Origin of the sequence: Alcaligenes faecalis (assembly GCF_009497775.1) — a bacterium.
Classification (GTDB): domain Bacteria; phylum Pseudomonadota; class Gammaproteobacteria; order Burkholderiales; family Burkholderiaceae_B; genus Alcaligenes; species Alcaligenes faecalis_D.
Map to the genome: position 1 here is coordinate 3,419,921 of NZ_CP031012.1, position 230,686 is coordinate 3,650,606.

Below are 230,686 nucleotides of genomic sequence, written 5' to 3' on the forward strand. Positions count from 1 at the left end.
GACCGAACAAGATGTTCATATTCTGCACAGCCTGACCCGAAGCGCCCTTAACCAGGTTGTCCTGCACCACCAGAATGATCAGCTGATCGCCATTGCCGGGACGCTGCACGGAAATACGCAGCTGATTGGAAGCGCGCACCGAGCGGGTTTCTGGCAAGGTACCGGCAGGCAGCACGTCCACAAAGGTTTCCTGGGCGTAACGCTGCTCGTACAAGGCCTGGAAGTCCGTATCCATGGCTTCGGGCTTGATGCGTGCGTAGATCGTGGAGAACATGCCGCGAATCATGGGCACCAGGTGGGGCACAAAGGTCAAACCGACCGGGCCACCGGCCAAGCGCTGCAACTGCTCCACAATTTCCGGATGGTGACGGTGACCCGACACGCCGTAGGCCTTGAAGTTGTCGCTGGCCTCGGCAAACAGATTGGGAACCGAAGCCCCTTTACCAGCACCGGACACACCGGATTTGCAGTCTGCAATCAGATGCTGGGTATCAACCAGCGCCTTGCCGCCTTCCAGCAAGGGAGCCAGGCCCAGCAGGACGGTGGTGGGGTAGCAACCAGGGTTACCAATTACCTTGGCTTGGGCAATCTTGTCGCGCAGCAGCTCTGGCAGGCCATAAGCGGATTGGCTCAGGATGTCCGGGCAAGTGTGCTCCATCTTGTACCACTTCTGGAACACGTCCGTATCTTGCAGGCGGAAGTCTGCGGCCAGGTCAATAACGCGCACGCCCGCTTCCAGCAGACGTTCGACCTGACTCATGGCCACACCATGCGGAGTGGCAAAGAACACCACGTCGCACTGCTCCAGATTGGCGTTTTCAGGGGTAGAGAATTTCAGATCCACATGGCCACGCAAGTTCGGATACATATCCGAGACAGGCACACCATCCTCTTTACGCGAGGTAATGGCGACCAGTTCTACCTGGGGGTGCTGACTTAACAGACGCAGCAACTCGACCCCGGTGTAACCTGTACCGCCGACAATCCCTACCTTGATCCGGGTATCGCTATGTGTAGCCATGAACTTTCCTGAAAGAGAGACAAGCAAAAATTCTATCTTAACGTAGTCCTGCCTGTTCTCAAGCACCAGACCGGGCAAAGCAGGACAAATGTAGCCAGCAAACAAAAACCCCGGACAGGTCCGGGGTTTTTGAGCACCATAAACAGGTCGCGAGGCGAATTAACGCTTGCTGAACTGTTTGCGGCGACGTGCTTTGTGCAGACCGACTTTCTTACGCTCAACCTCGCGAGCGTCACGAGTCACCAAGCCAGCTTGTTTCAGTTCTGTCTTCAGTGTTGCGTCGTAGTCGATCAGAGCGCGGGTGATGCCGTGACGGGCAGCACCGGCTTGGCCGCTTTCGCCGCCGCCATGCACGTTGATCTTGATGTCGAACGATTCAACATGGTTGGTCAGCACCAGAGGCTGACGCACAATCATGCGACCCGTTTCACGAGCGAAGTATTCGTCAACAGGCTTGCCGTTGACTACGATTTGGCCCGTACCCTTCTTGATGAAGACACGAGCGACGGAGGTCTTGCGACGGCCCGTACCGTAATTCCAGTTACCGATCATGACCTATCCTTAGATGTCCAGAGTTTTAGGCTGTTGAGCACTGTGAGGATGCTCGGCACCAGCGTAAACCTTCAGTTTCTTGGCCATGGCGTAGCCCAGAGGGCCTTTTGGCAACATACCCTTGACGGCCTTTTCGATGGCACGGCCTGGGAAGCGCTCTTGCATGGTTTGGAAGTTGGTTTCGTAAATACCGCCTGGGTAGTTCGAGTGACGATAGTACTTCTTATCCTGCGCCTTGTTACCGGTCACGGCAATGTCAGCAGCGTTGATGATAATGATGTAATCGCCGGTATCAACGTGAGGGGTATATTCGGGTTTGTGCTTACCACGCAAACGGCGTGCGACTTCGCTGGCCACACGACCAAGGACTTTGCCTTTAGCGTCAATCACAAACCAGTCACGTTTGACTTCAAGCGGCTTGGCCACGAAGGTCTTCATGATGGTTCCTAAATATTAAAATTCTGGGTCAAAGCAACATGCCTGGCCCATACAATCCACCCGCTTTTTCAAGCTGGGCAGCTCCATTTGACCCTGCCAAGGCGTTATATTCCGCCCGTGCATTTCTGCCAAATAGCTCGCCATAATAACATAAATAGTGGATAACACTAGGGTTTTGTACAAAAACACAGGTTTTTTGCCACATCCAGGCGCTCTTTCATAGAGGGAAAGCGCATGAAAAACCCCTGCCTTCCAAGTGGAAAACAGGGGTTAGCAAGACTGGCCTGTTGAACCGGAACAGATTGCTCTGCCCGGCCCAAGCTACGGGGATCAGCCTTTTTTCTGGTTTGCCAGAGCAATGCCCAGGTAGTTGTCGTAGGAGCCTTCGGCCACACGGAACCAAGGCACAATCGCATCGCGAAAGCCCATGTAGTCGTCGTGAATCTTCTTGAACATGGGATCCTTGTCGCAGAATTCCTTGTACAGAATGTTGGAAGTCTTGAAGGACTCGTCCATCACGTCGCGCGGGAAGGATTTCAGGACAGCACCGCTGGCGATCAGGCGACGCAGTGCGCCTGGGCTTTGGGCGTCGTACTGGGAAATCATGCGCTCGCCTGCGGCACGCGAAGCAATTTCAATCAAAGACTGGTATTGCTTGGGCAGTGCGTTGAAAGCAGCGTCGTTCACATACAGCGACACCTGGGCCGAACCTTCCCACCAACCGGGGTAGTAGTAGTACTTGGCCACTTTCTGGAAGCCCAGTTTTTCATCGTCCACAGGACCGACGAATTCCACGGCGTCCAACGTACCTTTCTCCAGCGATGGGTAAATATCGCCTGGTGGCACTTGCTGAGGCACCACGCCCATGCGGGCCAGCACTTCACCAGCAAAACCGGCTGTACGCATCTTCAGACCTTTCAGGTCTTCCAGAGAGTTGATTTCCTTGCGGTACCAACCACCCATCTGGGTGCCGGTGTTACCGAAAGCAAAGTTGATGATGTTACGGGTGGCGAACAGTTCACGCAGCAGCTTGGTGCCGTTACCTTCCTGCATCCAGGCATTCATCTGACGGGCGTTCAGGCCAAATGGCACGGCCGTGTCAAAGCTGAACGAAGGATCTTTACCGTAGTAGTAATAAGAAGCCGTCTGGCCACATTCCACCGTGCCGTTGCTGACCGCATCCATCACGCCGAAACCGGGGACGATTTCACCAGCTGGGTACAAACGGATGTTGAAGTTGCCGTCGGAGGCCTCTTCCACCATCTTGCAGAACGACTGGGCTGTCGAGAACAGAGCCGGGGTTGCGGGACCGTATGTCGATGTCAGCTTCCAATTAACCTTGGGATTGCTTTGGGCAATAGCAGGAGCAGCAATAGCGGCGGTACTGGCTACGGCGCCAAGACCTGCCTTTTTCAGAAACGAGCGACGCTGCATGAATAACCTCCTTGTGGGTATTCGATGATAATTGGGAAATATTTTTATGCTATGGATAGTACACTGGCGCGCCCCGAATGGGGGGCTGGGAAAGCCCGGATTATCCCGCAAATCCGGCCCTATATTGTCGGGTTCTTGATCTGAAACACCTGAACGGCGCCCCATGAAAAACGGCCTGGGCCGGAAGCAACTCCGAACTCAGGCCGTCATCATCTGCTTTCTGACAGCCCGCTTGCCAGGGACAAGACACCGCAGGCGGAGCCAGTCTTGCAGACAGCAGAAATCAGGAACCAGCCACCGACATCTGCTCGATCAGGATGGAACCCGTACGCTTGGAGCCAGCCGCAAAGGTATCGGCACCCACCGCCACAATCTGCGCGAACATCTCGGCCAGATTGCCCGCAATGGTCACCTCTTCCACGGCGTGCTGAATGCGGCCGTTTTCCACCCAGTAACCGAAGGCACCACGCGAGTAATCGCCGGTCAGGTAATTAATACCCTGGCCGATCAGCTCGGTGACCAGCAGACCACGACCCATTTTCTTCAACATGGCATCCAAATCGTCTTCGGGACGAGTCAGACGCGAGCTCAGCAGCAAGTTGTGCGAACCGCCAGCATTCCCTGTGGAAGGCATGCCCAGCTTGCGGCCTGCGTAAGAGGACAGGAAATAGCCTTTCAGCTCCCCGCCACGCACCACGTCACGGTCGCAGGTACGCACCCCTTCCGAGTCAAACGGCGCACTACCCATGGCCGCAGCCAGATGCGGACGCTCCAGCACATCAATGTGCTTGGCCATGACAGATTTACCCAGGGAATCCAGCAGGAAGCTGGTTTTGCGATACAGGGCCGAGCCACTGGTGGCCTGCACCAGCGAACCGATCAGGCCCACAGCCAGCGGGGCTTCAAACAGAACGGGATAGCGGCCAGTAGGAATACGGCGGGCCGACAGGCGCGACAAGGTACGCTCGGCCGCGTAACGCCCCACCGATTCGGGGCTGGATAGACGGGAAGGGTCACGCGAGCTGCTGTACCAGTAGTCGCGATGCATATTGTCGCCCTTGCCTGCAATGGGGCTGACGCTGAGCGAGTGACGGCTATAGGGATAGCCACCCAGAAAGCCGCGGCTGTTACCCATCACAAAATGCCCTTCCAGCGTATCCACCGATGCGCCTTCGGAATTGCTGATCAGGGGGCTCAACTCCAGCGCGGCCTGCTCGGCACGAATCGCCAGCTTTGCGGCCTGGTCAGCATCCAGCAGCCAGGGATGGTGCAGATGCAGATCGGGATAGCTTTGGGCCAGCATGTCTTTTTCAGGCAGACCGGCAAAAGGGTCTTCAGCGGTATAGCGGGCAATATGCCAGGCGGCTTCCACCGTTTCACGCAGCGCCTTGACCGAAAAGTCCGACGTGGAGGCCGAGCCACTGCGCTGGCCTGCAAACACGGTCACACCCAAGGAGCGGTCTTGCGTCTGCTCTACCGTTTCCAGTTCCATCTGGCGCACGGAGACAGCCAGACCTTTGTTTTCTGAAATATCGACGGCAGCATCACTGGCGCCCAGTTTTTTGGCATGCCGCAGCGCTTCATCCACCAATTCGCAAAACTGGAACTGATTGGCGCTGATCGACAATTGGGAAATAGTTGGATGACTCATTGCTACTCTTTGAGGGTTAGGCGGTTATCATAGCCAATTGGCGACAATCTTTGCTATTTCACTTCTTATGGCCCGTCCACGCACTGAAATCGATGAAAACGGTTACGACCGCCCCAGCAAATCGCAGGTAAAACGCGAAATGCACGCTCTGCTCGACCTAGGCAAACGCCTGATCGAGCTCTCGGACGACCGACTCAAACAACTTGATCTGGGCGAGCCCTTGATGGCCGCCATCAAGGATGCCAAGCGCATCAGCCCGACGGCCCGCGAAGGTCGCCGCCGTCAGATCCACTATGTGGGCAAGCTGATGCGCAATGTGGAACCCGAACCGATCCTCAAGCAACTGGACGTCTGGGAAAACGGCTCCAAGGAAGACACCCGTGCCATGCACAGACTGGAAGCCTTGCGCGACCTGTTGTTGCGTGATGACGACGCTCTGACCGAATTCATGAATGAATTTTCCGGCGCCGATATCCAGCAATTGCGCACCCTGATTCGTGCCGCACGCAAAGAAGCGGAGAAAAATTCCACACTGGTACAAGGCCAGGACCCACAGCGCAAGCACTACCGCGCCCTGTACCAGTACATCAAGACCTTGGTAGATCTTTCGGAGTCCGCATGAACCCTCTGCTTGAGTCGATTGAGATTGAAACCGGTGCCAATCCCCAGCACGCCGTTATCTGGCTGCATGGTTTAGGCGCTGACGGCCACGATTTTGCCCCTATCGTGCCCGAGCTGGGCCTGCAAAACGCACCCGCCATCCGTTTCATTTTCCCGCACGCCCCCATCCAGCCCGTCACCATCAATGGCGGCATGGCCATGCGTTCCTGGTACGACATTTATGTGGCGGACCTGGTGCGTCACGAGGACGAAAGCGGCCTGCGTCAATCGCAAATCGAAGTGCAGAATCTGATTGCCCGCGAAAACGCCCGTGGCATTCCAACAGAAAACATTGTGCTGGCCGGTTTCTCGCAAGGCTGTGCCATGACGCTGCAAACCGGCTTGCGCTTGCCCGAGCGTCTGGCCGGCATGCTCTGCCTGTCCGGTTACCTGCCCTTGGCCGCTGCGGTGGAAAACGAGCGCCATCAGGCCAATCAGAACACGCCTATTTTCATGGCGCATGGCAGCATGGACCCGGTTGTGCCGCTGACCCGTGCCGAAGCCAGCCGCCAGCAGTTGGAAGCCCTGGGCTATCAGGTGCAATGGAATGTCTACCCCATGCCCCACGCTGTTTGCCCGGAAGAAATCAGCGCGATTGGCCACTTCCTGAAACAGGTACTGCGCTAATCAGCTCACAAGACAAAAAACGCCGCTGCAATCACAGCGGCGTTTTTTTATTCAGCTTTTTATTGATAGACCCGAGCAATACGCTCTTGCCAGGTCTTTTCCCGAACCTGCACCCCATCCTCTTTCAGCACCCGCGTGAAAGTCAGGTAGAAATACGATTCGTCGGACTCGATCCGAGCCTGGGCTGACATATCGATCTCCCGTCCCTTGATCGTAAAGACATTGCGCCGATCACCCTGATAGCGCGCCTTGGCGGGCGTAGCATCATTGACCTCCCAGCGATACATCTCCTCGGAGCGGTACAAATTGTCATGCAGCACCCAGCTAAGCTCATTGCTGGTGGTGAACGTCGAATCGCCGGTGGCTTCATTACGAACGCTGCTGAACACGGGGCCATCCCCGTCAATAGTGCGGCCGAAAGGAGCTGCTTCACTGGCCTGGGGTGGCGACATGACGCAAGCCTGCGTACCCTGCTCCCGCACAGGCACCACGGGCAGGTCCACCCAGGTATCCGCACCCGGAAACAGACTGGTGACACCCGGCGTCGGGCTGGGCCAGACCATGGGGAACTGCGCATTGCTCACCGCCAAGCGGATGCGATGGCCCGGCTTGAAACGCCACGTAGTGAAGTGAATGGAGGTTTCCAAATTGGTGGCCTTACCCGGCACCAAGGGCTGTGGCTCCAGACGCGAGATACGCTGGGAAGGGTTGATGATTGCCCCGCTGACCAAAGAAACCTGCCCATTCGGGGCCACATCTTCCAGTCGCACTGTCCATTGATAGAAAGGCGCATCGGCCGCTACCTTCAGACGCACCTTAGGCATACCCATGATTTCCATGGCCTCGCTCAAGGGCGCGGAATCATAAACCAGGCTATGTGCATCATCGGCAGCCATATCGCCCGTTTGCTCACCCCACCAGCCGCCACCAGCCAAACCCGCTCCAGCCTTGTAGCGCAAGGTCTGAGCCAAGCCGGAGGCAGGAGAAATAGCAGCCAACTGGTGTCCGGCCTGAGGATGCAGACGTTGAGTCCGCGCGCCTTCCACTGGCCATTGCGGATCACAGCGCCAATAACCAGGCACGCTGGTCCGATCGGTAGCGGGAGCATGGCCGGTACGCATGAAAGCCATCCGACGCGGTTCATCCAGAATCCCGGTATCTATGTCTTTAAGCCAGTAGTCCCACCAACGCACCGCCTTCTCGCGCCACTCATAATTCGGGCCGGGCACGCCATATTCCGGCCAGGCGTGATTCCAGGGTCCCATTTCCACAATCACAGGTGCTTTCGAGGTCCGACTGACATCCAGCGCAAAATCACGATAGCCATCCAGCAAGCCACCAATCAAATAGGCCGGGACTTCCAAAGGCTGCTTTTTGAAGGCCAGGGACTCGGCACGCCAGAAGTCGCCGTCCTGTTGTTGACGCAGCCAGGTAAAAATCCAGGGCTCGCGGTCAAAACGGTTCTTGAAATACTCCTCGTCAATCTGATAATCCGGGCTTTGCGGCATGGCGTTATCGGTATCAATCTGGTGCGCATAGGAGTCGATATGCAAGGCACCATCAATATAGTGAACGTCGTTGTAGAACAGATCGGTAGAACCGTGTGCCGCAATAATGGCCTTGAGTGCTGGCGGTTTTCTGTGTGCCGTCATCAAGGAGTTGAAGGCGCTCCAGGACAGGCCGTACATGCCGACCTTGCCATTGGACCAGCTCTTGCGGGACAACTGATCGATCAGCTCCTCGGCATCTGCAATCTCGGCAGCGGAATACTCGCTGACGGGGACAGGGCCAGAGCTGCCACCTGTACCACGCACATCAACCCGCGCCAGCACATAGCCCCGCTTGGCAAAATAAGAGCCGTAATCGTAGTCACCCAGCGCGAAGAAATCATCCTTGCGATAAGGCAGCATTTCCAGAATGACCGGGAAGGTTTCACCCGGTGTTTTGGCCGATGGCCGATAGTACGTCACCGCCAAGCGCACACCATCGCGCATTTCCAGGCTGTCGTTCTCCATGGAGAATTCGTAATGGTTTTTTTCGGGTGACATCGCTGTCTGCCCGGAGCAAGCCAGCAGGCCGCCTATCAAGAACAAGCCCAGCACCCAGCGCTGCAGAGCAGCCAGATTCAATCGCATCATTGTGTCCCCGGTATGTGGCGCCGTCGGTGGTGGGCACCATCCATTGATGCGGCGGCAGCCAGCGCTCCAGCGCTGTACTGCCTGCCATCACGAGCGCATCATAGTCCCGCCACCGTTAAGTGAATCGGGACATTAGGGAACAATTAAACGGGTATTTACCTGACAAGCAGATGAGCCTGCCTGTGCCTAATCCGAGCGACGGGTCTCACCCAGATCCAGCCAGACGCGACGCATACTGGGATCCTCCGGGTCCGCATCGTTCTGGAAACCCAGACGTTTCATCAAGGCTTGCATAGGCGCATTGGAGGCCAGCACATAACCGTCGATGTAGGTCAGCCCCTGCTCGGCGGCGGCCTGAATCAGCGCCTCCATCAGGATCACCCCCAGACCACGCCGCTGCCAGGCATCCCCAATCACCAGGGCGTATTCCGCCCCCCGGCCATCGCCATTACGAAGATAGTGAGCAAAGCCAATAATCTCGTCACGCGGATGGTTACGGTTATCTGGATTGGGTGAACGCACAGTAGCGATCAGCGCCAGTTCCCGGTCGTAGTCGATGCGGGTGTAGCGGGACAGCATGCGTGGAGTCAGTTCGCGCAGCATGGACACGAAGCGCATGTAGCGGCTTTCATCGGACAGGCCACGCATAAAGGCTTGCAGTGCTTCTGCATCCTCGGGGCGGATGGGTCGCAAGGTCCAGCGTTGATCATCCTTGAACTGACGCCGCTCGATCAGATGACGCGGGTAAGGGTGAATCGCCATGTGACGGTAGCCTGCCGTTTCAGGCAACACCAGCATGGACTGCTTGCTCAAGGAAATGGAAATACTCTTGATGTACAGGCTGTTCTCGCCCGCCATGATGGGGTCCAGCACCACACGGCGCACGCCGGGCAACTCGCTCATCAAATCCGACAAACGCTCCAGCACTTGCAACAGCTGCGTCAACACCAAAGGTGTCAATTGCGAGGACAAGCTCTTGCGCCACAAGGGACTACGTTCCACCAACTGGCGCGCCAGATAGCGGTTCAAGGGTGGCAGCTCTACCGCCGGATAGGAGGAAGAAAGCCAATCCGCATGATCGGCCCCACCAAACACGGCATAGGGGCCCAACTTGTCGTCGGTCTCAAAACGCAGGCCCATCAGCGGAACATCAGGGTCCGGTTGGCCTTGATCGTGCGTCACGCGCAAATCAACCACAGGCACGTGAAAGTAGCGCAGCAGATCACGACACTCCTGCTCGCTGGCCTCGCGGCGCTCGCTTTGAATCTGGCGTACCAGTTCGCGGGCAGGCTCTACCTCTGGCAAGGTGCCCAGCGGCAACGGCGGCAAGGTTTGCTGCGACAAATGCTGGTTGTAGTGATAGCGGGCCAGCAGATCAAAAGCGTTGGCCGCCGTATCCGGGGTACGGAAAGCCGGTGTCCCTACCCCATCCAGCAAATGACGCAGGGGCCGCATATCCGCATCGCCAATCAAGCAGGTAATGATGGGTTTGCGGGCACTGGCCGATAGCATGGCCAACTCTCGTGATACCGCCGGCATATCGGCCAGGGGGTCCGGGGTCAGCAAGACCAGTACCCCATCGATATCCTTATCATCCAGCAAAGTGGAAATAACCGAGTCGATACGCATGGGCGTCAGTGGCACATAAGTCACCACCGGGTTCTGAACCTGGTCGCCAGGAGCCAGCAGATTATCCAGCGCTCGCTGGGTCGAGGGCGACAGCTCCGGGCAAGTCACCGCGGCATCCGAACCCAATACATCCAGAGCCATCTGCGCTGCCCCATTCCCATTAGAGAACAAGGCAATGCGCCGCCCTTTGGGACGACGGGTATAGACCAGCACCTTCAGGGCCGAGAACAGTTGCACAAAATAACGAATGCGCACCGCCCCCACGCGCCGCATCAGGGCATTAAAGACCGCCTCGTGAGCCTCGCCCTGCTGACGCTGCCCACCTACCTTCAAGACCACCACGGGTTTAACGGCCGCCACTGCATGCAAGGCACTGGTAAAACGGCGCGACGCAGGCGTGTGCTCCAGATACAGCGCAATACTGTCCGTGCGCGGATCCATGGCCAGATATTCCAGCACCTCGGGCACATCGATAACAGCTTCGTCCCCTACCGACACAATCGCGGAGAAACCCAGGCTGACGTCTTCAGCCCAGTCCATCAAGGCCGAGGTAATGGAGCGCGACTGGGACACCAGAGCCACACGGCCTGCCAGTGCCATTTGCGGCTCATGACTTAAATTGATGCCCAGATGGGGCCGTTGTATCCCGAAGGCACGCGGCCCCAGCACCAGACAATTATTGATGCGGGCCCAGGAGCGCGCATACACCATGTCTTCCATGGGATCACGGGAGGCCAGGTTCGAGGGCAGGAGCAGAACCACACGCGGCTTGTGTACCCGGATGGCATCCAGGGCCTGCGGCAAACGCACCGGCTCAATACAAACCAGCGCCAGATCCAGGCGCTGTGTATCCGTCAGCCCTTCCAGACGATCCGGCACCAGCACTTGCGTGGCCGTAATGCGCGCCTGGGTGATACGGCCAGCCAGCCGTGCGGGCATATCCTTGATAAGCGGCAAGGGTAATGTGGATACGACCAACACCGAACGGGGCTCAAACAATGCTGTCAGACGATGCCTTAGGGCTGCCATGATTGTTCCGCCATAAGAAGACCACACACCAAAATAATGAATTCCCTCATCTTAAGCACAGCCGTCTACAAATAAAAGAGACTTGGCTGGCTATATCTGTCTTGCATCATGCAGCCGGTTTTTACCCTGTGGCGGGTCATTCATATACTTTCGTATAGAGACCATACGCCAATGCCTGGGCAAAAACGGCGCAAAGCCAGTCGCAAAGCGGCTTGCAAGCCGTAAAATAACACCCGTTCGGAAAGCAGGACCTTTCGTTCTCTCTGACAGGAAAAAACACACTATGTCCAGCGACGACAGTCGAAGAAATATGCTGCACAGGCCCCTCAGACACTACTGACCCTCCGGGTTGTCTGCTGATGTGGCTTGCGCAGCACGATCAGGAGTCAACCATGCACCGCATTATTCATACTGGACCGATCCGGGCCCTGACCTCGTCGGGATCGCATCTTGCCACACATTGCCCTCGCGAGCGCGCTGCCCCCAGCCGCCGCCCCGCTATTGCCTGGCGTATCAACACGGCCAGTCGCAAACCAGAAATCCACTGGATTGCAGACAGTGACAAACCACCCTCAGCGCGAGTGTGGCGCTGCACCTTGCCCAGCCACTAAGCGCTGGCCTGACGCTTACTAAATCCGCTTGTTCTTACCTTTAGTTTGCCGACTCTGAAACAGGTCGGCAGGACCTGCTGCGTCCATCCCCCGGAATGGACGGCACTGTCACGCCTGTACCCCAGGAGCATTACATGAGCATTCAACAACAACGTCCGCCACTGCGCTCAGTGGACAACGACGCCAAACTGCGCACGGCCACCGAAACCGGGCTTAGCCTGGAGACGACACTGGCCGCTGTGCAGGCCAATCTGAACGGCCTGACCGACGCCGAGGCCTTGAGCCGCCTGACCGAATACGGCCCTAACGAGGTCGCCCGGGACAAGCCCGCCCACGCTCTGATTCAATTGGCTCTGGCCTTTAAAAACCCTTTTATTGCGGTCCTGATGGTGCTGGCCGCCGTCAGTGCGGTCACTGACATTATTTTGCCCATGCGCTCGGGCGAAGAAGTGGACTACACCGGCGTGCTGATTATTGTGGTCATGGTCACCCTGAGCGGCCTGCTGCGCTTCTGGCAGGAATACCGCTCCGGCAAAGCCGCCCAGGCCCTGAAAGCCATGGTGCGTACCACCGCCAGCGTGCAACGACGCTCTACCGTGTCCAGCGCCACGGTCATGCGCGAAATCCCCATGAGCCAGATCGTGCCCGGCGATATTGTGCGCCTGTCCGCTGGCGACATGATCCCGGCAGACCTGCGCTTGATAGAGTCCCGCGACTTGTTCGTCAGCCAGGCTGCCCTGACAGGTGAAGCCCTGCCTGTCGAAAAGTACGATGTTTTCAGCGCAGTCAGCAGCAAGAGCGCCTCGGCATCCAGCTCCCAGGCCGGTGTGCTGGAGCAGAACAATATGTGCTTTATGGGCACCAACGTGGTCAGCGGCACGGCCACGGCCGTCGTTGTTGCCACTGGCGCCAAGACCTACTTTGGATCGCTGGCCAAAGCCATTGTCGGTTCGCGCGCTGAAACTGCATTTGATCGTGGCGTGAACAGCGTCAGCTGGCTGCTGATTCGTTTCATGCTGGTCATGGTGCCTATCGTGCTGCTGATCAACGGTTTTTCCAAAGGCGACTGGACCGAAGCATTCCTGTTCGCACTGGCCGTGGCGGTCGGTTTGACCCCTGAAATGCTGCCCATGATTGTGTCCTCCAACCTGGCCAAAGGCGCGGTGGCCATGGCCAAGAACAAGGTGGTGGTCAAACGTCTGAACGCAATCCAGAACTTTGGTGCCATGGACGTGCTGTGTACCGACAAGACCGGCACTCTGACACAAGATCGCATTATTCTGGAACACCATCTGGGTCTGGACGATCGCAACAGCCCGCGCATCCTGGAACTGGCCCTGCTCAACAGCCTGCACCAAAGCGGCGTGAAGAACCTGATGGATCAGGCCGTACTGCGCTTTGCAGAGAAAACTCCCTCTGCCCTGCAAGCCATTGGCTCCTACCGCAAGATCGACGAACTGCCTTTTGACTTTGTGCGTCGTCGCCTGTCGGTTGTCGTGCAAGATCCGCAGGGCGAACAGCTCATGGTCTGCAAGGGTGCGGTAGAAGAAATGCTCAGCATCGCCACCCACGTGCAAGACGGTGATCAACGCTTGCCACTGGATACCGAGCAGCGCGCCCGTCTGCTGAAAATGGCTTACCGCTACAACTCGGACGGCTTCCGTGTCTTGCTGATCGCCACTCGCAGCATTCCTGTCGCACAGGCCAAGAGCCGTTACGAAGCCCAGGACGAATGCGAGATGACCGTGCAAGGTTTGCTGACTTTCCTGGACCCACCCAAAGAAAGTGCTGCCCAAGCGATTGCCGCCCTGACCGAGCACGGTGTGGCCGTGAAAGTGCTGACCGGCGATAACGAAATCATTACCGCGAAGATCTGCCGTGAAGTGGGCCTGGAGCCCGGCAAACCTTTGCTCGGGCCTGAAATCGAGCTGATGCAAGACCCCGATTTGCGTTGCGCTGTCGAACGTCACTCAGTTTTTGCCAAGCTCACTCCCCTGCAAAAATCGCGTGTTCTGAAGGCCTTGCAGGCCAATGGTCACACTGTCGGTTTTCTGGGTGACGGCATCAACGACGCTCCCGCCCTGCGCGATGCTGACGTGGGTATTTCGGTGGATAGCGGTACGGATATTGCCAAGGAATCGGCAGACATCATCCTGCTGGAAAAGAACCTGCTGGTGCTGGAAGAAGGCGTAATCAAAGGGCGCGAGACCTTTGGCAACATCATCAAGTACCTGAACATGACGGCCAGCTCCAACTTTGGCAATGTGTTCTCGGTGCTGGTGGCCAGTGCTTTCATCCCCTTTCTGCCCATGTTGGCCATCCACTTGCTGATTCAAAACCTGCTCTACGATATCTCCCAACTGGCTTTGCCCTGGGACCGCATGGACAAGGACTTTCTGCGCAAACCCCGTAAATGGGATGCCAAGAATATTGGCCGCTTCATGATCTGGATTGGCCCTACCTCGTCCATCTTTGACATCAGTACCTTTGTCTTGATGTGGTACGTGTTTGGCGCCAATACACCTGAGCTGCAATCGCTGTTCCAGTCCGGCTGGTTTATTGAAGGCTTGCTCTCGCAGACCCTGGTTGTTCACATGCTGCGTACGCAAAAGATCCCCTTCATCCAAAGCACCGCCGCCCTGCCTGTGATGCTGATGACCCTTCTGATCGCCGCACTGGGTATTTACCTGCCCTTCTCCGGCGTGGGCGCCATGGTCGGCCTGCAGCCTCTGCCTTGGGAATACTTCCCTTGGCTGGTCGGCACCTTGCTGGCTTACTGCCTGGTCGCACAGGGTATGAAAATGCTGTACATCCGCCGCTTTGGCCAGTGGTTCTAAGTCTGACAGGCCTGTACTCCCGGAAGTCCTTTCGGGGGCCCAGGCCTCGACGCACATGCTGAAAGAACCTCGGGTATATGATGGCCACACTACAGACACGATCCTGCAGCCTGGCCCATACACGACAGACATGAAACCACCCCTTCGCTTCCTATCGAGCAAAACGTACCGAGCCCTGGCCCTGACCGGCATTTGCATCCTGATGGCGCTGGTCTTTATTGCCGATACCCTCACCAACTACGCTATCGCCGCCGCGGTCTTTCATACACCGCTGCTGCTGATAGCGATTCGGTTTTTGTCGGCCCGGCAAGTCGTTGCTCTGACCACCATCAGCATGGTGCTGACCGTGGTCAGCTTTCTGCTGACCCGCGCAGGTGACTACGATGTGGGCCTGATCAATACCGGCATCAGCATTATTGCCATCGCCATCACCTCGTATCTGGGGCTGAAACTCAAGTCCGTGCAGGCCGCGGCTCATGAGACACGCGAGCATTTGCTGCGCCTGTCCCGTTTGACTACTTTGGGTCAGCTCAGCACCTCGATTGCCCATGAGGTCAGCCAGCCTTTGGCCGCCATCAATAGCAGCGCGGGTGCCTGTCAGCGCTGGCTGGAAGCCTCGCCTCCTAATGTAGAAAAGGCACAAGCTGCCGCGAAGCGGATTGTTTACGACGCGCAGCGTGCCAAAGATGTGCTGGACCGGGTGCGCAGCATTACCCGGAACGAAGCGCCTACCAGCAGCGCTTTTGATTTGAACCTGGCCCTGACCGAGCTGCTTAGCCTGTCCGGTGGCGAGATGCGACGTCAGCATATTGATCTGCGTCTGGCCTTGCAGTCCGATCTGCCCCAGGTCTTTGCCGACCGGGTTCAGGTTCAGCAGGTGATGGCCAATTTGCTGCTCAATGCCATTGAAGCCCTGTCACCTCCCTCGGACTACCATGCGGCTCATATCACGATAGAAACCAGCCTTTTGCCTGGCGACAAGCCGCAAGCCAACAAGGTGCTGTTTTCCATCAAGGACAATGGTCCTGGCTTGTCGGGCACGCAGCTGTCCCAATTGTTTGATACTTTCTGGACCACCAAGGCAACCGGCCTGGGTCTGGGTCTGACCATAAGCCGCACCATTATTGATGCCAATAACGGCCATATCTGGGCCACTGACCAGGCCGATGGCGGTGCTGCCTTTCATTTCACCTTACCTTTGGCGCCATGACAGACAATCTGGATTCCTCTCTGAACACGCCCACCGTCTACATCATTGATGATGACCCTTCCGTTCGCGCGGCCCTGGACGATTTGCTGGCCAGCGTAGGCTTGAACGCACTGAGTTTTGCTTCCACGCGGGACTTTCTGGCGCATCCCTTATCCGAGGCCCCCGCCTGTCTGGTGCTGGATGTGCGCATGCCCGAGCAAAGCGGCACGGACTTTCATTTGCAGATGGAGTCGCGCGGACTGCACATGCCGGTCATCTTTATTACCGGCCACGGCGATATTCATATGGCGGTCAAGGCCATCAAGCATGGTGCCTGGGATTTTCTGACCAAGCCTTTTGTGGATCAGGATCTGATTGATGCCGTGCAATCGGCTCTGGCCGCCGATGCGCAGCGCAAGGAGGCGGCCAAGACCCGGCTGACTTTGCAGCAACGCTGGGACAGCCTGAACGCGGGCGAGCGCGATGTGTTCATGCGCGTGGTGCAAGGCCTGCTGAACAAGCAGATCGCCGCCGAACTGGATGTGAAGGAAGTGACCGTCAAGGTTCGCCGTGCCCGTGTAATGCAAAAAATGCAGGCCGGTTCGCTGGCGGAGTTGGTACGTCAGTTCGATCAGCTCAATACGGAAAGCGGCCATTAGGACACTTCTGCGCGGCGGTTCTTTCCTAGTTGGCGCGCTGGGTTAAAATACGCAGATTCGGTCCCGTATGCGGGCTTCCAAAGGTCAAGGCCACACACAAGTTATGAGCACGTCTACTTCCAACGTCATCCGCACCCGTTTTGCCCCCTCGCCCACTGGTTATCTGCACCTGGGCGGCGCGCGCACTGCACTATTCTCCTGGGCTTTTGCCCGTCATCATCAAGGCACTTTTGTGCTGCGTATTGAGGATACGGATCTGGAGCGTTCCACCCCCGAGGCGGTGCAAGGCATTCTGGATGGTATGCAATGGTTGGGGCTGGATGCGGATGAAGGTCCGTTCTACCAGATGCAGCGCATGGATCGTTACCGCGAGGTCATCGCCCAGTTGCTGAAAGACGGCCATGCCTATTACTGCTACAGCAGCCCCGAGGAAGTGGAAGCCATGCGCGAGAAAGCGCGTGTGCAAGGCTTGAAGCCTCGTTACGATGGCACCTGGCGTCCTGAGGCTGGCAAGCAATTGCCTGCCATCCCGGCTGACCGCAAGCCTGTGGTTCGTTTCAAGAGCCCGCAGTCCGGCGCAACCAGCTGGGACGATATGGTGAAGGGCCGCATCAGCTTTGATAACAGCGAGCTGGACGATCTGGTCATTGCCCGTCCTGATGGCACGCCTACGTACAACTTCTGCGTGGTGGTGGACGATTGGGATATGGCGATCACTCATGTGATTCGCGGTGACGATCACGTGAACAACACGCCACGTCAAATTGTGATTTTGCAGGCTTTGGGCGCTACCTTGCCTGAGTACGGTCACGTGCCCATGATTCTGGGCCCTGATGGCGAGAAGCTGTCCAAGCGCCATGGCGCGGTCAGCATCATGGATTACGACAAGGATGGTTATCTGCCTGAAGCCATGATCAATTATCTGGCTCGTTTAGGCTGGAGTCACGGTGATGACGAGCTGTTCACTCGCGAGCAGTTGGTGGAATGGTTTGATACGCGCAGTCTGAGCAAGTCGGCTTCGCAGTGGGACCCCAAGAAGTTGAACTGGGTGAATGCCCATTACATCAAGGCCAGCGACAATGCGAATCTGGCCGAGCGTGTGGCTCCGCGTATTGAGGCTTTGGGTGGCAAGACGGATGGTCAGGATTTGCCCGGCATCATGGGTTTGTTGAAAGACCGTGCCGAGACTTTGAATCAGCTGGCTGAAGGTGCGTTGTTGTTCTGCCGTCCTTTCGAGCCTGCCAGCGATGAGCTGATGGCCGAGGTCTTGACGCCGGAAGCACGTGTTTTGCTGCGGGACTTTGCCAGCAAGGCGATTAGCTTGCCGCAGTGGAATACGGAGAATCTGGCTGCTTTGATCAAGCAGGTTCTGGCTGATCATGAGGTCAAGATGCCCAAGTTGGCTATTCCTTTACGGGTAGCTGTGACGGGGCAGAAGCAGACGCCTGCGGTGGATGCTGTGCTGGCTTTAGTTGGACGCGATAAGGTTTTGGGACGTTTGGCTGGGTTGTAAGAGTTATAGATCGGTAGTTGAAGGGCATCTCGAATGAGATGCCCTTTTTGTTTTGTGCTTTGTTGTGCGGAATACGGGTTTGATCAATGTTTCGCCTGGGGCTTAAGTGGGAACGGTTGTGGACACCATGGGAGGCCTGGTACCGCCTCTGGATTGAAGGAAGGCGCTCTGAAGACGTCGTTCAAGTGGGTGGTGCTCCGGCTGGGCTGATAGCTTGCCGGTGCTGCGCACCGGTACCCTTGTCGAGTGATTGCTACGGGCGCGACCTGAACTCGCCGGGTACTTGGTCCCCCGGACCAAGTACAAACGCCCGGCTCAAACAGCAGGTCGCTTGCATCCCTACGCAATCACTCGCCCGCGGCAAGCCATCTGAATCGCCCCGCCAGAGCACCACCCACTCGAACGACTCAGAATTGCTTCAGATTCCAGAGACTGTTTACCAAGGAACTCTTTTGAGTTGAACGGGGTTGGGCGCGCTTGAGAAACCGAAGAGGTCGGAGGGAAAAGCAAATTTAAAACCTGTTTCGACTGCCTTGACCCCATCTGAGTGGAGCACCACCAACAACAAGCCGCAGGCAACAGGCAACCCAGCGACTCAAAAAGTTATGGCTATGGAAAGAGTTATTAGTGACTCTCTCACTAAAGGTCGGGATCAAGGTAAAAGCCAGCTCTATCTTTAGGAGTTCAGTTTCTCCTCATCGTGTGGGGCCTATATGTATTGGCTTCAGGCCCATAAAACAAAGGCCGAGGGGGTTTGCCCCTCGGCCTTTGGCCCTCTTCCCCTTCTACTCTTTTGTGTCGGTTTTTTTTTATCCGTTTTTTTAGGCTGGCATCAGGCCCGCTGGTTTCAGGACTCCCAGGCGGCTAATCAAGGCGGTGCAATGTTCTCTTGCTTTGGCCACGACTTCTTGTTTGGAGACGCATTGGCTTTCGCCGTTTTCGTAAATGACCTGGCCATTCACGATGGTCATGGTGACGTCGCGGCCGCTGGCACAGTAGACCAGGCTGGCGACCACGTCGAAACAGGGGCTCAGGTGGGGTTGGTCCAGGTTGACCAACGCCATGTCGGCCAGTTTGCCTTCGCTCAGTTGGCCGGCATCTATGCCCAGCATTTCTGCGCCACCTCGGGTGGCCAGCCAGAAGGCGTCCTGGGCGTTGCTGGCTTGTGGGTCCAGGCGTGCCAAACGTTGGACGTAGACGGCTTGGCGCATGATCTGGAACAGGTCGACCTGGTGGCCTGCGGCTCCGTCTGCACCCAGTCCTATGCGCACTCCGGCTTCCAGCAGTTCTTTCAGGCGGATGGGGCCGGAGGCCAGATATTCGTTGGACATGGGGTTGTGGGCGATGCTGCATCCGGCGCGGCCGGCGCGCTCGATTTCGTCGTCGTCCATCCAGATGGCATGGGCAAATCCGGCTCGTTCGTTCATCCAGCCTTGTTCGTCCAGCCAGCGAAAGGGGCGTGCGCCGTATGCTTTCTGGAAGATATCCGGGTCTACGGGCGCTTCTGAGCAGTGGGTTTGCCAGCGCACGTCGAATTTACGAGCCATCTCCGCAGAACCCAGCACCAGGTCCAGGTCGTTGTAGATGATGTTGATGGGCGATGGCCAGATTTGCACACGGCCTTGTTGCCAGTTGCTCAAACACTCCTGCATGGTATCCAGCTCGTGTTTTACGCTGTGGCGAAACAGGGTGTCCTGCAATCCGTTGTCGCGGGCGACCGGGGTGAAGGGGCCGAACATGCCTCGGGCCACGATGCCGCGCAGGCCGGTGTCTTGCAGTGCCTGGGCTACGGCAATGGTCGTTTCCGGATCTGCGGGAGCGTAGTGGTTGTCCAGCACGGTGGTCACACCGGATGAGGCGGCTTCCAGTGCGCCCAGGCTTACGGCGGCCAGCGCTTCTTGTGGGCGGATATCAGCAGCTAGTGGCAGCATGAACTCACCCAGCCATTGCCACAGAGCCATGCCATCGCCCAAACCGCGCCCAGCCAGTTGGAACAGGTGGTTATGCGTATCGATCAAGCCAGGGATCAGGGCCTGCATGGGGGCATGGATGGTTTTTCTTCCCTGCCAATGCTGCATGTCCTGAGCCTGACCCACGGCACAGATTCGATTGCCGCTGATGGCTACAACGCCGTTTTCCAGGACCTCGTTCTGGTCGTTCATGGTGACCACTTTGCCTGCGTGAATCACGATATCGCACAATTGGCTTGTCATTGTCTGTCTCCTGTTTCTTATCCTTGCGGTGTTACCCGCACGACGCTCAGGGGCGTCTCTTCCTGTGTTTCCATCACCAGCTCTTCTGTGTGTTGCCGGCCACTGGTTCCGTTGAAAAACAGATTCAGCACCACCGATGAGATCACGGTCAACAGCACCCCGCTATGCAATAAGGGGATCAGGTATTCCGGGAACTGGTCAAAGAAGGTGGGAGCGACGGCGGGAATCAAGCCCACGCCCAGGCTGATCGCAAAGATGAAGGTGTTGTGTTTGTTGTTCTTGAAGTCTACGGTCTGCAAGATACGCACGCCAGAGGCGGCCACCATGCCAAACATCACAATGGCTGCGCCCCCCAGCACGTAGTGCGGAACCAGGGCTACGACGTGAGCTATACGCGGTACCAGTCCCAGAACAATCAGGATCAGGCCCGCGACCAGACAGACGTAGCGGCTGCGCACGCCGGTCACTCCAATCAGGCCGATGTTTTGTGCGTAAGAGGAGTATGGAAAGGTATTGAATACGCCACCGATCACCGCACCCAAGGCATCGGCGCGCAGACCACGAGCAAAGTCCTCGTGACTCAGTGGGCGGTTCAAGATCACAGCCAGGGCGTAGAACAGGCCGATGGCTTCCACCATGGTCACAATCACGACCAGCAACATGGTGAAGGTGGCACTAAAGGAAAAGGTGGGCATGCCGAAGTGGAACGGCGTCACCAGCTCAATCCAGGGCAGTTGGTCCAGCCCTTCTACGGTGACACGCCCCATCAGAATGGCCAGTATCATGCCCGCCGCCAAGCCCACCAGCACGGCGATGCTGCCAAAAAAGCCGCGACCAAATCGTGCGACCAGCAAGGTCACCAGCAGCACGGTCCCCGCAATGCCCAGGTACACCAGACTGCCAAAGTCTTTCGCGCCATGTCCGCCCCCCGCCCAGGTAATCGCTACACCAAACAGACCTACGCCCAGCGACACCAGTGTCGTTCCCGTTACCAAGGGTGGGAAAAGCCATAGCAGGCGAATAATCAAGGGCACCATCAGCACGGCGATGAAACCGGCCGCAATAATGGCGCCGTACAAGGCGGGCAGGCCCATACCGGGTGTCAGCCCGATGGCGATCATGGGGGCAATCCCGGCAAAGGAAATACCCATCATGACGGGCAGGCGTATCCCTACCCAGCGCCCTACCCCCATGGATTGAATGATGGAAATGATTCCACAGCACAACAGGTCTGCATTGATCAGAATGGCAATGTCTTCCTGGCTTAAACCCAGGGCACTGCCCAGAATCAAGGGTACGGTAACCGCACCGGCATACATGACCAGCACATGCTGCAAACCAAACAAGAAAGAGCGTCCGACAGGCAGCCGCTCGTCAATACTGTCCTGAATCTGACGGGTGTTCATAGGTTTGTCTCCTCATCTTTTTCCCGTTATTTTTTTACTCAGTACATCGGGTAGCGGCGCCGTCCCCCTTATTGCCTGTCCGGGCCGCTCTATAAAAATGCCCCTGCCGGTGCAGGACCCAGGGGCATCTATTGTCAATCTGCTGTCAGAAATTCCTCCAAATAGGCGGCTACTGGTTCAGGTGCCTCCAGTGGCAGCAAGTGACCGGTATCCGGCAGCTCGTACAAGCCTGCCGCCTGCCGCAAGCGATCGTGCATTTCCTGCATGATGGCCAGACGCACAAAGCTGCGTTCGCCATGCAATAACAAGGTCGGGCAGCGCAGCTCCTCCAGCTGCGCCCAGACATCGTCATTGCGAAATGGCCAGCGCCTCAAAAAATACGGGTCGTGCCGCCGCTGCCACAAGTCCAGGTCCACCTGGTTGACGGACTCGTAGGCAAACAACTGCAGCAAGGACTGCGGTGCTTGCGGGTTGGCTTTGCGCTCGTACTCCATCACCGCAGCACGACTGGGGAAATTCGCCGGTCGTGCCATCACTTCGTGCTCGCTTTGCGTAAAACTGGGTTCGACATCCAGCACTGCCAATCGGCGGACCCGTTCCGGATAACGGGCCGCGTACTGCAGGCCGACCAAGCCCCCCCAGGACAAACCGGCCAGATCGTATTGGGGTTGACCCAATGCCTCCAGCAGGCAAGCCAGATCCTGCACATGCGCCGGTGTGGCATAGTCCTGCTGCGCACACCAGTCACTTAAACCATGTCCGCGCATGTCCAGGGCGATCACTGCCCGGTTCTGCGACAAGGCGGTGGCCACGTGATGCCAAAGCCCCGCATGGCCGGTTACGCCATGCATCACGATCAGGGGCACCTGTGCGGTACGGATAGCGCCGTACTGACGGGCGTGCAGCAAACCTGCGCCGCCCTGTACGTAGATGGATTGGCTCATCGCAAGCTCTCGACCTGCGCGACCAGGTCATTAAGCCAGCGGCGATATTCCACCGTGACAATATCCGCACCCCGCACAGGTGTCTCACGTTCCTGGGGCTGATCGCCCTGCAGATTGATCCACAAGGGCCGCTGTGATTCGATGATGGGTTTGTCCTGGCCCAGCACCTCGTCCTCAAAGTCCATGAAGAAGTCATCGTACATAGGCTCAGTCCCAAAATCGCGCGCCTGCCACCAGAAACTGCGGGTGGTAAATTCGTCCACCGGACAGGCTGCCATCAGCAGCACATAACGCTTGCCGTTGGGAAAGGTGCGCTTCAAATGCACGGTGTGCGGCATGGTGACGTGGTATTCGTTCACCGGCTCGATCAGCTCCTCTTCAATACCCAGCAGTTTTTTCTTCAAGCCTACACCGGGCTCTTTCACGCCGCTGCGATCAAAGCGCAGGACATGCTCTTCGCGCCAGACTTTAACGGCTTCCACCCGTGGATTGTCCCGGCTGCCAATGGTGCCATCATGCACGTAGGCAAAGTGACTGAAGTCCACAAAGTTTTCCAGACGGCGCGGCGAGCTGGTGCGCCAGTCGTAGGTCTTGCCTTGCAGGACCCGGTAGCTGGGATCGTTCATTTCAGGAAAGACCGGCACCGGCATTTGCGGTGTTTCCAGCGCAACCCAGACGATGCCACCCGACTCGGTGACGTTAAAGCGTTTCACATTGACCCGCATGGCACAGGTCAGCTCTTCACGAGCCGGAATGCGCACGCACTCGCCTTGGGCATCGAAGCGCCAGCCATGATAGGGGCACTCGATCGTGGCATCGACAATTTCGCCCAAGGCCAGATTGGTCCCCTTATGCGGACAACGGCTATCCATGGCAACCAGCTCGCCATTCAAGCGTGCCAGCACCAGATCCTGACCCAGCAAACGCGCGCCAAAGGGCTTGTCCAGAACCTGGCTGCTATAGGCCACGGGGTGCCAGAAATGCGCCAGTGCGCGATACAGGGGATTGCTCTGTTCCTGTGGATGACGGGCCTGGATCATCGGCACCTCATTCATGACTGTCATGGTCTACTCCTGAAAATTCCAGCTGATTCTGTTTACAGAAAATGCGCGCCGCCGTTCACCAGCAGGCTCTGCCCCGTCACAAAGTCCGAGCCGCTGCCCAACAGGAACAGGGCGGCCCCCACCATGTCTTCTGGCGTTTGGGTGCGTTGCAGGCAGCGTCCCGCCACGGTGCGGCGGTCGGCTTCATCCCCCTGGGTAGCGGTAATGCCCGCGTCGGGAATCAGATCCGGGCACAAGGTGTTGACCTGAATATTGAACGCCCCCACTTCGCGTGCCATGGCACGGCTCATACCCACCACCGCCGCCTTGGACGAGACGTAGTGCAGGAAGTTGGGCACGCCCTTGTAGGGGGTGTTGGAAGACACATTGATGATCTTGCCGCCGCCTTGCTGCTTCATGGCCGGAATCACGGCTTTGCAGCACTGCCACAGCCCACGCACATTGATGGCGTAGCAGCGATCCCATTCCTCGGCAGGAATATCCATCAGGGAGCCAAAGGTACAGCCGCGGAAAAAACCGGCGTTATTGATAATGCCGTCGATAGAACCGAAGGCATCCAGAGCCGCTTTGGCCATGGCCTGGGTCTGGTCGTTATTGGACACGTCCACCTGAACGGCAATGGCTTTGCCGCCCTGCTCACAGTACTGCCGAGCCTTGTCGCTTAAGTCACCCAGGTCGGCCATCACCAGATTTGCACCCTGCTCGATCAAGGCATCGCAGTACGCCAGGCCAATCTGCCCACCGGCTCCGGTGACGATAACCGTCCTGCCTTTCAATGAAGCATTCATTTTCCTATCTCCTCCGTATGTGGGCGTCGTTTGCGCCCTGCTCTTATAAATCCAGCGTCAGTGCCTCGCCGCGACTGCGGGAGACACAAATCATCATGCTTTCAGATGCGGCCCGTTCTTGTTCGCTCAGGACGTGGTCGCGGTGTTCGGGCGTGCCCGACAGGACTTTGGTTTCACAGGACCCGCAAATCCCTTCGCGGCAGGAGCAATACACCCGTATGCCCTGATCCAGCAGACATTCCAGGATGCTGCGGCCTGCCGGGACTTCAATGGAGCCGCCGGTACGAGCCAGATGAACGGTGAACGCGCTGTCCTCGCCCTGATCGGCAGCCGCAACAGGCGCCGCCGCGAAGTATTCGAAATGCACCTGTTGATCAGGCAGATCGGCACAGGCCTGCTTGTAGGCCTGCAACATACCCGCCGGGCCACAGCAATAGAAATGGCTACCCTGGCTTTTATAAGGAGCCAGTGCGGCGTCCATATCCATGCGCGCACCATTCATTTCGTCTTCGATCAGGACATCCAGCCGTCCCAGACCTTGGCTGTTCGCTTCTAATTGTTGAAGTTCGTCCAGAAAAGCGGCCCGGTGGCGACTGCGCACACAGTAAAAAAGATGCCAGGGCTGGCCCAAGGCTTGCAGACGTTGTGCCATGGCGTGAATAGGCGTGATGCCTATGCCTCCTGCCAGCAGGACACTGGTCGCTGCCTGGCTTTCATCCAGCTTGAACAGATTGCGAGGCTCGGAAATTTCCAGCGCATCGCCCACGTTCAAGGCCTGATGAACTGCACGCGAGCCACCCCGGCTGGCCGGGTCCAGACTGACGCCAATCCGGTACTGCCCTTCGTGGCTTCCGGCCAGCAGCGAGTACTGCCGAACCAGGCCCCCTGGCAAATGCACATCGATATGGGCCCCCGCCTCCACAGTTGGGAAGCGGCCTTCCTGTGGACAGAGCTCCAGTGAACGGATGCCCTCGGCCTCGATGCGTATGCTGCGTATCCAGGATTTCATGATGCTCATGCCTCCTTTTCTTATCTGACCTTTGCAGCCCCCGCTGCGGTCTATGGAAAACATTTAAGCACCCGCGATTTGATAAAACAATTGAATTTATTTTATTTATTAGTAAGATAATCTGATGAATATAACCCTCAGACAACTTCGTGCTTTTGTCGCTGTGGCGGAAGCGGGCCAGTTCACTCAGGCAGCGCGCAATCTGCACGTTACCCAATCGGCATTAAGCATGTTGATTCGGGAACTGGAGTCCCAGACCGGGCTGCGGCTGTTCGATCGGCACACCCGCAAAGTGGTGCTCAGCGAACCGGGTCAGGAGTTGTTGGGTACAGCACGGCGCGTACTGGCCGAGGTAGAAGAGGCCGTGCGCCATTCCAAGGAGTTGACCAGCCATCAACGTGGCCGCGTGTCCATTGCCAGTGGCACGGTTTTGTCCTCCAGCTTGCTGATTCCATTTATTGCCCTGTTTCAGCAGCGCTATCCCGGCATTCGGGTGGAGTTGCTGGATATGGCAGAGCAGGACATCAGCCGCCGTCTGGAGCAGGAGCCTATTGATTTTGGTTTGGGTACGGACTGGAATCGGCCCGACACGATTGAAGCGCATCCGGTGATGCAGGACCAGTATCAGGCCCTGCTGCCCCACCATCATCCACTAACGGCCAAGGCGCAAATACGCTGGCATGATCTGGCCGCCCATCCTTTTATTGCCTTGTCCTCGCACAGCCCTTTGGGTCAGGCCATACAAAGGCAATTGACGGCTTTGGATATACGCTTTCCGCAGGTGCACGAAGTGTCCTTGCACACCACGGTGCTCAGCATGGTCAGGCATGGTTTGGGGCTGGCGATCCTGCCGGCCAACACTCAAAGCCTGCCCGAGGCCGCGCAAATTATATTTCGTCCCTTGAAGGCCCCGGTGCTGCCCCGGCAAGTAAGCCTGCTGCAACTGCGTCAGCGCTCTTTGGCTCCGGCGGCTACTTTATTTCGTAGCGAGCTGCTGGCTCACATCAAGCGGCAGCATTCAGGTGGCTAAGCTCAATGGTGGCTTCGCCCTTGTCGCTGCTGGCCCAGACCGTGCCGTCCTGAACATTCAGATTGATGGTCATGCCACGCTCGGCCAGGGCGGCTAAAGCGTCAGTCCCGGCGGCATCCAGCGCATAGACCTGTATATTGCGGGCGCGGCTGATCTTGTCCTTGATGCCACTCCACCAGACGGACACGTTGCGGCCATAGGCCAGCACCGTCACTTTTTCAGCACGGCCACTGGCTTTGATCAGACGTCTATCGTCCGGCAGGCCCACTTCCAGCCAATGCAGCAGATTGCCGCTCAGATCATGCTCCCACAAGGCGGGCTCGTCCGAGTCGCTTAGCCCGCGCGAGAAGCTCAGGGCTTCATCCGCTTGCGCATACAAACCGTAAGCCAGCAAACGCACCATCAGACGCTCTTCGGTTTCGGAAGGATGACGGGCCAGAGTCAGGGTATGACTGCCGTAGTAGGCCCGATCGTTATCGGCCACATTAAGTTCAGCTTTATAAATCGTCGCGCGCAGAGCCATGGAGCGTCCAGCAAAAGAAACAGACAAAAAACTGGCCGCCCCCAGGACGGCCAGGAATCATTCAAACCAGCAGTGATCAGAACGGCAGGCGGTAGCCAGGCGACATTCTGGTCAGGCGGTAAGTGGTACCACTTTGGTCACGCAGCACCAGATTGCGGGCTGTCAGGCTGACGATGTTGTAGTGGTTTTCGTAAATCGGGTCGCCCGGTTCGGTGGTGACCCCATTGGATTCTTGCGTGCTGATCTGCAAATCATTGCCCTTGCGTACCCAGCAACCGCTTTCGTTCAAGCCTTGCGATGGTTTGTTGGGGCGCTTGACCTGTTCGGTGTAGGCCATGGAACCATCTGCTTGCAAGGTGAACAGGGTACGCAGCTCGCCAACCACGCCTTTCTGGCGGTGCTTGCTAAGCCAGTTACCGGCCAGTTGCTCTCCAGCTGCAGCAGGCTGACATGCAGGATGGACAGGCTTGGCAGCCGCTTGGGCAGCAGGCTCGGGAGCCGGCGCTTTAACCGCGCAGGCGCTTAAAAAAACTGTAGCCAGCACAGCGACCCAGGAAGTGCGTCGCAAGATATTCGCCTTCGTCATAAAACCCCGTCCTTCATGCGTACATACCGACCCACCACAGGCCGGCGAATCCTGATTATTCTACCTGAAGGCGCTTGTATTACCCCATAACAAGATGCTTCAAAGTGGCAAAGGCAAGCGAGTCACATTCTTGATTTCACGCATGGCCACAATGGTGCGGGTTTGGCGCACGCCCGGCATATTGAACAGGAAGCGGTGCAGGAAATCGTCGTAGGACTCGGCGCTGGGCACCATGATCTTCAGCAGAAAATCCGCATCGCCGGTCACGGCGTGGCATTCCAGAATCTCGGGCGCATCGCGCACGGCACGGATGAAGTTATCGACAATTTCACCCGAGTGGCGGTCCAGACTGATCTGGGTAAACATGCAACTTTGCAGGCCAACCTGACGACGATCCACGCGCGCATAATAGCCTTGGATAACCTTGTTTTTTTCCAGATTTTTGATGCGCCGCCAAACGGGCGCAGTGGACAAACCCACCTGCTCGGAGACCTGCTGAGCCGAGGCTCGGCCATCCAATTGCAAGGCATCCAGGATTTTTAAGTCAGTTTTATCCATATTTGAATATTTACGAAATGAACATTTCAAAGAATAGGGAATACACGCAACTATAACGCAAAAAAAAGCGAGGGCAGACTCTCTATCATGATCTCTATCTGGAGGTTTCATCATGACGCAGTCCGTCGACACTCAATACAAGCTCAGCGACAACCTGACCGCACAATCAGGACGCATCTTTTTAACTGGCACACAGGCCCTGGTGCGCATGTTGCTGACCCAGGCTCGCCTGGATAAAGAACACGGTTTGAACACCGCCGGTTTTGTCTCTGGCTACCGTGGTTCGCCACTGGGTGGCGTGGACATGATCATGTGGAAGGCCCAGAAGCATCTGGACCAGGCTAAGGTCCGTTTTCAACCCGCCATCAATGAAGACCTGGCCGCCTCCATGATTATGGGTACGCAGCAGGCCGGTGAGCGCGCTGACCGCACTGTCGATGGCGTGTTCTCCATGTGGTATGGCAAGGGCCCCGGTGTAGACCGCGCGGGCGATGCCTTGCACCACGGCCATGCAGCCGGTGCCTCCCAGCACGGTGGCGTACTGATGATTGTGGGTGATGACCACGTGGCCTCGTCCTCGTCCATTCCCCACGCCAGCGAACAATCCCTGATCGCCTGGGGCATCCCGGTGGTCAACCCCAGCTCTGTTGAAGAATACGAACGCTTCGGCATTTGGGCCTGGGCCTTGTCGCGTTACTCCGGTTCCTGGGTAGCCTTCAAAGCCATTACCGAAACCGTGGAAAGCGGCCGCTCTTTCGAGATTGCCCCTCTGGATGATCTGGCCCCGGCCTTGGCCGACAAGCAAGGCGGCAAGCACCCCTACGACCCCAGCAAATTCCTGACACCATCCATGGAAGGCACTCTGGATGCCCGACTGGATAGCGTGCGCGAGTTCGCTCATAAATACAGCCTGGACCGCATCCTGGAAGCGGCACCTGATGCGCGTATCGGTATTGTCTCCACCGGCAAAGCCACACTGGACACGCTGGATGCGCTGCAACAGCTCAGCAGCCTGAAGGATCTGCCCGCTATCCGCCATCTGAAGATCGGTTTGAGCTGGCCAGTTAACCCGCAATCGCTGAACGATTTTATTGAAGGCCTGGACCACGTTCTGGTCATTGAAGAAAAGGGCCCGATCATTGAAGACCAGTTAAAGAATCTGCTCTTTAACCGTGCCCAGCGCCCCACTGTGTCGGGCAAGCGCGATATAGAAAATGAAGTGCTGATTCCTGCCGATGGTCAGCTCAGCCCTGCCCGTGTGGCCGTGGGCCTGCGTCGCTGGCTGGGTCATCACGCCAATGTGCAATTGCCTGCCTGTACGGTGCAAAACCTGGCACCCATTGACACCAATGGTCTGACCCGCCGCCCCTATTTCTGTTCGGGCTGTCCGCACAATACCTCCACCAAAGTGCCCGAAGGTAGCCAGGCCATGGCCGGTGTAGGTTGTCACTACATGGCGACCTGGATGGACCGCAAAACCCGTGGTCTGACTCAAATGGGTGGTGAAGGCACGGACTGGGTGGGCCTGTCGCCCTTTATCCAGACGGGCCACATGTTCCAGAACATGGGTGAAGGCACGTACTTTCACTCCGGCTATCTGGCGATTCGTCAGGCGATTGCCGCGGGTGCCAACATTACCTACAAGATTCTGTTTAACGACGCGGTTGCCATGACGGGCGGTCAGCCCGTTGACGGCCCGATCTCCGTACCCCGCATTTGCCAGCAAACCATTGGTGAAGGTGCGCGTCGTGTGGTCATCACCACCGATGAGCCCGAGCGCTATCGCGGTGTCAGCCTGCCTGCCGGTGTGGATGTACATCACCGTCGCGAACTGGATCGCTTGCAGCGTGAATTGCGCGAGATCCCTGGCGTTACCATTCTGATTCACGACCAGACCTGTGCGGCTGAAAAGCGCCGTCGTCGTAAAAAGAACGAGTACCCCGATCCTGCCCGTCGCCTCTTTATTAATAAGGCTGTCTGCGAAGGCTGTGGGGATTGCGGTGTGCAATCGAACTGCCTGTCTTTGGTGCCTGCTGAAACGCCCGAAGGCCGCAAGCGCCAGATCGACCAGTCCAGCTGTAATAAGGACTACTCCTGCGTGGACGGTTTCTGCCCCAGCTTTGTATCGGTGATGGGCGGTGCTCTGCGCCGTGGTGATCAAAATGGTCAGGCCGATATGAAGGCCCAGTTGCTGGCCAAGCTGGACACGCTGCCACTGCCCACCATTCAAGCGCGCGACTGCAATGTGATTGTGGCCGGTGTGGGTGGTACGGGTGTGATTACCATTGGAGCAGTGCTCTCCATGGCGGTGCACCTGGAAGGTCGTTCCAGTTCGGTACTGGACATGACGGGTCTGGCGCAAAAAGGCGGCACCGTCATCAGCCACATTCGTCTGTCTGCTAATAAAGAGAACACGGGTGCCGTGCGTGTTGATCCCGGCCAAGCCGACCTGGCGATCTTGTGTGACGTGGTGGCAGCCGCTCACCCCAACGCCCTGTCCTGCCTGCGTCCTGGTCATACCCACGCCATCATCAACGAATACCTGGCCCCTACGGCCGAGTTCACCCGCAACCCGGATGCTCCTCTGGATGCACAGCACTTGCTGAGCCAACTGAAGACCACTGCTGGCGAAAACCAGGTGCGATCTTTCAATGCTCACCAGGCAGCCACCCTGCTGTTCGGAGATAGTCTGCTGTCCAATATGCTCTTGATGGGTATGGCTTGGCAGCAAGGTTCCATGCCCGTTAGCAGCGCGGCGGTTGAACAGGCCATCCGTCTGAACGGGGTGGCCATTCAGGCCAACCTGGATGCATTCCATTTGGGTCGCGTGTTGGCTCACGATGAAAAAGCACTGGCCAGCCTCTTGGCTCCGGCTGCTCAAGTGGTGACCTTGCAGCGTCGCGAAACACTGGAACAAATCATGCAGCGCTGCACCAGCAGCCTGGAGCAATACCAGAACGCCGCTTATGCCCAGCGCTTCACCAACACCATCAATGCACTGCGTGACGCCGAGCAAAAACTGCGTCCGGGTCAGCGCCCTACCTTGACTGAAAAAGCCGCACGCAGCTTGTACAAGCTGATGGCCTACAAGGATGAGTACGAAGTCGCTCGCCTGTTCAGCTCGCCCGCTTTCCGCCAGGATCTGGAGCAGCAATTTGAAGGCGACTTCTCCTTGCGCTTTCACTTCGCACCGCCTTTGCTGGCACGCCGTGATCCGGCTACCGGCCGCCCACGCAAGATCACCTTGGGTCCACGCACAGCCACCTTGCTGCGCTGGATGGCTAAAGGCAAAGGTCTGCGCAACACGGCACTGGATCCCTTTGGCTACACCCATGAGCGTCGTATGGAACGCCGCTTCTGGCGCGAATACCAGAACCTGCTCAACAACTTGAGCAAGAATCTGGATCAAGCCAACTACGCCACCGCTTTGGAGCTGGCCGAACTGCCCCAACAATTGCGCGGCTTCGGTCCCGTGAAAATGGAGTCGGCCAAGAAATACGAAGCCCGCTTTACCGAGCTGTCGCAGCAGTTGAAAAGCACAGATCCGGCAATTCAGGCCGTTCCCGCCTAAGCCTTGCCCACTGCGACTTTCGAAACGATTAACCTGCCCTTTCAGCCCTGCTTATGCAGGGCTTTTTTTTGGCTTGAACAAAGATTGAAAACTGCAAACCAGCCATGAATTGAAGTCCGTTTTCAGACCTCTTTGCCATGCTTGATGCAGACTATTCAAAGCAGAAAAGCGCCATGCAAACCATCGAGCAATGCGTCAAAAATCAGGGACTTGGATGCGATGATGGATGGATAGCGCGTGTCGAGAACGCAACTTATTTGAGACAGCAGACACCGATTCCTAAATCCATAAGCCCCAAGCCATGATTAATGCTTGACTGTGTAGGGGCTTGCGTTAGACTTCTAAGCGTATAAGGTATCGACCTTAAACGCCTGCGTCATTTGAAAAAGGCCATTGCAGTTTTCCAGGCCAGGTCAAATGGGTGTGGACAAACTAAAGACTTGTTCTCAAGGAGCATGATCATGGCAACAGCCAAGAAAGGCGCAGCAAAAGCAGCAAGCACAAAAGCCGTTAGCCCCAAAAAAGCAACGCCAGCAAAAGCAGCCGCAGCACCAGTAAAAGCTACTGCTACCAAGACCAGTCCCAGCAGCAAAACCGCTGCCCCCAAGTCCCCCGCTAAAACCACCGCTACCAAGACCAGCAAGGCTGCTGTAAAAGCCCCTGCCAAGTCTGCCAGCAGCGCACCCGCCAAGAAAACAGTGGCGAAAAAAGCAGCGGTAAAGAAAGCCACTCCAGCAAAAACCACGGCTGTTAAAGCCGCCGCCACCAAGACAGCCGCCGTTAAAACCGTAGCCAAGAAAGCAGCCGCTAAAAAGACGGTCGCTAAAAAGGCTGTGGCCAAGAAAGCCGTTGCCAAAAAGGCCGTCGCTAAAAAAGTCGTTGCCAAGAAAGCGGTAGCGAAGAAAGTGGTTGCCAAAAAAACGGTAGCTAAAAAAGCAGCTGCGCCCAAAACGGCCAGTGCCAAACCCGCTACCACCAAACCTGCTGCCACCGCTGCCGCAAAAAAACCGGCCAGCACCAAGGCAAGCAAACCCGTGGCCAAAAAAGCCACACCCAGCAAAGCGGCAGCGAAACCTGCCACCAAAACCGGCACCAAGGCAGCTGTAAAGACCGCGGCTAAAAAAGCCAGTCCTGCTGCCAGTGCCAAGAAACCCGTAGCTCCAAAGAAGAAAGAAGTTAAATCCGTGACCGCAGAAACCAAGACCCCAAAGACCAGCACAACGACTAAAGCCGCCGCTAAAGTAGGCAATAAAACAGCGGCTCGCAAAGCGACCAAAACAGCGGCAGCTCCTGCCGAACCTCGCCGCGAAGACGTCAACCCTGCTGGCTCCTGGCCCTTCCCAACTGGCAAGCGTCCTTAATCGCACGCTGCTTTCATGTTTCTCCCCAAAGAGCCACCCTGATCAGGGTGGCTCTTTGGTTTGTAGCACTTGCATGCGACAATTCCCTCTCCCATCAATTCATACCAAGCAACTATGTTCAGTGAAGTCGCCCTCTTCCTAATCCATATTGTTCTGTCGCTGCTGGGCACGATTTTGCTACTGCGTGCCTGGGTGTATGCGCTCAGAATCCATCCCTTCAACCCTTATTCGCAAGCCATGTTCAAGGTCACGGACTGGCTGGTCATGCCTTTGCGCCGTGTGATCAAAAGCGGCAATCATTGGGACTGGACCTCCTTGTTCGCTGCCTGGCTCAGCGCGCTGGTGTACCTGGTTCTTAGCGCCATGGTGCTGACCGGATCGGTATCCGTGCTGTCCAACATCCCCATGTTCTTGCTGGCCGCCGTCTTTACCGTGCTGCGCTGGACCTTGAGCCTGATCTTCTGGGTAGTGCTGCTGCAAGCCCTGCTGTCCTGGCTGCAACCCCAATCGCCCAGCATGCCTTTGCTGCGTTCCATTACAGCCCCCTTGCTGGACCCGATACGTCGTGTCTTGCCAGATCTGGGTGGCCTGGACTTGTCGCCGTTGGTCGTCCTGTTGCTGACCCAGGTGCTCAATATGGTCATCACTCGCACGGCTTTTAGCCTGGTGCCAATCTAAGCACGGCACGCTGTATGCATGAAAAACCTGGGCATAGCCCAGGTTTTTTTTCACTCCGAATTCAAGAGCAAGAATCAGGATGTCTTGTCCAAAAGTGGACCTTATACTGGCCTCATCATCAATCAGCAGGCCACTTCCATGACTCGCCTTCCATTGAAATCGGACCCAACCAACCGCTACCGCGAGGCCGAACAATTCCTGGCCGCACTGGACCCGGACTGGCAAGCACTGGTCGCCCATGTGGGCCCTTGCATCCATCAACCACGCCCCGAGCGCGACCCTTACGAGGCACTGATCCGCTCTGTGGTGTATCAGCAATTGCACACCCGTGCGGCTGAACGCATCCTGCAACGCCTGATTGATCTCTATCCGCACGGCCATTGCCCAACACCGGAGGAGGTGCTGGCGACTCCGTACGACACCCTGCGCGCTTGCGGCTTGTCCGGTGCCAAGGCCAACAGCATTCTGGGTCTGGCTCAGGCGCGCCTGGATGGCATCATTCCCGATCAGGCTACCGCTTTGCAAATGCAGGATGAAGAGCTGATCAAGCAACTGACCACGCTACGTGGCATAGGCCGCTGGACGGTGGAAATGATGATGATGTACACGCTGGAGCATGAAGACATTTTGCCTGCGGACGACTTTGGAGTCCGTGAGGGCTATCGCAATTTGCGGCGCTTGGACAAAGCCCCCTCAGCCCGCGCCTTGCGTGAAATTGGCCAGGCCTGGGCACCGTATCGCAGCGTGGCCTCCTGGTACTTGTGGCGCATGCCTAAGCAAGCCGCAGCTCCGTATCAACGCGAAGCCCAGCGCTGGCAAGCGATTGTGGACCGGGACCCGAACGCTGATGCCCACTTTGTCTATGCCGTGCCCAGCACAGGGATTTATGCGCGCCCCAGCGCGGCATCACGACGCCCTAATAAGGAGCATGTGCGTTACTTCGATACAGCCGAGCAAGCTGAGCAGGCTGGATTCAGAGCCAGCCGTCATCGTCATGCAGACCGTCAGCAGCAGTCCGAGCAGCGTCACGATTTGATTGTGCAAGCCTGCCGCCTGATCGAAACCCAGAACCCCGCTCCCAAGCTGGAAGAGCTGGCCGAGTCGCTAGGCATGAGTCCCTATCACTTCCACCGTATTTTCAAAGCACAGACCGGGCTGACACCTCATGCCTATGCCAAGGCACATCGCAGCCAGCGTTTGCGGGATGAATTGGACAAGGCCGGGCAAAGCATTACTGATGCGATCTATGAGGCCGGCTACGGCACGCACAGCCAGTTCTACGACGAATCCCAAGCCATGTTAGGCATGCAGGCCAAAGCGTTTCGCAAACAGGGCCAGGGCAGCCGTATTCGTTTTGCGATTGCCCAATGCAGCCTGGGTGCGCTGCTGGTTGCCGAAAGCGAGCGTGGGATTTGTGCGATTTCCTTGGGCGATGATGCCAAGGTCTTGCTGGAGCAGTTGCAGGACCGCTTCAAGGCAGCCGAACTGATTGGTGCCGATCCGCAATTCAATCAACGGGTCGCCCAAGTAGTTGCGATGGTGGAGGAACCGGCTCTGGGCCTGGAGCTACCTTTGGACATTCAAGGCACCGCCTTTCAACAACGCGTCTGGGAATTCCTGCGCCATATCCCGGTAGGCCAGACCTTGAGCTATACCGAGATTGCCGAACGCCTGGGCATGCCCAAGGGCGCCCGTGCCGTGGCTCGAGCCTGCGCCACCAATACCTTGGCCATTGCCATCCCTTGCCATCGCGTCGTGCGACAAAGCGGGAATCTGGCAGGCTACCGCTGGGGACTGGAGCGCAAGAAAACCTTGCTGGAGCGCGAACGCGCCCAGGAAACTCAGCGCTAGCAGACATAAGAAAACCCGGCCAATGGCCGGGTTCTTCATGCGCAAAGCCCTGGGGCTTTGATTACATAGGCACCACACGAGTTGGGCCGTTACCGCTAAGCATACGTACACGCTGACCAGCGGACAGAGGTACGTCGGCTTCCTGGGCCACCACACGGGTTTCGCCATTATCCAGCTGAACCGTGATTTCCAGACCCTGGGTCTTGCCCATGCGGTTTTCAACCGCATTACCAACCAGACCACCCAGAATCGCACCACCGATACTGGCCAGGATGCTACCGCGGCCACCACCAATGCTGCTGGCTGCCACACCACCCAAGGCAGCGCCACCCACAGTGCCCACGCCCGAGTTCTGATCTTCCTGAATAGTGACGGCGCGTACCGAAACAACGGTACCCAAACGCACGATTTGTTCGCGCTGAGCCTGACCGTAGCTGTACACCGAGCTGGATGCCGATTTATTGGCACAACCTGCCAGCAAAAACACGGGGGCTGCCAGACTCGCCACTACCAGCAGACGCACTTTGGGTCGATCGAAAAAAGAAACGTACATACGGTTTACTCCAAAAAACGTAGCTGGCCGAATCATAAAAAAATGTCGAGCGCGCTCTTACAGACTGCGCTCAATATCATAGTGCTGTTTTAGTATGGCCGAGATATCTGACCGTTTAAATTCATGATTTTGCGGGCCATCCGCCTGAATTTTAATACTGCCCATCAAGTTACCCAAGCAGCAAGCCTCCTGCCAGCTCCAGCCTTTTGTAAGACCATATAACAGGCCTGCGCGATGCGCATCGCCGCAGCCGGTAGGATCCACCACATTTTCCACGGGCACAGGGCCAATTTCGTAGGTCTGACCGTTGTGGTAAAGCGTGCTGCCATGCTCTCCACGCGTCACGACAGCGGCTTGCAGGCCCTGGGCGATCTCGGCCATGCTCTTGGAAGTGCGCTGTTCAATAATTTCGGCTTCGTATTCGTTAGCCGTAAGAACTTGACACAGTTCCAGCATCTCCAGCAGGTCCTCGCCAGCGAACAAGGGCATGGCCTGGCCCAGGTCGAAAATGAAGGGCGTGCCTTGTGCGTGCAGGCGACGGGCATGGGCAAACATGCCGTCTTTGGAGTCCGGAGCCACAATGCCCCATGCCGCTTCCTGACCCGACAGATCGATCTGGGCGGAATTGATCATGGCGCCTGGGTGGAAAGAGGTGATCTGGCTGGCGGCCAGGTCTGTGGTGATGAAGCACTGAGGGGTGAACATCTCGGGCATGACACGCACCATGCTGGTATCAATACCCAGGTTCTGCAGGCGCTGCACATAATCCACACCGTCGCTACCAACCGCACCCACAGGTACAGGCTGGCCACCCAGCATGTTCAGCGTGTAGGAGATATTGCCGGCGCAACCGCCCCACTCTTTACGCAAGCTGGGCACAAAGAAAGACACGCTCAGGGTTTTGATGCTGTCGGGCAAGATGTGATCTTTGAAGTACCCTTCGAAAACCGCGATCGTATCAAACGCGATCGAACCACATACCAGCACTCGCTCGGTCATAAATTACCTTATGGAAAAAAAGGGCTAATCTGGTAGCCATTAACTTGGAGCTGCCCAGTATTCAACGGCAGGCGCACCATGATTTCACTGCGCGCTGCAAAAGCAGGCTCACGTCGCTCGGAAGCCAGGTACTGATCGGGCGTAATATTGCGCCGGGCGATCAAGGCTCCGGAAAAATCTTTCAAATCCAGGACCAGCGTAGGCCACTCCTGGGGCCGCTCAAACTCGTTGCGCAGCGTAAAGCCCAAGGTAGACTGTCCGGGCTGATTCGGTGCTTTATGCAGGGCCGAAGCCTGCACGCGAATCTGGTCCAGACGGCGCTCGTAGGGAACCTTGCACGACAAGGTCTGGCACGTGCTCTCGAACACGGGACGCAGCATGGGGATCTGGCTGACAATCTGCACGCGATACACGTACATCAACTGCAGGACGAACAGGACCGCCCCCAGGACGCACAAGCTGGTCCAGATCAGCGAACCCACGCGCTGGCCAAAGCTGGCCTCACCCTCGTAACGCGTTTCGCGTTGCAAGGCGGGGTTGGGATCAATGACCCAGTCCTGCTGGAAATGCTCGCCATCATTGTCATGAGTGCCATCAGCCTGACGCGAGGGGTAAGAAGCGCGCAAGGCACTGGCACGGTCTCCCACACTGAACTCAGGCTCGGCAGCCGACCAGGAAGCCTGACCAATATGGTGATCCCCATCCGGCTCAGCAGCAGGACCGGCCGATACAAAAAAAGAGGTGTCCTGATCATCCTGCGGCAAAGGCTCGTGTCGGGAGCGGGCGCGGATGACAGACGGTTCTGGAGACCGGATAGAAGGTTCTGTCGACTCAACCGATGGCTCTGCCGACCGGACAAAGGGCTCTGCGCTTACGACAGAAGGCTCTGCCGGTGTGACAGGCGCTTGCGTCAGGATGGAGTCGGGGAATTTGCGTACCTGCAAGGATTCGTGGGCCGTACCTTCATCACGCGGCGGGGCGTGACGGGAATGCTCCACAAATCGTGGCCCTGGAATGGGCGCTTGCAGGTCCACCGTCTGCACCTGTTCCTGCCGTGGCGAAACAGGTGGCTCGGGTGTCAGGCGCGGTTCGGTCTGAACCGGCGCGGCGGGAGAGTGATAGGAAGGCTCAGGGGCTTGCTCATCAATGACTTCTTCAAAGCCATCGAAGATATGCGCACATTGAATGCAGCGTATATAGCCCCGGCGGCGTTGCAGCGTTTCCACACTGGCTGCAAACGATGTCCCGCAACGGGGGCAGCGAGTCTTTAGCTCCATGAACTCACCTTAAGTTCTGCCGTCTTATAACGGGCGTTGACCAGCCAAACACACCCAGCCATCGCGCTCCTGCCAGACCGACATGGGCAGATAGGAGGAGTAAACCTCGATCATTTCCTCGGCCTGCCAATCGTAAATGCCGGACAGGATCAGATGTCCGCCCGGTTTGACGCGGTTGGCCAGCATGGGAGCCAGCATACGCAGGGGATTGGCCAGAATATTGGCAACCACCAGATCGGTTTGCCCGGCGGGCATGGCATCGGGCAGCAAGCCTTCAACCTCGACCTGATTGACTTGCGCATTGTAGCGCGTGGCAATCACGGCCTGCTCGTCAATGTCCACACCAACAGTATGGCCAGCGCCCAGCTTGCGGGCCGCAATCGCCAGAATGCCGGAGCCGCAACCGTAGTCCAGCACGGTCTGACCGGCTTGCACATGGTGGGCCAACCAATCCAGACACAAGTGCGTCGTGGGGTGGCTGCCGGTACCAAAGGCCAGACCGGGGTCCAGCTCAATGCGAACCAGGCCGTCATCACCCTCTTGGGCAACCGGCAAGTCCTCGTCGTCCTTGTGCCAGCTGGGCACAATCAGGATACGATCGCCCACCGGAATGGGACCGAACTGCGACTGCGTCAAACGAACCCAATCCTCGTCGGGCACGTCGCGCACGCTCCACTGAGCCTTCGCAGGATCCAGCACACCGGCGTCAAAAAGCGGTTGCAGCAACTCTTCAGGCTCCAGCTCCTCGGGCAGCAATGCAACAACCCGATTGCGGTCCCAGGCAAGCACATCCGGTTCGATACCTGGTTCGCCAAACAGGGGCTTTTCCTGATCGGTATCACCGTCAGCATCTTCCACCGACACCGACAGGGCGCCCGCTTCAAGCAAGGCATCGGACAAGCGCTCGGCCTCGTGTTCCTGGCAGCTCAGTAAGAGTTCACGCATACATAGTTTCCATAAAGCAAAACAGGGGGCTCGCCCCTGTTTTACATAATCATCATTCTTATCAGGTCAGGCCTGTGGCCTGACCCGTTGCTGCCCTTACTTGCTACGTTGGGCCAGCTTTTGTTCCAGGTAGTGAATGCTGGTGCCGCCTGCCTTGAAGCTGGCGTCCTGCATCAATTCCCGGTGCAGATCCACGTTCGTCTTGATCCCTTCCACCACCATTTCGGACAAGGCAATGTCCATACGGGCAATGGCTTGCTCGCGCGTCTTACCGTAGGTAATCAGCTTGGCAATCATGGAATCGTAGTACGGAGGCACGGTGTAGCCGGTAAAGACATGCGAGTCGATACGCACGCCAGGGCCGCCGGGGGTGTGCCACTTGCTGACCAGGCCTGGGCTTGGTACGAAAGTGAACGGGTCTTCCGCGTTGATACGGCACTCGATCGAGTGGCCTTCAAATTCAATGTCACGCTGGCGCAGCACGAATTTCTCGCCTGCGGCCACTTTGATCTGCTCTTGAACCAGATCAATGCCGGTGATCATTTCAGTGATGGTGTGCTCGACCTGAATACGGGTGTTCATCTCGATAAAGAAGAACTCGCCGTTTTCGTACAGGAACTCGAAGGTACCTGCACCGCGGTAACGCATCTTGCGGCAGGCATCAGCACAACGCTCGCCAATACGTTCGATCAGGCGGCGGGCAATACCGGGAGCCGGTGCTTCTTCAATCACTTTCTGGTGACGACGCTGCATGGAGCAATCGCGCTCGCCCAGCCAGATCGCATTGCGTTCACCATCAGCCAATACCTGAATTTCGATATGGCGTGGATTCTCGAGGTACTTTTCCATGTACACCTCGGGATTGTTGAACGCAGCGGCGGCTTCGGTTTTGGTCGTGGCAACCGCTGTCAGCAAGGCTGCTTCGGTGTAGACCACGCGCATGCCACGGCCACCACCACCGCCAGAGGCTTTGATGATGACTGGGTAGCCGACTTCACGTCCGATGCGAATGATTTCAGCCGGGTCATCCGGCAAGGCGCCGTCCGAACCGGGAACCACAGGCACACCGGCCTCGATCATGGCTTTTTTGGCCATGACCTTATCGCCCATCGTACGGATGCTCTCGGGACGTGGACCGATAAAGACAAAACCGCTCTTTTCGACACGATCAGCGAAGTCCGCGTTTTCAGCCATAAAGCCGTAGCCAGGGTGAATGGCTTCCGCATCGGTGACTTCTGCTGCCGAGATAATGGCAGGCATGCTCAGGTAGCTGTCACGAGCCTGGGCGGGGCCAATACACACGGCCTCGTCAGCCAGACGCACGTACTTGGCACCACGATCAGCTTCAGAATAAACGACGACTGTCTTGATACCCATCTCGCGACAAGCGCGCTGGATACGCAAGGCAATTTCGCCCCGATTGGCGATTAGGATTTTTTCAAACATATCATCAACCGATGACGAACAGAGTCTGACCGTATTCCACCGGTCCGCCGTTTTCAACCAGAATTTCTTTGATCACGCCGGACTTGTCGGCTTCGATCTCGTTGAGCAGCTTCATGGCTTCGATAATGCACAGGGGCTCGCCTTCCTTGACCGTTTGGCCCACTTCCACAAAAGGAGAAGCGCCTGGGCTAGGAGCACGGTAGAAGGTGCCAACCATAGGAGCCTTGACGGCGTGGCCCTCGGGAACGGCAGGTGCAGCGGGAGCGGCGGCAGGAGCACCGGCAGCGGGGGCTACCACCTGGGCTACAGGAGCCTCGGGAGCATAGACCACGGGAGCTGCCGAGCTTTGCGAAAATTTCACAATGCGAACCTTGTCATCACCTTCGGTGATTTCCAGTTCGGCAATGCCAGACTCGGCTACCAGATCGATCAGGGTTTTGAGTTTTCTAAGATCCATGCGTACTTCCCGCAACGCCGCACTAGCCACTGACTGGGTCAGGACGGCATTAAAAAAATATTGGTCAAAAAAACGAAACGAACCGCCTAACTATTCAAAGCAAACCGCAGGGCGGCTTCATAACCGTAGGCCCCCAAACCAACAATGACACCGCTAGCGATGTCAGAGAGATAGGAGTGGTGACGGAACGGCTCACGACGGTGAACATTGGACAGATGAACTTCAATAAACGCAATACCGACACCGGCAAGCGCATCCCGTATCGCCACGCTGGTATGGGTATAGGCCCCAGCATTGATCAGGATGAAATCGACGCCCTCGGTACGGGCTTGATGAATTCGATCGACGAGCCCGCCTTCGTGATTACTTTGAAAAAAATGACACTGCGCGCCATGCTGGTCGGCCAGCACCTGTAAACCACTGTTGATATCGTCGAGAGTCTGATGTCCGTAGACATCGGGTTCTCGGGTACCCAGCAGGTTGAGGTTGGGCCCGTTAAGGACCAGGACATGTTTCGCCATAGCGGATTTTTCGTCAAGACAGACCGCCTTTTTACGCTAAATAACGTCATTTGTCCATAAACCTGCTTGGCTTACAAACAGTTAGCATTGGTCCCATCCCGTTTTAAACAGGGGTGTCTCAGACCTGCAATTTGACGAAATTAAGCGAAAAAGTCGGCCAGTTAGCGTTGAGCTTTAATAACTTCGTCCAACTTTTCGGGATCTATCTGGCCCAAAATGCGCTCGCTGACCCGGCCATTGCTTCCAAACACCACGGTAAAGGGCAATCCACCCTTTTTATTACCCACGCTGCGCATTTGTTTCAGGCCACCCGAACCGGCCAGCAAAATGTCGTAACTGACCGGCACGCGTTCCAGAAACTCTTTCACGTTATCCAGCGAGTCCACCGCGATGCCCACAAAGTTCACGTCGGGGTAGCGTTTGTGCAGTTCCTGCAGGTCCGGCATTTCCTTGACGCAGGGTGCGCACCAGGTCGCCCAGAAGTTGACCACCAGGGGCTTGCCTATATAAGTAGAGAGCGCGCGATCTTCGCCCTGAAGATCCTTGAAGCTTTGCGCCAGGAAAGGGTCTGAAGGCAGCAAACTGGCCCAAGGGGCGGGATGCAGGGCCAAAAGACTTGCACACACTAGCGATTTCTGCAGAAAAAGACGCCTACGCATACCGGCTCACACCTGAAAAAATATCATCTGGGGATGATAGCACCGGCCCTCACCAAAGCTCACGCATCAGATCAAACAGTCGTCTAGAATACAGGCCGGAGGATTGTCATGCACATACATATACTAGGAATTTGCGGCACATTCATGGGTGGTCTGGCCCTGATTGCCCGTTCGGCTGGCCATACGGTTACCGGTTGCGATGCCGGAGTCTACCCACCCATGAGCACGCAGCTGGAAGAACAAGGCATTGAGCTTATTGAAGGCTTTGGCGCGGAGCAAACCAGGCTGTCCCCTGATCTCTATATAGTGGGCAACGTGGTGACGCGCGGGAATCCTCTGATGGAAGCGATTCTGGATCAGGGTCTGCCTTACACATCCGGCCCGCAATGGCTGGGCGAGAACATCCTGTACAAGCAGCACGTTCTGGCCGTGGCCGGCACGCACGGCAAAACCTCCACCAGCTCCATGCTGGGCTGGATTCTGGAACAGGCCGATCTGTCCCCCAACTTCCTGATCGGTGGTGTGGCCCCCGGCCTGGGAGTCTCGGCCCGCTTCAATCCAGAACAATCCTTGTTTGTGATCGAGGCCGACGAGTACGACACCGCCTTTTTCGACAAGCGCTCCAAATTTGTTCACTACCGCCCTCGCACGGCCATCCTGAACAATCTGGAATACGATCACGCTGATATCTTCCCTGATCTGTACGCCATCCAGACCCAATTTCACCATCTGGTCCGTACCATCCCCTCCACCGGGCTGATTCTGCGTCCCACCCACACCCCTAGCCTGGACGAAACCCTGGCCCGAGGTTGCTGGACGCCGGTCGAACAGTTTGGCCCCGAAGGCGATTGGGACAGCAAGGCAATCAGCGCCACCTCTTTTGAAGTGATATTCGAAGGCCAGACCGAGGGCACCGTCCAATGGACACTGACAGGCGAGCACAATCGCCTGAACGCTCTGGCCGCAATCGCCGCAGCCCACCATGTGGGCGTAAAGCCCAAACAGGCTTGCGCGGCACTGAGCCAATTCGCCGGTATCAAGCGCCGCATGGAAGTGCGTGGCGTAGTCAATGACATTACCGTCTACGACGATTTTGCCCACCACCCTACTGCCATTGCCACCACGCTAGCCGGTTTGCGCAGCCAGACAGGCAAAGCCACCCGAATTCTGGCCGTGCTGGAGCCGCGCTCCAACACCATGAAGCTGGGCGCCATGGCCGCCCGTCTGCCCGGCTCGCTGGAAGATGCCGACCTGGTGTTTTGCTACGGCGAGACCCAGGGCAAGCACGCGCTGGGCTGGGATGCAGCCAAGGTCCTGGCTCCTTTAGGGGATCGCGCCACAGCGTGGAGTGATTTGGATAAAATGGTTCAGGCCATTGTTCAGGCCAGCCAGCCCGGCGATGCCATTGTCGTGATGAGTAACGGCAGCTTTGGCGGCATTCATCAGCGCCTGCTGGATCAACTGTCACGCTGACCCTCTTATCTATATAGCAGGTGCCTCCATGATCCTCTATCTACACGGCTTTCGTTCCTCGCCTTCGTCCTATAAAGCGCAGCGCCTGAAACAAACCATGCAGGACAGGGGCTTGCTGCACCTGTGGCGCTGCCCGCAGTTGCCCGCCAGCCCGGCCCAGGCCATTGCCATGTGCAAACGGATTGTGGATACGGAAATGCAGACAGGCATGAGCGCCGATCAATTATGTGTGATCGGCTCCTCTCTGGGCGGTTACTATGCCAGCCACCTGGCGCAGCACTATCACAGCCGCGCCGTGCTGCTTAACCCGGTGGTCTACGCAGGACGGGATCTGGCTACGCAGGTGGGCGAGCATGTCTGTTATCACTCGCCCGATCCGTTTCACTTCCTGCCCGACTATGTGGATGAGCTGAACGACATTCACGTACCGCGCCCCAGCGATCCCCAGCACTTTTACCTGCTGGCCGCCAAAGGTGATGAGGTCCTGAACTGGCGCGAGATGGCGGACTGGTACAAAGGCAGCCAGGGACACATTCTGGAAGGCGGAGATCACGGCCTGACCGACTTTGATCCCTGGGTCGACGAAATTTTGCGCTTTGCCCTGCAACAACCTTAACTATCTTTACCGGATGGCCAGCACCATCCAGATGGAAAATCATGTACGTCCTTTTTGAAGACAGCGGTAATTTCAAAGCAGAAAAAATATTTTCTGACAGCGATACCACCATGCAGGTGGAATCCGCGTCTGGCAAACGCAGCAAAATAAAGAAAAACAGCGTTCTATTTACCTTCGAGCAGCCCGCCCCGGCAGAGCTGTTGGAAAAAGCTCAAGCGCTGGCCGAATCCCTGGATATCAATTTTTTGTGGGAATGCGCCCCCCAGGACGAATTTGAAGCGTCCACACTGGCACAGGAATACTTCGGTCACGCGCCCAGCGCCATCGAAAAAACCGGCACCATCTTTGCCCTGCACAGTGCGCCCGCCTACTTTCACCGTCGTGGCAAAGGGCTGTACCGCCCTGCTCCACCGGAAATCCTGCAAGCTGCCCTGGCCGCAATTGAAAAGAAACGCCTGCAGCAAGAGCAAATCCAGACCTGGGCCGAACAGATGATCAAAGGCGAATTGCCGCCCGAAGTCGCAGACAAAGCCGGCACCTTCCTGACCCAGCCCGACAAGAACACGCTGGAGTGGAAAGCCTTTGATCAGGCCCAGAAAGAACTGGGTGTCAGCACGGAAAAACTGCTGCTGTCGCTGGGTGCCTGGTCCAATCCGCTGACTTTGCATCAACATCGCTTTTTGGCGGCGCACTTCCCCAAAGGCACAGACTTTCCGGGCATTGCCCTGCAAAGCTGGGGCCAGGACCTGCCCGAGGCCAATGTCACCGCCTATTCGGTGGACGACGCCAATACGATTGAAATTGACGATGCCCTGTCCGTCCAGCACCCCGAACCGGGCCGCCTGCGTATCGGGGTTCACATTGCCGTGCCTTCGCTGGCCTTGGCACGTGGCAACGAGATCGACCAGATTGCTCGCAATCGCATGGCCACGGTGTACACACCGGGCTACAAGATCCCCATGCTGCCGCCCGAGCTGATCGCTCACTTTTCCCTGGATCAAGGGAAAACTCGCCCTACCCTGTCGCTGTATGTAGATGCAGACGTCAGCACCGGCGAAATCCTGTCGCACCAGACTCGTCTGGAACGCATTACCGTAGCGGGCAACTTGCGCCAACACGAACTGGACCCGCTGATCAGCGAAGAAGCCCTGGCCGACGAAAACGCTGAGCTGCCTTATGCCGAATGGCTGCGCCCGCTGTGGAATTTCTCGCGCCAGCTGTCGGCCCAGCGTGAAGCCGTGCGTGGCAAACCGGAAAACAATAACCGTGTGGAATACAGCTTCGAGCTGGATGGCCCGCACGACGATCCAAATTCCATCATTCGTCTGGTGCCGCGCGTGCGTAATGCGCCGCTAAGCCTGCTGGTGGCTGAATACATGATTCTGGCCAATCAGCTGTGGGGCGGTTTGCTGGCCGAGCACAATGTGCCCGGCATTTATCGCTCCCAGCAGTTCATGCGTACGCGCATGTCCACCACGCCCGGCCCGCACGAATCCATTGGTGTGCCGCAATACATCTGGTCCACCTCACCCCTGCGCCGTTATGTGGACCTGATCAATCAGGGCCAGATTCTGGCAGCTGCCGAGCACGGTATCTCCGCACGCCTGGCCGCCCCCTTCCAGCCCAAGGATGCGGACTTGTACGCCATTATTGGTGCCTTTGAATCGCAATACACTCAGTGGTCGGACTACCAGTCCTCTCTGGAGCGTTTCTGGTGCCTGCGCTGGCTGCAACAAAACGACATCAAGCAGGTCCAGGCCAGCTTCATCAAGGAAGATCTGGTACGCCTGACCAATGCGCCGCTGGTTCTGCACGTTCCCGGCCTGCCTGCGCTGGAACGCGGTCAGGAAGTGACGCTGGATCTGCTGTCCTTCGACGAACTGGCTTTGACGGTGGAAGCCCGTTTGCGCTCGGTCGCCACGGCTGACTGACGACCATGGCCAAGCTAGACCGCCGCCACGCGCCCAAAGACTATTTGTGGCTGGCGGTCGCCCTTTCGGCACTGATCCATCTTTTGCTGATCTTCTGGCCAACTCGCGCGCCCTCGCCCACACCGGCCAATAGTCTAGATGTGGCGCTGGTCAATTTCAGCACCGACTCCACACCGTTAAGTCCCCAGCTCTTGGCGCAGCTGAATCTGGACGGTGGCGGAGAGCATCAGCACGGACAGGCCAGCAATCCTTTGCCGCTGACCGATCCCAATCTGCCTAATCAATTAGTGCTGGAAGCCTTGCGCGCCCGCCAGCAAAGCCTAGAAGCCGAACAACAGCGCCTGCTGGGCGAGCTGGAAAGCCAGGACAAGGCACCTTTATCAACCCCCAGCTTTGAATATATTGGCGCGTCCATTGAGCCCGGCCCGGACGACCATGATCTGGACCCGCAAGTGCAAAATAGCCAACTGGCGATTTTGCGCGAGCAGATTCGTGAACAGCAACGCCAGCCCCGCTACCACTACGTAGGCCCCAGCGCCAAAGCCAGCGATCAAGCCCAGTACCTGGACCAGTGGCGTCAGAAAATTGAGCAGACTGGCACACGCCACTATCCCAAGCAGGATGGCGAGCAGCTGTACGGCCAGTTGCAAATGACGGTCTATATCCGACGCGATGGCAGCCTGCTGCGTGCCCAGATTACTCAGCCTTCGGATCAGGCCACCTTGAATCTGGCTGCCCGCCGCATTGTGGAACTGGCCGCCCCCTTCGCCCCCCTGCCCGAACAAGTGGCTCCTGGCGCGGATGTGCTTGTCATTACCCGCACTTGGAGTTTTACGCATGACAGGCTCAGTATGCACAGCACGGATGCGCAATAAGATCGTATTGTCCACAGCAAGCGCTGGTGAAAGCAGACCCTAGGGTAAAATATGCGTTTTCAGCCCTGGTGCTGACACCTCACAACAAGACAAGCATCGCTTAACCATGCCCGACACGACTCCCGCCAAGCGCTACGGCGTTATTGGTCACCCTATCGAGCACAGCCGCTCCCCACAAATCCATACGCAGTTTGCCAGCCAGTTCAATCTGGCCCTGAGCTACGAGCGCATTCTGGCCCCACTGGATGGCTTCAACGCTACCGTGGAGGAGTTTTTCAAGGACGGCAGCGGCCTGAACGTCACCTTGCCCTTCAAGGAGCAGGCTTATGATCTGGTCGGCCCACGCTTGAGCCGTCGCGCTCGCATGGCCGGAGCTGTGAATACGCTGTGGCTGGAAGATGGGCAGTTGCATGGATGCAATACCGATGGCGTGGGCCTGTGCTCGGACCTGCTGCGTGTCGGCCACAACCCGGAAGGCAAGCGTATCCTGCTGATCGGTGCGGGGGGGGCCTCGCGTGGAGTAGTATTCCCCTTGCTGGAAGCCGGTTGCGAGGTACTGCACATCATCAATCGCACCAGCGCCAAAGCCTACGACATCCGTGAACAGGTCGTTGCCCTGGACCCGGATGCCTCCCGCCGCCTGAGCGCGGGCGGTCTGGACGACCATTGTGGCGACTGGGACATTGTGATCAATGCCACCTCGGCCAGCCTGAACCAGAATCTGCCCGAACTGCCGGACGCCCGTTACCGCAGCAACTCCCTGGCCTACGATATGTTCTACGCCAGCGAACCCACCGCCTTCATGCGCGCTGCCGAACAGGCCGGTGCCACTCATAGCAAAGATGGCTTGGGCATGCTGGTGGGCCAAGCAGCCGCCAGCTTTCAGATCTGGCACGGCGTAGAAGCCGATGTCGAACCCGTACTGGCCAAGCTGCGCCAGGACATCGGGCAAGTCTGACGTGCGTCGCCTTCTGGCCCATCCCTGGAAACTGGCTGGCCTGGCCGTTCTGGCCGTGGCCGCCGGTGTCCTGCTTTATCAGATCGCCCTGTTCCTGATGGTGCTCTGGTACAGCGTGGTGCCACCCCGCATGACAACCTTCATGGCGGCCGAACAGGGCCAGTTGCGTAGCGCCGATGCGGATGCCGAACTACGCTATCAATGGGTGCCTTACGACAAGATCAGCGCCAATTTGAAGCGCGCAGTGATTGCCTCCGAAGACTCGAACTTCCTGAACCATTCCGGTGTCGAATGGGATGCCATTCGTAAAGCCTGGGAATACAACCGTCGCCAGTCGGAAAAAGGCTCTGCCCGCCGTCGCGGTGGTTCTACCATTTCCCAGCAACTGGCCAAGAATCTGTTTCTGTCGGAATCCCGCAGTTATTTGCGTAAGGGTCAGGAATTGATTCTGACCTATATGATTGAAACCGTCATGAGCAAGGAACGCATTCTGGAGCTGTACCTGAACGTAGCTCAATGGGGAGAAGGCGTTTTTGGCGCCCAGGCGGCGGCACGCCACTACTTCAAGATTGATGCCGCCCAGCTCAGCGCCATGCAGGCCGCCCGTCTGGCGGGCATGTTGCCCAACCCGGCCTACTATGACAAAAACCGTAACAGCCCCTATTTGCAATCGCGCACGCGCACCATCAGTCAACGTATGCGACAAGTCGCTATTCCCTGACTGCAATCCGCATTTTTGTTAAGCTAGCCACGTCTTTCCTGGGCCCTATTTTCATGCGCACCGCACGCCGCTATCTCGCTTCCGAAATTTATCGCTCCAGCGCCGTGGTGCTGATTGCCTTGCTTGGCCTGTTTACCTTTTTCGCCCTGATTGAAGAGCTGGACAAGGTCGGTTCCAAATTCACCCTGATGAATCTGTTTTACATCCAGGCCCTGGAACTACCCACCCGTCTTTACGACCTGCTGCCCATTGGCCTGCTGATTGGGGCCACCCTGGCCCTGGCCAGTCTGGCCCAGCGCAATGAGCTGGTCATTTTGCGCGCCTCGGGCGTCAGCGGCCTGCACATGATGCTGATGCTCTGGACCATTACCCTGCCCCTGGTAGGCGGTGCCTTTGTCCTGTCCGAGTACGTCACCCCCATGGCGGAAATCAAATCCAGTGAGCAAGGCATGGCCTTGCTGGGCCGCTCCGGTGGTGGCCGTCTGGACAGTGGTTACTGGTTCAAGGAAAGCAATGACAGTGGCGGGGTGCGCATCATCAATATTGCGAACCTGCAGGGCAATGGCAACGTAACGGATGTCAGCGTGTTCGACTTTTCCGACGGCCAGCGCTTGAGCTCCATGACACAAGCCCCCACCGGCCAGTTCCACAAGAACCAGCTGGATTTGCAGGACGTAACCGAAACCCATTTGAATGAGCAGTCCCACGAGGCTCTGGCGCAAGACAAGGCACCGGATCAGCCCTTGGTCCGCATTGAAAAACGCCCGGACCTGACACTGACCACCACCTTAACGCCAGACCGCCTGATTGCCCGAGTGGTCACGCCCGAACGCATGTCCATTCTGGATTTGAAGGACTACATTGGCTATCTGGACGCGAACAAGCTGCAAACCAAACGTCAGGTTGTGGCCCTGTGGCGCAAAGTCGCTTACCCCTTTACCTTGCTGGTCATGATTACCATTGCAGCGCCTATCGGCTTCATGCAGACCCGCCACGGCGGTGTGGGCACCAAGGTTTTTACCGGCATCTTGCTGGGCGTGGGCTTTTTCATGATCAACCAGTTGGCCCTGAACGTGGCCATGCTCAGTAATCTGGCCCCGTGGGTCACGGCTCTGGTTCCAAACCTGGTTGCCATGGCCTTGGCTTTGAGTGCTCTTATCATGATGGAAAACCGGCACAACCGGCGTCGTCGCAACTCCAGCACAACAAACTAAATCATGTCCTTAGCTACTTCCCCTGCCATCTGGGCGATTGGTGATATTCAAGGCTGCTGCCGCCCTCTGGACAGCTTGCTCAGCCATCCTGATGTCGCGGCCGACAGCCAGGCCAAGTTCTGGTTTGCGGGCGATCTGGTCAACCGCGGTCCCGATTCCCTAGGAGCGCTGCGCCTGATTCGCTCCCTGGGTGATCGCGCCGTCTGCGTGCTGGGCAACCACGACATCCACTGTCTGGCGGTTGCTGCCGGGGTACGCAAATCCGGCAAGCAGGATACCTTGCAGGAACTGCTGGCGGCGCCGGACGCGCAAGAGCTACTGGACTGGCTGCGACACCAGCCCCTGGCTCATTACGAGCATGGTCATTTGATGGTTCATGCTGGTGTGCATCCTGACTGGAGCCCGGAACAGACGCTGGAATACGCCCACGAGCTGGAAGCGCTGCTGCGTGCGGATGACTGGCAAGACAAGATTATTGAATTGTTCGGCAACAACCCGGATCGCTGGGATGCCGGGCTGCAAGGCTATGACCGCCTGCGCGCCATTGTCAGCACCCTGACCCGCATGCGCATGTGCGATGTGAATGCTCGCATGGACTTCAAGCACAAGGGTGCGCCAGATACCGAATCGGGCTTGCTGCCCTGGTATGAATTACCGAATCGCGCCTGTGCCCAGGTACCTATTATTTTTGGTCATTGGTCTACGCTGGGCTTGCTGAACACGCCCACGGTGATCAGTCTGGATACCGGCTGCGTCTGGGGTCGTCAGCTTAGCGCTGTACGTCTGCAAGACCGGCATCTGGTTCAGATTCACTGCCCGGAAAGCAAGAAACCGGGCTAAAGCCATCAGGCCTCGACGGTGACAGCCTCGGGGCACACAACGGCACGAATCTGTTCACGGGCCATTTGTGCCGTTTGCGAACGCCCCCACTCCGTACAGGATTGCGCCGGCATCAGATCCAGGAAATGGCAGTGTACGGACACATGGCGGGCACTGAGCAGAACCCAGATATTGCCAACCAGAGACTGCTCGCCCACAAAGGCAAAGCGCTCACTGCGCTGGCCTTTCTGCTCAAACACCAGGGCCACCGGCTGAATATCCACATTCAGGTTAATGGCTGTCTCAAACAGGCTGGCGTGGAAAGTCTGCACATCCAGACCTGTTGAAGTGGTGCCTTCAGGGAACAGACCTACGGCATCGCCCCGTTCAAAGCACACAGCCATTTGCTGGCTGACGACCTGAATGGCACGACGCTGTCCGCGCTCAATGAAAACGGTACCTGCACCCGCAACCAGCCAGCCAATCACTGGCCAGCGGCGAATATCGCTTTTTGCAATGAAAGAGGTACAGCGCACGCTGTTAAGGACAAAAATGTCCAACCAGGAAATGTGGTTGGACACATAGAGCACGGAGCGGTCCTGAACGGCCTGACCATGCTGCAAAACACGCACGCCGCAGATCAGCATCAAGAGGCGCGACATGCGTAGCACCATGACGCGGCGTCCGCCTGGACGCAAGACCGGAAAAAGCAGACCGACGCTTAACAAGCCGACCACGATCCACACAATCAGAACGACAGCGCGCCAACTAAAACGAAATAAACTAATCAAAAGGCTGCAACCTTATAGAGGGCTCAGGCCTGTGGCAGGCTATCCAGATATCGCTGCAGGATCACGCAAGCTGCCATGGCATCATCATCGTCATTATTGCCCAGCAATTCTTGAGCCTCCATGCTGGAGCCCCGCTCATCGACCAGGTCTACTGCAACGCCATAGCGACCGTGCAGTTGGTTGGCAAAACGCCGACACCGCAGCGAAGCATACTGCTCGCCGCCATCCAGGGTCAAAGGCAAACCTACCACGACGCGATCGGGCTGCCACTCCTTGAGCAAAGCCTCGATAGCCGCAAAGCGCTGTTCCCGTGTAACGGGCCGCAAAATCGTATAAGGGCGAGCCTGGCGCGTCAAGGTGTTGCCCAGCGCCACGCCAATTTTTTTCAGGCCATAGTCAAAGGCCAGCAAGGTTTGCGCCGAGCTGACCGTTGACGGTGTTTCGTGTTCAGGCATGGCCCGCAGCACCTGTCAGGGTAAAAGGACTAATTCCCAGCAAAGCCAGGGCGCGATCATAGCGCTCCCCAACCGGGGTAGAGAACAGGATTTCATGGGTGGCCTTGATGCTCAGCCAGGCATTGTCGGCCATCTCGCTTTCCAGCTGACCTGCGCCCCAACCGGCGTAGCCCAGCGTGACCAGCATATGCACCGGTCCCTGGCCTTGGGCCACATCCTGCAGCACATCGCGGGAAGTTGTCAGGGTCAGATCACCCACCCCCAGGCTGGAGGTATAGGTTTTATCGGAGTCATGGAGAACAAAGCCGCGATCCGTTTGCACGGGTCCACCGAAGTAGACAGAAGTCGCGGCCAGATCAGCCCGGTTCTCCACATCCACCTCGATACGAGACAGCAGTTCAACCAGGCTCAGATCCGTTGGTCGATTAATGACCAGGCCCAAAGCACCTTGTTCATTATGTTCACAAACATAAATCACCGTGTCGGCCAAGCTGCCCGATACCACACCGGGCATGGCAAGTAACAGGTGGTGCGTTAGATCAGCGCTTTCTTGGATTAGCGGGGACTGGCTAGTGGCACTCATACACACCTCCCGTCAAAACAAACCACCTTGGAACTTGAGATGATCACACCTGGATCATTTCGAAGTCTTCCTTACGAGCGCCGCATTCGGGACAGACCCAGTTCGGAGGGACATCTTCCCAGAGTGTGCCCGGCGCAATGCCTTCCTCAGGCAAACCTGCTTCTTCATCATAAATCCAGCCGCAAATCAGGCACATCCACGTACGCATAGTATTCCTACTGTATTTGTAAACATAGTCCGATCCGCGTGCAAATCGGGGCAATCCATTAAAATGGGGTTCATATTACTAAATTACTCAACCCGTGACATCCAGAGCCTTGCTGGCCCTGCATGTGTATCCAAGACAAGATGGCTGCTGAAATCAAAAATTCAAGTCCTGCCCTGGCGCTCGTGCTGGCTCCTTATGATCCCAGCGGGGGTGCACACCTGCCCGCTGATGCCATTACCGGCGCTCGTCTGGGCTGCCATATCGTCAGCGTGCCCACCGCCTTGCTGGTGCGCGACAGCGCGCAGCAGGAAAACATCCAGACGCTGGCAGAGGACATTGCCGACGACCAGGCACGCTGCTTGCTGGAAGACATGAACATTCAGGCCATCAAGTGCGGCCCCGTCTACAGCCCTGAGATCGCCAGCATGGTGGCCGAGCTTTGTTCCGACTACCCTGAACTGCCCTTGGTCCTGCACCTGAGCGCCATGCCCACCGGCCTGGACGAGCTGGATGCGGACGACGCTCTTGATGCCAGTTTACGCCTGCTCCTGCCGCTGAGCTCCTTATTATTGATCGACCACCCCAGCCTGGAGCGGTGGCAGGCCGACGAACTCTTGGGCGACACTCCGGACGCCGTGGAAACCTTGTTGAACAACGGTGCCAATGCCGTGCTGGTCACCGGCGTACCCGGTGCTGCCGGACAATGGCATACGCGTTTCCAGGGACACCATGGCCGTCTGGACTACAGCATGCCGCTCGATGGTGGCGTGCGTCAGCAGGACATAGACAGTTTGCTGGCTACCGCCTGCCTGAGCTTTCTGGCTCAAGGTCATGAGCTGGATAACGCGGTAGAATCAGCCTTGTTGCACCTGCAGGCACGTGCCAGTGACACCTTCCAGCCCGGTATGGGCCACCGCCTGTTCAACCCTGTTGCTCCCCAAAATGACTGACGCCACCACCCTGCGCTTTCCTGCCGGTCTATACGGCATTACTCCCGAATGGGACGACACTACCCGCTTGCTGAACGCAGTACGCGCCGCTCACGAAGGTGGTTTGCAGGTCTTGCAGTTTCGTCGCAAGAACGGCCCGGAACCAATCCGCCAGCAACAACTCAAAGAGTTGATCAAGCTGTGCCTGTCTTTGGACCTGCCGCTATTGGTGAATGATCACTGGAGCTGGGCGCAAGAGTTTGACGTGCAAGGCGCACACCTGGGCAAAAGCGATGGCGAACTGACCCAGGCCCGTCAGGCACTGGGGCCGCAAGCCCTGCTGGGACGCTCCTGCTACAACAGTCTGGATCTGGCTCGCCAGGCTCTGGCGGACGATGCAGACTACATTGCCTTCGGGGCCATGTACCCTTCCAGCGTCAAACCCGAAGCCCCCCCAGCTGAATTGAACACCTTGCGACAAGCAAGACTGCTTTGCCAAGAACAAGAACACGAGGGACGGCGTGCTGCCATTGTTGCCATTGGCGGCATCACACCCGAGAAAATGCCCGAACTGCTGGAAGCAGGGGTCGATAGCGTTGCCGTTATCAGCAGCCTGTTTGAAACCAGCGATATACGCGCCACGGCGCAACGCTTTACCGACTACTTTCACGCCCAGGACTCATCGCGCTTTGTGCGCTGATCCCTTGCCTGGCCTTGACCTTTTCACATCTGGATTCTTGCCTCATGTCCCGTAACTCCGAACTTTTTGAACGTGCCTGCAAAGTCATCCCCGGCGGCGTCAACTCGCCCGTCCGTGCCTTCGGTTCCGTGGGCGGTACACCTTGCTTTATCGAACGCGCCCAAGGCCCTTACATCTGGGATGCAGACGGCCAGCAATACACGGACTACGTCGGTTCCTGGGGCCCGGCCATTCTGGGCCACTCCGATCCGGACGTCATCAAAGCCGTACAGGAAGCCGCCGTACACGGCCTGTCCTACGGTGCGCCTACCGAAGGCGAAGTTGTGCTGGCGGAAACCCTGACCAAGATGCTGCCGTCCATCGAGCAAGTGCGTCTGGTCAGCTCCGGCACCGAAGCCACCATGAGCGCCATTCGTCTGGCCCGTGGCTTTACCGGCCGCAATACCATCATCAAATTTGAAGGCTGCTACCACGGCCACGCCGACAGCCTGCTGGTCAAAGCCGGTTCCGGCTTGCTGACCTTTGGCAACCCCACCTCTGCAGGTGTGCCGGCCGAGTTTGTTGGCCACACCCTGGTTCTGGACTACAACGATCTGGACGCCGTGCGCGACGCCTTCAAGCAGAAAGGCAGCGAAATCGCCTGCATTATCGTTGAGCCTTTTGCTGGCAATATGAACCTGGTGCGCCCAGCCCCCGGTTTCCTGGAAGGTTTGCGCGAACTGTGCACCGAATACGGTGCCGTACTGATTTTTGACGAAGTCATGACAGGCTTCCGTGTTGGCCCTCAAGGCGTACAAGGCCTGACCGGCATTCGCCCCGACCTGACCACACTGGCCAAGGTTATTGGTGGCGGCATGCCCGTCGGTGCTTTCGGTGGTCGCCGCGACATCATGCAATGCGTGGCTCCCGTAGGCGGCGTTTACCAGGCAGGCACCCTGTCCGGTAACCCTGTCGCTGTGGCGGCTGGTCTGGCTACCTTGAAGAAACTGGCTCAACCCGGCTTCTACGACACCCTGACAGCCAACACCGCCAACTTGATTCAGGGCCTGAAAGCCGCAGCCAAAGAAGCCGGGGTGCCCTTCACCGCCGACCACCAGGGCGGCCTGTTCGGCATCTACTTCAGCGAGAACGTTCCCACCTCCCTGGCCCAAGTCTCGGCTGGCGACATCGAACGCTTCAAGCAGTTCTTCCACGCCATGCTGGACAAGGGTGTGTACTTTGCACCCTCGGCCTTTGAAGCCGGGTTTGTGTCGGTGCAACACACCTCCGACATTACCGACGCAACCGTGCAAGCGGCCCGCGAAGTTTTTGCTACGTTCAAAAACTAAACGCGTCGGACACAAAAAAGCGGGCTCAGGCCCGCTTTTTTATTGCCTGATGACTTAGTCCTGAGCCATCTGACGCAGCACAAAGCGCTGCAGCTTGCCCGTTTCGGTACGAGGCAAGGAAGCCACAAACTCGATAGCACGCGGGTATTTGTACGGAGCGGCATTCTCCTTCACAAAATCCTGCAGCTTTTTCTTGAGTTCATCACTGCCGCTAAAGCCGGGCTTGAGCACAATGAAAGCCTGCACAATCTGGCCGCGCTCTTCATCCGCCGCACCCACCACGCCACACTCGGCCACCGCTTCGTGCTTGAGCAAGGTGCCTTCCACCTCTGGGCCAGCAATGTTGTAGCCCGAAGAAACAATCATGTCGTCGTTACGGGCCTGGTAGTACAGATAGCCGTCTTCGTCCATCTTGAAAGTATCGCCAGGGAAATTCCAGCCGCCCTGAACAAACTGCTTCTGACGCTCGTCATTCAGGTACTTGCAGCCTGTTGGCCCTTTAACGGCCAAACGGCCTACCGTACCGACTGGCACCGGATTCAGATCATCGTCCAGAATCGTGGCGACATAACCGGGCACCACTTGGCCAATCGCCCCGGCACGCACTTTTTCTGGCGGGCTGGACACGTACACATGAATCATTTCCGTGCCGCCAATGCCGTCCGTCATCTCGATGCCGCTAGCCTGTTTCCAAAGCTGACGCGTCGCATCGGGCAAGGCTTCACCTGCCGACACGGTGGCACGCAAACTGGCCAAGGAGTAACGATCCACCAAACCGGCCATCTGACGATAGAAGGTGGGCGCGGTAAAGCTCATGGTCACTTTGAAGCGATCAATCATGCCCAGCAGATCGGAAGGCGTCAGACGCTCCAGCAAAACAGTCGATGCACCTACACGCAGCGGGAAACACAGCAGACCGCCCAGGCCGAAGGTGAAAGCCAAAGGAGGCGTACCGCAGACCACATCATCCGGGGTCAAACGCAGCACGTGGCGCGAGAAGGTATCGCACATTGCCAGCACATCGCGGTGGAAGTGCATGCAACCTTTGGGCTGGCCGGTCGTACCGCTGGTGAACGCGATCAGGCAAATATCGTCAGCCGCCGTATCGCAGGCGGTGAACGCTTCAGGCTTGTCAGCCAGCAAGGCTTCCAGACCACTAGCACTGTCATCGTTAAAGCACAGCAGTTGCTTCAGAACAGGCGTGTAGGAATCGTGTGCGGAGTCCATGCAGTGCTCCAGCTCTTCACGCAGGCGTTCGTCACACAGGACAGCATGGATCTCAGCCTTGTCCAGAATGGTCTTCAGCTCCACCGCACGCAGCAAAGGCATGGTGGGAACCGTCACCAGACCGGCCTTGATGCTGGCCAACCAGCAGGCGGCCATCATGGGGTTATTGGGGCCACGCAGCAAAACCCGGTTGCCGGGCACCAGCTTCATGTCCTCAACCAGAACATGCGCAATACGGTTGGTCAGCACGTCCAGCTGCTTGTAGGTCAGGCTGCGATTCTCATCGCCCTGTGCCCACTGCAAAGCCACGCGATCACCATGCCCCGCTACAACCTGCTCTCCCAACAGCGCCACAGCACAATTGAGACGAGCGGGATAGTCCACATCCGGATTTCCTTCCAGCAACATCTCTGGCCACCACTCCATGGGTGGCAGATTGTCGCGTGCAAAGGTATCAAGGTGCGCTGAACGTTCCATCCTTATCTCCTGCGTAGATTACGCCCCACTCAGGCGTAGACCTTGACCCATCAAAGGCGCCAGCCAAATTGGCAAGGTCTATATTGTTTAGTTCTAAAGGATATTAGCAAAAAAAACGCCCCAGTATCAGCAATCCCGACTACGGGTTATCCGCAGTAGCGCATCATCCTCAGCTGTTTCAGGAGGTATCCTAGACTGGCCCAGGGATCCCTGAAGCCCTTGCGTGTGCAACGCAAAATTCAATAATAAATTTCAGGATACAAGAAATAAATCGATCCGCAGCATGCATTTTTTTCAATTAAGAAAAATTGCGGCAAGCATTATTTTTGAAACAAAAAAAAGTATCAAAAAAAGCAGGAAAGTGATTAAGCAAACAGGCGATACACAGGCAAATGCCTTATACTTCAACTAAATAATCACTTGAATTTAGCCAGTTTATCGCGTCGGATCAAAGTTAGAGCGCCGTCCGAAGATTATTCAAAGCCGTGGCCCTAAAAGTAAATAGCAGACAGGAGTTTGCATTTCTTTACCCAATGCTTTGCCTGCTCTGCCGGTGCTTTCTATCAAGTTGATTAATTTAAGCTTAAAAACGAATTTACTTTGATCTGTCGCAATGTCAAACTTCGAACCAGCCCCTAAGATACCCACCAAGCTAACCCAGCTTGCTCATGGCTGCGGTCTGCGTCCTTCAAAGCTAAATATTTTGGACATGCACCATTAAGGCAAGCTATCTATGATCATGAACGATATCCCCGCTTCCGCCGTCGCCGATGCCGCTCCCGACTTGGAAAGCCGTGCCCATAGCGACGACCACTTCGACACCCGCCTGTGGCTACGCTTGATGGCCTGCACCAATCTGGTTGAAGGCGAAATCCGCAGCCGTCTGCGTACCGAACACACCACTACCCTGCCCCGCTTTGACCTGATGGCGCAATTGCAGCGTCAGCCCGCCGGCATGAAAATGAGCGAGCTGTCCCGCCACCTGATGGTCACCAACGGCAATATCACGGGCATTACCGATCAGCTGGAAAAAGAAGGTTTGGTCGAGCGCATCAAGGTGCTCACCGACCGTCGCAGCTCCCTGATCCGCCTGACACCCAAGGGCAAGCGCCAGTTCAAGAAAATGGCCGCCTCCCACGAACAGTGGTTGCAGGAGATGTTTGCCAACCTGTCGGAAAAGGCACGCGTCAGCCTGTTTGAAGCCCTGGGCGAACTCAAACTGATCACTCGCAACAACGTTGCCATGGCCGCTCGCGAAAGCTAAGAAGACCGCGCGACCAAAGCTATGCTCAGGCGGCTCAAAGCAAGTATCATTACTGCTTTGAGCCGCCTTTAACATTGTTTTTCGGATCGCGTCATGGCCGTCAATCTGTTCATCCCCTCTGAATCTGATATTCACCCCGTTGCCGGTGTCAAAATCGGTATTACCGCAGCTGGTATTCGCAAGGCCAACCGACGCGACCTGACCGTGTTTGAATTGGCCCCTGGCACCAGCGTGGCCGGTGTGTTCACCACCAACCGTTTCCGCGCCGCCCCGGTGCAAGTGTGCGAAGCGCACTTGGCAACCCACGATGGCATCCGCGCCCTGGTTATCAATACTGGCAATGCCAACGCTGGCACAGGTCAGCCTGGCCTGGAAAAAGCCCAGCAAACGTGTACCGAAACCGCACGCCTGCTGAACATCCTGCCCCAGCAAGTGCTGCCTTTCTCCACCGGCGTGATTCTGGAACCCCTGCCTATGGATCGCCTGCTGGGCGCTCTGCCTGCAGCGGTGAACGATCTGGCCGACAACAACTGGTTCAATGCTGCTCACAGCATCATGACCACCGACACGCAGCCCAAAATCGTGTCTCGTCAGATCCAGCTGTCGGGTAAAACCGTCACCCTGACCGGCATCAGCAAAGGCGCGGGCATGATTCGCCCCAATATGGCCACCATGCTGGGTTACCTGGCTACGGACGCCGGTATTGCTCCAGAGCTGCTGCGTGATATGTGCCGTCTGGCAGCAGACCGCTCTTTCAACCGCATCACGGTTGATGGCGACACCTCCACCAACGACTCCTTCATCATCATGGCAACCGGCCAAAGCGGTGTCACGGTAGAGTCGATTGCAGACCCGAACTACAACACCTTGCTGGACGCCCTGGTCGACGCCTCGCGCGAACTGGCCCAGAAAATCGTGCGTGACGCCGAAGGTGCCACCAAGTTCATGACCATTCAGGTTGATGACGCCGGCTCCAGCGAAGAAGCCCTGAAAGTGGCTTACGCCATTGCTCACTCGCCTCTGGTGAAAACCGCCTTCTTTGCCTCCGACCCGAACCTGGGCCGTATTCTGTGCGCTATCGGTTATGCCGGTATCACCGATCTGGACGTCAACAAGCTGCGTCTGTGGCTGGGCGATGTGCTGGTGGCCGTGGACGGCGGTCGCAACCCCGACTACCAGGAAGACGACGGCCAGCGCGTCATGAAGGAAGCCGAGATTCTGGTGCGTGTATCCCTGGGCCGTGGCCAACATAGCGAAACGGTCTACACCTGCGACTTCTCGCACGAGTACGTGACCATCAACGCCGACTACCGCTCCTGATAAAAAAACCGCTTCCACCCCATCGGTGAAAGCGGTTTGGCAGTTCAGACAGGCCCGCCTCTGGCGGGCTTGTTCTATTTCTTGCCCATGCCCTTGAGCAGCGAGAGCACTGCCAGAATCAAGAACACAACAAACAGAATCTTGGCAATTGAGGCAGCACCGGCGGCAATACCGCCAAAACCCAGAACAGCCGCCACAATGGCAATAATGAAAAAGACTACAGCGTAGTGAAGCATACGATTCTCCTCATCATCAGTACGTACAGGATCAATGCTTTGTCTGCCGGGCCGCTTGGCTTGCGGTTCAAGAAATAGCGATCAGACAAAGTCCGGCTCCTTCTTCACTAACGGTCGTACTTGTCGTAGAAATCCTTTACTTCGCGCTCCGCCTCTTCGCGGGTACGGCCATAACGCTCCTGCACCAGGCCAGCCAGTTGAGTGGCATCGCCCTTGATCTTGGCCCAATCATCATCAGTGATCTCGCCCCACACGCTGCGAGCCTTGCCGGCCAGTTGCTTCCATTTGCCTTCGATCGTGTCTTTATTCATACCGCCTCCCCTTTTCAGGTTCAAAAATAAATGACTTACGCTCTGTAAACGCAACACCCCTACCGTAGCGGATACACGCTCTTGCAAAGGCCACAGATTGAGGAAAAGTGTAATAGTTTGGGGCCAGACCCTGTTTTGCATGAATTCCGGCCTCTTGCCCGCCACTGCGGGCCCCAGGACGACCTTCTTCCCCAGGTGATCCTCTGGCAGAGGAAAGGATTGGATGCAAAATACTGACAGGAGAAGGCCCAAGCCATTGACAGCAAAGCCTTTTTGCCCTATTATTTTTTGCTTGGCATTTTGCGTGTCAAGATTTTTTTATGTTAGATGGCATGGTAGCGGGCTGTTATTGGCCTTTTAAGCGATGCCTGTTTGACTCTTTAAGGGATTCCCTATGTACGCGGTTATAAAAACCGGCGGTAAGCAATATCGCATTACTGCTGGCCAAAAACTCAAAATAGAACAGATACCGGCAGACATTGGGCAAGAAATTTCGCTTGACCAGGTTCTGTCCGTCGGCGAAGGTGAAGCACTGCAAATCGGTGCTCCTTTCGTTGCTGGTGCTGTGGTCAAGGCTACTGTTCTTGCGCAAGGCCGTCACGACAAAATCAAGATTTTCAAAATGCGCCGTCGCAAGCACTACCGCAAAACGCAAGGCCATCGTCAAAACTACACCGAAATCCGCATCGAAGCGATCAACGCCTAAGTTGTTGCTAAAAGCGAATTTGGTATTTTCTTCATCTAGGAGCTAAAGAAATGGCACAGAAGAAAGGCGGCGGCTCTACGCGGAACGGCCGTGACTCACAGGCCAAACGTCTGGGCGTTAAAGTCTACGGCGGTCAGGTAATTTCGGCTGGCGGCATCATTGTTCGTCAGCGCGGCACTCAGTTTCACCCCGGCGTGAACGTGGGCATTGGTAAAGACCACACCCTGTTCTCCCTGGTCGATGGCAAAGTTAAATTTTCCATCACTGGTGCTCTGAACAAGCGTACCGTTTCGGTCGTTGCTGGCGAATAAGCCACCCGATCAAAGCGTACTCGCTGCGAAAAAGCCCTGCCGCCCTAGGCAGGGCTTTTTTTATGCATGGCCCCTGCGCCATCCTGAAAACCCGCACACCCGGCTTAGCCAGTCTCCCTACGGCCACAGCAAGAGATTAAAAATCGGCCACTATCACGGCACATACCGGCAGATAAGCCAATCTCCTATACACTAAGCAATTGGGGTTTTTGTTTAAAATGGTCTGCTCCCAGACCAGCAGCCCATACGGTTCTGCGGCCCCTGGACCTATACAGCACTCATCACCATGAAATTCGTAGACGAAGCGACCATTGAAGTGGTCGCAGGCAAAGGTGGAAACGGCGCTGCCAGTTTCCGCCGAGAAAAATTTATTGAAAAAGGTGGCCCCAATGGCGGCGACGGTGGACGCGGTGGCAGCATTTATGCCGAGGCCGACCGTAACGTCAACACCTTGATCGACTACCGCTACGCCCGCCTGCACCGCGCTCGCAACGGCGAAAACGGCCGTGGGTCCGACCAATACGGCGCGGGTGGTGAGGACATCACCCTGCGTGTGCCCGTAGGCACCATGATTTTTGACGCAGAAACCGGCGAGCAGCTGTTTGACATGAAGCGTCATGGCGAAAAAATCACCCTGGCCCAAGGCGGCTCTGGTGGTTTGGGTAACCTGCACTTCAAATCCAGTGTGAACCGTGCCCCGCGTCAATTTACCTACGGCAAGGAAGGCGAGCATCGCAAGCTGCGTCTGGAGCTGAAGGTACTGGCTGATGTCGGTCTGCTGGGTATGCCCAATGCCGGCAAATCCACGCTGATCACCCGTATTTCCAACGCCAAGCCTCGCATTGCGGACTACCCCTTCACCACCTTGCACCCCAACCTGGGTGTGGTGCGTTCGTCCGAAGCACACAGCTTTGTGGTTGCCGATATTCCTGGCCTGATCGAAGGTGCTTCCGAAGGTGCTGGCCTGGGCCATTTGTTCCTGCGCCACCTGACCCGCACCCGTATCCTGCTGCATCTGCTGGACGTATCCAGCCTGGATCCGGACGAGGATATCGTCACCAAAGTGGCAACAGAAGCACGCGCTATTGTTGAAGAGCTGCGTCTGTACAGTGAAGAGCTGTACGCCAAGCCCCGTTGGCTGGTTCTGAACAAGCTGGATATGGTGTCCGACCCCGAAGATCTGAAAGCTCGTCTGCTCAAAGAGCTGAACTGGGAAGGCCCGGTCTTTGGCATCTCCGCCCTGACCGGCGTGGGTACGCAGGATCTGGTGTATCAGTTGCAATCCTGGCTGGACGAAGAAAGCCGCAAAGAGCATATCGAGCAAGATATTGCCGACGGCACCCATATTTACGACGAGAGGTTTGCCCCAGACTGATCGTGCTACACAGGTCCAGGGTTTAGACTCCAGGACCGAACCCCAAAATGCCCGGAAGACGCGGTTGAACCAACCGCCCTACTCCTGGCATTTTCTCTATTTACACGCCAAGCGATGGATTTCTGAACTCGTCATGCAGCACTCTTCTCATTCTGAATCGGCCGTTGCACAATCGCGCCGATTGGTTATTAAAGTAGGTTCGTCCCTGGTCACCAACGAGGGCAAGGGGATTGACCTGGATGCCGTGGAGCAATGGGCTACCCAGATTGCTCAACTGCATGCCCAAGGCAAGCAATTGGTGCTGGTATCCAGCGGTGCCATTGCCGAAGGCATGGCCCGCCTGGGCTGGCCGCGCCGACCGAAGGCCATGAATGAGTTGCAAGCGGCGGCAGCCGTTGGCCAGATGGGCTTGATTCAAGCCTATGAAGTGGCTTTTGCCCGCCACGGTGTGCGCACCGCCCAGATCCTGCTGACCCATGAAGACCTGGCAGACCGTCACCGCTACCTGAATGCGCGTGGCACCATCAACACCTTGCTGGACCTGGGTGTGGTGCCCATCGTGAACGAGAACGATACGGTGGTCACGGATGAAATCCGTGTGGGCGACAACGATACTCTGGGCGCGCTGGTCACCAATCTGATCGAAGCCGAAACCCTGATTATCCTGACCGACCAGGCTGGCCTGTACAGCGCCGACCCACGCAGCAACCCTGATGCGCAGTTCATCTCGCTGGGACAAGCAGGCGACCCAACACTGGAAGCCATGGCAGGCGGCTCGGGCAGCAATATCGGCACCGGCGGCATGATCACCAAAATTCTGGCCGCCAAGCGCGCTGCGCAAAGCGGTGGCCACACCATTATTGCGTCGGGCCGTGAACAACAAGTGCTATCGCGTCTATCGCAAGGCGAACGCATAGGCACAGAGCTGCGTGCCACCCTGCCCGTGCGCTCGGCTCGTCAACGCTGGCTGGTTGACCAACTGCGTGTGCGTGGTCGCGTGTCGCTGGACGAAGGCGCTGTACGTGCGCTGGTAGATGGTCACAAGAGCCTGCTGCCCGTGGGTGTCACCCATGTAGAGGGCGAATTCGACCGTGGTGATGTGGTGGCTTGCGTAGACAAGCACGGTGTGGAATACGCCCGTGGTCTGATCAACTACTCCTCGGACGACACCCGCCGCATCATGGGCCAGCCCAGCCACCTGATCAATGAATTGCTGGGTAGCGAACACGATACGGAGCTTATCCACCGCAACAATATGGTGTTCCCGCGCAGTGCACCGGACCAGGACTAATCCTTGACCCCTACCCTGCCCGCCTGTTGAAATAGACGGATAAAACGTATCGAATTGCGACAGTACGCGCGGTCTTTGCGCGCCTGATCGCGACACTTCCCCTTTCGGGCGATGCGCCCAAGGAACCGTATGAAGATCCTCGTGCTAGGTGCTGGCGTAGAAGGCGTAACCAGCGCTTATTATCTTGCCCGCCAAGGACACAGCGTAACGGTCATCGACCGCATGGCTGGGCCCGCTCTGGAAACCAGTTTTGCCAATGCCGGTCAGTTGTCCTTTGGCTATGCCTGCCCCTGGGCTGCGCCGGGTATCCCGCGCAAAGCCATCAAGTGGATGTTCGACGAGCACCCTGCGCTGACCATCCGACCGGATGGCACGCTGACACAAATCAAGTGGCTGCTGGCCATGTGGCGCAACTGCACGGCAGACCGCTACGCCATCAATAAAGAACGCATGGTGCGTCTGGCTGAATACAGCCGTCACTGCATGGCCGAGCTGCGCGCCCAGACCGATATTCAATTCGAGCACCGCGCCCAAGGCACCTTGCAGTTGTTCCGTACGCAAAAGCAGCTGGACGGTATTGCAGCCGACATCGAGGTTCTGAAAGAAGCCGGTGTACCGTACGAGCTGCTGTCTGCTTCTGAGCTGCACACAATTGAACCGGCTCTGCGCCACGTAGAGCACAAACTGAGCGGCGGCCTGCGCTTCCCTGAAGACGAAACCGGCGACTGCCAGATGTTCACCCGTCGCCTTAGCGAGCTGGCTGAACAGGAAGGCGTGGAGTTCCGCTGGAACCAGAACATTCAGCGCATTCACAGCAATGGCACGGAGATCAGCGGCGTGCAAAGCTCCGACGGTCTGCTGACCGCCGATGCTTACGTGGTGGCCTTGGGTTCCTGGTCTACGGGTCTGATGAAAGACCTGCAAGCCATCCCGGTCTACCCTTTGAAGGGCTACTCCATTACCGCCACGATTGCGGACGCCTCGCGCGCGCCTCAATCCACTTTGCTGGATGAAAGCTACAAGATCGCCCTGACCCGCTTTGACAACCGCATTCGTGTGGGCGGCATGGCCGAGGTAGTGGGCTTTAACAAGCGCCTGAATCCCCGCCGTGAGCAGACCTTGCTGATGGTCTTGAACGACCTGTTCCCCGGCAGCTATCAAAGCGACGCAGACCTGCATTTCTGGACCGGCCTGCGTCCCAAGACGCCGGACAGCACCCCGATTGTGGGCCGCAGCCGCTACTCCAACCTGTTCCTGAACACCGGCCACGGTACGCTGGGATGGACCTTGGCTACCGGCAGTGCGCAACTGCTGGCTGACCTGATCAGCAACAAAGAGCCTGCCATCCGTTCAGACGACTTGTCGGTGCAGCGCTACTACTAAGCCCCTGCCCTCGCAGCAAGAACAAAGGCTCTGCCGGTTTGACCGACAGGGCCTTTTTCAACTGCCCTGCCCTAATGACGCGTGGACTCGGCCAGCAACTGGCAATTGGCGGCAAACATATAGCCCCAGTTATGAATCGAGCGGATAGGCAACACCGTCCCACCCTGGTTGAATTTGCGCCGCATACGGCTGACCAGAACCCCCAGGCGATTGATATGCAAGGCACCGGGCGGATTGCTGATCACATCCGTTTTACTGGCGACGGCTCGCATCAGCTCGTAATGACTGGCCCGGCGATCTTCCTCACGCAGCAAGCGGACAATAAAGGCGCGCTCCGTGCTGGTCAGGCTAAACGAGATACCCACGGGCGATATCAAGGCCCAGCCCTCCTGATCCAGCACCCATTCCTGAGTTACCGACGGTTCGGGGATGATGGGCATTTGCATCATGCGCCGCTGCAAGCTGTGCAAACTGGCTGCCAGCAACTCCAAAGACGCGTCCCTGGGACAAAACTGATCCCCGCCGCTATGCAAGGCTTGCAGCATGGCCGAGTCCGTTGCGTCGGACTGCATCAGGATTCCAATTTGCGGACACAACATGCGCAAGCGCACGGCTGCCGAGCAGATTTCCGCCAAGGCCCCACCCAACCAAGCAATACATACCGAACCCGCATAACGGCCCCGCGTTTGGGCCAACTGCAATAAAGCCGTCGCATCCGGACAAAAAATAAGACGATAACCACGTTCCGCCAGAGCCTGAATTTTTTGTTCTAGTAAGCTTCGATCAGGGATAGCAGTGGCCAAGTACAGCACAACAGGACCGCCAGCAATTTCATTTGCAACCGACATAGTTGATACCTTAACTATAATGACATCTGATGACTATGCCGGACAGTATAAATCACGACTGTGATTTTTAATTAAAACCATCGTGTTTGGCTTTACATCAACAATCTGTTGTGTGAAACATTTCTCCGAACGCCTTCGCCACGCACGTCAACATCGCGGTCTTTCTCAGGCAGATTTGGCACGTCTATGCGGATTGACCCAGAGCGCCATATCCAATTATGAAAATGGCACTCGTAGAGACGCACGTGAAATTCTGGAGTTGAGCAGAGCCTTGAATGTCAGCGCTTTATGGTTGCGCAAAGGTATCGGCACGATGGATTTCACGAAAGACAGCTACACACTGTCCGAACCCCAGGATGGCCCTCCCATTGTTACCTGGCCCTTCCGTCTGTTTTCCGTCGATGAGGTGGTTGCTTTGGCAGATGGCGAACGTGATTTGCTGGATCGCACTTTGCGTCATTTACTGGACGGCATGAAAAAGCGCTAGGCCCGGCTTTTTTTCTATCCACCGAAACCGCCCAGACCATCAAGCACCACTGGTATTCAAGCTCTTGGCACAGGCTTGAGGCTGACAAATCTGGTGCTGCACCCATCTTAAGCTTCTCTTTGCTTCATTCAGCTTATTGAGCTGGACAGTTTTATCACATACGACATTTTTACTCAAAACCATCGTGCAGGGCGTTCCATGAACAATCTGTACTGTGAAACACTTCTCTGATCGCCTCCGCCACGCCCGCCTGCAACGCGGCTTTTCCCAAGCCGAACTGGCTCGTCTGTGCAACCTCAGCCAAAGCGCCATCTCCAATTACGAGAGTGGCACGCGGCGTGACGCGCGCGAAATTCTGGATCTGGCCAAAGCTCTGAATATCAGCGCCCAATGGCTAAAAAACGGGCTGGGCAATATGGAGCTGAGTGCAGCCCATGCAGCCACCTTGCAAGACTCCGGCGAAGGCCCACCGATTGTGACCTGGCCTTTCAACCGCTTTTCCGTGGACGAGATTGTGGCTTTGCCACCTAAAGAGCGTGACCATCTGGATCAAACCATCCGTCACCTGCTCAACGGTATGAAAAGAAAATAAGCCTTATACGTCCACAAGCAGCGCCAAGATACCTATACTTGTCAGCACGCAGGGGTACTCGCCATTTGGCGGGTTGAGATAAACCCTCGTACCAGTACGGATAATGCCGATGCTGGGAGCGTGTGCCACAGGTGCAATGCCTGCACGGCACTTCTTCCTATATCGGCTCCACCATTTCTTTGGAGCTGCAATGACAAGCAAAACCCCTTCTTTTACGGCCACAGCGGCCAGCGTAGACCCGGCTGCGATCCAGCCATTACCCAACTCCCGAAAAACCTACCAAACCGGCTCACGGCCTGATCTGCGTGTGCCTTTTCGGGAAATCTCCCTGGCTGATACGCCCAGCCACTTCGGCGCCGAGCCGAATCCTCCCTTAAGCGTTTATGACACCAGCGGTCCTTACACAGACCCCTCGGTACAGATCGATATTCGCAAAGGCCTGCCCCCGCTACGCCAAGCCTGGATCAGCGAGCGCAAGGACACCGAGTTGATGGCAGGACTCAATAGCCAGTACGGTCAGGCCCGCCAGGCCGACGCGGAACTGGACATTTTGCGCTTTGAATTGAAGCGTCAGCCCCGACGCAGCATTTCAGGTGCCAATGTCACGCAAATGCATTACGCGCGGCGCGGCATCATCACTCCCGAAATGGAGTTTGTGGCGATTCGGGAAAACCTGCGACGCGAGCAATACATTGAAAGTTTGCGCGCCAGCGGTCCACAAGGTGAAGAGATGGCTCGTCGCCTGACCAAGGTACACCCTGGTCAAGGTTTCGGTGCCAGCTTGCCCACCACGGTCACACCCGAGTTTGTTCGTGATGAGATTGCGCGTGGCCGAGCCATTTTGCCCGCCAATATCAACCACCCGGAAACCGAGCCCATGATTATCGGCCGCAATTTCCTGGTGAAGATCAACGCCAATATTGGTAACTCGGCCCTGGGTTCCACCATTGGCGAAGAGGTCGAGAAAATGACCTGGGCGATTCGCTGGGGTGCAGACACCATCATGGATTTGTCCACGGGCAAGAACATCCATGAGACACGCGAGTGGATTATTCGGAACTCGCCGGTGCCCGTCGGTACGGTGCCTATTTACCAGGCACTGGAAAAGGTCGGCGGCATTGCCGAGGATCTGACCTGGGATATTTTCCGCGACACCCTGATTGAGCAGGCCGAGCAAGGTGTGGACTACTTCACGATTCACGCCGGTGTGCGTTTGCCCTTCATTCCCATGACGGCCAGCCGCATGACAGGCATTGTTTCGCGTGGTGGTTCCATCATGGCGAAGTGGTGTCTGGCGCATCACCGCGAAAGCTTCTTGTACGAGTATTTCGAGGACATCTGCGAGATCATGAAGCAGTACGACGTGGCTTTCTCGCTAGGTGATGGCTTGCGTCCCGGTTCGGGCTACGATGCCAATGATCAGGCGCAATTCGCGGAACTGCGTACCTTGGGCGAGTTGACTCAGGTTGCGTGGAAGCATGATGTTCAGGTCATGATTGAAGGTCCTGGTCATGTGCCTTTGCATCTGATTCCAGAGAACATGCAGTTGCAGCTGGAGCACTGTCATGAGGCCCCCTTCTATACTTTGGGGCCTTTGGCTACAGACATTGCACCGGGCTACGATCACATCACTTCCGGTTTGGGTGCGGCGATGATTGCCTGGCAAGGTACGGCGATGCTGTGCTATGTGACGCCCAAGGAGCATCTGGGCTTGCCGAACAAGAAGGATGTGAAGGACGGCATCATCACGTACAAGATCGCGGCACATGCAGCGGACTTGGCCAAGGGGCATCCTTCGGCGGCATTCCGGGACAATGCCTTGTCCAAGGCGCGCTTTGAATTCCGTTGGGATGATCAATTCAATCTGGGTCTGGACCCGGATACAGCGCGTGAATTCCACGACGAGACTTTGCCTAAAGACTCGATGAAAGTAGCGCACTTCTGCTCCATGTGTGGGCCCAAGTTCTGCAGCATGAAGATCTCGCAGGATGTACGGGACTATGCCAAGGCTAACGGTCTGGATGAGCAGTCCGCTGTGGATCGAGGAATGAAGGAGATGTCTGTGCAGTTTGTTCAGCAGGGCAGCAAGCTGTATCAGGAGGCTTGATGCTTTGTTGAACACGGGCCTGGGTGTGAACATGATCTTTGTTTGATCAGGCCTTGATGGGGTAAAGCCCTGGGTGGATTCTTTCTGCCTGGGGCTTTTTCTTTTTGGGGGCTTCGTCACTTTATTTATAGGAAAGCGAGGTTCGCCAGTCAGAAGAGATCGTTGCAGGAGACGCCAGTTGAGCCTAGCGTCAGGGTGTCCGGGCTGAGTGTTTGCCGGCGCTGCGCACCGGTGCCCTTGTCAGGAGATAGCTACGGGCGCATCCTGAACTCGCCGGGTACTTGGTCCCCCGGACCAAGTACAAGCGTCCGGCTCAAACAACAGGATGCTTGCACCCCTACTCTATCTCCCGACCGCGGCAAACCCTCTGAACCGCCCGGACACCCTGACGCTAGGCTCAACTGGCTCACAATCGTTTTCTTCTGGACAGGTCAAACTGCATCCTTGAATGGCGTGTGGTACTTTTCTGACCTGCGTCGAATCTCTGACCTCCGACCTTCCACCTCGGACCTTTCACCTCAGACGTCACACATCAAAACTCAAACCTAAAACCTCAGATCCCAGATCTCAGACCCAGACCCAGACCCAGACCCTCAATACATGATTTCTTGAATAGCCACGGTATGAGCCCTTGGGGGCGGTGGGGACCCGGAGGGGCGATTCAGAGTACTTGCCGCAGGCGGGGGCATCATCCGGGGTGCAAGCACTCTGCTGTTTGAGCGGGGCGCTTGTGGTTCGTCCGGGGGACGAACCACCCCGCGAGTTCAGAGTGCGCCCGGATGATGTCCTCGACAAGGGGACCGGTGCGCAGCACCGGCAAGTGCTCAAGCCCCTCCGGGTCCCCACCGCCCCCAAGGGCGTGCTCACTACCTGGTTCTACTCAATAATCAGCGCTGACTCCCAAGCAACGGTAATGTCCTCAACGACGACGGATAACCGTCAGTTGACAGCTCTCAGCTAACACCAGGCAGCAGGCAGAGAATACTGCCCTAAAACCGTTTCAGCACCTTCGATCAGACATAAAAAAAGCCCGGCTAAAAAACCGGGCCTTTTGTCAGCACACCCGAGAGTGTGCAAGAAGCAGAGACTTACTTCTGCGGAGCGTACAGATACAACTCCACGCGGCGGTTCATGGCACGGCCTTCAGCCGTCGCATTATCACCAATAGGAGCATTCGGGCCACGGCCTTCAACCATCAAACGACCTTGCCCCACACCTTGCTGCGTCAGGTAATTCGTCACAGCGCTTGCGCGGTTAACCGACAAAGTCTGATTGGTCTGTGCCGACCCTGTGCTATCGGTATGACCGACAGCCTTGGCACGCAACTCTGGATGCTGATTCATGGCACGAGCCACACTATCCAGAACAGGCAGCAAAGCAGGCTTCAACTGATAATGGCCAGTATCAAAAGACACGCTGCTTGGGATATTGACCCGCAAGCTGCCGTCCGGCATTTCAGTGACATCCACACCCAAGCCAGTGGCACCCGACTGCTGCACATCCTTCTTGATGCCAGACCAGTTATACGCCGCAATACCACCAGCCAGTGCACCGATACCTGCACCGATCATGGCTGCCTTGCTGCTATCGCCAATCAAGGCCCCAATACCAGCCCCCACAGCAGCGCCACCACCCGCACCCACTGCGGTGCGACCGCCTGTGCTCATATTGTCCATTGTGCCGCAAGCGGCCAAGAGGGAAAGAGCACCAGCACATGCTGCTAATTTTGCAGAACGAATGGAAATTGTCATTATTGGCTCCGTAATCTCAAATTAAGTACCAGGACCGCTTGAATGCCTCTAATACTAGCAAGAGGCACCGCAAGCAGGTACTTCAAAACAGACTTCACTGCCTTCTTTAACAATTCTTGATCTTGCCAGCGACCAGATCAACGTAAGCCACTGATTGCCTGGGGGCTAAGTCCTTGAAAGCTTAGAACAACTCGGCGCCCGAGTCGGCAACGACTTCTTTGTACTTCTTCAGATCACTGCTGACAAGCTCGCTGAATTCAGCCATGGTGCCAGGCTGCACATCAGAACCCATGGTGGCCAATGCTTCACGCACGGCTGGATCCATCAAAGCCTTGGAGTAAGCGGCATACAGCTTGTCCAGAACGGGCTGTGGCGTACCGCCAGTAGCAAACACACCAAACCAGGTGCCCAGGTCAAAAGGCTTCACGCCAGCCTGTTCCATGGTGGGAACGTCAGGCAGGAAGCTGGAACGCTCCAGAGTCGTCACAGCCAAGGCCTTGACGGTATCTGCCTTGATCAACGGCGCCGCCGAAGCCAGGTTGTCGAACATGAAATGCACTTGGCCTGCCAGCAAAGCCGTCTTGGCAGGGTTGGCACCGGCGTAAGGAACGTGCACGGAATTGATCTGGGCTCGGGTGTTCAGGACTTCACCAGCCAGATGACCAGCACTGCCATTACCGCCCGATGCAAAGTTCATTTGACCGGGATGCTCTTTGGCGTAGCTGATCAGATCCTGCACCGAAGCAATCTTGTTTTGCTCGGCAAACTCTTTGTTCACGATCAGGATGTTAGGCACCGAGGCAACCAGGGCGATAGGCGCAAAGCTCTCGACCGGGTCAAAAGGCACGGTCTTGTACAGCCAGGGATTGATGGAGTTGATCGCCACCGCACCCATCATCAGGGTGTAACCGTCCGGAGCGGCCTTGGCCACGATGCTGGCACCAATATTGCCACCAGCACCTGACTTGTTCTCCACCACAACCGTGCCCAGATCGCCTTTGACACGTTCAGCCAGCAAGCGAGCCATGCTATCCAAAGGACCGCCCGGTGGGTAAGGCACCACAAACTGGATAGGTTTGGAAGGATAAGCATCCTCTGCCATTACAGCCGGGGCAGCCATGACGGCCGCAACACCAGAGACAGCCAGCAGCCACTTACAGACTCGAAACATCACTTTTTTCCTTGAAATAAAAATGCATATGGGCTGCACAAGGCAGCCCATACAGAGCAGCCACCGATCCTTAATGAATGATCTGGCTTAAGAACTCGCGCGTTCTTTCACTGCGTGGCGAGTCAAAGAACTCATCAGGCGTATTTTGCTCGATGATTTCGCCCTGATCCATAAAAATGACCCGATCAGCCACTTTACGCGCAAAACCCATCTCGTGGGTCACGCACAGCATGGTCATGCCGGTATGGGCCAGCTCGACCATGACTTCCAGCACTTCCTTGACCATTTCCGGGTCCAGGGCCGAGGTCGGCTCGTCGAACAGCATGATTTTAGGCTCCATGCACAAGGAACGTGCAATGGCGACGCGCTGTTGTTGTCCACCCGAAAGCTGTCCGGGATACTTGTTGGCCTGCTCTGGAATGCGGACGCGCTCCAGATACTTCATGGCCAGCTCCTGAGCCTGGGCCTTGGTCTTGCGACGCACCCACATCGGTCCCAAGGTCAGATTTTCCATCACGGTCAGGTGCGGAAACAGGTTGAAGTGCTGAAACACCATGCCCACGTCGCGCCGAATGGCCTCGACCTGACGCACGTCGTTGGTGAGCTCTTCACCCGACACAATAATCTGCCCTTTCTGGTGCTCTTCCAGGCGGTTGATACACCGAATCAGGGTGGACTTGCCCGAACCCGAGGGCCCGCAAATAACGATGCGCTCGCCGGGGGCCACATCCAGATTGATATCGCGCAGCACATGGAACTGCCCGTACCATTTATTGACGTTCTTTAGCTGAATAATGGCGTCTGCCATGCAAAACTCCTTGTCTGGCCAGCAAAGCGCTTGGTATTAGCCAAGGCTTTGCTACCTGTGTCAGCGTTCATAACCCGTTTGCAAACGTCGCTCCAGCGAACGACTGTAGCGAGAGATGGAGTAGCAGAACACAAAATAAATCAGTGCGATGAACAGATAGGCTTCCCGGCTAAAGCCGCGCCAAGCCGCATCGGCCAGGGCCACTTTGGCCGCCTGGGTCAGATCGAAAATACCGATGATCACGACCAGAGAGGTGTCCTTGAACAGGGAAATGAAGATGCCTACCAGTGGCGGGATCACGATCTTGAGGGCCTGCGGCAAAATGATCTGCCGCATGGTGCGCCAGTAGCTCAGACCCAGCGAGGCCGCCCCTTCGTACTGTCCTTTGGGAATGGCCTGCAAGCCGCCCCGCACGGTTTCCGCGATATACGCCGCCGCAAACAGAATGATGGCGATCTGGGCACGCAGCAGCTTGTCGATGTTAAAGCCCTCGGGCATGAACAAAGGCAGCATCACCGAGGACATGAACAGCAAGCTGATCAGCGGTACGCCACGAATCAGTTCGATGTAGACCACGCAGACCGCCTTGACGGCCGGCAAGCGCGAGGTACGCCCCAGGGCCAACAACAAGCCCAAAGGAAAAGCGAAAGCGATGCCGAAGGTGGCCAGAATCAAGGTCAGCGGCAAACCGCCCCACAGGCTGTTTTCCACATAGCTCAGGCCCAGCACACCACCCCACATCAGAATACCCACGACGGTCAGGCCGACCAGCCACATCAAGGGCAGCCAGGGCTTCCAGAACCAGCGCACGCAGCTGCACACGATCAGCAAGGTCAGCAGGATGGAGGCCAGCAAGGGCCGCCACTGCTCGTCATAGGGATAGATGCCAAACAGGATCAGACGGTGCTTTTCACGGATGAAAGCCCAGCACGCACCCGCACTGGCCCGACAATCCTGCGCGGTTTGCGCATCGAAATTAGCCTTGATGAACAGCCAGTCGATCATGGCCGGCACGGTCATCAGGAGCAGCCAGGCCGACAGCGCCGTCAAAATGGCGTTCAGGGGAGAGGAAAACAGGTTCTGGCGCAGCCAGCCCAGGGTGCCCCGCTGCAGTGGCGGTGGCCCGCTTACGGTGGATGTAGGCGTATGACTCATTTAGCGCTCCACCAAAGCAATACGGTTGTTGTACCAGTTCATGAAGATCGAGATCGACAAGCTGACCGTCAGGTAAGCCGCCATGATGATCAGGATGCCTTCAATCGCCTGCCCTGTCTGGTTCAAGGTGGTGTTCACCACAGAAACAATATCGGGATAGCCAATGGCCACGGCCAGAGAGCTGTTTTTTGTCAGGTTCAAGTACTGGCTGGTCATGGGCGGCACAATCACGCGCAATGCCTGGGGCAGAACCACCAGACGCATCATGCGGCCACGGGACAGGCCCAGTGCCTGTGCCGCTTCCCACTGCCCTTTGCCCACAGCCTGAATACCGGAGCGCACCACTTCGGCCACAAAGGCCGAGGTATAGGTGATCAAACCGGCCAGCAAGGCGGCAAATTCAGGCGATAAGGTCACGCCCCCGACAAAGTTGAAACCTTGCAGACGCGGCACATCCAGCGCCAAGGGCTCGGGGCTGATCAGCAAAGCCAGAGCCGGCATCAGAACAAGCAGCAAAATGCCAAAGCGAATGGTGGGGAAAGGACGGCCGGTTTTTTCCAGACGACGACGCGCCCAGTGCGCCATCAAAACCCACAGCACCACGGCAAGCCCCAGACCCATGAAGATCCAGTCCATGCCATCGCCCTGCAAGGTGGGCAGCTTCAAACCACGATTCGATAAAAATACGCCGCCTAGCGGATTCAAAGCCTGCCGCGGTCCGGGCAAGGTCTCGGTAATCAGGGCGTACCAGAAGAACAGTTGCAGCAGCAAAGGCACGTTACGCATCACTTCCACGTACAAGCCAGCCAGCCGGGAAACCAGCCAGTTCTTGGACAAGCGTGCGATGCCCAGCAAGGTGCCAAACACGGTAGCAGCAACAATGCCGATCACCGCGACTTTCAGCGTATTGACCAGGCCGACCAGAATGGCCCGCCCATACGTATCCGAGGGCGTATACGGCAGCGCCGACTCGCCAATGGCGAAGCCTGCCTCTCGATTCAGGAAGTCAAAGCCTGTAGAAATATTGCGAACAGCCAAATTGTGCAGGGTATTGGAGACCAGATACCACACACAAAAACCGAGCACACCCAGAATCAGCACCTGGTAAATAATGCCGCGTGTGAACGGATCATTCCAGGACAGGCGCCGTTTAGGGGGGGCTGGCGCGGCAGGTGTATTTTGTGCCATAGCGTAAAACCCATGGATGCAGCACTACGCGTAGCCCTGCGAGGTGGCGCGCGTCTGGCCGAAGCCAGACGCAAGAACAAACAGTGAAGACCGAAATCTTAACGCACTGGCCAGCCGTACATCACACCACCGTCACGCCATTGTGCATTCAAACCGCGATCCAGCTTCAATGCCGTCGATTTACCCAGATTACGCTCGAAGCTTTCGCCGTAATTGCCGACCTGTTTAATTATGTTGTAGGCCCACTTGTTATCCAGCTTCAGACCTTTGCCTAGCTCGCCGGACACGCCCAGAATACGCTGAATGTTCGGGTTATCGCTCTTGGTCTTTTCATCCACGTTCGCGCTGGTAATGCCATATTCCTCAGCTTCCAGCATGGCGTTCAGAGTCCAGCGCACCAGGGTGAACCAGTCCTCGTCGCCCTGACGCACGAATGGGCCCAGCGGCTCTTTGGAGAAATCCTCGGGCAGGATGTCGAACTCGTCCGGTGTAGCCTGAGCGGCACGCATGGCTGCCAGCTGGGATTTATCGCTGGTAAAGCCATCGCACCGGCCGGAGGTAAAGGAGCGCATGGCTTCTTCAGGGTTGTTGATCACCACAGGATTGAACTTGATACCCTGACCACGGAACCAGTCCGCCAGGTTCAGCTCGGTCGTGGTGCCAGGCTGCACGCACACAGCGGCCCCATCCAGCTCCTTGGCGCTTTTCACGCCCAGGGATTTTTTCACCATCACACCCTGGCTGTCATAGTAGTTAATGCCAGTGCTGACCAAACCCAGAGTTGTATCGCGAGAGATCGTCGCGGTGGTGTTACGAGTCAGCACATCGACTTCACCCGATTGCAGGGCGGTAAAGCGCTGCTGAGTGGTCAAGGGCGTGACCTTGTATTTTTTGGCATCCCCAAAAACAGCAGCGGCGATCGCACTGCACATGTCCACGTCAATGCCGGACCAGACGCCCTTACTGTCTGCCAGCGAGAATCCTGCAATACCGGTTGAGACACCACACTGAACAAAGCCTTTCTTCTTCACCGAGTCCAGGGTTTCACCTGCTTGTGCATTAGCGGCCAGGGCCATCAACGCAACACTACATGCAATGGTTTTCACTAAGGTCATGGAATATCACCTCCTGTTTACTTTTGGTAAATGGATGCAGATTACAATTGCAGCTAAGCTGTGGTGTCCAATCGTAGAGCCAGTCTGTGCAAACACAAATCGGGGGTTTCCCTCTAACAGTCTGACGAATACTTTTACCTACGCCGACATTTTCATGCGGGCCCCTGCGGTCATTCCATAGGGGCTTTTCAAGCAGATTCCTCTTTAATTGTGCGTCGCGATGATCGAGTTCCAACACGTTTTTAAATCGTATGGCCGCAGTAAAAATATTCTAGCCGACATTAATTTTCGCATTGATGACGGCGAATTCATTTTTGTGTCCGGCCCATCGGGAGCAGGTAAATCCACTTTATTGCGTCTGATCGGGGGCCTGGAGCTGCCTAGCCGTGGCTCGGTCCAAGTCAACGGGCACAGGCTGGACAAGCTGCCTGCCCGCGCCCGGCCTTATCTGCGACGCGCGGTAGGCGTGGTTTTACAGGATACGCACCTGCTGCAAGACCGCAGCGCCCTGGCCAATGTGCTGCTGCCCTTGGCCGTCATGGGCCTGGAGCCCAGCACTGCCCAGGCACGTGCTCGCGCCGCCATGGAAAAAGTGGGTCTGCGCGGTAAAGAAGATTTGAAGCCGGTGGAAATGTCCGGTGGTGAGCAGCAACGGCTGGCTATTGCCCGCGCTATTGTGAATCGCCCGGCTATTTTGATTGCCGACGAACCAACCGCCAATTTGGACGCCGATAACGCCAAACGCATCATGGATGTATTGATGGACTTTAACCGGGTGGGTGTCACCACCTTGATTGCTTCGCACGATCTGAATTTGATGGCACGCTATGCGCGTCGAACCCTGCTGATTCAGGACGGCCGCTTTTCCGATCACCCAGGAGTGCTGGCATGAGAACCTGGCTGCGTCATCACCAATACGCCTTTCTGGTGGCCCTGCGCCGCCTGAGAGTGCAGCCCTTCTCCTCCTTGTCCAACCTGCTGGTCATTGCCTTGACCCTGGCTGTGCCGGTTCTGGGAGCCAGTATCTTGCTGGCTGCCCAACCCGTTGTGCGCGAGATTCCCACTTCGCCCGAAATGACGGTGTTCATGAAGCAGAACAGCACGCTGGAGCAAGCGCAAGCCTTCAGTCAGGCGGTAGGCAAGGAATTTCAAACTGAGTTGGCCCAGATCAGGCTGGTCAGCAAGGAACAAGCGCTTAAGCAATTGCAGAGCAACCCCAGTTGGACAGACGCCTTGGGCGCTTTGCCCAGCAATCCCTTGCCGCACGCCATTGTGCTGACCCTGCATGAAACCCCGGATCTGGTGACACGTGCCGACACCCTGGCCAAGACGTTGCAAGGCCGCGAGGGCGTGGATAGCGTGCTGCTGGATAGCGAATGGGTGCAGCGTCTGGCCGCGATTCTGAGCTTTATCCGTATTGGCTTATGGATTCTGATGGCGGGCGTGGGCGTGGTGGTGATTGCCACCGTGTTCAATACCGTCCGTCTGCAAGCCCTGAACCAGCGCGAAGAAATTGCCGTGGCCCGTCTGGTCGGCGCGACCGAAGCCTTTGTACGCCGCCCCTTCCTGTACATGGGTGCGCTAACCGGCCTGCTTGCCAGCGCCCTGGCCTGCGGTCTGGCCTTGCTGGCACTGACTCCCCTGAACAAAGCCTTATCCAGTCTGGCCCAAAGCTATGGCGTCCAGCTGACGCTCCGGCTGCCGGAATTTTCTCTTTTGCTGACAGCTGCTATTTTGGTCGCCATTCTGGGCGCCCTGGCGGCTCGCTGGTCTGTTACCCGTAGTACCCAATATTGATGTCACTTCCTGAACCCCGTCCCCAAGATCTGGCCGAAAAAGTGGTGGCCTGGCAAAAAACCTCCGGCCGCCACCACCTCCCCTGGCAGAACACGCAAGACCCGTACCGCGTCTGGCTTTCCGAAATCATGTTGCAGCAAACCCAGGTCGCCACCGTCTTGGGTTATTACGAGCGCTTTCTGGAGCGCTTCCCTACCGTCAAGGATCTGGCCGCTGCCGAGCAGGACGAAGTCATGCCCTATTGGGCCGGTTTGGGCTACTACGCCCGCGCCCGCAACTTGCACCGCTGTGCCCGCGAGGTCATGGAAAAATGGGGTGGCAGTTTTCCGGGCAATGCCACAGATCTGGCGACCTTACCCGGCATAGGACGCTCTACCGCCTGTGCCATCGCCGCCTTCTGTTTTGGGGAACGCAGCCCCATCATGGACGGCAACGTGAAACGTGTGTTCACGCGCTACTTCGGGATCTATGGACCCACGCAGAAAAAGGCCGTGGAAAACACCTTGTGGGCCAAGGCCGATGAAGTGGTGGAACTTGCCCCTGCAAGCCTGGATATGGCGGCTTACACCCAAGGGCTGATGGACCTGGGCTCGCAATGCTGTACGCGTAGCAAGCCCACCTGTAGTCTCTGTCCGCTGCAAAGCGACTGCTATGCCCACACGCACCAGGCACAGTCCGAGCTGCCCAGCCCCAAAGAGCGTATCCGCCAGGATGAACGCTATGCGCATATGCTGATTCTGGAGCTGAATGGGCAGGTCTTGCTGGAGCAACGACCCGACAAGGGTATTTGGGGTGGTCTGCTGACCCTGCCTCAATTCGAGGATGCCGTGAGTCTGCAAACGGCAGCACTGCATTGGTCCAATGAAGAAGCCATTGCCCTGGCCTCTTTCCAGCACGTGTTTTCACACTTCAAGCTGCACATCACGCCTTGGCTGCTGCACGTCGATGAGTCTGTGTTGGCCGAGCCAGTGGCAGGTCAACAATGGCAGGATCATGAAGCATTGGAGCAGACCGCTTTGCCTGCGCCCATACGCAAGTTGCTACTGGGCTTGTACCAGAGCAAAGATAGTGAGCAATTACTTCTGAGTTGATACCAAGCCCCCGGTGTAACCCGGGGTAAGCGGCACTAAGCAGGCCGCGCTGGCTTATCGTTGCTGATACTCATCAGCATCCCGCAGGCCACGCCCAAGGTCATCAAGGCTGTACCGCCATAACTCAGGAAAGGCAAAGGCACGCCCACCACGGGCAGAATCCCCGTCACCATGCCTATGTTCACGAATACATAGACGAATAGCATCATGGACATGGAGCCAGCCAGCAAACGGCTGAATTGGGTGTGGGCCACGGCAGCAATCGACAGGCCACGCAGAATCAGCAAGGCATACAGCACCAGCAGCATGATGCCGCCATACAGACCGAACTCTTCAGCAAACACCGCGAAAATAAAGTCGGTTGTACGCTCGGGCACGAAGTCCAGATGGGACTGGGTGCCCATCATGTAACCCTTGCCGTAAACACCACCCGAGCCGATCGCAATCATGGACTGGATGGTGTGAAAACCTCTGCCCAGACGGTCACTACCAGGGTTCAGCAGCGTGCAGACCCGGTGCTTCTGGTAGTCGTGCAGCACCACCCAATCAAGGTCAGGTACGCAGATATAGTCTTCGTAGTACAGCAAGGCACTGATGCCCAGCACCAGCACCACCACAATCGGCACAATCAGCTTGAAGGACAGGCCTGCAAAGTAAATCACGCAGAAACCGGCCGCAAAGACCAGCAAAGCCGTGCCCAAGTCCGGCTGACGCACGATCAGCAGGAAAGGAATCATCAGCAAGATGCCCGCCACCATGAAGTCCAGCAGACTCATCTTGGGCCGCTGATAGCGGTGGAAATACCAGGCCAGCATCAAGGGCACGGATATCTTGAGCATTTCCGAAGGCTGAATACGGGCCACCCCCAGGTCCAGCCAGCGCGTTGCGCCCTTGCTGGTTTCACCAAAGAACTCCACCCCCAGAAGCAGCACCACCCCGATCGAATACACCACCGGAGCCAGCTTCATCCACAAGCTGGGGGGTATCAGAGCAGCCAGCCACATCACACCAAAGGCCAGCAGGAAATTACGTACCTGATCGGCAAAGCGCCAGTCCGTACCACCTACCGCGGAATGCATGACTGTCATGCCCAGCGCAGCCATCAGCACCAGCAAAAGCAGCAAGGGCCAGTCAAAGGCGGTGATGGCTCTCAGGCCCAGTTGCAAAAGTCGCTTCATTGCATCTGCCCTCGTTCCACCAACCAGTAATCAAAGACCTTGCGCACAATCGGTGCTGCAACCGAACCACCCCAACCTGCGTTTTCCACGATCAGGGCGACAGCAATTTTGGGGTTGTCTGCCGGGGCGTAGGACATGAACAAGGCGTGATCGCGCAGACGCTCATCAATGGCGTTGGCGTTGTATTTGGCACCGCGCAAGCTAAAGACCTGTGCCGTCCCCGTTTTACCGGCAGCCTGATAAGCCGCACCCGCAAAGGCGCGACGAGCCGTACCCAGACGCACCACATCCACCAGGGCGCGTTTGACCACATCCACATTGGCCTGCTTCAGGGGAATCAGCTTGGCATCAATACGCACGGGCTGTTCAATTTCAGGGTCGTGAGGGCTCAAGGTCTGGGTGACCAGATGCGGGGGACGCACAATGCCGTTGCTGGCCAGCACGGCAGTCGCATGAGCCAGTTGCAGCACGGTAAAGGAGTTATAGCCCTGCCCCACCGCCACCGAGATACTTTCCCCGGCATACCAGCGCTGTTGGGCCGGTTTTTTGTAGGCCTGACGTTTCCATTCAGTAGAAGGCAGAATGCCTTGGCGCTCGCCATCCAGATCAATGCCGGTGTGCTGGCCAAAGCCAAACTGCTTCATGAAGTCGTGCAGATTATCAACGCCGATTTCCGGGCCCAAAGAGTAGAAGTAGGTATCGGAGGACACCACCAGAGCGCGGTGCATATCGGTAGAGCCATACACGGCCCCACCCGCGTTACGGAAACGCTGACCACCAAACTCAAAGTAGCCAGGGTCGGAAATACGATCCGTCGCCTTGCGCTTGCCTGTTTCCAAAGCGGCCAAGGCCACAAACGGCTTGTAGGTCGAGCCGATAGGATAGGTGCCGTACAGCGGACGGTTAATCAGCGGATGATCGGGCGAGTCGTTCAACTTGCGCCAGTTCTCTACGTCGATCCCGTCAATAAACAGGTTCGGGTCAAAAGACGGGGCCGACACAAAGGCCAGCACTTCGCCGGTGCTGGGCTCAATCGCCACCAAGGCACCGCGTCGTCCTTTGAACAGGGCTTCCGCCATTTTCTGCAAGCCAATATCCAGCGACAAACGCAAGCTGGCACCCGGTACGGGGTCCACGCGGCTCAAGGTCCGTACCGGACGGCCCGAGGCAGCTACTTCCACTTCCTCGATGCCCGTGCGACCGTGCAGGGTCTTTTCCCAGGTTTTCTCGATCCCTTTTTTGCCAATGACCTGCGTGCCACGGTAGTTACCGGTTTGCCCGGTTTCTTCCAGACGCTGCTGATCACCCTCGGAAATACGGCCCACATAACCCAGCACATGCGCCGCCGCCTCGCCCTGCGGGTACTCGCGTACCCAACGGGCTTGCAGGGTCACGCCGGGGAATTTGAAGGCATGGGCAGAGAACCAGGCGGCTTCATCATCGCTCAGGTTGTTGCGTAGTAGAATTTCGGAATATCGACTGTTTTGCGCGACGTTCTGCTTGAATCGACGACGATCACGTGGACTTAACTCCACCAGTTCGCCCACTCGATCCAGCATATCGTCTACTGGCTCGCCCAAACTGGCAGGCACGGCCGACAAGGTGTAGTCCCGATAATTACGGGCCAGAACCTCGCCATTGCGGTCCAGAATCTCGCCTCGGCGGGGGGTAATCGGGATGACGGCAATACGGTTCTGATCGGCTCGGGCGGCAAAGCCTTCGTAGCGCACCACTTGCAAATACCACAAGCGCACGCCCAGCACCCCTAGCAGTACGCAGGCCAGAACAGCCGCCACCAAGGCGCGGAACAGAATGCGCTGGCGCAACTGATGCGAGGTTTTTTTGAATTCAAACATGGCCGCCCTACCAATCAGGACGAACCGGAGTCGGACTCGTCCAGACGTCGCTGCGGCAAGAACAGCACACTATCGGCCAGCGGCCACAAGGCGGCGGTCAGCAAGGTGCCACCGGCCCACTCCCAGCCGGACCACTCCCCTACCAGCCAGGCGTGCAGAACCCGCACAATCAACTGGGCCAGCAGCATGACAACCGCCATGTGCAGAAAGTGAGTCCACATGCCGAAGTTCAGGATGCGCTTGCGTAGCAGCAATGCGCCGTACACGACCAGAATATAGGCCAGAGCATGTTCGCCCAAAAGGCTGCCATCGTGCACATCCACCAGAATGCCCACGATAAAAGCCAGAGACATGGGAACACGACGCGGCTCGTGCACGGCCCAGAATGCCAGCACCAGCATCAACAGGTCAGGCGCAAAGGGCAAGAGGCGCCAGGGCAACATGGACGCCAGCCACATCAGCAGAATCGAGCCCCATACCAACCAGGGGCTGGAGGCGCGCGAAAACGGGCTGCTATCAATAGGCTGCAAACTGCTCAGGGATGAGGACCGGGTTTTACGGCTAGAGGTGTCCGAGGACTCAGCGCGTCGCATCATTGGCATCGTCCTGTTCAAGAGAGCGTTCGCTCTCGGGCACCAGCAAAATCAGAAAATGGCGGTAACGCTCGGGGTGCGACAAAGGCGTCACCAGGGCCAGCGCAAAACCGGACGCATCATCGCGCTCGATGCTGCTGACCATACCCACCGGCAAACCGGCAGGGAACAAGCCACCGATACCGCTGGTAATCAAGGTATCGTCTGGCTCCAGATCTACATCGCCCGTCAGGAAACGCACCTCGACCTTGCCGCCGGGGTTGCCACCAAAGGCAATCAGACGCAGGCCATTACGCAGCACCTGTACCGGTACCGAGACTTTATCGTCGGTAATCAGCGCGGCTTCGGAGGTAAAGCGCGTCACACGCACCACCTGGCCCACCACCCCGCCTTCGTCAATCACCGGCATGCCGGGACGAATGCCGCTGGCCGAACCTTTATTGAAGATCAGATGACGGGCATACCCATTGGGCGGTTCATACAGAACCTCTACCGCGACAGACGGTTGGGTGACAGTGTCGGCCACTTGCAGCAAACGGCGCAGTTGCTCGTTTTCAGCAGAAAGCTGGGCAGCATGAGTGGACAGTTGAGCCAGCTCGATACGCTGGCGTTGCAAGGCTTCTTTCTCGGAACGAGCGGTAGAGGCCGCGTCCGTCCAGCTACTGAAGTAGGTAACCAGATCGCGCGGGGCCAGCATGACACGCTGGAAGGGATACAGCACAGCGGCCACGGCCTGGCGCACGGGTTCGAGCACCGCGTAACGAGCATCAGTGATCAACAAGCCCACTGCCAGCACCAAAAGAGCGGCCAGACGCAGCTCAGCTGATGAGCCGCGCCTAAATAGCCGGATGGAGCCTTGTTCTCGCATTACTCAAGCACTCGATCGCTTGCCCCCACAGGCAGACATTGCCGGGGAGGCCAAGCAAAGATCAATCGTAAATGAATACGGACTCCAGACGCTCCAGATGTTCCAGAGCCTCGCCGCAACCCCGTACCACGCAGGTCAGAGGATCTTCAGCCACCACAACGGGCAAGCCGGTCTCTTCTTGCAGCAGACGGTCCAGGTCATGAACCAGAGCACCACCACCGGTCAGGACGATGCCCTTGTCCGTGATGTCCGCACCCAGTTCAGGAGGAGTTTGTTCCAGAGCGGTTTTAACCGCAGAGACGATCTGATTCAAGGGATCGGTAAGCGATTCCAGAATCTCGTTGGACGAAACGGTGAAACTGCGTGGCACCCCTTCGGACAAATTGCGACCCTTGACTTCAATCTCGCGAATTTCAGTGCCAGGGAATGCGGAACCGATCTCTTTTTTGATCAATTCAGCCGTGGGTTCACCAATTAGCATTCCGTAATTGCGACGGATGTAATTAATAATGGCTTCGTCAAACTTATCGCCACCGACGCGAACCGATCCTTTATAGACCATACCGCCTAAAGAGATCACGGCCACTTCGGTTGTACCACCACCGATATCCACCACCATGGAACCGCTGGCATCGGACACGGCCAGGCCTGCACCGATAGCGGCCGCCATGGGCTCTTCAATCAGGTAGACCTTGCTGGCGCCAGCGCCCAGAGCAGATTCTTTGATGGCACGGCGTTCCACCTGGGTGGAGCCACAAGGCACGCACACGATAATGCGCGGGCTGGGGGCAAACATGCTGCGTGGGTGAACCATGCGGATGAACTGCTTGAGCATTTGCTCGGTAACAGTGAAGTCCGCGATCACACCATCCTTCATGGGCCGGATGGCTTCAATATTGCCAGGCACCCGACCCAGCATTTGCTTGGCCTCCTGCCCAACGGCCTGAATGATTTTTTTACCATTAGGTCCACCTTCATGGCGGATGGCTACAACGGACGGTTCATCCAGTACGATACCCTTGCCGCGTACATAGATAAGGGTATTGGCCGTACCGAGGTCGATTGCCATATCGCTGGAAAAGTAACTGCGTAGGAATCCGAACATGGGCGCGCAAAGTGTAAAGTGTTTGGGGGAAAAGGCAGGTAAATTCGGCGCGGAACTCAAGCGTAAAACGACAGGCACAAGAACCAGGCAACGAATTCAAAAATACCTGGGAAGGAAACGGTCAATGATAACTTATAATTGCTCTACATTAGGACTGTTTTAATGGTCAGTTAAGTTCTGTAACCCCCGCATTTGCTGTAAAAGTGCCAAACTGTCCCTAACTGACAGATTTCCGCTTTTTTTTATTACTCATTTTCCAGTACCCACCCACATGTCTATCACTGAACAGGATGTTGCCCGTATAGCGCAACTGGCGCGCCTTGATCTTTCCGCTGAACAAGCCTCCCAGGTCGAGCACGATTTGACGCGCATCCTGGGCCTGATCCAGACCTTGCAAACCGTTGACACTCAAGGCGTTGAGCCCATGGCCCATCCTTTGTCCGCCCGCCAGCAGATCAGTCTGCGTCTGCGCGAGGACAAGGCCCTGCCTTCCGGAACGGTAGAAAGCCGCCAGGCCATGATGCGCAACGCCCCCGCCGAGCAGGATGGCCTGTTTCTGGTGCCCACGGTCATCGAATAAAGCAAAACCATGTCTTTTACCCCTGAATTCGCGACTATTGCAGCGCTGCGTCAAGCCCTGCAAAACAAAACCGTCAGTGCCCGCGAGCTGGCCCAGCAAGCCCTGGACAATAGCGCCCGTCAAAAAGAGCTCAATGCCTTTGTGCAGCAGGACGCTGCCCTGACCCTGGCCCAGGCCGATGCCGCGGATGCCCTGATCGCTCAAGGCAAGGCCGGTCCATTGACCGGCATCCCTATCGCCCACAAAGATTTGTTTGTCACCAAGGATTGGCAGACCACCGCCTGCAGCAAAATGCTGGAAGGCTACGTCAGCCCCTTTGACGCCACGGTTGTGACCAAGCTGCAGGCAGCCGGTGCTGTCTCGCTGGGCAAACTGAACTGTGACGAATTCGCCATGGGCTCGCGCAATGAAAGCTCGGTGTTTGGCCCCGTGCGCAACCCCTGGGATCACTCCATGGTGCCCGGTGGCTCCTCGGGCGGTTCCGCCGCCGCTGTGGCTGCTGGCCTGGTAGCCGGTGCAACCGCAACCGATACCGGCGGTTCGATTCGCCAGCCTGCCGCCCTGTGTGGTGTCAGCGGCATCAAGCCCACCTACGGCACGATTTCCCGCTTCGGGATTATTGCTTACGGTTCCAGCCTGGATCAGGCCGGTCCTATCGCCCGCAATGCACGCGACTTGCTGGATCTGCTGGAGACCATGTGTGGTTTCGATCCGCAAGATGCCACCAGCCTGGAATTCTGCGACGACCAGCCAAATAACGGCGCACGCATTCGTCAGCAGTTTGAACAGCAACAGTCGCAGCAAGAAGCCCAAGGCAGCCAGCCACTGAAAGGTTTGCGTATTGGTGTGCCCGCCCAGTTCTTTGGCCCCGGCCTGGACCCGGTCGTTGCCGAGGCCATCGAAGCCGCCCTGAAAACCTACGAAAGCCTGGGTGCAGAGCGCGTCACCGTGCAACTGCCCCTGACAGAACTGTCTGTCCCTACTTATTACGTCATCAGCCCTGCCGAGGCCTCGACCAACCTGTCGCGCTTTGACGGCGTACGCTTTGGCCACCGCGCCAGCCAGTACACCGATCTGAACAGCATGATCTCGCGCTCGCGCTCCGAAGGCTTCGGCCCTGAAGTGGTGCGCCGCATTCTGGTCGGCACCTACGTGCTCTCGCATGGCTACTACGACGCCTACTATCTGCAAGCCCAACGCGTGCGCCGCATGATTGTGGACGACTTCCAGAAAGTCTTTGAACAGTGCGACCTGATCCTGGGCCCCGTCACACCGGCCCTGGGCCGCAAGCTGGGTGCCACCATCGAGGATCCCACCACAGACTGGCTGGGCGATGTCTACACACTGGGCGTCAGCCTGGCCGGCCTGCCCGCCATGTCCATTCCTTGCGGTTTCAGCAAGGATGAGCGCCCCCTGCCCATTGGTCTGCAAATCATTGGCAACTACTTCCGCGAAGGCCAATTGCTGGCCTTTGCCGACCGCTTCCAGCAAGTCACCGACTGGCATCAACGTCAACCAGGACAACAATAATGGAATGGGAAATTGTGATCGGGCTGGAAACCCATACCCAGCTCTCGACCGAATCCAAAATCTTCTCCAGCAGCAGCACCCGCTTTGGCGCCTTGCCCAACACGCAAGCCAACGAAGTCGATATGGCCTTGCCCGGCGCGCTGCCCGTCTTTAACCGTGGCGCTGCCGAACGGGCGATTCGCCTGGGTCTGGCCGTAGGTGGCCACATTGCGCCGCGCTCCGTGTTCGAGCGCAAGAACTACTTCTACCCTGATCTGCCCAAGAACTACCAGATCAGCCAGATGGAAATTCCCGTCGTCAGCGGCGGCACGGTCAGCTTCATGCTGGACGGTGAAGAAAAGACCATCAATCTGACACGCGCCCACCTGGAAGAAGATGCCGGTAAATCCCTGCATGAAAACTTCCGTGGTCCTTATGGCGAGTCCAGCACCGGGATCGACTTGAACCGCGCGGGCACTCCACTGCTGGAAATCGTGTCCGAACCTGAAATGCGCTCGGCTGCTGAAGCCGTGGGCTACGCCCGCGCCCTGCACAGTCTGGTCGTCTGGCTGGGCATTTGCGACGGCAATATGCAGGAAGGCTCCTTCCGCGTGGACGCCAACGTCTCGGTACGCCCCAAAGGCCAGAAAGAATTCGGCACCCGTTGCGAACTGAAGAACATCAACTCCTTCCGCTTCCTGGAGCGTGCGATTCAATACGAAGCACGCCGCCAGATCGAGCTGATCGAGGACGGTGGCAAAGTAACGCAGGAAACTCGCCTGTACGACTCGGATCGCGACGAGACGCGCAGCATGCGCAGCAAGGAAGATGCCCACGATTACCGCTACTTCCCCGATCCTGACCTGCCACCTCTGTTTATCAGCGAAGAGTGGATCGAGCAGGTTCGTCAGAGCATGCCTGAACTGCCCGCCCAGAAACTGGCTCGCTTCGAGCAAGAGTTTGAGCTGAGCCGTTACGACGCCTCGCAACTGACTGTAGACCGTGCCACTTCCGACTTTTTTGAAGCCATCTTGCAAGCGGGTTCCAGCGCCAATGCAAAACTGGCTGCCAACTGGATTCTGGGCGAGCTCTCGGCTGCCTTGAACCGCGAAGAAATCAGCATCGAACAGTCCAAAGTCAGCCCGGCACAATTGGCTCAACTGATTGCCCGCATTGCTGACGGCACCATCTCCAACAAGATTGCCCGCGATGTATTTGCGGCGCAGTGGGATGGCGAGTTGAATGGCGATGTGGATGCCATCATCGACGCCCGTGGCTTGAAGCAAATCAACGACGTGGGTGCCATTGAGGCCATGGTGGACGAAGTACTGGCCGCCAACCCCAGCATCGTTGAGCAGCACCGTGCCGGTAAGCCAAAAGCCTTCAACGCTTTGGTCGGCCAGGTGATGAAGGTTGCCAAGGGCAAGGCCAATCCGCAGCAGATCAACGAAATGCTCAAGCAAAAGCTGGACGCCTAAGTCCGGACGCTGCGCTACGCGGATACAAAAACACCAGGCCTTGGCCTGGTGTTTTTTTTACTACTGAATCCTGCTTAACAAACGCGGGAGATCAGACGCCGTAGCGATCGCGGTAGGCTTTCACCTGGGGAGCGTGAGCCGCCAGGGTCGTATCGTCCGCCAGCACCGCCATGATGTCCGCCAGCGAGGCAATGCTGATCACGGGAATACCGTAAGTCTGTTCCACTTCCTGCACCGCAGAATGCGCGGACAGTTCCTGATCATTACCAGCGCGCTCCATGCGATCCAGAGCAATCAGCACCGCAGCCGGCTCTGCACCTGCGGCTTTAATGATCTGCATGGATTCACGCACAGATGTACCCGCGGTGATCACGTCATCAATAATCACGACCTTGCCTTGCAAGGGTGCGCCCACCAGGGTGCCACCTTCGCCATGGTCTTTGGCTTCTTTGCGGTTGAAGGCAAAGGGCACATCACGATCACCGATTTGAGGATGCTCGGCCAGCGCAATCGAGGTTGCTGCTGCCAGAGGAATCCCTTTGTAGGCGGGGCCGAACAGCATGTCAAAAGACACGCCCGAATCCAGCAAAGCCTGGGCATAGAAACGGGCCAGCTGACCCACGCTACGTCCCGTATTGAACAGGCCGGCATTGAAGAAGTAAGGACTCAAACGGCCGGACTTGACCTTGAATTCCCCAAAGCGCAGCACTCCCTGTTCCAGGGAAAAGCGCACAAAATTACGACGATTATCGTTAGTAGCCGACATGACAGAGTATGAAAAAGATAGAGACGAAAGGCATTTTAGCGTGTTGTAAGCGATCATTTGGCGGCTTCGGCCAGTTCTTCTAGCAAGAAGTCGATAAAACTGCGCACTTTAGGTGTCAAATAGCGACGACTGGCATAGACGGCATGCAGTTGTTGCAGCTCTTCGGTGTAATCGGGCAACAGGCGCAGCAGCCGACCACTGCCCAGATCATCCATCACCAGCCATTCAGGCAAATAGGCCAGCCCTGCTCCGCCCAAGGCACTGTAATAGGTCAGATTCGTGTTATCCGAGCGCATGAATGGATTCAGACGCAAGGACTCCGGCCCATCCGGCCCTATAAACTCGAAACTGGGCTGCTGCAAATAACTGGGGCTGATAGCCGGCAGGCGCATCACCTCCGCACAGTTGCGCGGCATACCGTGCCGGGCCACAAACTCCGGGCTGGCCACCAAATGAAAAGGTGTGGGGCAAATAAGACGTGCAATCTGATGCGGGGCAGGCTCGCGCATCACCCGCAAGGCCAGGTCAAAACCTTCCGCCACCAGATCCACCTTGTGATTGCTCAGGCTCATGTCCAAAGTCACCTCCGGGAAGCGCGTTTGGTAATCCTGCAACAACTGCGCCACTTTGCGGTTTGCAAACCACACGGGCGCTGTTACCCGCAACACGCCTTGGGGCTGATGCTCAGAACCTGACAAAGCCTGCTGCCCACGCTCCAGGGTATCGAGCGCCTGCAAGCAATAATCAAAGTAGGTCTGCCCCAATTCCGTCAGGCTCAAACGACGGCTGCTGCGATGGAGCAAGCGGGCGCCCAGCTGTTTTTCCAGATTGGCCAAGTGCTTGCTGACCATAGGCGCTGACATGTCCAGACGTTGTGCCGCCGCTGCAAAACTGCCCGCCGCCACGATTTCCCGGAACACCCGCAAACTCTGAATCGTATCCATGCTTTCCTAATAAGAAAGTAACTAATGAAAATAGGCCTGTTTATTTCCTGATAGTAATTGATTAATCTTGAACGAGCGCTAACCCGGTGCCTGTCTGGGCCTTGAATGGGCGGGACCAGCACCAGGATGACATCACGTCATGCCTGACACAGAGCTTCTGTCACTACGCCGGGCCAGTGCTTCGTTTACCGATACTGTCAACTTTCCAAAGGAAAATACATGAGCGCCCTTACCCCTAGCTGGACTCCTCGCATCCTTAGCCTGCTGCGCATCGTCACAGGCTATTTACTGCTGACACACGGTACTGCCAAGATCCTGGGTTTCCCCAAAGTAGACATGTTTGCCAACCTGCAAATCAGCTCCATTTACGGCATTGCGGGCATTCTGGAACTGGTTCTGGGTGCCTTGCTGGTGATTGGCCTGTTCTCGCGTTTTGCTGCCTTTATTGCTTCGGGCCTGTGCGCTTTTGCCTACTTCATTGGCCACGCCAGCGCCAGCACGGTGGCCACACCCATCCTGAATGGTGGTGAAACGGCTGTTCTGTTCTGCTTTGCCTTCCTGTATCTGGCCTTTGCCGGCCCAGGCCCATGGAGCATTGACGCAGGCCGCGGCAAAGCCTGACGCCTTATTCAACCCCTTATCCCCTGCCCCTATCAGGGCAGGGGCAGGAGATCATCATGACAATGCCTACCTATTTCATCTCGCACGGTGGCGGACCCTGGCCCTGGATGCCTGAAGCGCAAACCATGTACGCCCCGCTGCGTGCTGCCTTGCAGGATATTCCACGCCAATTGGGCCGTACGCCCAAAGCGATCCTGATGGTCTCCGCTCACTGGGAAGCTCAACAGGCGAATTTACTGGTCGCCTCTGCCGCACAGCCCAGCATGGTGTACGACTACTACGGCTTTCCCTCCCATACCTACGAGATTCACTACCCTGCACCGGGCGACCCGGCTCTGGCGCAGCAAGTCTGTGGCCTGCTGGAAGGTGCCGGTCTGCCCACTCGGCTAGATGCGGAACGCGGCTTTGACCACGGCGCCTTCGTACCGGCTTATGTGATCTATCCGCAGGCCAAAGTACCTATGGTGCAGTTGTCCATTCACGCCAATTACGACCCGGCCCTGCACTACGCCATGGGCGAGGCGCTTGCGCCTCTGCGGGACGAAGATGTGCTGATTATTGGCAGCGGCCTGAGCTATCACAACCTGCGCAATATGGGCCCCGGCGGAGTGGAGCCTTCTGCCCAGTTTGACGCCTGGCTGCACCAAAGCCTGGGCCTGGAGGATCCTGCCGCTCGTCGTCAGGCCCTGATGAATTGGGAACAGGCCCCGGCTGCACGTATTGCTCACCCCCGCGAAGATCACCTGGTCCCAGTCATGGTGGCGGCCGGTGCTGCACGTGGAGATGCGGCGCATCGCTTCCACCATGAAACCCAGGCCTTTGGGGGCTTGACCGTGTCCAGCTACCGCTTTGGCTCGGCCACGTAACAAGCTCTGACGGCCACTGACATCGAAGCAGGTTACGGGTTAAAGTGCTGACGCTATAAGGAGAATTGCCACGTGTTACGCGTCACCTCGTTAAACGTCAACGGTATTCGGGCCGCCTTTCGTAAAGGCCTGCCCGCCTGGCTGGAAGCCCAGAAACCTCATATTGTCTGCATGCAGGAAATCAAGATCAGCGAGCCTGATCTGACGCCTGACCTCACTCACCCCGGTGAGTATCACGGGCATTTCCACCATGCACAGAAAAAAGGCTATAGCGGCGTCGGTCTGTACCTGAACCACAAGGCAGAAACCGTGGCCGAAGGCATGGCCTGCGAAGAGTTCGATGCCGAAGGCCGCATCATCCGCGCCGACTGGAACGACCTTAGTGTGATCAGCGCCTACCTGCCCTCGGGCTCATCGGGCGACGAGCGTCAAACGGCCAAGTACCGTTTTCTGGATCATTTTGAGCAGTGGATTAATGGCTTGATGCAGGAACACCGCAATACCGGCCGCGAGTTCATTATTTGTGGTGACTGGAATATTGCGCACCACGAAGCCGATTTGAAGAACTGGAAAGGCAATCTGAAAAACAGCGGTTTTCTGCCTGAAGAACGCGCCTGGATGACAAAAGTGCTGAGCGAGCTGTCCTGGGTAGACGTGTACCGCAGCCTGCATCCTGACACTACGGACGAGTGCTACACCTGGTGGAGCAACCGCGGCCAGGCTTGGGCCAAAAATGTGGGGTGGCGCATTGATTATCAAATTGCCACCCCAGGTATTGCTGCCAAGGCGCGTAGTGCAACGGTCTATAAAGAAGAGCGCTTCAGCGACCACGCGCCACTGACGGTTGATTACGACTGGAGCCTGTAAGCCCAGTCTGAAAAGGTCAGCGTCTTAGCTGGCCTTTTCAATCATGTAGCGCACAACGCTACGCAATTGTTCGTCTGTTGCCTTGGGGGCTGCACCGCGTGGGGGCATGGCGCCCTTGCCGTTCAGCACCACTTGCATCAAGGCGTCTTCGCCTTGGGCGATCAGGGGCTCCCAACGAGCCTTGTCACCCAGACGAGGGGCATTGGCCATACCCGATGCGTGACAGACCATACACGAAGACTTGTACAGCTTGAGAGCTTCGTCCGAGTCAGCCTGTGCTGCGGGTGCAGCAGCGAACAAGACCAAAGCGGCCATTGCGGAGTACATCATGGTGGCGGGGCGATAGGTTCTCATGGGTTTACCCTTTAAACAGTCGGCATGAACGCATGCCTGGCTGATACTTCGTTTTCTGAACAAGAGGCCCGGTTTTTCATGATCCGAACCCCCTGCTTGTTCACTAACTAATCACTATCCAATCACTGCCTTGAAGCCCGGGCGGAATTGATGGGGACTTCTGCTTCTCAATTCCGCTTACCGGGTGCCAACCCTGCTTATCCCTTGATCGGGCCGGGAGGGCTGACTTGCTTCATCAAGTCGTCGTTCCAGTCGCCTTCGACCAGCACGTGACCTGCTGCGCCCAGTTCCATGGCTTCGATCAGGTTGTGGTTCACGTAGGCGTACACACCGGGCTGCTTGAAGGTGTAGAGAGCCACACCGGCCGAACCACCGCGAATGAACCAGGTTTCCAGGTTCTTGGCTGGTGGGTCGTCAAACTTGCCCAGTTCCCAAACCCAGTCACCGTGACCACCGATCAGGTGAGGACGCGTGTCGCGGTTGGCTTGCGAGTGAATGAACAGCACGGTTTCACCCACTTTCGCCTTCATGGCACCGTCGCCCATCAAGGCTCCGACCTTGCCGTTGAACACCACGTGGCTGGGGATCAGACCACGCATGGTTTCCAGGGTGTCGCCGTAGCTTTCAGCCGAAGAGCCATACTTCTTGAAGTTGCCCTTTTCATCACGAGGGATGTAGAGGTCAAATTCGCCAATGGTGTAGACGCGGTCGTAATGCAAGCCATTGCCAGCCGAGTCTTTCAGACCGTCGCGAGGCAGCACCATGACGGTACCGTGCATGCCCTGAACCACGTGCCAGGCCACCGAGCCTTCGGGTGCGCAGTGGTACACAAACGTGCCGGTGCGGTCGGCCTTGAAGCGCAGTGTGGCTTGTTCGCCAGGGTTCACGTTGGTCAGCTTGGCACCGCCCAGCGCGCCGGTCGAGGCGTGAAAGTCGATGTTGTGCGGCATGGTGTTGCTGGCCGGGTTGACCAGTGTCAGCTCCAGGTAGTCGCCTTCGTGCACCACCATAGTGGGGCCGGGCATGGAACCGTCAAACATCATGGCGTGCATGGTTGTGCCATCACGATCGACCACGATTTCTTTTTCCACGATGCTCATGCGGAATTCCACCACGCGAGGCTCGGGACCCACTTTCTGCTCGTGCTTGTGGACCATAGGAGGCGCAACCAGATCCACCTTGACCCGCTCCAGCTTGGCGATCTGGGCTTCTGTACGCGCGGCCAGCCAAGGCGCGTTCTTTTTTGGTGCAGCCGTCTCGCGGGCTTGTACTTGAGCCGCCAGCAAAGTCGTTCCTGCGGCGACACCTAGGCCAGCACTTTTCAAGAAATGACGACGTTCCATACTACCTCCGGTTTGATCCAGGCGTGATGCCTGCTGATTAAATGTTATTCAGATCTAACAGTTACAGGATGTATTGGACCGCAATCAGACTTCCCGCTCTTTGCTGCAGCGCAAGCATCTCGTATAAGCAACAAAAAAAACCGCCCGAAGGCGGTTTTTTTCATAGACGGAATCTCACAGAAAAAAGAGACCGTCCCTAAACAGGATCACGATGCTTTTACTGCGCCTGCAGCATGGGCTGCGGCACCACGACGGCCAGCCATGATACGTACCAGAACTTGCTGGAATACGATCAGGGCACCGGCAATAAACACAACGTCACCCAAAGTACGCCACCAGCGCAGGGATTGCAGGATAGGCTGCTGCATGAACTCTTCGCTGCGGGCATACCACATACCTTCCGAGATGCTGGCCCAGGCCTGAATAATCCCGGCTGGCAGCAGGCTGACGAACATCATCAGAACCAGACCCAGATTCAGCGTCCAGAAGCCCCAGCTCATCAAGCGGTCGTTGTAGCGAACCTCTGGCGAGATATAACGCACCACCAGCAAGACAAAGCCCAGAGACAGGAAGCCATACACACCGAACAAGGCTGCGTGAGCATGCAATGGCGTGGTGTTCAGACCCTGGATGTAGTACAGCGAGATAGGTGGGTTGATCAGGAAACCGAACACACCGGCACCCAGCATGTTCCAGAAGGCCACGGCCACAAAGAACATGACAGGCCAACGCAGATCGCTCATCCAGCTGGCTTGTTTCTGCATCTTCCAGTTATGGAACGCTTCGTAACCCAGCATGATCAAGGGCACCACTTCCAAAGCACTGAAGGAAGCGCCAATGGCCATGATCGGTGTGGTCGTACCCGAGAAATACAGGTGATGCAAAGTACCGGGCACACCGCCAACCAGGAACAGCGAGGCGGCAGCCAGACCCGCAATCGTGGCACTGCGCTTGGAAACCAGACCCAGGGTCAGGAAGATAAAGCCCATGGCAACGGTGGCAAAGACCTCGAAGAAGCCTTCAACCCACAGGTGGACCACCCACCAGCGCCAGTACTCCATGATGGTGATATTGGTGTGTTCGCCGTAGAACAGACCAGTACCGTAGAACAGGCCAATGGCCACGGTGGAAATGGTCAACAGAACCAGCAGGTGGTTGTCGCCCTTGTCACGACGCAAGGCAGGCCACATGCCACGCAACATCAGCAAAAGCCAGAAAGCCAGACCAATGAACTTCACGATCTGCCAGAAACGGCCCAGATCCAGGTACTCATAACCCTGGTGACCGAACCAGAAGTTCAGCTCGGGTGGCAGGATGTTCTTGATGGCCAGGAAGTTACCGGCAAAAGAACCAATAAAGAGCACAACCAGAGCACCGAACAGGACATCCACGCCCAGGCGCTGGAACTTGGGATCCTCTCCCCCGTTAATCAAGGGCACCAGGAACAAGCCGGCAGTCAGGAAGCCACTGGCAATCCACAAAAGGGCCGCCTGAATGTGCCAGGTACGGGTCAGGGAGTAAGGGAACCACTGCGATACGTCTATGCCATAGAACATCTGGCCTTCAACGGTGTAGTGCGCGGTAAAGCCGCCCAGAAATACCTGGATGACAAACAGGGCAACCGTCAGGAAGGCATATTTTTTCAGGGCACGCTGCGAAGGTGTCAGGCGGAATGCCAGAACCGGGTCGGTAGCCGGGGCAACAGGCGCTTCCTCTTCCTTGTGCGTAAAGGCCCAGATCCAGACAAGCAGGCCAATACCGGCCAGCAAGAGCACGATACTGACAATGGACCAGACGATATTGGCCGTGGAAGGATGGTTATCCACCAGGGGCTCGTGTGGCCAGTTGTTGGTATAGCTGACGGTAGTACCAGGACGCTCCGTCACCGTGGCCCAGGACAGCCAGAAGAAGAAGCGGGTCATGTCCTGACGACGCTGCAGCTCGGGCAAGGTGTTGTCCTTCATGGCGAAGCTTTCGCGGCTGGATTTCAGCTCGGGCGCGTCGCCAAACAGGTCGATGTAATACTGGGCGGTGGTATCGATGGCCTTGGCGCGGCGTTCGCTGATCTGCAATACGCCCGTCGCTTCATCAATGCGGTTAGGACGGTATTCGTCCTGCAGTTCCTGCCGCAAGGTGGCCTGCTGACTGGATGTCAGCTGATCGTAGTTCAGCGAGTAGGTTTGCTGGGCAGCCAGATCCAGCCAGGCCAGAGCCTCGCGGTGCAACCAGTCCGCACTCCAGTCGGGTGCCTGGTAGGCCCCATGCCCCCAGATCGAGCCCAACTGCATGCCGCCGGTACTTTGCCAGGCGGACTGGCCACGATGTATCTGTTCCTGTGAGGTAAATTCACGGCCATCCGGTGTGACTACCTTGACGGGCATGGGGGGTGCCTGACGATACACCTCCACACCTGTCCATCCCAGGATGGCAAAGGTCACCATGGTGACTGCCACCAGGGACCACCATAGTTTTTTATAGCTACGCATTTTCTTCTCCGTCTCGCTGATGAATCAAACGACCCAATCCAAACAGGTCCTGGCAGGACCCAGTCACCTGGTCAAAACCTGTTTGGGTACGGCCCCGGAACGGGGGACGGACCGAAGTACACGCCTTGTAGCGATGTTCTGCTAAGTCGGGGGTCATGTCATAGTCCTTAAAAATGTATGACAAAACATCTAAAGCAAAGACCGTGCCAAGTCCGAGACGACATAGATCAATGGTTTGCCGCCAGCCTGGGTATAAACTACCTCGACAAAACTGGGTATTTTTCACCATAAGGGTATTTTTCACCCATGCTAGATCTCTTGATTGCCGACCTTGCCACCGAGATTCCGGCGCCTTTACGCCTGCAGCGCATGGTGCATTTGCTGGCACGGCACTTTGGCTGTGATGCGGCGGGTTTACTGAAGCTGGACGACACAGTGCTGCGCATTGTGGCGGCCAGTGGCCTGGGCCATGACACCCTGGGGCGTCACTTTGTCATTGCGGATCATCCTCGGCTGACGCGGATTTTGAACTCCCCCAGCCTGACCCGCTTTGAGCCCAACTGTGGCCTGCCGGACCCGTATGACGGCCTGCTTGATGACAAGCTGGGTCAGCCCCTGCCGGTGCACGATTGCGTGGGCATTACCTTGCAAGTTCAGGGCACGCCCTGGGGCATTCTGACGCTGGATGCCTTGCGACCAGGGACGTTTTCAGCCTCCACGCTGGTGGAGCTGAAGCACTGGTGTCTGGTGCTGGAAAGCGCCATTCGCATCAGCGAGCTGGAAGAAGAAAACCGCAGCCTGCGCCTGCTCTCCACCTTGCCGCCCGACTACTTGTCGCGCAATAACTCGGCCGCCATCATTGGCAACAGCAAATCCCTGCTGGAGGTCATTCAACTGCTGGACACGGTAGCCACCTCCGAGCTGCCTGTGCTCTTGCTGGGTGAAACCGGCGTGGGTAAGGAGCTATTTGCACAACGCCTGCACCAACGCTCACCACGTCACAGCAATCCTTTGATCTACGTGAACTGTGCTGCCTTGCCCGAGTCTCTGGCAGAAAGCGAACTATTCGGACACGTAAAGGGCGCGTTTTCGGGTGCCCATGAGAATCGCGCCGGGCGCTTTGAGGCGGCCCAGGGCGGCACCCTGTTTCTGGATGAAATCGGTGAGTTGTCTTTGACGATTCAGGCCAAGCTGTTGCGTACCTTGCAGAATGGCGAGATTCAGCGCCTGGGGGCGGACCACCCCATCAAACTGAATGTGCGTCTGGTTGCCGCCACCAACCGTGACCTGAGTCAGCAAATCGCCCAAGGCGGTTTCCGGGCCGATCTGTTTCACCGCCTGTCGGTTTTTCCACTCACAATCCCCGCGCTGCGCGAGCGCCATCAGGACATTTTGCTGCTGGCAGGCCACTTTCTGGAAACCAACCGTTCTCGTTTGGGATTGCGCGGAATTCGCTTATCCCCCGACGCAGAAGCCGCTTTACTGGCTTATCATTGGCCAGGTAATGTTCGCGAATTGGAACATTTAATCAGTCGGGCAACCATCCGCCTGCTGGTCGATACGCCAGATCGTAACCAAATATTTACGCTTAGCGCCGATAATCTCAATTTGTTACCTTCTACCCACCAGCCTGTCGCAGCGGTCAGCACCGCCATTGGCACACCCCGCCAATCCTTGCGTCAGTCCGTTGAGCAGCTGCAAAGCCAGTTGATCCGGCAGGCTCTGGATGAGACCGACGGTAACTGGAGCCAGGCTGCCCGACAGCTAGGCATAGACCCCAGCAATCTGCACAAGCTGGCCAGCAAACTAGGGCTTAAAACCCGCTCAGAAAGCTTAAGTGATGACTGACATATCCTACCCCTCCTTGTTAGCCAGCCTGCCCGTTTTCTCCAAGCTGGACGCCGCCAGCATCAACGAACTGTGGCAAGAGGGACGCCTGATCCACTACGACAAGGACAGCCAGGTCTTTCGCCAGGAACAAAGCAGCGACCACTTTTTTGTCCTGCTGCAAGGCCTGATCAAAGTCGTGCGCACCATGCCCAATGGCTCACAACTGCTGGTACGTTTTGCCTTGCCCGGCGACGTCATTGGCATTGCCCCTGCCCTGCGCCGTCGCAACTATCCGGCAACCGCCATCAGCGTGACCACCAGCGCAGCCTTGGCCTGGCCAGAAAAATCCTGGGACAGCCTGACGCAACGCTTTCCCTGCCTGCTCAGTTCTGCGCAGGACACAGTCGCACAACGACTAAGCGATGCGGATGATCGCCTGCTGGAGATTCATAGTCTGGAAGTGGAGCAGCGGCTGGCTCACAGCCTGCTGCGCTTGATTCGCCAAGTGGGCCAAAGCGGCGCACAAGGGACGTCCTTGAGTATTCCAGTAACCCGGCAAGATCTGGCGGACCTGGCCGGGACCACCTTGTACACGGCCAGCCGCGTCGTCAGCAGCTGGGATCATCAGGGTTTGATCTTGGCAGGCCGCAAGCAAATTACGATTGCGGACCTGGACAAGTTTGCACAAGCGGTTCTGGAACGCGGCTAAGCGCAGGCTTAGTCTTCAGTGACCAGACGCAGACCCAAGTAACGCGGTGGCACGCCAACCGAACACGCCCCGGTTTTTGGGTCGCGGATAAAGTCGGGCATCACCGCAATGTGCTCGCCCCCCAGGGTGCGTACCCCGCAGTTCTCCAGACGCGACTCTGCACGCGGCATGCTGATACGGTGTACCCGTACGTGGCAGGTATTGGTCCATTCGGCCACCTGCCCGCCCGCATCAAATACCCCATAGGCATTGGCAACACCCTGCCCCAAAGGGGCCAGGGGAACTTCCTGTTCCTGCTTGCGCTTGTAGCTGTCCTGATACTCCTGCAGCCACAGGGCAGCTTGCTCATTTTCATCCAGGCCGCTTTGTGCCGACTCAAGCACTTTCTGGTCCGCGAAATAGCTCCATTCCAGATAATCCGGCAAACGGAATTTCTTGCCGGTGCGCTCGCTTAACCAGGCAGCGTAATCCTGGCCATCCTGCCAGCTAACCCCCACCACCGGCATATTCTTGGCCTGGCCTTGGCCCACCGCATCGGCGGCCTTGCAGCGCTCGGCACGAACGCACTGATCGTACTCAAACTGGCTGACCTGATACTTCATGGCTTTCAGGGTGGGAACGGGAGCGTACATCACTGTGTCGGACGCAATCAGACGCCCATCCAGCAAGTATTCACCGGCCTGCATGACTTCACGCGCCGGACCGGCCACTTCAACCAGCTCGGGCAAACCCGCTGGATTGCTGGGCTCGCCAGACGAACATCCGGCCAGAATGGCCACCAACAGCACCGATCCCACTACATGGCTTCGCATTGTGCACTCCCTAAAGACAAGCACAATTGAAGCCCAAGCGCCTGCAGGCGTCCTTGCGCCAAGGCAAACAGAGTCCTTAAGGACTCAAAAATAGAAGCTATTCAAGATTCACGGTTCAACAGCACAGGTAAAAAGAAAGCCCCTTGGACCGGATATCGATCCAAGGGGCTTTCAAAATCGCGCAGCAAGACAGGTTGATGCGCCCGACTACGCAGGCTTAGGTCAGAAAATTCACAAAGCCCGTAATAATTACGGCATTGAAGAAGTCAATGAACAAGGAGCCTACCAGAGGGATCACAAAGAAGGCTTTGCGAGATGGACCATTGTCTTCCGTGAAGGCCTGCATATTGGCCATGGCATTAGGCGTTGCGCCCATGCCAAAACCACAATGCCCGGCCGACATCACCACGGCATCGTAATCCTTGCCCATGACCTTGAACGTCACGTAGCTGGCAAAGAAGAACATCATGACGGTCTGGGCGATCAGGATGATCAACAGCGGCCCCGCCACTTCAGCCAACTCCCACAGCTTCATCACCATCAGCGCCATGACCAGGAAGAAAGCCAGGGACACATTGCCCATGATTTCAAACTCTTTTTCCGGTAAGCGATAACGACGCCAGTCGATCACATTACGAATGATGGCCGCCACCAGCATGGAACCCAGATAAGCTGGCAATACAATGCCACGCTCGCCCAACCAGTCAATGATGACACTGCCCACGCCAATCGCGATGGACAGCAGGACTACGGCATACACCGGCATTTCAAAGCCACCATCGTCAACCTTAACGGTTTCCTTAACCGTAGTTTCCACCGTATGGGGCGCAACTGCACCCTCATGCTGACGACGATGACGACGGTATGGAGCAGGGCCGTCAATATTATATTTTTTCATCAGGCGCTTGCCCAAGGGGCCACCGATGACACAACCCATCACCAGCCCCCAGGTCGAAGCAGCAATGGCAGCGGGCAACGCACCAACAGCACCGGCGTTCTCCAGCATCGGACCGAAGGCAGCAGAGGTACCGTGGCCACCCGTCATGGAGATCGAACCGGCGGCCAGACCCAGCAAGGGATTAGCGTCCATGAGGGTGGCCAAGGTCACGCCCATCACGTTTTGCAGAATAATCAGGACAACCGCACAGCCCAGAAACAGAGCAACCGCCAGACCGCCCTTTTTCAGCAGCTCGAAGCTGGCTGAAAAACCGATGGTCGTGAAAAAGGCCATCAGCAAGAAATTGCGTATATCGTCGTTGAACGAAAAGTTGAACGAGCCGGTCTGATGTCCTACCAAGGCAATCAAGGCAAAGATCAAACCGCCAATAATGGGGCTGGGAATGAAATAGCGGGCCAATACAGCAACGCGATTCTTTATATATTCTCCCAGCACGAGAAAGACAGCCGCCAAACCTACCGTTTGCGCGATATCGAGCTGAATGTTCATCTATCCGTTCCTTACATCTTTGGAATAAGGGGCCTGCACCTTTGTGTCTGACAGAGGCTTCAAACCAATTTGTTCAAATAGGCATGTCTATCGTCGCTACTTCGTCCTTGTGGGACAAAGGCATGACCACCAACAGCGTAGTAAAACCGAGAAAAATAACATGAACAGGCGCCTAATGACGCCAATTTCCCTGAATCGGTCCGCTTTATTACAAAAAAACCCGCCAATTGGCGGGTTGAGGAAAGTGACTGCTTAGCGGTCGCGTTCGATGGAAAACGCGCACAGGCTCAGCAATACCTGCTTGAATTCGCTATCCGGGACATCCGCCAGGGCCTGAACGGCCAGTTGGGCTTCTGCCTTGGCCGCTTCACGTGTGTAGGCCAATGCGTCGGTTTGTTCAATGGCCTGAGCAACTGCGGCAAAATCCGCATCGCCGGTTTCAATGGCCGACTTGATCAGCTGAACCTGCTCGGGCGTACCAACTTCCATGACACGGATCAGTGGCATGGTGGGCTTGCCTTCGCGCAGATCGTCACCCACGTTCTTGCCCAGAGCCTGGGCATCGCCGGTGTAATCGAGCACGTCGTCAACCAATTGGAAAGCAGTACCCAGGTGGCGACCATAGGCGGCCATGGCTTCTTCCATTTCAGGCGAAGCACCGGCCACAATGGCACCGACTTGTGCCGCTGCTTCAAACAGCTTGGCGGTCTTGTAGCGCACCACTTGCAGGTAACGCTCCAGGGAAACGTCCGGGTCGTGTACGTTCAGCAGCTGCAGGACCTCACCTTCGGCAATCACCGTAGTGGCTGCCGACAGCACGGCCATGGCAGGCATGGAGTTCGATTGCACCATCATCTCGAAGGAGCGCGAGTACAGGTAATCGCCAACCAGCACGCTGGCCGCATTACCGTAGACCGCATTGGCCGTGTGGCGACCGCGACGCATATCGGATTCATCGACCACATCGTCGTGCAGCAAGGTAGCGGTGTGGATGAACTCCACCACGCCGGCCAGCAGATGGTGTGTGTTCCCCTGATAAGCCAGCGCGCGGGCTACCAGCAACAGCAGCGCAGGACGCATGCGCTTGCCACCAGCACTAACGATGTATTCGCCGATTGTGCGTATCAGCACCACATCCGAATTCAAGCGCTCACGAATGACGACATCAAGAGCCTTCATGTCGTCGGCAATAGGTTCAATCAGGGTGGACAGGTTCAAAACAGAATTCCGGACGAGTAAGGGAGGGGGCCGCGATCGGCCAACCGTAACTTGATGATTATACGATTTTGAATCGCTTTGGGCCTATTGTTACGCGTCAAGCACAACAGTGATCGCAGAAAAAGGTGCCAAATTAGCGATAATAAGCATTTCAACCTGAAACGGAGACTGTCTTGAGTTCGCAAGACCTTAGTACCCTGATCAGCCGGGCCGAGCGGGTTCTCGCTCAACTGGAAGCCTGGCTGCCCCCTGCTCCACCCCCCATCAACTGGGATTCCATTGCTTTTCGCTGGCGCACCAATGGTTCGCGCGGCTGGCTTGAAGGTGTCCAGCACGTAGCCACCATCCAGACCGACGACCTGCACCATATTGAACGCCAAAAGGGCATTATTGAGCGCAACACCCGCCATTTCCTGGCAGGCAAACCGGCCAATAACGTCTTGATGACAGGTGCTCGCGGTACGGGCAAGAGCTCGCTGGTCAAAGCCATGCTGGCCAAATTTGCCGACCAGGGCCTGCGCCTGATCGAAGTGGACAAGTCCGACCTGGGCGATCTGGGCTACATCATTGACCTGATCAGCACCCGCCCCGAACACTTCATCATCTTCAGCGACGATCTGTCCTTTGAAGAAGGCGAAGCCGGTTACAAGGCACTCAAATCCGTGCTGGACGGCTCGCTGGCCTCACCTGGCGACAATGTACTGATCTACGCCACGTCCAACCGACGTCACCTGATGCCCGAGTACATGAAAGAGAACCTGAGTGCCTCCACGTCTGCAGACGGCGAGATCCATCCCGGTGAAGCTGTTGAAGAAAAGGTATCCCTGTCCGAGCGCTTTGGACTATGGTTGTCGTTTTACCCCTTTAAACAAGACGATTACCTGGACATTGTGTATTACTGGCTCGGCGCTTTGGGTTGCCCTGCAGAACACATTGAAAGCTCGCGTATGGAAGCCTTGCAATGGGCTCTGGAACGTGGCTCGCGCTCCGGCCGGGTAGCACGTCAATTTGCTAGAGATTGGACCGCTAGACATGTCTAAACCCACGTTGGAAGTGGCCGTTGGCGTTTTACTGAACCAACACGGCCAAGTGCTACTGGGAAAACGCCCAGCCGATAAACCCTGGCCAGGCTGGTGGGAACTGCCAGGTGGCAAGATTGAGGCGGGCGAGAGCGTCATACAGGCGCTGGTACGGGAACTGCGCGAAGAACTCGGCATTGAAACCACCCACGCACACCCCTGGGTCACCTATACACACGAATACCCCAAGAACTTCGTCAAACTCTCTTTCTGCCTGGTGCGGGAATGGGAAGGCGAACCCCAGTGCCTGGAAGGCCAAGAGCTTGCCTGGGTCAACCCTAAAGGTCCTTTGGAAGTCGGCCCTGTACTGCCTGCTACCGAACCGCCGCTGAAATGGCTGCAACTGCCCGAACGCTACCTGATTACCAACATCGACGAGCCGGCCCGCTTACCCGCCTACCTGGAACAACTGGAACAAGCCCTGCAACAAGGCCCGGCCTTGGTCCAGTTTCGTGAGCCAGCCTGGGGTGCCCGGCCCGATGCCGAATTCCATTTACACCAGGCGTTCCTGCAAGTTGTGAACCTGTGCCAGCGCTACCAAGCGCGCTGCCTGGTCAATAGCCTGCACCCCGAGAGCTGGTGGGACCACGCCGATGGTGTGCATTTGCGCGCCAGCGACGCCCAGGCCCTGTCCGCGAAATGCCACGACACCCTGACGACATTTCCCGCGATCAGCAAAGGCTTGATCGGCATGTCCACGCACAATGAAAGTGATATTGAAATAGCCCGCAAGATCCAGGCGGACTTTCTGGTTCTGGGCCATGTCCTGGCAACCTCCTCCCATCCCGGCGACCCCGGCATGGGCTGGGCCCGTTTTGCCAGTCTGGCGGAACAAGCTGGCCTGCCAGTGTTTGCCATAGGCGGACAATCGGCCAAGACCTTGGCAGACGCCCGCAACCACGGCGCACACGGTATTGCCGGTATACGCCACATGCTGGACAACGACCCGGCATGACGCCACACGTCACCATTTCGGAACACGAAGGCGTACGCTACCTGCACCTGGGCTCTGCCTGGGTGCAGGGTGCCATGCGCCTGGATGCGCCCGATCAGCTGGAGCTTCACTACATCCGTCAGATGATGATCTGGACCTTGTTCCAAAACGATCCGCGCCGTATTGCCCAACTGGGCCTGGGCGCAGGCAGCCTGACGCGCTTTTGCTACCAGCACTTCCCCCAGGCGCGCATCGACGCCGTGGAAATCAACCCGGAAGTAGTGCAAGCCAGTCGCCTGCTATTCAATCTGCCGCCCGACGATGAGCGCCTGAACGTACACACGGTAGACGCGCTGGACTATCTGGACGCGGTCTACGGCGAGCTGGATGTGCTGCAAATTGATGTGTATTCCGACCAGGCCGAGCACCCTGCTCTGGAAAGCGAAGCCTTTTATCAGGCCTGTCGCAAAGCTCTGGGGCCGCAAGGCCTGTTGACAGTGAATTTGCTGGGGTCGGAAATGGTGCATGCACGCAATCTGCATGCGCTGCAAGAAAGTTTCCCGGCTGTGGTCTGGCTACCTGAAACGCACGATGGCAATCTGGTTGCCCTGGCCTTTGCGGACCCGCCGCAAATTGATTTTGATGATTTGTACCAGCGGGCCGAAGAAATCCACGCCACCTTGGGTTTGGCCGACGGCGAGGAATGGGTTGACGGGCTGTATGCCTGGATGGACCAGGACTGAGGCGGTTTCCACGCACTATCAAGCAATGCATGAGCCGCTGTTGAACTACAAGCAAGCAAACTGCAGCCCCAAGCTTGGGAAGTAGTCCAGTCCTTGCTTGGTCCATACGGGGCAAACCGGGCGTTGAAGCTCCGGCCCAGCCAGGCCGGAGAGCACGGTGAAACGGCCAAACCAAACCAAGCGTCAAGAAGCCCAGCCAACGCCGAACCCCATCAAATCAAACCAAACCAATCAAATCAAACTTAAATCAAACCAGAACAGACCAGATCGGATCGAATCGAATCGAATCGAATCGGATTGGATCGGATCGGATCGGATCGGATCAACTCAGGTCAGGTCAGGTCAGGTCAGGTCAGGTCAGGTCAGGTCAGGTCAGATTAGTGTAGGTCAGGCCAAACCTATTCTGCTTTCGCAGCTGGATCAACTTCCACCGCTTTCGGCTCTTCGGGATTCAGACCTGTCGCTACATCCCAGCCGCCGCCCAAGGCCACCATCAGCTTGACCGCAGCCCGCAGGCGTTGAGACTCCAGATCCAAAGCCTGCCGTTCTGCCGACAAAGCCGTCGCCTGGGTTTGAGCCAGACTCAGGAAATCCACCAGACCAGCATCAAACTGATTGCGCGTCAGCCGCAGGGACTCGCGAGCCGCAGCCAGCGAACGCGCCTGACTGGCTTGTTCCAGTTCCAGGCCATTGCGTTCAGACAGGGCATCTTCCACTTCCTTCAGCGCATCCAACACCGTCTGACGATAGCTGGCCAATTGCTCATCATAGCTGGCCTCGGCCTGCTCGACTTGCGCACGGCGTGCCCCAAAATCCAGCAAGGTCAGGGCAAAGGCAGGGCCCAAGGACCAGACACGCGCCGGGGCCGTCAGCCATTCGCTTAAATCACTGCTGCTGAAACCCCCACTGGCCTTCAGGCTCAGGCTGGGAAACCAGGCCGCTTTAGCCACACCAATCTGGGCATTGGCCTGCGCCATGCGACGCTCGGCTCGGGCTACATCGGGACGACGTTCCAGCAGGCTGGATGGCAGGCCCACCGGAATATCCGGAGCGACAGGCCAAGGCGCGTGAGGCACCACCTCAAACTGGGACGGTGCACGGCCTACCAACACAGCCATCGCATGTTGATAAGTGGCCTTCTCGCGATTCAAGGCCAAGCGCTGGGTGCGAGCCCCCTCCAGCTGGCTTAACGCCGCGGCCACATCTCCCGGTGCCGAAAAACCGGCATCCAGGCGATTCTGATTGATTTGCAAGGAACGCTCGTATGCCGCCACGGTTTCATCCAGCACTCGCTCGCTGGATTCCACACTACGGTACTGCAAATAGGTTTGTGCCAATTGGGACTGCAAGCTCAAGCGCGTGGCGGCCATATCCGCAGCACTGGCTTGCAGGCCAGCATCACCCGCCTCTACCTGACGGCGAATCCGCCCCCACAAGTCCACTTCCCAGTTCACCGTGATGCTGGCGTCATAAGCGCTGCTGCTTTGGCTGGTATCGCCCGAACCGCTGCCACGCCGCGTCGTGCCGACCGAGCTGCCTACTTGCGGGAACTGAGTTGAGCGAGTGTTGGACAAGGTGGCTTGCGCCTGACGGACGCGTGCCTGTGCTTGCTGCAAGCTGAAGTTCTGCTCGTTCAGGCTTTGCATCAAGGTGTTGAGCACGCCATCGTTAAAGCTTTCCCACCAGGGGCCGCGATCCTTCAAATCAGCCGGATCGGCCTGCTTCCAGGCTGTGGAACGCACCCCTTCCCGGAAGTGCTCGCCCACAGGCGCTTCGGGCCGCTGATAATCAGGGCCAACAGCACATGCGGACAGGAGCAGCACCATCCCAGCCAGTGCGAAGCGCGGAACAATCATGGCGTTAGAAGTAGGCATATCAGCTTATATATTCAAAGTTGTCTGGTTCTTGCGGCGCATGAAGCGATGGCGCAAACGATCCAGATAAAGATAAACCACCGGCGTGGTGTACAAGGTCAGGATTTGACTGAGCACCAAACCACCCACAATGGTGACCCCCAAGGGCTGGCGCATTTCCACGCCCGGCCCGGAAGCCAGAATCAAGGGAATAGCACCAAAGATGGCCGACAAGGTCGTCATCATAATGGGACGGAAACGCACCAGGCAGGCTTCGTAAATGGCTTCACGCGAACCCATGCCGCGCTCGCGCTCCATCTGCAAGGCGTAGTCCACCATCATGATGGCGTTTTTCTTGACGATACCAATCAGCAGGAACACCCCGATCATGGCAATCAGGTTGAACTCGCCACTGGTCATCATCAAGGCCAGCAAAGCCCCAATCCCGGCCGAAGGCAAGGTGGACAGAATGGTGAGCGGGTGCATATAGCTCTCGTACAGCATCCCCAGCACGATATACAAAGCCACCAAAGCGGCCAGGAACATCATCGGCTGCTTGGCCAGAGCATCGAGCATCTGCGCCGTATTACCTTCAAACCCGGCCTGAATCTCACGTGTAGGCAACTGAATCCGGGCCATAGCCTGTTCAATAGCCGCTGTGGCCTGACTGAGAGTGACGCCTTCGGCCAGGCCGAAGGACACGGACTCGGCCACCAGCAAGCCCATATGGTTAATGCTGCGCGGGGCGGTACCGGTCGTGAAGCGCGTAAAGGCGGACAAGGGAACGCGGGTGCCATCTTTGGCAACGACCTCGATTTCCTTCAGGGACTCCAGATCCTGTGCAAAACGCGGCTCCACTTCCATGACCACGTAATACTGGTTCAAGCGACCAAAAATCGTGGAGACCTGACGCTGGGAAAAGGAGTTGTTCAGGGTACCGGCCACCATGGACATATCAATGCCCAGGCGCGTCGCCAGATCACGGTCAATTTCCAGCTGGACCAGACCGGCCTTGTCGTCTGTGCCTGTGTCCACATCCACCAGCTCTGGCAACTCGGCCATGGCTTGCTGAACCTTGGGCAACCAGGTTTTCAACAGTTCCAGATCGCTGCCCAGCAAGGAATAGTCGTAAGAGCCACTGCGCCCGCCACCCCCACTACCAACCGGAATATCCTGCTGCGGCACCATGAACATGCGCGCACCCGGCGTGGTGGATAAAGGATCACGCAAGCGATTCACAATATCCGTCGTGCTGGCTTTGCGCTCGTCCATGGGCTTGAGTTCAACCAGAATGAAGGACGAGGTACTGCCACTGCGGCCACCGGCAAACACGGCCACCGAACGAATGTCCGGGTCCTGATTCAGAATGGAACGGAAATATTCCAGCTTGGGCACCATGGACTGGAAGGAAGTCCCCCTGTCGACCCGGAAAAAGCCCATCAACTGGCCGGTATCCTGCTGTGGGAACAGTCCCTTGGGCACCACGGTATAGAGGTACACATTCAGGCCAATCGTGACGAACAAGGAGAACAGCATCAGGCGATGATGCTTGAGCGCCCATCCCAGGGAACTCCGGTAACCACGCCAGCTGACACTGCCTATCCAGCCCAAAAAGCGGCTGATAGGGTTGGTGGGCTCATGCTCCTGTGGCCCAGGACGCAGCAGGCGCGATGACATCATGGGCGTCAGCATCAAGGAGATCACCAGGGACACCAGCACAGCGGTACACAAGGTGACGGCAAACTCCATGAACAAGCGCCCCGCCAGCCCCCCGATCAACCACAAGGGGATGAACACCGCCACCAGCGACAGGCTCATGGCCGTGACGGTAAAGCCCACCTCGCGCGTCCCGCGCAAGGCCGCCCGCATAGGGGACAAGCCTTTTTCCAGGTAACGCATAATGCTTTCCAGCACCACGATGGCGTCATCCACCACAAAGCCGGTAGCCACAATCAGGGCCATCAGGGAAATGGTATTCAGCGTAAAGCCGAACAAATGCATGAAGGCAAAGGTACTGATCAAGGACGCTGGTACGGCAATGGCTGGAATCAAGGCCGCGCGCCAGTTGCGCAGGAACAGCAAGACCACCAGCACCACCAGGGCCACCGCAATAATCAGGGTCAGCTGGGCCTCTTCCAGCGTGGCGCGGATACTGGGAGTGCGGTCCTGAGCCACCGTCAATTGCGCCTGGCTGGGCAGCATGTCCTCGATACTCTCCAGGCGTTCACGAATGGTATTGACCGTCTCGATAATATTCGCGCCCGCCTGACGACGCACAATCAACAGCACCGCTTCCTGGTTATTCCAGTAACCCATGCTGTGAATGTTCTCGACGGAGTCCTCGACCTTGGCCACATCCCCCAAACGGATAATCTGCCCGTCCTGATTCTTCAGAATCAAGGGATCAAAAAACCGTGCCTGGTTGTACTGCTTGCCCGAGTTGATCTGCCACTGGCCCTGCTCGCTTTCCAGGTAGCCATTAGGACGCAGACTGTTGGCGTTATTGATCACCGCACGCACATCGTCCAGCGCAATACCGGCTGAAGCCAAGGCCTTGGGATTCAGTCCCACCCGCACCGCAGGCAAGGAGCCACCGCCCACGTCTACCGAACCGACACCCGGAATCTGTGCCAGCTTTTGCTGCACAATGCCGCTGGCCATATCAAAGAGCTGGGCCTTGTTTGCCGTCTGCGAAGTCAGCGCCAGCACCATGATGGGCATGGACGAGGGATTGACCTTCTCGTAGGTGGGCACGCTGGACATGCCCGAGGGCAACATGGGCCGGGCCTGATTGATCGCGGCCTGCACATCGCGCGCAGCCCCTTCAATATCCCGGTCCAGCTCAAACACCAGCATGATCTGGGCCGAACCCTCGCTGCTGCGAGAACTCATTTCAGACACACCGGCAATAGAACCCAAGGCCTGCTCCAGCGGGGTCGCCACGCTGGAGGCCATGGTTTCAGGGCTGGCACCGGGCAAACTGGCCGAGATCGCAATCACCGGAAAATCCATTTCCGGCAAAGACGCCACGGGCAAGAGCCGCAAGGACAATGCGCCCACCAGGACCATCGCCAGTGCCAGCAGGCTGGAGCCCACTGGCCGAAAGATAAACAGCCCTAACAAGCGTTTCATGTCGACTCGCGTACCGACTTAGCGCCATTACGGGTAAAGCGGTCAAAAAACAGATAAATCACGGGAGTCGTAAACAAGGTCAACACCTGGCTGGCCAACAGCCCGCCCACCATGACCAGACCCAGCGGTTGACGCAGTTCTGCGCCAGAGCCGGTAGCCAACATCAGCGGAATGGCACTGAACAAGGCCGCCAGCGTGGTCATCAGGATGGGGCGAAAACGCAGCAAGGCGGCCTGGTGAATGGCCTCTTGCGGTTTCATGCCCTGCTCGCGCTGCGCCTCCAGGGCGAAGTCGATCATCATGATGGCGTTCTTTTTCACGATACCAATCAGCAGGATGATCCCGATCACCCCCACCATGTCCAGGTCCCGCCCGGCCAACAGCAAGGCCAGCAAGGCCCCGATGGCGGCAGAGGGCAAGGTCGACAGAATAGTGATGGGGTGGATATAGCTTTCGTACAAAACACCCAGCACGATATACATGGTCAGCACGGCGGCCAACATCAGCCACAAGGTGCTGGACAAGGAGGCATGGAAGGCCTTGGCGGCACCCAGATAGCGGGTATCCACCGAGGACGGCATGCCAATCTGATCAGGCACGGTTTCAATGGCTTCAATGGCGTCGGACAGGGAATAGCCATCGGCCAGGTCAAAGGACACGTTAACGGACGGGAACTGCCCCAAGCGCTCTACCGACAGGGTTGTGGGAACCAGCTGGATACGCGCCAGAGAGGTAATCGGCACGGGTGTGCCCGCCGCCGTCATCACATGGATATTTTCCAGATCCTGCGGGCCCTGGCGGTATTGATCCTTGACCTCCAGCACGACGCGGTACTGGGCAGACTGCGTGTAGATCGTGGAGATCAAACGCTGCCCGAAAGCGTCGTACAGTGCATCGTCGATATTTGCTTTGGTCACGCCCACACGGGCTGCCGCGTCCCGGTCTATATCCAGCAGCACTTGCAAGCCATCGTTTTGCAGGCTCATGGACGCATCTTTAATCTGCGGCAAGGCATTGACGGCATCCAGCCAGCGCGGCATCCAGGTGGTCAGCACCTGCGTTTCCGGGTCCGACAAGGCCATCTGGTACACATTGCGGCTGATCTGGTCATCCACCGTCAGTTCCTGAATGGACTGTTGGTAGACCGACAAACCGGGAATATCTTTCAGGCGCTCATCCAGCCTGCTCATGATTTCATTGGCGCTGGCCCGGCCCGAGCCAATGGGCTTCAAGGCAATTTGCAAGCGGCCATTATTCAAGGTGGCGTTCGTACCATCTACCCCGATAAAAGAGGTAACGGCTTCCACATCCGGGTCTTCCAGCACAATCGCAACGGCTTGCTGCTGCAAGTTCCCCATTGCGCGGAACGAGGCGGTTTGCGGTCCTTGGGTAATCGCTTGAATCAGGCCGGTATCCTGTTGCGGGAAAAAGCCTTTGGGAACGATCACGTACAGCAGACCCGTCAACACCACCGTACCCAGAGCCACCCATAAGGTCAGCGTCTGGTGACGCAGCACCACGATCAGGCCACGATCGTAAGCCGCAATAATACGGTCCATCTGGTCACCCAGCCAGGTGGTGAAGCGGCCATACTGGCGCTCGTCCTCGGGCTTGAGCATGCGCGCGCACATCATGGGCGTGAGCGTCAGCGAAATGAACAGGGACAGCAGGATGGCGACGGCCAGGGTAATGGCGAACTCACGGAACAGACGGCCGATAACATCGCTCATGAACAGTAGCGGGATCAGCACGGCGATCAGGGAGATGGTCAGCGACAGCAAGGTAAAGCCAATCTGCGCCGCGCCCTTCAAGGCAGCCTGCAAGGCTGTTTCACCCTTTTCGATATAGCGGGCGATGTTCTCGATCATCACGATCGCATCGTCCACCACAAAGCCGGTGGCAACCGTCAAGGCCATCAGGGTCAGGTTATTAATACTGAAGCCCCACATCAGCATGATGGCAAAAGTGGCGATCAGGGAAATGGGCACGACAACGCTAGGAATCAGCGTGGCCGTCCAGGTGCGCAGGAACACAAAGGTCACCAGCACCACCAGCACAATGGCCAGCATCATTTCCTTTTGCACATGGTCAACCGAGTCCCGGATGGTCTGGGTACGATCCGTGGCCACTTCCACATCCACACCAACCGGCAGGGAACGGCGTATCTCGGGCAGCAGGCTTTGAATCTGGTCCACCACATCAATGACGTTGGCCCCAGGCTGACGCTGGATATTCAGCAAGATCGCGGGTACGGTCCCCATCCAGGCGGCCTGACGCACATCCTGCGCATCCCGCACAACCTTGGCCAATTCGCCCAGGCGCACAGCAGCACCGTCCTTGTAGCTGACGATCAGGTTTTCATAATCCTGTACGGATTGCAGCTGCTCGTTGGCGCCGATACTGGTGGAACGCTGTGGCCCATCCAGATTGCCCTTGGGCTGGTTCACGTTGGCCGCGGTCACCGCTTGCCGCAGGTGACTTAACGTCAGATTGCGGACTGCCAAGGCATTGGGATCGGCCTGAATACGCATGGCCGGCTCCTGACCACCCGCAATGCTGACCAGACCCACGCCCGTCACCTGCGAGAGCTTTTGCGCGACCCGCACATCAATCAGGTCACGCACCTCGTGCAAGGGCATATTGGGGGAAGTCACCGCCAGGGAAATAACCGGGGTATCGGCCGGATTGACCTTGTTATAGATAGGCGGCGCGGGCAAATCATTGGGCAGCATATTGGAGGCGGCATTAATCGCCGCCTGCACTTCTTGCTCGGCCACATCCAGGGGCAGGCCCAAATCGAACTGCAAGGTAATGCGCGATGCACCGCCCGAGCTGGACGAAATCATCTGCGACAGCCCCGACATACTGCCGAAGCGCCGCTCCAGCGGTGAGGTAATCAAAGCAGCCACCACATCCGGGCTGGCACCCGGATAGAGCGTGACCACCTGAATCGTGGGGTAATCCACCTGCGGCAACGCGGCCACGGGCAACATGCGGTAGGCCAGCAAGCCGGACACCAGCAAGGCCACCATCGCCAAGGTGGTAGCCACCGGGCGCAGGATAAAGATACGCGACATGCTCACGGCTTACTCGCTTGCAGGACGTGGACGGCGACCCTCACCCGGACGTTTGCCCTGCTCTGGCGTGGCGGCTGCATCTGCTGGAGCAGGCTTTTCCTTGGCCTGACCATCTTGCTGCATCACCTCGACCTCCGAGCCTTCACGCAAACGGTCAGTGCCTTCAACCACCACACGATCGCCCTCTTTCAGGCCAGTTTTAATCAGCGTCAGTTCCAGCGTGGCCGTACCCAGTTCCACGACTTGGATATGGACCTTGTCCTCGGCATCCAGGGTGTACACATACGTGCCGACCGAGCCCCGTTGCACAGCGTGCGAGGGGATCAGCAGACCTTGTTCCTGGCCCAAAAAGACGCGGGAATTGACGAATTGATTGGCAAACAGAGTTTCATCGGCATTATCAAACTCGGCCTTCACTTTCAGCGTGCCGGTATTGATGTCGATCTGGTTATCCAGAGCCTGCAAATGGCCCTTATCCGACAAGAGCTGGCCTTTGCTGTCGATCAGGGACACACGCAAAGGCGATGCGCTTTTCTTCATGGCCTCCAGCAGGCTGCTCAATTGATTCTGCGGCAAGGAGAATTCCACGCCTATGGGATCAATCTGGGTAATCACGACAATCCCGTCGGTATTACCGGCAGACACCAGGTTGCCCTGATCCAGCTTGCGCAAGCCCAGGCGGCCATCCAGGGGTGCCGTGATGCGGGTACGATCCAGCTGTACCTGTGTACGAGCCACTTCTGCCTGATTGGCCTTGATCTGTGCCTGCAGCTGCTGAACAGCGGTTTCCTTGGTTTCCAGGGCCTGGCGAGCAATGGAATTTTGTTGGAACAGAACACGGTGACGAGCCAGCTCCTGCTGCGCCCCTTTCAGTTGAGCCTGATTCTGCGCCAATTGGCCGCGGGCCTGATCCAGCTGCACCTGATAGGTACGTGGATCAATCTCGGCCAGCAAGTCACCAGCCTTCACACGCTGGCCGTCCTTGAAATGGATGCGTTCCAGCACGCCATCCACTTCACCGCGCACGGCGACTGTCTGCAAAGGTTTGACCGTGGCAATCGCATTGACGATCTGATCGATCAAACCTTCCTTGACCGTGGCCACCTGCACCGGGACTTTGGTCGCCCCCATCATGCCGCGAGGCCCGCGCATGGGGGTGGGCGTACTTGAGGGGGAAGACAGGGCGTAATAAACGAGACCTGCTGTCACCAGCAGCCCGACCACCACCCAGACATAGAAGGATCGGGACCGCCGACCTCTGCCTGTGTTCAACTCCGACATGAATACTCCCCGGCTAAAACTTGATTGTCTCTATGCACGGTCTAAATAAGCGTTTAAGCACTACCGATCGTGACGGCGACACGCATTATGCAGCCAAAACACGATAGCAATTAATCTGAAACGATAAAGAGATACAAGCGCTGACAAAACCGCATCCCTGCTAGACCAAGCTGGCACAGCAAGTATAAAAGCGGCTATCTGAACCTTATATGAACAGCGTTTTCAGCCGAAGTTGCAACGGGCCAGCCTGAAGGGGATATCAACCGTCACGGCCTGCGGTTTCAATTGATTGTCTTGCTGCACAAAGCGTATCCAGATGACGTAGCGGTTGGCGCTCATTTCCGGATAGATGCACGCACCGGCGTCCACCCACACTCGCAGCAACTGGAAGGTCTTGCCTGCCAGCATTTCTTGATAGGAACCGTCACGAGCCAGTTGATCAGCCGAGTCGCCCGACTGACGCAGCAGGCGCAAAATCAGGGCCAGACCCTGATACAGCGGCAGGAAAGACTCCGACCAGCGGCGCAGATCCTGAACACGATCCGTATCGGAGCGCTGTTGCCAGGAATAATAAGACGGCATGTCCACCTGGGACGTACCACCGGGCACAGCCACCCGGCCCCGCAAACTGGTCAGCCATTCATTGTCGCGCAGGCCCTGCCCCACCCGTCCTTGGGCGGACAGATCAGCGGCCGCACGTACAATTTGTTCAATCATCTTGTCCAGCGCTTGCAGCTGAACACCGGGGTGTTCGCGCAGCGCAGCCAGCGCCACGCGCTGACGCTCCAGGTCTTGAAGAACGGCAGAACGCAAATCGGTCCGATCTGCGATGTCCAGCAAATCAAACAAAGTCGCTACAGCGATCTGATGCGAGTACGCATCCTGGTTGGCTGAAAAATGAAACAGCCTATCGAACAAATATTCGACTCTCAGTAAAGCCCGGACACGCTCATTGCAGGGGTATTCGTATAGAGTCACGCGTTTAAAAACCTTTTTTTGTCGACTGGAGGGTCAGACACGTCGTGTTGTCAGGCAGCCAAGGCACACCAGCGTTGGTGTACTGCCCGCGCCCGCTCTTCCAACAAGGGCAAAGTCGTCTGCCCGTCATTCAGAACCACGTCGTCGGCCACGTCCAGGCGCTGTTGACGTTGCGCCTGTGCTGCCATGATACGTTCAATTGTGGCCACTGCCAGCCCGTTACGCTTCTGTACGCGCTCGATCTGGGCCGCTTCATCACAATCTACAACGCAAATCCGGTCCACGCGGTCGCGCCATCGTCCTGACTCCACCAGCAAGGGTACAACCACAACAAGATAACATCCTTGCGCTTTCAAGGTCTGTGCTTTTGTTACGTTCCAAATCAGGGGATGAATGATCGCTTCCAGCCTGTGGCGGGCATCGGGATCGGCAAACACACAGGCCCGCATCCAATCCCGGTCCATGGAACCATCTGCTGCCAAAGCATCTACACCAAAGGCGGCACGAATCGGCTCAATGGCCAGGCCACCGGGCGCAGTCAGTTCATGCGCGATAACATCCGTATCCACGACGGCCGCCCCCCAGGAGGCAAAAAAATTGGCCACCTGGCTTTTGCCCGATCCAATTCCACCGGTCAGCCCAATCGTCAGCATGCGCAATCCACGGATAAAAAACAAAACTGTAACGTACCCGCGCCAATCCTCCTACCCTGAATAGACCTGATACTGTCCCGCCGCCCCTGGTCTAGCGTAGAATTCAGCTATCAACCAGTCCACGGAAGCCCGCCATGTCTTTCACCAAGATTTCTCCCCTGCGTTCCCTTACCTTGCTTTCGGTCGTTTTGCTGGCGGCATGTGCCCAGGCACCCGTTCAGCCAGCCCCCAACGAGGGTCGTGACTCCACCCAGAAAGACGCCCTGCGCCAGGCGCAAGGTAGCGGCAACGCCCGTGCTCCATCGCAAATCAATTTGGGCTTTGGCAACCAGGAAGGCCTGCACGCCATTACACCGGCCCGCGCCGAACAGCCTGCCGCCCAGGCAGATCGCAGCGTTCCCGAACTGGCCGAACCCAAAACCTTCCTGGGTACCCTGTCCTGCCCGCCACAAAGCGGCGCTTGCGAGCCCTACAAAATCAGCGTGACCCTGGCTCCAGCTGGCCAATGGCGTATGCGCGCCACCCCGGTAGGCGCGGGTCAGGAACACCACAAGAGTGGTTGCTGGGTTCCAATCGGCACACAGCCCACCCGCATCGCCCTGCTGGCCGAGAACGACTCGACCCTGGCAGACCTGAGCTTTGTGAACAACAACGTCTTGCGCATCAACACGTTCAACCAGCAGCGCCCCACGCTGGAAAGCCACATGACCCGCCAGGCCGACCTGGACCCGGTCAACGAACTGGACGGCAAGGCCACCCCAGCCTGCCGCTAAGCTAAGGCACAGACAGGCCGCCTACCAGGCTGGGCGGCAACACATCCCGCAGGCCCGGCTCGCTGAACACAAAGCGAGTCAATTCAACCGCATTGCGCACGCGTAACTTCTGAAAAACGCGTGCCCGATGCGCTTCCACCGTACGCTGGGAAATCTCCAATTCAGCCGCAATCACCTTATTCGCCTTGCCAATGGCGATATAAGACAGCACGTCGCGCTCGCGCGGAGTCAGACTTTCAAACAGCACAGAGGCGGGCAGATGACTATTCAATACCATGTCAGTCTCGTATATCTGTACCAGGCGAACAGGCCGCCTGCGATGTGAAAAGTTAACCATAGACAGAGTTTGTCATTTTAGGCAGTGACTACGCGACTGTTAACTTATACGGGATGTTTTTGTCACGGGACTAATATAGAGACGAGAATTTCAATGCGCCGGAAAACAGCCATTTCAAGCGACAAATTGGCGATAAGCACAGGCAAAACTAGCCCCCTATCACCCACCCAAAACGCATCAATCACCTAGGTCAAACTCACCTAGCGGGCAGGCACGAGCACAAAACCCCACCCATAAACTGCCAACAAAGCTGGCAATCTACGGCTATGAGCCACTCTGGCGCGCGGCTCAGGGGGACGGCGATTCAGACTGCTTGCCGCGGGCGAGAGATAGCGTAGGGAGGCAAGCACCCTGCTGTTTGACCCCGACGCTTGTACTTGGTCCGGGGGACCAAGTACCGGGTGAGTTCAGGGTGCGCCCGGAGCTATCTCTCGACAAGGGCACCGGTGCGCAGCACCGGCAAGTAGTCAGCCGTCCCCCTGAGCCGCGCGCCAGAGTGGCGTCTTACTGAATGCATCCATGGCATGAATAGGCACAAGGTCGCTACTACTAACAACCAGAAAACCAGAAAACCAGACGCAGACTTACAAAGCCCCCCCCCCTGCAGACATAAAAAAAGCACAGTAAAAACTGTGCTTTTCTCACCAAACAACACAAGAAATCAGGCTTTGACCATTTCCAGGTTGTCGATCAAGCGTGTCGCGCCTAATTTGGCTGCGGCCAATGCCACCAAAGGTTCACCGGCAGCAATTTGCTCTTCGGTCGGTTCCAGCAGGTCCGACTGACGACGCAAGGCCATATAGTCCACCTTCCAGCCCAGATCCGTCATTTTCTTGGTCGCGTAAGCCTCGATCTCCTCGCGGCTTTGACCTTGCTGCAAACGCTCATTCATTTCCTGCAGCGCGTAATAAATCTGTGGAGCCTGAGCGCGTTCCTCTGGACTCAAATAGCGATTACGCGAAGACATGGCCAAACCATCCTCTTCCCGCACCGTCTCGTGAGCCAGAATTTCCACCGGCAACTGGAACTGGCGCACCATCTGGCGCACCACCATCAGCTGCTGATAATCCTTCTTCCCGAACACGGCCACACGCGGCTGCACACAGGAAAACAGCTTCAGCACAACCGTACACACGCCTTCAAAGAAGTCAGGACGGAAGTGGCCTTCCAGAATACGACCCAAATGATCAGGCGGGTTGACGCGGAAGCTCTGTGGCTCGGGGTACATCTCGCGCTCCGAAGGAGCAAACAAGACATACACATCGCGCTCCTGTTCCATCTTGGCCGCATCTTCCTGCAAGGTACGTGGGTAACGATCAAAATCCTCGTTAGGACCAAACTGCAGGCGATTCACAAAAATACTGGCCACCACCGGATCGCCATGCTGGCGAGCCAACTTCATCAAGTCCAGGTGAGCTCGATGCAGATTCCCCATGGTTGGAACAAATGCCACGCGTGTCTGGCCCTGGAGCTGATCGCGCAGTTCTTGGATGTTATGGACGACTTTCAAAAAATTCTCCGCTACGGAATAAGATCAGGCCCATCGGCCTGCGCTCGAATATAGGTCAGGCGCAAATAAATAGGAGCGTAGGGCTCGGCCTGCGTAATTTCAAGCAGTGACTCTCGTGCCAATTCCAGCATGGCCAGAAAATGCACGACAAGCACCGCCGCCGGATCACCCTGATCCAGGCGTTCATTAAACAGCTCAGTAAACTCCATGAAGCGCACATGCTGCAAACGTCGCAGAATCTGGCTCATGTGATCGCGCACCGACAACTGCTCGCGCGTAATCTTGTGGCTGGCATTGAGCTTGGCACGTTTCAGGATACCCAGCCAGGCTTCGCGCAAATCATCCGCATTCACTTCCGGCGGAATGGCCTCAATAACCAGTTCGGCCTGGGCATTGGCCAGCAGATAGTCGCGCCCCATCAAGGGCAGCTCGTCCAGACGACGCGCGCCTTCCTTCATGCGCTCGTATTCCAGCAGACGGCGCACCAGTTCGGCACGCGGGTCATCCACCTCTTCACCTGTATCCGCGCGTCGCACCGGCAGCAACATGCGGGATTTAATCTCGATCAGCAGCGCGGCCATCAAGAGATATTCACCCGCCAGCTCCAGATTGGTGGCGCGGATCTGCTCCACATACGCCAGATACTGCCCGGTGACCTGAGCCATCGGAATATCCAGCACATTGAAGTTTTGCTTGCGGATCAGATACAACAACAGATCCAGCGGGCCTTCAAAGGCGTCCAGAAACACTTCCAGCGCATCGGGCGGAATATACAGATCCTGGGGGATCGCAAACAGCGGTTCACCATAAAGACGCGCCAGCACATCCTCGGGCTGAGGAGCTGGCGTATCCACAACAGTCTGCTGTGCGATCTCAGTCACAGGCGCAGGTGTACAGATTTAGTTGTTTTCGTAGTACACGTAAGGTTTCTGAGGCGTGCGAGCAGCCTTGTAACCGTCTTGCAGTTCCTGATCAATCTGCTTGTCCCACAGACGATAGCGGCCTTCGCGCTGCCGTGCTTCGGTATCCGCATTCTGATCTTTATACTGTTTAAGAAACTGGGTAATTTCGGATTCGAAATTCTTTGCCATAATACCTGTACGCCTAAATAAATTGGATAACAGAAAAGTTTGAGTTTACTGCACCGCACACCAGAGAGTTCGCCGCATGGCATCTGAACAGACCGAAGCCGCCAAACCGGCGACCATGTCCCCTCAAGAGCGTCGAGCCATACGCATCATTCCCTACATTGTGGGATGTGCATTGTTCATGCAAATGCTGGACTCTACGGTTGTAGCCACTGCCCTGCCCACGATGGCCTTGTCGCTGGATACCAGCGTCATCCGCATGAATACCATCATTACCAGCTACCTGCTGGCTGTGGCCGTATTCGTTCCTATCAGTGGATGGGCTGCAGACCGCTTTGGTGCGCGCAAGGTGTTCCTGGCCGCCATTCTACTCTTTACCGCCAGTTCTGTTGCATGTGCCCTGTCCCAGACCCTGTCGCAACTCATCATTTCCCGCGTGATACAAGGCATGGCGGGGGCCATGATGGTGCCGGTGGGACGCATTATCTTACTGCGGCGCGTCCCCAAAGATGAGCTTTTAAGCGCCATGGCGGTGCTGACCTTGCCCGCCTTGCTGGGCCCCATCATCGGCCCGCCTGTGGGTGGTTTTTTAGTCACGTACGCCAGCTGGCACTGGATCTTCCTGATCAACATCCCCGTCGGTGTGCTGGGCATTGCCCTGGTGCTGCGCTATATCCGCGAAGACTACCCCACCGAGCGCCCGCCTCTGGACTGGCTGGGCTTTATCCTGAGTGCCATCTGTCTGGCCACTTTGGTAACCAGCTTCGAGAATGTAGGCCACGGCACCCTGGGCTGGGATACGCTGGGCTGGCTGACATTGGCTGGGCTAGTCGCTGGCGCATGGTACACCTGGCACTCGCGGCAGGTTGCCTACCCGATTATTGATTTGTCCCTGTTGCGCACCAAAACCTTTGCCATTTCCGTGCTGGGCGGCAATCTGTGCCGTTTCTCGCTAGGCGCTGCGCCATTTCTGTTGGCCATCATGCTGCAAACCAACTTTGGCATGAGCGCATTATCGGCGGGTCTGATCACCTTTACCGGTGCCATTGGTGCCTTGGGCATGAAACTGGTGGCCCCTCCCATCATCCGACGCTACGGCTTTCGCAAGGTACTGATCGTGAATGCCTGGCTGACGGGCTTGTTCATCGCCCTGTGTGCCATGTTCCAGGCCACCACGCCCATGTGGCTCATGATTGCCGTCCTGACCGCAGGCGGTTTCTTCCGCTCCCTGCAGTTCACCGCAGTCAACACCCTGACCTACGCCGACCTGGAATCCGAAGCCATGAGCCAGGCCAGCAGTTTCGCCGCCATGGCGCAGCAATTGGCCATCAGCCTGGGGGTAGCATGTGCGGCGGTAACGCTGAATGTCAGCATGGCATTGCGCGGAGCCAGCAGCGTGGAGACCCAGGATACGATCTGGGCCTTTCTGATCCTGGGTGCGATTACAGCGATATCGAGTCTGTCTTTTGCCCGGCTGTCAGCCAGTGATGGGGAGTCGCTGCAGAAGAAGTAGGTCCGAACGGTTTTATAGCTCGTCAGGCATGTTGCACAGCTCATCAGTCCGCATGCCTGTGCAGGCACATGATCTATTAGCAGAGCTACGAAAAGAACTCAAAACGCCTGCGTGACTGACTCAGCATCCCGGCTTTCTGAATAGACACGCCCAACTCAGCCGCACGTATCGTGATGCGTTCGTGCAAGGCCTCCAGATCTTCATAAGCCCGCTCATGTAATGCCTCCGCGACGACCAGCACCGTATCTGACTCTTTGGAGACCACGGACTGAGCCCCCTGCCGAAAGACCCAGCGACGTGAGTGCGCATGGTTGGCCTCATCGGCAAACACAATCTCGTCTGCTGTTGGATGTTCGACCTCACCCTGAAAGGTTCGGTAGATCTCCGTGCCATCCGCAGGCCGAACTGTGATGCCTCCAGAAATATGGGCGCAGTCAAATGCCGCAATCGGAATGGCTGCCTGCATGGACTCTGCGTTCAAGATATCGATCAAAGGATGAAAGCCAGGCAGGTGCCCGTCTTTACGAAAGCGACGCAGCAATGCTTCAACCGCACAGCGGTATTGGGTCGGCTTCATGCCCATCTGGGAATAAGCCTGACGCCAGGCCTGAATAGACGGGAGCTCACTCTCCGGCCCCTGCTCCAGCAACTGGCTAACCCTCGTGAATGTGCTGTTCAGGGCATCGTTTTGTAGCTCGGCTGCCCTCACCCCTTGTAAAACCAGGACCAATGCCGTCAGCCCCGGAAAGCGGTTCCACACAGTGTCAGAATGATGGAAGTACATGGTATGCAAGGCACCTTTCGCCAATTGAAAATGTGAAATACAGGCAAGCACACTGCCTATTGCGTCAGTACAGTTCGTGCTCGGGTTCGCACCGGGAAGGTCAACACAAAAATGGCAAGAATAACCGTGGCGACACCCACAATCTGTACCCACCCAATCTGCTCCCCTAAAACCAGCGCTGCCAGGGTGACGGCTGTCAAAGGAGCCACCGCCGTAAATACAGACGCTTCGCTGCCACTGACTCGCGCCGCCCCGCCATACCACAGCAAAAACCCTGCAACGGTAGGGACAAGCGCATACCAAACCACTGCACCTATCGCTGCGGTATCTGGCATGGAAAGCGGTAACTCAAGTAAAGCAAAGGGCAAGGACACCAGCAGGCCCAGACCTGTCATTGTGGTGGCTTGCAACAAAGGCCGCAGCGGCACAGGGATGCGCTTGTTAAGCAAAATGAATGCGCTCTCGCAAACCACTGCCCCCAGGATGTACAACATGCCAATCGACGAACTCGGGCCGGTTCCTTTCCAGGCCACTGCCATGACACCCAGGGTCGCCAGCACGACGCTGATCAGCAGCCTCAGCCCTGGCCGCTCGCTCAGGACAATCACGGAGAAAAGCGCAGACACAGCAGGCAATGTGCCGATGATCACGCCCGCATCAGCCGCCGACAAATGGGACAAGCCTGCTATCAGTAAGGTCGTATAGCCAACACTGCCCGCCCCGGCCTGAAGCAGCAACAGAACCCAGTCCCGGAACAACAGCTTGGGCCACCGCTCTCGCTGCCAGAACACCAGAGCAAGAAAAACCGGCAAGGCAAGGGCAAAACGAAGCGCCGTTGCCAAAAAAGCAGGCATGTTGCCAGCGATCAGTTTGGAGGCAATGACAGTCGATCCAACCGTCATCATGGCCAAGGACAACAATACATATCCAAGTGTGCGACTTGACATCTTTTCCTCTAGGACGCAAATCAATTCACGTAATAACCTTGGCATTTAATAGTATTGATCAAGAAAAATCTTGAACGATATTGCAAGGAAACAGGAAAACCGCAGACATCAAGAGGGAGCACTATTTCTTTAATAAAAACAAAAATAGAAAACGACTAGAATGATCATTTCCCCATTCATCCAGGAACACGAAGTGTGTTCTTAGACAAGGAAAGGAAATGTCCCAAATGAAGGTCAGTAGACAATTCAAAGCGAGGGTATGCGGGCAGACAGATATCGTCGCTGTTGAAGCGATGTCCAGCCAATCGTTTGGTCGGCATACTCATGATCAGTTTGGGATAGGGGTGGTAGTCAGCGGGGCCCAGGACTCAGCCAGTGGCCGTGGTCAGGTACGAGCGACCAACGGCAACATGATTACCGTCAACCCCAATGAAGTTCACGATGGAAGACCCGTAGAAGGCAAGGCAAGAACCTGGCGCATGCTGTATCTGGACCCAGAGCTGATCGCCCAGTTTGCCCAGTCCATGGGGCATAGCGCCGGGGTGGAGTTTATCCACCCTGTTCTTGGCGACCCCTCGGCGGTCATGGCATTCAAGCGCCTGTACGCGGCATTAACCGATCCAAGGCGCGAGCCCAAGCAAGGATTGATAGATGAAATTGCAGAGCAGGAGCTTTTTCAGATTCTGGTGCCACTGCTTGGAAATACTCAGCCCACGGAAGCGGAGATTCTGTCTGCCGAGTTAGCCAGAGCCAAAGCTCGTCTTGATGCTCACCCGGAAATCCCGGTCTCGCTGAATGAACTGGCAACGGAAGCCGGTTTAAGCCGATTCCAATTTCTAAGGGCGTTCAAGGCGGTGACGCAATTGCCGCCTCATGCGTATCGGCTACAGCGTCAGCTGCAAATGGCGCGCCGCCTGATCATGCAAGGACACACCTTGCTGCAAGCGTCTCTTTTATCGGGTTTTGCAGATCAAAGCCACTTAACACGCCATTTCGTCTCCAGTTATGGCCTGACGCCCGGCTCCCTCTCTCAATCTCGCAAAATGCAGTATTTTCCGGCGCTAAAGTAATTGAAGAGAATTCGATAAGTAATTCAAGACGACAAATCAGGAATCAATAATTTTGATAATTTATTTTATTGAAAAAAAGAAACCTGATCGGCAATAAAATCAATCTGGAAAAATAAATAATAAGGAAGCCAATTTAAATCGGCTTATCCTCATCCTCCAGCAACATCACCAGCTTGCAGTCCGGGCGTATTGCCAGGCGAAAGGTAAATTGCTGAAAGCGGCGCACGCCCTGGCTGGGGTGTCGGAAATCCCGCAAGCCCCCTTCCCGCTCCACCACGGTCTGGCGTCCCCACCAGAAAGCAAATACCTGGCTTTGATGCGCCAGCTCCTGGATCAGAGCCTGTACATCGGCTTCATCGGCATGGGCGCCTACGTCGGCGCGGAACTCGGCCACGACGCGGCTGGCGCGCTGTTCCCAGTCCACCACCAGCTCACGCGCTGCCGGGTCCAGGAAGATATAGCGCAGTAGATTGGGCTGCTCACTACGATCAGGCCAGCCATCGAACAAGCCCAACAAGGCTTCGTTGCGAGCCAGTACGTTCCAGCTGCGGTCCAGAATATAAGCCGGGGCGGAGATGCTATCAACGCAGGCGCTCAAGCCTTGCGGCAAGGGTTGAATATCACCCTGCCAATGCTCGGGATCGGCGCAGTCGGCCAGTTCAAACAGGTAGTGGCGCTCGGCTCTGGCCAGTTTCAGGACAGTTGCCAGGCGGGCGCAGACGGTGGGAGACACGGTAACGTCGCGACCCTGCTCGATCCAGGTGTACCAGGTGGTGCTGATATCGCACAGCTGAGCCACTTCTTCACGACGCAGGCCAGGAGTGCGACGGCGCACGCCGGGAGCCAGGCCCAGGTCTACAGGCCGGATGCGTTCCCGCGCGTGACGCAAGAAACGCCCCAAAGCCTGACGCCGGGTTTGGGATGCGCTCTCGGCGCCGCCCGGATTAGCCCCTGTTGACCCCGTCGTTCCCATATCAGCCCAACACGCCCGACAAGGTACGGCGTACGTCTTCTTCGGTACGGCCACTGCGCTGGATGTAGTCTTGCAATTGGTCCTCGCCAATATTGCCCACGTTGAAGTACTTGGACTGCGGGTGGCTGAAGTAAAAGCCCGACACGCTGGAGGCCGGAATCATGGCGTAGCTGTCGGTGATGAACATCTCGATGTCTTCACACTGCAGGACGCGAAACATTTCGTGCTTGACCACGTGCTCCGGGCAAGCCGGGTAGCCGGGTGCAGGACGAATGCCCTGGTATTTCTCGTCGATCAGCTCTTCGTTGGACAGGCGCTCGTCGGTGACATAGCCCCACAAATCCGTGCGGACGCGAGCATGCAGACATTCTGCAAAGCCTTCTGCAAAACGGTCGCCCAGCGCTTTGATCATCAGGTCGGAGTAATCGTCGCCGGCAGCCTGGAAGCGTTCGGACAGCTTGTCCACGCCGATCCCGCCGGTAACTGCAAACATGCCGATGTAATCAGCCACGCCGCTTTCTTTGGGGGCGATGTAGTCAGCCAGACACTTGCTATCGACGCCTTCACGCTTGACGCCTTGCTGACGCAGGTTGCGCCAGGTGAACAGGACTTCGCTGCGCGATTCGTCCGAGTAGACCTCGATATCTTCACCATTGACGGTGTTGGCGGGGTAGAACGCAATCACGCCGTTTGCCGTCAACCAGCGACCTTCAATGACTTTCTTCAACATGGCCTGGCCTTCGGCAAACAGGGTCTTGGCCTGCTCGCCCACCACCTTGTCTTCCAGAATGGCCGGGTACTTGCCGAACAAGCTCCAGGTCTGGAAGAACGGGGTCCAGTCGATGAACTGGGCAATATCGGCCAAGTCGTAATTCTTGAAAGTACGGCGACCAATGAATTTGGGGCGTGGTGGCACGTAAGTGGTCCAGTCAATGACGGGCTTATCCTCGCGCGCTTTTTCCAGTGAAATCAAAGGCGTGGCTTTGCGATTGGCATGGCGCTGGCGCACCTGCTCGTATTCCTCGCGCACTTCGGCCAAAAATTCTTCCACGTTATCCGACACCAATTGGGTCGCTACACCCACGCAGCGGCTGGCGTCCGGTGTGTAGATAACCGGGCCGTCGTAATGCGGGGCGATTTTGACGGCTGTGTGCACGCGGCTGGTGGTCGCGCCACCAATCATCAGGGGGATGTTGCGCTCGCGGAAGTAAGGATCGCGCTGCATTTCGGACGCAACGTAGGCCATTTCTTCCAGGCTAGGGGTGATCAGGCCGGACAGCCCCACAATATCGGCATCCACTTCTTTGGCCTTGGCGAGGATCTCGGCACAAGGCACCATCACACCCATATTCACCACTTCAAAGTTATTGCACTGCATCACCACGGACACAATGTTCTTGCCGATATCGTGGACGTCGCCTTTCACGGTGGCAATTACCATGCGGCCTTTGGAGCGCACGTCACCACCCGCCGCTTCAATCTGGCGCTTTTCTTCTTCAATGAAGGGAATCAGGTGGGCCACGGCCTGCTTCATCACACGCGCGGATTTCACCACCTGCGGCAGGAACATCTTGCCCTGACCAAACAGGTCACCCACCACGTTCATGCCGTCCATCAAAGGACCTTCAATCACGCTGATGGGGCGGCCTCCCTGAGCATCGATTTTCTGCCGGACTTCTTCGGTGTCTTCCACGATGAAGCTGGTAATACCATGCACCAAAGAGTGGATCAGACGCTGTTCGACGGTGGTTTCACGCCAGCTCAGGTCTTCCTCTTTCTTGGCGCCCGAGCCTTTGACGCTCTCGGCCATTTCCACCAGACGCTCGGTGGGGGTGCGTTCGTCCGCCGGATCGGTTTTACCTTTGGGCTCGGCGCGGTTCAGAACCACGTCTTCGATCAGATCACGCAGATGCGGTTCGATATTGGCGTACACGCCTAACTGACCAGCATTCACAATACCCATGGTCAGGCCTTCCTGGATGGCGTAATACAGGAAGACCGTGTGAATCGCCTCGCGCATGGCTTCATTGCCACGGAAGGAGAAACTGACGTTGGAAATACCGCCGGACAAGCGCGCGTGCGGCAGATTCTTGTGAATCCAGCTAACGCCACGAATGAAGTCCAGGCCGTAATTGGCGTGCTCGTCCATGCCGGTTGCCACGGCAAAGACGTTAGGGTCAAAAATAATATCCTCTGGCGGAAAACCGACTTCATCAACCAGCAAGCGATAAGCACGTTCGCAGATTTCCACCCGGCGCTCGTAGCTATCGGCCTGACCCTGCTCGTCAAACGCCATCACAACAATAGCGGCACCGTATTTGCGGCACAAACGGGCATGTTCCAGGAAGGGTTCAATGCCCTCTTTCATGGAAATCGAGTTCACGATGGCCTTGCCTTGCACACAGCGCAAGCCCGTTTCGATCACATCCCATTTGGAACTGTCGATCATGATGGGCACGCGAGCAATGTCCGGCTCGGAGGCAATCAGGTTCAGGAAGCGGTGCATACAGGCTGCTGAATCCAGCATGCCCTCGTCCATATTGATGTCGATAATCTGCGCGCCGTTTTCCACCTGCTGACGGGCCACCGACAAGGCTTCTTCATAGTTTTCTTGCTGAATCAGGCGCAAGAAAGCCTTGCTGCCCGTGACGTTGGTACGTTCACCTACGTTCACAAACAGGGTGTCTTCGTCGATATTCAGGGGCTCCAGACCCGACAGGCGGGTTTTCACAGGAACCTCGGGAACAGCTCGTGGAGGCAGCTTGCGGCACAGCTCGGCAATGGCAGCAATGTGCTCGGGCGTCGTGCCACAGCAGCCACCCACCATATTCACCAAACCGGCTTGCGTGAACTCTTGCAGCAGGCTGGACGTATCGGCAGGCGTTTCGTCAAAGCCGGTTTCCGCCATGGGGTTGGGCAAACCGGCGTTGGGGTAGACACACACATAGGTGTCACAAATCTTGGACAGCTCGGCCACGTAGGGGCGCATCAAGGCGGCGCCCAAGGCACAGTTCAGGCCAATCGTAATAGGACGGGCATGACGCATGGAGTTCCAGAAGGCCTCCACGGTCTGGCCAGACAAGATACGGCCCGAGGCGTCCGTGACCGTGCCCGACACCATCACCGGCACGCGCTCGCCGCGTTCATCAAAGACGGTTTCCAGAGCAAAAACAGCAGCCTTGGCATTCAGCGTGTCAAAAACGGTTTCGATCAGCAGAATATCTACGCCACCATCCAGCAAGGCACGGACCTGCTCCGTATAGGCCACACGCAGCTGGTCAAAGGTGACGTTACGGGCGGCCGGGTCGTTCACATCCGGGGAAATAGATGCCGTCTTGGGCTGCGGGCCCAAGGCACCAGCCACAAAGCGCGGCCATTCAGGTGTGCTGAAGGCATCGCGCGCCTGACAGGCCAGTTGGGCCGAGGCCAGGTTCAGGTCATAGCTGATGCCCTGCAAATCGTAGTCACCCTGGGCAATATCCGTTGCGCCAAAGGTGTTGGTACTGATGACATCGGCCCCAGCGGCCAGGTATTTCTCGTGAATTTCACGAATGATGTCGGGACGCACCAGCGACAGCAATTCGTTATTGCCCTTCACATCTTTGTGATGATCCGCAAAGCGCTCGCCCCGGAAATCGGCCTCGCCCAATTTGTAACGCTGGATCATGGTGCCCATCGCACCGTCCAGAATCAGAATTTGCTGCCCCAAACGGCGCGCAAATTCAGCACCACGCGTATAGGCAGAGATCGGATAAGGCAAGGCAGGATAGGACACTAAAAAGCTCCGTAGCACGAAACGGGACGTTGACGGCATCTGACAGCAAGAGCCGTGAGAATGGTGGATTGACGCCACAATTGTAGCGCTTTGTACGGCAAATCCGCCCGAAACACTTAACCTTTGCCCCAGCGGCATGTAACATTTTCCGCTCGGAAAGAGGTGCTTTCCGGCCCATGCAGCCTTGGGCCTGGGAAAGTCAAATGGGAAACGTAAGTGGTTCACCCTGGAACTGCCAAACGTGCTGCCCCCGCAACGGTACCTGCTACACGCAAAGCCCGACACCAGCCTGCTTCTCGACCCTGAATTCATGGCCGTCCCACGGTGGGCGGCTTCGCTTATCGATGTGCGGGGACGCACATCCCACAGGAATCTCCATGACAATACTGTCCATCAGACCCTTGATGGTCGCCCTGGCGGGCGCCCTGCCTTTCATCGCCACGGCCCAAACTGCCCCTGTTGCCAAGCTGGATCAAATTGTTGTTACCCCTAGCCGCATGGCGCAGCCACTGAAAAACGTGGTGGGTGACGTGACGGTGATTGATCAGGAAACCTTGCAGAAAGCGGGTCAAAGCAGCGTGGCTGAAATTTTGCAGCGTCAGCCTGGGGTAGAGATTTACACCGAGGGCGGCCCTCAGACCGTTAGTGGTGTCTATTTGCGCGGCACCAACCCCCAACATACGCGCGTCATGATCGACGGCATGCGCATCAACAGTTCCACAAGTGGTTCGGTGAACTGGCAAGCCTTGGACCCAGTGTTAATCGAACGCATTGAAATTGTGCGTGGAGCAGGTAGCAGCCTGTATGGCTCGGATGCGATTGGTGGTGTCATTAACATCATCACGAAAAAAGGCGGCGGTGACCGTGCCTTGAGCGCCTGGGGGAATGTTGGCATAGGTTCGCAAGACACCTTCAAAGCCAGCGCCGGGCTTTCGGGTGCATCTCAAGGTTGGGACTACAGCCTGGCCTCCAGCTACGGCACAAGCGATGGCTTTAATGCTACTAATCCACTTGCAGGTATATACACCTACAACCCAGACAAAAATGGCTACACCCAACACGGGCTCAGCGGTTCCTTGGGTTACGAGTGGGCCCAAGGCCAGCATCTGGGTCTAACCGCTATCAATAGCTACATGGACGGCCAGTTTGACAACGGGACGTTCACTTCCCGCACCCCTAGCACCCAAACACGCCAGCAAGCCTACGGCCTGACCAGCACCAACAAGCTGTCTGAATTGTGGACCAGCCGCCTGAGCGCCTCACTAAGCAAAGAAACGATAGAAAACCGCTCTTCTTCTGCTCTCTACTCCACACTGCAGCGCCAATACAGCTGGCAAAACGACCTGACATTTGCCCAAGGCCATACCGTGTCCTTGCTAGCCGAACGTCTGGAAGAGCGCATGACGCACACCTCCGTTCACAACAATGATCAGCGCAACACCAACGCCTTTGCCCTGATTTATCGTGGCGATATTAATCAACACCACCTGCAAGCCAGCGTGCGTAATGACAATATCAGCGGTTACGGTCATAAAGTGACGGGGGGTCTGGGCTACGACTTGGACATCACCAATAACTGGACAGTGGGTGTGGCCGCCAATACAGGTTTTCGTGCCCCAACTTTTGCCGACCTCTATACCCCTTACGCCGGATATCCTCCGTTCGGCAGTTTTGTGGGCAATCCCAACCTCAAACCCGAAAAATCCCGCAACGTGGAAGGTCATATCCGCTACACGGATGACACCACTGAACTGGGTTTGGTGGTCTACCAGAACCGCATCAACGACCTGATCAATACCTACGCCTGTGATGCCAATTCGGACTGCACGACGACAAACACCGAAAAAGCACGGATCACTGGCCTGACTTTAACGGCTATGAAACAACTGGGCGACACCACTCTGAGCGCCAGTGCTGACTTCACTGACCCCAAGGACAGAAACACCGACAAGCAATTGGTGCGCCGTGCCAAGCAAAACTACAAAGTGGCCGTGGAGCAAAAGTTTGGGGCTCTAAAAACTGGGGCAGAATATTTATTCGCCTCACACCGCTTTTCAAACAGCGACAACACTGAGCGCTTGGGCAGTTACGGCCTGTTGAACCTGACTGCCAGCTACCCGCTGACTTCCAGCCTGGAAGCCCAGCTCCGTTGGAACAACGTGCTGGACAAGGACTACACCCTGGCCCGTCTTGGCTATAACAACGCCGGCTCCAGCGTGTTCCTGAACTTTGCCTGGCGCATGTAAGCAGTAAAATCAGCTTTGCTTGATTCTGGCGCGGTTCTGTTCAAGAGCCGCGCCATTTACTTAAAGGCGCATGATGCCCTCTTTGCCTGCGACTTATCGTCTTCAGCACCCGAAGCGCTCTGTCAGGAGCGGATTGGGGCTATGGGGTTTGCTTTGCCTGTGCGTCCTGCTTTGGGGATTGCCCATCCTGACCCAAGCGCAGGAGCAAGACCCGCTGCAGTCACAGGCTCACGCTCAAATACAGCCCACGGCTCAGACACAGACACAGACACAGACACAGACACAGACACAGACACAGACACAGACAAGCACAGAGCAAAGCACTCAAGAAGTACAGAGCAAGCAGCAAGATAAAAAAGCAGACAAAGCTGCGACAGGACAAGAAGCCCACTCCACACCAACCGTCGCTCCAGCCCGCACGATTAGTCTGGCCCCTCACATCACTGAAATCCTGTTTGCCGCTGGTGCTCAAGACCACTTGATCGCCGTAGACAGTTCCAGCGACTACCCTCCTGCCGCCAGGGATCTGCCCCGTGTTGGGGACGCCTTGCGCGTGAACCCCGAACGGCTTTTGGAGCTGAAACCTGATCAGGTCTGGGCCTGGCAGGCCAACCAGATCGGGCCTGAATTGCAGCGTCAGCTACAGCAAACCCATATCAGCCTGATCTTTGCTGCCCCTGAAAAACTGGACGATATTCCTGCCTTTGTCCGTCTGGCAGGAGACAGCCTGAATACGGCCGAGGTAGCTGTTCCGATGGCTGCTTTGCTGGACAATCAGATTGCCGCCCTGCGCCAGAACAGCCGCCTGAGCGAGACAGTCAGCGTGTTTTTGGAAATCGGTTCCGAGCCTTTGTACACCCTGGCGCGCGACCCCTTGATTCAGGATGTGCTGACCACCTGCAAGGCGCAGAACATCTACGCCCGCCATGCCGCCGTCGCACCCACCATCAGTCTGGAAGACGTGCTGCACAAACGCCCGCAGGTGGTCATCATGGCCTACCGTGATCCGGCCCAATTGCGTGCCCGCCACCTGTTCTGGGAAAAGCATCTGGGCCTGAGTCCCCATGCTTTGCTGAACCTGAACCCGGATGCGCTGTACCGCCCCGGCCCCAGGCTGATAGAGGCTACTCGCGAACTATGCGAGCAGCTGGATCGCTATCGAGCCCAGGTGTCCTGAGCGGTTTTCTACTCCCGCTTAGAACTGATACTTCACTGCCAGCATCATGTTGCGCGGCTCACCCCAGGTATAGGTGCTGTACCAGGAGAACATGGAGTAATAGCGCTTGTCGAACAGGTTATTGACGGTAAAGGTGGCCGACAAATTCTTGTTGAAGCGATAACGCGCCATCGCATCCACCAGCCAGTAACCCGCGACCGTATGCTGCACCTTGCCCGGCGATCCGGGGCGGCTGACATCCCCCCAGGTCTTGCTTTGCCAACGTGCGCCGCCACCCAGGGTCAGACCATTCAGGTCACCCTCGAAATCGTAGGTGGTGTAGATATTGAATTGGTGTTCTGGCGATAAGGTGGACACCTTTTCACCATCGCGCCGCGACAGCTTGTAGGCATAGCCTGCGTGCATCTGCCATTGCGGTGTCAGCTGACCAGCCACTTCCAGTTCTACGCCATGAGTGCGCACACCTTGAGTCGCCTCGTAAGCGATGCCACCCGAAGGTGTGCGACCACCCGTTTCCTTGCCAAAGTTATCCTGACGCAGCTCGAAATAAGCCAGGCTGGACGTCAAACGGCCACCCATGAATTCGCCTTTGACACCGACCTCGTAGTTATCGCCGCGCAAGGGATCCAGAGTGCGGCCGCCCTCGTCTTGCAAGTCTTGAGGCTGGAAGATATTGGTGTAGCTGGCATAGACCGAGAAGTTGTCGTTCAGGTCGTACACGGCCCCGAAGTAAGGCACCCATACGCCCGTCTCACGCATATCCATCTTGTTGTAGTTGGCGTAGCGTGTGCCCAGCAGCAGCTTCAAATCATCACGCAGGTTCAGGCGCGTACTGACGTACAAACCATTTTCTCGTGTCACTTCACGATCGTCGCCCAGGTGCTCCCAGTTCATGCGGGGCCAGCGGCCATCCCATTCGTAGTAATTCGAGACATCGGTATTGCTGTTTTCACCGTAAGACGCATTGGTCCAGCGACGACGCGATACGCCACCCCCGACGACCAGCTCATGCTCGCGTCCGAATAGTTCAAAGGGACCAGTCGCATAGAAGTCGGCTGTATTGGAGACCGTCTTACCCACGTAACGCCCGGACCATAAGGAGGTGCCTTTACCCGTCAAAGGATCAGGATTGCCGGCAGCCACCGCCGCCAATTCGGAGTCATAACCATTGATCAGATGATTGAGCTGCACCTTGGCCATCCAGCCGTTGTCGAACTCATGCTCCAAAGTGGCAAAGGCCGAACGGGTGTACTGGTTCCAGCGGCTCCAGCGCGTACCGTTATTAAAGGAACGGTCCATATCGTTGAAGTTGCCTTGCGCGTCATAAATCGGAATGCCGCCCCAGGTCGAACCTTTGGGGTCGTTATCCTGCAAGTCCGCCCCCAAGGTCAGGCGGGTATCCGGTGTCAGGTCGGCTTCCACAATGCCGTACAGCACCAAAGTCTGACGCTGGTAGTGGTCCAGCTGGCTTTTCTTGTCCTGATAGGCGCCGACCATACGGCCACGTATAGAACCTGTCTCGTTCAAGGGACCGGAGAAATCCACTTCGCCGCGATAGTTGTCCCAGGTGCCTGCGCCTGCACTGGCGTGGCCCTGAAACTCTGGCGTGGGCTTTTTACGAATCATATTGATCGTGGCACCAGGGTTGCCACTGCCAGTCAACAGACCGGAGGCCCCTTTCAGGACTTCAACCCGGTCGTAAATCGCCATATCGCTGAGCGTATTACCGGCGGAATAAGGCGAATCCCGCAAGGTGGGGATGCCGTCGTACTGGAAGTTCTTGATGTCGAAGCCACGTGCCTCGTAGGCGGTACGCTCGCTGTCGTAAGTAATGATGCTGACGCCCGGCGTATGGCGCACCACGTCATCAATACTGGTCAGGTTGAAGTCGTCCATCTTCTTGCGTGTGGTCACGCTGATGGCCTGCGGTGTCTGGCGTGGCGTCAGGCGTAAGCGGGTTGCCGTGGCAATCGTGCCCGCTGCATAAGTCCCAGAACCTTCGGTGATGTCACCCAACGCATTGCGGCGTACTTCGATACTGGCCAACGACTGCACACCGGCGTCATCAGCCACGGCACCGCTATCGGGCACGGCAATCAAGACATAGCCCTGATCCCGGCTTTGCACCTGAAACGGCTGCCCGGCCAGCAAGGCGGCAAAGCCTTCCTGCACGGAATACTGACCCTGCAAGCGCGGAGCGCGCAGGCCTTGCAGTCGGGAGGAGTCCATCACCAACGCTACCCCGGCCTGTTGAGCGAACTGGCTCAAGCGGCTGGCCAGATCCCCGGCTTCCAACGCATAGGCTTGGGTCGTCTGGCCCGAGGCTGGTGCCACATTCAGTATCAAGGCACCCACAAAGGCCAAGCCCAGCAGGCGGCGGCAGGTATTGGGCAGGAACGACGTCTTCACGAGCGCCAAAGGCGGCGCATTCTTCGGGACCATGAAATCTCTCCTTCTTTGGCAAGGTCTATCTGTTAAAGACGCACGAGCCCAAAAAAGCGGCAATCAAGGCCTGAAATTAATCATCAATCCTTCGTCTGACGTGTTCTGCACCTGCAATCGGGGATACAAGTCCTTCAGCAAAGCCAGGGCCGACAAGGGCTTGTCAGCAGGCAAGACGGCGCTAACCGTCAACCCCTCCATGCCCTGCGGATTGATCTGTGTTTTGCCGGAGTACTGGCGGGTGATCTGCTCCAGAGCCTGAGTCAAAGGCACATGCTCCAGAAGCAGTTGTCGCTGATCCCACGTGTGTATGACGCTGTTCACATCGGTCTGACGGTTTGCCCCCAGACCTTGCGCATTAATCTGCACCTGATCGCCCGGCCCCAGTTCGCGAGCCGCTTCCGGGCCCTGGGTGCGCGGATAAGCCAGCACCCGAGAAGACAGGACGGTCAGCAGGGTGCCTTGCGGCTGTTCCTGCACAATAAATTCAGTACCCAAGGCTTGCGAGACGGCCTCGCTGCTCAAGACTCGCAAAGGCCGATCCGGCTGCTTGGCCACCACCACTCGGACCTGCCCTTCCAGCAGCTCAATATCCCGGTACTGCTTGCTATACAAAATCTTGACTTGCGATGCCCCGGCCAGCTCCAAGCGAGTGCCATCCTCCAGCACCACGCTGCGCCATTCTCCGGCAGCGGTGTGTACGGACTGTTTGGACCAGGGCAAGACAAAGGCCAGAATCGGCAAGATGAACACCACGGCCCAGAGCAAAAGCATCATGCCCTGACGCCAATCGCGCAGCAGCTTGGGCCGCGCCGACAATCCTGCATCCAGCGCACTACGGCCAGGGGTGGTATTGGCCTGTACGGCCAGTTTTCTGACTCTGCCCAAGACCGCTTCCATACCTGCGGCCGCTGCTTCATGACGCGGGTCCAGCGCGCGCCAGGCCATGAACTCGGCCTGGGCCTGTTCGGTGAATTGTTCGGGATCGGACAAGAGCACAACCCATTGGGCGGCTTGTCGCTCTATTTCCTCGTTGGACATGGGGCTCAAGCTGGGATCAAGGTCTGAACATGGAGCAAGGCCTGCACCAGATCATTGCGCACGGTGCGTTCGCTGACACCCAGGCGCTTGGCTACGGTGGCTTGCGTTTCCCCATCCAGATAGCAGCTCAGAAACACCATGCGAGCCCGCGCGGGCAGCTCGTCCAGAGCCTGGGCCAACAAGGCCAGCGCCTCCAGAGTTTGGGCGCACTGCTCTGCCGAGGGTGCTTGTGCCCCTTCGGCCAAGGTCGCCTCCAAGGCTTCCAGATATGCTTGCTCGACAGCCATGCGTCGGCTGCGATCAATTAACAGCCTTCTGGCCGTGGTAGCCAGAAACGCACGAGGATGACGTAAATGATGAACGGCAGAGGGGGCCAGCAGCAAACGCACAAAAGTGTCCTGAACCAGATCTTCCGCCGTAAAGCTGCAATGCAGACGCGCGCGCAACCACCGCAACAACCAGCCACGGTGATCCTGATAGAAATCTCCCATCCCGATGGGCGCTGACGGATAGTCCATAGACCCTGAACGCACTAATCAATAATCATTCTCATTCCAAAATTATGACATGAAAAGACAAGGATTCTGATGGCAAGGGCCACAAGCGTCGTCTGGCCACGACAGATCGTCGCTGAAAAGCAGCTAATCGCCCTGCAAGGGCTGTCAAAAACAAAGAGGAAAGGCGTTCGGACTGGAAACAAGAAGGCGGGCATCGCTATCAAGCCATGCCCGCCTGACGATCCATGCACAGATCATTGCAATAGCGCGAGATTAGGCCCCGAGTTTCCGGGGCATCTGCCAAACCCTTACATCACAAAGGAAGGCAGGGTCAGCACAGCGTGAGTGGGCTGGCAGCGGAAGCCTTCCACATCGTTCAGACGGGCTTTGGCACGACGGGACAGATGCTTGAGGACTTGGCTGCGCTCCACGGTAGGCAGTGTGGACAGTGCGTTTTCAATGGTGCGACCGGACAGGTCGTTGAGGGCATAAGCAAACTCACGAGCACTGTGGGTTTGCAGCAGCTCCAGCAGGTAGCCTTGGCGCTGACGGGATGCGGCAAGGCGCAGAGCGTCTTGCAGAGCGTTGTTGTGTGGAGCGGAACGGAACAGGTTGAGGCGGAACATAGCATTCTCCTTCGGACACGGGGGCCCAGAAAGAGTGCTTACCTCATCAGAGGGGCCCGCTTTGTGGTCCAGCGTCCAATTGACTGGTCATTAAGGAGGCTTGCCCTTTACAGGAACAAAGCCATAAAGAAGGATCAGGGTCCATTTACTTTTAAACGTGAGTAGTTAAAAAAGAAGGTGCAAAGGTTTTTGCACCAACAGTATTTTCGCATCTGGGTGTGGGCTTGTCTGCCAGGCATTGGCACACTTTTCATCACCCTGGAGCCATCAAAAATATACTTAGGGATACGTGATTTGCTCCCTTATCCCCAGGCAGCTACCGCTTTGCAGGCCCCAGCCCTTGGGCCTGATACAAGGTCAGCCCAAGCGCAGAAATGCAGTGCCTTATTTAGAAGTGGTGTGTCACACCAAAAGCCACACGGCTGCTACGCGGTTCGTTGGCATTGGCTGCCGTTTCCATATCGAAGCGACGTCCTTGAGCCGCAAAGGCATAGACGCTGGTACGGGGCGACAAGGCATGCACATAGCCCACAGACATCACCTGAATGCGACGTGCGCGCTCATCGGTATCCTCCCAGGTCCAGTTCGGACGGCCCAGGGACCATTGCAGCTGGAACTCGCCCTTGCCTACAGGAATCGCCGTGCCTACATACCAGGTATCCAGACGGCCACCGTTAATGAACTCCGCCGGACCCAAACCTGCCAAGCCCTTGTCGTCCAGATGGGCCGGGCCATCATCACCATTCAGGCCCACAAAGCCATTGCTCTGACGGCTCCAGCCTGCCGCAAGGCGGGCTACCTCGAAGTCATAACTGGCACCCAATTGCCAGGCCGTAGGACGATTGGATTCGACACGGCTCAAGCTCTCGTAGCTGGCCCCCAGCAACCAGGGACCATCTTCGTAGCGCAAGGCCACACTATAAAGTTTGGTGCGAGAGCCACCCATGCCCTGCTCGCCCACATCCGCGCTGTAGCTGGCTCCCAACTGCATGCCCGCCCATTCCGGGCTGCGCCAACTGAACTGATTGGAGATCTGGTAGTTGTCCGAGGCACGCATCAAAGCGCCCATGCCAAAGTCCTTCCAGGAACCCACTTCAATGGCAGAGACAAATTCCTGGCCCACGGTGTACTGACGTCCAAAACGCAGCTCGCCCCAGTTGTCACTGCCCAGACCCAGCCAGGCCTGATAGTTGAACAGGCGCTCGGAGTCCTCGGCCCGGCCTGTAGCCAGATCAATGCCGCTTTCCAGATTGAAGGTGGCACGCAGCCCATCACCCAGATCTTCATGGCCACGAATCCCCCACAGGGAATCCGTCTGCCCGCCGCTCAACACTTCACGCTGCGAGCCTTCACCGCTCACGCGCGTCCAGCCCAAACCGGCATCCAAAGTGCCATAGAGCTGCACCGAGGTTTCAGCATGGCTGTGGCCGGGCAGCAGCGCCCCAGCCAGACCGAACAGGGCTACACCTGCCGCCAAAGAAGCAGCTTTGCTCAATTGAAAAGGGCTGCACTCCAGCACACGACGCCAGCCGGAAGCAACAGGAACAGGTTCACGCATCAGAACTCCTAACAAGGTTTGATTACCCGTCGCCACCACCACACCTTGTGCGGTCCCGGCCACAACCCGGTCGCCCATGGCGCAAGTATCGGGTGCAGCCTGCAAAATGGCGCGGTTAAGAATCAGGTGATCCTGATGGATCAAGCGCAAATCCGCCGGCACGTAATCACCGGCAGAGAGCAGCACGATATCACCGACCACCAACATACGAGCCGGAACGCGGGACTGGTGATCCCGAGCCAGATCGTACATGGTCAAGTCGCGGCGCACCTGACATGTTTGCTTTTTCATGGTCTGGACCACCTGGACCAGATCGGCGGGGCTGGAACGCAGCACCCGTACTTGATTGGGGCCGCTCTGTATCAGACGGCGCAATACTTCATCAAAGGCTAGGCCGTGGCGCTGGGTATTCAGGGCCTGCAACACCTGCGGCACGCTGCGGCTGGCGTAATAGCTCAGCGCGCACTGGGCGCGACGCACCAGACGCACCGGGCCCTGATGGGCAACGGCCTTGTGATCGGGATGGAAAGACTGGCTTGCGCGCATGGGTACCTCTACATGATGGTGCAAGGACGGCCACCCCGCTTATGCAGACCAAGGGTGTCTTGCCGTCGCAGTAAAAAAGATCAAGAGCGCTGGGGCTGGCGATACTCACGCAGCCAGTCCTGCGTGCCGTAGCGGTGCGGGAACAGGGTGAACAGGCTGGGCGAGGGGCCATGAGTCCGGCGGCGGCCCAGATGCCCTACTCGGACACCGGTATGCATGGCGCTGTAGACCTGGTTGCGATCAAATTCGGGAAGCATGGCCAGAACATCGGCACGGACACGAGCGGAGAGCTCTGGCAAGGCCTGGGCAAAAGCCAGGGTACCGTGCGAGGCCAGCAAGTCGCACACGGCGACGGGGCGGTAAGTGGCGACAGCCATGCGCAAAGCGCGCTGCAAGCTATCGTGGGGGCGGGAAAACAGCATGGGATTCTCCTGGGCACACGGCCACAGAAACACCCCACACGTCTTAGACCGTGAGGAACCTGGAGCCGGTGCTCAATTCGCAATGGGGTTTCATGCGGACATGAAACGCTGGGCAGAACGCAGGGCTGCGTCTTTCAGATTCAGGGTCAGGGCCCAAGAACGTGCTCCTTTAACAATCAAAAATATCGGCTGCCTGCCTGGGTATCCTGCATAGGCATCAGCCATACACACCCTGTCTGTTTCAGAGGGACAAGGCATCAGAGCTTGTCCAATCGGAGTCAAGCCCCAGGTACATAAGCACCTGAGGCTTGAGTCCGAGCGATAAAACAGAAAGAGCGCATGAAATCTACGGATCCCTCAAGAAAAATCCCGTTCTTGAGGAACAACAGAATTTTCGCATCGCCACCCTGGCAGGGCCAGCCTGCATTGGGGCCTTGTGCATGGCCTTAAACATAAGGCGAATATGCCAAGGTATATATTTGCCCCGTCCGCAGGCCAATCCGGCCCGCATCCTTGGCCTGCCCTCTGCCCAAGCCAAATCCCCACCGCGCACCGGCAAGCCGGCATACGGGTTTTCCTGCGGGCACCGGCCAAATGGATTATTCTTGCAGTGTTTGCCCAGCAAAAAACCAATTCTTTATCCGTCAACGAAGACGGATGCGCAACAAAGCACCACCATGACCCAAACAGTGAACAACGACCCCTTTATCCTGGCCGGAACCAGCTACCAATCCCGGCTGTTGGTAGGCACCGGTAAATACAAAGATTTTGATGAAACTCGTCAGGCTATTGAAGCCAGCGGCGCTGAAATTGTGACCGTGGCCATTCGCCGCACCAATATCGGCCAGAACGCCAACGAGCCCAATCTGCTCGATTACCTGCCCCCTTCCAAATACACCCTGCTGCCCAACACCGCGGGTTGCTACACCGCTGACGACGCCGTGCGTACCTTGCGTCTGGCTCGCGAACTGCTGGACGGCCACAAGCTGGTCAAACTGGAAGTACTGGGCGACTCCGGCAATCTGTTCCCCAATATGCCCGAAACCCTGAAAGCCGCCAAAACCCTGGTGGATGAAGGCTTTGATGTGATGGTGTATTGCGCCGACGATCCTATCCAGGCCCGCATGCTGGAAGATATGGGCTGTGTGGCCATCATGCCTTTGGCCTCCCTGATCGGTTCGGGCATGGGCATCATCAACCCCTGGAACCTGCGTCTGATCATCGATCAGAGCAAGGTGCCTGTGCTGGTGGATGCTGGTGTGGGTACGGCCTCGGATGCCGCCATTGCCATGGAACTGGGCTGTGATGGTGTCCTGATGAACACCGCCATTGCCGGTGCCCGTCAGCCTGTGATGATGGCCAGCGCCATGAATCTGGCTGTACAAGCCGGTCGCCAGGCTTATCTGGCTGGCCGCGTGCCCCGCAAATACTACGATGCCGACCCCAGCTCCCCTACCGAAGGGCTGATTCACTCCCGTACCTGATCGAGACATGATTCCCAATACGCTGACCATTGCCGGAGTTGACCCCTCCGGCGGCGCCGGTATTCTGGCTGATGTCAAAGCCATGAGCGCCCTGGGTGCTTATGCCACCGCTGTGATTGCCGCTTTGACGGCACAAAATACCCAAGGGGTCACCGGCATCAGCCCGGTTCCTGCCGACTTTGTGCGCCAGCAGATTGATACGCTGTTTGCCGACGTGCGCATTGATGGCGTCAAGATCGGCATGTTGGGCCAGGAGGCCGTCACCACCGTGGTGGCCGAGCGCATGGCTCACTTCAAACCCAAGCATCTGGTACTGGACCCGGTGATGATCGCCAAAAGTGGCGACCATCTGCTAGAGAAGTCAGCCGTTCATGCCTTGCGCGAGCAACTGGTGCCCCAGTGCACCATGATCACGCCCAATCTGCCCGAAGCCGGTGTCCTGCTGGACGCCCGCCCGGTAGAAACCGTCAAGGAAATGCGTCAGGCCGCCGAGCGCCTGCGTCGCCTGATGAATCACAGCGATCAGCGCTGGGTCTTCCTGAAAGGGGGCCACCTGCCCGGTTCGGACTGCATAGACTTGCTGCACGATGGCGACAAGATGATCGAAATGCCCGCCAAGCGTATTGATACTGCCAATACGCACGGCACCGGCTGCACCCTGTCCGCTGCACTGGCCGCCCTGCTGCCCCAATACAGCAATGTGCCTGATGCCGCCCTGGCTGCCAAAAAGTACTTGTACGAAGCCATTGCCCGTTCGGGTGAACTGACAGTGGGCAGCGGACACGGTCCGGTGCATCACTTCCATAAACTGTGGCCATCGTCCTGATACGTGCCGTTTGATCGGGCCGCTTGAAGGCCCCTGTCTTATGTCTACACTTGGAATTATTGTCGCCATGCGCGAGGAGCTGGAGATTGTGCTGGAGCGCTTGCAAGAGCCCCAGACCATCCAGCGCGCCGGCATGGACTTTCATCGCGGCAGCTATTTGGGCAAGCCCGTTGTGGCCGTGGTCTGCGGCGTGGGCAAGGTCAATGCAGCGGCCTGCACCCAGATGCTGATCTCGGAATTTGCCGTGGGCAGCATCATCAATATCGGCATTGCCGGTGCGGTGGAACCCAGCATCCGGCCAGGCGATATCGTCATTGCCGATACGCTGGTCCAGCACGATGTGGAACTGAAAGCCCTGGGCTTGGCACCGGGGCAGGTTTTCCGTCTGGATACCTTTGATTTTCCGGCTGACCCCGCCCTGCTGACGATTGCCCAAACCGCCGCCCAGCAGATCAAAGGTCATCAGGTCCATACGGGCCGAATTGTTACCGGCGACCAATTTATCGCATGTAACGATAAAATACAGTGGTTAAGCGCCACCTTTAATGCTTTAGCCTGCGAAATGGAAAGTGGCGCCATTGCCCAGGTGTGCTATCTGAATACCGTGCCTTTTGTCTGCATACGCAGCATTTCAGACAATGCCAACAACGAAGCACACATGGATTTTGATACCTTTTTGCCCATCGCCGTCAATAACGCCAGCACCTTGCTCCATGCGATGGTGCCGTCCTGCTAAGCCCAACTGCGCATCTTTATCGATGCGCTGGCTTATAATCGGCTCTTTGCCAAGCCTTTAGTTTTCTGGAAGCTATGAACCATATTGCGCTGTCTGAACTCGAACGTGCCCGTTACTACATGGTGGAACAACAGATCCGTCCCTGGAACGTATCCGACGAAAAAGTGCTGCAAGCATTGGTCGAGGTCCAGCGCGAACGCTTTGTTCCCTCGTCTTTGCGCCCTTCGGCCTTTTCGGACACCGAGCTGCCACTGATCATCAATGCCGTGGACACGCACGAGACCATGCTCTCGCCCAAAGTCGAAGCCCGTCTGGCTCAAGAGCTGCTGTTGCAGCCTAGCGACGGCGTGCTGGAAATTGGTACCGGCTCGGGCTATCAGGCCGCTTTGCTGGCTCACCTGTCCCAACAAGTTACCTCCATCGAAATTGACAGCAAACTGGCCGCTTTCGCCCAGGAAAACCTGCAGCGCAACAATGTGCGCAACGTCAAAGTTGAAGTGGGTGATGCACACGCAGGCTGGGGTACCACCGAGTACGACGCCATTCTGGTCACCGGCTCCGTGCCTACCATTCCTGATGCCTTGAAGTACCAGCTCTGTATCGGGGGCCGTCTGGTTGTGGTGGTCGGTCAAAATCCGGTCATGACGGCGGTGCGTATTACTCGCACCAGCGCGGCCAGCTTCGAGACTACGCCCCTGTTCGACACCTGGATCAAACCTTTGCGCGGCACCGCCGTTTCGCAATTTCGCTTTTAAGTACTTATGCGGTTCATGACTCCCTTGCGCCTGGTATTGCTTTCGCTGTTTGCCTTCAGTAGTACCGCCCAGTCGCAAGATCTGCTGCAGACCTGGAACCAGGCCCTGGCACATGAACCGCAATTTGGCGCTGCTCAGGCTATACATCAAGCCGATCAGGAACAAGTGCCCCAAAGCAGGGCGCAATTGTTGCCACAGATCAGCGCTATCGGCACCGCCGAACTGCAAGAGCGTCGTCAAACCAGCAAGCTGTCCAATCAGCACTCCAGCGATCGAGCTGCCTGGACGCTAACGCTGAGCCAACCCGTCTACAACCGCAATGCCTGGGCCCGCTATGAACGCGCCCAGCTATTGGCGCAGGGTGCCGATATTCAGTTGACGCTGGATCGGCAGGATTTGATGCTGCGCGTCAGCCAAAGCTATTTTGATGTGCTGGCGGCGCAAGACACGCTGTCTACCCTGAAAGCCCAGCAAGCCGCCATTGATGAGCAATTGCGCGCCGCTGACCAGAACTTTCAACTGGGCGGCACCACGATTACCGATACCTACGAAGCCAAATCACGCCTGGATCTGACTCGGGCTGGCGTCTTGCAGGCCGAAAATGCCCTGCAAGTGGCTCAGGACAAGCTGGCTGCGCTAACGCTGGAGCGTTATGAAACACTGGCTCGCCTGCGTGAACCGTTGCGTCTGCCCGCCCCGCAGCCTGCGAATCTGCAAGACTGGCTGGATCAGTCCAGCCAATCCGGCTTGAATGTCGCGCTGGCTGACATCAAGGCCCGTGCCGCCGAAGAGCAGTTGAAAAGCACCCAGGCCCTGCACGAACCTACCCTGGCCTTGAAAGCCCAGACCGGCAGCGGTAGCGACCAGACTCTGTTTGGCCAGGCTGGCGGTGGCCCACGTTCGCTGAACAGTGCGTTGGGACTGGAACTAAGCATCCCAATTTTCCGTGGTGGTGAAACCAGCTCGCAAGTCCGTGAACAAAGCTCGCGTCTGCAACAGGCCCGCTACGATCACCAGTTCGCCATTCAGCAGTCCATCCAGCAGACGCGCCAGTACTTCTCTGGCGTGACCACGGGCCTAGTCCGTGTGCAGGCACTGGAAGCAGCCACCAAGTCCAGCCAGGACGCTCTGGAGGCCAATAAACTGGCTTACGAGATTGGGGTGCGTGTGAATATCGACGTGCTCAACGCCCAGCAGCAGCTTTATGAAGCGCAACGCAGCTTGGCTCAGGCCCGATATGAGGTTCTGATGAACAGCCTGCGCTTGAAAGCAGCCAGCGGCACGCTGAACGAAAACGACCTGCGCGCCGTGAACGATCTGCTTCAACCCACATCCTGAGGCGGCTCAGGCAAAGCTACAACAAAGCTCTCCAATTGAATCCTCGGGATTCTGAAAGCCCGAGATATATACGTAGCGCTCTTTGCTCACAGTCGCAATGTCAGACAATCAGCAGCTCACAGCAGCTTCGGTGCACATATCCCTGTCTACGTGTACAAGACACGATGCCTGAATCAAACAGGCAAAAAAAATCCCGGACCATGCCGGGATTCAAAACTTCCATACAGCTTGATCAGTCGCGCAGCTTCTTGACCAGCGCCGTTGTAGAACGCTGAAACTCAAAAGGAATGGCGACCGCATCGCCACCCCAGCTACGCACCAAGGCCGTTTCGGGCAAGGCTTCCATATCGTAGTCGCCACCCTTCACGATCAGGTCCGGGCGCAGGGCCGCGATCAAGGCTTCGGGCGTGTCCTCGTCAAACAAGACCACCGCATCCACGCAGGCCAGTGCAGCCAACAAGGCAGCGCGATCCTGCTCGGGATTGATGGGGCGCTCCGGCCCCTTGTTCAGACGGCGCACCGAGGCATCGGTATTCACACCGACAATCAGCGAGGCCCCCAACTGAGCAGCCTCGTCCAGGTAGCTGACATGCCCACGGTGCAAAATATCAAACACACCATTGGTAAAGACCAGCGGGCGCGCCAGGCGCCCCTGCTCCACCGCGTCACGCAAGGCATCCAGACCCAGCACCTTGGCCTCGAAACGTGCGCTCATATCAAGCCTGTACCAGAGTCGAATCCGAGCCGACCTGACGTGCCAGATCCTTGCGGTAGCGGTTCAATTCCTGCACGGTTTCAAAGGAGCTGCCCATCAGCAGAGACATATTGTGCAAGATGCGCGAGCTGACCTTGTGCTCCCATTCCTTGTCGAAGCGAATCTGCGTATCCAGCCAGTTTTCCAGCCAGCCGGGCGAGGGCAGCTTGGACTGCACGGTGTCTTCCGGGAACATGGCTTTGTTCACGTGCAAGTTGGTTGGGTGCAGCGCCTGAGCGGTGCGGTGAGCCGAAGCCATCAGCACACCAATCTTGGAGAAAGCCAGACGGGCTTGCAGGCCAAATTCCTGACCCTTGTGTACCAGGGCACGCTTCATGTAGCGCAGGTAAGCACCGGCGTGACGGGCCTCGTCCTGGGCCACGATCTTGTAGATGGCCTTGATCACAGGCTCGGTGTGCCAGTCGGCAGCACGGCGGTACCAGTGGTTCAGGCGCACTTCGCCGCAAAAATGCAGCATCAGCGTTTCCATGGCTGGGGCCGGATCAAAGTCAAAGCGCACTTTGTGCAGTTCTTCTTCGGTAGGCATCAGCTCGGGGCGGAAACGGCGCAGGTATTCGATCAGAACCAGCGAGTGCTTTTGTTCTTCAAAGAACCATACAGACATAAAGGCGCAAAAGTCGCTGTCATCTTTATTGTCACGCAGGAACATTTCGGTAGCAGGCAAGGCTGCCCACTCGGTAATGGCGTTCATCTTGATGGTGTAAGCCTGCTCGTCGCTGAGCTTGGTGCCATCAAAGTCATCCCACGGTATGTCATGCGCAAAATTCCAGCGCACCGCTTCCATGGATTTAAATAAGTCATGGTAAAGCATAACGATTCCTAAAAAGAATCAAGCGGTTCCTTGAGGGCGGCCATTCACCGTCCGGAAGGCGCCGGAAAGCGCCAGCTTAGCAATAGGCTGGCGGACCTGCGTCTATCGTAGAACCTGCAGTTATCAGAAATATGTCAGCCACAAAAAAACTGACGCGTTGCGGGGTCGTCACACTTATCGCCCCACCAAAGCCCAGATGGCCACCCCGACCGCAACCGCCAGTACAGCACATAAGGCAGTCAATAATCGGTTGGTCTGCTGCTGCGACTGGCGCAACAGCTTAAGTTCCTGGTTCAACGCCTGCCCTGTCTCTGGCCTATTCAAAGCGGAATACACCAGACGCGGAAGCTGCGGCATGATCTGGGCCCACTGCCCGGCTTCCTGTTTCAAACGCGAATAAAAGCCCGATGGACCAATACGCTGGTACATCCACTTTTCCAGATAAGGTTTGGCGGTATCCCACAGATCCAGTTCCGGATCCAGATCCCGCCCCATCCCTTCCACATTCAGAAGGGTTTTCTGCAACAGCACCAGCTGCGGCTGAATTTCTACATTGAACCGGCGCGAGGTCTGGAACAGGCGCAACAGCACTTGGCCCAAAGAGATCTCGGACAAGGGCCGGTCAAAATACGGTTCACATACCGCGCGTACCGAGCCTTCCAGCTCCTCTTCACGGGTTTCAGGTGGCACCCAGCCAGACTCAATGTGCAATTGAGCCACCCGGCGGTAATCGCGCCGGAAAAAAGCCAGGAAGTTTTGTGCCAGATAGTTTTTGTCGAACTCGGACAGCGAACCCACAATGCCGAAGTCCAGGGCGATGTAGCGGCCCAGGCTTTCGGGTGCGTCCGAGACATAAATATTGCCGGGGTGCATGTCGGCATGGAAAAAGCCGTCGGTAAACACCTGGGTGAAGAAAATCTCCACCCCTTTGCGGGCCAGATCCTTCAAATCCACATTGGCGGCACGCAGGCGATCAATCTGGTTGACCGGGATGCCCTTCATGCGGTCCATGGTGAACACGGTCGAGGCGCAATAGTCCCAATGCACTTCAGGCACAATCAACAGCTGGGTACGCTCTGCGTCTTTGGTGAAGTTGCGGCGTAGCTGACTGCAATTGGAGGCTTCACGAATCAGGTCCAGCTCGTCGTTCAGGTACTTGTCGAACTCGGCCACCACTTCGCGCGGCTTCAGACGACGGGCATCCGGGCCCAGCCGTTCCATGAACGCAGCCAGCACGCGCATCAGACGCAAGTCTTTATGGATGACTTCGCGCATGCCGGGACGCAATACCTTCACGGCCACTTCGCGGCCATTGTGCAACTCGGCAAAGTGAACCTGCGCAATCGACGCCGATGCAATCGGTTCGCGGTCGAACTTCTGGAAGAGCTCGTAAGGCGAGGCACCCAGAGCCTTTTGAATCGTGGCCTCGGCCACTTCCGAAGGAAAGGGCGGCACACGGTCCTGCAGCAAAGCCAGTTGCTCGGCAATATCCAGCGGGATCAAGTCCCGGCGGGTAGAGAGTACCTGACCGAATTTAACGAAGATCGGGCCCAGACTTTCCAGAGCCAGACGCAAGCGCACACCGCGCGGCAGCTTGGGTTTGCGACCCAGGCGCACAATGCGCAACAGGCGGGATGCCCAAGGGTGGCGGATGCTTGATAGCACCAGCTCGTCCAGGCGATAACGGAATACAACCAGCAGAATGGTCAGCAGACGACACAAGGAGAACATGCTCAGGACTCCCGCCGACGCGCATCAAGACGTTTCAAACGCTGGTCCAATTCGTCCAGGCGTTGAGCCAAACCGGCCGATTGCTCGCGCAGTCGGTCCAGCTCGGGGCGGGTAACCAGCAAGGCGCTTTCTTCAGTCAGGTATTCGCTGGCATTGCCTGCCAGACGCTGACCCAGATCCCGCAAACCGGAAAAAGCCCGGCGCGCTCCACTGAACAGGCGCACCGCCATGACATCACCGACAATTTTGGCCAGATCGTGTTCGGCATCCCAGCGCAGATTGGCCGCCAGGTCCGACACCAGATTGGCCAGACCGGCTTCGCCTTGCACATGCATTAGCTGGGCGACACGGCTGAAATCGCCGTCTTGCAGAATTTGAGGCAGTTCGGGCAGCTTGTCCTGAGGCAGTGTCAGCGTGACATCCGGCACCACGGCAGGATGGCCCTGCTCCAGCTTTCCTTGAGAACTGATGGTGTAGACCAGTTGCAAACGGCCCACAATCAGCGACACGGTTTTGCCCGCATGGCTGCGCAAACGCTCACGCGCCCAATCCTCGCGATCAAGCAAGGCATTGAGCAAACGCACGCCCACGGCGCCAGGTTCTAGGAATGAAGGGATACCAAGCATGTCCATGCAAGTCTACTGCCGGGGCGAGTAAACCAGTCCAATTAAAACAGCCAGTTTAACCCGACACAGACACGGCCGGATGCACAGGGCGACAGGAACACGGGCAGATGGGATCACAGCGAAACGGGAGCGCTCATAACAGAACAGCCGCCTGGATAAGAAGGCGGCTGTCTGTATAGATAAAGATCAAGCGTTGGGGTCAACCGGGATCTGCTGAATACCAGCCAGCAGCCAGCCTGCGCCGTCGGCCTTGAACAGATTCCAGACTTCTTCAAAGCGGAAGGCTTCTGCACCCACCTCTTCACGCAGCATACCGGAGTAGCGCACGCTGGCCAGATGGCCGTCGGCCACTTTTTCGATGCCCAGCAGTTCTGCATTGAGCAGGACCACTTGAGTTACGTTCTCGCCCTGGCGCTGGGCAATCTGAGGAGCGGCTTCTTTGAGCAGGTCGTCCGTCAGGAAGGTACGCAGTTGTTCCACGTCGCCCTTGTCCCACAGTTTCTGGATTTCCACGAACTGGGTCTTGGCATTGGCCAGGAAGGTAGGCGTGTCGAAATCACCAGGGATGAACCAGCTTTCGTCTACCGGAGGCGCTGGAACAGCGGCGGCAGCAGCGGGCTGAGCAGCAGGAGCGGCAGCAGGCATAGGTGCTGGTGCAGCCTGGGGCTGTTTCCATGGGCTAGGAGCAGGATCGGCATTGCGCATCATAGACTGACCACCGGCCTGTTGCATGGCAGGACGAGCCGCCGAGCCACGCAGACGACGTACGATGAACAGAACGGCGAAGATCACCAGACCGATCAGCAAGAGGCTGGACATCATTTCCAGGAAAGCACCGCCCAGACCCATGCTGGACAGCAAGGCGGCAATACCCAGACCGGCGGCGATACCGGCGATCGGACCCAGGAAGCGGGACATGCCCGACTTGGCAGCCGTACCCGCAGCGGCGGTACCGGCGGCAGCGGCACCCGCAGCAGGAGTAGCCGAACGAGTGGCGTTATTCGCTGCAGCAGGAGGCGTCGCTGCCGAGCGATTGCTGGTGATGTTGGAGGATTGGCGGCCAAAACTGGAGCCACCACCCATGCGTCGTGCTTCCGCATCATAAGAAACGGTCAGCAAGGCGCCGGTGCTAAAAGCCAATACAGCGGCCATGAAATAACGAGAAAGCCGTCCAGACATAGTCACAAACTCCTGACCAGAACAAGCGTTTAACACACAGGGTTTTGAAGCCCCCGGCCATGCCATCCCAGTCGATTATTCAAGAAAACTTACGATAAGCTGAACATTAACATGACAACTTCTCATGCACCATGTTTTTTTTACCGTTAATTACAGACAAAAAACGAACGGCACCTGAAGGTGCCGCTGTTATAGAGAGGGGGTACGCCCGGCATCAATCCAGACGGATGCCTTCGTGCAGCGCGGCCACGCCGGCTGTCAGATTGAAATATTGCACGCGCTCCAGGCCCACTTCGCGCATCATGTCGGCCAGGGTTTCCTGATCGGGGTGCATGCGAATGGATTCAGCCAGATAGCGGTAGCTTTCCTCGTCCTTGGCCACGAACTTGCCAATACGGGGCAGGATATTGAAGGAATACCAGTCATACGGGGCCTGCAAAGGCTTGGCCACGCGGGAAAACTCCAGCACCAGCAATTTGCCGCCCGGACGCAACACGCGCTTCATTTCAGCCAGTGCGCGGTCTTTGTGTGTCATGTTGCGCAAACCAAAGGCCACCGAAACGCGATCAAAATAGCCGTCAGGAAATGGCAGGTGCTCGGCATCACAGACAGCAACAGGCGTGATGATGCCCTTGTCCTGCAGACGATCACGCCCCACGCGCAGCATGGAGCTATTGATATCGGTATGCCAGACTTCGCCGTCCGCACCGGCCTGACGCGCAAAAGTCTTGGTCAAATCACCCGTACCCGCCGCAATATCCAGCACTTTCATGCCGGGACGCACTGCGGCGCGGCCGATCGTGAAGGCTTTCCAGATACGGTGCAGGCCGCCCGACATCAGATCGTTCATAATGTCGTAGTTGTTAGCCACCGAATGAAAAACCTGGGCGACTTTGCCCGCTTTTTCGTTTTCGGCCACGGTTTGAAAACCGAAGTGCGTATCGGCGTTCTGGACGGAGGAGGTTTGAGGACGCTGTTTTTCCATAGTGCATAATCGTAACGCAGATTTCCCGGTACAGAAACGAAAATCCGGCTCGCTGAGTGCTCCCCTTTTTTACACGTTCACAAACCTGAAACATTAACGCCATATGATGGCGCTATTACGTGCAGTCAGGGATTTTAAGCGCCTCCCGTATTGCCCTTGAGCCGCCTGATGACACCAGCAGGCCCCGCGCCCAGGCACAATACAGACAGCCAGCCTGACCCTCTTTTATTTTTTATCGGACCAGTCTGAAGCTAACAATGAGTACAAGCATATTAGTCGTGGAAGATGAGCCTGCGATCCAGGAGCTGATCTCTGTCAATCTGTCTTTTGCCGGCCATAAAGTGCTGCGCGCCTTCGATGCCGAACAAGCCCAGATCCTCATTCGTGCCGAGCTGCCTGATCTGATTCTGGTGGACTGGATGTTGCCCGGCTCGTCGGGTATCAATCTGGCCCGCAAGCTGCGCTCGGACGAACGTACCCGTCATATCCCGGTCATCATGCTGACCGCCAAAGGCTCGGAGCAGGACAAGGTCGATGGCCTGGAAGCCGGTGCCGACGACTACATCACCAAGCCTTTCTCGCCCAAAGAACTGATTGCCCGCATCAAGGCCGTATTGCGCCGCCGCGCGCCCCAGCTAACTGACGATGTGATCTCCATTGGCAATCTGCAGCTGGACCCCAGCACGCACCGTCTGTCCAGCCAGGGCATGGCACTGACCATTGGGCCTACCGAGTTCCGTCTGCTGCATTTCTTCATGACGCACACCGAGCGCGTATTCACCCGTTCCCAGTTGCTGGATCAAGTCTGGGGCGACCACGTATTTGTGGAAGAACGTACGGTAGACGTGCACATTCGTCGCTTGCGCAAGGCACTGGAGCCTAGCGGACACGACAAACATATTGAAACCATTCGTGGCTCGGGCTATCGTTTTGCCCTTTCCCCACTGGAAAAGGCGCCGACCGCCTGATCCCATGTTCAGCATATTTACGTCTATTGTTATCTGGGCCCTGTTGGGCAGCTTGATCGGCTGGTGGCTAGGGCCACTCACCGGTCTGGCCTTGTTTTGTGGTGGCCTGTTATTGCTGGTTGTCATCAGCACCCTGCAGCTTTCCCGCGTTGAACGCTGGACCCACAACCTGAATGATCCGCCGCCCCCCGCGGTTGGCCCCTGGGACTCCATTCTGGCTCCCATCTACCGCCAACTGCGCCGTGATCGGCAGGAAATCCAGGATCTGAATCGTTACGTAGACGGCATCATGATGGCCGCCGAGGCCCTGCCCGACGGTGCCATTACCCTGAACGGGGAAATGGAGCTGCAATGGTGCAACCAGACCGCCTGTGAACACATAGGCCTGAATCTGGCCACGGACCGCCATCACAGCATCTTCAATATCCTGCGCGAACCCGAGTTTTCCCGTTACGCCCGCCAGCCCCAATGGGACGGTCCTTTGCTGCTGCATCTGAGCAAAGACGGACGTGAACGCTCCTTGCTGCTGCAGTTAACCCCCTATGGCCTGGGCCAGTTCCTGATCGTGACACGTGATGTCACCCAGGTTGAAATGCTGGAGACCACCCGCAAGGACTTTGTGGCCAATGTCTCCCATGAACTGCGCACTCCCTTGACGGTATTGCTGGGTTTTCTGGAAACCCTGCAGGACATGCCTCCCGAAAGCCTGCCTTTGGAACAGCGTCAGCGCTACGAGCAAATGATGCTGGAGCAGACCCGCCACATGCAGTCGATTGTGGCCGACTTGCTGACCCTGTCCACGCTGGAATCCTCGCCCACAGTGGAAGGGGAAACCGTGCAGGTCAGCCAATTAATTGAAAGCGCGCTGAAACAAGGCGAAGCTATTTCCGGCGGCCAGCACAGCTTTGTCACAGATCTGGACCCACGCATTGCCATTCAGGGCATGGAAACTGAACTGAGTTCGGCCGTCTCCAATCTGATTACCAATGCGGTGCGCTACACCCCAAAGGATGGCACCATCACCGTACGCTGGTACTTGAATGACAATGGCGAGGCCTGTTATTCCGTTCAGGACACGGGCATCGGTATTGCCGCCCAGGATATTCCCCGCCTGACCGAACGCTTTTACCGCGTCGACAAGGGCCGCTCCCGCTCCACGGGTGGCACCGGCCTGGGTCTGGCCATCACCAAACACATTATCGTGCGACATAATGCCGACCTGCAGATCCAGAGCCGTCTGGGAGTGGGTAGCGTGTTTATGTTGCGTTTCCCCAAGAGCCGGGTTCGACTCCAGGACAGCTAGAACATGTGGGGCCATATTGGCCCTACAATAAACGGCTCTGAATACCACGTTGGCGGCCTTATGCCGCACAGGAGCCAAGCATGTCCAACACCAACGAGCTGCGCCCTTTCCACCTGGCTTTTCCGGTCCATGATCTGGCCGTTGCACGCCAGTTCTACGGACAGACACTGGGCTGTCCCGAAGGCCGATCCTCTGATCAGTGGATTGACTTCAACTTCTACGGCCACCAGATCGTGGCTCACCTGGCCCCTTCAGAGTGTGGCAGCAACGCCACCAGCGCAGTGGATGCCCATAACGTGCCCGTGCGCCACTTTGGCGTCGTGCTGGACATGCCCACCTGGCAGACTCTGGCTGACAAGCTGGTTGCCGCTGGCACCAAATTCGTCATCGAACCCTATATCCGTTTCAAGGGCGAACCCGGCGAACAGGCCACCATGTTCTTCATGGATCCTTCGGGCAACGCCCTGGAATTCAAAGCCTTCAATAGCCTGGATTCGCTTTTCGCCAAATAAAGATGCACAAATCCTGGCAACTTACCGAGCAAGGCGACCGCTGTCTGCTAGTGCAGTTCAGCGGTCCGCTTTCTCTGGACACCGGTTTGCGCTGTACCCGCGCCGCACGCCTGCTGCGCGACCATGCGCCCGCCTGTGTCCGTGATCTGGTCCCCAGCTTTACCGCAGTCGCCATCCACTTTTACCCGGATGGCAGCAGCGACCAGCTTGCCCGTTTGCACGACTATGTTCACCAGGCCCTGGCCGAGCTGGATGCCAATCAAGATCAGGCCGCTCCCGGCGCTCTGGTGGATATTCCCGTTTGCTACGGCGGCCCTTTCGGACCCGACCTGCCCGCCATTGCGGAGCAACTGGGACTAAGCCAGGAACAAGTCATTGAACTGCACAGCAGTCAGGTGCAGCTGGTATTCATGGTGGGCTTTGCGCCCGGCGCTCCCTATGTGGGCATCCTGCCCGAGCAGTTGAATGTGCCGCGTCGTGCCACTCCTCGCACCGTCCTGCCCAAAGGCTCGGTAGCCATTGCCAACCAGCAAACCATTATTTACCCCAACGAATCTCCCGGCGGCTGGCACTTGATTGGCCGCTCGCCAGTTAACCTGTTCGATGCCCGGCGCTCCCCAGCCGCCCTGCTCGCCCCCGGCGACCAGGTACGCTTTGTGCCCCTGCCCCACGAGCAGTTTGATCACTGGACACCCGCATGACGGTGCATATCCTCAAACCAGGCATGATGAGCAGCCTGCAAGACCGAGGCCGTTATGGACACCAGCACCTGGGGGTTTCGCCCAGCGGTGCCATGGACGAACGCGCCCACCGACTGGCCCATTTGCTGGCTGGCAATACCGCCGAGCAGGATCTGGCCAGCCTGGAAATTACCGTCCAAGGCCCAAGCCTGCGTTTTGACGAACCCGCCCTGTTTGTACTGACCGGCGCGGATATGAACGCCAACCTGGATGGCCTGCCCGTGGCAGTCCTGCGCCCTACTCTGGCACGTGCCGGGCAGACGCTGACGATGCAATCCGCCAAACCCGGCCAGGGTGCGCGTAGCTACCTGTCTGTCTACGGCGGTTTTCAAGTCGAATCCTTGCTGGGCAGCCAAAGCACCCATATGCGTGTTGGCCTGGGCGGTTTTGAAGGCCGCGCCTTGAAGAAAGGTGACCAGATCGCACTGGCCCGACCACTACCCAATGACGAAACGGCGTTGAACCGTCTGCAAGCCGAACTCGACGAGCTGCGCATTTACATGCCTGCCGCCCTGGCCTTGGCTCCACGGGAACGCCTGCGCGTCATTCTGGATCAAGCTGATTTGTTTACCGACGAATCGCTGGAACTGTTCCAAAGCCAAAGCTATCGCATCAGCCCAGCCTCGGAGCGCATGGGTTATCGCCTGGAAGGTCAGCCCTTGCAGCGCAAGACACCCAAAGAACTGCTGTCCGCCCCCACCTGCTTTGGAACGATTCAGGTTCCCAACGATGGCCAGCCCATTGTATTGATGGCGGACCGCCAAACCACCGGCGGCTATCCGCGCATCGGCCAGGTCGCCAGTGTGGACCTGGCTCAAATCGCACAGCGCTTGCCCGGTCAGAATCTGGGTTTTGAAGTGGTCAGCACAGAGCAGGCTCTTACCTTGGCTGCCCGTCAGGAACAAGCCTTCACCCGCTTGAATGACAGCCTGGAGGCTTTGCGCCAGGCACTTGGGGCGTGCTTCGGTCAGGTTTAGTGTTGCAATCAGGCCCAGGAAACGGGCCTGATTCCACTCGATGCACTGACAAAGAAAAAATCAAAAAAACCAGCAGCGAACCAAAAAACAAATAGCACTAAAAATCAAAAATAAATAATTAAAAAAACATCAATAATAAAAACCGGGATATACCAAAAGATATCCCGGAGATACCAAATAAAAACCACGGCAACTGAATTATAAAAAAAGCCGTCCTATAATTATGAAGTCGATACAGACCAGACCTCGTTAGGTAAGGCTCCTGTACGGAGACAGGCTACTGCCCAGAAACGTCCAAAGACGCCAATGGGTTTGAACAGAAACCATCGACTTAAGGCGGTTTATAACGTAGCTAGGGTTCAATCCCTTATGCCGTACAGTGCTAAAGCTCAATGATTTGGGGTGCGTTGGCGGTCTGCCTGTGCGTGCCGCCAATCTGGTGCATGAACAACGGTGATTCGCCTATCTCTGGCCGCACCTTGCGAAAGCACGGCCCCATTCTGGAGAGGCGTGTTTTCATTGCCTGTTAGTTCCCCAACTAATGGACACCGTTACGGTGTCATCCTCTGGATGAGCCGATAAACCCCATGCACAGCAAGGTGTTTTACATGTTACAGCTCTATCAAGCCCCTGCAGCACATGCTGCTGATCAGGCCCTTGGCCGTGTCAGCTGGAATCACCACATCAACCCAGGGCAAGACGTGGTGCGTTCACTGGCCAACACCTTCTCTCTGGATCTCAAGACCCTGCAAAAACAGTTGGGATCATCCTGCCGGCCACTGGCAATGGAGTACCAGGGCACCACCATCATTACCCTTGCTGCCACCCGGAAAAACCAGCCCGATGCCAAGCGCCTGTTTGACATGGAATACCTGACCATTCTGGTGCGCGACGAACAGATTGTGACCGTGGGCCAAGACTCCAATCAATCCATGCACCAGTTGCTGGAAAGCCTGAATCAAAAACCCGAGCCAAGAAGTGTGCAAACGGTATTGTTCAGCATCTTGAAAGTGGGTGCCGGAAAATTCGTGGAAGCGCTTGCAGAAATTAACAAAAAAGTAGAAGAAGTTGAAAATGGATTAAAAAAATCCATTCAGAACAAACAAATCTTCAACCTGCTTGAAAATAATAAAAACCTTAATTTACTGTCAAGCACGCTGAAATCCAATTTGAATATTTTGAAAAAAATACAAATTAGAAAAAGCTTTAATTCCGATGATGCCAGTCATGCTTTATTGGCCGATGCCATTATTGAAACGGAACAAGCGCAAAGCATGGCCGAAATCCACAACATCAACCTCAGCAACTTGATGGATGCCTACTCGGCTGCCGTGGAAAACAACCTGAGCCTGGTCGTTCAGTACCTGTCTGTCTATGTCATCGTGGCCGCCGTTCCCATGGGAATCGCCGGTATTTATGGCATGAACACCCCTTTACCTTTCCAGGATGAGCCGTATGCCCTGGCGGCCTTGGGCGGTATTGCCCTGCTGGTCGCCACTTTGTTGGTTGTCACCCTCAAAGTTCGTCGAATCATCTAAGTTTCTGGAGAAATCCATGCTGCACATTTACAAAAGCGACGCCCAGGGCTCGCTCCTTACCGTCAAAGAGATCACCCACAACAGCCTGGTGTATCTGGAAAACCCCAGTGCTGCAGAAATTCAGAGCACCGCTAAAACACTGAATATCCCTCTGGATTTCTTTGAAGATTCGCTGGACAAGAACGAGCTGCCACGCATCCAGAAATCCGGTCAGGCTTCGCTGATTGTGGTCAATGCCCCTGTGCGTGTTGCGGACGCCAGCGCCAACGACGGCGTGCCGTACAAGACCGCCCCCATCGGCCTGATCCACACTCAAGACAACCTGGTGATTGTGGCCCGTGAAAAACTGCCCTTCATTGCCGACCTCATCAACGGCAAGTACGACGACTACCAGTCTTTCATGAAAACCCGTATCAGCCTCTTGCTGTTCAAGGCCGTCTCCCAGGCCTTTGATCACAGCCTGCACCAGATCAATCTTCAGGTCAGCAGCCTGCAGAAAAAGATCAAATCCTCGTATCACAACAACGAGCTGTTTGGCCTGATCAACCTGAACAAGAGCCTGGTGTATTTCTCCACCTCTCTAAGTGCCATGTCCATTTTGTACAAGCGCTTGATGGAAGGGGGAGATATCAAGATTCATGACGAAGAGAAAACGCGCCTGAACGACATCCTGATTGATATCCAGCAATCAGCCGAGATCACCGAGATGCGCCGTGAAAGCCTGAGCAACCTGATGGATGCTTACGCGGCCATTATTCACAACAACCTGAATTCCGTGCTGAAAATGCTCACCACGCTCACCATCGTGATGATCATTCCGACCATGATCGGTAGCATTTTCTCGATGAACGTAGCCTTGCCCTATGAAGAGGAGTGGATCTCCACGGTCGTGATCAGTGCTGCCATGGTGCTGATCAGCGCCTTCCTTGTGGTGCTGTTCTACAAGAAGAAATACCTGCGCCTCTAAGCTCGCCCCCCGCCCCTGGAATCCAATTTGCACGAGACATCACCATGAAAACTATTTACTGCAGCCGTAACAACGAGCTAAGCAAGGTTGAAAAGATTCGCCCCAACAGCTGGGTGCAACTGGTCAACCCAAGCTTGAACGAGATCCACGATGTTGCCACCACTCTGAATCTGCCCATCGAATTTCTGAACGATGCCATGGACGCCGATGAGCGTCTGCGTATCGAGCGCCGTGGCCCCGCCACCTTGCTGATGCTGCACATCCCTTACAGCGATCCCAACGTCAAGAACCTGTATGACGATGTGAAGTACAAGACTATTCCGTTTGGCATCATCCTCACCGGCGGCCACATGGTCACCGTCTGCAAGGAAGCGGGTTTCATCAACAAGGACTTCTTTGTGCAGCACGGTCTGGTCCTGGATGATCAGACGCAAAGCTATAACCTGTTTGCCATCCTGAATCAGGTCGCCCATGTGTTTGCCGACGCCAGCAAGACACTGGACGAATCCATCAGCAAGGCCGAAGAAGAGCTTTCCAAGTCGTACCGCAACCAGGAGCTGTACACGCTGCTGTACTTGAACGAAAGCTTGATCTACCTGACCACTGCCCTGAAAAACCTGATGCATGTCATGAACCGCATGCAGAAAGACAATCCGCTCCCTATGGATGCGCGAGCCAAGCTGCTGTTCGAAGAGGCGCTGGTCGAGGTCGAGCAGGTGTACTCCATTACCAAGATCAGTCAGATCAACCTGAACAACGTCATGGACGCCTACGGCAATATTATTCAGAACAACGTCAGCCACATTGTGAAGCTGCTCACCGCTGTCACCATTGTGTTGTCCATCCCCACGCTGATTGCCAGCATTTACGGGATGAACGTGCCGCTGCCGTATCAAGAGGAACCCGGTGCGTTTACCGCCATCATCATCAGCATGGTGGTTATCAGCGCACTGGTGGCACTGTTCTTCCAGAAGAAACGCTACCTCTGAGCCTAATGAAAAACACCCCGGAAGCAGAAGCTGCTTTCGGGGTGTTCTGTATTTCAAACCGGGCTCAAGACCCGGCGTGACACGAAGCGGATCAGCTTCATGTCCTGCTGAGGCTTACAGGAACAGCTTGTAAGCCGGGTTATCGGTCTCGTCCCAGTGCGGGTAGCCCAGGTTACCCAGGAATGCCTTGAATTCCTTTTTATCGGAAGGCGGAACCTGGATACCGATCAGGATGCGACCGTAGTCATCGCCCTGGTTACGGTAGTGGAACAAGCTGATATTCCAGTCCTGGTTCATGCTGGACAGGAATTTACGCAAGGCACCGGGGCGCTCTGGAAACTCGAAACGCAGCAGGACTTCGTCCGTCGCCTGGCTGGACACCCCACCTACCATATGACGCACATGGGTCTTGGCCAACTCGTTGCCCGTCAGATTCAAAGTGCCAAAGCCTTTCTTCACGAAACGCTCTTCCAGCTTTTCGATCTCCGCTTCCGAGGAAATCGACATACCCACAAAGACGTGTGCCTTTTCAGGGTTGGACATGCGGTAGTTGAACTCTGTCACCGAGCGGGTGCCCAGGGCATCGCACAGGCGGCGGAAGCTGCCTTTTGCCTCGGGGATCGTCAGAGCGAACAAGGCTTCACGAGCCTGACCCACATCCGCACGGTCTGCCACCATGCGCATACGGTCAAAGTTCATGTTCGCGCCGGACGTGACCGCGATCAATGTCTTGTTCTTGAGCTTGTTTTGAGCGGCGTAGCGCTTGGCACCGGCCAAAGCCAGAGCACCAGCCGGTTCCAGCACGCTACGCGAGTCCTGGAACACATCTTTGATAGCCGCACAAATCGCGTCCGTATCCACGATGACAAAATCATCCACATACTGACGCACCAGACGGAAAGTTTCAGAGCCCACCTGTTTGACGGCAGTACCGTCGGAGAACAGGCCTACATCCGACAAATTCACACGACGACCGGCCTTGATACTGCGCACCATGGCACAGGAATCTTCGGTCTGTACGCCGATCACTTTGATTTCAGGACGCAAGGACTTGATGTATGTGGCCACGCCCGCTGCCAGACCACCACCGCCAATCGCGACAAAGACCGCTTCAATCGGGCCGGGGTGCTGTTGCAGAATCTCCATGGCCACCGTGCCCTGCCCGGCGATCACATCAGGATCGTCAAAAGGATGCACAAAGGTCAGGCCTTCGTTCTTTTGCAATTCCAGAGCGTGCTGGTAGGAGTCCGAATAGCTCTCGCCCACCAGGACCACTTCGCCGCCCAGATTGCGGACACCGTCAATTTTCACTTGCGGAGTGGTGGTTGGCATGACGATAACGGCACGGCAACCCAGCTTGCGCGCTGCCATGGCCACGCCTTGCGCGTGGTTGCCAGCCGAAGCCGCCAGTACACCCCGTTTTAATTCTGCGGCCGACAGATTGGCCATCTTGTTATAGGCACCGCGCAGCTTGAAGCTAAAAACAGGTTGATAGTCTTCGCGCTTGAGCAGGACCGTGTTACTAATTCGTGCCGATACCTGGGGAGCGGGTTCAAGTGGTGTTTCGATGGCAACATCGTACACTTTCGAGGTCAGAATGCGCTTTAGGTAATCGTTCGACATGACTCAGCTTTAATCAACAACCGGTTTTGCCACCAAGGCCAGTCGCAGGCCCCTGCCTGAGACCGCTCACCGGGAAAGAAAAACAGAATACCATAGGCGGATGCCCTAACTGGCGTCCATTATTCCCTACAAAACCCGCCCACTTTACTTATGCAAGCCTGGATCTCCGATCTTATTTCGTGGCTCTTGACCACTCTGTCTCTGCCCGAAATCGGTTTAAGCGCCATTTTCATCGTCAGTCTGGTCTCGGCTACTCTCCTGCCCTTGGGGTCGGAACCGGCGGTATTCGCCTATATCAACCTGGCCCCGGACATGTTCTGGCCTGCTGTACTGGTAGCCACCGTGGGCAATACAGCGGGCGGCGCTATCAGCTATGCCACCGGTCTGGCAGCCGAAAAAGCCTACGAAGCCTGGCGCGAAAAGCACCCGCAACAGACAGAAGATGGGGCACGCCCCAAGAACAAGGCCGCTGGCCGCTGGCACGAGCTGGGACAACGCTGGCTGACCCGCATGGGCCCCCCCGCTCTGCTCTTGTCCTGGCTGCCGGTTGTAGGTGATCCCCTGTGTGCCGTCGCCGGTTGGCTACGCCTGCCATTTTGGCCCAGCCTGTTTTACATGGCGGTAGGGAAACTGGCGCGTTACATCACCATGACCGCGGGTCTGCTGTGGATTTTCCCCAAATTGGGTTGGTAATTTGCAGCAAACTGGCTGCAAACGCCCCCTTATCCCTGACTTGCCCCTGTAGTAAGGGGGCAGCCCGGCTACGATTCGTATACACTTGTCTTTTGCCTATCTGCTCCTCGCTGAGCCGCCCTTGACGGGCCTTGCCAACTATCGCCATGAACGCCCCCATTGCAAGTAAGCACCTGGCCGCCCAGGCACGCAACAACGACACGCCGCGCCTGCGTGAAATCCCCTACAACTACACCTCTTACTCGGACCGGGAAATTATCCTGCGACTGCTGGGTGAGGAAGCCTGGGAAAAGCTGTCCGAGCTACGCTCCGAACGCCGTACCGGCCGCTCCGCACGCATGCTGTTTGAGGTTCTGGGTGATATCTGGGTCGTCAAGCGCAACCCCTATCTGCAGGACGATCTGCTGGACAATCCCAAGCGCCAGCATCAACTGATCGAAGCCCTGAACCACAGGCTGAACGAAATCGACCAGCGCCGCGACAGCGCCGTGCCCGATCGCGATGCCAAGGTTCTGCGCCTCCTGCACGCTGCCCGGGGTGCAGTGGCCGCGTTTGAACAAGAATTTACCGATACCCGCGAGCTGCGCCAGAAAATTGTGCGCTCTCTGTCGCGCCTGACGGCCAAGGACAACATCAAGTTTGATGGCCTGTCACGCGTCTCGCACGTTACCGACGCTACTGACTGGCGGGTGGAATATCCCTTTGTCGTGCTCACCCCCGATCACGAAAACGAGATGGCCGCGCTGGTTCGCGCCTGTATCGAGCTGAAGCTGACCATCATCCCGCGTGGGGGTGGCACTGGCTACACCGGCGGCGCTATTCCGCTTAGCTGGCGCTCGGTGGTCATCAATACTGAAAAGCTGGACACCATTGGCAAGCCGGAGCAATCCACGCTGCCCGGCATGAGCGAACCCGTCACCACCATTCTGACTGGTGCAGGTGTCGTCACCCGTCGTGTAGCTGACGCCGCCGAAGCGGCTGGCACTGTATTTGCGGTTGACCCGACCTCGGCCGATGCCTCCTGTGTGGGCGGCAATATCGCCATGAACGCGGGCGGCAAGAAAGCCGTGCTGTGGGGTACCGCACTGGATAACCTCGCCTGGTGGCGCATGGTGGATGCTCAGGGCAACTGGCTGGAAGTGACCCGTCTTGAACACAATATGGGCAAGATCCACGACGTGGAAATGGCCCACTTTGAAGTCAAATGGTTTGATGGCCGTTACGCTCCCGGCGCCCAGTTGCTGCGCAGCGAAACCCTGCACATTGAAGGCCGGCGCTTTCGCAAGGAAGGCTTGGGTAAAGACGTTACCGACAAATTCCTGGCAGGCTTGCCCGGGATTCAAAAAGAAGGCTGTGATGGCCTGATCACGCAGGCCCGCTGGGTCTTGCACCGCATGCCTGCGCATACACGCACCGTCTGTATGGAGTTCTTCGGCCAGGCCAAACAGGCCGTGCCCTCCATTGTGGAAGTCATTGACTACCTGAACGGCGAAGGCAAACGCATCGGCGCGATTCTGGCCGGTCTGGAACACCTGGACGAACGCTATCTGCGCGCCGTGGGCTATGCCACCAAGAGCAAGCGCGACGGCCTGCCCAAGATGGTCTTGATTGGCGACATCGTGGGCGACGACCCCGATGCCGTGGCAACCGCCGCTTCGGAAGTGGTGCGTCTGGCCAATGGCCGCTCCGGTGAAGGCTTTGTAGCCGTCAGCGCCGAAGCCCGCAAGAAATTCTGGGCCGACCGCTCCCGTACTGCCGCCATTGCCCGCCACACCAACGCCTTCAAGATCAACGAAGACGTGGTGATCCCCCTGCGCCGCATGGGTGAGTACACCGAAGAGATCGAACGCATCAATATTGAGCTGTCCACGGACAACAAGCTGCGCTTGACCCGTGAACTGGAAGACTTCCTGCAAGGTGATCTGCCCGTCGGCAAGATCGAAGACCACAACGACGCCGAGCACACCCGCGAAGAGATCCTGGACGAGCGCCGTCACGACGCCCTGCAGATCGTGCGCGACGTACGCCAGCGCTGGCAGTGGCTGCAGGACAATCTGGACAAGCCCCTGCAAGACTCACGGGCGGATCTGACCGAGATTGGTGTGCCGCTGGACGCCGCCGCCATCGACGCCCGTCTGCAAGAAGACCCGAACACCTCGATTTTCCAGCTGTTGCAGGATCACACAATTCGCACCTCCTGGAAGAGCGAGATTCGTGAAAACCTGGAACACATTTTCCCCGGTGCCGACTGTGCTGCCGTGCTGACCGAACTGCAAGCCATTCACGACCGCGTGCTGAAAAGCCGTGTGTTTGTGGCTCTGCACATGCACGCCGGTGACGGTAACGTACACACCAACATCCCCGTGAACTCGGACGACTACGGCATGCTGCAGCAAGCCAACGTCACCGTGGCCCGCATCATGCAAATTGCGCGTGGTCTGGACGGCGTGATTTCCGGTGAGCACGGCATTGGTTTGACCAAGTACGAGTTCCTGACGCAAGAAGAGCTGGATCCCTTCCAGAACTACAAGCGCAAAGTGGACCCGAATAACCACTTCAACGCCGGCAAGCTGATGCCCGGTGCGGATTTGAGCCGCGCCTGGACCCCCAGCTTCAACCTGCTGGGCCACGAATCGCTGATCATGCAACGCAGCGAGATTGGCTCCATCTCCCACGCCATCAAGGATTGCTTGCGCTGCGGTAAATGCAAACCGGTCTGTGCCACCCACGTGCCACGCGCCAACCTGCTGTACTCGCCCCGCAACAAGATTCTGGCCACTTCCCTGCTGATCGAAGCCTTCCTGTACGAAGAACAAACACGTCGCGGGATCAGCCTGAAGCACTGGGAAGAGTTTGAAGACGTGGGCGACCACTGCACCCTGTGCCACAAGTGCTACAACCCCTGTCCGGTGGATATCGACTTTGGCGATGTGTCCATGGAAATGCGTTCCTTGCTGAACCGCATGGGCAAGAAGTCCTTTAATCCGGGCTCGGCCGCGGCCATGTTCTTCCTGAACGCCAAAGACCCGCGCGTCATCAAGGCAACCCGTACCGCCATGATTGAAGTGGGCTACAAGGCCCAGCGTGCTGTACACAATCTGCTGGCGGCTCCCGCCCGCAAACAGGTCAGCGCCCCGCCTGCCACTATCGGCAAGGCTCCGATCCGTGAACAGGTCATCCACTTCATCAACCGCAAGATGCCCGGCGGCCTGCCCAAGCAGACTGCCCGTAAATTGCTGGATATCGAGAACTCGGATTACGTACCTATCATCCGTAACCCGGAAGCCACCTCGGTGGATTCGGAAGCCGTGTTCTACTTCCCCGGCTGTGGTTCGGAGCGTTTGTTCTCGCAAGTGGGTCTGGCAACCCAGGCCATGCTCTGGCATGTAGGCGTACAGACGGTTCTGCCTCCTGGCTACCTGTGCTGTGGCTACCCGCAGCGCGGCAGCGGTCAAAGCGACAAGGCCGAGAAGATCATCACCGACAACCGTGTGCTGTTCCACCGTATGGCCACCACGCTGAATTACCTGGACATCAAAACCGTGGTGGTCAGCTGTGGTACCTGTTACGACCAATTGGCAGGCTACGAATTCGACAAGATCTTCCCTGGTTGCCGCCTGATCGACATCCACGAATACCTGCTGGAAAAAGGCTTGAAGCTGGAAGATGTGCAAGGCGTGCGCTACATGTATCACGACCCTTGCCACAGCCCCATGAAGCTGCAAGACCCCATGAAAACGGTTAAATCCCTGGTGGGCGACAGCACCATCAAGGCAGATCGTTGCTGTGGCGAGTCGGGCACGCTGGCTGTGTCGCGTCCAGACATCTCCACGCAGATCCGTTTCCGCAAGCACGAAGAACTGCAGAAGAACCAGGATGCTGTTCGCGCCGATGGCTTCCAGGGCGAAGTCAAAGTGCTGACATCCTGTCCGTCCTGCCTGCAAGGTTTGTCCCGTTACGAGGACGAAACCAAGATGGATGCGGACTACATCGTGGTGGAAATGGCCAAGCACATGCTGGGCGAGAACTGGATGGCGGACTACGTACGCCACGCCAATGATGGTGGTATTGAACGCGTTCTGGTGTAAACCACACGCATCACTCCCCCTGAACAGGCCGGCTTTATGTCGGCCTGTTTTGTAAGTGCCATGTGGGTATTTTTGCCGCTGGGCCGATCCCCAAAAAAAACACTCCCTTGGGAGGGTTGAAACAAGGTAAGGCTATTCGTCGCTGGGCCATCCCTCAAAGCGCCCATCGGATAGCTGCAAAGGGGCTTTTCTGCCGGGCCGCCGGAGATAATCTCCCTCAGGACGCCTTCAGCCCAAAACGCAGTATGGAAGCTTTTTCAGAATAGGTGCTTTTATGTCTGTTGATGATCCATTACTAATCAGCCTGCACGCCCTTCTCCGCAGCGAACGCACCGCGTCGCTGGGAACCCTCAGCAATCAAGGGTTGCCGGTGGTTTCCCGCGTTCCCTTTGCGATCTGCCCCGAGCAAGCCAGCATCATCATCCATATCAGCGAAATGGCGGCTCATACCCGTTATTTACTGCAACGCCCCGATGCCAGCCTGATGGTCAGTCAAAGCGAGCATGGCCAGGATGCCGTCCATGACCTGCCCCGTGTCACCTTTCAGATGCTGGCCCGCAAACTGGAACGCGAACAGCCCGACTGGGAACAGGCCAAGCAGGTTTATACCGCCCGCTTTCCCGACATGGAATTTCTGAGCAGCTTTACGGACTTCCATTTCTTTTCCCTGGATCTGGTTCGGGTGCGCCAAATTGCTGGCTTTGCAGCGGCACGCACCCTGAAACCTGAGCTGGTGCGCGCTTTACTGGCAAAGCCAGCAACCATCTGAATATTCAGGGGCAATCGGCCTTGAAATCCTTGGGAGCTCACCCAAGCCACGCCCCCTAACCCCCCCTTAAAACGGCAATAAACCAAGGCATCCCCCCTTGCTGGCCCCGAGTCATCTCCAAAATGTTGCTCGTTTTGCAACAACATCGTCACTAAGCAGCTTTAAGACACAGAAATCAAACCACCAATTAAACGTCCCTCTTTCTAGAGAAATCGCCACTTCCTCTCCAGCCCCTCCAAAAACAGGTACACGTTTTCGCACATTCCAGACGCTAGGTATGACAAAACGTAAATTTTACCGCTATAAGATTCAACGGCTATGACGTTAAATGGCACGTTAGGACGTCGACAACACGCCCTCAGAACGAGTTGCCGCCAAGCATAGAAAAAACCTAGAAGAGGAAGAGATGCCGAACAAGAAGCGCAGCACTTATGTGCTGGTACAGATGGCTTTACTGAGCATGATTTTGCCGGGCATCGCCCACGCGGAACCAGACAGTTCACTGGAGCAATGGCGTACTAAAGAATACAAACGCCAGCCTGGCCTGGACATGATCAACGCCGGTAAAGCCTATTCGCTGGGCTTTACCGGCAAGAGCGTGACTGTTGGTATTCTGGACAGCGGCATTGAGGCCAAGCACCCCGAATTTACAGGTGCGATCGCAGGCGGCTTTGACTTCAATACGGATACTCACTATGCCAACGGCCAGGGTGTAGACTCGAACCCTCCAATAGGTCACGGCAGTCACGTTGCCGGCATTATTGGAGCACGCCGCGATGGCTTCGGCATGCATGGTGTTGCCTTCAACAGCCAGCTCTTTGCCGTTGCTTATCTCGAGTCAGAGGGGGTTGAGGGCGACCGTGTGCTTTCCGAAGGATGGAATTATCTTGCCCAGTTCAAGCTGCCTATTATTAATAGCAGTCTGGGGCTCAATAACTGCCGCAACTCAACTACCCCACCCTGCCATGTCCTGGATTATGGTTCAGCGCAAAGCGCTCTAGATAGACAACCCCTGATTATCGAGTCCTTCAAAAACAGCGTAGAAGCGGGCACCTTGATGGTGTTTGCCACCGGTAATGAGAAACAAGACCACCCCGATTTCCTGGCTGGCTCTCCTCACTGGTTTCCCGAACTAAAAGACAATTGGCTGGCCGTCACCGCCTTGGGTGAGGAAGGCAATCTGGCCTCCTATGCCAATAAATGCGGTGTGGCCGCCGAGTGGTGCCTAGCCGCTCCCGGTGGAGACTACAACCCAGGGATTAAGTCAGTCAACTCTTCAGGCGGGTATGCGGTCATTAGCGGCACCTCAATGGCGTCCCCACACGTAGCCGGCGGTGCTGCTCTGGTCAAGGAAGCCTTCCCCTACTTCACCGCCTATCACCTGCAACAAACCTTGCTGACCACCGCAACGCCTCTAGGTGACCCCAGCATCTACGGCTGGGGCCTGATGAATGTGGGCAAGGCCGTTCAAGGACCAGGACAATTTACCCGTCTGTTCGATGTAGACACGCTGGGATACAACTCCACCTTCGCCAATGACATCAGTGGCACAGGTGGCCTGCACAAGCGCGGTTCCGGCTCTCTGGAGCTGGCCGGCAACAACAGCTATACCGGCGATACGACTGTCAGCGGTGGTCGCCTGGCTGTCAATGGCACGCTGGCCTCTGCGGTCACGATCGAACGCGAAGGCACCCTGGGCGGTTCCGGTACGGTTGCTCAAGTAGATAACTACGGCACCCTGGCTCCGGGTAATTCAGTGGGCACCTTGACCGTCAGTGGCGACTACACCGCCCATGCCGGTTCGGTACATGAACTGGAAGTCGGTCCCGCTGGGGCGACAGATCGTCTGGTGGTTGGCGGTGCAGCCCATATCGACGGCACCCTCAAACTGGCTGGCGGCCCCTTCCGCCAGAACGTCAGCTATTCATTCCTGAACGCAACCAACGGCGTGACCGGGCAATATAGCCACATTGCTTATGACATGGCCTTCCTGTCACCGACTTTAGTCTACGGTCCCAGCCTATCCTTGATGGTCGAGCGCAACGACACGCCCTTTGCTGCCTTCGCCTATACCGGCAATCAGAAGTCTGTCGCCCAGGCATTGGATACCGGCTCCACACAGCCCCCTGCCGCCATGACTGATCTGTATGACACGGTGCTTAATGCCCAGTCCACTCAGGTCGCGGGCTATATGGAGCAGCTACAAGGCCAGATCCATGCAGGTACGACCTCGGCTCTGCTGAGCAACGGCGACCTGCTGCCCCGCACCTTGGGCAAACAAGCTTCGGGCGCACGTAATGCAACCGGCAAAGACACCGTCTTGTGGGCTGAAGTCATCCATCAACAACGTGATCTGGATGGTGACGACAACAGCCAGGATGTACGCCACAAAGTGGGCGGACTGTTCCTGGGTGGCGATACGGCCATCGGCGAGCAAGGCTGGCGCATGGGTGCCTCTCTGGGCTATCTGGAAAACCGCATCAAGCTGGATGATCGTCGCCAGAGCTCGCGCAGCAATAGCTACAGCGCGGCCCTGTACGGGACGCAGGCTTGGGAAATGGGTTCGGGCAGTCTGAACCTGCTGGCCGGTGGTGCTTACACCCGCCACAGCCTGGACAGCGAGCGCTCTCTCTCTGTTCACCAAAGCGAGACACTGAAGGCAGACTACAAGGCGCACAGCATTCAGGCTTTTGCCCAGTTGGGTTACCGCATGCCGGTCAGCCCACGCTCCAGCGTGGAGCCCTATGCCAGCGTGAACTGGCACCAACTGCGTCACGGCTCCTTCAGTGAATCAGGCGGTCAAGCTGCCTTGCGTGGCGACTCGCAACGCCAGAACCTGAGTACCGTCACACTGGGTCTGCGCGGCACCACTGAGGTGGACCTGTCCAAAACCACCTTGTCCCTAAGCGCCGGTTTAGGCTGGCGTCATGCCCTGGGTGACACCACACCCGAGCGTGAACTGGCCTTTGCCGCACTGCCCGGCAGCAACTTCCGCGTCAGCGGCGCACCTATCGCCAAGAATGCCGCTGTTGCCGAACTGGGCGCTGAGCTGAAAGCAGGCAAGAGCACCTCCTTCGGGCTGAACTACCAGGGTCAGTTTGGCCGCAATCAGGATCATGCTGGCTCTATGTTCATGAAAGTGCGCTTCTAATCAAAGAACTTGCAGGGTGGTGCCTGCTCCGCACAGCCACCACCTTCGCAACAAAAATAAACAAGTATGAAGGGCATCGGTGTTGCACATACAAGGGCGGGACGCTGAATAGAGCACAAGCTCGACGGCATATAAGCCCGTAACGAAAAGATTAAACGGTTATGCCGTTAAATATGTCTTAAGGTTATTAACAGCAAGCTTTCGCAACGAATTGCCGCCATACATAAAAAGCCGGAAAGAGGAACAGATGTCGAACAAGAAACGCAACACTTATCTGCTGGTGCAGATGGCTTTGTTAGGCCTTGCCTTGCCGGGTCTCGCCTATGCGGAGCCAGACGGCACCTTAGAGCAATGGCGCACGAAAGAATATAAAAACCAACCTGGCCTGGACATGATCAATGCGGCCAAAGCCTATGCGCTGGGCTTTACCGGCAAGGGCGTGACTGTCGGTATTCTGGACTCCGGCATTGCGGGCGATCATCCCGAATTTGCCGGTGCCATTGCGGGAGGTTTTGATTTCAGCACCAATACTCCCTACGCCAATGGTCAAGGGGTGGACTCAGACGACGCGCCAGGCCATGGTTCTCATGTTGCTGGGATTATCGGTGCACGCCGCGATGGCGTCGGCATGCATGGCGTTGCCTTCAACAGCCAGCTCTTTGCCGTTGCTGTCGCCGCAAATGAGAGTTTCCTAACCCCCGAAGAAGAAGCCGCGTACGAAGACCGTGAGTTTTCCAGAAGCTGGAATTATCTTGCTCAGTTCAAACTGCCCATTATCAATAACAGCGTAGGACTCAATAACTGTCTCGACTCCAATGACCCACCTTGCCATGTCCTGGATTATGGCTCAGCACAAGGCGTTCTGGACTGGCAGCCCTTGATTATTGATTCCTTCAGGAACAGCGTCGAAGCGGGCACCTTGATGGTGTTTGCCACCGGTAATGAGAAACAAGACCACCCCGATTTCCTGGCTGGCTCTCCTCACTGGTTTCCCGAGCTAAAAGACAATTGGCTGGCCGTCACCGCCTTGGATGAGGAAGGCAATCTGGCCCCCTATGCCAATAAATGCGGTGTCGCGGCTGAATGGTGTTTGGCCGCCCCCGGTGGCAAGAATCCCGGAATTCTCTCCGTCGACTCTAGTGGTGGCTATGCCCATGAGTACGGTACCTCAATGGCATCCCCACACGTAGCCGGCGGTGCTGCTCTGGTCAAGGAAGCCTTCCCCTACTTCACGGCATATCACCTGCAACAAACTTTGCTGACCACCGCAACGCCCCTGGGTGACCCAAGTCTTTACGGCTGGGGCCTGATGAATGTGAGCAAGGCCGTTCAAGGACCAGGACAATTTACCCGTCTGTTCGATGTAGACACGCAGGGATACAACTCCACCTTCGCCAATGACATCAGCGGTACAGGCGGCCTGCATAAGCGCGGTTCCGGCTCTCTGGAGCTGAGCGGCAATAACAGCTATACCGGCGACACCACCGTCAGCGGCGGTCGTCTGGCCGTCAATGGCACGCTGGTATCCGCTATCACTGTAGAGCGCGAAGGCACTTTGGGTGGCTCTGGTACGGTTGCTCAAGTAGATAACTACGGCACCCTGGCTCCGGGTAATTCAGTGGGCACCTTGACCGTCAGCGGCGACTACACCGCCCATGCCGGTTCGGTACATGAACTGGAAGTCGGTCCCGCTGGGGCGACAGATCATCTGGTGGTTGGCGGTGCAGCCCATATCGACGGCACCCTCAAACTGGCTGGCGGCCCCTTCCGCCAGAACGTCAGCTATTCATTCCTGAATGCGACCAACGGCGTGACCGGGCAATACAGCCACATTGCTTATGACATGGCCTTCCTGTCACCGACTTTAGTCTACGGTCCCAGCCTGTCCCTGATGGTCGAGCGCAACGACACGCCCTTTGCTGCCTTCGCCTATACCGGCAATCAGAAGTCTGTCGCCCAGGCATTGGATACCGGCTCCACACAACCTCCTGCTGCCATGACTGAGCTGTATGACACGGTGCTTAATGCCCAGTCCAGCCAAGTCGCAGGCTATATGGAGCAGTTGCAAGGCCAGATCCATGCAGGCACCACCTCGGCTCTGCTGAGCAACGGTGACCTGCTGCCCCGCACCTTGGGTAAGCAAGCTTCGGGCGCACGTAATGCAACCGGCAAAGACACCGTCTTGTGGGCTGAAGTCATCCATCAACAACGTGATCTGGACGGTGACGACAACAGCCAGGATGTACGCCACAAAGTGGGCGGACTGTTCCTGGGTGGTGATACTGCTATTGGTGAGCAAGGTTGGCGTATGGGTGCGTCCTTGGGTTATCTGGAAAACCGCATCAAGCTGGATGATCGTCGCCAGAGCTCGCGCAGCAATAGCTACAGCGCGGCCCTGTATGGAACACAAGCTTGGGAAATGGGCTCGGGCAGTCTGAACCTGCTGGCCGGTGGTGCTTACACCCGCCACAGCCTGGACAGCGAGCGCTCTATCTCTGTTCACCAGAGCGAGACACTGAAGGCAGACTACAAGGCGCACAGCATTCAGGCTTTTGCCCAGTTGGGTTACCGCATGCCGGTCAGCCCACGCTCCAGCGTGGAGCCCTATGCCAGCGTGAACTGGCACCAACTGCGTCACGGCTCCTTCAGTGAATCAGGCGGTCAAGCTGCCTTGCGTGGCGACTCGCAACGCCAGAACCTGAGTACCGTCACACTGGGTCTGCGCGGCACCACTGAGGTGGACCTGTCCAAAACCACCTTGTCCCTAAGCGCCGGTTTAGGCTGGCGTCATGCCCTGGGTGACACCACACCCGAGCGTGAACTGGCCTTTGCCGCACTGCCCGGCAGCAACTTCCGCGTCAGCGGCGCACCTATCGCCAAGAATGCCGCTGTTGCCGAACTGGGCGCTGAGCTGAAAGCAGGCAAGAGCACCTCCTTCGGGCTGAACTACCAGGGTCAGTTTGGCCGCAATCAGGATCATGCTGGCTCGCTGTTCATGAAGGTCCGTTTCTAAGCAACGCAACAAAGCACGGGGCTGACAAGACGTCAGCCCCGTGCACTATCAAACAGACAGACATGAAAAATCCCTGCGATGCTCCAGGCACGGCAGGGATTCAGGCTACAAAGCCAAACCGGCAATACGCCGGTTCTGGCAATTAGCGGTCAGATTCCTTAAAGCTACAGACGGTGTAAACCGACAGGCCGGAATCCGTCACCGCTTTGGAGCCACCCAGTTCGGGCAGATCAATAATTGCGGCAGCTTCCACCACGTTGGCACCCAGGCGTTGCAGCAAACGAGCCGCAGCCAGCAAAGTACCACCAGTAGCAATCAGGTCGTCAATCAGCAAGACACGCTGGCCGGGGCGCACGGAATCCGTATGCATCTCGACGCTGGCATTGCCATATTCCAGGGAATATTCTTCGGCCACGGTATTGAAAGGCAGCTTGCCCTTTTTACGCACTGGCACAAAACCCAGGTTCAATTCGTAGGCCAGAACCGAGCCCACGATAAAGCCGCGTGCATCCACACCCGCCACCAGATCCAGCTTTTGTCCCATGTAACGGTAGACAAACAGGTCAATCAACACCCGGAAGGATCGCGGATCTTGCAGAACCGTGGTGATATCGCGGAAAGTCACCCCTGGCTTGGGCCAGTCCGGCACATTGCGAATGATTTGACGGATGTACTGGGTGGGATCAATTTGCATGTCAAAGCTTCTACAACAAAAAATCCGGGCGCGAAGGGCGCACTTGGATACGTTGCAAGTGTACACAATTGGGCAGCAGCAACAAGGGCTCGCCCGGCTTGTGCTCGTAAGTTGTACTAATACGACGCGATTGGGCAAAAAACGCCACAGACTTGACCCGAAGCGTCCTTTTAGTTTGGCTCTAAAGTATTTATTGGCGTGTCGGATTTACGCTGCAAACGGCCCACCTCAAACTGATAAACGCTATCGACCAAAGGCAGCAAGCGGGTATCGTGGGTTGCCATAATCACGGTTTTCCCACGCGCTGCGGCCAGAATATCCTGCATCAAAGCCTGACTGGTCGGGCCATCGAGACTGGCCGTAGGCTCGTCCAGAAACCAGATATGAGCAGGCGACAGCAACACACGCGCCAGACACAGGCGGCGCTGCTGCCCCAGAGATAATTGCTGCCCGCCCTCGCCCAGCCAGGTGTCCAGCCCTTGGGGCAAATCGCGTACCACACTGTCCAGTTGAGCATCGTGAAGCACCTGCCAGATTCGTTGCTCCGAAGCCGTCGGTTCTGCCAGCAAAAGATTATCCCGCACCGAACCCAGAAACAGCGGCGAGTCCTGCGCCAGCAAGGCGCAATGATCAAACCAGCTGGCGCGGCTCCAATGCTGGGCTGTTTCACCTTCCACCAGATACTGCTGTCCCGAGACAGGCAACAAGCGCATCAGCACGCCCAGCAAGGTGGACTTGCCCGAACCGCTGGGGCCAAAAATGGCAATGTGCTCTCCGGCTTGGACTTGCAGCGACAAATGCTCCAATACCGGCTGCGTACCGTAAGCAAAATTCAGGTCCGTGATTTCCAGAGAGGCCGGCTTGTCCAGTGCAATCGCCTGCCCTTGCGCCTGATCGCCGTCCTCGGGCTCGTCCAGAATGGTCAGCAAACGATTGCTGGCCGCCTGAACCTCTCCCAAACGAGACGCGCCGCGCATCATGGGAGCCATAATTTCGAACAAACCCAGCAGAGCCAACACCAGACCCACCCACAAAGGGCCGCTCATGGCTTGCAGATTGACCTGCTGTGCTCCAACCAGCAGGCAGGTCATCAAGGCCACGCCCATCAAGACTTGCTGGGAAAACTGCCCGACAATGCCCCAGCCATTGCTGCGTAAACGGGCTTGTCCCAGCTCCAGGCCAAGCTTGTCCACTTGCTCTTGCACGGCATCCGCAGCGGCAAACACCTGAATATCGGCATAGGCGCGGATGGCCTGATGCACCAGAACACGCTGGCGGTTTTCCAGTTGATGCACCTGCTGGGCTGCACGGCTGGCGCCACGGGCACAGATGTACGGAATCAGACAGGCTGCGATCAGCAGGCAAGCCAGAATCAGCCAGGCCCACCAGGACAGCCAGGTTTGCAGCACCGCGCTAAAGACCAGACCGGCCACTACTGCTGTGGTCAGCGGCACCAAAATCAGCAAGAGCACCAGATCCAGCACAGCCACGTCAGAGGTCAGGCTGGAAGCCAGCTCCCCATCCCGGAACTGAGCCAGGCGAGACTGACTGAAGCGGCTCAAACGCCCGAAAACCAGGCTGCGAATGCGTACTTGCAGATCCAGCGTCAGGGCATGGCCGACTACTCGTTCCAGATACCGGGAGGCGATACGCCAAAAGGACAGGCCACGAATCATGGCCGAAGGACCAAACAGATTGAATACGATGCCCAAGGTAGCCAGGAAAGCGCTGCTTAAAAACCAGCCCGCTACACCTAAAAGGCCAACACCGGCGGCCACCGTGCTGATCGCCAGCAGAACCGTAAACAGCACCGCCCCGCGTCGTGCGCGCAGGCTGGAACCTAAAAGACGAAACCACGCTTTCATGCCGTCAGAACTCCTTGGGCGATGTGCAACTGGTTCGAGCACATTGCCGCCAGTTCCTGGTCATGCGTGGCCACGACCAGACAGCGTCCCTGACAGAAGCGCAGAATATTACGCATGACACGATCGCGTGTCGCCGCATCCAGGCGGGAGCTGGGTTCGTCCAGCAAGACCACATGCGGGTCGGTCAAAAACAGGCGGGCCAGTGCCAAGCGCTGAATCTGACCACCTGAAAGTCCAAACCCACCTTCACCCAGCGCCGTCTGTAAACCATCGGGCAAGGCCCGTACAAATTCGGCAGCACAGGCTTGTTCCAGGGCTTGCCACAGTTGTTCATCACTGGCTTGTGGCGCTGCCAGACGCAAGCCATCGGCAATCGTGCCCATGGCTAAAAAAGCCTGCTGGGAAACCAGTACGACACCGTCGTGGCGCGTCAGCAGGCGACCAGCCGTGTCGCTATTGCGCAGCAGGATTTCACCCTGCGACAAGGGGCGCAAACCAATCAGGCTTTCCAGCAGGCTGGTCTTGCCGGAGCCACTGGCTCCCAACACCGCATAGGACTGATCTATATAGAGTTGCAGGCCGGGCACTTCCAGCAAGGTCCCCTGCCCGCCCAGCTGCGGCAAATGCAGATGACGCAATACCAGTACCGGCAAGTTGGGAAAAACCGCTTCATGGTCTGCGCTGGTGGGGGCAGCAGGAATCAAATCCTGGCCCAGTTTTGCCCACAGTCTGTCGACCTCTACCGCCGCTGCACGCGCCGCTGCCCGGTCGTGATAATTGGCGGCCAACTGGCGCAAGGGCTGGTAAGCCTCGGGAGCCAGGAGCAAGCAGAACAAGCCCTGTTGCAGGCTGATGCCCGAAAAGGACTCGCCCAGATAGCCCAGGTAACCCAAGCCAATGTAAACAGCGATCCCGGCCACACCCAATGCCGCGAAGAACTCCAGCACGGCTGACGATAGAAACGCGATACGCAGCACTTTCATGGTGCGTGTACGCAGTTCCTGACTGGCCAGCTCCACACGCTGCAACTCGTCCTGCCCGCGCCCCATCAGGCTGAGGGTAAAAATGCCGCGCAGACGGTCAGCGAAAAAGCCGGACAGGCGCAGCGTGGTTTGTTGTTGCTCACGACTGGCCGCTTCCGCCCCCCAGCCCACCAAGGCCATGAACAGGGGAATCAGGGGAGTGCTCAGCAAGAGAATCAAGGAAACAATGCCATCCACCGGCAAGACCGCCAGCACCAGCGCCAAAGGCACCAGGGCAGCGGCCGCCATGCAAGGGATGTAGCGCGTCACAAAGCCATCCAGAGCTTCGATTTGCGTGATCAGACTGGTGGAAAGTTCGCCGCTATTGCTGGCCCGCAAGCGCGGCACCGTACTGCGGAACAGTCGGGCAAACAGCTCGGAGCGCAGCCCTTGTTTCAGTTGTTCTGAAACCTTTTGCGCACGGCGTTCACCAAAAGCGGAAATGGCGGCACGCAGCAGCAAAAGCGCGGCCACCATCAGAATAGAGAAAAGCTGCCCTGTCCAGGGCAAGCCATCGACCACAATTGCCTGCACAATCTTTGCCAGCAACCAGGCCTGGGGAATCAGTAAAGCGCCAGCCAGCACAGGGGCCAGCATGGAAGCCCGCAAAGCCGTGCGGGCGCGGCTGGAGAATTGCCCCAGCCATTGTTGCGCCGTTGGACTTTGCGGGGTCAATCAGGCCTCGATATCTGCATTGATCTTGGAGGATGCTGCATTCTGCAAAGCAGTGTTCTCACGCAGCTCGAACCACATCGCATTCAGGATGGAGAATGCGCAGGCCAGACCCAAACCTAGAATCCAAGAGAAGTACCACATATGCGCTGGCCTCCTTAGTAAGAATGAGAAGAATCTTTCATGCTGGCAACCGACACCTTGCCACGCATCACGCTGTACACCCAGGAGGTATAAAGCACGATGATAGGCAGGAACACCAGTGTCACCAGAAGCATGATCCACAAGGTCAGATGACTGGCCGAAGCATCAAACAGGGTCAGGCTGGAACCGGGGTTCAAGGACGAAGGCAGCAGGAATGGGAAGACGGCAAACCCAAAGGTCAGGATGATGCCGGCCAGTGCCAGGGACGAGAACAGCAGCGCCAGCAAGCCACGACCACGGCCAGCCAGCAAGGCACCAAACAACAGGCCTGCAAAACCGACAATGGGAGCCGCCCACAAGGCAGGCCAGGTACGGTAGTTGGCCAACCAGGCACCTTCCACCATATCGACCGTCTTGCCAATGGGGTTGGACATGGCATGGGCCACATCAGGCCAGGCCATGCTGTAGCCATTCATGGCACTGATCCACCAGCCACCGGCGGCAAAAGCCACGATGGACAGCAGTCCCAAAGGCATGGCCCAGGCACGCGCACGACGCGCCACATGATCACTGCCTTTCCAGGCCACCACAACCGCCCCCTGGAAAGCCAGCATCAGGACACTGAGCAAACCACACAGAATGGCAAAGGGCTGGAACAGGCCGAAGAAGTTGCCTTGGTACATCGGACGCAACGTAGTTTCATCAAAGCCGAATGGAACGCCCAGCATGACGTTACCAATAGCCACCCCGAATACCAAGGCACAAACCAGACCGGAAGCAGTCCAGATCGCGTCCCAGTTGCGACGCCAGCGTGACGAACTGAGCTTGCTGCGGTACTTGATGGCAACCGGGCGCACGATCAAGGCCACCAACAGCAGCATCATGGCCAGGTAAAAGCCCGAGAAAGCCATGGCATACAACAGGGGCCAGGCCGCAAAGGCCACACCACCGGCCACGATCAGCCAGACCTGGTTACCTTCCCAGACCGGGCCGATCACGTTATACAGCGTGCGCCGTTCGTCATCGCTGCGAGCAACCAGTGGCAACACCATGGCCACACCCAGGTCGGCCCCGTCCATGATGGCAAACGCTGCCAACAAAACGCCCAGCAGCAGCCACCAGATGATGCGCAAGGTGTCGTAATCGAGAAGAATCAAATTTTCCATGATGGTTCCCCCTCCTTAACCGCGCAGCAACGGAGCGTTGCGCGAACCATAAGACAAAGCGGAAGGTGTGACGGTCTCGCCAGCCTCGTCCGGACCTTTACGAATCGAATGCAACATGACCTTGATGCCAATCACCGCCAGGGTGCTGTAGAGCAAGAGGAAGATGGTCATACTGATCATCAGGTCCACAAAGGACAGGCCGGAAGCGGCATAGTAAGTCGGCAAGACGCCTTCAATCGCCCAGGGCTGACGTCCGAATTCGGCCACAAACCAGCCACATTCGATCGCAATCCAAGGCAGGGGAATGCTCCAGACAGCCGCTTTGAGCAAGCGCGGGTGACGTTGCAGACGGTCACGCGATGCCAGCACAAAAGCCACGCCAAAGAACAGGATGAAGTACAGCCCCAAGCCCACCATCACACGGAAGCTCCAGAACAGAGGCGCAACCTGTGGCACCGTATCCCAGGCGGCCTGGGCGATGGTGTCGGTATCGGCCTTGGTGATGTCATCCGTATAACGCTTGAGCAGCAAGGCGTAGCCCAGGTCTTTCCAGTTATTGTCAAAGACACGGCGGGCTTCGATATTGCTGTCGTCAGCACGCACTAACTGAAGTGCCTCGTATGCGCGCAAGCCATTGGCAATACGGATCTTGGCATGTTCGACCAGTTCGTTGATGCCCAGCATGGGGGTACTGACTGAGCGTGTCCCGATCAAGCCCATCACCCATGGAATTTCCACGGCGAAGCGGTTTTCACGGGCCTCCTGATCAGGCCAGGCCAAAAGATTGAAACTGGCAGGCGCTTCCTCGGTTTCCCACATGGACTCCATGGCTGCAATCTTCATTTGCTGGTGTTCAGTGGTCAGGTAACCACTTTCATCACCCAGCACCACCACGGACAGGGACGCCGCCAAGCCGAAACTGGCCGCTACCGTCATCGAGCGCTTGGCCAGATCAATATGGCGACCACGCAGCAAGTACCAGGCACTGATGCCCATCACGAACATGGCACCCAGGACATAACCGGCACTGACGGTATGAACAACTTTGGCTTGCGCAACGGGATTGAGAATGACCTCGGCAAAATCGGTCATTTCCATACGCATGGTGTGGGGGTTGAAGATGGCGCCGACCGGGTTTTGCATCCAGCCGTTAGCGACCAGAATCCACAGGGCCGACAGGTTGGTACCAATGGCCACCAACCAGGTAACAATCAGGTGTCCCAGTTTGGAGAGGCGATCCCAGCCGAAAAAGAACAGGCCGACAAAGGTTGCTTCCAAGAAAAAAGCCATCAATCCTTCAATGGCTAGCGGCGCTCCGAAAATATCGCCTACATAGTGACTGTAATAGGCCCAGTTCATGCCGAACTGAAATTCCATCACAATCCCGGTCGCGACACCCAGGGCAAAGTTAATGCCAAAGAGTACGCCCCAGAACTTGGTCATGCGGCGCCAGATGGCTTTGCCCGTCATGACATAGACGCTTTCCATAATGGCCAGCAAGAAAGACAGGCCTAGCGTCAAGGGCACAAACAAAAAGTGAAACATCGCGGTAGAAGCAAATTGCAACCGCGACAAGGTAACGACATCCAGATCAATCATGACGACCCCCAGTTTGATCAGCTTTGCGAATCTTCCCGGCGAAACCCAGCACTTTCTGAACTTTGCTACCTAAACGCATCAGATTTTGCAGGGTCTCGGGCGGTAAGTGATGAACCTCGTCAAACCAACCACAAGCCAACTCGATCAATTCCAACATTTCGTTAATGCGTTGCTGCCCATATGCCTCTTCGTCATTGACGGGCGCTTCCATTAGGATACTTCGCAATAAAGTTAATGTGGGATCTATCTCACGCTTGCGTTTCTCTTCCACCAGGGTACGGAAAATCTCCCAAATATCCTTGGGAGACTCAAAGTATTCGCGGCGTTCACCGATCTTGTGCGTCATGTTGACCAGTCGCCAGGACTGCAACTCGCGCAAGCTCATACTGACATTGGAACGGGAGATGCCTAGCGTTTCAGCGATCTCGTCGGCGTGGAGGGCTTCGGGTGCAATGAACAGCAACGCATAGATCTGGCCAACCGTCCGGTTGACCCCCCAGCGCCCGCCCATCTCCCCAAAGTGCAGAATAAAACGCTCTGCCTGTGGTCCTAGATTCATGGCTTCCTGAATTTTCAGTAATTACTGAAATTACAAAACAAGACGTATCTTAACCCTAAACTATTCTGCCTGCCACTGGTCCAAGGGCATCTGACCTTACAATTTGCCTCCTGCAAATCTGCATGCCAAGCAGACACTTCACGTTTACAATTTCGCCATGAATACAACGGCACTTTTAGATCCCGCACATATCCTGTCCTCGGCACAACGCACCTTCGCCATTGAAGTTGAAGCGTTACAAGCGCTGGGCGGACGTCTGGACCAAAGTTTTGTAGAAGCCACCAAGCTGCTCGTGCACTGCCAGGGCCGCGTGGTGGTGACTGGCATCGGCAAGTCCGGCCATGTGGCGCGCAAGATTGCAGCTACATTGGCGTCAACCGGCACCCCCGCTTTTTTCATGCACGCTGCCGAAGCCTTGCACGGCGACCTGGGCATGATTACCAAGCAGGACGTGGTGATTGCCATTTCCTACTCCGGTCAGGCCCAGGAACTGGTCACAGTGCTGACCGTGCTTCGTCGTATGGGTGCCAAACTGATTGCGATCACCGGCAATGCCCAGTCCGAACTGGCCCAAAATGCCGATCTGCATCTGGATGCGCATGTGGAGCATGAAGCCTGCCCGCTCAACCTGGCTCCCACGGCCAGCACCACAGCCGCTTTAGTATTAGGCGATGCGCTGGCCGTTGCCTGCCTGGAAGCACGAGGCTTCAGCCGCGAAGATTTCGCCCGTTCCCACCCCGGTGGTGCGCTGGGCCGTCAATTACTGACGTTTGTGCGCGACATAATGCGCAGCGGCGAACAACTGCCTATCGTCTCCCCCGAGACCCTGATTCCCGATGCGCTGATGGAAATGTCCAGCAAGGGCATGGGCATGACGATTGTCACGGACGCACAAGGTCATCCCGTTGGAATGTTCACCGATGGCGACCTGCGCCGCCTGATTGCACGTGCGGGCGACATCCGCAACCTGCCTGTTTCCGAGGGCATGTCACGCGAACCGCGCAGCATTGCCGCCGAAGCCCTGGCCATTGAAGCGGCCGAGCAAATGGATGCCCTGCGTATCAGCCAAATGCTGGTATTGGACACAAACGGGCTACTATTGGGAGCTCTGCACATGCACGACCTGTTGGCTGCAAAGGTAATCTGATCATGATGAATACGCCCACCATCCCGCTCCACCCCGCTGAAGCTCAAATTCTGGCCAAGCTGCCCGAGAACGTGCGCAACCAACTGCGCCAGTTGCGCATGATGGTGTTTGACGTGGACGGCGTGCTGACCGACGGACGCCTGTGGTACAGCGCAAACGGCGAGGAATTCAAGAGCTTTCACGCTCTGGACGGCCATGGTTTGCGCATGCTGGGCGAAAGCGGCATTGGCGTCGCCCTGATTACCGGACGCGAAAGCGGTATCGTGTCGCGTCGCGCTGCCGAGCTGGGCATTCCCTTTGTCCACCAGGGTGTGCGCGACAAGATTGCCGTCCTGACCCAATTGGCTCAGGAAAACGGCCTGTCTTTAAGTGAAGTGGGTTATATGGGCGACGATCTGATCGACTTGCCCGCCATGCAACGCGTAGGTTTTTCCGCCAGCGTGCCTGAAGCCCCCTTCTATATCAGTCAAATTGCCAGCTGGGTCGCAACGCAGCCCGCCGGCCACGGCGCCGTGCGCGAATGCTGTGATGCCATCCTGGCGTCCCAAGGTCGCCTGGCCGCCTTTATTACAGGTGGTCCCTTGAAGACCACGGGAGTCATTCAGTAATCATGCGTGACCGTCTACCCACCGTCATTTCCCTGTTGCTGCTGGCCATGCTGGTGCTGGCAACACTGTGGGCGGTCGATTACACCCAAAGCTCGGTCGCCATTGATCCGCCACGCCGTGTTACCCACGAACCGGACTCCTGGGCGCGCGACTTCACCATGATCAGCTCCGACCAAACCGGGATGGCCATCAGCCGCCTGGATGGCAAGGTTGCCTACCACTACCCGGATGACGACTCGCACGACATCACTTCTCCGCGCGCGGTCAGCAACCGGGCCGATTCGCCTTTGACCATTGCCACTTCCGACACCGCGCATATGAATGCGGGCGGGGACACCATCACCATGAAGGGCAATGCCCATATTCACCGCCAGGCCACGCCCGATGACGAGGCAATGGATGTACGCAGTGAAGTGCTGATCATCCTGCCCGAAGAGGACGTGGTGTACACCAACGAACCGGCCCTAGTCGTCAATGGCCAATCCACCATGCGCGGGACCGGGATGCGTTACGATAATCGCGTTCGCCAATTGAACGTCATGTCGGAATCCGACGTTAAAATCTCGGGCCAACAAACACAAAAAGCGCGTTCTTCCAACAGCTCTAAGGATTCCCCTCCATGACCACGCCTGACAGCGCCCGCCTGAGCCACAAGCCCAAGCTCTCTTTTAGCCTTTTGCGTGGTGCCCTGGCCCTGTGCCTGAGCACCGCCAGCCTGGCTTTGCTGCCTACGGCCCCTGCTCTGGCCCAAGCGGCTGCCTCTGCTGCCGCCGAACCGGACACCTCCGTGCTGTCCGACACCCTTACTTACGACGATATTGCCAAGCAGACCATCTACAAGGGCAATATCATCCTGACCCGTGGCGCCATGACCTTGATGGCCGACCAACTGGCTATCGAGCAAGATGCAGAAGGCTTCCAGCACGGCACCGCTACGGTGACCGAGCGCGCCCGTGTCACCATTCGCCAGGAAGATCCTGCCAAATTCGAGCTGTTGGTCGCTGAAGGCGTCCGAGGCATTTATAACGGCAAGACAGAAGAGGTCGAGCTGATTGGCAAGGCGGTCGTCAATCGTTATATTTGCGGCAAACTGCAGGACTCCATTCAGGGGCAACGCATTATCTACCGCCAAAAAGACGGTACGTATCAAGCCTTTGGTGGCGCCGAATCCGCCACCCGTGATGGCCGGGTTCGCTCTGTGGCCCGCCCACGCGCCAATGCCGATGCTGCTGTGGCCGAATGCCAACGCAAGTCCTCCCCCCGCAAATAGCCCGGACACCTTTGAATCATGGTTGCTCCTAACAACCCGTCTACCCCTACCCGCGCCAGCCACTCGACCAAAGGCAGCCTGATTGCGCAAGGATTGCGCAAGACCTACGGCAAACGTACGGTCGTGCAGGATGTTTCCCTGAATGTGGAAAGCGGTGAAGTGGTGGGCCTGCTAGGCCCGAACGGGGCTGGTAAAACCACCAGCTTCTATATGATTGTGGGCATTGTGCCCGCCGATGCAGGCCGCATTGAAATTGATGGCACGCCTATTACCGCCATGCCCATGCACAAGCGGGCAAGGCTGGGCCTGTCCTATCTGCCCCAGGATGCATCCGTCTTTCGCCGCCTGACGGTTGAAGAGAACATCCGCGCCGTACTGGAACTGCAGCTGGACGATAACGGCCGCAGCATCAGCAAGAACGATATCAACGAGCGCCTGGAAACCCTGATTAGCGAGCTGCAAATTGCGCACATCCGACAAAATACCGCCCTATCCCTGTCTGGTGGCGAGCGCCGTCGCGTAGAAATTGCCCGCGCGCTCGCCAGCAACCCCCGTTTTATTCTGCTGGACGAACCCTTTGCCGGGGTGGACCCGATCGCCGTGATCGAAATTCAGCGCATTGTGCAATTTCTGAAAAGCCGCAATATTGGCGTGCTGATTACCGACCACAACGTGCGTGAAACTCTGGGTATCTGTGACCGCGCCTACATCATCAGCGAAGGCACTGTGCTGACCAGCGGGCACCCGTCCGAGATTATTGATAACGAAGCCGTGCGCAAGGTTTACCTGGGCTCGAACTTCCGAATGTAAGCCGATTTCTGGCCCTGTAACGGGGCCTGTCGGAGCAAGGGTTTTCCTGCACATCGCAGATTGATCCAGGTCATGTTATCTGGCCAACATATAGGTATACTGGAATATCCAAGATCAGTAGTAAGGAGGCTAAATACGAAGATATTCCTACCCTCTGAAACATGTTGTTTGACTACTACGGAGAGCCTATATGAGCCTTAACATCACTGGCCGTAATCTTGACATAACTCCTGCCATTCGCGACTACGTCAAAAGCAAAATTGGTCGAATTGAAAAGCACTTCGACAATGTGGTTGACTCGCAGGTTATGCTTTCCATTGAACGCCTGAAGCACAATGCCGAAGTGACCGTCCGTGTCCCCGGCAAAGATATACACTGCGCCTCTTCAGACGAGAACTTGTATGCCGCCATCGATCTGCTGGCCGATAAAATCGACCGCCAGATTCTGAAATACAAGGAAAAGGCAAACAGCCATGCGCATGAGCCCGCCAAGCGGCTCGAAGTTCCGGCAGCCTGATCACGCCGAACTGTTACAGCGGGCATCGCCTGCCGACAAACCCCGTTCTTTCAGAAGTTCGGGGTTTTGTGTTTCTTGGCACAGTGTCCGCCTGTTGTTAGCCATCCAAAAAATGTTTAGCTAAAAAACATTCCCCCCTATAATGGCCGTCATGAATCTCTTGTCGCGTATTTTGCCTTTGTCCAACGTGGTTCTGGATCTTGCTGTTACCAGCAAGAAGCGCGCTTTTGAACAAGCCGGACTGATTTTCGAGAACCATCACGGTATTGCCCGGACAGCCGTTTTCCATAGCCTGATCGCTCGCGAGCGTCTGGGTTCCACTGCCCTTGGCCACGACGTTGCCGTCCCGCATGGCCGCATCAAGGACTTGAAGGAGCCTTGTGCCGTTTTCATGCGTCTGGCCGAGCCGGTGCGTTTTGATGCCAGCGACGGTCGTACCGCCAGCCTGCTGTTCTTTTTGCTGGTTCCAGAAACGGCTACTCAAATCCACCTGGACCTGCTGGCCGAGATCGCCCGTTTGATGGCCGATCAGGACATCCGCCAGGCGCTGGCCCAGGAAACGGACCCTGTTCAAATTCACCAACTCCTGACCCAGACCCCTGATCTCAACGCGGAACATCCCGATGCTGACAGTTCAAGAACTGGTCAATGATAATAATGACAAGCTCGAGGTAAGCTGGGCAGCCGGGAAACAAGCTGCCCAACGTCCCATCCCCGATCTTGGCGCCTCTGCCGCGGATCTGGTCGGCCACCTGAACCTGATCCACCCTGGTCGGATTCAGGTTTTCGGCCCTGAAGAACTCTCTTTCTACAACCGCTTTGACGTCAAACGTCGCCTGCATCATCTGGATGATCTCAGGCAAGGCGGTGTTCCTGCCCTGTTCATTGCCAACGATGCCGTTGCGCCCGATGACCTGATCCAGTTTTGCGAAGAACAAGGGGTGCCGCTGCTCTACACCCCTATCGATGCCGCCCAGCTGATTGATCTGCTGCGCATCTATCTGGGCAAACGTCTGGCCCCAAAAACCACCATGCATGGCGTGTTCATGGATGTGCTGGGTCTGGGCGTGCTGATTACCGGCGAATCCGGTCTGGGCAAAAGTGAGCTGGCGCTGGAGCTGATCTCCCGCGGTCACGGGCTGGTCGCAGACGACGCGGTTGAGCTGTCCCGCACGGCTCCCAACATGATTGACGGCCAATGCCCGCCCCTGCTGCAAAACCTGCTGGAAGTACGCGGGCTGGGATTGCTGGACATTCGCACCATTTTCGGCGAAACCTCCGTTCGTCGTAGAATGAAGCTTAAACTAATTGTGCACCTGGTTCGTTCCAACCCCGACAGCTTCGAGCGTCTGCCTACTCAGGACCAGACCCAGGAAGTGCTGGGGGTGGACATCAAACGCGTCATGCTTCAAGTGGCGGCCGGCCGAAATCTGGCCGTGCTGGTCGAAGCCGCCGTGCGCAACACCATTCTTGCCTTCCGCGGCATTGATACCATGGGCGACTTCATCGAGCGCCAGGCATTGGCTATCATGAATAGTCGCGACGACTAGCCGCTCAAGGGCCGGTTAACACTCAACGGCCCTGACGGCTTTGTCCTGTTTCACCTAAACGCTGCCCGTTGGGCGGCGACTCGGAGCCCTTTGCCACGATGCTGAAAGTTGTATTGATTACCGGCATATCCGGTTCGGGAAAATCAGTTGCCTTGCGCCTGCTGGAAGATACCGGCTACCTGTGCATCGACAACCTGCCCCCCCGATTTCTGGCCGAATTTGTCGAACGCTCTGCCGAACAAGGACTGGAGCGGCTTGCCGTCGCCATTGACGTGCGCGGCGCCGGTGATCTGGACATCCTTCCCGGTGTCATCAGCAAACTGAACGAAGAAGGCTACTCCCTGCGTGTCCTGTTCCTGAACGCCAGCGATCATACCCTGATGCAGCGTTACTCGGAATCGCGCCGCCGTCACCCGCTAACCGACCGCTTGCGTCAGGACGGCCGCTCGCCTTCGCTGGAAGAATGTATTGCCGTTGAGCGTGAAATGACGGCCCCCTTGCGCGAGCTGGGCCACATTATCGACACCACCGACCTGACGCCCGGCCAATTGCGCGCCTGGATTCGGGATCTGGTGCAAGCCGATCGCGCCAGCGTGGTGCTGACGTTCGAATCCTTTGCCTACAAGCGCGGCGTACCCGGCGATGCAGACCTGGTTTTTGACGTGCGCTGTCTGCCCAACCCCCACTACGACCCGGAGCTGCGTCCCATGACGGGCCGCGACGAGCCGGTTGCCAAATGGCTGGCCCAGTTCGGTTCTGTAGAAACCATGGTGGATGATATTGCCGGCTTTGTACGCCGCTGGTTGCCTTTGTATATGCAGGACACCCGCAACTACCTGACGGTCGCCATTGGTTGCACCGGCGGTCAACACCGTTCTGTGTACGTTACCGAACAACTGGCGCTGCGTTTTGCCGATTACGCCCCCTTGCTGGTGCGCCATCGCAATCAACCGCCCATTAATCCCGTCCCATGAGCCCAACCTTACGCAAACTAGGCGCCATCCTGAGCATCCTGGCCTTACTGGCCGGGTGCGCATCCAGCCCCAAACGCGCCAAGCCCAAAGCCAAATCGGGGGCTACCGTTTCAGCGCCCCGAGGCGGAGGCTACTACAAGGACGATGGCCCCGACGCCCGAATCCCCGCCAATCTTCAGGCCACCCCCGACGCAGTTCCCCGAATAGAACCCATCGCACGCAGCAATACCCGTCCCTATACCGTGCTCGGCAAAAGCTTTGTTCCCCATACCTCACACAAAGCCTTTACCCAGACCGGCACCGCCTCCTGGTACGGACGCAAGTTCCACGGCAAGAAAACAGCTAATGGCGAAACCTACGATATGTACGCCATGACCGCCGCTCACCCCACCTTGCCCATTCCCAGCTATGCCCGCGTGACTCGGCCCAAAACGGGTAAATCCGTTGTTGTGCGTATTAACGACCGGGGGCCATTCCATAGCTCTCGCATCATCGACTTGTCCTACGTTGCCGCCGCCAAGCTGGACCTGATTGCGCCGGGCAGCGGCACCGTGGTGGTTGAATCCATCACACAGGAAGAAATACGCAGTGGCAGTTATGGCCGAGGTGAAATTGAGCTTGCCGAAGCACCGGCACCCAAGCCGGCTCCTGCCGCCCCCGCTCCCAAGCCCAGCCTGGTGATTACCGAAAAACTGGAACCCACGCCCGATGCACTGGCCGCCTTGTCTGAAGAGGACATAGAGGTAGAGCTGGACGATTCGCCCAGCTGGAGCAGCGACGCCAACGATCAGCAGTTGATTGTGCAATCCTCGCCCGCTGCAGCCAGCAAGCCGCAAGCTCCGTCCGGCCAGAACCGGGTGTATCTGCAATTTGGCGCTTTTTCGGCCCGTGAAAATGCGGCAGCCCTGGCACAGCAGTTGAACCGCCAGATTGCGCAGATCGAGTATCGCGATGCCCAGGTACAGATGTACAACGATCTGTACCGGGTGCAAATTGGCCCGTATCAGAATCGGACCGAAGCCATTAACGCGGCTTACCGAATCCAGCAGCAAACTGGCCTGAGCCCCTCGGTTGCCGTGCGCTAAACCACGCCAAGCCCAGGCAACAAAACAGCCCCTTGAAGGGGCTGTTTTTATTCTGCGCTCAGGCTCACTACGTTTGACCTGAAACTCCGATGCCCTAGTCCTTGGGCGAGTTCGCCAAGCCCCAGGCATACAGAACATCACGAGGAATCCCCGTCGCCTGGCTGGCAATCCGGGCCGCATCCCGCAGCGAAACCTGTTCCAGCAAGGCTTTCATCCAACGCTCTGTAGTGGCATCCAGCGCAGGCGCATCTTCGTCCACTTCGCGCACAGCATCATGCAGAATCAGGACAAACTCGCCCTGCTCGCGATGGCTGTCTTCATCCAGCCAGGCCAGAGCCTGCCCCACAGGCACGGTATGAATCTGCTCGAAACGCTTGCTCAATTCACGAGCAAAAGTCAGTTCACGCTCCGGGCCACACACCTCTTCCATATCGCGCAAGGCCGCGCGCAGACGGTGGGGAGACTCAAACATCAATACCGGCATCCCCAGGCTGGACCAATGCTGCAACCACTTGCGGCGCGCCACTGTTTTGGGCGGCATGAAACCGGCAAAGGCAAACGCGGGGTTCTCGTCACTGGTTGCACCACTGCCCATCAAGGCAGTAATGACTGCCGAAGCACCGGGCAAAGGCACTACCTGAAAACCCGCCTCCCGCACTGAGCGCACTACGCGAGCGCCGGGGTCGCTGACAGCAGGCGCGCCCGCATCCGACACCAAGGCCACTCGCTGCCCCTGCTCCAGGCGCTCGATAATCGCCTGAGCGGCCTGCGCTTCGTTATGGCGGTGTGCCGCCATCAAAGGCGTTTGTATGCCCCAGGCTTGCAAGAAAGGACGCGTGGCCCGCGTATCCTCTGCCGCAATAATGTCGCACAGTTCCAGCGCCTGCCAGCCACGCAGGCTAAGGTCTCCCATATTGCCAATGGGCGTGGCCACTACATACAGGCAAGACTGCGGCCAGACCTGGCCTTGCACCTTGTCCATCATGCTTTGCCAGACGCCAGCATTCCCTGTTCGGTTTTCGGTATCGCTCATGCTCGATCCTGCTTATTGATCATCGTGTATCCCTATGAATCCCTTTGAATACGCTCGCCAGGCTCAAAACCGGCAACTGCGGCGCAGACAGCGTAGTCGTCCTGCGGCCAGAAAGGACAGGCCACGGCGCTCTCCCAGCCAGCAATGCGGCGATCAGGCTGAACAGCGCGCCTGCGATCATGTCACCGCGCACGGCGCTCGTATTCTGGCCCGTCAACTGGGTGCCCGCTTTGGGGAGATTGACCTGGTTCTGTGGCATCAAGGTCATCTTGTCTTTCTGGAAGTGCGCCAGCGCAATCACAAGGGCTACGGCGGGGCGCTTGCCAGTGTAAACCGGGACAAGCAACGGCGCTTGATCCTGACAGCCCAACAATGGCTGCCGACCTTATGCCAACGCTATTTCCAGGGCAAGCTGCCCGCCTGCCGCTTTGACGTCATCGCCATTGAAGGCGAAACCCTGAGCTGGGTACAGAACGCCTTCGAACAAGGCTAAAAAATAAAAACAGCCAAGCGACCTGGGGAATTTTCAGACAAAAGCGCTGTCTCATACAAAAATCCTGGCTGCCACCCCGTATTTCGGCCCTGTTACAGCATCTGGTTTCAATACCGTGGCGTTTTTTTCAACATGACACGATCTGCCTGCCCCACGGGGAAATTCTCCGTGCGATAATGCGCGCTATGGACCTTATCGCCTTAATGACTTCGCATTTCGACGATTCCGTCGATACTCTCAAAGCCAGCACACGCGAACTGGCCGAACCTTTGGCCGCCGCTGTCGAGCTGTTGTTTGCCACCCTGGCCAACGACGGCAAGATTCTGGCCTGCGGAAACGGCGGATCAGCAGCCGACGCCCAGCACTTTATTGCTGAGCTGGTGGGCCGCTTTGAGCGCGACCGTTTGCCCCTGGCTGGCATTGCCTTGAATACCGACACCTCCATCATGACGGCGGTGGGGAATGACTATGGCTTTGACAGCATCTTTGAACGCCAGGTCAGCGCCTTGGGCCAGACTGGCGATATTCTGGTGGCCATCTCCACCAGCGGCAATTCGCCAAACGTGATCCGCGCCATTGAAGCGGCTCGCGAGCGCGATATGGTCATCATTGCCCTGACCGGCAAAGGCGGCGGACAAATCGCTGACCTGCTCTCGGATACCGACATCCATCTGTGCGTCCCGCACGATCGAACCATGCGTATTCAGGAAGTACACATTGTTCTGTTGCACGCCATGTGCGATGGCATTGATGCGCTGCTGCTCGGAGATCCACTATGAAACACCGTTTGATTCTGGCCGCCTTGCTGGCCAGCACCGCCCTGAGTGGCTGCGGTCTGCTGGTAGTTGGCGGCGCTGCTGCCACAACCGCCGTTGTCGCTACTGACCGCCGCACCACGGGCGAGCAGGTCGAGGACAAGACCATTGTCATGAAAGCCGGTGCGGAAACACGTCGTCTGCTGGAAAACAAGGAAGGCCGCATCAACACCACGTCTTACGCCGGGGTTGCCCTGCTGACGGGCGATGTGCCTACCCAGGCCGACAAGGAAGAAGCCGCCCGTCTGGTTTCCAAGGTTGATAAGGTCACCCGCGTAGTCAACGAACTGCGTGTGGGCGAACCTACCGCCTTGGGCGTACGCTCGAACGATTCCTGGATCACCACCCGCGTCAGCACCGCCTTGCTGAACGCCAAAGACGTTCCTAGCCGCACGATCTCCACCACCACCGAGCGTGGCGTTGTCTACCTGCTGGGCCGCGTCACCCACGAAGAAGGCGAACGCGCCGCGATTGCCGCCTCCAGTGTCCCTGGCGTGAACAAAGTGGCTAAACTCTTTGAGTACGTCAGCGCTGAAAGCCTGGCACAGCCTTTGAGCACCAATAATCAGCCAGGCAACAGCTCTGGCACAGCGGCCCCTGCAGCTGAACCTGCACCCGCCTCCTCTGTAGAAGTTATGCCCGTCCAATGAAAAAAGTAGTCATCATTGCCCTTGCTGTTGCCATTGCCGTAGGTCTGGGCGTCTGGACCATGTCCGGCAGCGCCAAGACCGGCGCCCCGGATGTTGCCTTTACCGACATCAATGGCAAGCACTTTGAAACCAAAGACTTGCAAGGCAAGGTCGTCCTGGTGAAATTCTGGGCCACGGACTGCACCACTTGCGTGGCGCAAATGCCTGACAACATTGAGAACTTCAATGCCTTGTCCGGCAAAGGCTTTGATATTGTGGCCGTGGCCATGAAGCACGACCCCATCAATTACGTGCGCAACTTCACCCAATCCCGCCAACTGCCGTTCACGGTTGTCCATGACGACAAGGGCGAAATCGCCAAGGCTTTTGGGGATGTCCGTCTGACACCCACCGCCTTTTTACTCGACAAACAGGGCCACATCATCAAGCGTTACCTGGGTAACTACGACAAGCAGGAATTTATTGCCACCGTCGAAAAAGCCCTCGCCAGCAGCTAAGAGCCTGTTTCTGCCCCCAGCCACATAACCCCGGGTACCAGCAGTGGACCCGGGTTTTCTTCAAGTGAGCGCATCAATGAGCACCACAGATTCGCAGAATTACTCCTCGACCGTCAAAGCAGAAGTTTTGTCCGAGGCCCTGCCCTATATTCGTCGCTTCCACGGCAAGACCGTTGTCATCAAGTACGGTGGCAACGCCATGACCGAAGAAGCCTTGCAGCGCAGCTTTGCCCATGACGTCGTCTTGCTCAAGCTGGTTGGCCTGAACCCCGTTGTGGTGCACGGTGGTGGTCCCCAGATCAATGACGCTCTCAAACGGGTAGGCAAAGAAGGCACCTTCATTCAGGGCATGCGCGTCACCGATGCAGAAACCATGGAAGTGGTGGAGTGGGTGCTGGGCGGGCAGGTGCAGCAGGACATCGTGATGATGATTAATGAAGCCGGCGGCAAGGCGGTGGGTCTGACCGGAAAAGACGGCGGCATGATTCGCGTCACCAAGAAAATGCTGCCCGATGCCGAACACCCTGGCGAGCTGCTGGATATTGGCTTTGTGGGTGATATTGAAAGCATCCAGCCTGAAGTGGTCAAAGCCCTGCAGGACGATCAGTTCATCCCCGTGATCTCTTCAATCGGTTACGGCGAGGACGGTCAGGCCTACAACATCAATGCCGACGTGGTTGCCGGCAAGATGGCCGAAGTGCTTAGCGCTGAAAAACTGGTCATGCTGACCAACACCCCCGGTGTGCTGGACAAGGCAGGCCAGTTGTTGCGCCGTCTGTCGGCCCAGACTATTGACGAACTGTTCGCTGACGGCACGATCTCCGGCGGCATGCTGCCCAAGATCTCTTCGGCCCTAGATGCAGCACGCAATGGCGTCAACTCCGTACATGTCATTGACGGCCGTGTCCCCCACTGCCTGTTGCTGGAAATCCTGACTGACCGTGGTGTTGGCACCATGATCAGCTCGCATTAATCCGTGCGCGCTCCTATCCGTGCCCATGCCTGGGCGCGGCCTTTGTCAGCCTGTCAGCCAGATGAAACCATCTGGCTGTTTGATCTGGATAACACCCTGCACAATGCCTCCAAAGGCATTTTCCAAGCGATTGATGGGCGCATGCGCATCGGCGTGGCGCAAACGCTGGGGGTGGATATGGACGAGGCCGACCGGCTGCGGCTGGAATACTGGAAGCGTTACGGCGCCACCATGATTGGCCTGCACCGTCATCATGGTGCGGACCCGGCGACCTTCCTGAAACACGCTCACGATTTTGATGTGCCGTCCCTGATCAGCGCAGAACGCGGTCTGGCGTCCCAATTGCGTCGTCTGCCCGGCTACAAGTTGCTGCTGACCAATGCACCGCTGGACTACGCACAGCGTGTCTTGCAATCTCTGGATCTGCTGCCTGTTTTTGACGGCTTGTGGGCGATTGAACACATGCAGCTGCAAGGTCGCTACAGACCCAAGCCGTCCCAGGCATTGATGAAGCAGGCGCTGGCCGTGCTGAAATCCCAGGCCCGCGACATTGTTCTGGTTGAAGATACCCTGCGCAATTTGAAAAGTGCCCGCCAGCTAGGGATGCAAACCATCCATATCTATAACGCGGGCACCCCGTTCAGCGCTCTGTATCATGGACGCAGCCCGTATGTTGACCATCGCATCAACCGCATCGCGCAACTGGTCAAAAACTGGCCACGTCCCTAAGCCTGCTTAGAAAGCCAGCTGGCGCTCCCCTTGCTGGATGGTGACCCACTTCAATTCGGTCATGTCCGCAATCGAGTAGCGGCCATTTTCCTTGCCGTAGCCACTGTCCTTGAAACCACCGAAAGGCGCGTTCGGATCATCATCAAAAGAGTTGTCGTTGATGTGAACCGAACCTGCCTCAATGCGCTCGGCAAAATCCATGGCCTTTTGCAGATCATTGGTCAGGATGGCGGAGGACAAGCCGTATGAAGTGTCATTGGCCATTTCCAGGGCGTGTTCATAGTCGCGCGCCTTGTAGATGGCTGCCACAGGGCCAAAAGTCTCTTCGTGGTACAGGTGCATGTCCGGAGTCACATCGCACAAGGCCGTAGGCTGAATCACATTGCCTTCGCGGCCACCACCTGCCAACAGGGTTGCGCCCTTGGAGACGGCATCCTGAATGTGGGCCTGCACAAAATCGGCCTGCTCGGAGCTGATCAGCGGCCCGACGGCGGTTTGTGGCAATGCAGGGTCGCCTGTAGGAATGCGGGCAACCTGTTTGGCAAAGGCTTCGCAGAACGCATCGTAAATGCCCTGCTCCACAATAATGCGCGAGTTGGCCATGCACACCTGACCCTGGTTGAAATAGATGCCGAAAGCAGCGGAGCGCACGGCGTAATCCAGCGTGGCATCATCCAGCACCACCACCGGGCTTTTACCGCCCAACTCCAGCACAATGCGCTTTTGATGACGGCCAGCCAGATCCGCCAGGATACGGCCCACACGAGCCGAGCCTGTAAAGGTCACCAATTTGACGCGAGGATCGGAGAACAAGGTATCGCCCAGGGCTTCGTCCGTGGTCAGCAGAACAGTCAACACACCTGGGGGCAGACCGGCTTCTTCCAGAATCTCGGCAAACATCAGGGCGGCCATAGGCGTATGTGGCGAAGGCTTCAGAATGAAGCTGTTACCGGCTGCCAGCGCAGGCGCCAGTTTCTTTCCGTTGAGCAGCAAGGGGGCATTGAAAGGACCAATCCCGGCCACCACGCCCAAAGGACGGCGAATGCTCATGGAAATACGGCCTGGCAGGTCCGAAGGCATGGTTTCACCGCGAATATCGCGGGTCTGGCCTGCGGCAATACGGAAGGTGCTGACGATGTAATCGCACTCGAACATGGCCTTGCCAAAGACGTTACCACCCTCTTCAACCAGCACACGCACGATGTCGTCGCGGCGGCGTTCCACAATGTCGGCCGCACGGCACAGGATGGCCTCACGTTCACGGGCCAGCATCTTGCCCCAGACACGCTGGGCGCGTTCTGCACTGGCCAGCGCTTCCTCAATATCCTGCTTGGTCGCCAGAAAAACGCGGGCCAGCGGCTTGCCCGTGTAGGGATTCACCAGATCCTTATGCGATTGGCCTTCCGACTTCCAGGCCTGTCCGTTGATGTAGGGGTAGATCTGCTTTAGCTGTTCTGTCATGACTGCTCCTTTCCTGTATTGTCTCCAGGTGCGCTTTGGGCACCCTTCATGGTTAAACCCGATAGCCACCGCGGTGCGCCATAGCTCACCATGCAGTACTGTCTTAGATACTATTCTTGAGCCGATTGCCTCTCTGTGTCGTGGACTGGGGCGCAGCCCAATCTGGACAATGACGCAGAAGACGGAAAAAACCGCATGAGCACGAACTACCACTGGGATACACAGGCTTTGCCGCCCGGACAAGGCGCCAAGCTCTGGACCCAAGCCATTTCACAGTCCTTTCAGCACGTGCAAACACAGTGCTACGGGCAGAACTTTCATGGCACCTTGCGCTCGCAACGCCTGGGGGAAGTGGCGATCAACCGGCTGACCGCGCAGCCTTATCGGGTCAGCACAGGCAGGCCGCAGACGGACCAGCCCTGGCTGTTCTTGAATGTGCATCAGCAAGGCCACTGCCGCCTGATTCAGAACGGGCGTGAACAATGGCTGCCTGCCGGTAGCCTGAGCCTGAATGTGGGCACCAGCCCCTTCACACTGGATTTTGTGGACGAGGTCATCATGACCACGCTGCGCTTGCCGCTGGATGGGCTGCTGCCCTATACCGGGCCCTTGAATGACGTCGTCGCCCAGCCCTTGGCCCAAGGCGCCAGCCTGCACTTGCTGGAGCACTATCTGCAAGGCTTGCTGCTGTCTGCCGATGACTTGCGGGCGAATCAGCACGATCAGGCCTGGCGTTGCCTGCGCGACTTGCTGGCCATGAGCATTAACGAGCGGCGCTCTGCCCCGCTTGCCCCAAGCACGGCACGTTACGAGGATGCGCTGAGCTACCTGTCTGACCGCTTGGGTGATCCCACCCTGAATATTGCAGCCCTGTCCGAACACCTGGGCATGGCACCTCGTACCGTGCAGGAACTGTTCAAAACACAGGGAAGCACCTTTACCGCCCAATTGATGCAGCTGCGGCTGGACGCAGCCGCACAGCTGCTGCGCCAGACACCGTCCAACACGGTGGCGCAAGTCGCGTATTCAGTGGGATTTTCGGATCTGTCCTACTTTCACCGCCAGTTTCGACGACGCTTTGGCATCACGCCAGGCCATTTTTATGGTCATGGCCTGGAGTCGTGAAGCAGCGATCAGAAACGGATCAAGTGTGATCGGCGTGTTCAGCGGCTGCTGAACCGCATACTGGGCAAGCCGGGTCTTTGCGGAAACGCACGGTATGCCAATTCATATTGAAAGCATCCACGCTGAGCAAACGGCCCACCAGGGGCTCTCCGAAGCCGCCTAACAGCTTCAAGGCCTCGACTGCCTGTGCACTCCCCACCATACCCAACAAAGGCGACAGAACGCCTGTGGTGGCGCAGCGCAGTTCCTCGACATCATCCGCTTCAGGGAACAGGCAGTGGTAGCAAGGCGCCTCGGGCTGACGCAAGTCGTAAGTACTGACCTGGCCCGAAAAACGAATCGCCGCACCTGACACCAATGGTTTACGCAGTGCCACGCAGGCACGGTTGATGGCATGGCGGGTGGCGAAGTTGTCGCAGCAATCCAGCACCAGATCCACTTGCTGAACCCAATGCATCAAGCCCGCCTCGTCCAGACGTTGAACGACGGGCGTTACCTTCACTTCAGGATTGAGCTGCTCGATATGCAGCTTGGCAGACTCGACCTTGTCCCAACCCAGGCGATCGGTGGTGTGGGCAATCTGACGCTGCAGATTGCTCAGTTCCACCTGGTCATCATCCACCAGAATGATGGAGCCGACACCCGAGGCAGCCAGATAAGCCACCACGGGGGAACCCAGTCCCCCGGCTCCAACAACCAGAATGCGGGAGGCCAGAATCCGCTCCTGCGCTTCTACCCCGAATTCATCGAGCAGAATATGCCGCGCATAGCGCAGTAGTTGCTGATCTTCCACGTCAGGAACCTGTATTTACGGGTTTACCGGTTCGAGCCCCTTGGGGGTGATTCGGAACCGCTCAACGCTGGGTTGCTGATTCAGGGGACTTTTTTTTTCTGGCGACTCGGACTCTACTTCCTTTTCGCGCTTGGCAGCAGCTTCCTTGGCGGCAGCCACTTTGGCGGGATCATTCTTGATCACAGGACGGCCAGCCAAATGGTTCAGCGCTTGCTGCAACTGGAAGTCGTCATCACCACCGAATTCAAACATTTTGAATTCCGGGCTCATGCCCAGATCAGACTGTTCTTCTTCGGTAGTTTCGTCCACTTTGCTATTGACCAGATGACGCTTCAAGTCCACTTCGCGCGGCAGGCGGAACAGATTGCCCTGGGCGGTGTCATCCACCACCACGTCCGGCTGTACGCCCGTTACCTGAATGGAAGTACCGTTCGGTGTGTAGTACAAGGCGGTCGTCAATTTCAGGCCCGATTCCTCGGACAGAGGGACCACACTTTGCACCGAGCCCTTGCCGAAAGTGCGGTTACCGATAATGGTGGCGCGTTTGTGGTCCTGCAAAGCACCGGCGACAATTTCCGACGCCGAGGCCGAACCCACGTTCACCAGCACCACGATAGGCACGTTCTTGAGCCAATCCAGTTTCTTCAGAACATCCGCATCCGTATCCAGCTCGCCCAGTACGGACTGCATGGATTTGACGTAGTACTCGCGGTTGGACGAAGGAATGCGGCCCTTGGTGGAAACCACCAGCGAACCCGAATCCAGGAAGGCGGAAGACACGCCAATGGCGCTTTCCAGCAAGCCACCGGGGTCATTGCGCAGGTCAATTACCAAGCCTTTCGGGGCGCCTGGGCCTTTATGAACTTCGGACAACTGCTTGACCAGATCAGCAGCCGTGCGTTCCTGGAACTGGGCAATACGTACGTAGGCCACGTCGTCAGCCAGCATCTTGGAGCGCACGCTGCGCACCTTGATGACATCGCGTACCAAGTTGAATTCCAGTGGCTTGTCGCGGCCAGCACGGCGTATCGTCAGCTTGATCGATGTTTTAGGCTCGCCACGCATTTGCTTGACGGCATCGTTCAGGCTCAAATCCTTGGTGGGTTTGCCATTGATGTGCGTAATGATGTCGCCCGCCAGAATACCGGCGCGCGCAGCAGGCGTATCTTCAATGGGCGAGATGACTTTGGGCATCCCGTCCTCGCTGCCGATCTCAATACCCAGGCCGCCAAAGCCGCCTTGAGTCATGGCTTCCATTTCCTTGAAAGCGTCGGCATCCAGATAGGCCGAGTGCGGATCCAGATCGGTAAACAAACCCTTGATCGCGTTATTGACCAGGGCCTGATCCGTCAGGGGCTCCACATACGTGTTCTTGATGGCAGCGAACACATTGGCGAACTGCTGCAGTTCGCGCAAAGGCAATGGCTCGCCGCGTTGAGCGACCGCAGTAATGCCCAGGCTGATCAAAATACCGCCCACAGCACCTGCTGCCACTAGACCAATGCTGCCAATCCTTCGAGTGCTCATGCACATTCCCATTATTTTCAGATTCAAGACGGGGCCCTCTCGCGGAGCTGGCCCGACCATGCATTATAAGAGTAGCGTAAAGCGCCGACCAGCGTGAACTGGGCTGGAGTCGCTACCCGGCGCAACAAATGCGAGCAAAAGTAAACGCTTGGGGCAAAAGCGGCTCAGGAGCCCAGCCAAACCTGCGGATTAATAGGCTTGCCTTGATGGCGCAACTCAAAGTACAGGCCGGGTTCAACCTGTCCGCCGGTGGCACCCACCCGCGCAACCGCATCCCCACGACCCACAATATCGCCTACTTGCTTGAGCGTGCTCTGGTTATAGGCATAGACACTCAAGTAATCGCGACCATGATCAATAATCAGCAAATTGCCAAAACCGGTCATCCAGCTGGCAAAAACCACCCGGCCTGGGGCTACTGCACGAACCGTGGTGCCGGCCTGTGCTCGCAACACAATCCCGCGCCAAATGCCGCCATCAGGACGCTCGGCCCCAAACTTGCCCTGCATTTCGCCACGTACCGGATAAGGCAGACCACGTTTCAGACCCTGGAAACCCCCTTCTGGTTCCAGGGCAGGAGCAGATGCCTGCTCGGCGGGCTCTTCAACGACCTGAACCTCGCGCACTTTGGGAGCGGCCGGTTTGCTGATCGGTTCACTAGGCTCGGACGAGGCTTCCAGGCTGTCTGACAAGAGGCGCTCGTTCGTGGTCGGCGGCGTGTAAGTCAGCGGTGGACGTGGAATCATGGGTTCCGGCTCTGGCTGCTGGGGTGCAGCAGGTTCAGGCTGCTTGCGTGGCAAGGCCGGAGGCAGCGGCGGTTGCGTAGCACGAGCCCGCTCCAGCAGCTCCCGTTCCCGCTCCAGACGCGCCTGTTCACGGGCGGCCTGCTCCTGTTGGGCTTTGCGCTGCAATTCTTGCTGACGGGCGAGCTCGGCTTTGCGCGCTTCTTCAGCACGGCGCGCGGCTTCCCGTCGACGTTGTTCTTCGGCGCGACGAGCCAGCTCGGCCTGTCGGGCAATTTCAGTTTCCAGACCGGAGATCAAATCCCCCAGTCGCTTGTCATTACTTTGCAGGTTCGCCGCCTGACCGCGCTGGCGTTCCAGTTCGGCGCTGATATCAGCCACCACCTTGGTGCGCTTTTCTTTCTGCTCTTCCAAAGCCACTTTCTGGGCGGCGGCTTCTGTGGCGAGCTGTTCCTGCTCTTTTTCACGCGCGGCAACCTGAGTCTGCAAACGATCCAGCCGCTCTACAGTGCGGCGGACTTTATGCACCTGTTCGGTCTGCTGACGCGAGACGTAGCCCAGATAATGCAATTCGCGGTTAATGGCATTGGGATCATCGCCCGACAACAGTGCGGACCAGGGCGACACGCCATTGGCGTATTGCGCACGCAATTGCTCGGCCAGCTCCTGCTGACGTTGCTCTTTGATCACCTGCTGTTCGCTGATCTGTTTGCCCAGCGTACCCAACTGCTGGTGCAATTGTTCCTGCCGCTGCTCGATCTGAGCCAGCGTGCGATCGATATCGGAAATAGCCTGCTCGGATTCGCGCAAGGCATTGGCGGCATCCCGACGCGAGCTTTCGCTGGTGTCGATGGTTTTGCGCAGCGATTCGATCTTCTGGCGCAGCTCTGCCTGCTGCTTTTGAGCCTGGGCCTGGCGGGCAGCCAAGTCCGGATCAGCAGCCAGGGCCGGTAAGGTCCAGGCTGCCAGCAACAGGCAAACGCTGTAGCGCCACATTATTTACTGCGCCTTGCCCTGATTGGCCACGGCTTGCATCTGAGCCGCAATCGCTTCCTGGTCGCCCAGGTAGTAATGACGGATAGGACGCAGGTTCTCGTCCAGCTCGTACACCAGAGGCTGGCCGGTAGGAATGTTCAGGTGAACGATGTCCTCGTCGGAGATGCCATCCAGGTGCTTGATCAGTGCGCGCAGGCTGTTGCCGTGAGCAGTCACCAGTACGCGACGGCCGGAGCGGATAGCGGGGGCAATGGACTCGTCCCAGAAAGGAACCACGCGGGCCACGGTGTCTTGCAGACACTCGGTGCGAGGCAGCTGATCGGCGGGCACACGGGCGTAGCGGGCATCAAAACGCGGGTTGCGTGGATCGTCCTCAGCGACTGGATCGGGAGCGATCGCGTAGGCACGGCGCCAGACCAGGACTTGATCCTCACCGTACTTTTGTGCGGTTTCGGCTTTATTTAAGCCTTGTAAAGCACCATAATGGCGTTCGTTCAGGCGCCAGCTCAAACCCACGGGGGTGTGCATGGCGTCCATCGAATCCAGGGCGATCCACAGAGTACGGATAGCGCGCTTGAGGACCGAAGCGAAAGCCAGGTCGAACTCAAAACCGTTTTCTTTCAGCAAGTCACCGGCCTGCTTTGCCTGTTGACGCCCGGTTTCGGTAAGATCGACATCGGTCCAGCCAGTAAACCGGTTCTCCAGGTTCCACTGGCTTTCGCCGTGCCGCATCAGTACAAGTTTATACATGGTAAAAACAGCCTCGAGGTTGAAAAATTGGCGCCACTCTATAATCGTGTGATCTTGCCCTTTTTTCTTGCTTTTCTTGGTAATCAACAGGATTTAACGTGGACTTCATCTTAAGTCAGAACAATCTTCTAATTTTAGCAATTGCGGTGCTTGCCGGCATTATGCTGTTAATACCCAGCTTTTTCAAAGGCCGTGCGGGACGCGCAGTTTCAAGCTCGGAAGCGGTACAGATGGTAAACCAGAAAGACGCCATTTTGATTGATCTGCGCAGCGCCGATCAGTTCAAAGCTGGGGCAATTGCACAATCTCGCAACATTCCTGCTGCCGACCTTGACGCCAAGGCCAGCACGCTGCCCAAAGACAAGCCCGTCATTCTGGTGTGCGATACCGGTCGCAGCGCTCCGCGCAGCGTGGCCGTTCTGCGCAAGCACGGCATCAACGAAGCCTACACACTGCAAGGCGGTATTCAGGGTTGGCTGCAATCGAGCCTGCCCGTCAAAAAATCGTAAGCTCCCCCTTCTACGAGGCTCTCATGGCAAAAGTCACGATGTACTCCACAATGGTGTGCCCTTATTGTGTGCGCGCTGAAATGCTGCTCAAGCAACGCGGCGTAACTGAAATCAATAAAATCATGATTGATCGCGAACCCGAACAGCGCGCTCTCATGATGGAGCGCACCGGTCGGCGTACCGTTCCCCAAATCTACATTGGCGACACCCATGTAGGTGGCTACGATGATCTGGCCGCTCTGGACCGCGAAGGTGGCCTGCTGCCTCTGCTGGCTGCCTGATTTTTTTTCTAACAATTTTTTTATCCCATAGGATCACCCATGGCCGACCAGAACACCCCAGCCGCTGAACAAGAAGCTCAACAACCCAGCTTCAGCCTGCAGCGCACCTACATCAAAGACCTGTCCATCGAAATGCCCAACGCTCCCCAGATCTTTCTGGAGCAAGAGGCCCCTTCCGTGGAAGTGTCCATCAATGTGGGCGGCCAACGCCTGGCTGACACGGTCTACGAAAGCACCGTCACCGCCACGGTAACCACTCGCATTGGCGACAAGGTCATGTACCTGGTGGAAGCCACCCAGGCCGGTATCTTCGAAGCTGCCAACATTCCTGAAGAGCAGCTCGAGCCCCTGCTGGGCATTGTGTGCCCCACCATGCTGTACCCCTACTTGCGCGCTGCCGTGGCCGACGCCATCAACCGCACTTCCCTGCCTGCCCTGCACCTGACTGAAGTGAACTTCCAGTCCCTGTACGAGCAGCGTCTGGCCCAGCAATCTGCCTCCGCAGACGGCCAGCCTTTGCAGGCTTAATGATGTCAAACGCGCACACTCCGGTTCGTGTCGCAGTCCTGGGCGCAGGCAGCTGGGGAACGGCCTTGGCCGCCCTGGCCAGCACCCAGGCTCCCACGATGGTGTGGGCGCGCAAAGCATCAACAGCACAGGCCATCGGGCAGGATCATCGCAATCCTGCCTACCTGCCCGATGTCGTGCTGCCCGACTCGCTACAGGCCAGCGACAGCCTGCAGCAAGTCATGGAATTTGCCCTGGCTGATGACACCGGCCCCGCCCTGCTGATTCTGGGCGTGCCTGTGCGTGGTCTGGCACAAACCTGTGTGGATCTGGCGCAGTACCTGCCTGCCACACGCCGCCATCCCGTCCTGCTGGTCTGGACCTGTAAAGGTTTCCATCAGGAAAGCGGCTTGTTACCCCACCAGATTGTGCGTGAAAGCCTGCCCGACCATCCCTGGTTAGGCCGTGCCGTGCTCTCTGGTCCCTCGTTCGCCCTGGAAGTCGCCAAAGGCCTGCCTGTTGCGCTGACACTGGCTTGCGAACCTGCTGATATGGCCGGCATTGCCCTGGAGGCCTTGCATGGCAAACAGGCCCGTCTTTACACCAGCACCGACATGATCGGCGTGGAAGTGGGCGGCGCTGTCAAAAACATCATGGCCATTGCCTGTGGTATTGCCGACGCACTGGGCCTGGGCCACAACGCCCGTGCCGCCCTGATCACCCGAGGCCTGGCTGAAATGCAGCGCCTGGGTGTTGCGCTGGGCGGTCAGGCCGAAACCTTCTCCGGCCTGGCGGGTCTGGGAGATCTGGTCCTGACGGCCACGGGCGAATTGTCCCGTAACCGCCAAGTGGGCCTGGCGCTGGGTGCAGGTGAAAGCCTGGACAGCATCCTGGCCACCGGCATTACCGCCGAAGGTGTACGCTGTGCCCGTTCGGTTCTGGAAATGGGCCGGGCGCACCAGATTGAATTACCGATTACCGCAGCGGTCTGCCAGATCCTGTTTGAACAACTGGCCCCGCGCGAAGCTGTCCACGCCTTGCTCACCCGCGAGGCAAAGCAAGAAGGCCACTAATACCTTCGTCTGCCCGATCTGGCACCTCATCCACGCTGCCAGACCTGCGGTCAACCGTCTCTTACTCAGAATCAAAACAATGTCATTGCTTGCTCGTTCTCGTGATCTTCTGATCCGCTCCGTCCTGGGGCTGGCCTGCACTGGTTTGCTGGCTCAATCGGCTCTGGCCCAATCCAGCTGGCCCGAGCGTCCCATTCAAATGGTTGTGCCTTTCCCGGCAGGCTCCTCGCCTGACGCCCTGGCCCGCGCCATTTCCGAGCCCCTGTCCCAAGCCTTGGGCCAGACTGTCATTGTTGATAACCGTCCCGGTGCTGGCGGCAATATCGGCACGCGCTTTGTAGCGCACGCCAAACCCGACGGCTACACCTTGCTGCTGACCATCAATGGTCCCATGGTGACCGCCCCCACCCTGTACAAGACCTCGCTGGGCTACGATCCGCTGAAAGACTTGCAGGCCATCTCCATGATTGGCACCAGCCCCAACGTGCTGGTCGTTCCGGCCAACTCGCCCGCCAACACGGTGGAAGAGTTCATTGCCCTGGCGAAGTCTCGTCCCGGCGAATTGAACTACGGCTCGGTTGGCCCCGGCAGCTCGGCTCACCTGGCCATGGCCATGCTGGAACATGCGGTTGATATCAAGCTGGAACAAATCCCCTACTCGGGCTTTCCACAAATCCTGACCGCCATTATTGGTGGTGACATTGACGCCGCCTTCATGGTGCCAGGCATTGCCATGCCGCAAGTTGAAGCAGGCAAGGTGAAAGCCCTGGCCGTGACGTCCTTGCAGCCCAGCGAATTGCTGCCCGGTCTGGACACCATGGCGCAAGCCGGTCTGGAAAACTTCGAGGCAATTTCCTGGGACGCCTTCTTTGTGCCCCACAACACCTCGGATGATGTGGTCAAACGCCTGAACCAGGAAATCACCACTATCCTGCAACGCGACGACATCAAGGCCAAACTCAACGCCTTTTACTTCTCGTCCGAGCCTTCTACTCCTCAAGAGTTGACGGACAAGATCATTGCCGACAAAGCGCGCTGGGATGAAGTGATTGAGCGCCTGAACCTGTCGCTGGAATAAAACGGCAACTGGATTCGATCAAAAACGGCCCTGCAAACTCTTCGTTTGCAGGGCCGTTTTTTTTGAGGATATCAACAGAAAATAAATACGTGTAAATCAACGTTTCCCGCGACAAACTTCAGCCTATTGATCCTGATACGTGGGGCGTGAAGGCACATAAAAAACTTCCAACACTAGATTTTCCGGCCCTCATCACTTAAACAGAATCCATCGTACCCACTGCTACATGATAAATATGATGTAGCACCTCGATCCAAGACTCAAGCTGACTGCTTGCCCTTGCCCAAACTTAAACACCACCTTCATAACCCGCTTGCCGCCAGGCATCAAAAACACAAATTGCCACGGCGTTGGACAGGTTCAAGCTGCGTTGGCCCGTCAACATGGGCAGGCGAATCCGCTGTTCCTTAGGAAACAGTGCAAGTTGCTCGGCAGACAAGCCTGCGGTTTCGCGGCCAAACACAAACACATCACCCGGCTGAAAGCTTTGTTCGGCCAGCAAATGACTGCCACGCGTGGTCAGGGCAAACGCGCGATCAGGCGCCGAACCCGTGGCCTGCAAGGCTTCTTCCAGGCTGTCATGCACCTTCACCTGCGCCCACTCGTGATAATCCAGCCCAGCACGACGCAGCTTGCTGTCTTCCAGTTCAAAGCCCAGGGGCCGCACCAGATGCAGGACACAGCCCGTATTGGCCGCCAGTCGAATGACGTTACCCGTGTTGGGAGGGATCTCGGGCGAAACCAGGACGATATGAAACATGAAAAACCTAAAAAGTGCAGAGAAAGCCGCGAACAAGCGACGAAGTATACAGGGCTAGGAGACCTTCAATTTCCAGGGAGCCCGTGCAGCGACCAAGGCATAAACAGACTGTGCACCCACCAGACGGCAGGCCCGCGCCAGGGCATCCAAGGTGGCTCCGGTGGTCAGCACATCATCAACCAGCAGTACATCCTGCCCTTGCAGCGACTCCAGCACGCTAAAAGCACCCCGCATGGCCTGCCTGCGAGCCTGTCGCCCCAAGGTTTTCTGGGCCTGCTCATGCCGTGGCTGCGCCGTGACGATATGCAAACGCGCTGCCAAGCCCAGTGCATGCGCCACGCGCTTGGCCAGCACGGCTGCCGGATTGAAGCCCCGACGGTGCAAGGCGCGGCCTTGCGAAGGCACGGGTATGACCCGGCAAGCTGCATTCAGCACAGGCCCATGCCTACGCCATTGCTGCACCATCAGCTCTGCCAACACCGCTGCCATTTCCAGCCGACGGGAAATTTTAAACGCATGTATCAACATATCGCCAGGATGTTCATAGTCGAATCCGGCAACCGTCGCTTGCAGGGACAATTGCCCTGCTCCGCAATCCGGACAGGCCAGCAAAGCCAAGGGCGGCAAGGCCAGAGCACAACGCGGACAGCGTAAATCCTGGGCGGGTGTTGCCAGCGCGTGTCGACAAAAGCCGCACAGCGCGCCGCTTTGTGAACGTAATCCACACAGCACACAAGGCCGTGCCAGCAGTGGAATCCCTACAAGACGGTGGGTCGGCTCGCGCCGAAACAGGGGATGCGCCATAATAGATCATTACCTTTCAGAGCCAGGCTGATCCGATCACAGCACATGCCACTGATCCAGGCCAGCAACGTCCGCGCAACTATGTCCCAGTTACCTTCTTTACCAATCAACTCCGCCCACGTCGAGCAGCAATTCAATCGCCGCGCTCCCCTGGATCACGCTCAGTTTCTTTATGGTGAAGTCGCGCAACGGATGTTGTCCCGGCTGGCTTTGGTGCGCTTGCAGCCTACTCATATTCTGGATGCCGGCTGTGGTGCCAGCCATGCGCTGGAACCCTTGCGTTCCCGCTACCCGGACATGAACTACACCGGCCTGGATCGCAGCGCCAAGCTACTGGAAGTGGCCCGCGAGCGCTACCAGTCCAAACCTAGCCTGTGGCAAAAGCTGCGCAATCAGCCTACTCCTGCCGCCAACTGGGTTCAGGCCGATATGGCCAATAGCGGCTTGCCCGCAGAAAGCCAGGAGCTGGTCTGGTCGAATATGGCTTTGCACTGGCACCCGGAACCGCATCGGGTTCTGGCTGAATGGAACCGCCTGCTGAAACCCGAAACGCTGGTCATGTTCTCCTGTTTAGGCCCCGGCTCTTTTGCCGAGCTGCGCAGTGCCATGGAGCAAGCGGATCTGGGCACGAAAACGCTGGAGTTCGTGGACATGCACGACTTTGGCGATCTGCTGCTGGAAAACGGTTTTGCTGATCCCGTGATGGATCAGGAAGTTGTGACGCTGACGTATCGCAGCGCTGAAAAACTGCTGGATGATTTGCGTCTGCTGGGCGGCAATCCGCACCCCCAACGCAAGGCCAGCCTGAGCACCCTGCCCTGGCGTCAACGCCTGCTCAATGCGCTGGAAAAACAGCGCCATATGGATGGCACTTTGCATCTGAGCCTGGAAATTGCGTACGGGCACGCCTGGCGCGCCCGTAGTCGTCGCAGCACCCAGGGCGAGGTCAGCGTACCGATCTCCACGATCAGCCGCCGCCCCAAACCCCAGGAGTAAGCCCCGCTTAGAAGCGGTACTCGGCCTGCAACCAAAAGCGGCGGCCATCTTCCGCGTAGGAATACGCTCCGCTGGTACCCGAATCGCGACGACGGTCGGTCAGGTTATAGACGGCGGCACTCAAGCTCAGGTCTTTTCTGGCACGCCAGCTGGCTCCCAGATCCACCGTGGCAATCGTCCCCATGCTTTCGCTGACGGCACCGCCCTGTCCCCAGGAAATATTGGTTTCCCGGCCACGCACATTCAAGGTCGAGAAAGCTGACACCGCTTCATTCGGGGTCCAGTCCACAGTCAGGCTGCCCATATTGCGTGGGGTCGCCACCAAGGGTTGGCCTTCAGACTGCGGGTAGCCAAAGCCCAGAATCGTGGCGCTGCCATTACGGACCTTGGAGTCCGTGAAGGTATAGCTGCCGCGCACTTTCCACTGATCGTTAAAGCGGTAGGCCAAGCCCAACTCCAGACCCTGCACCCGTGCTTCCGTGATATTGAAGTAGGTGCTGTACATGCTGTTGGTATACGGATCCGGTGGCACAGGACGGCCATCGGGGTAATAGAGCTGACGCGAGCCGGTATTGGCGATCTTGTTCTTGTAGCGGGTGTGGAACAAGGTGGCGTTGGCGCTCAAAGGACCGCCGTCGTCAAAGTACAGGCCCAACTCGACGTTGGTGCTGACTTCAGGTTCCAGATCCGGATTACCCCAGGTATAGGCGCCGCCACGCTGTGGCAAACCGATTTGCGGATTGCTTTGCATAATGGTCGGGGACTTGAAGCCCTTGGCGATACCGCCTTTCAGCGTCCATGCATCTGTTGCGCTCCAGACACCGTACAAACGGGGAGTCCAGTGACGACCATAGAACTCGTTGTCATCCATGCGCACGCCGCCGGTCAGGGCAAAGGATGGATTCAGGCTCCATTCGTCTTCCAGAAACAGGGAGTATTCACGCACGGAAGTATCCACACCTGCGCCATTCGGATTGGCGTAGTAGCCATCGGCCTTCAGCTCGCTCTTGCGCCACTGGAAACCACCTACCAGCATGTGATCGGCCAAAGGCAGGGTGAGCTTGCCATCAATCACGGTATTGCGGATATCAGGGCGGGCGCTTTGAGTTGGACCTTCACGATAGGCTTGTTCACGGTTCAGGCTCAGCTCCGTATCAAAGCTGCCCCAACGGCCCGTGTGTGCCAGCGTATAGCTGTCGCGCACATACTCGTTCTCATTTTCCTTGCCCGTCAATGCCAAGGACTTGCCAGGGGTGGTCCAGAAATGCTGAGTGGTGCGGCCGGCTTCAAACATGAACTCGTGATTGTCATTGGGAGTCGCCCACAAGCGTACTGTGCCGTTTTGACGTTTGGCACGCGCAAAGCCATTCAGAACCTGATCTTCCTGACGTTGCTTGTGATAGCCCCAGAACTGCAAACCCAAACGCCCCGGCACGATGGGGCCGGACAGGTACAGATCAGCAGAACCGCTATTTCCAGCCGAGCCACTGTCCTGCAAGGTATAGCCACCCGTCAGCGAGCCGTGCCATTTATCGGCCACTTTGCGTGTCACGATATTGATCACCCCGCCCAACGCCTCGGAACCGTACAAGGTCGACATGGGGCCACGCACTACTTCGATACGCTCAATAGCTTCCAGCGGGGGAATCCAGTTCATGTCCAGCGCTTCGGACACCCCACCCTTCATGGTGATCTGGCGCATGTCCTGACGACGACCATCAATCAAGACCAGCACGTGTTCGGATTCCATGCCGCGAATCGAGATTGCCCCTTTATCGCCACCTAAAACGCTGACGCCCGGCACCTGGCGCAAGGCATCGGCCAAGGATTCAAAGCGTTTCCCCTCCAGTTCTTCGCGCGGAATCACGGTGATGGATGCCGGAGCGTTCACCACTTCCTGAGCGAATCCCGAGGCGGTCACAGAGATCGCGCTTAACTGCTCAACTTCACTACGTTCCTGCGCCCAGGCGGACATGCACGCCAAGGACAAAGCAGCCAATGGCCAGCAAAGGCCTGTTTTCATTTTCATCACGGCTTCTTCCATTATCTATAATACGAACCAAACTCATTTTCATTTGCTCCTATCATGAGGCCGGTTCCTGACCGTAGTCTGATGAAAAACATTCTGATTATTGAAGACCACCGGCCTTTGCTGAGCCTGTTGGCAAGTCATCTGCAAGGGCAGGGATACGCAATCCGCACCGCTACCACGGGGCGGATTGGTCTTGCCCTGCTGCAAGAGCACAGCTTTGATGCCCTGATTCTGGATCTGGGCTTGCCCGATATGGACGGCATGGAAATCCTGGCGCAGTTGCATCGCCCGGACCGCAGCCAGCGTCTGCCCTGCCTGATCCTGAGCGCACGCGATGCGGTTCACAATCGTATTCAGGGACTGCGTGGCGGTGCAGATGACTATCTGCTCAAGCCCTTTGATCTGGTTGAGTTGGAGGCGCGTCTTAGCGCGATCTTGCGGCGGGCTGCACCCCACCGTTACCAGCAATTGGTGATCGCCAATCTGCGATTCGAGCCGGAGGTGCGACAAGCCTGGGTCAATGACCAGGCCTTGATGCTGCCACGGCGGGAAAGCGTGCTTCTGCAGGAATTGATGCAGGCCAGCCCCCGTTTGCTGATCAAGGATTATTTACTGGAGCAGCTGTATCAAAGCCAGACCGATATCAGCCTGAATGCCATCGAAGCGCTGATCTCCAAACTGCGCCGCAAGCTGCGCGAGCAAAATGCTTTGGTTTGCATCGACACGGTGCGCGGTGTGGGCTACCGATTGCGTGCCCTGTGAGCAAGCGCGCCTTCAGCCTGCGCAGGCGATTGCTGATCAGCCTCTTGCTGATGCTGGCCTTGGGCTTTTGCGCGCTGGCCCTGTCCTTGTTCGATACGCGCGACGAGCTACGTCGCATCAGCCTGTTTTTGCAGGCCGAGGAAATTGCCCGCGACTTCACACCCACGGAATCATTGGATAGCTTGCCGCGTCAGTACGCCGGTGGGGAAATGTCCTATTCACTGTACAGCGCCCAAGGCGAGTTGCTACAGGCCTCATCCAATCTGGAAAGCCCGCGACGCCTGCGCCCAGCCCAGCCCGAGGACGAGCTGGCCTTGTTCAGACTGAAGCATCGCAGCGGTTATGTGGTGTCGGTGTCGGTCACGCTGCCCAGTGGCGAAATCCTGATGGTCGCCAAACGGGACCAGCGCGAACGTGAGCTGATCGGGGCCTTGCTGCAAACCCGCATGTGGCGGTCTTTGCTACTGTGGCTACCAGTCTGTGCGGTGGGTCTGTTGCTGATCGCCTGGCTTATCCATTGGACTCTGCGTCCAGTACGACAAGCCGCAAATCTGGCTGCGACGCTGGGCCCTGCTCAACCTGAGCTGCGCTTGCCTGTCACCGAACTGCCCAAAGAAATTCGCCCCTTGGCACAGGCCGTCAATCAAAGTCTGGACCGTCTGATGCAGGCTTACAAGCATGAGCAGCAGCTGGTTGCAGATGCGGCTCATCAACTGCGTACTCCCCTGGCGGTGATGTCCTTGCGTCTGCAAACGACTGAACACCATAGCGACCAGGACTGGGATTTGCTGCGCGAGGATATTGCCCACTTGCAGCGGCTGGTCAGCCAATGGCTCAGTCTGGCCCGCAAGCAAGAACAGGCTACGGAACTCACAGACCAAACCGCTCTGGCGCCCTTGTGCCGTCGTGTGATGGGAGACTTATGGCCGCTTTTCGAGCAAGCCAATCGGGAGATCCAGTTTCAAGATGATAGTTCGCAAGCTATCGTCCAAGCCTGCGAGGCCGATCTGGCCGAGGCCATTGCCAATGCACTGGACAATGCCCTGACGCATGGCCAAGGTACGGTCAGCTTGCATCTACATAATCCCCAGCCCGATCAATGCGCGATCGACATCAGCGATCAAGGTGCGGCCCTGGATGAGCACACAGCGCATCTGGCCTTTGAGCGCTTTCACAAGCAGGACAGTGCCAGCAAGGGAGCCGGTCTGGGGCTGACGATCGTGCGTCAGATTTTGCTGCACCACGGTGGTCAGGCTCTGTTCCTGCCCGACATGCCCTGCACCCTGAGACTCCTGCTACCACTGACTGCGCCCGCCTCTGACAAAAAAACGGTTTAGCGGTAAACTCGTCCAGTTGGCCTCCCCGGCCAACTTACGTTCTCAGGGCGGGGTGCAAGTCCCCACCGGCGGTAATGGCACTAGCCTAGCCCGCGAGCGCCTGACCTGTGGTCAGGGACAGCAGACCCGGTGTGATTCCGGGGCCGACGGTATAGTCCGGATAAAGAGAGAACGGGATATCCTCATGTACCTGTACAGGAGTCATCCTGCTATGGGCTTGAGCTATCCTGCTTCCTGCATGCCCTGTTTTTGTTGTCATAAAACAGGAAATCAAGATGAACAGTATTACCCCAGCCAATCTTCTGGCTCCCCGTATCGCCTTTATTCAAGCTTGCTGGCACAAGGACATTGTGGATCAGGCCCGCCTGGGTTTTATCGACGAAGTCAAAGCCATGGGCCACGACAGCAGCCTGATCGACTTCTTTGAAGTGGGCGGCGCCTTTGAAATCCCGCTACATGCACAACGCCTGGCCCAATCGGGTCAATATGCCGCTGTTGTGGCGGCTGGTCTGGTCGTGGATGGCGGCATCTATCGCCACGACTTTGTGGCTACCGCAGTGATTCAAGGCTTGATGCAAGTCCAGCTCAGCACCAACGTGCCCGTGTTTTCAGTCGTGCTGACTCCGCACCATTTCCATGATGGCAAAGAGCACCACGATTACTTCCACCGTCACTTTGTGATCAAGGGCCAGGAAGCGGCCCGTACGTGTCTGGATACCGTGAACAAATTGCAGGCACTGCCTGTGGCATCCGTCGCCGCTCTCTAAACGGCAAGGCGGCCTGAAAAGGCCGCCTCGATCCGGAGTCCCTGAGCTGCTTTTACCTGCAGTCTCAGGGCTGGCCAGACGTTGACTGGCCATGCATTTGGTAACTACTGTATCAAGACTGGTTACGCTTGCGCGACGAGTCTATACCCAACTGCTTGAGCTTGCGATACAAGTGGGTGCGTTCCAGACCGGTACGCTCCGACACACGCGTCATGCTGTGATTTTCGCGGCGCAGATGATATTCAAAATAAATGCGCTCGAACTCGTCACGCGCTTCACGCAAAGGCAGATCCAGAGAAATGCTGCCTAGCTGGGATTCATCCTGCTCGACTTCAGGGGCGGCCATGGCAGGTGCCATACCGGGAGCCATGGTGGCTGTTTCAGGGCGGCGATCACCCCCTTGAACCACCGGGCGGGCAGCGGCTGCCAGCGCCTTGGGTGCAACGGTACGCTCCAGACCCGAGGCTACAGTCTTGAGCAGGCGCTGCATGGTGATGGGTTTTTCCAGGAAGTCCACCGCACCAATACGGGTTGCTTCCACCGCGGTATCCACCGTGGCGTGGCCACTCATCATGACCACAGGCATATCCAGCAAGCCTTGGGAGGCCCACTCTTTGAGCAGGCTGACACCGTCAGTGTCTGGCATCCAGATATCCAGCAAGACCAGATCGGGGCGGCCCCGCAAGCGTGCCTCGCGAGCCTGGGCGGCATTCTCTGCCAATTGCACGGTGTGCCCTTCGTCGTAAAGAATTTCCGACAAAAGTTCCCGAATGCCGATTTCGTCATCAACTACCAGAATTCTGGCCATAAAACGTCACCTACGTGATTTTTACGCATTATCGTTTGCTCGCCGCCCAGAGTCCAGACGAATATGCTGGCCAGCAAGCCGGGTAAAGAGGATGGAAATGCGAGCCCCCCCCTCACGACGATTGGAAACATCGATTCTGCCGCCGTGCTCCTCGATGATTTTCTTAACTATAGCAAGTCCCAGACCCGTGCCGGTGGGCTTGGTGGTGACATACGGTTCAAAAACACGCACCAACATCTGGGGATCAAAACCAGGCCCGTTATCTGACACCACAAAACTGACGGCACAAGAGTCGGAACCTTCTACGCCCGCAATCATGGTTTTAACAAATACATGCGCCTGGTCAAGTGATTGATCCTGGGCAGCCGCTTCACGAGCATTGGCCAACAGATTATGGATAACCTGACGCAGCTGCGTGGGGTCCCCTTGCACCATGGGCAAATCAGGGTCCAGCTCCACATCAATCGCCACACTGTAACCATCGTCCCGGACCATGCCTTCTTCCGGGTCCCAACCATATAAAGTCAGCACTTCGGTAATCAGCTCGTTCAGATTCAGAGCTTGCATCTGAGTAGCGGGCTTACGGGCATACTCGCGGAAATCTTCCACCATCTTTTTCAGCGAACTGACCTGATTGACGATGGTATTGGTATAGCGCAGCAACATGGCAGCATGGACTTCATCCAGCTGCGACTCCAGTTTCATGGCCAGACGTTCGGCCGACAACTGAATAGGCGTCAGGGGGTTCTTGATCTCGTGTGCCAGGCGTCGAGCCACTTCGCTCCAGGCCACCAGACGGCTGGCGGAAATTACGTCGGTAATATCGTCAAACACCACCAGATAGCCGGTTGGCTGACCATCTACACGCAGCAAGGTACCACGGGCCAAAACGGTGACGATAGTATCACGCGCTTCATTACCTTCTTGCATTTCCAATTCAAACTGCTGCTGCCAATAAGGGTGATCCGAGCCCATGGCCTGATGCGTGGAAAAGGCTTCCCGTATCACCGAGGCAAAGGTCATGGCCCCTTCCAGCGTTTCCAGCGGGCGACCTTTAATCGAGCGCAAATCCACCTGCAAGATACGCTGCGCCCCCTGGTTGAACATGGTGACGCGGAACATCTCATCAAAAGCCAGCACACCACTGGACAAGTTGCTGAGCACCGACTCCAGGTACATATTGGAGCGTTCCAGCTGCAGACGATTTTTCTCGACCATGCGGCGCGCTTCATCCAGCTGTCGGGTCATGGCATTGAAAGAGCGCGTCAACTGGCCAACTTCATCCTTGGCGGGCGGCTCAGGCAAAGCCCGGTAATCCCCTACCCCTACCGCTTGCGTCCCGGCAGCCAAGGTCAGCAAAGGACGCGTCAGGCGACGAGACAAAGCCAGGGCAGCGGCCACAGCCGTAAACACCGCCAGAATCAAGGCCAGCGTCAGCGTAATACCGTAAAGCTTGCGCAAGCCCTGACGAGACAAGGCCAGTTCCTGATAGTCCCGAAAACCTTGCTGCACCTGGTTGGCATTGCGTGCAATCTTGTCCGGCACAGGCTGAATAACCTGCAACCAGCGCGAGTCTGCCGTACCACTCAAGGTTGCTGCAAAGCGATTGGGATCGGCCAATGGTAGAACCGTACGCAGACGCAAACCTGTGGACTCTGCGGGAACCCCGCCTTCGTCCAGGCCGTTGTCGTGAACAGGCGCATCATCATCCACTTCGGCAGCCGAATAGCGGCCTGCAATACGCAGCTGATTCATCACGCTGGAGGGCGGCATATCAGGCAGCAACGTGTCGTAGCGGCCCGAGGAAAAGGCAATCAGACGACCATTGCCCGAAAACACCATTGCCTCCGTCACCCCGCTGTTTTCACGCAAGGAGATCAGCAAGCTGCTGTACTGCGCGCTGTCCGCCTTGTTCAGTGCCGACACCATTTCATTGGCACGACCTTCCAATTCATTCAACTGCGAATCCAGGGCGGCGCGGCCCAGGCTCAAGCCCGACTCCAGAGCCGTATCCACCCGCACGTTGAACCAGGACTCGATCGAGCGCGACATGAACTGCACCGAGAGCAGATAAATCAGCGCCCCCGGAATAATGCCGATCAGGGTGAAGTAAAAGGCAAAGCGCGCCGTCATGCGGGCACCAAACTGACGCCGGCGTATTTGTCTGAACAGACGAATCGTCAGCAACAGCACCCAGGAAATCAGCGTAGCGGCCAATACGCCATTGAGCACCAGCAGCAAGTCATACTGCTGCGCGTAGCGCGAGGCGTTGCCCGTAGACCAGACAAGAAGAGAAAACAGCGCCAACGCGCTGACACCCGCTCCGAACAGAGCGGTGCGCAAGATCCAACGTATCAAGGTTGGGGCTCGTCGACGGAGACGGAAAAGGAAAAGGTTTTCCATGGAGTAGCCAGTGTCCAGGCAGAACTATTGATGGCGTCCACTTGAAACGGACGGGCCAGCAAAGAGGTATCCAGGCGCAGACGCACACGACCCTGGTATTCCTGGTCGCGGTCCAGATCAGCCACATACGCCACGGCCCAGCCGCGGATATGCCGCAGCATGGCCAATGCGTCATTCATGGAGGATTCGGGTAAAGACAGGTCACCCGTGCCCACGCGCCACTGACGGGTCAGGGCGTTGTACACAACCCGCCAGGTTTGTTGTTCTTTAACAACGTTTTTATCAAACCAATACCAGCGGGGCTGCGCCAACTCCACTTCAACCGTGAAATACAGCGGTACCCCTTTCTCGGCAGCAGTGCGCAATTCCGGACTTAACTCGAACTCGACATCCGCGTCGATATACAGTTTTTCGTCCCGAATATGGGGCTCGACCTTGACGACCCGCTCTCCCGACGTAGCGACCGGCACAATGGTATTGGCCGAGCTTAGCGCGCAGTTGAAAATCAGCAGAAAAGACAGAAAAACGCGCCACATCGTGATTAACCGCAAAAAGGACAAAGTCAGAGCCCTAATTGTGACAAGTCAAACCGGGCGCGTAAATAAGGCGTAGAAAAAACCGTCGCCATCTGCCAGCGATCGTCCCGCAACGCCGGGCAAAATCTGGCCAGGAGAGTCCAAAAGCTGCGCCTCGGGGTGACGGGCCAAAAACGCCTCAACCTGTTGTTCCCCTTCAGCCGGGAAAATCGAGCAGGTCGAATACAGGAAATGCCCGCCGGGCCGCAATGTGGACCACAAGGCATCCAGTATAGAGCTTTGCAAACGCGCGGTATCGGCAATGTCCGACTCACGGCGCAACCAGCGAATATCGGGGTGACGACGCACAATGCCCGAGGCGGTACAAGGCACATCCGCCAGGATGGCATCAAAGGGCTGACCATCCCACCATTGGGCAGTACGCGCCGCATCACCTCGTTTTAATTGAACCTTGTCGCTGGCCAAACCCAGACGACGCAGGTTGTGGCCCACACGCTCCAGACGCTCGCCGTCCGAGTCCAGGGCCAGCAAGGAAACATCCGCCTGTTCCAGCAAATGCGCCGTCTTGCCACCGGGAGCCGCGCACGCATCCAGCACGCGCATACCATCCTTGACCGGCAAGAGCAGACCAGCCTGCTGAGCCGACCAGTCCTGCACCGACCACCAGCCCAGATCAAAACCAGGAATCGCCTGAACCGGCATGGCCTTGTCCAGGGTGACGGCACCCGTGCCAGGGCTGCTGGAAGCAATACCGGCTTCCGTCAGTACAGCCTGCAAGCGCTCCACCGAGCAACGACGCTGATTCACGCGCAAGGTCAAAGGACCGGGGCGATTGGCGGCCTGCAACAGCGCTTCCCAATCACGCGGGTAAGCACGACGCAATTCCTTGACCCACCAGCCAGGGTGGTTCCAGCGTGCTTCGGGGCGGCTCTCTACCTGAGACAGGATCATCTTGCGCTCGCGCGTAAAGCGACGCAGCACCCCGTTCACCAACCCCTTAGATAGACGCAGCGCAGCCTGACTATCAGCCGCACGCACGGCCTGATCCACTACCGTATGCACGGCATAGACCGGCACATCCGGACGATCCTCAAAAGCCTTGGCATCCTCTTGCACACGCATGGCCGTATCCAGCAAGGCCAACGACACCATCAGCAAGGCATCCAGCCAGGTATTGCTGGGCTGGCGTGGCACCAGCGTGATACGAATCTGACGGGCATGGCCCAGACGGCGCAGCACATGGAAACTGACAGACTGCACCGCAGCACGGGCAGGAGCTGGCGTGGCAGCCAGGCTTTCAGTCAGGGACTTGCCTGCCAGCACGCCTTCAATATTGCGCGCGCTCAGCAGCATGACTTCGGACAGGGGCAAAGAGGGGGAAAGATGGGTGTCGGACACAGAACAACCGCTAGAAAAGAAAAATATGACTGCGACTGTAGCACTATTTGCCGCATAAACCGGGCTCAAACGCACAAGATCCGCACGCATCCGGGCATGGGACGGTAAAATCAAGCCTATTTCCCAATTTCGAGCCCTCAAGCTCCAGAAGGACCCTCTATGAGCGCCCCCAAAGTCGGATTCGTGAGCCTGGGTTGTCCCAAGGCCCTGGTCGATTCCGAACGAATTCTTACCCAGCTGCGTACCGACGGCTATCAGATCACCCCCAGCTACGACAATGCGGATGTGGTGGTGGTCAATACCTGTGGCTTTATCGACAGCGCCAAGGCCGAATCGCTGGAAGCGATCGGCGAGGCACTGGCTGAGAACGGCCGCGTCATTGTCACCGGCTGTATGGGTGTGGACGAAGGCCTGATTCGCGACGTGCACCCCTCGGTGCTGTCCGTCAGTGGCCCCCAACAATACGAGCAGGTACTGCGCGCCGTGCGTGAAGCCGCACCGCCATCGCTGGATCACAATCCCTATATTGATCTGGTGCCCCCACAAGGCATCAAGCTGACCCCGCGTCACTACGCTTACTTGAAAATTTCCGAAGGCTGTAACCACAGCTGCAGCTTCTGTATTATCCCGTCCATGCGCGGCAAGCTCGTCAGCCGTCCTGTCGGTGATGTACTGGGCGAGGCCGAGCGTCTGGTCAAGGCCGGCGTCAAAGAGCTGTTGGTGATCTCGCAGGACACCAGCGCCTACGGCGTGGATATCCGCCAGCGTACCGGCTTCTGGAATGGCCGCCCCGTCAAGAGCAGCATGCTGGACTTGAGCGCTGCCCTGTCCGAACTGGGTGCCTGGGTGCGTCTGCATTACGTCTACCCCTACCCGCACGTGGACAACATCATTCCCCTGATGGCCGAAGGCAAAGTACTGCCGTACCTGGATATTCCCTTCCAGCACGCCAGCCCTTCCGTGCTGCGCGCCATGAAGCGCCCTGCTTTTGAAGATCGCACCCTGTCGCGCATCAAGCAATGGCGTCAGGACTGCCCGGATCTGACCATCCGCTCCACCTTCATCGTCGGCTTCCCCGGCGAGACTGAAGAAGACTTCCAATACCTGCTGGACTGGATGACCGAAGCCCAACTGGATCGCGTCGGCTGTTTCCAGTACTCACCCGTGGAAGGCGCCCCCGCCAACAAGCTCGATGGCATCGTCCCTGACGAAGTCAAACAAGAGCGTTGGGAACGCTTCATGGAACATCAACAAGCCATCTCCAGCGCTCGCCTGGCCGCCAAAGTGGGCCGCGAAATGGACGTGCTGATTGATGAGATCGACGAAGACGGCGATGCCGTTGGCCGCTCCAGCGCCGACGCACCCGAAATTGACGGCAACGTCTTCATCACCAGCGAACAAAAGCTGGAACCCGGCCAGATGGTGCGTGTGCGTATTACGGATTCAAGTGAGTACGATTTGTTTGGTGAACAGATCTAAGCACTGGCTAGTCCTGATAGCCTGATCAAGCCAGTGAGGTCACAATGACCACACTGGCTTTTGTACACAAGCCCCTCATTCACTTCCCTGCTCACCTGCCCTGCTGCCTACCCCTTCTCATTCAGGCATAGGCAGCCCGGCACATTACCCAAGGATCTTTCATGCCTGTCTACCAATTAGATCAACACGCCCCACAAATCGACGACAGCAGCTTTGTTGCCGCAGAGGCCACCCTGATTGGCAAGGTCGTCTTGAAAGAACACAGTAGTGTCTGGCCTGGTGCCGTCATCCGTGGCGATAACGAAACCATTACCGTGGGCGTAGGCTCGAACGTACAAGAAGGTGCCGTACTGCACACCGACCCCGGCTATCCCCTGGATATTGGCGACCACGTCACCATCGGCCACCAGGCCATGCTGCACGGCTGTACCATCGGTGAAGGCGCGTTGATCGGCATCCAGGCCGTCGTGCTGAACGGTGCCGTCATTGGTCGCGATAGCCTGGTCGGTGCTGGTGCACTGGTCACTGAAGGCAAAGTTTTCCCGGAACGCAGCCTGATCATCGGATCACCCGCCAAAGCTGTGCGTACCCTGAGCGATGAAGACATTGCCAAGCTGCGCCAGAACGCCAGTGTTTACGCCGAACGCGGCGGTCACTACAAAACTGCCTTGAAACGTATCGACTAACTCTTTCTTTTCAACTTGCTTTTAATTGGAAAGACCTATGGCCAACACCATTCTTGTCACTGGCGGTACCGGCTTTATCGGCTCTCATACCTGCGTAGAGTTGATTGCCCACGGTTATCAGGTTCTGATTCTGGACAACTTGAGCAATAGTCAAAAAAGTGTCCTGGATGCTATTGAGAAAATCAGCGGTACCCAAGTTGCTTTCATTGAAGGCGATATCCGGGATCGAGCCTTGCTCGACACGATTTTTCAGCAGCACTCGATTACAGCGGTTATCCATTTTGCCGGTTTGAAAGCGGTTGGCGAATCAGTAGCCCAACCGCTCAAGTACTACGACAACAACATCACCGGCACGCTGACCCTGTTGCAAGCCATGCAACAGGCCAATGTGCGCAGCCTGGTGTTTTCCTCCTCCGCGACCGTCTACGGTGACCCTCAACAGTTACCCATTCCAGAGACTCACCCGCTGTCCACAACCAATACCTACGGCCATACCAAACTGGTGCTTGAACAGGCTTTGGGCAACCTTTATCAAAGCGAGGCTGGCTGGCGGATTGCCTTGCTGCGCTACTTCAATCCCGTCGGCGCCCATGAATCTGGCCTGATTGGCGAAACACCCCAAGGTGTTCCCAATAACCTGATGCCTTATGTCGCCCAGGTTGCAGCGGGTCAGCGCGAGCATGTACAGGTCTTTGGTAATGACTACGACACACCGGATGGTACGGGCGTACGCGACTACATCCATATCTGCGATCTGGCCAAAGGCCACGTTGCCGCACTGGACTACCTGAGCACCAAAGATAGCGAACTGCTGACGGTCAATCTGGGAACCGGCCAGGGCTATTCCGTGCTGGACATGATCGCCGCCTTCACCCGCAGCTCCGGGCGCCCTATTCCCTACAAACTGGTCCCTCGTCGCCCCGGCGATATCGCCTCTTGCTGGGCCGATACCCAAAAAGCCCGCGAAACACTGGGTTGGGAAGCCAAAAAAGGCATCCAGGAAATGTGTGACGACGCCTGGCGCTGGCAATCCGGACTGTCCTGATCCCTGCTCACTCTGCCATCGCCGTTGGCGATGGCACGTTGACAGATGATTGATTTGCAAGGAAGAAAACGGGTCCTAGAATGAAGGCGTCAATCTAAAAACCACCTTCAGAGACAGATTCTTATGAAAACCTACCGCATCGGCCAGATCGTTCCCAGCTCCAACACCACCATGGAAACCGAGATTCCTGCCATGTTGCAGGCTCGTTACGCCGAGTTTCCTGAAGAGCGCTTCACCTTCCACTCCTCGCGCATGCGCATGATGCACGTGAACCCCGAAGAGCTGAAAGCCATGGACATCGCCAGCGACCGCTGCGCGGTTGAACTGAGCGACGCCCGCATGAGCGTGATGGCCTACGCTTGCCTGGTTGCCATCATGGCCCAAGGCGACGGCTACCACCGTGTCTCGCAAGCCCGTCTGCAAAACACCGTTAAAGAAAACGGCGTGGAAATTCCTGTGCTGAGCTCGGCCGGTGCCCTGGTCGATACGCTGAAAGAATTCGGCTACAAGAAAGTCTCCATCATCACCCCTTACATGAAGCCGCTGACCAAGCGCGTGGCTGACTACATCGAAGCTGAAGGCATCGAAGTTCAAGACTCCATCAGCCTGGAAGTGTCGGACAACCTGGAAGTGGGCCTGCTGAACCCGGAAAACCTGCTGGAGCACGTCAAGCGCCTGAACCACGACGGCGTGGACGCAGTCATCCTGTCCGCTTGCGTACAGATGCCTTCCCTGCCCGCCATCCAGCGCGCTCAAGACCAGATCGGCAAGCCCGTTCTGTCCGCTGCTGTTTGCACCGTGTACCAAATGCTCAAGACCCTGGGTCTGGAAACCCGCGTTCCTAACGCTGGCCACATCCTGTCTGGTGCCAAGCCATAAGCCTGATCAAACAGGCCTAGCTGTACAAAGCCCTGCCGACATGCCGTCGGCAGGGCTTTTTTTATGTTTAGACCTCATCAAAGCCTGCCGTAAAAACCGCAGTTGTACCGACTCATAAACAAATGCCAAGCCAAGAACAGTCATTCATCCTCGATACAGGCTGATGCCACCCTCTGCTACTACATCCATATGGGCATATGGCGTAAGACGATGATTCTCTACGCTGCCACAGTCACCCCATGTGCAGATCAGCAAAAAAAAGCGATATGATGCCTGCATGAAACTGGACCTGCTGACCCTCAAACTGTTTGTCCGCATACTGGAAGAAGGCACGATCAGCCAAGCGGCGGAGCGTGAGCATATTGCTGCGGCCGCGGTCAGCCGCCGGATTGCAGATCTGGAACAGTCTCTGAACACCACCTTGCTGCTGCGTACGAACAAAGGTGTCAGTCCGACGGCAGCGGGCCTGGAGCTGCTGTACCGGTCGCGTGCATTGCTCAATAGTGCGCAAGAGATCGAGACGCGCCTGCAGGCGTTCTCGCAAGGCCAGCAAGGCCTGGTGCATATTCTGGCCAATACATCGGCTATTTCCCAGTTTCTGGCCGAACCTCTGGGCGAGTTTGGACGTCTGCACCCAGCGATCCCCCTGCAACTGGAAGAACAGACCAGCCTGGACATTATTCGGGCCCTTGCTGAGGGTAAAGCGGACCTGGGTGTGTTTACCCGTCTGCCCTACGCGGCCGACATCGAGGCCTATCCTTTTCGCAGTGACAAGCTGGTAGTGCTGGTGCCTACCAAGCACCCCCTGGCTCAGCATGAAAAAATCCGCTTCGAGCAAACGCTGGAGCATGAACAGATCACGCTACTGACCGGCACGCAACTGCATTACCAGATCACCAAAATCGCCATGGAAGCCAACCGCTCCGTGCGCATTCGCACCGAGGTGTCGGGCTACGACGCCATGTGTTTGTTGATTAATGCCGGCATGGGTATTGGCATCTTGCCGCGCAAGAGCGCCAGCATTTATCAGATCCCGAATACGCGCGTGATTGAGCTGGACGAAGAATGGAGCCAGCGAGAAATTCTGATCGGTGTGCGCCGCCGCAGTGACCTGCAACCGAGTGCAGAAAGCTTGCTGAGCTTTCTGCTCGATAGCGGCACTTAAAAAAAGTGGACCTTGGCAATGCCACAGCCAAGGTCATATCGCCTGATCAACGGGCCCGGCCTTTGCAAGACAGCAGGAACATGGCCGCTAGCCCAAAAACGCCCGGCAACCTTTAATAAGCCGCGCCCGGCTGAGCGACGGGCACCACTACGTCATCCTTGAACTGGCCGAGCAAGGCCGTGGCTGCCTGTCGCAACAAAACCGCGTCCACGCCTACGGCCACAAACAAGGCGCCCAAGGACAGATAGTGATGCGCTGCCTCAACATTCGCCTGCAGGATTCCGGGGGCCTTACCCGCCTTGCTGATACGCACAATCGCGTCCTCGATCGCGGCCAAGACCTCTGGATGCCTTGGCTCAGTCAAATACCCCATGCTGGCCGCCAAATCCGCCGGACCGATGAAAACACCGTCCACGCCTTCTACCGCCAGAATCTCGTCCAGGTTCTCCAGCGCCTCACGCGTTTCCACCTGGCAAATCACGCACATTTCCTGATTGGCTCGCGCCACATAGTCGGTAGTCGCTCCCCAGCGAGCAGCACGCGCCAAGGCTGCACCCACCCCGCGAATACCGTGCGGAGGATAACGTGTCGCAGCAACGGCGGCTTTGGCCTGTTCCGCGTTTTGCACCATGGGAATTAAAAGATTCTGAGCCCCCATATCCAGCAACAGCTTGATCTGCACGGGGTCATTCCAGCTGGGACGCACAATCGGCGTGATGGGATGAGCCGAGACGGCCTGCAATTGCGCCAGCAAGGTCTGTACCGTATTGGGGACATGCTCGCCATCCAGCAAGATCCAGTCATAGCCCAGGCCAGCACAGAGGTCCGCTACATAAGGGCTGGCCAAGCCATGCCACAAACCAATCTGGGACTTGCCCTGCCGCAAAGCCTGCTTGAACGCATTTACCGGGTGCTTCATGTGCTCTCCTTGTCATGTGCTTAGGCGTCGAACAAGCAGTGTAAAGCGCGCAAGACGGAAGTGAGCATGAGTGCTGACTATTTTGAACAAGCGCATCATCATGCATCGCCCTCAGGCACGAACAGGCAAAAGAAACGGCCCACTGCATGGGCCGTATGTCTTATTGCATTGGCTAACGAGCTCACAAGGCCTGGCCTACCTCTTTCACCAACTCCCCAAAACGGGGCGTTGTACGATCGCGCGGGCGCGGTAAATCCACCTCTATACGGGCGCTGACACCGGCCGGGCTGCCACCCAGAACGATAATGGTGTCGGCCAGAAAGACAGCCTCATCAATATCGTGCGTCACAAACAGAACCGCTGCCGAGCTGCGCTGCCACACCTGAACCAGCTCATCCTGCAAAGCCTGACGGGTCAAGGCATCCACGGCAGAAAAGGGTTCGTCCATCAACAGCAAATCGGGCTGCACGGCCAAGGCACGAGCAATACCAACACGCTGCACCTGACCACCGGACAACTGATGCGGCCAACGGTCTTTCAGATGCGCCAAGCCCACCTGATTCAAGGCAGCATCCACACGCTGATCGCGCTCTTCACGCGACAGACCCAGACCTTCCAGGCCATAAGCCACATTGGAAGCAATACGTCGCCAAGGCAAGAGGCGGCTGTCCTGAAACACAAAAGCATTGGCTCGACGGCCTGGGCTGTCTTGCAGGTTGGATCGCAGATGCCCGAAGCTGGGCTGGCTCAAACCGGCCGCAGCACGCAACAAGGTGCTCTTGCCTACGCCTGAACCACCCACAATCGCCACAAAATGCCCTGCCTGAACTTCCAGATTCACATCACGGATCACAGGTGCAGGCGCACCGGGGTACCGAAAACCAAACCCCTGGAACTGAATCAAGGCTGCCACTGGAGTACCCATTTGTTGAAAGTCAGAAAAAGCATGTCGCACAAGGTGTAGACCACCGAGATGATCAACATATAGACCACAACCGCATCGTAAGCACCCACACCCGCAGCGGCATTCATTTCCTGACCCATGCCAGGCACACCCAGCAATTCAGCCGCAATCAGCGTCATCCAGGCCTGACCTATACCGGCACGCACACCACTCAACAAACCGGGGCTGATCGCAGGCAGAACCACCGTCCAGGCGCGAGCGAAATAAGAGTTATGCCCAAAAGCCGCTGCCAGTTCGTAATAGCGGGGATCGACTGAGCGCACCGCACTGTAAGTGGCAAAGTAGTTCAGCCAGAACACACCGATAGCAATCACAAAGGCTGCGCCAGTATGGCTAACCTTGAACCAGGCAATTGCAAACACCACCCACGCCAAGGGCGGGATAGGACGCAGCAAACGAACCAAATACGCTTGCAGCAAATCAAAGCGATGGATAGTTGCCGCCGCCAGACCAAAAGCAATACCCAGGAAAGTGCCGATGCCCAAGCCCCAGAAATAATGCACCAGACTGGACTGAGCAGCGGGCCAGAGACGACCAGCCTCAATCTCCTGGAACAAGGCCGAGGGCAAGCTCAAGGGATCAGGCAAGGTACCGCGTGGAGCCCAGCCATAGACATAAGCCAAGCGCCACACCAGGATAAACAAGGCCAGACCGGCTACGCCGTAAACAATCCGCTCCAGACCACGACGCCACAAGGCATCAACCAAGGTACCCGCAGGTGCAGGTGCCGCGGCGGGCAAACTTGCTTGTTTCGCAACGCTCATTACGGTGCCGCCTTCTCATAAAAGCGAACGTCAAACAGGCTTTGAACATCGTCCAGCTTGGTCGCCAGCGTGCCTAAAGAAACCTGGAAATCCTGCAGCTGAACCGTGCCATCAATAATCTTGCGAGGGTCAGGCTGGAACTGATCGTGCGAACGCTCGATAGCAGCCTGCACAATGTCTTTAGGCAAACGACCACCGCCTACATACTTCTGCACATAAGGCGTTGCCTTGGCAGGCTCATCACGCAGCAGAGCAGTGGCACGCAGGTGAGCATTCACCAGATGCTGAACCAGATCAGGATTGGATTTGATCAGGCCTTCACGCACCAGCAGTACCGAACCGGGCTCATTGGGGAACAGTTCACCACCATGTGCCACGATCTTGGCATCAGGCTGGCGTTGCAGAATTTGGCTAACGGTAGGTTCCAGAATCGCGGCAGCATCCACAGCATGATTGCTCAAGGCCTGTTGAATCTGCGCTTCGCCCTGGAAGATCACCTCGACCACATCCGGGTCTACTTTCAGCATATTGCGCAGCCAGTACTGCAAAGCAGCCTCAGGCACAGCGCCTTTGGGGTAGCTGGCAACCTTGGGCTTGTGACCCTTCTCCTGGGTGAACTTGGCTACAGCCGCTGCAAAATCAGGCTTGTCGGCATCCAGATAGGCAGCCAGATCGCCAATAGCGACCACGCTAACCTGTTCCACAATGTTGGAGGCAACAACTTTGACGTCAGCCTCTTTAGCCTTGGCCACCAAAGCGGGGCCAATACCCACATAGGCAACGTCCAACTGACCGGCGATCAAGGCCTGAGTCAGCGCTGGACCGCTTTGAAACTGGACCAGCTTGGGGTCCGGTTGTCCCTCTGGCAGTAAGTCGCCAGACCCTAAGCCCACGAACAATTGAGCGGCAGGCATGATGGGCAAATAGCCAATCTCCAGCGCTTGCTCGGCAGCCTGTGCGGAGAAGGAGACGGAAAGAGCAAGAAGGCCAGGGGCTAAATAACGGGAAAACATAACGATCTCGTGAAACAGGCGAAAACTGAAGCTTAAACCTGTTGGAGAGACGCATCTTTATTTGCTAATAACTACAAATCATAAAAACCGGGTTCTTTACGCAATCCCTTCCTGCCAGCTCCAGTCAGCATTGCAAAACCGCCCCACACCTGGGGTTTCAAGGGGGAAGCAAACGGTAGCCGTCGCGTACAAACAATTGTCCCAAGGAGGTAGAGCCATAAATATTCAAATGATTATTGTCGAAGTAGGCCATACGTCCCGCGTAACGACCTTGAGCGGAAAGCTGGCTGGCCACCGGCCCTAAATCAACCCAATGCACATTAGGGATACGATCGACAATCTGCTTGATTCTGGCATTGGCAGACTGGGCCTTCTCTCCGGACTCACGTTCCACATGCAAGCCCAAACGATCAAAAAGCTCCAGACGAATGGGAGAAACGGGTAACTCCGGTACATCCGACAAAACATAAACCGGGGTCGTTTTCGCCATGCTGCGCAAGGTGTGTTCCAACTTCGGCAAGTAATCCGGATCCGCACGCTCAGGCTCATCGCCTAATTGATAAGACCAGAAAGAAGTAAAGACGACGGCATCATATTGCCGATACTCTGCCGCCACGTACTCCTTCAAATTCTTGCAAGGCTCCCGTGATGACTCGGGCAGGATGTTCTGGCTGAAATTAAAAACGGGAGAACAAGAGCTACCTGTAACGACATAGGCTTGCCAGCCTTCATGGCGCCCGACCTCATCCATAAAAGAGTTCAAAGCCGCCGCATGGGAATCCCCCGTCATCAAGACACGAGCAGGCACATTCGACGCACCTCGCAAACAGCGTTTGTCAAAATTCCCATGACAAACATCGGTCCCGTAACTCAAAAGGGAGGGATCAAAATCCAGTGCCGGCTTTATGGTCTTCAGACCAGCTCCCAATGCAGCCAGCATTAAAGCCGGAGCCAAAAACAACAGCAAAAAAGCCCTTGTGAAACTGATGCTCAGACGTTTGCAGCGCAGCTCCACAAATCGGTAAGTCAAATACGCCAGGGCAAATATAGAGGGCACAGCAACAAGCAGCCAACTGGCGGGCAAAACATAAGCCCCATAGACGTATCGCAAATAAGCCAACACAGGCCAATGCCACAGGTACAGGGAATAGGAGATCAGCCCTATAGCAACCATGAAAGGCATCTGAAAAACCCGCATGACCAGGCCACCAGCCGCCTGGTCGGACCGGCCCCCGTAAATGAACAGGCCTGCTCCCAAACATGGCAAAAGAGCATTCAAGCCTGGAAACAGGAAGTGCTTGTCCAACATGAGCAAGCCACTGGCGATCAGCACGACACCTGCCAACTGAAGCAAATGACAGCCCAGCCGCTGGGTATACACAGGCAAGAACGCGAACAAGGCCCCCACCAACAGTTCGCTAAAACGCAAACGCAGCAGAAAGTAGACAGAGTCCCCAGCCTTCGAAGACAAGAGGTAGAGCTGGCTATATGCAAAACCAAGCGCTACCACGCAGGCCACAAAGCCGATAAGCCAAGCATCCAGATTTTCTTTTTTATATTTAGAAAGAAGCTTGAAAACCAGAATAAAAACAAGAGGCCAAATAAAATAAAACTGCTCTTCTATCGACAAAGACCAGATATGCAATAAAGGCTTTTCATCCGATGAAATATCAAAATACCCACCATCTTTTGAAAAAAACCGATTAGCCAAAAAAGAAGAAGAATAAAGAACAGAGAAAAATAGACGCTCAAAATCCTCAGAAATGAGAATAACAAAGCCGACCAGCAAAGAGAAAAACAAAACAATATAAAGAGGCGGCAAAATTCTGCGTATCCTTCTCTTGTAGAAATCAGAGAAGAAAAAACGGCCGGCCATCACTTCATTTTTTATGATCTGGCTGATCAGAAAACCAGAGATCACGAAAAATACATCGACCCCAATAAACCCGCCGGGCAACCAATTCGAGTTCAAATGAAAAATCAGGACGGAAAGCACCGCCAAGGCACGTAGCCCGTCTATGTCACTTCTATATTTCATCATTTTATTTTCGCGACCTAGACCGCATTCGCCTTATATAAAGCCCCTGTCCACCCTTTTTAGCGGGCATCCCAACCATGGCTGCAACATGAGTTCTTCTCCCTGCTAAACCAGCACACCCGGCTTGTCCAGAACGCGCTCCGACTGTTACGCAGACTGTCACTTCAATACAACAATCAGCACTACAAAAACCATTCGGATGCGCGCTTACAACCAGCAACAAATACTATCATTGCAGTTCGCCTTTACTTGCTAAGTTTCTTTGGTGAGTGACCGCGAAACGCCGATCTTAAGCAGGCTGGACGATATTATTGCTCAAGCAACCTGACGCTGCGCAATTCACATCGCGCCCATCCCCTGTACTGCCCTGACGCTTCCGGCCAATTTGTAACATATTGGGGTCTTTATTTGACATACCTCAGCAAGACTTAGGTATTACCGTTTTATTAAGGCCCCTGCCTTAGAAAAAATATCGATAAAAAACTTCGAAAACAAACGTTTTAAACCCATTGAGTTTAGAATTGACGGTTAAGAACCTCAGTTCAGCAGAACGTTGACTATCATCCGGAGAATGCGTGAACACAGTTAGCCAGAGTCATGAAACCAATAAGCAGAACATTAGCCTGAGCGATCTAATGCGGCTATTTTGGGGATCAAAAAAAATAATTTTAGGTATCACTCTGCTGTGCGCCTGTCTTTCAATTGGCTATTTGGCAGTCGTGTCACCCACCTACCAGGCCACAGCAAAAATTCTTCCGCCTCAAGAAAGTGACTTGGCAGAATATTCCGAGACCTTGAGCATGATCGACGTCGGAATTTCTGACAAAGAAACCGCGCGCCGTTTAAATCCTGATCGCGCCTATGAGATTCTTTATAGCAACATCAAGTCCGACTCGATAAAGAACAAATTCCTGACCGAGTACTACCTCCCCCATTTCGCCCCAAAAGATCAGGACGAAACGGAGCAGCTTGCCAAACGGCTGGAAAAAGCCTTGCGCATCAATGGCCCTTCATCCGAAAGCAGCACGATTAATGTCGCCATTGAAGCCAAGGATCCAAAACTGGCGGCCCAATGGGTGAATGACTATATGGCTCTGGCCATCACCGCGACGCACACCGAGCTTCTAAAAAACCTGCAAGGTGAAATTACAGCCAAAAAGCAAAGCACACAGAACCAGATCGCCACTTTACGCAAGCTGGAGCAGGATCTGCAAAACCTGAAAATTGCCCGTCTCCAGGACTCCCTGACTGTTGCCAAGGCCATGGGGCTGGAAACACCCATGCCCGGCACAACAGTCATCACCTTGGACAATAGCCCCGCTAACGAGGGCAGTTTTATGCGTGGCACCCGTTCGCTACAAGCCGAGATCGACGTCCTGAGCAGTCGTAAAGATCAGGACGCCTATATTGCCGGCTTGCCCAAACTTCTGACTCAACAAGCTCTGCTGGAAACGCTTAACAACACTCCGGCGTTCTCGGTCGCTCGTATCGATATGCCTGCGCATCCCCCTTACGAACCCATCAAACCCATCAAGCCTTTGATTTTGTTGATGGGAATTATTTTCGGTCTATTTCTGGGGATGTTTGTTGCACTGATTGCCAATGCAATCAGAAATGATTGAAGGCTGCTCTCTACACCAAGCTTGCACGTAGCCCTTGATTCCCATATACGACCGTAGGATATGAACACCTTACCTAGCCGCCGCTTTCAGAAGAAACACGAGCAAATCCTGCTCTCGTCGCCATTCCTGCTACTGGTAGGCTGGCTGGTTTCCGTCGTTCTGCCCACCGCCCTGCACTGGGGATGGAGAGGCTTGCTCACACCTGATCTGGGCCAGAAAACAGCCCTGATCGTCACTTCGATCGCCTTTCTCATCTCCCATATCTTTGTACGCAAAATCAATACGTCCTACCCGGGCGGGCAATCGAGCATGTTCATTGCCCCCCAGGTGACCACGGTTTACGTACTGATTGCGCTGCTCTCCTTTCTGCTGACTCCGAACATTTCCCGCTTCATTCTGCTCAGCAGCGGAGCCTTCGCTCTGTTTTGGTTTTATCTGGCGCATTTCTGCACACTGAAGTACCGCCGCCTGAAGCTGGCCATCATCAAGGGAGGGATGAGCGAACACCTGTTCGAGCTGGACAATGTCGATGCGCGCGCCCTGGAAACGCTTGATTTGCAAGGCGTTCGCTATGACGCTGTCGTTGCGGACTTCAATAATCTGAATAAAGAGGACGAACGTTTCCTGACACAATGTGCGTTAAATCGCATCCCGGTATATGACGCCAGCCTGGTTTACGAATCCCTGTCTGGC

206 protein-coding genes, 1 pseudogene and 4 riboswitches (2 of these 211 cut by a window edge) are annotated in these 230,686 nt (G+C 57.0%); of the genes and pseudogenes, 104 read left to right on the top strand and 103 right to left on the bottom strand.

What is annotated here, in order from left to right; translation table 11 throughout:
* From argC to pmbA, 5 genes are all read right to left on the bottom strand, one after another.
* On the bottom strand, window positions 1-1,021 hold the 5' portion of the coding sequence (gene argC / locus DUD43_RS15785; protein ID WP_153231026.1) for an N-acetyl-gamma-glutamyl-phosphate reductase. 44 nt of this gene lie to the left of the window's left edge; only the first 1,021 of its 1,065 coding nucleotides appear in the window; it begins with the start codon at window positions 1,019-1,021; the stop codon falls past the left edge of the window.
* Window positions 1,022-1,180: 159 nt separating this feature from the next.
* On the bottom strand, window positions 1,181-1,573 hold the full coding sequence (rpsI, locus tag DUD43_RS15790) for a 30S ribosomal protein S9 (RefSeq protein WP_153231027.1): 393 nt from the start codon (window positions 1,571-1,573) through the stop codon (window positions 1,181-1,183).
* 9 nt (window positions 1,574-1,582) lie between these two features.
* Window positions 1,583-2,011, bottom strand: a complete 429-nt coding sequence (gene rplM / locus DUD43_RS15795; protein WP_003801836.1) for a 50S ribosomal protein L13 — start codon at window positions 2,009-2,011, stop codon at window positions 1,583-1,585.
* 330 nt (window positions 2,012-2,341) lie between these two features.
* Window positions 2,342-3,445, bottom strand: a complete 1,104-nt coding sequence (locus tag DUD43_RS15800; RefSeq protein ID WP_153231028.1) for a TRAP transporter substrate-binding protein — start codon at window positions 3,443-3,445, stop codon at window positions 2,342-2,344.
* A 283-nt stretch (window positions 3,446-3,728) separates the two neighbouring features.
* Window positions 3,729-5,096: a metalloprotease PmbA gene (gene pmbA / locus DUD43_RS15805; RefSeq protein WP_153231029.1), complete on the bottom strand. Its 1,368-nt coding sequence runs from the start codon at window positions 5,094-5,096 to the stop codon at window positions 3,729-3,731.
* A gap of 67 nt (window positions 5,097-5,163) precedes the next feature.
* Between pmbA and yjgA the strand changes: the two genes are divergently transcribed.
* On the top strand, window positions 5,164-5,718 hold the full coding sequence (gene yjgA, locus DUD43_RS15810; RefSeq protein ID WP_009460660.1) for a ribosome biogenesis factor YjgA: 555 nt from the start codon (window positions 5,164-5,166) through the stop codon (window positions 5,716-5,718).
* Window positions 5,715-6,383, top strand: coding sequence for an alpha/beta hydrolase (locus DUD43_RS15815; RefSeq protein ID WP_153231030.1), 669 nt, complete (start codon window positions 5,715-5,717; stop codon window positions 6,381-6,383). Before yjgA ends, DUD43_RS15815 begins: the two co-directional genes overlap by 4 nt.
* A gap of 59 nt (window positions 6,384-6,442) precedes the next feature.
* Here DUD43_RS15815 and DUD43_RS15820 read toward each other — a convergent pair whose 3' ends face one another.
* Complete coding sequence (locus tag DUD43_RS15820) at window positions 6,443-8,521, bottom strand: CocE/NonD family hydrolase (protein WP_228125821.1); 2,079 nt, start codon at window positions 8,519-8,521, stop codon at window positions 6,443-6,445.
* A gap of 186 nt (window positions 8,522-8,707) precedes the next feature.
* Complete coding sequence (locus tag DUD43_RS15825; RefSeq protein WP_153231031.1) at window positions 8,708-11,179, bottom strand: GNAT family N-acetyltransferase; 2,472 nt, start codon at window positions 11,177-11,179, stop codon at window positions 8,708-8,710.
* 392 nt (window positions 11,180-11,571) lie between these two features.
* Between DUD43_RS15825 and DUD43_RS15830 the strand changes: the two genes are divergently transcribed.
* The 5 genes from DUD43_RS15830 to gltX all read left to right on the top strand — a co-directional run bounded on the left by DUD43_RS15830 (window position 11,572) and on the right by gltX (window position 17,988).
* Window positions 11,572-11,790, top strand: coding sequence for a hypothetical protein (locus DUD43_RS15830; protein WP_153231032.1), 219 nt, complete (start codon window positions 11,572-11,574; stop codon window positions 11,788-11,790).
* 134 nt (window positions 11,791-11,924) lie between these two features.
* Window positions 11,925-14,627, top strand: a complete 2,703-nt coding sequence (mgtA, locus tag DUD43_RS15835) for a magnesium-translocating P-type ATPase (protein WP_153231033.1) — start codon at window positions 11,925-11,927, stop codon at window positions 14,625-14,627.
* 130 nt (window positions 14,628-14,757) lie between these two features.
* Entirely contained in the window at window positions 14,758-15,837 is a 1,080-nt protein-coding gene (locus DUD43_RS15840; protein ID WP_153231034.1) for a sensor histidine kinase, read from the top strand.
* Entirely contained in the window at window positions 15,834-16,475 is a 642-nt protein-coding gene (locus DUD43_RS15845; RefSeq protein WP_153231035.1) for a response regulator transcription factor, read from the top strand. The genes DUD43_RS15840 and DUD43_RS15845 overlap by 4 nt, the downstream gene beginning before the upstream one ends.
* 103 nt (window positions 16,476-16,578) lie before the next feature.
* Window positions 16,579-17,988, top strand: coding sequence for a glutamate--tRNA ligase (gltX, locus tag DUD43_RS15850; protein WP_153231036.1), 1,410 nt, complete (start codon window positions 16,579-16,581; stop codon window positions 17,986-17,988).
* Between the two features lie 821 nt (window positions 17,989-18,809).
* Here gltX and DUD43_RS15855 read toward each other — a convergent pair.
* The 6 genes from DUD43_RS15855 to DUD43_RS15880 all read right to left on the bottom strand — a co-directional run bounded on the left by DUD43_RS15855 (window position 18,810) and on the right by DUD43_RS15880 (window position 25,421).
* A complete protein-coding gene (locus tag DUD43_RS15855) occupies window positions 18,810-20,201 on the bottom strand; it encodes an amidohydrolase family protein (protein WP_153231037.1) in 1,392 nt (463 codons plus the stop codon).
* 17 nt (window positions 20,202-20,218) lie between these two features.
* Window positions 20,219-21,607, bottom strand: coding sequence for a nucleobase:cation symporter-2 family protein (locus tag DUD43_RS15860; protein ID WP_063691444.1), 1,389 nt, complete (start codon window positions 21,605-21,607; stop codon window positions 20,219-20,221).
* A gap of 134 nt (window positions 21,608-21,741) precedes the next feature.
* Window positions 21,742-22,551: an alpha/beta fold hydrolase gene (locus DUD43_RS15865; RefSeq protein ID WP_153231038.1), complete on the bottom strand. Its 810-nt coding sequence runs from the start codon at window positions 22,549-22,551 to the stop codon at window positions 21,742-21,744.
* Complete coding sequence (locus DUD43_RS15870; RefSeq protein WP_045929663.1) at window positions 22,548-23,615, bottom strand: aromatic ring-hydroxylating oxygenase subunit alpha; 1,068 nt, start codon at window positions 23,613-23,615, stop codon at window positions 22,548-22,550. Before DUD43_RS15870 ends, DUD43_RS15865 begins: the two co-directional genes overlap by 4 nt.
* 32 nt (window positions 23,616-23,647) lie before the next feature.
* Entirely contained in the window at window positions 23,648-24,403 is a 756-nt protein-coding gene (locus tag DUD43_RS15875; RefSeq protein WP_153231039.1) for an SDR family NAD(P)-dependent oxidoreductase, read from the bottom strand.
* A gap of 43 nt (window positions 24,404-24,446) precedes the next feature.
* Entirely contained in the window at window positions 24,447-25,421 is a 975-nt protein-coding gene (locus DUD43_RS15880) for a PDR/VanB family oxidoreductase (protein WP_153231040.1), read from the bottom strand.
* A gap of 115 nt (window positions 25,422-25,536) precedes the next feature.
* On the opposite strand from DUD43_RS15880, the gene DUD43_RS15885 reads away from it, so the two are divergent.
* The gene (locus DUD43_RS15885) at window positions 25,537-26,442 is read left to right on the top strand and encodes a LysR family transcriptional regulator (RefSeq protein ID WP_045929660.1); all 906 of its coding nucleotides are present in this window, start codon (window positions 25,537-25,539) and stop codon (window positions 26,440-26,442) included.
* On the opposite strand, the gene DUD43_RS15890 is transcribed toward DUD43_RS15885, so the two are convergent.
* The 3 genes from DUD43_RS15890 to DUD43_RS15900 all read right to left on the bottom strand — a co-directional run bounded on the left by DUD43_RS15890 (window position 26,417) and on the right by DUD43_RS15900 (window position 28,109).
* Window positions 26,417-26,965 carry a YaeQ family protein gene (locus tag DUD43_RS15890; protein ID WP_153231041.1) on the bottom strand — a complete coding sequence of 183 codons (549 nt, stop codon included), beginning with the start codon at window positions 26,963-26,965 and terminating at the stop codon, window positions 26,417-26,419. The two genes, DUD43_RS15885 and DUD43_RS15890, sit on opposite strands and share 26 nt — an antisense overlap.
* A gap of 76 nt (window positions 26,966-27,041) precedes the next feature.
* The gene (locus DUD43_RS15895; protein WP_042486398.1) at window positions 27,042-27,551 is read right to left on the bottom strand and encodes a hypothetical protein; all 510 of its coding nucleotides are present in this window, start codon (window positions 27,549-27,551) and stop codon (window positions 27,042-27,044) included.
* A gap of 99 nt (window positions 27,552-27,650) precedes the next feature.
* Window positions 27,651-28,109 carry an Lrp/AsnC family transcriptional regulator gene (locus DUD43_RS15900; protein WP_009460635.1) on the bottom strand — a complete coding sequence of 153 codons (459 nt, stop codon included), beginning with the start codon at window positions 28,107-28,109 and terminating at the stop codon, window positions 27,651-27,653.
* Between the two features lie 112 nt (window positions 28,110-28,221).
* On the opposite strand from DUD43_RS15900, the gene DUD43_RS15905 reads away from it, so the two are divergent.
* The 4 genes from DUD43_RS15905 to ada all read left to right on the top strand — a co-directional run bounded on the left by DUD43_RS15905 (window position 28,222) and on the right by ada (window position 35,570).
* On the top strand, window positions 28,222-31,680 hold the full coding sequence (locus DUD43_RS15905) for an indolepyruvate ferredoxin oxidoreductase family protein (RefSeq protein ID WP_153231042.1): 3,459 nt from the start codon (window positions 28,222-28,224) through the stop codon (window positions 31,678-31,680).
* A gap of 461 nt (window positions 31,681-32,141) precedes the next feature.
* The gene (locus DUD43_RS15910) at window positions 32,142-33,041 is read left to right on the top strand and encodes a histone H1-like repetitive region-containing protein (protein ID WP_153231043.1); all 900 of its coding nucleotides are present in this window, start codon (window positions 32,142-32,144) and stop codon (window positions 33,039-33,041) included.
* Between the two features lie 114 nt (window positions 33,042-33,155).
* The gene (locus DUD43_RS15915) at window positions 33,156-33,719 is read left to right on the top strand and encodes a YggT family protein (RefSeq protein WP_153231044.1); all 564 of its coding nucleotides are present in this window, start codon (window positions 33,156-33,158) and stop codon (window positions 33,717-33,719) included.
* A gap of 138 nt (window positions 33,720-33,857) precedes the next feature.
* On the top strand, window positions 33,858-35,570 hold the full coding sequence (gene ada / locus DUD43_RS19375; RefSeq protein ID WP_194273410.1) for a bifunctional DNA-binding transcriptional regulator/O6-methylguanine-DNA methyltransferase Ada: 1,713 nt from the start codon (window positions 33,858-33,860) through the stop codon (window positions 35,568-35,570).
* A gap of 61 nt (window positions 35,571-35,631) precedes the next feature.
* On the opposite strand, the gene DUD43_RS15925 is transcribed toward ada, so the two are convergent.
* From DUD43_RS15925 to DUD43_RS15960, 8 genes are all read right to left on the bottom strand, one after another.
* Window positions 35,632-36,123: a glycine zipper 2TM domain-containing protein gene (locus DUD43_RS15925; RefSeq protein WP_153231046.1), complete on the bottom strand. Its 492-nt coding sequence runs from the start codon at window positions 36,121-36,123 to the stop codon at window positions 35,632-35,634.
* Between the two features lie 57 nt (window positions 36,124-36,180).
* Complete coding sequence (locus tag DUD43_RS15930; protein WP_153231047.1) at window positions 36,181-37,122, bottom strand: carbohydrate kinase family protein; 942 nt, start codon at window positions 37,120-37,122, stop codon at window positions 36,181-36,183.
* 8 nt (window positions 37,123-37,130) lie between these two features.
* Complete coding sequence (locus tag DUD43_RS15935; protein ID WP_153231048.1) at window positions 37,131-38,399, bottom strand: zinc-ribbon and DUF3426 domain-containing protein; 1,269 nt, start codon at window positions 38,397-38,399, stop codon at window positions 37,131-37,133.
* Between the two features lie 24 nt (window positions 38,400-38,423).
* Complete coding sequence (prmA, locus tag DUD43_RS15940; protein WP_153231049.1) at window positions 38,424-39,344, bottom strand: 50S ribosomal protein L11 methyltransferase; 921 nt, start codon at window positions 39,342-39,344, stop codon at window positions 38,424-38,426.
* 96 nt (window positions 39,345-39,440) lie between these two features.
* Window positions 39,441-40,790 (bottom strand): acetyl-CoA carboxylase biotin carboxylase subunit, encoded by a 1,350-nt coding sequence (accC, locus tag DUD43_RS15945; protein ID WP_153231050.1) that lies wholly within the window; start codon window positions 40,788-40,790, stop codon window positions 39,441-39,443.
* A 4-nt stretch (window positions 40,791-40,794) separates the two neighbouring features.
* Window positions 40,795-41,247 (bottom strand): acetyl-CoA carboxylase biotin carboxyl carrier protein, encoded by a 453-nt coding sequence (gene accB, locus DUD43_RS15950; protein WP_153231051.1) that lies wholly within the window; start codon window positions 41,245-41,247, stop codon window positions 40,795-40,797.
* Window positions 41,248-41,333: 86 nt separating this feature from the next.
* Entirely contained in the window at window positions 41,334-41,768 is a 435-nt protein-coding gene (gene aroQ, locus DUD43_RS15955; RefSeq protein WP_094197735.1) for a type II 3-dehydroquinate dehydratase, read from the bottom strand.
* A gap of 161 nt (window positions 41,769-41,929) precedes the next feature.
* A complete protein-coding gene (locus DUD43_RS15960; protein WP_153231052.1) occupies window positions 41,930-42,427 on the bottom strand; it encodes a TlpA family protein disulfide reductase in 498 nt (165 codons plus the stop codon).
* 108 nt (window positions 42,428-42,535) lie between these two features.
* Between DUD43_RS15960 and mpl the strand changes: the two genes are divergently transcribed.
* From mpl to DUD43_RS16000, 8 genes are all read left to right on the top strand, one after another.
* The gene (gene mpl / locus DUD43_RS15965; protein ID WP_153231053.1) at window positions 42,536-43,900 is read left to right on the top strand and encodes a UDP-N-acetylmuramate:L-alanyl-gamma-D-glutamyl-meso-diaminopimelate ligase; all 1,365 of its coding nucleotides are present in this window, start codon (window positions 42,536-42,538) and stop codon (window positions 43,898-43,900) included.
* A gap of 28 nt (window positions 43,901-43,928) precedes the next feature.
* Window positions 43,929-44,516: a YqiA/YcfP family alpha/beta fold hydrolase gene (locus DUD43_RS15970; RefSeq protein WP_153231054.1), complete on the top strand. Its 588-nt coding sequence runs from the start codon at window positions 43,929-43,931 to the stop codon at window positions 44,514-44,516.
* 41 nt (window positions 44,517-44,557) lie between these two features.
* On the top strand, window positions 44,558-46,447 hold the full coding sequence (locus DUD43_RS15975; RefSeq protein ID WP_153231055.1) for a ribonuclease catalytic domain-containing protein: 1,890 nt from the start codon (window positions 44,558-44,560) through the stop codon (window positions 46,445-46,447).
* Between the two features lie 5 nt (window positions 46,448-46,452).
* Window positions 46,453-47,322: an energy transducer TonB family protein gene (locus tag DUD43_RS15980; protein ID WP_153231056.1), complete on the top strand. Its 870-nt coding sequence runs from the start codon at window positions 46,453-46,455 to the stop codon at window positions 47,320-47,322.
* Between the two features lie 106 nt (window positions 47,323-47,428).
* A complete protein-coding gene (aroE, locus tag DUD43_RS15985) occupies window positions 47,429-48,280 on the top strand; it encodes a shikimate dehydrogenase (RefSeq protein WP_153231057.1) in 852 nt (283 codons plus the stop codon).
* Window positions 48,231-49,001 carry a monofunctional biosynthetic peptidoglycan transglycosylase gene (mtgA, locus tag DUD43_RS15990; protein ID WP_259672588.1) on the top strand — a complete coding sequence of 257 codons (771 nt, stop codon included), beginning with the start codon at window positions 48,231-48,233 and terminating at the stop codon, window positions 48,999-49,001. The genes aroE and mtgA overlap by 50 nt, the downstream gene beginning before the upstream one ends.
* 53 nt (window positions 49,002-49,054) lie before the next feature.
* Window positions 49,055-50,215, top strand: a complete 1,161-nt coding sequence (gene lptG / locus DUD43_RS15995; RefSeq protein WP_153231059.1) for an LPS export ABC transporter permease LptG — start codon at window positions 49,055-49,057, stop codon at window positions 50,213-50,215.
* A 3-nt stretch (window positions 50,216-50,218) separates the two neighbouring features.
* Window positions 50,219-51,055, top strand: a complete 837-nt coding sequence (locus tag DUD43_RS16000) for a symmetrical bis(5'-nucleosyl)-tetraphosphatase (protein WP_153231060.1) — start codon at window positions 50,219-50,221, stop codon at window positions 51,053-51,055.
* A 5-nt stretch (window positions 51,056-51,060) separates the two neighbouring features.
* Here DUD43_RS16000 and DUD43_RS16005 read toward each other — a convergent pair whose 3' ends face one another.
* The 4 genes from DUD43_RS16005 to DUD43_RS16020 form a co-directional block, all read right to left on the bottom strand.
* On the bottom strand, window positions 51,061-51,825 hold the full coding sequence (locus DUD43_RS16005) for a lysophospholipid acyltransferase family protein (protein WP_153231061.1): 765 nt from the start codon (window positions 51,823-51,825) through the stop codon (window positions 51,061-51,063).
* A gap of 23 nt (window positions 51,826-51,848) precedes the next feature.
* The gene (gene ruvX, locus DUD43_RS16010; protein ID WP_153231062.1) at window positions 51,849-52,280 is read right to left on the bottom strand and encodes a Holliday junction resolvase RuvX; all 432 of its coding nucleotides are present in this window, start codon (window positions 52,278-52,280) and stop codon (window positions 51,849-51,851) included.
* On the bottom strand, window positions 52,273-52,794 hold the full coding sequence (locus DUD43_RS16015; protein WP_052362978.1) for a YqgE/AlgH family protein: 522 nt from the start codon (window positions 52,792-52,794) through the stop codon (window positions 52,273-52,275). The genes ruvX and DUD43_RS16015 overlap by 8 nt, the downstream gene beginning before the upstream one ends.
* 112 nt (window positions 52,795-52,906) lie before the next feature.
* Window positions 52,907-53,071 carry a rubredoxin gene (locus tag DUD43_RS16020; protein WP_009460582.1) on the bottom strand — a complete coding sequence of 55 codons (165 nt, stop codon included), beginning with the start codon at window positions 53,069-53,071 and terminating at the stop codon, window positions 52,907-52,909.
* A gap of 182 nt (window positions 53,072-53,253) precedes the next feature.
* Between DUD43_RS16020 and DUD43_RS16025 the strand changes: the two genes are divergently transcribed.
* The 3 genes from DUD43_RS16025 to hemL are packed head-to-tail and all read left to right on the top strand — an operon-like array spanning window position 53,254 to window position 56,028.
* Entirely contained in the window at window positions 53,254-54,021 is a 768-nt protein-coding gene (locus tag DUD43_RS16025; protein WP_228125822.1) for a bifunctional hydroxymethylpyrimidine kinase/phosphomethylpyrimidine kinase, read from the top strand.
* Window positions 54,014-54,700 (top strand): thiamine phosphate synthase, encoded by a 687-nt coding sequence (gene thiE, locus DUD43_RS16030; RefSeq protein ID WP_153231064.1) that lies wholly within the window; start codon window positions 54,014-54,016, stop codon window positions 54,698-54,700. The genes DUD43_RS16025 and thiE overlap by 8 nt, the downstream gene beginning before the upstream one ends.
* A gap of 44 nt (window positions 54,701-54,744) precedes the next feature.
* Window positions 54,745-56,028, top strand: a complete 1,284-nt coding sequence (hemL, locus tag DUD43_RS16035; protein ID WP_153231065.1) for a glutamate-1-semialdehyde 2,1-aminomutase — start codon at window positions 54,745-54,747, stop codon at window positions 56,026-56,028.
* Window positions 56,029-56,082: 54 nt separating this feature from the next.
* Here the strand turns inward: hemL and DUD43_RS16040 are convergent, their stop codons facing one another.
* Window positions 56,083-57,732 (bottom strand): AMP-binding protein, encoded by a 1,650-nt coding sequence (locus tag DUD43_RS16040; RefSeq protein WP_153231066.1) that lies wholly within the window; start codon window positions 57,730-57,732, stop codon window positions 56,083-56,085.
* Window positions 57,733-58,465: 733 nt separating this feature from the next.
* On the opposite strand from DUD43_RS16040, the gene DUD43_RS16045 reads away from it, so the two are divergent.
* On the top strand, window positions 58,466-58,996 hold the full coding sequence (locus DUD43_RS16045) for a MarR family winged helix-turn-helix transcriptional regulator (protein ID WP_153231067.1): 531 nt from the start codon (window positions 58,466-58,468) through the stop codon (window positions 58,994-58,996).
* 93 nt (window positions 58,997-59,089) lie between these two features.
* The gene (gene argJ, locus DUD43_RS16050; protein WP_153231068.1) at window positions 59,090-60,316 is read left to right on the top strand and encodes a bifunctional glutamate N-acetyltransferase/amino-acid acetyltransferase ArgJ; all 1,227 of its coding nucleotides are present in this window, start codon (window positions 59,090-59,092) and stop codon (window positions 60,314-60,316) included.
* Window positions 60,317-60,390: 74 nt separating this feature from the next.
* Here argJ and DUD43_RS16055 read toward each other — a convergent pair whose 3' ends face one another.
* Both DUD43_RS16055 and DUD43_RS16060 read right to left on the bottom strand, forming a co-directional pair.
* Window positions 60,391-60,552: a DUF1328 domain-containing protein gene (locus tag DUD43_RS16055; protein WP_153231069.1), complete on the bottom strand. Its 162-nt coding sequence runs from the start codon at window positions 60,550-60,552 to the stop codon at window positions 60,391-60,393.
* 107 nt (window positions 60,553-60,659) lie between these two features.
* Window positions 60,660-60,863 (bottom strand): CsbD family protein, encoded by a 204-nt coding sequence (locus tag DUD43_RS16060; RefSeq protein ID WP_094197753.1) that lies wholly within the window; start codon window positions 60,861-60,863, stop codon window positions 60,660-60,662.
* Between the two features lie 394 nt (window positions 60,864-61,257).
* Between DUD43_RS16060 and rplU the strand changes: the two genes are divergently transcribed.
* The 5 genes from rplU (at window position 61,258) to DUD43_RS16085 (ending at window position 65,929) form a co-directional block, all read left to right on the top strand.
* The gene (rplU, locus tag DUD43_RS16065; RefSeq protein ID WP_003801901.1) at window positions 61,258-61,569 is read left to right on the top strand and encodes a 50S ribosomal protein L21; all 312 of its coding nucleotides are present in this window, start codon (window positions 61,258-61,260) and stop codon (window positions 61,567-61,569) included.
* Window positions 61,570-61,619: 50 nt separating this feature from the next.
* Complete coding sequence (gene rpmA / locus DUD43_RS16070; RefSeq protein ID WP_009460566.1) at window positions 61,620-61,880, top strand: 50S ribosomal protein L27; 261 nt, start codon at window positions 61,620-61,622, stop codon at window positions 61,878-61,880.
* A gap of 286 nt (window positions 61,881-62,166) precedes the next feature.
* Window positions 62,167-63,255, top strand: coding sequence for a GTPase ObgE (gene obgE / locus DUD43_RS16075; RefSeq protein WP_153231070.1), 1,089 nt, complete (start codon window positions 62,167-62,169; stop codon window positions 63,253-63,255).
* 133 nt (window positions 63,256-63,388) lie between these two features.
* On the top strand, window positions 63,389-64,546 hold the full coding sequence (gene proB / locus DUD43_RS16080) for a glutamate 5-kinase (RefSeq protein WP_042486473.1): 1,158 nt from the start codon (window positions 63,389-63,391) through the stop codon (window positions 64,544-64,546).
* Window positions 64,547-64,675: 129 nt separating this feature from the next.
* Window positions 64,676-65,929 carry a D-amino acid dehydrogenase gene (locus DUD43_RS16085; RefSeq protein WP_153231071.1) on the top strand — a complete coding sequence of 418 codons (1,254 nt, stop codon included), beginning with the start codon at window positions 64,676-64,678 and terminating at the stop codon, window positions 65,927-65,929.
* Between the two features lie 71 nt (window positions 65,930-66,000).
* On the opposite strand, the gene DUD43_RS16090 is transcribed toward DUD43_RS16085, so the two are convergent.
* Window positions 66,001-66,777, bottom strand: coding sequence for a helix-turn-helix domain-containing protein (locus DUD43_RS16090; RefSeq protein ID WP_153231072.1), 777 nt, complete (start codon window positions 66,775-66,777; stop codon window positions 66,001-66,003).
* 112 nt (window positions 66,778-66,889) lie between these two features.
* Between DUD43_RS16090 and DUD43_RS19280 the strand changes: the two are divergent.
* From DUD43_RS19280 to thiC, 4 genes and pseudogenes are all read left to right on the top strand, one after another.
* Window positions 66,890-67,072 (top strand): annotated as a pseudogene (locus DUD43_RS19280) (helix-turn-helix domain-containing protein); the annotation flags it as partial.
* Between the two features lie 18 nt (window positions 67,073-67,090).
* A complete protein-coding gene (locus DUD43_RS19285) occupies window positions 67,091-67,264 on the top strand; it encodes a hypothetical protein (RefSeq protein WP_228125978.1) in 174 nt (57 codons plus the stop codon).
* Between the two features lie 214 nt (window positions 67,265-67,478).
* Window positions 67,479-67,856, top strand: a complete 378-nt coding sequence (locus DUD43_RS16100) for a helix-turn-helix domain-containing protein (protein WP_042486484.1) — start codon at window positions 67,479-67,481, stop codon at window positions 67,854-67,856.
* A gap of 40 nt (window positions 67,857-67,896) precedes the next feature.
* A riboswitch (TPP riboswitch) is annotated at window positions 67,897-67,991 on the top strand.
* A 55-nt stretch (window positions 67,992-68,046) separates the two neighbouring features.
* The gene (gene thiC / locus DUD43_RS16105; RefSeq protein ID WP_153231074.1) at window positions 68,047-69,963 is read left to right on the top strand and encodes a phosphomethylpyrimidine synthase ThiC; all 1,917 of its coding nucleotides are present in this window, start codon (window positions 68,047-68,049) and stop codon (window positions 69,961-69,963) included.
* A gap of 1,088 nt (window positions 69,964-71,051) precedes the next feature.
* Here the strand turns inward: thiC and DUD43_RS16110 are convergent.
* From DUD43_RS16110 to DUD43_RS16135, 6 genes are all read right to left on the bottom strand, one after another.
* The gene (locus tag DUD43_RS16110; RefSeq protein WP_109089344.1) at window positions 71,052-71,630 is read right to left on the bottom strand and encodes an OmpA family protein; all 579 of its coding nucleotides are present in this window, start codon (window positions 71,628-71,630) and stop codon (window positions 71,052-71,054) included.
* 265 nt (window positions 71,631-71,895) lie between these two features.
* Window positions 71,896-72,885 carry a Bug family tripartite tricarboxylate transporter substrate binding protein gene (locus DUD43_RS16115; RefSeq protein ID WP_153231075.1) on the bottom strand — a complete coding sequence of 330 codons (990 nt, stop codon included), beginning with the start codon at window positions 72,883-72,885 and terminating at the stop codon, window positions 71,896-71,898.
* Window positions 72,886-72,955: 70 nt separating this feature from the next.
* A complete protein-coding gene (locus DUD43_RS16120; protein WP_060186656.1) occupies window positions 72,956-73,693 on the bottom strand; it encodes an amino acid ABC transporter ATP-binding protein in 738 nt (245 codons plus the stop codon).
* 60 nt (window positions 73,694-73,753) lie between these two features.
* A complete protein-coding gene (locus tag DUD43_RS16125; RefSeq protein ID WP_153231076.1) occupies window positions 73,754-74,848 on the bottom strand; it encodes an amino acid ABC transporter permease in 1,095 nt (364 codons plus the stop codon).
* Entirely contained in the window at window positions 74,849-76,036 is a 1,188-nt protein-coding gene (locus DUD43_RS16130; RefSeq protein WP_153231077.1) for an amino acid ABC transporter permease, read from the bottom strand.
* A 98-nt stretch (window positions 76,037-76,134) separates the two neighbouring features.
* Complete coding sequence (locus DUD43_RS16135) at window positions 76,135-77,151, bottom strand: amino acid ABC transporter substrate-binding protein (RefSeq protein WP_022983607.1); 1,017 nt, start codon at window positions 77,149-77,151, stop codon at window positions 76,135-76,137.
* Between the two features lie 220 nt (window positions 77,152-77,371).
* Between DUD43_RS16135 and DUD43_RS16140 the strand changes: the two genes are divergently transcribed.
* From DUD43_RS16140 to mutY, 3 genes are read left to right on the top strand one after another with little or no spacing between them, the layout of a single operon-like run.
* Window positions 77,372-78,043 (top strand): cell division ATP-binding protein FtsE, encoded by a 672-nt coding sequence (locus DUD43_RS16140; RefSeq protein ID WP_009460544.1) that lies wholly within the window; start codon window positions 77,372-77,374, stop codon window positions 78,041-78,043.
* Window positions 78,040-78,948, top strand: a complete 909-nt coding sequence (locus DUD43_RS16145) for a cell division protein FtsX (protein ID WP_153231078.1) — start codon at window positions 78,040-78,042, stop codon at window positions 78,946-78,948. Before DUD43_RS16140 ends, DUD43_RS16145 begins: the two co-directional genes overlap by 4 nt.
* Window positions 78,948-80,039 carry an A/G-specific adenine glycosylase gene (mutY, locus tag DUD43_RS16150; protein WP_153231079.1) on the top strand — a complete coding sequence of 364 codons (1,092 nt, stop codon included), beginning with the start codon at window positions 78,948-78,950 and terminating at the stop codon, window positions 80,037-80,039. The genes DUD43_RS16145 and mutY overlap by 1 nt, the downstream gene beginning before the upstream one ends.
* Before the next feature lie 35 nt (window positions 80,040-80,074).
* Here mutY and rodA read toward each other — a convergent pair whose 3' ends face one another.
* From rodA to DUD43_RS16175, 5 genes are all read right to left on the bottom strand, one after another.
* The gene (gene rodA / locus DUD43_RS16155; protein ID WP_153231080.1) at window positions 80,075-81,217 is read right to left on the bottom strand and encodes a rod shape-determining protein RodA; all 1,143 of its coding nucleotides are present in this window, start codon (window positions 81,215-81,217) and stop codon (window positions 80,075-80,077) included.
* Window positions 81,214-83,073 (bottom strand): penicillin-binding protein 2, encoded by a 1,860-nt coding sequence (gene mrdA, locus DUD43_RS16160; protein ID WP_153231081.1) that lies wholly within the window; start codon window positions 83,071-83,073, stop codon window positions 81,214-81,216. Before mrdA ends, rodA begins: the two co-directional genes overlap by 4 nt.
* Window positions 83,074-83,087: 14 nt before the next feature.
* Window positions 83,088-83,669: a rod shape-determining protein MreD gene (mreD, locus tag DUD43_RS16165; protein WP_153231082.1), complete on the bottom strand. Its 582-nt coding sequence runs from the start codon at window positions 83,667-83,669 to the stop codon at window positions 83,088-83,090.
* On the bottom strand, window positions 83,653-84,534 hold the full coding sequence (gene mreC, locus DUD43_RS16170) for a rod shape-determining protein MreC (protein ID WP_153231083.1): 882 nt from the start codon (window positions 84,532-84,534) through the stop codon (window positions 83,653-83,655). The genes mreD and mreC overlap by 17 nt, the downstream gene beginning before the upstream one ends.
* Window positions 84,535-84,595: 61 nt before the next feature.
* The gene (locus tag DUD43_RS16175) at window positions 84,596-85,639 is read right to left on the bottom strand and encodes a rod shape-determining protein (RefSeq protein ID WP_003801946.1); all 1,044 of its coding nucleotides are present in this window, start codon (window positions 85,637-85,639) and stop codon (window positions 84,596-84,598) included.
* A 271-nt stretch (window positions 85,640-85,910) separates the two neighbouring features.
* Between DUD43_RS16175 and gatC the strand changes: the two genes are divergently transcribed.
* Genes gatC through gatB form a run of 3 tightly spaced genes read left to right on the top strand, consistent with a single transcriptional unit; the run spans window position 85,911 to window position 89,206 of the window.
* Window positions 85,911-86,219: an Asp-tRNA(Asn)/Glu-tRNA(Gln) amidotransferase subunit GatC gene (gene gatC, locus DUD43_RS16180; RefSeq protein ID WP_003801948.1), complete on the top strand. Its 309-nt coding sequence runs from the start codon at window positions 85,911-85,913 to the stop codon at window positions 86,217-86,219.
* A gap of 9 nt (window positions 86,220-86,228) precedes the next feature.
* Entirely contained in the window at window positions 86,229-87,749 is a 1,521-nt protein-coding gene (gene gatA / locus DUD43_RS16185; RefSeq protein WP_153231084.1) for an Asp-tRNA(Asn)/Glu-tRNA(Gln) amidotransferase subunit GatA, read from the top strand.
* Window positions 87,749-89,206: an Asp-tRNA(Asn)/Glu-tRNA(Gln) amidotransferase subunit GatB gene (gene gatB / locus DUD43_RS16190; RefSeq protein ID WP_153231085.1), complete on the top strand. Its 1,458-nt coding sequence runs from the start codon at window positions 87,749-87,751 to the stop codon at window positions 89,204-89,206. The genes gatA and gatB overlap by 1 nt, the downstream gene beginning before the upstream one ends.
* Window positions 89,207-89,297: 91 nt before the next feature.
* Here gatB and pyrE read toward each other — a convergent pair whose 3' ends face one another.
* Window positions 89,298-89,972, bottom strand: a complete 675-nt coding sequence (pyrE, locus tag DUD43_RS16195) for an orotate phosphoribosyltransferase (protein ID WP_094197776.1) — start codon at window positions 89,970-89,972, stop codon at window positions 89,298-89,300.
* 53 nt (window positions 89,973-90,025) lie between these two features.
* Complete coding sequence (locus tag DUD43_RS16200; protein WP_153231086.1) at window positions 90,026-90,916, bottom strand: LysR family transcriptional regulator; 891 nt, start codon at window positions 90,914-90,916, stop codon at window positions 90,026-90,028.
* Window positions 90,917-91,135: 219 nt separating this feature from the next.
* On the opposite strand from DUD43_RS16200, the gene DUD43_RS16205 reads away from it, so the two are divergent.
* The 3 genes from DUD43_RS16205 (at window position 91,136) to DUD43_RS16215 (ending at window position 93,270) form a co-directional block, all read left to right on the top strand.
* The gene (locus tag DUD43_RS16205) at window positions 91,136-91,537 is read left to right on the top strand and encodes a DoxX family protein (RefSeq protein WP_153231087.1); all 402 of its coding nucleotides are present in this window, start codon (window positions 91,136-91,138) and stop codon (window positions 91,535-91,537) included.
* A 56-nt stretch (window positions 91,538-91,593) separates the two neighbouring features.
* Window positions 91,594-92,403: a DODA-type extradiol aromatic ring-opening family dioxygenase gene (locus tag DUD43_RS16210; RefSeq protein WP_153231088.1), complete on the top strand. Its 810-nt coding sequence runs from the start codon at window positions 91,594-91,596 to the stop codon at window positions 92,401-92,403.
* 72 nt (window positions 92,404-92,475) lie between these two features.
* Window positions 92,476-93,270, top strand: coding sequence for an exodeoxyribonuclease III (locus DUD43_RS16215; RefSeq protein WP_153231089.1), 795 nt, complete (start codon window positions 92,476-92,478; stop codon window positions 93,268-93,270).
* Between the two features lie 24 nt (window positions 93,271-93,294).
* Here DUD43_RS16215 and DUD43_RS16220 read toward each other — a convergent pair whose 3' ends face one another.
* The 3 genes from DUD43_RS16220 to DUD43_RS16230 form a co-directional block, all read right to left on the bottom strand.
* Window positions 93,295-93,624, bottom strand: a complete 330-nt coding sequence (locus DUD43_RS16220) for a c-type cytochrome (RefSeq protein WP_153231090.1) — start codon at window positions 93,622-93,624, stop codon at window positions 93,295-93,297.
* A 197-nt stretch (window positions 93,625-93,821) separates the two neighbouring features.
* Window positions 93,822-94,967: a copper-containing nitrite reductase gene (gene nirK, locus DUD43_RS16225; RefSeq protein ID WP_153231091.1), complete on the bottom strand. Its 1,146-nt coding sequence runs from the start codon at window positions 94,965-94,967 to the stop codon at window positions 93,822-93,824.
* Between the two features lie 206 nt (window positions 94,968-95,173).
* Window positions 95,174-97,453, bottom strand: a complete 2,280-nt coding sequence (locus DUD43_RS16230) for a nitric-oxide reductase large subunit (protein WP_153231092.1) — start codon at window positions 97,451-97,453, stop codon at window positions 95,174-95,176.
* A 306-nt stretch (window positions 97,454-97,759) separates the two neighbouring features.
* Between DUD43_RS16230 and norR the strand changes: the two genes are divergently transcribed.
* Both norR and DUD43_RS16240 read left to right on the top strand, forming a co-directional pair.
* Window positions 97,760-99,301, top strand: coding sequence for a nitric oxide reductase transcriptional regulator NorR (norR, locus tag DUD43_RS16235; RefSeq protein WP_153231093.1), 1,542 nt, complete (start codon window positions 97,760-97,762; stop codon window positions 99,299-99,301).
* Complete coding sequence (locus DUD43_RS16240; RefSeq protein ID WP_153231094.1) at window positions 99,294-99,992, top strand: Crp/Fnr family transcriptional regulator; 699 nt, start codon at window positions 99,294-99,296, stop codon at window positions 99,990-99,992. The genes norR and DUD43_RS16240 overlap by 8 nt, the downstream gene beginning before the upstream one ends.
* A gap of 8 nt (window positions 99,993-100,000) precedes the next feature.
* On the opposite strand, the gene DUD43_RS16245 is transcribed toward DUD43_RS16240, so the two are convergent.
* The 3 genes from DUD43_RS16245 to ispB all read right to left on the bottom strand — a co-directional run bounded on the left by DUD43_RS16245 (window position 100,001) and on the right by ispB (window position 103,469).
* The gene (locus DUD43_RS16245; RefSeq protein ID WP_153231095.1) at window positions 100,001-100,804 is read right to left on the bottom strand and encodes a formylglycine-generating enzyme family protein; all 804 of its coding nucleotides are present in this window, start codon (window positions 100,802-100,804) and stop codon (window positions 100,001-100,003) included.
* A 217-nt stretch (window positions 100,805-101,021) separates the two neighbouring features.
* Window positions 101,022-102,251 (bottom strand): sodium/glutamate symporter, encoded by a 1,230-nt coding sequence (gltS, locus tag DUD43_RS16250; protein ID WP_153231096.1) that lies wholly within the window; start codon window positions 102,249-102,251, stop codon window positions 101,022-101,024.
* Window positions 102,252-102,503: 252 nt separating this feature from the next.
* Window positions 102,504-103,469 (bottom strand): octaprenyl diphosphate synthase, encoded by a 966-nt coding sequence (ispB, locus tag DUD43_RS16255; RefSeq protein ID WP_153231097.1) that lies wholly within the window; start codon window positions 103,467-103,469, stop codon window positions 102,504-102,506.
* 173 nt (window positions 103,470-103,642) lie between these two features.
* Here ispB and DUD43_RS16260 point away from each other — a divergent pair, with 173 nt between their 5' ends.
* From DUD43_RS16260 to DUD43_RS16270, 3 genes are read left to right on the top strand one after another with little or no spacing between them, the layout of a single operon-like run.
* Window positions 103,643-104,509, top strand: a complete 867-nt coding sequence (locus DUD43_RS16260; protein WP_026484442.1) for an ATP-binding protein — start codon at window positions 103,643-103,645, stop codon at window positions 104,507-104,509.
* Complete coding sequence (locus DUD43_RS16265) at window positions 104,502-105,503, top strand: Nudix family hydrolase (protein ID WP_153231098.1); 1,002 nt, start codon at window positions 104,502-104,504, stop codon at window positions 105,501-105,503. Before DUD43_RS16260 ends, DUD43_RS16265 begins: the two co-directional genes overlap by 8 nt.
* On the top strand, window positions 105,500-106,225 hold the full coding sequence (locus DUD43_RS16270) for a spermidine synthase (RefSeq protein ID WP_194273411.1): 726 nt from the start codon (window positions 105,500-105,502) through the stop codon (window positions 106,223-106,225). Before DUD43_RS16265 ends, DUD43_RS16270 begins: the two co-directional genes overlap by 4 nt.
* A 398-nt stretch (window positions 106,226-106,623) precedes the next feature.
* Here DUD43_RS16270 and DUD43_RS16275 read toward each other — a convergent pair whose 3' ends face one another.
* From DUD43_RS16275 to coaE, 6 genes are all read right to left on the bottom strand, one after another.
* Window positions 106,624-108,099, bottom strand: a complete 1,476-nt coding sequence (locus tag DUD43_RS16275; protein ID WP_228125823.1) for an efflux transporter outer membrane subunit — start codon at window positions 108,097-108,099, stop codon at window positions 106,624-106,626.
* 6 nt (window positions 108,100-108,105) lie between these two features.
* On the bottom strand, window positions 108,106-111,210 hold the full coding sequence (locus DUD43_RS16280; protein ID WP_153231099.1) for an efflux RND transporter permease subunit: 3,105 nt from the start codon (window positions 111,208-111,210) through the stop codon (window positions 108,106-108,108).
* Window positions 111,207-114,293 (bottom strand): multidrug efflux RND transporter permease subunit, encoded by a 3,087-nt coding sequence (locus tag DUD43_RS16285; protein WP_322742764.1) that lies wholly within the window; start codon window positions 114,291-114,293, stop codon window positions 111,207-111,209. The genes DUD43_RS16280 and DUD43_RS16285 overlap by 4 nt, the downstream gene beginning before the upstream one ends.
* A gap of 3 nt (window positions 114,294-114,296) precedes the next feature.
* Window positions 114,297-115,568 carry an efflux RND transporter periplasmic adaptor subunit gene (locus tag DUD43_RS16290; protein WP_153231101.1) on the bottom strand — a complete coding sequence of 424 codons (1,272 nt, stop codon included), beginning with the start codon at window positions 115,566-115,568 and terminating at the stop codon, window positions 114,297-114,299.
* Window positions 115,569-115,790: 222 nt separating this feature from the next.
* Complete coding sequence (gene zapD / locus DUD43_RS16295) at window positions 115,791-116,546, bottom strand: cell division protein ZapD (protein WP_153231102.1); 756 nt, start codon at window positions 116,544-116,546, stop codon at window positions 115,791-115,793.
* Window positions 116,547-116,596: 50 nt separating this feature from the next.
* Entirely contained in the window at window positions 116,597-117,199 is a 603-nt protein-coding gene (gene coaE / locus DUD43_RS16300) for a dephospho-CoA kinase (RefSeq protein WP_153231103.1), read from the bottom strand.
* Between the two features lie 134 nt (window positions 117,200-117,333).
* Between coaE and DUD43_RS16305 the strand changes: the two genes are divergently transcribed.
* The gene (locus DUD43_RS16305) at window positions 117,334-117,972 is read left to right on the top strand and encodes a hypothetical protein (RefSeq protein WP_153231104.1); all 639 of its coding nucleotides are present in this window, start codon (window positions 117,334-117,336) and stop codon (window positions 117,970-117,972) included.
* A gap of 1 nt (window position 117,973) precedes the next feature.
* Here DUD43_RS16305 and DUD43_RS16310 read toward each other — a convergent pair whose 3' ends face one another.
* From DUD43_RS16310 to DUD43_RS16325, 4 genes are all read right to left on the bottom strand, one after another.
* Window positions 117,974-118,249 carry a response regulator transcription factor gene (locus DUD43_RS16310; protein ID WP_045929611.1) on the bottom strand — a complete coding sequence of 92 codons (276 nt, stop codon included), beginning with the start codon at window positions 118,247-118,249 and terminating at the stop codon, window positions 117,974-117,976.
* A 721-nt stretch (window positions 118,250-118,970) separates the two neighbouring features.
* Complete coding sequence (gene panC / locus DUD43_RS16315) at window positions 118,971-119,819, bottom strand: pantoate--beta-alanine ligase (protein ID WP_153231105.1); 849 nt, start codon at window positions 119,817-119,819, stop codon at window positions 118,971-118,973.
* 11 nt (window positions 119,820-119,830) lie between these two features.
* On the bottom strand, window positions 119,831-120,673 hold the full coding sequence (locus DUD43_RS16320) for a segregation and condensation protein A (RefSeq protein WP_009458739.1): 843 nt from the start codon (window positions 120,671-120,673) through the stop codon (window positions 119,831-119,833).
* 45 nt (window positions 120,674-120,718) lie between these two features.
* Window positions 120,719-120,910, bottom strand: a complete 192-nt coding sequence (locus DUD43_RS16325; protein WP_042486589.1) for a DUF3460 family protein — start codon at window positions 120,908-120,910, stop codon at window positions 120,719-120,721.
* A gap of 76 nt (window positions 120,911-120,986) precedes the next feature.
* On the opposite strand from DUD43_RS16325, the gene DUD43_RS16330 reads away from it, so the two are divergent.
* A complete protein-coding gene (locus tag DUD43_RS16330) occupies window positions 120,987-122,420 on the top strand; it encodes a DHA2 family efflux MFS transporter permease subunit (RefSeq protein ID WP_153231106.1) in 1,434 nt (477 codons plus the stop codon).
* A gap of 85 nt (window positions 122,421-122,505) precedes the next feature.
* On the opposite strand, the gene DUD43_RS16335 is transcribed toward DUD43_RS16330, so the two are convergent.
* Together DUD43_RS16335 and DUD43_RS16340 are read right to left on the bottom strand one after the other, a co-directional pair.
* Complete coding sequence (locus DUD43_RS16335; RefSeq protein WP_153231107.1) at window positions 122,506-123,204, bottom strand: B3/4 domain-containing protein; 699 nt, start codon at window positions 123,202-123,204, stop codon at window positions 122,506-122,508.
* Between the two features lie 56 nt (window positions 123,205-123,260).
* Window positions 123,261-124,151 (bottom strand): DMT family transporter, encoded by an 891-nt coding sequence (locus DUD43_RS16340; protein ID WP_153231108.1) that lies wholly within the window; start codon window positions 124,149-124,151, stop codon window positions 123,261-123,263.
* Between the two features lie 227 nt (window positions 124,152-124,378).
* Between DUD43_RS16340 and DUD43_RS16345 the strand changes: the two genes are divergently transcribed.
* Window positions 124,379-125,221: an AraC family transcriptional regulator gene (locus tag DUD43_RS16345; protein WP_228125973.1), complete on the top strand. Its 843-nt coding sequence runs from the start codon at window positions 124,379-124,381 to the stop codon at window positions 125,219-125,221.
* A gap of 133 nt (window positions 125,222-125,354) precedes the next feature.
* Here DUD43_RS16345 and DUD43_RS16350 read toward each other — a convergent pair whose 3' ends face one another.
* Together DUD43_RS16350 and metH are read right to left on the bottom strand one after the other, a co-directional pair.
* Entirely contained in the window at window positions 125,355-126,194 is an 840-nt protein-coding gene (locus DUD43_RS16350) for a helix-turn-helix transcriptional regulator (protein WP_153231110.1), read from the bottom strand.
* A gap of 1 nt (window position 126,195) precedes the next feature.
* The gene (gene metH, locus DUD43_RS16355; protein WP_153231111.1) at window positions 126,196-129,969 is read right to left on the bottom strand and encodes a methionine synthase; all 3,774 of its coding nucleotides are present in this window, start codon (window positions 129,967-129,969) and stop codon (window positions 126,196-126,198) included.
* 143 nt (window positions 129,970-130,112) lie between these two features.
* Window positions 130,113-130,277: riboswitch (cobalamin riboswitch) on the top strand.
* Window positions 130,278-130,346: 69 nt separating this feature from the next.
* On the opposite strand from metH, the gene DUD43_RS16360 reads away from it, so the two are divergent.
* Both DUD43_RS16360 and DUD43_RS16365 read left to right on the top strand, forming a co-directional pair.
* The gene (locus DUD43_RS16360; RefSeq protein ID WP_153231112.1) at window positions 130,347-132,215 is read left to right on the top strand and encodes a TonB-dependent receptor domain-containing protein; all 1,869 of its coding nucleotides are present in this window, start codon (window positions 130,347-130,349) and stop codon (window positions 132,213-132,215) included.
* Window positions 132,216-132,393: 178 nt separating this feature from the next.
* A complete protein-coding gene (locus DUD43_RS16365) occupies window positions 132,394-133,392 on the top strand; it encodes a helical backbone metal receptor (RefSeq protein WP_228125824.1) in 999 nt (332 codons plus the stop codon).
* Window positions 133,393-133,410: 18 nt separating this feature from the next.
* Here DUD43_RS16365 and DUD43_RS16370 read toward each other — a convergent pair whose 3' ends face one another.
* The 6 genes from DUD43_RS16370 to DUD43_RS16395 all read right to left on the bottom strand — a co-directional run bounded on the left by DUD43_RS16370 (window position 133,411) and on the right by DUD43_RS16395 (window position 140,524).
* Window positions 133,411-135,834 carry a TonB-dependent siderophore receptor gene (locus tag DUD43_RS16370; protein WP_228125825.1) on the bottom strand — a complete coding sequence of 808 codons (2,424 nt, stop codon included), beginning with the start codon at window positions 135,832-135,834 and terminating at the stop codon, window positions 133,411-133,413.
* Between the two features lie 63 nt (window positions 135,835-135,897).
* Window positions 135,898-136,875: a FecR family protein gene (locus tag DUD43_RS16375; RefSeq protein ID WP_153231113.1), complete on the bottom strand. Its 978-nt coding sequence runs from the start codon at window positions 136,873-136,875 to the stop codon at window positions 135,898-135,900.
* A 5-nt stretch (window positions 136,876-136,880) separates the two neighbouring features.
* Window positions 136,881-137,393, bottom strand: a complete 513-nt coding sequence (locus DUD43_RS16380; RefSeq protein ID WP_153231114.1) for a sigma-70 family RNA polymerase sigma factor — start codon at window positions 137,391-137,393, stop codon at window positions 136,881-136,883.
* Between the two features lie 287 nt (window positions 137,394-137,680).
* Window positions 137,681-137,998, bottom strand: a complete 318-nt coding sequence (locus DUD43_RS16385; protein ID WP_153231115.1) for a hypothetical protein — start codon at window positions 137,996-137,998, stop codon at window positions 137,681-137,683.
* Window positions 137,999-138,386: 388 nt separating this feature from the next.
* Complete coding sequence (locus DUD43_RS16390; protein ID WP_153231116.1) at window positions 138,387-140,102, bottom strand: porin; 1,716 nt, start codon at window positions 140,100-140,102, stop codon at window positions 138,387-138,389.
* An 80-nt stretch (window positions 140,103-140,182) separates the two neighbouring features.
* Window positions 140,183-140,524 carry a hypothetical protein gene (locus tag DUD43_RS16395; RefSeq protein ID WP_153231117.1) on the bottom strand — a complete coding sequence of 114 codons (342 nt, stop codon included), beginning with the start codon at window positions 140,522-140,524 and terminating at the stop codon, window positions 140,183-140,185.
* A 677-nt stretch (window positions 140,525-141,201) separates the two neighbouring features.
* Between DUD43_RS16395 and DUD43_RS16400 the strand changes: the two genes are divergently transcribed.
* The 5 genes from DUD43_RS16400 to DUD43_RS16420 all read left to right on the top strand — a co-directional run bounded on the left by DUD43_RS16400 (window position 141,202) and on the right by DUD43_RS16420 (window position 145,663).
* Entirely contained in the window at window positions 141,202-142,008 is an 807-nt protein-coding gene (locus tag DUD43_RS16400; RefSeq protein ID WP_153231118.1) for a thiazole synthase, read from the top strand.
* Window positions 142,009-142,015: 7 nt separating this feature from the next.
* Window positions 142,016-142,834: a bifunctional hydroxymethylpyrimidine kinase/phosphomethylpyrimidine kinase gene (gene thiD, locus DUD43_RS16405; RefSeq protein WP_042486637.1), complete on the top strand. Its 819-nt coding sequence runs from the start codon at window positions 142,016-142,018 to the stop codon at window positions 142,832-142,834.
* Between the two features lie 40 nt (window positions 142,835-142,874).
* Complete coding sequence (locus DUD43_RS16410; RefSeq protein ID WP_153231119.1) at window positions 142,875-143,570, top strand: 5'-methylthioadenosine/adenosylhomocysteine nucleosidase; 696 nt, start codon at window positions 142,875-142,877, stop codon at window positions 143,568-143,570.
* Between the two features lie 74 nt (window positions 143,571-143,644).
* Window positions 143,645-144,325 (top strand): protein-L-isoaspartate O-methyltransferase family protein, encoded by a 681-nt coding sequence (locus tag DUD43_RS16415; RefSeq protein WP_153231120.1) that lies wholly within the window; start codon window positions 143,645-143,647, stop codon window positions 144,323-144,325.
* 15 nt (window positions 144,326-144,340) lie between these two features.
* Window positions 144,341-145,663, top strand: a complete 1,323-nt coding sequence (locus DUD43_RS16420) for a TolC family outer membrane protein (protein ID WP_153231121.1) — start codon at window positions 144,341-144,343, stop codon at window positions 145,661-145,663.
* Window positions 145,664-145,895: 232 nt separating this feature from the next.
* On the opposite strand, the gene rfaE2 is transcribed toward DUD43_RS16420, so the two are convergent.
* The 6 genes from rfaE2 to ubiE all read right to left on the bottom strand — a co-directional run bounded on the left by rfaE2 (window position 145,896) and on the right by ubiE (window position 151,770).
* Window positions 145,896-146,378, bottom strand: coding sequence for a D-glycero-beta-D-manno-heptose 1-phosphate adenylyltransferase (gene rfaE2, locus DUD43_RS16425; RefSeq protein ID WP_153231122.1), 483 nt, complete (start codon window positions 146,376-146,378; stop codon window positions 145,896-145,898).
* A gap of 1 nt (window position 146,379) precedes the next feature.
* Window positions 146,380-147,249 (bottom strand): ferritin-like domain-containing protein, encoded by an 870-nt coding sequence (locus DUD43_RS16430; RefSeq protein WP_153231123.1) that lies wholly within the window; start codon window positions 147,247-147,249, stop codon window positions 146,380-146,382.
* 174 nt (window positions 147,250-147,423) lie between these two features.
* Window positions 147,424-148,980, bottom strand: coding sequence for a ubiquinone biosynthesis regulatory protein kinase UbiB (gene ubiB / locus DUD43_RS16435; protein WP_153231124.1), 1,557 nt, complete (start codon window positions 148,978-148,980; stop codon window positions 147,424-147,426).
* 2 nt (window positions 148,981-148,982) lie between these two features.
* Entirely contained in the window at window positions 148,983-149,612 is a 630-nt protein-coding gene (locus tag DUD43_RS16440) for a ubiquinone biosynthesis accessory factor UbiJ (protein WP_153231125.1), read from the bottom strand.
* A 180-nt stretch (window positions 149,613-149,792) separates the two neighbouring features.
* Entirely contained in the window at window positions 149,793-150,785 is a 993-nt protein-coding gene (locus DUD43_RS16445; RefSeq protein ID WP_026484475.1) for a Tim44 domain-containing protein, read from the bottom strand.
* Window positions 150,786-150,999: 214 nt separating this feature from the next.
* Complete coding sequence (gene ubiE / locus DUD43_RS16450) at window positions 151,000-151,770, bottom strand: bifunctional demethylmenaquinone methyltransferase/2-methoxy-6-polyprenyl-1,4-benzoquinol methylase UbiE (RefSeq protein WP_153231126.1); 771 nt, start codon at window positions 151,768-151,770, stop codon at window positions 151,000-151,002.
* A 257-nt stretch (window positions 151,771-152,027) separates the two neighbouring features.
* On the opposite strand from ubiE, the gene phoB reads away from it, so the two are divergent.
* The 8 genes from phoB to DUD43_RS16490 all read left to right on the top strand — a co-directional run bounded on the left by phoB (window position 152,028) and on the right by DUD43_RS16490 (window position 159,764).
* Window positions 152,028-152,738: a phosphate regulon transcriptional regulator PhoB gene (gene phoB / locus DUD43_RS16455; protein ID WP_035270329.1), complete on the top strand. Its 711-nt coding sequence runs from the start codon at window positions 152,028-152,030 to the stop codon at window positions 152,736-152,738.
* Between the two features lie 4 nt (window positions 152,739-152,742).
* Complete coding sequence (phoR, locus tag DUD43_RS16460) at window positions 152,743-154,041, top strand: phosphate regulon sensor histidine kinase PhoR (protein WP_153231127.1); 1,299 nt, start codon at window positions 152,743-152,745, stop codon at window positions 154,039-154,041.
* 80 nt (window positions 154,042-154,121) lie between these two features.
* Window positions 154,122-154,553, top strand: coding sequence for a VOC family protein (locus tag DUD43_RS16465; protein WP_153231128.1), 432 nt, complete (start codon window positions 154,122-154,124; stop codon window positions 154,551-154,553).
* A 2-nt stretch (window positions 154,554-154,555) separates the two neighbouring features.
* Window positions 154,556-155,254 (top strand): 5-oxoprolinase subunit PxpB, encoded by a 699-nt coding sequence (gene pxpB, locus DUD43_RS16470; protein WP_153231129.1) that lies wholly within the window; start codon window positions 154,556-154,558, stop codon window positions 155,252-155,254.
* Window positions 155,251-156,270: a biotin-dependent carboxyltransferase family protein gene (locus DUD43_RS16475; RefSeq protein ID WP_153231130.1), complete on the top strand. Its 1,020-nt coding sequence runs from the start codon at window positions 155,251-155,253 to the stop codon at window positions 156,268-156,270. Before pxpB ends, DUD43_RS16475 begins: the two co-directional genes overlap by 4 nt.
* Window positions 156,271-156,508: 238 nt before the next feature.
* Window positions 156,509-156,679: riboswitch (M-box (ykoK) riboswitch) on the top strand.
* Between the two features lie 178 nt (window positions 156,680-156,857).
* A complete protein-coding gene (locus tag DUD43_RS16480; RefSeq protein ID WP_153231131.1) occupies window positions 156,858-157,808 on the top strand; it encodes a magnesium transporter CorA family protein in 951 nt (316 codons plus the stop codon).
* A gap of 16 nt (window positions 157,809-157,824) precedes the next feature.
* On the top strand, window positions 157,825-158,775 hold the full coding sequence (locus tag DUD43_RS16485; protein ID WP_153231132.1) for a magnesium transporter CorA family protein: 951 nt from the start codon (window positions 157,825-157,827) through the stop codon (window positions 158,773-158,775).
* A gap of 44 nt (window positions 158,776-158,819) precedes the next feature.
* A complete protein-coding gene (locus tag DUD43_RS16490) occupies window positions 158,820-159,764 on the top strand; it encodes a magnesium transporter CorA family protein (RefSeq protein WP_153231133.1) in 945 nt (314 codons plus the stop codon).
* A gap of 114 nt (window positions 159,765-159,878) precedes the next feature.
* Here the strand turns inward: DUD43_RS16490 and ilvA are convergent, their stop codons facing one another.
* Window positions 159,879-161,387, bottom strand: coding sequence for a threonine ammonia-lyase, biosynthetic (gene ilvA, locus DUD43_RS16495; protein WP_035270321.1), 1,509 nt, complete (start codon window positions 161,385-161,387; stop codon window positions 159,879-159,881).
* 150 nt (window positions 161,388-161,537) lie between these two features.
* Here ilvA and DUD43_RS16500 point away from each other — a divergent pair, with 150 nt between their 5' ends.
* The 5 genes from DUD43_RS16500 to DUD43_RS16520 all read left to right on the top strand — a co-directional run bounded on the left by DUD43_RS16500 (window position 161,538) and on the right by DUD43_RS16520 (window position 173,101).
* A complete protein-coding gene (locus DUD43_RS16500; protein ID WP_042486671.1) occupies window positions 161,538-162,080 on the top strand; it encodes a YqaA family protein in 543 nt (180 codons plus the stop codon).
* A gap of 146 nt (window positions 162,081-162,226) precedes the next feature.
* Complete coding sequence (locus DUD43_RS16505) at window positions 162,227-166,168, top strand: DUF3683 domain-containing protein (protein ID WP_153231134.1); 3,942 nt, start codon at window positions 162,227-162,229, stop codon at window positions 166,166-166,168.
* Between the two features lie 274 nt (window positions 166,169-166,442).
* Window positions 166,443-166,937, top strand: a complete 495-nt coding sequence (locus DUD43_RS16510) for a HugZ family protein (RefSeq protein ID WP_153231135.1) — start codon at window positions 166,443-166,445, stop codon at window positions 166,935-166,937.
* A 406-nt stretch (window positions 166,938-167,343) separates the two neighbouring features.
* Window positions 167,344-170,088, top strand: a complete 2,745-nt coding sequence (locus DUD43_RS16515; protein ID WP_153231136.1) for an autotransporter domain-containing protein — start codon at window positions 167,344-167,346, stop codon at window positions 170,086-170,088.
* A gap of 247 nt (window positions 170,089-170,335) precedes the next feature.
* Window positions 170,336-173,101 (top strand): autotransporter domain-containing protein, encoded by a 2,766-nt coding sequence (locus DUD43_RS16520; RefSeq protein ID WP_153231137.1) that lies wholly within the window; start codon window positions 170,336-170,338, stop codon window positions 173,099-173,101.
* Window positions 173,102-173,243: 142 nt separating this feature from the next.
* Here DUD43_RS16520 and DUD43_RS16525 read toward each other — a convergent pair whose 3' ends face one another.
* From DUD43_RS16525 to DUD43_RS16555, 7 genes are all read right to left on the bottom strand, one after another.
* The gene (locus DUD43_RS16525) at window positions 173,244-173,795 is read right to left on the bottom strand and encodes an adenine phosphoribosyltransferase (RefSeq protein WP_026483768.1); all 552 of its coding nucleotides are present in this window, start codon (window positions 173,793-173,795) and stop codon (window positions 173,244-173,246) included.
* 170 nt (window positions 173,796-173,965) lie between these two features.
* On the bottom strand, window positions 173,966-175,660 hold the full coding sequence (cydC, locus tag DUD43_RS16530) for a thiol reductant ABC exporter subunit CydC (RefSeq protein ID WP_153231138.1): 1,695 nt from the start codon (window positions 175,658-175,660) through the stop codon (window positions 173,966-173,968).
* A complete protein-coding gene (cydD, locus tag DUD43_RS16535; protein WP_228125826.1) occupies window positions 175,657-177,357 on the bottom strand; it encodes a thiol reductant ABC exporter subunit CydD in 1,701 nt (566 codons plus the stop codon). The genes cydC and cydD overlap by 4 nt, the downstream gene beginning before the upstream one ends.
* Window positions 177,358-177,498, bottom strand: coding sequence for a cytochrome bd-I oxidase subunit CydX (gene cydX, locus DUD43_RS16540; RefSeq protein WP_153231139.1), 141 nt, complete (start codon window positions 177,496-177,498; stop codon window positions 177,358-177,360).
* A gap of 14 nt (window positions 177,499-177,512) precedes the next feature.
* Window positions 177,513-178,664, bottom strand: coding sequence for a cytochrome d ubiquinol oxidase subunit II (cydB, locus tag DUD43_RS16545; protein WP_153231140.1), 1,152 nt, complete (start codon window positions 178,662-178,664; stop codon window positions 177,513-177,515).
* A 15-nt stretch (window positions 178,665-178,679) separates the two neighbouring features.
* Entirely contained in the window at window positions 178,680-180,263 is a 1,584-nt protein-coding gene (locus DUD43_RS16550; RefSeq protein ID WP_153231141.1) for a cytochrome ubiquinol oxidase subunit I, read from the bottom strand.
* The gene (locus DUD43_RS16555; RefSeq protein WP_153231142.1) at window positions 180,256-180,822 is read right to left on the bottom strand and encodes a GbsR/MarR family transcriptional regulator; all 567 of its coding nucleotides are present in this window, start codon (window positions 180,820-180,822) and stop codon (window positions 180,256-180,258) included. The genes DUD43_RS16550 and DUD43_RS16555 overlap by 8 nt, the downstream gene beginning before the upstream one ends.
* A gap of 157 nt (window positions 180,823-180,979) precedes the next feature.
* Here DUD43_RS16555 and DUD43_RS16560 point away from each other — a divergent pair, with 157 nt between their 5' ends.
* The 10 genes from DUD43_RS16560 to DUD43_RS16605 all read left to right on the top strand — a co-directional run bounded on the left by DUD43_RS16560 (window position 180,980) and on the right by DUD43_RS16605 (window position 188,783).
* Window positions 180,980-181,969 (top strand): KpsF/GutQ family sugar-phosphate isomerase, encoded by a 990-nt coding sequence (locus tag DUD43_RS16560; protein WP_153231143.1) that lies wholly within the window; start codon window positions 180,980-180,982, stop codon window positions 181,967-181,969.
* Window positions 181,970-181,971: 2 nt separating this feature from the next.
* On the top strand, window positions 181,972-182,577 hold the full coding sequence (locus DUD43_RS16565; protein WP_153231144.1) for a KdsC family phosphatase: 606 nt from the start codon (window positions 181,972-181,974) through the stop codon (window positions 182,575-182,577).
* A 2-nt stretch (window positions 182,578-182,579) separates the two neighbouring features.
* Complete coding sequence (lptC, locus tag DUD43_RS16570) at window positions 182,580-183,200, top strand: LPS export ABC transporter periplasmic protein LptC (RefSeq protein WP_153231145.1); 621 nt, start codon at window positions 182,580-182,582, stop codon at window positions 183,198-183,200.
* The gene (gene lptA, locus DUD43_RS16575; RefSeq protein WP_153231146.1) at window positions 183,197-183,847 is read left to right on the top strand and encodes a lipopolysaccharide transport periplasmic protein LptA; all 651 of its coding nucleotides are present in this window, start codon (window positions 183,197-183,199) and stop codon (window positions 183,845-183,847) included. Before lptC ends, lptA begins: the two co-directional genes overlap by 4 nt.
* A gap of 18 nt (window positions 183,848-183,865) precedes the next feature.
* Window positions 183,866-184,657, top strand: coding sequence for an LPS export ABC transporter ATP-binding protein (gene lptB / locus DUD43_RS16580; RefSeq protein WP_153231147.1), 792 nt, complete (start codon window positions 183,866-183,868; stop codon window positions 184,655-184,657).
* A gap of 190 nt (window positions 184,658-184,847) precedes the next feature.
* Complete coding sequence (hpf, locus tag DUD43_RS16585) at window positions 184,848-185,174, top strand: ribosome hibernation-promoting factor, HPF/YfiA family (RefSeq protein WP_009458652.1); 327 nt, start codon at window positions 184,848-184,850, stop codon at window positions 185,172-185,174.
* Window positions 185,175-185,325: 151 nt separating this feature from the next.
* Window positions 185,326-185,826 carry a PTS sugar transporter subunit IIA gene (locus DUD43_RS16590; RefSeq protein ID WP_051316301.1) on the top strand — a complete coding sequence of 167 codons (501 nt, stop codon included), beginning with the start codon at window positions 185,326-185,328 and terminating at the stop codon, window positions 185,824-185,826.
* Entirely contained in the window at window positions 185,798-186,724 is a 927-nt protein-coding gene (hprK, locus tag DUD43_RS16595; protein WP_153231148.1) for an HPr(Ser) kinase/phosphatase, read from the top strand. Before DUD43_RS16590 ends, hprK begins: the two co-directional genes overlap by 29 nt.
* 98 nt (window positions 186,725-186,822) lie before the next feature.
* Complete coding sequence (gene rapZ, locus DUD43_RS16600) at window positions 186,823-187,698, top strand: RNase adapter RapZ (RefSeq protein ID WP_009458649.1); 876 nt, start codon at window positions 186,823-186,825, stop codon at window positions 187,696-187,698.
* Entirely contained in the window at window positions 187,695-188,783 is a 1,089-nt protein-coding gene (locus DUD43_RS16605) for a septal ring lytic transglycosylase RlpA family protein (RefSeq protein WP_153231149.1), read from the top strand. Before rapZ ends, DUD43_RS16605 begins: the two co-directional genes overlap by 4 nt.
* A gap of 94 nt (window positions 188,784-188,877) precedes the next feature.
* On the opposite strand, the gene rsmI is transcribed toward DUD43_RS16605, so the two are convergent.
* Window positions 188,878-189,816 (bottom strand): 16S rRNA (cytidine(1402)-2'-O)-methyltransferase, encoded by a 939-nt coding sequence (rsmI, locus tag DUD43_RS16610; RefSeq protein WP_153231150.1) that lies wholly within the window; start codon window positions 189,814-189,816, stop codon window positions 188,878-188,880.
* 34 nt (window positions 189,817-189,850) lie between these two features.
* On the opposite strand from rsmI, the gene DUD43_RS16615 reads away from it, so the two are divergent.
* The 6 genes from DUD43_RS16615 to DUD43_RS16640 all read left to right on the top strand — a co-directional run bounded on the left by DUD43_RS16615 (window position 189,851) and on the right by DUD43_RS16640 (window position 193,973).
* Window positions 189,851-190,309, top strand: a complete 459-nt coding sequence (locus DUD43_RS16615) for a YraN family protein (RefSeq protein ID WP_153231151.1) — start codon at window positions 189,851-189,853, stop codon at window positions 190,307-190,309.
* A gap of 185 nt (window positions 190,310-190,494) precedes the next feature.
* A complete protein-coding gene (locus DUD43_RS16620; protein ID WP_009458645.1) occupies window positions 190,495-191,088 on the top strand; it encodes a phosphoheptose isomerase in 594 nt (197 codons plus the stop codon).
* Window positions 191,085-191,774, top strand: a complete 690-nt coding sequence (locus tag DUD43_RS16625) for a BON domain-containing protein (protein WP_153231152.1) — start codon at window positions 191,085-191,087, stop codon at window positions 191,772-191,774. Before DUD43_RS16620 ends, DUD43_RS16625 begins: the two co-directional genes overlap by 4 nt.
* Window positions 191,771-192,271: a peroxiredoxin family protein gene (locus DUD43_RS16630; RefSeq protein WP_153231153.1), complete on the top strand. Its 501-nt coding sequence runs from the start codon at window positions 191,771-191,773 to the stop codon at window positions 192,269-192,271. Before DUD43_RS16625 ends, DUD43_RS16630 begins: the two co-directional genes overlap by 4 nt.
* 76 nt (window positions 192,272-192,347) lie before the next feature.
* Window positions 192,348-193,244 (top strand): acetylglutamate kinase, encoded by an 897-nt coding sequence (gene argB / locus DUD43_RS16635; RefSeq protein ID WP_009458643.1) that lies wholly within the window; start codon window positions 192,348-192,350, stop codon window positions 193,242-193,244.
* A 3-nt stretch (window positions 193,245-193,247) separates the two neighbouring features.
* Window positions 193,248-193,973 carry a pyrimidine 5'-nucleotidase gene (locus DUD43_RS16640; RefSeq protein WP_153231154.1) on the top strand — a complete coding sequence of 242 codons (726 nt, stop codon included), beginning with the start codon at window positions 193,248-193,250 and terminating at the stop codon, window positions 193,971-193,973.
* Window positions 193,974-193,979: 6 nt separating this feature from the next.
* On the opposite strand, the gene DUD43_RS16645 is transcribed toward DUD43_RS16640, so the two are convergent.
* Complete coding sequence (locus DUD43_RS16645) at window positions 193,980-195,434, bottom strand: aldehyde dehydrogenase family protein (protein ID WP_153231155.1); 1,455 nt, start codon at window positions 195,432-195,434, stop codon at window positions 193,980-193,982.
* Between the two features lie 195 nt (window positions 195,435-195,629).
* Here DUD43_RS16645 and DUD43_RS16650 point away from each other — a divergent pair, with 195 nt between their 5' ends.
* Window positions 195,630-196,559, top strand: a complete 930-nt coding sequence (locus DUD43_RS16650; protein ID WP_153231156.1) for an AraC family transcriptional regulator — start codon at window positions 195,630-195,632, stop codon at window positions 196,557-196,559.
* A gap of 19 nt (window positions 196,560-196,578) precedes the next feature.
* On the opposite strand, the gene DUD43_RS16655 is transcribed toward DUD43_RS16650, so the two are convergent.
* The 4 genes from DUD43_RS16655 to gpmA all read right to left on the bottom strand — a co-directional run bounded on the left by DUD43_RS16655 (window position 196,579) and on the right by gpmA (window position 201,368).
* Complete coding sequence (locus tag DUD43_RS16655; protein WP_088451981.1) at window positions 196,579-197,352, bottom strand: HesA/MoeB/ThiF family protein; 774 nt, start codon at window positions 197,350-197,352, stop codon at window positions 196,579-196,581.
* 15 nt (window positions 197,353-197,367) lie between these two features.
* Window positions 197,368-198,879 carry a S41 family peptidase gene (locus tag DUD43_RS16660; protein ID WP_194273412.1) on the bottom strand — a complete coding sequence of 504 codons (1,512 nt, stop codon included), beginning with the start codon at window positions 198,877-198,879 and terminating at the stop codon, window positions 197,368-197,370.
* A gap of 164 nt (window positions 198,880-199,043) precedes the next feature.
* On the bottom strand, window positions 199,044-200,618 hold the full coding sequence (locus DUD43_RS16665; protein WP_153231157.1) for a murein hydrolase activator EnvC family protein: 1,575 nt from the start codon (window positions 200,616-200,618) through the stop codon (window positions 199,044-199,046).
* 3 nt (window positions 200,619-200,621) lie between these two features.
* The gene (gene gpmA, locus DUD43_RS16670) at window positions 200,622-201,368 is read right to left on the bottom strand and encodes a 2,3-diphosphoglycerate-dependent phosphoglycerate mutase (protein ID WP_045929812.1); all 747 of its coding nucleotides are present in this window, start codon (window positions 201,366-201,368) and stop codon (window positions 200,622-200,624) included.
* Window positions 201,369-201,529: 161 nt separating this feature from the next.
* On the opposite strand from gpmA, the gene DUD43_RS16675 reads away from it, so the two are divergent.
* From DUD43_RS16675 to DUD43_RS16695, 5 genes are all read left to right on the top strand, one after another.
* Window positions 201,530-201,877 (top strand): rhodanese-like domain-containing protein, encoded by a 348-nt coding sequence (locus DUD43_RS16675; RefSeq protein WP_226349166.1) that lies wholly within the window; start codon window positions 201,530-201,532, stop codon window positions 201,875-201,877.
* Between the two features lie 23 nt (window positions 201,878-201,900).
* Window positions 201,901-202,158: a glutaredoxin 3 gene (gene grxC, locus DUD43_RS16680; RefSeq protein ID WP_009458616.1), complete on the top strand. Its 258-nt coding sequence runs from the start codon at window positions 201,901-201,903 to the stop codon at window positions 202,156-202,158.
* A gap of 39 nt (window positions 202,159-202,197) precedes the next feature.
* Window positions 202,198-202,686 carry a protein-export chaperone SecB gene (gene secB / locus DUD43_RS16685; RefSeq protein WP_153231158.1) on the top strand — a complete coding sequence of 163 codons (489 nt, stop codon included), beginning with the start codon at window positions 202,198-202,200 and terminating at the stop codon, window positions 202,684-202,686.
* Complete coding sequence (locus DUD43_RS16690; RefSeq protein ID WP_137430627.1) at window positions 202,686-203,738, top strand: NAD(P)H-dependent glycerol-3-phosphate dehydrogenase; 1,053 nt, start codon at window positions 202,686-202,688, stop codon at window positions 203,736-203,738. Before secB ends, DUD43_RS16690 begins: the two co-directional genes overlap by 1 nt.
* Before the next feature lie 79 nt (window positions 203,739-203,817).
* Window positions 203,818-204,816: a Bug family tripartite tricarboxylate transporter substrate binding protein gene (locus DUD43_RS16695; protein WP_153231159.1), complete on the top strand. Its 999-nt coding sequence runs from the start codon at window positions 203,818-203,820 to the stop codon at window positions 204,814-204,816.
* Between the two features lie 289 nt (window positions 204,817-205,105).
* Here the strand turns inward: DUD43_RS16695 and DUD43_RS16700 are convergent, their stop codons facing one another.
* Together DUD43_RS16700 and DUD43_RS16705 are read right to left on the bottom strand one after the other, a co-directional pair.
* Window positions 205,106-205,576, bottom strand: coding sequence for a tRNA (cytidine(34)-2'-O)-methyltransferase (locus DUD43_RS16700; protein ID WP_153231160.1), 471 nt, complete (start codon window positions 205,574-205,576; stop codon window positions 205,106-205,108).
* Between the two features lie 54 nt (window positions 205,577-205,630).
* The gene (locus DUD43_RS16705; protein WP_153231161.1) at window positions 205,631-206,380 is read right to left on the bottom strand and encodes a ComF family protein; all 750 of its coding nucleotides are present in this window, start codon (window positions 206,378-206,380) and stop codon (window positions 205,631-205,633) included.
* Between the two features lie 81 nt (window positions 206,381-206,461).
* On the opposite strand from DUD43_RS16705, the gene DUD43_RS16710 reads away from it, so the two are divergent.
* A complete protein-coding gene (locus DUD43_RS16710; protein ID WP_228125828.1) occupies window positions 206,462-207,376 on the top strand; it encodes a methyltransferase domain-containing protein in 915 nt (304 codons plus the stop codon).
* Between the two features lie 7 nt (window positions 207,377-207,383).
* On the opposite strand, the gene DUD43_RS16715 is transcribed toward DUD43_RS16710, so the two are convergent.
* Window positions 207,384-209,405 carry a TonB-dependent receptor domain-containing protein gene (locus DUD43_RS16715; RefSeq protein ID WP_153231163.1) on the bottom strand — a complete coding sequence of 674 codons (2,022 nt, stop codon included), beginning with the start codon at window positions 209,403-209,405 and terminating at the stop codon, window positions 207,384-207,386.
* A gap of 84 nt (window positions 209,406-209,489) precedes the next feature.
* On the opposite strand from DUD43_RS16715, the gene DUD43_RS16720 reads away from it, so the two are divergent.
* The 3 genes from DUD43_RS16720 to DUD43_RS16730 all read left to right on the top strand — a co-directional run bounded on the left by DUD43_RS16720 (window position 209,490) and on the right by DUD43_RS16730 (window position 212,274).
* The gene (locus DUD43_RS16720) at window positions 209,490-210,170 is read left to right on the top strand and encodes a response regulator transcription factor (protein ID WP_153231164.1); all 681 of its coding nucleotides are present in this window, start codon (window positions 209,490-209,492) and stop codon (window positions 210,168-210,170) included.
* Entirely contained in the window at window positions 210,167-211,507 is a 1,341-nt protein-coding gene (locus DUD43_RS16725; RefSeq protein WP_153231165.1) for a HAMP domain-containing sensor histidine kinase, read from the top strand. The genes DUD43_RS16720 and DUD43_RS16725 overlap by 4 nt, the downstream gene beginning before the upstream one ends.
* A 34-nt stretch (window positions 211,508-211,541) precedes the next feature.
* Window positions 211,542-211,684, top strand: a riboswitch (FMN riboswitch).
* A gap of 98 nt (window positions 211,685-211,782) precedes the next feature.
* The gene (locus DUD43_RS16730; RefSeq protein WP_153231166.1) at window positions 211,783-212,274 is read left to right on the top strand and encodes a 6,7-dimethyl-8-ribityllumazine synthase; all 492 of its coding nucleotides are present in this window, start codon (window positions 211,783-211,785) and stop codon (window positions 212,272-212,274) included.
* 112 nt (window positions 212,275-212,386) lie between these two features.
* Here DUD43_RS16730 and DUD43_RS16735 read toward each other — a convergent pair whose 3' ends face one another.
* The 4 genes from DUD43_RS16735 to rsmB are packed head-to-tail and all read right to left on the bottom strand — an operon-like array spanning window position 212,387 to window position 217,374.
* Window positions 212,387-213,082, bottom strand: coding sequence for a response regulator (locus DUD43_RS16735; RefSeq protein ID WP_153231167.1), 696 nt, complete (start codon window positions 213,080-213,082; stop codon window positions 212,387-212,389).
* Between the two features lie 21 nt (window positions 213,083-213,103).
* A complete protein-coding gene (locus DUD43_RS16740; protein ID WP_194273524.1) occupies window positions 213,104-215,437 on the bottom strand; it encodes a sensor histidine kinase in 2,334 nt (777 codons plus the stop codon).
* Window positions 215,437-216,021, bottom strand: coding sequence for a DUF4390 domain-containing protein (locus DUD43_RS16745; protein ID WP_042486797.1), 585 nt, complete (start codon window positions 216,019-216,021; stop codon window positions 215,437-215,439). Before DUD43_RS16745 ends, DUD43_RS16740 begins: the two co-directional genes overlap by 1 nt.
* Window positions 216,022-216,069: 48 nt before the next feature.
* The gene (rsmB, locus tag DUD43_RS16750) at window positions 216,070-217,374 is read right to left on the bottom strand and encodes a 16S rRNA (cytosine(967)-C(5))-methyltransferase RsmB (protein WP_052159317.1); all 1,305 of its coding nucleotides are present in this window, start codon (window positions 217,372-217,374) and stop codon (window positions 216,070-216,072) included.
* A 204-nt stretch (window positions 217,375-217,578) separates the two neighbouring features.
* Here rsmB and rimO point away from each other — a divergent pair, with 204 nt between their 5' ends.
* The 5 genes from rimO to DUD43_RS16775 all read left to right on the top strand — a co-directional run bounded on the left by rimO (window position 217,579) and on the right by DUD43_RS16775 (window position 222,673).
* Window positions 217,579-218,898 carry a 30S ribosomal protein S12 methylthiotransferase RimO gene (gene rimO, locus DUD43_RS16755; protein WP_035270249.1) on the top strand — a complete coding sequence of 440 codons (1,320 nt, stop codon included), beginning with the start codon at window positions 217,579-217,581 and terminating at the stop codon, window positions 218,896-218,898.
* A 161-nt stretch (window positions 218,899-219,059) separates the two neighbouring features.
* The gene (locus DUD43_RS16760) at window positions 219,060-219,584 is read left to right on the top strand and encodes a gamma carbonic anhydrase family protein (protein ID WP_060185357.1); all 525 of its coding nucleotides are present in this window, start codon (window positions 219,060-219,062) and stop codon (window positions 219,582-219,584) included.
* A gap of 37 nt (window positions 219,585-219,621) precedes the next feature.
* Window positions 219,622-220,629 carry a UDP-glucose 4-epimerase GalE gene (gene galE, locus DUD43_RS16765; protein WP_153231169.1) on the top strand — a complete coding sequence of 336 codons (1,008 nt, stop codon included), beginning with the start codon at window positions 219,622-219,624 and terminating at the stop codon, window positions 220,627-220,629.
* Between the two features lie 123 nt (window positions 220,630-220,752).
* Window positions 220,753-221,508: an aspartate/glutamate racemase family protein gene (locus DUD43_RS16770; protein WP_153231170.1), complete on the top strand. Its 756-nt coding sequence runs from the start codon at window positions 220,753-220,755 to the stop codon at window positions 221,506-221,508.
* Between the two features lie 277 nt (window positions 221,509-221,785).
* Window positions 221,786-222,673, top strand: coding sequence for a LysR substrate-binding domain-containing protein (locus DUD43_RS16775; protein ID WP_153231171.1), 888 nt, complete (start codon window positions 221,786-221,788; stop codon window positions 222,671-222,673).
* Between the two features lie 112 nt (window positions 222,674-222,785).
* Here DUD43_RS16775 and hpaI read toward each other — a convergent pair whose 3' ends face one another.
* The 5 genes from hpaI to DUD43_RS16800 form a co-directional block, all read right to left on the bottom strand.
* Complete coding sequence (gene hpaI, locus DUD43_RS16780) at window positions 222,786-223,592, bottom strand: 4-hydroxy-2-oxoheptanedioate aldolase (protein ID WP_153231172.1); 807 nt, start codon at window positions 223,590-223,592, stop codon at window positions 222,786-222,788.
* Between the two features lie 181 nt (window positions 223,593-223,773).
* Entirely contained in the window at window positions 223,774-224,505 is a 732-nt protein-coding gene (locus DUD43_RS16785; protein WP_153231173.1) for an ABC transporter ATP-binding protein, read from the bottom strand.
* Window positions 224,493-225,320, bottom strand: a complete 828-nt coding sequence (locus tag DUD43_RS16790; RefSeq protein ID WP_228125829.1) for an ABC transporter permease — start codon at window positions 225,318-225,320, stop codon at window positions 224,493-224,495. The genes DUD43_RS16785 and DUD43_RS16790 overlap by 13 nt, the downstream gene beginning before the upstream one ends.
* A complete protein-coding gene (locus tag DUD43_RS16795; protein WP_153231174.1) occupies window positions 225,320-226,333 on the bottom strand; it encodes an ABC transporter substrate-binding protein in 1,014 nt (337 codons plus the stop codon). Before DUD43_RS16795 ends, DUD43_RS16790 begins: the two co-directional genes overlap by 1 nt.
* 157 nt (window positions 226,334-226,490) lie before the next feature.
* Window positions 226,491-228,374 (bottom strand): acyltransferase family protein, encoded by a 1,884-nt coding sequence (locus tag DUD43_RS16800; protein ID WP_153231175.1) that lies wholly within the window; start codon window positions 228,372-228,374, stop codon window positions 226,491-226,493.
* A 572-nt stretch (window positions 228,375-228,946) separates the two neighbouring features.
* On the opposite strand from DUD43_RS16800, the gene DUD43_RS16805 reads away from it, so the two are divergent.
* Complete coding sequence (locus DUD43_RS16805) at window positions 228,947-229,993, top strand: LPS O-antigen chain length determinant protein WzzB (protein ID WP_153231176.1); 1,047 nt, start codon at window positions 228,947-228,949, stop codon at window positions 229,991-229,993.
* A gap of 60 nt (window positions 229,994-230,053) precedes the next feature.
* Window positions 230,054-230,686, top strand: the beginning of a protein-coding gene (locus tag DUD43_RS16810; protein ID WP_153231177.1) for an exopolysaccharide biosynthesis polyprenyl glycosylphosphotransferase. The gene runs 639 nt beyond the window's last position; the window shows 633 of its 1,272 coding nt (coding positions 1-633); it begins with the start codon at window positions 230,054-230,056; the stop codon falls past the right edge of the window.

Bases quoted from the DNA above. Each gene is read 5' to 3' on its own strand.
- rpsI (WP_153231027.1), bottom strand. From the start codon at position 1,573: ATGATCGGTAACTGGAATTACGGTACGGGCCGTCGCAAGACCTCCGTC.
- rplM (WP_003801836.1), bottom strand. From the start codon at position 2,011: ATGAAGACCTTCGTGGCCAAGCCGCTTGAAGTCAAACGTGACTGGTTT.
- DUD43_RS15800 (WP_153231028.1), bottom strand. From the start codon at position 3,445: ATGCAGCGTCGCTCGTTTCTGAAAAAGGCAGGTCTTGGCGCCGTAGCC.
- pmbA (WP_153231029.1), bottom strand. From the start codon at position 5,096: ATGAGTCATCCAACTATTTCCCAATTGTCGATCAGCGCCAATCAGTTC.
- yjgA (WP_009460660.1), top strand. From the start codon at position 5,164: ATGGCCCGTCCACGCACTGAAATCGATGAAAACGGTTACGACCGCCCC.
- DUD43_RS15815 (WP_153231030.1), top strand. From the start codon at position 5,715: ATGAACCCTCTGCTTGAGTCGATTGAGATTGAAACCGGTGCCAATCCC.
- DUD43_RS15820 (WP_228125821.1), bottom strand. From the start codon at position 8,521: ATGATGCGATTGAATCTGGCTGCTCTGCAGCGCTGGGTGCTGGGCTTG.
- DUD43_RS15825 (WP_153231031.1), bottom strand. From the start codon at position 11,179: ATGGCAGCCCTAAGGCATCGTCTGACAGCATTGTTTGAGCCCCGTTCG.
- DUD43_RS15830 (WP_153231032.1), top strand. From the start codon at position 11,572: ATGCACCGCATTATTCATACTGGACCGATCCGGGCCCTGACCTCGTCG.
- mgtA (WP_153231033.1), top strand. From the start codon at position 11,925: ATGAGCATTCAACAACAACGTCCGCCACTGCGCTCAGTGGACAACGAC.
- DUD43_RS15840 (WP_153231034.1), top strand. From the start codon at position 14,758: ATGAAACCACCCCTTCGCTTCCTATCGAGCAAAACGTACCGAGCCCTG.
- DUD43_RS15845 (WP_153231035.1), top strand. From the start codon at position 15,834: ATGACAGACAATCTGGATTCCTCTCTGAACACGCCCACCGTCTACATC.
- gltX (WP_153231036.1), top strand. From the start codon at position 16,579: ATGAGCACGTCTACTTCCAACGTCATCCGCACCCGTTTTGCCCCCTCG.
- DUD43_RS15855 (WP_153231037.1), bottom strand. From the start codon at position 20,201: ATGACAAGCCAATTGTGCGATATCGTGATTCACGCAGGCAAAGTGGTC.
- DUD43_RS15860 (WP_063691444.1), bottom strand. From the start codon at position 21,607: ATGAACACCCGTCAGATTCAGGACAGTATTGACGAGCGGCTGCCTGTC.
- DUD43_RS15865 (WP_153231038.1), bottom strand. From the start codon at position 22,551: ATGAGCCAATCCATCTACGTACAGGGCGGCGCAGGTTTGCTGCACGCC.
- DUD43_RS15870 (WP_045929663.1), bottom strand. From the start codon at position 23,615: ATGACAGTCATGAATGAGGTGCCGATGATCCAGGCCCGTCATCCACAG.
- DUD43_RS15875 (WP_153231039.1), bottom strand. From the start codon at position 24,403: ATGAATGCTTCATTGAAAGGCAGGACGGTTATCGTCACCGGAGCCGGT.
- DUD43_RS15880 (WP_153231040.1), bottom strand. From the start codon at position 25,421: ATGAGCATCATGAAATCCTGGATACGCAGCATACGCATCGAGGCCGAG.
- DUD43_RS15885 (WP_045929660.1), top strand. From the start codon at position 25,537: ATGAATATAACCCTCAGACAACTTCGTGCTTTTGTCGCTGTGGCGGAA.
- DUD43_RS15890 (WP_153231041.1), bottom strand. From the start codon at position 26,965: ATGGCTCTGCGCGCGACGATTTATAAAGCTGAACTTAATGTGGCCGAT.
- DUD43_RS15895 (WP_042486398.1), bottom strand. From the start codon at position 27,551: ATGACGAAGGCGAATATCTTGCGACGCACTTCCTGGGTCGCTGTGCTG.
- DUD43_RS15900 (WP_009460635.1), bottom strand. From the start codon at position 28,109: ATGGATAAAACTGACTTAAAAATCCTGGATGCCTTGCAATTGGATGGC.
- DUD43_RS15905 (WP_153231042.1), top strand. From the start codon at position 28,222: ATGACGCAGTCCGTCGACACTCAATACAAGCTCAGCGACAACCTGACC.
- DUD43_RS15910 (WP_153231043.1), top strand. From the start codon at position 32,142: ATGGCAACAGCCAAGAAAGGCGCAGCAAAAGCAGCAAGCACAAAAGCC.
- DUD43_RS15915 (WP_153231044.1), top strand. From the start codon at position 33,156: ATGTTCAGTGAAGTCGCCCTCTTCCTAATCCATATTGTTCTGTCGCTG.
- ada (WP_194273410.1), top strand. From the start codon at position 33,858: ATGACTCGCCTTCCATTGAAATCGGACCCAACCAACCGCTACCGCGAG.
- DUD43_RS15925 (WP_153231046.1), bottom strand. From the start codon at position 36,123: ATGTACGTTTCTTTTTTCGATCGACCCAAAGTGCGTCTGCTGGTAGTG.
- DUD43_RS15930 (WP_153231047.1), bottom strand. From the start codon at position 37,122: ATGACCGAGCGAGTGCTGGTATGTGGTTCGATCGCGTTTGATACGATC.
- DUD43_RS15935 (WP_153231048.1), bottom strand. From the start codon at position 38,399: ATGGAGCTAAAGACTCGCTGCCCCCGTTGCGGGACATCGTTTGCAGCC.
- prmA (WP_153231049.1), bottom strand. From the start codon at position 39,344: ATGCGTGAACTCTTACTGAGCTGCCAGGAACACGAGGCCGAGCGCTTG.
- accC (WP_153231050.1), bottom strand. From the start codon at position 40,790: ATGTTTGAAAAAATCCTAATCGCCAATCGGGGCGAAATTGCCTTGCGT.
- accB (WP_153231051.1), bottom strand. From the start codon at position 41,247: ATGGATCTTAGAAAACTCAAAACCCTGATCGATCTGGTAGCCGAGTCT.
- aroQ (WP_094197735.1), bottom strand. From the start codon at position 41,768: ATGGCGAAACATGTCCTGGTCCTTAACGGGCCCAACCTCAACCTGCTG.
- DUD43_RS15960 (WP_153231052.1), bottom strand. From the start codon at position 42,427: ATGCGTAGGCGTCTTTTTCTGCAGAAATCGCTAGTGTGTGCAAGTCTT.
- mpl (WP_153231053.1), top strand. From the start codon at position 42,536: ATGCACATACATATACTAGGAATTTGCGGCACATTCATGGGTGGTCTG.
- DUD43_RS15970 (WP_153231054.1), top strand. From the start codon at position 43,929: ATGATCCTCTATCTACACGGCTTTCGTTCCTCGCCTTCGTCCTATAAA.
- DUD43_RS15975 (WP_153231055.1), top strand. From the start codon at position 44,558: ATGTACGTCCTTTTTGAAGACAGCGGTAATTTCAAAGCAGAAAAAATA.
- DUD43_RS15980 (WP_153231056.1), top strand. From the start codon at position 46,453: ATGGCCAAGCTAGACCGCCGCCACGCGCCCAAAGACTATTTGTGGCTG.
- aroE (WP_153231057.1), top strand. From the start codon at position 47,429: ATGCCCGACACGACTCCCGCCAAGCGCTACGGCGTTATTGGTCACCCT.
- mtgA (WP_259672588.1), top strand. From the start codon at position 48,231: ATGTCGAACCCGTACTGGCCAAGCTGCGCCAGGACATCGGGCAAGTCT.
- lptG (WP_153231059.1), top strand. From the start codon at position 49,055: ATGCGCACCGCACGCCGCTATCTCGCTTCCGAAATTTATCGCTCCAGC.
- DUD43_RS16000 (WP_153231060.1), top strand. From the start codon at position 50,219: ATGTCCTTAGCTACTTCCCCTGCCATCTGGGCGATTGGTGATATTCAA.
- ruvX (WP_153231062.1), bottom strand. From the start codon at position 52,280: ATGCCTGAACACGAAACACCGTCAACGGTCAGCTCGGCGCAAACCTTG.
- DUD43_RS16015 (WP_052362978.1), bottom strand. From the start codon at position 52,794: ATGCCCGGTGTGGTATCGGGCAGCTTGGCCGACACGGTGATTTATGTT.
- DUD43_RS16020 (WP_009460582.1), bottom strand. From the start codon at position 53,071: ATGCGTACGTGGATGTGCCTGATTTGCGGCTGGATTTATGATGAAGAA.
- thiE (WP_153231064.1), top strand. From the start codon at position 54,014: ATGACTGACGCCACCACCCTGCGCTTTCCTGCCGGTCTATACGGCATT.
- hemL (WP_153231065.1), top strand. From the start codon at position 54,745: ATGTCCCGTAACTCCGAACTTTTTGAACGTGCCTGCAAAGTCATCCCC.
- DUD43_RS16040 (WP_153231066.1), bottom strand. From the start codon at position 57,732: ATGGAACGTTCAGCGCACCTTGATACCTTTGCACGCGACAATCTGCCA.
- DUD43_RS16045 (WP_153231067.1), top strand. From the start codon at position 58,466: ATGATCATGAACGATATCCCCGCTTCCGCCGTCGCCGATGCCGCTCCC.
- argJ (WP_153231068.1), top strand. From the start codon at position 59,090: ATGGCCGTCAATCTGTTCATCCCCTCTGAATCTGATATTCACCCCGTT.
- DUD43_RS16055 (WP_153231069.1), bottom strand. From the start codon at position 60,552: ATGCTTCACTACGCTGTAGTCTTTTTCATTATTGCCATTGTGGCGGCT.
- DUD43_RS16060 (WP_094197753.1), bottom strand. From the start codon at position 60,863: ATGAATAAAGACACGATCGAAGGCAAATGGAAGCAACTGGCCGGCAAG.
- rplU (WP_003801901.1), top strand. From the start codon at position 61,258: ATGTACGCGGTTATAAAAACCGGCGGTAAGCAATATCGCATTACTGCT.
- rpmA (WP_009460566.1), top strand. From the start codon at position 61,620: ATGGCACAGAAGAAAGGCGGCGGCTCTACGCGGAACGGCCGTGACTCA.
- obgE (WP_153231070.1), top strand. From the start codon at position 62,167: ATGAAATTCGTAGACGAAGCGACCATTGAAGTGGTCGCAGGCAAAGGT.
- proB (WP_042486473.1), top strand. From the start codon at position 63,389: ATGCAGCACTCTTCTCATTCTGAATCGGCCGTTGCACAATCGCGCCGA.
- DUD43_RS16085 (WP_153231071.1), top strand. From the start codon at position 64,676: ATGAAGATCCTCGTGCTAGGTGCTGGCGTAGAAGGCGTAACCAGCGCT.
- DUD43_RS16090 (WP_153231072.1), bottom strand. From the start codon at position 66,777: ATGTCGGTTGCAAATGAAATTGCTGGCGGTCCTGTTGTGCTGTACTTG.
- DUD43_RS19285 (WP_228125978.1), top strand. From the start codon at position 67,091: ATGGATTTCACGAAAGACAGCTACACACTGTCCGAACCCCAGGATGGC.
- thiC (WP_153231074.1), top strand. From the start codon at position 68,047: ATGACAAGCAAAACCCCTTCTTTTACGGCCACAGCGGCCAGCGTAGAC.
- DUD43_RS16110 (WP_109089344.1), bottom strand. From the start codon at position 71,630: ATGAGCACAGGCGGTCGCACCGCAGTGGGTGCGGGTGGTGGCGCTGCT.
- DUD43_RS16115 (WP_153231075.1), bottom strand. From the start codon at position 72,885: ATGTTTCGAGTCTGTAAGTGGCTGCTGGCTGTCTCTGGTGTTGCGGCC.
- DUD43_RS16120 (WP_060186656.1), bottom strand. From the start codon at position 73,693: ATGGCAGACGCCATTATTCAGCTAAAGAACGTCAATAAATGGTACGGG.
- DUD43_RS16125 (WP_153231076.1), bottom strand. From the start codon at position 74,848: ATGAGTCATACGCCTACATCCACCGTAAGCGGGCCACCGCCACTGCAG.
- DUD43_RS16130 (WP_153231077.1), bottom strand. From the start codon at position 76,036: ATGGCACAAAATACACCTGCCGCGCCAGCCCCCCCTAAACGGCGCCTG.
- DUD43_RS16135 (WP_022983607.1), bottom strand. From the start codon at position 77,151: ATGACCTTAGTGAAAACCATTGCATGTAGTGTTGCGTTGATGGCCCTG.
- DUD43_RS16140 (WP_009460544.1), top strand. From the start codon at position 77,372: ATGATCGAGTTCCAACACGTTTTTAAATCGTATGGCCGCAGTAAAAAT.
- DUD43_RS16145 (WP_153231078.1), top strand. From the start codon at position 78,040: ATGAGAACCTGGCTGCGTCATCACCAATACGCCTTTCTGGTGGCCCTG.
- mutY (WP_153231079.1), top strand. From the start codon at position 78,948: ATGTCACTTCCTGAACCCCGTCCCCAAGATCTGGCCGAAAAAGTGGTG.
- rodA (WP_153231080.1), bottom strand. From the start codon at position 81,217: ATGAAGCGACTTTTGCAACTGGGCCTGAGAGCCATCACCGCCTTTGAC.
- mrdA (WP_153231081.1), bottom strand. From the start codon at position 83,073: ATGTTTGAATTCAAAAAAACCTCGCATCAGTTGCGCCAGCGCATTCTG.
- mreD (WP_153231082.1), bottom strand. From the start codon at position 83,669: ATGATGCGACGCGCTGAGTCCTCGGACACCTCTAGCCGTAAAACCCGG.
- mreC (WP_153231083.1), bottom strand. From the start codon at position 84,534: ATGCGAGAACAAGGCTCCATCCGGCTATTTAGGCGCGGCTCATCAGCT.
- DUD43_RS16175 (WP_003801946.1), bottom strand. From the start codon at position 85,639: ATGTTCGGATTCCTACGCAGTTACTTTTCCAGCGATATGGCAATCGAC.
- gatC (WP_003801948.1), top strand. From the start codon at position 85,911: ATGTCTATCACTGAACAGGATGTTGCCCGTATAGCGCAACTGGCGCGC.
- gatA (WP_153231084.1), top strand. From the start codon at position 86,229: ATGTCTTTTACCCCTGAATTCGCGACTATTGCAGCGCTGCGTCAAGCC.
- gatB (WP_153231085.1), top strand. From the start codon at position 87,749: ATGGAATGGGAAATTGTGATCGGGCTGGAAACCCATACCCAGCTCTCG.
- pyrE (WP_094197776.1), bottom strand. From the start codon at position 89,972: ATGTCGGCTACTAACGATAATCGTCGTAATTTTGTGCGCTTTTCCCTG.
- DUD43_RS16200 (WP_153231086.1), bottom strand. From the start codon at position 90,916: ATGGATACGATTCAGAGTTTGCGGGTGTTCCGGGAAATCGTGGCGGCG.
- DUD43_RS16205 (WP_153231087.1), top strand. From the start codon at position 91,136: ATGAGCGCCCTTACCCCTAGCTGGACTCCTCGCATCCTTAGCCTGCTG.
- DUD43_RS16210 (WP_153231088.1), top strand. From the start codon at position 91,594: ATGACAATGCCTACCTATTTCATCTCGCACGGTGGCGGACCCTGGCCC.
- DUD43_RS16220 (WP_153231090.1), bottom strand. From the start codon at position 93,624: ATGAGAACCTATCGCCCCGCCACCATGATGTACTCCGCAATGGCCGCT.
- nirK (WP_153231091.1), bottom strand. From the start codon at position 94,967: ATGGAACGTCGTCATTTCTTGAAAAGTGCTGGCCTAGGTGTCGCCGCA.
- DUD43_RS16230 (WP_153231092.1), bottom strand. From the start codon at position 97,453: ATGCGTAGCTATAAAAAACTATGGTGGTCCCTGGTGGCAGTCACCATG.
- norR (WP_153231093.1), top strand. From the start codon at position 97,760: ATGCTAGATCTCTTGATTGCCGACCTTGCCACCGAGATTCCGGCGCCT.
- DUD43_RS16240 (WP_153231094.1), top strand. From the start codon at position 99,294: ATGACTGACATATCCTACCCCTCCTTGTTAGCCAGCCTGCCCGTTTTC.
- DUD43_RS16245 (WP_153231095.1), bottom strand. From the start codon at position 100,804: ATGCGAAGCCATGTAGTGGGATCGGTGCTGTTGGTGGCCATTCTGGCC.
- gltS (WP_153231096.1), bottom strand. From the start codon at position 102,251: ATGAACATTCAGCTCGATATCGCGCAAACGGTAGGTTTGGCGGCTGTC.
- DUD43_RS16265 (WP_153231098.1), top strand. From the start codon at position 104,502: ATGTCTAAACCCACGTTGGAAGTGGCCGTTGGCGTTTTACTGAACCAA.
- DUD43_RS16270 (WP_194273411.1), top strand. From the start codon at position 105,500: ATGACGCCACACGTCACCATTTCGGAACACGAAGGCGTACGCTACCTG.
- DUD43_RS16275 (WP_228125823.1), bottom strand. From the start codon at position 108,099: ATGCCTACTTCTAACGCCATGATTGTTCCGCGCTTCGCACTGGCTGGG.
- DUD43_RS16280 (WP_153231099.1), bottom strand. From the start codon at position 111,210: ATGAAACGCTTGTTAGGGCTGTTTATCTTTCGGCCAGTGGGCTCCAGC.
- DUD43_RS16290 (WP_153231101.1), bottom strand. From the start codon at position 115,568: ATGTCGGAGTTGAACACAGGCAGAGGTCGGCGGTCCCGATCCTTCTAT.
- coaE (WP_153231103.1), bottom strand. From the start codon at position 117,199: ATGCTGACGATTGGGCTGACCGGTGGAATTGGATCGGGCAAAAGCCAG.
- DUD43_RS16305 (WP_153231104.1), top strand. From the start codon at position 117,334: ATGTCTTTCACCAAGATTTCTCCCCTGCGTTCCCTTACCTTGCTTTCG.
- DUD43_RS16310 (WP_045929611.1), bottom strand. From the start codon at position 118,249: ATGGTATTGAATAGTCATCTGCCCGCCTCTGTGCTGTTTGAAAGTCTG.
- DUD43_RS16325 (WP_042486589.1), bottom strand. From the start codon at position 120,910: ATGGCAAAGAATTTCGAATCCGAAATTACCCAGTTTCTTAAACAGTAT.
- DUD43_RS16330 (WP_153231106.1), top strand. From the start codon at position 120,987: ATGGCATCTGAACAGACCGAAGCCGCCAAACCGGCGACCATGTCCCCT.
- DUD43_RS16335 (WP_153231107.1), bottom strand. From the start codon at position 123,204: ATGTACTTCCATCATTCTGACACTGTGTGGAACCGCTTTCCGGGGCTG.
- DUD43_RS16340 (WP_153231108.1), bottom strand. From the start codon at position 124,151: ATGTCAAGTCGCACACTTGGATATGTATTGTTGTCCTTGGCCATGATG.
- DUD43_RS16345 (WP_228125973.1), top strand. From the start codon at position 124,379: ATGAAGGTCAGTAGACAATTCAAAGCGAGGGTATGCGGGCAGACAGAT.
- DUD43_RS16350 (WP_153231110.1), bottom strand. From the start codon at position 126,194: ATGGGAACGACGGGGTCAACAGGGGCTAATCCGGGCGGCGCCGAGAGC.
- DUD43_RS16360 (WP_153231112.1), top strand. From the start codon at position 130,347: ATGACAATACTGTCCATCAGACCCTTGATGGTCGCCCTGGCGGGCGCC.
- DUD43_RS16370 (WP_228125825.1), bottom strand. From the start codon at position 135,834: ATGGTCCCGAAGAATGCGCCGCCTTTGGCGCTCGTGAAGACGTCGTTC.
- DUD43_RS16375 (WP_153231113.1), bottom strand. From the start codon at position 136,875: ATGTCCAACGAGGAAATAGAGCGACAAGCCGCCCAATGGGTTGTGCTC.
- DUD43_RS16380 (WP_153231114.1), bottom strand. From the start codon at position 137,393: ATGGACTATCCGTCAGCGCCCATCGGGATGGGAGATTTCTATCAGGAT.
- DUD43_RS16385 (WP_153231115.1), bottom strand. From the start codon at position 137,998: ATGTTCCGCCTCAACCTGTTCCGTTCCGCTCCACACAACAACGCTCTG.
- DUD43_RS16390 (WP_153231116.1), bottom strand. From the start codon at position 140,102: ATGCGCGCAAGCCAGTCTTTCCATCCCGATCACAAGGCCGTTGCCCAT.
- DUD43_RS16395 (WP_153231117.1), bottom strand. From the start codon at position 140,524: ATGCTGTTTTCCCGCCCCCACGATAGCTTGCAGCGCGCTTTGCGCATG.
- DUD43_RS16400 (WP_153231118.1), top strand. From the start codon at position 141,202: ATGACCCAAACAGTGAACAACGACCCCTTTATCCTGGCCGGAACCAGC.
- thiD (WP_042486637.1), top strand. From the start codon at position 142,016: ATGATTCCCAATACGCTGACCATTGCCGGAGTTGACCCCTCCGGCGGC.
- DUD43_RS16410 (WP_153231119.1), top strand. From the start codon at position 142,875: ATGTCTACACTTGGAATTATTGTCGCCATGCGCGAGGAGCTGGAGATT.
- DUD43_RS16415 (WP_153231120.1), top strand. From the start codon at position 143,645: ATGAACCATATTGCGCTGTCTGAACTCGAACGTGCCCGTTACTACATG.
- DUD43_RS16420 (WP_153231121.1), top strand. From the start codon at position 144,341: ATGACTCCCTTGCGCCTGGTATTGCTTTCGCTGTTTGCCTTCAGTAGT.
- rfaE2 (WP_153231122.1), bottom strand. From the start codon at position 146,378: ATGAGCGCACGTTTCGAGGCCAAGGTGCTGGGTCTGGATGCCTTGCGT.
- DUD43_RS16430 (WP_153231123.1), bottom strand. From the start codon at position 147,249: ATGCTTTACCATGACTTATTTAAATCCATGGAAGCGGTGCGCTGGAAT.
- ubiB (WP_153231124.1), bottom strand. From the start codon at position 148,980: ATGTTCTCCTTGTGTCGTCTGCTGACCATTCTGCTGGTTGTATTCCGT.
- DUD43_RS16440 (WP_153231125.1), bottom strand. From the start codon at position 149,612: ATGGACATGCTTGGTATCCCTTCATTCCTAGAACCTGGCGCCGTGGGC.
- DUD43_RS16445 (WP_026484475.1), bottom strand. From the start codon at position 150,785: ATGTCTGGACGGCTTTCTCGTTATTTCATGGCCGCTGTATTGGCTTTT.
- ubiE (WP_153231126.1), bottom strand. From the start codon at position 151,770: ATGGAAAAACAGCGTCCTCAAACCTCCTCCGTCCAGAACGCCGATACG.
- phoB (WP_035270329.1), top strand. From the start codon at position 152,028: ATGAGTACAAGCATATTAGTCGTGGAAGATGAGCCTGCGATCCAGGAG.
- phoR (WP_153231127.1), top strand. From the start codon at position 152,743: ATGTTCAGCATATTTACGTCTATTGTTATCTGGGCCCTGTTGGGCAGC.
- DUD43_RS16465 (WP_153231128.1), top strand. From the start codon at position 154,122: ATGTCCAACACCAACGAGCTGCGCCCTTTCCACCTGGCTTTTCCGGTC.
- pxpB (WP_153231129.1), top strand. From the start codon at position 154,556: ATGCACAAATCCTGGCAACTTACCGAGCAAGGCGACCGCTGTCTGCTA.
- DUD43_RS16475 (WP_153231130.1), top strand. From the start codon at position 155,251: ATGACGGTGCATATCCTCAAACCAGGCATGATGAGCAGCCTGCAAGAC.
- DUD43_RS16480 (WP_153231131.1), top strand. From the start codon at position 156,858: ATGCACAGCAAGGTGTTTTACATGTTACAGCTCTATCAAGCCCCTGCA.
- DUD43_RS16485 (WP_153231132.1), top strand. From the start codon at position 157,825: ATGCTGCACATTTACAAAAGCGACGCCCAGGGCTCGCTCCTTACCGTC.
- DUD43_RS16490 (WP_153231133.1), top strand. From the start codon at position 158,820: ATGAAAACTATTTACTGCAGCCGTAACAACGAGCTAAGCAAGGTTGAA.
- ilvA (WP_035270321.1), bottom strand. From the start codon at position 161,387: ATGTCGAACGATTACCTAAAGCGCATTCTGACCTCGAAAGTGTACGAT.
- DUD43_RS16500 (WP_042486671.1), top strand. From the start codon at position 161,538: ATGCAAGCCTGGATCTCCGATCTTATTTCGTGGCTCTTGACCACTCTG.
- DUD43_RS16505 (WP_153231134.1), top strand. From the start codon at position 162,227: ATGAACGCCCCCATTGCAAGTAAGCACCTGGCCGCCCAGGCACGCAAC.
- DUD43_RS16510 (WP_153231135.1), top strand. From the start codon at position 166,443: ATGTCTGTTGATGATCCATTACTAATCAGCCTGCACGCCCTTCTCCGC.
- DUD43_RS16515 (WP_153231136.1), top strand. From the start codon at position 167,344: ATGCCGAACAAGAAGCGCAGCACTTATGTGCTGGTACAGATGGCTTTA.
- DUD43_RS16520 (WP_153231137.1), top strand. From the start codon at position 170,336: ATGTCGAACAAGAAACGCAACACTTATCTGCTGGTGCAGATGGCTTTG.
- DUD43_RS16525 (WP_026483768.1), bottom strand. From the start codon at position 173,795: ATGCAAATTGATCCCACCCAGTACATCCGTCAAATCATTCGCAATGTG.
- cydC (WP_153231138.1), bottom strand. From the start codon at position 175,660: ATGAAAGCGTGGTTTCGTCTTTTAGGTTCCAGCCTGCGCGCACGACGC.
- cydX (WP_153231139.1), bottom strand. From the start codon at position 177,498: ATGTGGTACTTCTCTTGGATTCTAGGTTTGGGTCTGGCCTGCGCATTC.
- cydB (WP_153231140.1), bottom strand. From the start codon at position 178,664: ATGGAAAATTTGATTCTTCTCGATTACGACACCTTGCGCATCATCTGG.
- DUD43_RS16550 (WP_153231141.1), bottom strand. From the start codon at position 180,263: ATGATTGATCTGGATGTCGTTACCTTGTCGCGGTTGCAATTTGCTTCT.
- DUD43_RS16555 (WP_153231142.1), bottom strand. From the start codon at position 180,822: ATGAATCTAGGACCACAGGCAGAGCGTTTTATTCTGCACTTTGGGGAG.
- DUD43_RS16560 (WP_153231143.1), top strand. From the start codon at position 180,980: ATGAATACAACGGCACTTTTAGATCCCGCACATATCCTGTCCTCGGCA.
- DUD43_RS16565 (WP_153231144.1), top strand. From the start codon at position 181,972: ATGATGAATACGCCCACCATCCCGCTCCACCCCGCTGAAGCTCAAATT.
- lptC (WP_153231145.1), top strand. From the start codon at position 182,580: ATGCGTGACCGTCTACCCACCGTCATTTCCCTGTTGCTGCTGGCCATG.
- lptA (WP_153231146.1), top strand. From the start codon at position 183,197: ATGACCACGCCTGACAGCGCCCGCCTGAGCCACAAGCCCAAGCTCTCT.
- lptB (WP_153231147.1), top strand. From the start codon at position 183,866: ATGGTTGCTCCTAACAACCCGTCTACCCCTACCCGCGCCAGCCACTCG.
- hpf (WP_009458652.1), top strand. From the start codon at position 184,848: ATGAGCCTTAACATCACTGGCCGTAATCTTGACATAACTCCTGCCATT.
- DUD43_RS16590 (WP_051316301.1), top strand. From the start codon at position 185,326: ATGAATCTCTTGTCGCGTATTTTGCCTTTGTCCAACGTGGTTCTGGAT.
- hprK (WP_153231148.1), top strand. From the start codon at position 185,798: ATGCTGACAGTTCAAGAACTGGTCAATGATAATAATGACAAGCTCGAG.
- rapZ (WP_009458649.1), top strand. From the start codon at position 186,823: ATGCTGAAAGTTGTATTGATTACCGGCATATCCGGTTCGGGAAAATCA.
- DUD43_RS16605 (WP_153231149.1), top strand. From the start codon at position 187,695: ATGAGCCCAACCTTACGCAAACTAGGCGCCATCCTGAGCATCCTGGCC.
- rsmI (WP_153231150.1), bottom strand. From the start codon at position 189,816: ATGAGCGATACCGAAAACCGAACAGGGAATGCTGGCGTCTGGCAAAGC.
- DUD43_RS16615 (WP_153231151.1), top strand. From the start codon at position 189,851: ATGAATCCCTTTGAATACGCTCGCCAGGCTCAAAACCGGCAACTGCGG.
- DUD43_RS16620 (WP_009458645.1), top strand. From the start codon at position 190,495: ATGGACCTTATCGCCTTAATGACTTCGCATTTCGACGATTCCGTCGAT.
- DUD43_RS16625 (WP_153231152.1), top strand. From the start codon at position 191,085: ATGAAACACCGTTTGATTCTGGCCGCCTTGCTGGCCAGCACCGCCCTG.
- DUD43_RS16630 (WP_153231153.1), top strand. From the start codon at position 191,771: ATGAAAAAAGTAGTCATCATTGCCCTTGCTGTTGCCATTGCCGTAGGT.
- argB (WP_009458643.1), top strand. From the start codon at position 192,348: ATGAGCACCACAGATTCGCAGAATTACTCCTCGACCGTCAAAGCAGAA.
- DUD43_RS16645 (WP_153231155.1), bottom strand. From the start codon at position 195,434: ATGACAGAACAGCTAAAGCAGATCTACCCCTACATCAACGGACAGGCC.
- DUD43_RS16650 (WP_153231156.1), top strand. From the start codon at position 195,630: ATGAGCACGAACTACCACTGGGATACACAGGCTTTGCCGCCCGGACAA.
- DUD43_RS16660 (WP_194273412.1), bottom strand. From the start codon at position 198,879: ATGAGCACTCGAAGGATTGGCAGCATTGGTCTAGTGGCAGCAGGTGCT.
- DUD43_RS16665 (WP_153231157.1), bottom strand. From the start codon at position 200,618: ATGTGGCGCTACAGCGTTTGCCTGTTGCTGGCAGCCTGGACCTTACCG.
- gpmA (WP_045929812.1), bottom strand. From the start codon at position 201,368: ATGTATAAACTTGTACTGATGCGGCACGGCGAAAGCCAGTGGAACCTG.
- DUD43_RS16675 (WP_226349166.1), top strand. From the start codon at position 201,530: ATGCTGTTAATACCCAGCTTTTTCAAAGGCCGTGCGGGACGCGCAGTT.
- grxC (WP_009458616.1), top strand. From the start codon at position 201,901: ATGGCAAAAGTCACGATGTACTCCACAATGGTGTGCCCTTATTGTGTG.
- secB (WP_153231158.1), top strand. From the start codon at position 202,198: ATGGCCGACCAGAACACCCCAGCCGCTGAACAAGAAGCTCAACAACCC.
- DUD43_RS16690 (WP_137430627.1), top strand. From the start codon at position 202,686: ATGATGTCAAACGCGCACACTCCGGTTCGTGTCGCAGTCCTGGGCGCA.
- DUD43_RS16695 (WP_153231159.1), top strand. From the start codon at position 203,818: ATGTCATTGCTTGCTCGTTCTCGTGATCTTCTGATCCGCTCCGTCCTG.
- DUD43_RS16700 (WP_153231160.1), bottom strand. From the start codon at position 205,576: ATGTTTCATATCGTCCTGGTTTCGCCCGAGATCCCTCCCAACACGGGT.
- DUD43_RS16705 (WP_153231161.1), bottom strand. From the start codon at position 206,380: ATGGCGCATCCCCTGTTTCGGCGCGAGCCGACCCACCGTCTTGTAGGG.
- DUD43_RS16710 (WP_228125828.1), top strand. From the start codon at position 206,462: ATGTCCCAGTTACCTTCTTTACCAATCAACTCCGCCCACGTCGAGCAG.
- DUD43_RS16715 (WP_153231163.1), bottom strand. From the start codon at position 209,405: ATGAAAATGAAAACAGGCCTTTGCTGGCCATTGGCTGCTTTGTCCTTG.
- DUD43_RS16720 (WP_153231164.1), top strand. From the start codon at position 209,490: ATGAAAAACATTCTGATTATTGAAGACCACCGGCCTTTGCTGAGCCTG.
- DUD43_RS16730 (WP_153231166.1), top strand. From the start codon at position 211,783: ATGAACAGTATTACCCCAGCCAATCTTCTGGCTCCCCGTATCGCCTTT.
- DUD43_RS16735 (WP_153231167.1), bottom strand. From the start codon at position 213,082: ATGGCCAGAATTCTGGTAGTTGATGACGAAATCGGCATTCGGGAACTT.
- DUD43_RS16745 (WP_042486797.1), bottom strand. From the start codon at position 216,021: ATGTGGCGCGTTTTTCTGTCTTTTCTGCTGATTTTCAACTGCGCGCTA.
- rsmB (WP_052159317.1), bottom strand. From the start codon at position 217,374: ATGCTGCTGAGCGCGCGCAATATTGAAGGCGTGCTGGCAGGCAAGTCC.
- rimO (WP_035270249.1), top strand. From the start codon at position 217,579: ATGAGCGCCCCCAAAGTCGGATTCGTGAGCCTGGGTTGTCCCAAGGCC.
- DUD43_RS16760 (WP_060185357.1), top strand. From the start codon at position 219,060: ATGCCTGTCTACCAATTAGATCAACACGCCCCACAAATCGACGACAGC.
- galE (WP_153231169.1), top strand. From the start codon at position 219,622: ATGGCCAACACCATTCTTGTCACTGGCGGTACCGGCTTTATCGGCTCT.
- DUD43_RS16770 (WP_153231170.1), top strand. From the start codon at position 220,753: ATGAAAACCTACCGCATCGGCCAGATCGTTCCCAGCTCCAACACCACC.
- DUD43_RS16775 (WP_153231171.1), top strand. From the start codon at position 221,786: ATGAAACTGGACCTGCTGACCCTCAAACTGTTTGTCCGCATACTGGAA.
- hpaI (WP_153231172.1), bottom strand. From the start codon at position 223,592: ATGAAGCACCCGGTAAATGCGTTCAAGCAGGCTTTGCGGCAGGGCAAG.
- DUD43_RS16790 (WP_228125829.1), bottom strand. From the start codon at position 225,320: ATGAGCGTTGCGAAACAAGCAAGTTTGCCCGCCGCGGCACCTGCACCT.
- DUD43_RS16795 (WP_153231174.1), bottom strand. From the start codon at position 226,333: ATGTTTTCCCGTTATTTAGCCCCTGGCCTTCTTGCTCTTTCCGTCTCC.
- DUD43_RS16800 (WP_153231175.1), bottom strand. From the start codon at position 228,374: ATGATGAAATATAGAAGTGACATAGACGGGCTACGTGCCTTGGCGGTG.